Consider the following 230686-nt stretch of genomic DNA (forward strand, 5'->3'; position numbering starts at 1 on the left):
TGTTATTACATTCCTGTGGTGAATATACTATCGTCGAGCCTTCAAATGCTCTTTTTGAATCTATTAATGCAGTTATCTTTGCTTTTTCTACTTCAACAACTTTAACTTTACCTTCGTCATGAATTGGGCAATTGTGCGTTCTATCTTTAACATCTTTTATTATATACAATCTACCTTTTTCAAGAGGATTTATACAGACACTTCTATACCTACATCTTTGACATTCTTTGCTTGGACCACAAAATTTGAAAATTTTGCCTTTCTTTGCCAATTTTTTACCTATTAGTGTTATTAATCTCTCTTTTCCTTCCATTCTATCTCCTCTTCATTTTTTAAATTACTCCAGTTACTTCTGCCAATCTTTTTGCAGCTGCTCTTGTTAATCCTCTATCACCTAGAATAGTATATCTTTCCTTCCTAATTTTATGTGCCATTGTTAATGCTTCTATAATATATTCTGGATCAATGCCAAGCTCATATGCATTTGTAGGTGCATTAATTTTTTTAAGTGTATCTCTTATAAATTTCCAATCTTTACCATGTAAATACATCATCATTATTGTGCCCACTCCACATTGTTCACCATGAAGTGCTGGTTTGGGAGCAACAATATCCAATGCATGGCTAAACTTGTGTTCAGAACCGCTGGCAGGGCGACTGCTGCCAGCAATGCTCATAGCAATACCACTACTTATCAATGCTTTAACAACTATCCTAGCACTTTCTTCCAGACCTTTTTTTATAGAATCAGCTGATTTTATTACCATTTTAGCAGACATTAAAGATAAAGCAGCTGAAGATTCACTATAGCGTTCATAAAGTAATCTATGCGCTAGTTTCCAATCTAAAACTGCGGTATAATTAGATATAACATCTCCACAGCCTGCAGCAAGAAATCTATATGGTGCTTTCCTTATTATGTCTGTGTCTGCTATTACTGCAATGGGAGCGTGTGCAGGAAGTGAAACGCTCCCTTTATCGTTTTTTATAGATGCTCTTGGGGAAGCAATGCCATCATGAGTGGCGGCTGTTGGAACGCTGATGAAATGTACGTTTGCATATTTTGATGCCATTTTGACAACATCTATAACCTTTCCTCCACCTACACCTAAGGCAATAGAGGTACCTTCCAATTTATTTTTAACCTTTTCTACAACATCTTTGGTAGCTTTTTTTACTTTTATGATATTAACGTCAAAGTTTTTATCCTTTAAACTTTCAGCAACTTTTTTACCTGCTATTTTAATTGTTTTTGGACCTGTGACTATTGTTGCTTTACCTTTAAATCTTAAATTTTTACAAATATCACCAACTTTTTTAATAACGCCAGGACCTGTGTGAATTTCTCTTGGAAGTTCTATTTTTTTTTGACGCATATTTTCCTCCCATTTGTTTATTTGACTCTCTTTAATCTTTTATTTTCAGTTATTCCTGGTATTCTACCTCTTTTAGCGATTGGTTTCCCTTCAACTTCCTTTATGTCCATTGTCATTTCAATTGGAGGTGCAGCTGAAATATACCAACCAACACCAAATGCATCAGCTCCAGCTTCACTAAGTGTCTTTATTTTTTCAGGGTTTAATCCTCCAGACACAAATATTTTCACATGTGAAAATCCTTCAAGATCTAATCTTTTTCTAACTTCTCGTACCAAATCGGGAGTAACACCGCCACGTTCTTTAGGTGTATCCAACCGGACTCCTTCTAGTTTTTTTCCTAATATTCTTGCAATATCTAAAGATTCTTGCGCCTCATCTTTAAAAGTATCAACTAATATTATTCTGGGTTCATCCTCAGGCATGACTTCATCATAAGCAGTGGCTATTTTTTCAGTACTACCTGCTATTAATATTGCTGCATGTGGTATTGTACCTAATGGTTTTATTCCAAGTATATCTGCAGCTAAAACACAACTAACTCCATCTACACCTCCCACTTTAGCTGACCTTTCCATAACAGGTGCTACAGATGGATGCACATGTCTTGATCCAAAACATACAACTGGTTTTTCTCCTGCAGCTTGTTTACATTTATAAGCTGCTGTTGCCCAACCAGATGAACTTGCCAATATTCCTAAAATTGCTGTTTCATATATTCCAAATTCTGAATAATTTCCTTCGATTCTCAATACTACTTCTTTTTTTGAAAATTTTTCACCTTCCTTCAAAGAATATATTTTACATTTAGAATCTTCCAATAAATTTAGAACCTCTTTTAATCCACAAAATATCCCTGATTCCCCTGCAAATACCTCTGCTTTAACCTCAGTATCTTCTAAATTAAGATGTTTTAATATTTTCATAGTTTTCAAAAAATATACATCAGTTACCTTTCCTTTTTTTATTTCACTGTGTTTTGCTGAAAAAAACAATCTATCTTCTTTCATCCTTTGCCAGCCTCCATAAAAAAATAAAATTGAATCATTTGATACAAATTATATTCTTATGACATACATTTAAAAATTTTGTTAAAAAATTTATAAAAGAGAACCAAATTTCTCTATAAATATCTTTTTTATTTTTTGTGCTAAGAATAGATAGGAGAATACAACAATAAGTAAAAATGGGAAATATAGCCAAGGTAATGGATTCATAGAGAACATCCTACCTATAATTGTAAATGGTATTAAAGTTCCTATAGTAATTCCTGTCAAACTTAAAAATAGTAATGGTCTTCCTGGCATGCTTTGTAAAAATGGAACTTTTTCAGTCCTAAGGGTATGGACAACTAAAGTTTGTGTCCATAGACTTTCAACAAACCAACCAGTTTGAAATGTTGAAATAAATTCATGCATCAAAGTTCTGGGTAAGTGGAAATAACTATTCCCTACAACAAATGGACAAATAATGAAAAACATTACGACATACGTAATTATGTCAAAAATTGAACTAATAGGGCCAAACCATACCATGAAATTACTAATCTTAGGTACACTCCATCTTCTAGGTTTTTTTATGTATTTTTCATCTACATTGTCCCAGGGCATTGATGTCATTGATAAATCATAAATTAAGTTAAGTAATAGAAGTTGTAGTGGTAGCATTGGAATGAATGGTAAAAAAGAGCTTGCTACAAGTACAGAAAATACATTTCCAAAATTTGAGCTTGCAGTAATTACTATATATTTACTACTATTTGCAAAACTTTTTCGACCTTCAATTATAGCTCTTTCCAAAACCATAAGATTTTTTTCCAGCAATACTATGTCTGATACTTCTTTTGCAGCGTCTACACCAGTATCTACAGATATGCCTACGTCAGACTCTCTTAATGAAGGTACATCATTAACACCATCGCCTAGATATCCAACAACATGTCCTCTTTTTTTCAGTGCTTTTATGATTTTCAATTTTTGTTGAGGAGAAACTTTTGCAAAAATTGTTATATCTTCCACAACTTCAACTAATTCATCAAAACTCATGTCTTCTATTTCTTCTCCTAGTAAAATTCCCTTAATTGGAAGATTTACCTCTTTACAAATTTTCTTTGTAACAATTTCGTTGTCACCAGTGAGAATTTTTACATCTACTCCATGTTTTTTCAATGCTTTTATTGCAGGTAGTGCAGATTCCTTTGGAGGATCTAAAAAAGCTATGAAACCAAGAAGTATCATATCTTGTTCATCTTCTGAAGTAATTGTCTTTTTATTTAATTTATTTTTCTTAGCTACAGCTAAAACTCTCATACCATCTTCATTTAAGTCTTCAACAATCTCTAAGGCTTTTCTAACCATTTCTTTTGTCAATTTTACGATTCTATTATTATATTCAACCCATTTGCAAATAGAAAGTAATTCTTCTACTGCACCTTTTGTAACTAATAAATTTCCACCATCGCCTTCTTTGTCTTTAAGTAATACAGAAATTCTACGTCTTGTAAAATCAAAAGGAATTTCATCTAATTTTTTAAACTTACTCTCTAAACCATTAAATTTTCTTTCTCTGCCATATTTTAATATTGCATCATCCAATGCACTTTTTAATCCTGTTTGATAATAGCTGTTTAAATATGCATATTTCAGAACGTTTTCATTTTCTTCTCCAGAAATATCCACATGTTTTTCTACAAATATTTTATTTAAAGTCAGTGTCCCGGTTTTATCTGTACAAAGTACGTCCATATTTCCAAAATTTTGTATAGAATCCAATTTTTTGACGATAGTTTTACGTTTTGCCATTTTTATTGCACTTTTAGCCAAGTTTGCTGTTACAACCATGGGCAGCATTTCAGGAGTTATTCCAACGCCAACTGCTAAAGCAAACAACAATGAATCTAACCAATCATGCTTTGTAAAAAAATTTATAATGAAAACTAGAGGAACCATCACTGTCATGAATTTTATTAGAAGTTTTGTTACATCTACAACATCTCTTTCAAAAGTCGTAGTAACCTTTTTACCAACTATAGATTTTGTTATTGAACCAAAGTAAGTATTTTTCCCTGTTGACACAACTACTGCTGTTGCATATCCGCTTATAACATTAGTACCCATAAAACATATGTTATCTAATTCACCAATGCTTAAATGCTTTTTTCTTATTTTTTCTTCACTTAATTTAGGACATTTTTCTACAGGTTCTGATTCACCTGTTATAGTGGCTTCATTTATAAATAAATCTTTAGATTCGATAATTCTAACATCTGCTGGGATCATGTCTCCTGCAGATAAATATATAATATCTCCAGGGACTAATTTTTCCATTTTTATCTCTTTTTTTCGACCATCCCTAATAACTGTTGCAGTAGTGTAAATTAAAGATCTTAATTTCTCAGCTTCAATATTTGATGTATATTCCAGTGTAAAACGGAGTAACACACTTACAGTTATCATTATTGCCACTATAATTATAGTCCTCCAATTTTCTTCGCCAGGAGGTGCAAATAAAATATCAGTGACAAAAGATGCTAAACCTAATATTATCAAAACCATAATAAATGGATGTATAAATGCATCCAATAATTGTTTATACCAAGGGTCTGGTTTTTCACGAGGTAATTCATTTGGACCATATTTTTCTAACCTTTTACTAGCTTCTTTTCCTGTTAAGCCATCTTTTGACGTGTTTAGCTCTTTTAAAATATCCTTTATGTTTTTCTTTGCAACTTTTGTTAATTTTTCAAGCCTGATGTCACTACCATCCATTTTATCACATTTACTTTTTGTTTCCCATAAAATTAAAATAATAAAATCCATCAACATATATAGTTTTTTGAGGATCGATTATTTAGACGGAAGGTGGCAATAAGTGAAAGCTGTAGCTATTGGTGCAGATATTTCTATTAACGATGTAAATTGTAGTAAACAACTTATTTATAATTTAGAGAAGGACGTATCAACATTGATGGACATTGGTGCTGAAAAAGCTGCTTTAACTAACATAACTGGAGATGACGTTGTTATAACTGCATTTGTTGAAGATAACTTGGTAAAAAAAGTAAATAGGGAAATTGTAAAGATTTTAATTGAAAATGCTGAGGATATTGGTGACATTGCCGGAATTTCTTCAGACCCAAAAAAGGCTGGTGAAGGAATATCATATGCCGAAGCAAAAGCACGTAAAGATAGATACCATGATGCTATCATAGTCTCATTTGATACTTATGGTGGAGAATCTATTGTAAATAAAGTTGCTAATTCTGTAATATCTGCAGCTGAGGGCATGGAAGGAGTAACAGATGTTAGTCAAAAAATAAATTCAAATGTAAAGAACATACCTGGAGTAGGATATGTATCTGGAAATACTGATGATCCAGTTGTAGTTGCAACAATTGAGGACATGAAAAATATTGGCACCGTAGCTGGAGCAATGATAGGTGCGGCAATAGGCAATGAAAATGTTTATTTAGTTAAAAGAGCCTCGCCATCATATGTTATCCCCGGTAGTGTTATTTTTACAATAACTGCTTTTATGAATGGCAATGTTATAGATTTAGCAGTTCCATTTGAACATAGATTTAAAGTTCTCAAACCTTAATAAAGGAGGAATCAGGTTGATAATTCTTGATGAAAATGTAAGATGCCTTGTGCAAGGTATTACTGGTAGACAAGGATCTTTTCATACAAAACAAATGCTTGAATATGGTACAAAAATAGTTGCTGGTGTAACGCCAGGAAAAGGTGGAAAAAAGGTTGCGGGAGTGGATGTATATAATTCAATAGAAGAGGCAAAAGAACATGTGGATGTAAATGCATCAATAATCTTTGTTCCTAGTCAATTTGCTAAGGATGCTGCATTTGAGGCAATAAAACACTTGGATCTAGTAGTAATTATAACTGAGCACATGGTTTCTCATGATACTATGGAAATTATTGAATATGCAAATAGAATGAATACTATAGTGATTGGACCAAACACTCCTGGTATAATCACGCCAGGTGTAGGTAAACTAGGAATAATGCCACATCATATTTTCAGAGAAGGTAATGTAGGCATTGTGTCACGTAGTGGAACTCTAATGTATGAGTTTGCAAGTAAAATAACAGAGGCTGGGTTTGGACAGAGCACATGTTTAGGAATTGGCGGTGATTTAATAACTGGCTTAGATTTTGTCGATGTACTTAGAATGTTTGAAAAAGATCCTGACACTGATGTTGTATTATTGATAGGTGAAATTGGCGGTGATGCAGAAGAAAGAGCCGCAAAATATATAAATAAGATGTCAAAACCTGTTATTGCATTTATAGCAGGATTTACAGCACCTCCAGGTAAGAGAATGGGTCATGCTGGAGCGATAATTGAGGGAGGCAAAGGAACTGCAGAAAGTAAGATAAATGCATTGAAAGATGCAGGTGCATATGTTGTAAAAAAACCTTCCGAAGTGGTTGATATTATTAGAGAGATGTGATGAAAATGAATGAAAAAGAGGTTTTAAAAAAATTATTAAAAGGCGAAATTAAATTATATGAAGTTGATAAGTATTTATCAGCAGATAAAGCAACCAAAGTTAGAAGAAAATTTATAGAAGAAGTTACAGGGACAAAATTAGAACATGTATCTAAATATACCATTGACATGGAAAATGCATTGAGAAAAAACATTGAAAATAGTATAGGGGCTGTACAAATACCCCTAGGAGTTGCAGGGCCACTGAAGATAAATGGAGAATATGCAAAAGGAGAATTTTATGTTCCATTAGCTACATCTGAAGGGGCATTAGTTGCTTCAATTAATAGAGGTTGTTCAGCAATAACAGAGTCTGGAGGTGCAAAAACAAGAATAATCGGAGACAAAATGACAAGGGCTCCTGTAATCAAAACAAAATCTGTAGTTGAGGCTGTTAAGTTAAAAAAGTGGATTGAAGATAATTTTGATAGATTGAAGGCAGCTGCTGAATCAACGACACGACATGGAAAACTAATAAAAATAGATCCAATTCTCATTGTTGGTAATTATGTTTTTCCAAGATTTGTTTTTACAACAGGGGATAGTATGGGAATGAATATGGTAACAATTGCAACCGAAGAAGCTTTAAAAATTTTGGAGAATGAAACAAATGCTCATGTTGTATCACTCAGTGGAAATGTATGCACAGATAAAAAACCAGCTGCAATAAATTTAATAGAAGGACGAGGCAAAAGTGTTGTAGCAGAAGTTACTGTGCCAAGAGATATTGTAAAAAACAAATTAAAAACAACTCCAAAATCTATTGTTGAAGTTAACATGGCTAAAAATTTTGTAGGATCAGCGATTGCAGGAAGTATGGGATTTAATGCTCATTATGCCAACATGATAGGTGCATTATTTTTAGCTACAGGTCAAGATGAAGCTCAAATTGTTGAAGGTAGTTTAGGAATAACAGTTGCAGAAGAAAATGAAGATGGAGATTTATATTTCTCTGTTACATTGCCTGACGTACCATTGGCAACAGTTGGTGGAGGCACTGGCTTAGAAACAGCACAAGAGTGTTTAAGTATTATGGGTGTAAAAGGATCAAACAAAGTGCAGAAATTTGCTGAGATAATGGCTGGAGTAGTTTTAGCTGGTGAATTATCTTTAATGGCTGCATTGGGTGCCGGACATCTTGCAAGAGCTCATAAAGAGCTTGGAAGAGGATAAGTGAGAAATGAAGTTTATAAAAGAATTTTTTGGGATGAGTCGCTATATTGCATTGGGGACTTTGGATGGAATACTTGCAGTTATGGGCATTGTTTTAACAAGCAGTGGAATTTCAGGATCTGTCAGCCATATGCCTAATTATGTAATAGGATTAACAGGGTTAAGTGGTGGGATAGCATTAGCAATGTCAAATGCCTTTGGATCTTTTTTAGGAGAAAGAGCTGTTGAAACAAGGACACTAAGAGAACTTGAAAAAAAAATGCTGGTGGAAAAAGGAAAATTAGATGGAACTGTAATACATGAACAAGCAAAACATAGGATATATATGAGTGTGTTTGTTCATGGATTTTCAAGCTTTATCGGAGCCTTTGTTCCAGCATTGCCTTTTTTGTTATTAAATGATAGAATTGTAGCTACAATGGTAACACTCTTGTTAAGTATGATATCATTGGGGCTTCTTGGTATTTATCTTGGAGTTGTAGCTAAAGAAAATGTGTTAAAAACCTGTATTGAAGTTTTAGCTCTTGGAACTCTCATAGGTTTGATTGCATCCTTTTTGGGTGCACTTCACTAGTTTTTCCCTGATTCCAATCTTTTTAAATATTTCATCGACATCGACTTCAGTTTTAAAACATCCATCTTTTAATAAAGGCACTCCCTGTGTTACTATCGGCAAATTAGATATTTTCATCATACTTATATTAAGATCTCGGTAACATGCCACTCCAAGAACAGCTTTACATTTATTTTCTTTGAGAATCCTTTTAGCAAATGATGATCCTGGGACTATAAATACTCTATATCCCACTTCTTCTGCTTTTTTCTTTATTAACCCAATTACACAATGACCACAATTTTTACACTCTAAACCATTTTTTGATAATTTTGCCTTACATTTTGGATCTCTTAAACAATGAGGCAATATTAACAATTTATCTTTGTTATCTATTTTTTTAAATTTATTCTCATTGATTTTATTCCTTACTTCAACACCTATTTGATCTATTATATCTTCATTTATTCCACATAATTTAGCAAATTTTTTAAATGCACCATAGAAAACATCTAAAGTAAAAAGAAGTAATTTAGGAAATAAAAGCTTATTTTTTCTTAATAAAATTTTTCCTAAAATGAGACTTAATATTAAAAGTATTAAGAGAGCAATACTGCCAAATATTACTGTTATTCCAATTATTTCATATATTGTCATAATTTATCTTTTTTTATCTTTACATTATTTAAATTTCCCCTAATTTCAACCTCACCATTTTCATTGCCTATTATTGTTATACCAGATAATTCCTCAGTAGAACAAAGTAAATCTTGTTTTGGATGCGTACCTGGAGTTATATTACAATTTAAGCGTATTTGAGGATTAATTGAAACAACCATTTTTAATCTTTTTGAAATTGGATGGTTTGGTGGAAGTACTATTAGAGGTGATTTCAATTCATTGATTAGGTGATACATGCATTTAATACTTCTTTTTCCTTTCTCACTATTTTCAAAAACAGAAAATACAATTAAATATTCTTTACTAGGATATATTACAACTTCTTCATTATTTGGCAAAGCCATGTATATTCTTTTAGAAGTAGGCCTAGCTATACCTACAATGCCATCTCTACCTTCCAAAAATAATATTTCGGAATACCCTAATTTAAACTTCATTTATTCTGAACATTTTACGTTTTCAGATTGACAAGAAGGACATACTATTTTTTTACCTACACCTTTAAAGGTATTTCCACAATCTAAACATTTACATTTTTTTGTTTTTAGTTTACCTAAATCTACATCAATTGTTGGTCCACCTGTACTGCACATTCTTTAACACCTATAATTTTTAATAATTTTTGAATCTCTTAACATTTAATTTTTTTGTTTTTATAAGATATAAGACAACATTTAGAATTACTATGGATGGAAAAGTTATTACAGAAATTAATTATGGAAGATATAATCCACTGAATATTTGTTATACCTCTATGGCTTATAGCATTGATATTAGCATTGATAATCTATAGAATTATCAAAAAAAAGACGAGAAAAGGCTAAAACCAAGAAGTAAACTTATTTTCTTTTTCTAATTTTTTTTGAATATTAAAATAGTATTTTTTATGAATAGTAAACTATATATATGTTTTTGAATATATATTCAAAACGTGATTAAAATGCCAAACGGAAGAGGAAGAGCTGGTGGTGGAAGATTTGGTCCACCAAGAGCTTGTAAATGCCCAGTTTGTGGTAAAGAGTTTCCAAAAGTTCCTGGAAAGCCATGCAGATCTGAAAAATGTCCAGACTGTGGTGTAAGATTAATAGCAGTAGATTAGGAGGTGATAATATATGTACAGAAGATTCTTTAGGGGTTTAAGGTACATAGGTCCTTGCAGATGTGGATTTGGCCCACACGCATTTTATGAAGATGTAAGAGGAAGAATTTACCATGTATCAGAATTGTACCCACGTTATTACCCAGAATTCTACAAAGAAGAAGATATAAAAAGAGAACTTGAAGCATTAAGAGAAGAAAAAAGGTGGATAGAAGAAAAAATAAAAGAACTAGAAAAGAGAATTAAAAAAGAATAAATTACATATCTATCTTTACAGTGACAGATTCTGAAGAACCTCCAAAACCATGCGCAACCATACTATGTCTTCCAGGGCCGCCAGCCACTACTACAATAACATCATCAGGAGAACGAGTAATAGGAACTTCCCCATTTTTTAACCATTTTTTATCAAGTTTTCTTCCACCTCTGTCAGCTAATTCTGCTGGTACTAATGCATTTTCATGTACATATTCTTTTATATCTTCTTTTTCCCATCCATCTTTTTTTATTATTTCTGCATGTTCTGGACCTATTATTAATAATATTTCACCAGGTACATGACTATTATTACATCCTGCTGTTGATGCAGTATGTATTATTGTATCTAACAAATCTTCAGCCTTTTCACTTCTATGATCATTAACATTTTGTGGAGACTCAACGCCAATTACAGTCACAGTATTATCTTTTCTAGAAAATCCTCTTTCTACATGTAAAGGGTCCCAGGGATTTTCTTTTTCATTTTCTGCAAAACAATAACTATATTTTGCTGGTGAACCATGTGTTGCATGATCTCCAATACCAGGAACTGCACCAGCAATGTTTATCAAACATAAACGTATTGCACGACCTACTGTGGCATTTGCAATACTTCCAGGGCCTAAACATCCAACACCTGAATTGAAACCAAGTTTATCACAAATTGGTCCATTCAATATCGCACATATCGCTACAGGATGTGTAGTTGCGTTTATTGCAGGTAAATTAAATTTATCTTTGGACATTGCAATAATAATTGCTTCTAGTATAGGCATATAATTAGGTAGGCATCCTGCCATCACAGCATTTATAGCAATTTTTTCTACAGTTGCTTTACCATACCTGGGTGGCAATACTGCCAATAAATCTTCGGGTTTCCGCTTTGTATGTCTGTAAAATCTTTCAACACGTTCCCTTGTTGGAGGAATTATTGGCAAACCATCAGTATAGTTTTTCTCACAAAAATCCATATTTATCTTCTCTAAAGTATCCATCTCAAACTCTAGATTAAGATCACAAATACATTTCTTCATTTTATCACCAAGTAGTACAATAATATTGATATCCCAACAATCCAACAATAATATGAAAATATTGTAAAGCTTCTTTTTGGAGCAATTTTTAGTATAGTTCTAACTGCAACATATACTGCAATTGCAGTTGCTATAAGCCCACCTAAGTATGCACCTCCCATCAACCAAAATCCTAGAGTTATTTCTTTAAGTTCAACAATTAATGCCCCTAATATTGCAGGTATAGATAATAAGAAACTATATCTGGCAGACAATTCTCTTTTAAGACCTAAAATTAGTCCGACAGATATTGTTGATCCTGAACGTGATATTCCGGGGGTTAAAGCACAAGCCTGAGCTATGCCAATTAGTAAAGCATCTTTAATACCCATATCCTTTGCAGATCTTTTTTTATTCTTAATTCTTTTTCCTACTTCCTCTCCAATATATAAAAGTAGACCAGTAAATATTAACAATAATCCTATGGTAAGTAAGTTAGGGTTACTAAACAACTTTTCAAAAAATTTTTTGGAGGTAGTTCCAAGAATACCTGCTGGAATTACTCCAATTAATATCAACCATGCTAATTTCTTTTCTTCATTTTCTCTAAATTCTTTTCTAAATCTGCCTTTAAATACATCTAAAATACTTTGAATGAAAGCCCTTGTTAATCTTATTATATCATTTTTGAAATAAAAGAATTCAGCTATTACACTACCTATATGTACTACCACAGCAAAAGCAAGCGTCATTTGTATACCTAGGAAGTAAGAGACTAAAATTACATGTGTTTTACTACTAACAGGAAAAAACTCTGTTAATCCTTGTACAATTCCAAGTAGTATTCCATCGAATACATTCATGATATCACCATATTATCTTGTTTGAATTAGGTTATATCTAATCCAGATTCCTCACACCTTTATTTATAATTTTCCCTTTGAGAAAAATATTAAAAAGGTGTATTCATGAAATCAAAAATTAGAGAAGCTATAGATGATTTAATTTTAGATATGGAAATTAGGAACTATTCTGATGGTACGATAAGAACTTACAGCTATATTTTAAATTCATTTCTAAGGTTTATTGAAGATAAAGAAATTAATAAAAAACGTGATTTAATAAAACAAATGAAGAGATACCTGGTTTTACTTAAAAGAAAAAATAGATCTGAGAGATATAGACACCTAGTTGCAGTAGTTTTTAGAAATCTTTTAAAAACTTTAAACATGGATCCTAATAACCTAAAAACACCTAAAGTTCCTAAAAGCATACCTAAATCAATATCAGAAAAAGAAGTAAAACGATTGTTTAAAGCAGCTGAAAAATTGAGAGATAAAGTTATACTAATGCTACTGTATAAAACAGGATTGCGTGTTTCCGAATTAGTTAATTTAAAGTTAAAAGATATAGATTTTACTGATAGAAGTATAAAAGTTCGTGGTAAAGGTAATAAAGAGCGCGTAGTGTTTTTTGATGAAGAATGTAAAACATTGTTGGAGAAATATATTAAAAATAACAGTGTAAACGAAAAGTTAATTGACATATCAGTTAGACAAATACAAAGGATCGTTAAAAAAACTGCAAAAAAAGCTAAAATTAAAAAAAGAGTAACCCCTCATGTTTTGCGCCATAGTTATGCAACTCATTTATTAGAGAAGGGATTAAACATCAGATATATACAAAAACTTCTTGGACATTCAAGTTTAAGTACAACAGAGATCTATACAAAAGTAACTAATAAAAAACTGAAAGAAAAGTATGATAAAATATGGAATAGATAAGTTAAGATGATTTGTATCTCTCTATGGCTAGTTTAATAGCACCCACTACAGGTTCATTCTTTAATAATATGAACTTTGCATCCTTTGCTTCTTCTTTAATTCTCCTTTTCACGACACTTAAAAAAATTTTTGAATTAAACATGCCGCCAGAGAGTACTACCGGGAATTCTTCATTTTTAAAATTCAGTTTTTTAATCACTGTTATAGCCATTTTTGAAACTTCTTCAGCAGCCTTAATCAAAATAGACTTGGAAAAATTATCTCCTTTTTGTGAGAACTGATCAACAAATTTTGAAAGTGATGCGACCTTCTCAATAAAATCCTCACTATAAAATTTTTGATATAAATCCTGACCATTTTTTATTTTTAATTTTCTAAAAATAAAATTCTTTAATTTTAAATTTTTTCTTCTACCATCTAAGCTTTTTGCTATTTCCTCCAAAACCTTTCTACCTACCCAAAATCCAGAACCCTGATCTCCAAATAGCCAATCCCAACCTCCAGAAATTTCTTCTCTTCCTTTTTTCCATCCCATAGATATTGATCCAGTTCCAGCAATTACAACGATTCCATCTTTTCTATCAGTCCCTGCTCTAAATGCTATTATTTGATCACCTTCAACATCTATTGGAAATTCAAATTTTTTCCTAAGATATCTCTTTATTTTTTCCTTTTTTATTTTATTTCTTTCTAATCCACCAGCCAATCCAACAAACCCATAATTAATTTTTTTACTTCTTGATATTTTTGATATTGCTTCTTCTAAATTAGAAATGGCTCTTTTAAATCCTAATTTATTTATATTGCTACCTTTTGTTTTTATTTTTTTCACAATTTTCCCATCTAAATTTGCTAGTGCTACAGTTGTTTTTGTTCCCCCGCCGTCAACACCTATAACATATTCATCTCTCAAAATTAAACTACCTCCTCATAAAAATTTAAAATAAAAATTTAATTAAAAGTTATAGTATCATCAAGTGTAGACTGGTGTGAGAAAACATGTATAGATATGTTGCAGTGGGAGGTACTTTTGATAAGCTCCATATAGGTCATAAGCGGTTGCTTCAAACAGCATTTAAAATTGGGAAGAAAATACTTATTGGAGTAACATCGGATGAATTTGCATCTAAAAAAGGAAGCGACGTGGATCCTTATAATTTAAGGGTAAAAAATTTAAAAAAATTTCTTTCAAAATATAAAGGTAGGTATGAATTAAAAAAATTAAATGATAGGTATGGACCAACTATATATGATGAAAAAATTGATGCAATCGTTGTAAGTAGAGAAACTGAAGCAACAGCACACAAAATCAACAAAATAAGAAAAATAAAAGGAATGAAAAAATTAGATATCATTGTGATAGATATGGTTTTAGCTGAAGATGGGAAACCTATTTCATCAACAAGAATCAGAAAAGGAGAAATTGATAAAGAAGGAAGGTTAAAAAAGGTAAAAGTTGTTGTTGGATCTAAAAATCCTGTAAAAATACAGGCAACAAAAAATATATTTAAAAAGATTTTTAAGGATAGAGAAGTTGTAGTGGATTCTAAGGATGTAAATAGCGGTGTATCTCCACAGCCAATAGGTATAGAAGAAACTATAACTGGAGCCATTAATAGAGCAAAAAATGCATATTCTCAAGAATATAATTTTAGTGTTGGTATAGAAGCTGGTTTAGTTGAAGTTCCAAAAACAATAACAGGTTTTATGGATATTCAGTGGTGTGCAATATATAATGGAGAAAAGGTTACTTTAGGTGCTAGTGCAGGATTTGAGTATCCTCCTTTTGTGATAAAAAAAGTTATGGAAGGTAAAGAAGTTGGTGAAATAATGGAGAAATTTACAGGAATAAAAAATTTAGGAGAAAAAGAAGGAGCTATCAGTTATCTATCCAAAGGCTTGCTAGACAGAGTTGAAAACACAGAACAATGTGTACTTACAGCAATGATACCTTGGATCAATAGAGATTATTATTTATCATCTCCACGATAATTATCCGCCACCTTGTTCTTCAGGGTTTGGAATGTTGTTGATGGGGGTATTATTAATTGGAATATTATCAATTGGATTATCACCTGGAATATTAATAATTTATGTTTTCTATCCTTTCCCTAATGTCAACGAATATTTTTTGTATACCTTCTCCTCCTCCACTTTGTGTAGAACTAAACAATCCCGCCACAAAAAACAAGCCAAATAAAATAACTAACGCAGCTAATACATAAACAACTCCTTTTGCCATAGAAAATACCTCCAATCAATATTAAAAATAAATATTGTTTAGTTCTTTATATAAAATTTTTATGTCGCTAAATTATCGTTTAGCGACAAACTAAAAATCTTAAAGTCGTACATATGAAATTTTTAGAAAGTCTAACAACAAATTTTTATTGTTGATATTTTTTAATGGTTCATGATAATTTTTTGTAATAAAAATTAAGAGGTACAGAACCAATGGTAGTCCGTGAACACAATGTAGTCATAAAAAATCCAAAAAATGTAAGTGTTAGATTTGCAATCTGTTATCCTAATGTCTATAAAGTTGCAATGTCTTCATTAGGATTTCATATATTATACAATCTCTTAAATTCAAGAGAAGATGTTTGGTGCGAAAGAATTATTTATCCTTATTCAAAAAGTCTAGAATCAGGCACTTATCTTAAAGATTTTGATATTGTAAGTTTTACTGTGCAATATGAGGAAGATTATTTTAATGTTCTTAAAATGCTAAAAAGCAGCGGTATAAAGCTTGATAAATCAGAAAGGGATGAAAACGATCCGCTTATTATAGCTGGAGGCCCTTGTTTAACTTCAAACCCATTACCAATGTCAAAATTTATTGATTTATTTGTTATAGGTGAAGGAGAGGAGGTTTTAAATAAAATAGTTGACACTTATTTGGAATTGGAAAATCCAAGAAAAGAAATTGATGTATTTGGAGAAATAGAAGGTGTATATATACCAGATAAACCTGTGAGGAGAGTAATTGTAAAAAATATGGACAAAGCATGTCATCCTATCTATCAAATTGTACCTGAAACTAAGGATAGAAGATTTATACCTGCGCTAGGACATTCGTTTTTACTAGGAGTTTCAAGAGGATGTACACGTGGTTGTAGATTTTGCATGACAGGTTATATATATAGACCAAGACGTGAAACTTCTTTAGGGAAATTAATTAAGATAGCTGAGAGAGGTAGGGAAGTTACTAACTTAAATAAGATATCTTTAATAGGATCTTCAGTTTCTGATTATTCAAAAATTGAAAAATTATGTGAGAGTTTATTTGAAAGAAATTTTAAAATTAGCATGCCTTCTCTTAGAATTGATAGTCTTTCAAATTTTTTAATAAAAATTTTAGCTAAGAGTGGAACAAAAACAATAACACTTGCTCCAGAATCTACGTGGAATGTAAGAAAAATTTTAAATAAAACAATAACAGATGAAAAGGTTTTTGAAGCTGTTCAGAATTCTATAAAGGCTGGATTAAAAATAAAAATGTATTTTTTAGTGGGAGTTCCAGGAGAAGATATTAAAGAAGTTGTTGAATTCATGCAAAAATTGCTTCGTATAGGGAAATATAGGATCAATTTCAGTGTTAATCCATTAATACCAAAGGCCCACACGCCATTTCAATGGGTAAAATTCGATTTCGAAGATATAAATAAAAAAATAAGGTTCATGAAAAAAAAGTTGAGATATAGGGCTAAATTTGGAAATCCAAAATTGGCATTGATTCAATATGTACTTTCAATTGGAGGAAAAGACGTTGGTGAATTATTGGAGAGATCTGTAAAATCCAGAATATCATTCAGGGAATGGATGAAAAAAGCTAAGCCTTGGAATGTAGACGATGAATTGCCCTGGAAAAATATAGATGTTGGTCTGAGAGACGATTTTATTTTGGAGGAATATTACAAAATGAAAAAAGGTGAGATAACTCCTTGGTGTGAAGAAGGAGTGTGTTATGGATGTCAAAAAAAATGTTTGCTAAAAGAATCGAAGAAGTAAAGTTATCAGAAGTTAGGAAGATGTTTGATTTAGCTGAAAAAAAACAAGACATTATAAATCTTGGTATTGGAGAACCTGATTTTGGAATACCACCACATGTTAAAGATGCAATAAAAGATGCTCTTGATGAAGATTTCACACATTATACACCTAACTTGGGAATTTATGAATTAAGAGAAGCAATTGCAAGAAAATTAAAAAAAGAAAATAAAATAAATACTGATGCAGAATCAATAATGGTCACTGCTGGAGCTAGTGAGGCTCTCTACATTCTTATAAATATTTTTGTTGATAATGGAGATGAGGTATTAGTACCAGATCCTGGATTTTTATCTTATGATGCATGTGTAAAACTTGCTGGTGGAAAAACAGTTTCAATACCTTTAAAATCAGAAGAAAATTTTAGGGTAAATCCAGACGTGGTTGAAAATCTTATAACAGATAATACCAAACTTATAATACTTAATTCGCCATCTAATCCTACAGGGAATGTTATGGATAAAGATGATGTAAAGGCGATTGCAGAAATTGCAGAAGATAATGAAATATTTATAATTTCAGATGAAGTTTATGAGAAAATAATATATGAGAAAAAACATTATAGTCCTAGGAAGTATACAGAAAATGCTTTTATTGTAAATAGCTTTTCTAAAACATATGCAATGACAGGATTGCGTGTTGGATATTTTGTTGCTTCTCCAGAAATAATAAACAAAGCATTGAAGATTCATCAATACAACGTTGCATGTGCACCATCAATATCACAAATTGCTGCACTTTCAGCATTAAAGGGTCCACAGAAATATGTTGTAGAGATGGTGGATAAATTTAGAAAGAGGAGAGATTTTATAGTTGAAAGATTAAATGAAATTGGTATTAATTGTAAAAAACCAGAAGGAGCTTTTTATGTATTTCCATATGTTGGAGATGAATTAAATTTCACAAAAAATGCTCTTGATGCTGGTGTTGCAGTTGTACCTGGTAGAACATTTGGTAAATATGGAGCAGGACATGTGAGAATATCATATGCTACTTCTTTAAAAAATATTGAAAAAGCAATGAATAGAATTGAGAAAAAGATGAAAAGATAAGAATGAAGTGGGCCGGCGACGTTGGAGGCTTCCCGCAACTAACGTTGCAGTACCACCTCCAACGCAGGGGGGCTTAACTTCTGAGATCGGAACGGGTTCAGGTGTGGCCCCCCCGCTATGGTCGCCGTACCCTTCTAGGTGCATAGGTAGTTCGTGGATATCACCTGTAGGGAACTGGTCCAAGGTTTTCGGGGTGTTGGGAGCGGCAGGCTAAGCCTCTCGGCTTTCGCCTCGAGGCTTACACCTCCGCCCCATCAAACGCCTCTTTTAGGCGCCCCCTTATGGCTGCCTATTTTCGGGGGGTGCTTCAGGCTTAGATGCTTTCAGCCTTTATCACCCGGCGCGTAGCTGCCCGGCGTCGCCCTGTCGGACGACCGGTACACCAGAGGCGCCGGCGGCCCGTTCCTCTCGTACTAGGGCCACCTTCCCCTCAGGCAGCCAACACCTCCGGTAGATAGCAACCAACCTGTCTCACGACGGTCTAAACCCAGCTCACGTTCCTCTTTAATGGGCGAACAACCCCACCCTTGGGCGCTGCTGCACGCCCAGGGTGAGGAGAGCCGACATCGAAGTAGCAAGCCGCGGGGTCGATGTGGGCTCTTGCCCGCGACCACCCAGTTATCCCCGAGGTAGCTTTTCTGTCATCTCCGGCCCCCATCGAGGAGGCACGGAGGTTCGCTAGGCCCGGCTTTCGCCCCTGCACCCCCTACTGTTAGGGGTGCAGTCAGGCCGGCTTTTGCCCTTACACTCTACGGCGGGTTCCTGACCCGCCTGAGCCGACCTTTGGGCGCCCTTGATATCTTTTCAAGGGCGTGCCGCCCCAGCCAAACTGCCCACCTACTGCTGTCCCCCCTTTCGGGGGTTAGGGGCCCGGCCATGGGAAGGCGGTGTCTCATGGGCGGCTCCACCAGGCCTGGCGACCTGGCTTCGAAGCCTCCCGCCTACGCTGCATACCCATGACCAGACCCCAACAGCAGGCTGCAGTAAAGCTCTACGGGGTCTTCGCTTCCCACCGGAGGTATCTGGCATGTGCACCAGAAAGCGGGTTCACCAGGTCCGGGCTAGGGACAGTGGGGGCCTCGTTCAACCATTCATGCAGGCCGGTACTTATCCGGCAAGGCATTTCGCTACCTTAAGAGGGTTATAGTTACCCCCGCCGTTTACCGGCGCTTCACCCCGTTGAACCGGGGCTTCACGTGCCGGCACTGGGCAGGTGTCACTCCCAGTACTCACCCTTACGGGCTAGCTGGGAGCTATGTTTTTATTAAACAGTCGGGCCCCCCTAGTCACTGCGACCAGCCGCTTCTCGCGGCTGGCACCCCTTCTTCCGAAGGTACGGGGCCAATTTGCCGATTTCCCTTAGCCCGGTTACCCTGACACGCCTTAGCCTTCTCAGCTAGGGGCACCTGTGTCGGTTCTCGGTACGGTGGCCCAGGATCCATAGCTGGCTCCCTTTTCAAGGGCCCCGGGGATCGGCCAGACCGTCCCTTAAGGGACGGCTGTTCAGGCCTTCACCTGGTTCTCCCCATTACGGGACTCCCCAGGCTTCAGCCTTTAAATGGGGCGACAGCCCCACCTGGCCTACCCCGAGGCGTCAGGAGCCAGCCTTTGCGTCGCCGCGTACCTGGGCCGTACAGGAATATTAACCTGTTTCCCTTTCGGCCAGGCCGGGTTACGGCTGGCCTTAGGACCGACTAACCCTGGGCTGACGAACATTGCCCAGGAACCCTAGCCCTTTCGGCGGTAAGGATTCTCACCTTACTTTGCTGCTACTACCGCCAGGATTCTCATTCCCGCCAGGTCCACGGGAGCTCACGCCCCCGCTTCTGCCCTGGCGGGACGCCACCCTACCAGATCACCGCATTTCGCGGTGCTCCGGGGTATCGGCAGCCGGCTTAAACCCCGTCCATTTTCGGCGCCCCCGGCCTCGGTGAGTGAGCTGTTACGCACTCCTTAGAGGATGGCTGCTTCTAAGCCTACCTCCTCACTGTCTGAGGCCGGGGACCACCTTCGCTACTTAGCCGGCATTTAGGGGCCTTAACCCCGGTCTGGGTTGTTCCCCTCTCGGGACACAGGCTTACCCCGTGCCCCTGACTCCGCCCTTCTACGGCGGTGGCGGGTTCGGAGTTTTACAGGGTGCCGAGGGATTTCTCCCCCTGCACACCCAGTAAGTGCTCTACCCCGCCACCTGCCTCCGGGCGGGCTGGCCTGCGAGCCATTTCGGGTGGAACCAGCTGTCACCGGCCTCGATTGGCCTTTCACCCCTAGCCCCGGGTCAGGGGAGCGTTTTGCACTACAACACCCCTTCGGGCCTCCACCACTCGTAAGAGTGGCTTCACCCTGCCCAGGGCTAGATCGGCCGGCTTCGGGTCTCACGGCCGTGACTCCGGGCCCTTTCGGACCCCGCCCCTCGCACATAAAGTGCTGCGGGCATGTCGGTTTCCCTACGACTCCGGGGCGTAAACCCCTTAGCCTCGCCACGGCCGTGAACTCCCTGGCCCGTGTTTCAACACGGACGGCAGGACGCCGATCACCACCCCTCATACTCCCCCGTCGCCGGGGTTTCTTTTGGGGTGGGTCATCTCTTTCGCGCCCTGCCGGATTGTCGCCGCCCGGTTTCAGGCTCTTTTCACTCCCCGTCAGGGGTTCTTTTCAGCTTTCCCTCACGGTACTAGTGCGCTATCGGTCTTGGGACGTATTTAGGATTGGGAGTCGATGCCTCCCAGATTCGCGCCCCATATCCAAGGGACGCTACTCAGGATGGCAACGTTCCCTGCCTGGCTTACGCCTACGGGGCTTTCACCCTCTCCGGCGCCGGCATTCCAGCCGGACTTCGGCTTCACCAGGCAGGGAACATATGTTGCCATCCTGCAACACCACATCCCCCCTGTATCGCTACAGAGGGTTCGGTTTGTCCTGTGCCGCTTTCGGTCGCCCCTACTCACGGCATCGCTTTTGCTTTCTTTTCCTCCCCCTACTAAGATGTTTCAGTTCGGGGGGTTCCCCCTCCTTACGGAGTGACCCTCCTTACGGAGGGCCAGGAGGTCCCATTCGGCGATCCCGGGCTCTACGGCTGCATGCGCCTCACCCGGGCTTATCGCAGCTTGCCACGGCCTTCGTCGGCGCCCAAGCCGAGCCATCCACCGGGCGGCTTAAACCTTGGACCAGTTCCCTACAGTTGGTGTCCACGAACTACCTATGCACCTAGAATCATCTTTGATCATCTAGCTTCACTAGCCATCATAAGATGGCTAGTTGCATGGACCCACCGGGATTTGAACCCGGGGCCTCCGCCTTGCAAGGGCGGCGCTCTCCCAGGCTGAGCTATGGGCCCAAAAATAAAAAAAGGTCCCACGGGTGCTTTTGGTGTCCCAAAGGAATATTATTATTTTAAGGAGGTGATCCAGCCGCAGGTTCCCCTACGGCTACCTTGTTACGACTTCGCCCTCCTCACGGGGCCCGGATTCGACCATGGCCAGAGGCCATGGCCTCATCCGAACCCCGTTTGGGTGGCGTGACGGGCGGTGTGTGCAAGGAGCAGGGACGTATTCACCGCGGGATAGTGACCCGCGATTACTACGCATTCCAGCTTCACGAGGGCGAGTTGCAGCCCTCGATCCGAACTACGGCCGGGTTTATGGGATTACCTCCCCCTTTCGGGGTCGGTACCCATTGTCCCGGCCATTGTAGCCCGCGTGTAGCCCGGGGGTTTCGGGGCATACGGACCTACCGTCGCCCGCACCTTCCTCCAGCTTATCGCTGGCGGTCCCCCTAGTGTGCCCGGCGTCCCTTACGGGACCCGCTGGCAACTAGGGGCGCGGGTCTCGCTCGTTGCCTGACTTAACAGGACGCCTCACGGTACGAGCTGACGGCGGCCATGCACCTCCTCTCGGCTCGTCAGGCAAGGTCATCAACCTGGCCATCATCCTGCCGTCGCCCCCGGTGAGGTGTCCGGCGTTGAATCCAATTAAACCGCAGGCTCCACGCGTTGTGGTGCTCCCCCGCCAATTCCTTTAAGTTTCAGCCTTGCGGCCGTACTCCCCAGGCGGCGGACTTAACGGCTTCCCTTCGGCACTGGGGCAACTCGAGGTTGCCCCAACACCAAGTCCGCATCGTTTACGGCCAGGACTACCCGGGTATCTAATCCGGTTCGCTCCCCTGGCTTTCGTCCCTCACCGTCGGGCCCGTTCCAGCCGGACGCCTTCGCCACAGGTGGTCCCCCCGGGATTACAGGATTTCACCCCTACCCCGGGGGTACCTCCGGCCTCTCCCGGCCCCAAGTCCGGCAGTATCTCCGGCTACTCCCGCAGTTGAGCTGCGGGCTTTCACCGGAGACTTACCGGACCGGCTACGGACGCTTTAGGCCCAATAAACGCGGCCACCACTCGGGCTGCCGGTGTTACCGCGGCGGCTGGCACCGGTCTTGCCCAGCCCTTATTCCCGGAGCTTTTTACACTCCGGAAAAGCCACTCCTTACGGAGTGGCACTGGGGGTCCCCCCGTCGCGCTTTCGCGCATTGCGGAGTTTTCGCGCCTGCTGCGCCCCGTAGGGCCCGGGGCCTTGTCTCAGGCCCCGTCTCCGGGCTCTTGCTCTCACAACCCGTACCGATCGTAGGCTTGGTAGGCCGTTACCCTACCAACTACCTAATCGGCCGCAGACCCATCCTGGGGCGGTCAAAAGACCTTTCGGCGAGGCCCCATTCCAGGAGACCTCGCCTATCCGGGATTAGCCCCAGTTTCCCGGGGTTATCCCGGACCCCAGGGTAGGTTGTCCACGTGTTACTGAGCCGTTCGCCACGGGCACAAGGCCCGTTCGACTTGCATGGCTTAGTCGGACCCCCATAGCAGTGGCCTCCGCCAGGATCAAACGGAGTTGGCGGGGGATTCCTTTGGGACTTTACCAGCACCCGTGGGACCTATGATCAAGCCTGAGTTATTCACTCAGGCTCTCACCAATTTTGTTGCCATGGCTGGAGTGCGATTCTTCATCGAGCCTAAATAGGCACTCCGAATCCACGCCGGTACCATGGCATTACATACCTAGCAACACTATCAATACAAAAAAATTAGAAAATATTGCACGCCGGGGACGGGATTTGAACCCGCGCGATCCTTAACGGATCATCGGCTTAGCAGGCCGACGCCCTACCAGGCTGGGCCACCCCGGCTACTGAAGACATTTGGCAGCGAGGCACGCCCAGGAGTGGACAAGACCACCAGACACCGGTGATCTGAGGGTTAGACTCCACCCCGTTGACCCACAAGCACCATCCGTCTGCGGTAGGGCTGCTCCCTTCCGGGCCTGACCCGTTCCCGCAGCAAAGGCGATTAGGTCCAGCCCTCCAGCTGGACCCTCGCCACCGGTGGCCCTGTGGGACGAGGCTTCATTGTTTAACCCTCAGGCCGATGTCTGGCGGTCTTGCCGCCTCCTGGGCTTCGGCCGCGCCATATAGGGGATTTGCGCTTACAGGGGACCCCTAACCCCCCGGCCTAGCCTCGCTGCCATTTTATATTTTATTTTTCAATCTTATTTAAATTTTTTGATATAATCTTTGTCAACATCTTCTATATGTTTAAACATATTTTTTGTACATTTGATCATTATTGGTTTCAAATTATGAGATAATATAAATTTTTCTATTTCACATATTTCTTCATATCTTCTCCTTGAGTGAATAAATGATCCTACCACTCTTGACTTACATGAATCTACAAATTTCTTCCCTTCTGTCTCCTCTAATATTTCAAGTAATTCATCGATAAGTCCTAATTTATTAGCAACCGAAAAAACTTCTAATAATATTGCAGCAAGACTTTTAGTATATAAACTTCTGAGCATTTTTAATGTTGAGGCTTCCCCAACCTTTGAACCTATAACTTCAATAGGTACTCCAAATTTTTCCAATATTTTAAGTTTATTTGCATTTTTACCTGAACAAATCATTTTAAATTTACGTTTTATTCTTCCAATTATTGCACAATCAACAAATTTTTCCTCATCAATATATTTCAAAATTTTATGTTTTGTTAGAGGTGATACATTATTCACATCTACATATATACCTTTTACATATTTTCCATATTTTTTAGCCACATCTAAAGCTGAAAATGGAGTAACGGCTGAAATAACAATGTCAGAATTTTTTACAAGGTCTTTATAATCTTTGTATATCTTTACTCCAAGTTTTTTTGCAATTTTTTTAGTTTTTTCACTCCTACCTTTAACACATGTTTGTACTTCCACCTTATCCTTAAAAAATTGTGATAAAGTAGAACTTACTTCTCCAAATCCAATAAATCCAATCCTCATGGCCACCACATTACTTCCTTTCTAAAAATTTTTCTAGGGAAGATGCTATAGCTGTAGCATTTGTGTAATATATTGAAGACAATATACCCACAACCTTACCATCTTGTATGACTGGTGAACCACTGTCTCCAGGCACTGGTAATTTTCTTGCTGGAAAAGATAATTTATGAAATGTTTTTCCAATATCTATAATTTTACATGGTTTTTTATGTCCCCTTCTCAATATATATGCAGAACCTAATTTTGGATTTCCAATTTCTGACGTTAAAACAAAATCTGAAGGAATGTTAAAACTAAGCAAGGCGATGTCCAAATTTTTGAAAATCTTTTGTACTTTACCTTTAAATCTGTTTATATATACTTCGCTTCCTTCTTTACATCCACAAATTTTTAATACATGATACGATGTTATGATTTTAAAAGAATTTTTATTTTTAATAATCGCGCCAATTACAGCTTTTATACCTTTACAACAAGACACTAATTCTCCAATTTTTATTTTTCTCAATTTGATCACATCTATCCTTCTTCTATTTTCTTTATGATTTTGTTTAATTTTTCAACTTCTTCATTAATATTAAAAGCTGAAGCGATTCTTTTCATTCCTTCAAAAGTCCTCAAAATATTATCTAACCAATTGAAAATATCTCCAGAATAAGTTTGTATTTTATATTTTGACATGATACTCTTACTAATCTCTATTGGATCCTTACCCTTAAGACGCAAGTTAATAATATATTCTGAAAATTTCTTTTGAGTACAGCCACAAAATGGCCTATATTTACATTTACATGAAATAAAATCCATTTGAAGTCTAATAACAGCCTTTTGTAAATTTTTATCCAAATCAACTATATTTTTACCTTTTGATAATATGTCTAATGTTGAATCAGCAAATAATCTACTTGAGAATTTCACACCTAGGTTATGAATTAATTGTTTATGCAATTGTTTTGAAAGATATGCATTCTCAAATGGATTAATAGTGACTGCAATTTTAACCGCATCTTTCTTTCCAATATTTTTTTCTATATATTTTGCTTCATTTAATTTTAAAAATGACTTAGACACTGCAAAACCATATTCGGTCGGTTTAAATTTTTTCAACAACCCATGTTTTTCAAGTATTTGTACAGCCTCTTTAGAATCTATTGGCCACGAAGCATCGTTTGTAAGATCCTGAGGCTTCTTAACCGATCCAGAAGTTATATCTGCCAATACATGTTCTAAAACATCTTCATCAGTATAATCAACATCAACAGGATCTAGGTTTCCTTCAAGAAGTTCAACAGCTTTAGATTCCTCAGTTTCTCCATTGAAATTCATCCCAATTTCAGCCAAAATATAAACAATGCCCCTATCATGATAGGAAGGTCTTCCAGCTCTTCCAAGCATTTGTTGAAATTCATTATTTTCTATCCATTTATTACCCATCAATAAAGTTTCAAATATTACTTGGGATGCTGGAAAATCAACGCCAGCAGAAAGTGCTGCAGTTGTAACAACAGCTTCTAGATTTTGTGATGCAAATTCTTTTTCAATTTTTTCCCTTTTATGATAAGGCAAACCCGCATGATAAGCCGCAGCCTTTATTCCTTTACTTCTTAAATAATTTGTAATCATTTTTGTTTTCATTCGAGAATTAGTAAAAACTATTGTTTGACCTCTAAATCCTTTTTTTGAAATATTATTATACTCCTTTTTTATTAGTTTAGCAATTATTTCTTTCTTTTCTTCATTATTTTTTAGAAGTATAAGATGTTTTTCTAATGGCACTGGTCTTTTTTCGTATTTAACTAATTTTAATCCAAATTTTTTTGCTATTTCTTCAGCATTTTCTACAGTTGCTGATAAGGCAATTATTTGTGAATTAGGAAATATTTTCATGAATCTTTTAATCATTCCATTTAATCTCGGACCTCTCTCCCTATCTTCAAGCATGTGAATTTCGTCTATAACTATAACTCCAGGATCACCCAGATGTTTTGATTTACCGGATCTAAGTAGAAAATCTATACCTTCATATGTTCCAACGACGATGTCAGCATCCCTGATATCATCTTCATGTATTTTAAGTTCACCCTTTGCTTTTATTCTATTTTTACCAACTTTTATCGCTGTTTTAAGACCTAAACTTGAATATTTGGATTTAAATTCTCTGTATTTTTGGTTTGCAAGGGCAACTAATGGTGTTAAGTAAATAAATTTTTTTCCCTCTAATGCAGATGGGATACCTACAAGCTCACCTATCAATGTTTTACCACTGGCTGTTGCAGAAACAACCATTAAATTTTTTCCTTCAATTAATCCATTTTTTATTGCTAAATATTGTACAGGTAAAAGTTTTCTAATTTTTAAATGATTTAATACAAATTTAAATTTTTTTGGTATATTTAATTCACTAACTTTTAATTCTTTATCTTTTCCACATTCTATTTTATCAATTAATGTAAATTCTGGATTTTCTACAGGATCAAAGGAAGGTTCAAAAATTTTTAATATTTTTTCTACATCCTTTATCCTTTCAAGAATATTTTTTAATTTTTTAATAAGAGATTTATTTGCGCTTATATACCTAAGCTCCATCTTTATTATGTCTTCTGCACACTCCTTACAAATTGCCTGGTTATTGTATTTGTAACTATTTTTTTCTGTGAGAATTGTCACGCGCTTTTCAATTAAACAATGATTACAAACAATCAACTTTTTATACTGTATATTAAAATCATCCAGGAACTTTTCTAGGTTTTTATCACTATTTGCTAAAAAAACTTTATGGCTTCTAAGTAATTTTATTGCCTTTGATGGTGGGTAAGGTTTACTTTTCTTATTTATAATTATAAATCTTTTTATACGTGGACCTGCTGGTGTACTTTTAAATTTTAAATGACCATATAAAATTGGTTCGATTGGGACGTTCTCTTTTGGTTTTTTTACGAGAAATAATTCTATTTTTCTCCTCCTTTTATTTAATATTATCATTGTTTTTCCTCTTTTCTAGCATTTCTGTTGCAATTTTACGAAGTTTAAATTTTTGAACTTTGCCACTAGCCGTCAATGGAAATTTATCCACAAAGAAAACATATTTAGGTGCTTTGTATCGTGCAATATTTTCTTTTGCATAATCTATTACGTCTTCTTCTCTTATGTCAGCTCCATCTTCTTTTATTACAAATGCAGCTACTTCTTCTCCATATTTTTCGTCAGGTACTCCTACAATTTGTACATCTTTAATTCCAGGCATTTTATGGAGAAATTCCTCAATTTCTCTTGGGTAGATATTTTCCCCACCTCTTATTATCATCTCCTTAATCCTTCCAACTATTCTGTAATATCCGTCTTTATCCATCATTGCAAGATCTCCAGTATGTAACCATCCATCTTCATCTATAGCTTCCTTTGTTTCCTTTGGCATCTTATAGTATCCTTTCATTACATTGTATCCTCTACAACATATCTCTCCTACTTCACCAGGTCCAAGTTTTTTTCCTGTCTTTGGATCTACAATTTTAACCTCTATTTCTGGTAGAGGTTTTCCAACAGTTTCAACTCTTTTATCAATAGGATCATCAACACTTGTTTGGGTAATACCTGGAGAAGCTTCAGTTAATCCATATACTATTGTTATTTCTTTCATGTGCATTTTTTCAATGACTTTTTTCATCAATTCTTTCGGACAGGGAGCTCCAGCCATGATTCCAGTTCTAAGAGATGATAAATCAAACATGTCAAACATAGGATGTGATAATTCTGAAATGAACATAGTTGGAACTCCATAAAGAGCAGTACATTTTTCTTTTTCCACTGCAGCCAAAACAAGTAAAGGATCAAAATATTCAAGCATCACTAAAGTTCCACCATGCGTTAGAATTGCAAGTAAACCAAGGACAATACCAAAACAATGAAACATTGGCACTGGAAGACACAATTTATCTTTTTCAGTGAATTTTTGTCTTTCACCTATATAATAACCATTATTAAGTATGTTCCTATGAGTCAACATGACGCCTTTTGGGAATCCTGTTGTCCCTGATGTATATTGTATATTTACAACATCATCATTTTTCACTTGCTTTTTAGCTTTTTCAAGTTTTTCATCTGGAACATGTTTTCCTAAAAGCATTAATTCATGTGTATTATACATGCCTCTGTGTTTTTCTGCACCAATATATATTACATGTTTGAGTTTTGGGAAGTTTTTACTTTTTAGTTTTCCTCTTTCATATTTTTTGAGTTCTGGAACTAACTCATATATGGTTTTAAGATAATTAACATCTCTAAAACCTTCTATCAATGCAATTGCTTTCATATCAGATTGTTTCATTACATATTTTAATTCATCTTTTTTATAGGCAGTGTTAATAGTTACTAAAACCCCTCCTATCTTAGACGCCGCAAAGAAGAATGTTAGCCAATCCGGTACATTTGTAGCCCATATACCTATATGGTCTCCTTTTTTTAATCCTATATGTAACAATCCTTTTGCTAGAAGATCTACTCTTTCATTAAATTCTTTATATGTAAATCTTAAATTACGATCGGGATAAACTATGAAATCTTTGTTAGGATATTTCTTGGCTTGTTCTTCTAAAAATTCATGTATTGTTTTTTCGGTAAAAACCATAACAGTCACCTAATGTCAAGTAACATGTTTAAAAAGGCGTGTAAAGTACTGCAAGTATTTTAGCAGGTTTATTGCCTGCAGAATGTACATGATGAGGTACTATTGAATCATAATAAATACTGTCACCTTCGGATAACCTATATTTATTTTTTCCATAAATTACTTCTATTTCACCATTTAAAACATAAATAAATTCTTCACCTTCGTGCGATGATAATTTAAAATTCTTAGGTGGTAAATCAACATAGATAACAAAAGGTTCCATATGTCTATCTGCCTTCCCCATACCTAATGAGTGAAATTCTAAATGTGATTTATCAACTCTATCTTCTTCTCCAGAAAAATGCATTACTTTTGAGCTTTTGCCTTTTCTTACTATTATTGGTCCTTCCTGTATTTCATCATCTAAAAATGTGCCAAGTCTAACACCTAATGCTCTTGATATCTTAATTAATGGTGATAAAGATGGCAGAATATTTCCTTCTTCAATTTCTTTTATAAGTTTTTTATTAACTCCTGCACTTTTTGAAAGTTCAGAAATGCTCATTCCTCTATCTTTTCGAATTTTTTTTATTTTTTCGCCAACTGTACTCATTCCAAAACACCTCATTACATAAGATAGAAATAACTCATTTAAAACTATTTGAAATTTCAACAGCTTTCTTTGCAGCTTTTTCAAGAGAAGTTTCAAAAGGTATTCCAGCATTTTTTAAAATTTCATGTCCTTTTCTTTGATTAGTCCCTGTAAGACGTATAACAATTGGTATATCTCTATCTAATTCATTTGATGCTTTTACAATTCCTTTTGCAACTTCATCTGCTCTTGTTATCCCACCTAATATATTAACAAAAATTACTTTAACATTTGAAAGAGATGAAACAAAATTTAAAGCTTTTTCAATGACTTCTGAGGATGCACCTCCTCCGATATCAAGAAAAGTAGCTGGTTTTCCCCCATATAAACTTATTATGTCCATAGCAGCTAAAGTCAAACCAGCTCCATTACCAATAACAGCAATATCTCCATCTAATTTTGTGAATGCAAATTCTCTTTCTTTATATTCTTCTAAATTTTGTATTTCAGGATGTCTATAAACTCCATCATAATCTAAATCAATTTTTGCATCTAGAGCTATAACTTTGTTGTCTGGAGTTATAGCCAATGGATTTATTTCCACAAGTTTAGCATCATATTTTTTAAATAGTTTGTAAGTTTTCCATATGATATTTCCAACCTTGGGTATCAAATTACTTTCTAGACCCATTTTACGTGCTATTTCTCTACCTTCATATGGCATGAATTTATCAAGAGGATTGACATGATATTTTACTATAGAATTCTCCCTTACTTTTTCTTCAACATCTACGCCACCATGAACACTACCCATAATTAAAGGTTTTTTAGCTGCACGATCAATAATTACACTAATGTACAATTCTTCCTTTATATCTATTTTTTCTTCAATTAAAATCTTTTTTACTTTTTCTCCTTTAATTTTGGTATTAAATAATGATTTAGATAAATCATAGGCATTTTTTGGTGATGAAGCAAATTTTATACCGCCTGATTTACCTCTTCCACCAACCAAAACCTGTGCTTTTAAAGCTACTGGAGCATTTATTTTTTTAGATGCTTCATAAACTTCATCAGGATTTTTTGCTACGTAACCTTCTGGTATTGGTATTCCTTCCATTTTAAATAATTTTTTAGCGTTGTACTCGTACAGTTTCATTTTTTGCCACCTTCATACCCTCATTAAATGCTTTTATATTTTTTTCTTCCGTGTTTGGTGGTACAGAATCAATTATAGCCTTTTTTGCAGCTTTTTTACTTACAATATTAGTTAAGGATGTAAGTGCACCTACCATGACCATATTGGCTACGATGGGTAATCCTATCTTTTTTTCGGCTAACTTTGTTGCTGGAATTTTGAATAATTTTACATCATTTCTAATATTGGAGGGTTTAACAAGATCTGAATCAATTATTACTATACCTTTTGGTTTTAAATCGTTTATATATGTTGAAAATGCTTCATTAGACATTGCAACAAAAATATCTGGATTTTGTACCTTTGGGTAGTCTATTTCTTTATCACTAATAACTACTTCAGATCTAGATGCTCCACCTCTGGCTTCTGGCCCATAGGATTGTGTTTGTACAGCATACATATTGTCATATAATGCAGCTGCTCTTCCAAGTACTATACCAGCCAAAATTATACCCTGACCACCAAAACCTGCAAATCTTACTTCTATTCTCAATCTGATCCCTCATAAGCTGACTTTATTGTGTTTATTTTCCCATATTTCTTTTCAATGAGTTTATACATTTCAGTAGAAAATTCTTTCAGTTTTCGATTTACAAATTCTCCAACTATAATCTTACCCTTAAGTTCATCTTTATCCATTTTTTCTGCTTTTCTTATATTTATACTGTTTTTTTTCATCCATTTTAGCATTTCAACCGCAGATTTCATGTTATTCATTCTTCCATAATAAGTTGGGCATTGTGAAACAACTTCTATAAAGGAGAAGCCTTTATTTTTAAGACCTCTTTTAATTGATTTTGTTAATTGTAAAACATGATAAGTTGTCCACCTTGCAACATAACTTGCACCAGAGGATTTAACTAACTTCACAAGATCAAATGGATTTTCAATTACACCATATGGAGCTGTAGTTCCATAACTACCTCTTGGAGATGTAGGACTTACTTGACCTCCAGTCATTCCATAAATGCTGTTATTGATGCAAATAACAGTCATGTCAATATTTCTTCTTGCTCCATGGATGAGATGGTTCCCACCAATAGCTGCAGCATCTCCATCTCCAGTAAATACCACTACGTTTAACTTTGGATTTCCTAATTTAATCCCTGTTGCAAATGCTATAGGCCTTCCGTGAGTTGTATGTAAAGAATCACATTTTATATAACCAGGTATTCTTGATGAACATCCAATTCCAGATACAAGTACAGTATTTTTAAATTCAATTTTGGCCATTTCCATAGCTTTTAGGAATGTATTGATTACAATTCCATTGCCGCAACCTGAACAAAAAATATGTGGAAGTCTGTCTTCTCTTAAATATTTTAAAAAAGCATTTTTCATCTTAAAATCCTCCTAATCTCTGAAAGAATTTCCACAGGTTTATGTAATTCACCACCAATTTTTGGAAGTAAATACACATTTGCTTTACCTTTCACAGCTCTTTGAACCTCATAAAACATTTGTCCAAGATTCATTTCAACAACAAGAATATTTTTTGCAGTGTCTGCTAATTCAGATATTTTTTCATCTGGAAATGGCCATGGCGTGTCTAATTTTACATATCCAACTTTATAACCTTCTTTCCTTCCCAGTTTAACAGCACTTATTACTGATCTAACAGGAGCTCCATATGAAATCACTATTAAATCAGCATCATTACAGTATTCTTCTTTAATATGGATAATTTTATTTTTATTTTTCAATATTTTATTACAGAGTCTTTTAACAAGTTTTTCATGTGTTTCTGGATTTGAAGCATCAGGATATCCTTTTTCATTGTGTGTAAGGCCGGTTACATGTATTTGATAATTTTCCCCAAAAGGAGGCATTGGAGGGGTTCCATCAGGCGGCGCTTTAAAAAAATCTGTTTTTTCTTTGGGTCTTTTCCTTTTTACAACGTTTATTTTTTCAGGTATTACTACTTTCTCACGCATATGGCCTATTATTTCATCGCTAAGAATTATTACGGGTACTCTATATTTTTCCGAAAAATTAAAAGCTTTAATCATAAAATCAAAACATTCTTGAACTGATGAAGGTGAAAGAGCTATTATTTCATAATCACCATGTGAACCCCATCTTGCTTGCATCATATCACTTTGGGAGGCCATTGTAGGCTGCCCTGTAGATGGTGAACCTCTTTGAACATCTACGATGACTACTGGAGTTTCTGTCATTACAGCATAACCTATATGTTCCTGCATCAAAGAAAATCCAGGACCAGAGGTTGCTGTCATTGCTTTTAGGCCGCTCCAAACTGCTCCAATCGCTGCAGCTAAAGCACCTATTTCATCTTCCATCTGTATAAATATCCCACCATATTTTGGCAATAATTTTGCCATTTTTTCGGCTATTTCTGTGGAAGGCGTAATAGGATATCCTGCAAAAAATCTACATCCTGCTTTAATGGCACCAATTGCAAAACTTTCATTTCCTTGAATAAATAACTCTTTACTCATTTTTATTCACCGAAATAGCTTGATCAGGGCACATTAAGACACATATATTGCATTTTGTACACCTTTCAGGACTTTTAGGTAGTGGTACATGTACTCCTTTTTCATTAATCTCTTTTGACATTTCAAATACATTACGAGGACAAAATTCGATACATATGCCACATCCTTTACATAATTTTTCATTAATGGCTATCATGTTTTCTAAATTTTAGATTTCAATATAAAAAATTTTATTTACTCAAAAAATCAACTTAAAATTAATTAGTTTAGTAACTCAATTATTAACCCAACAAAGCTACCCTACTTCTTTCAGATTTGTCAACGATTTCCATTCCAACTTCTTTAGATATTTCATTGGCAAAATCAAATACTTCTTGGGCTAATGGCATGTTTTCCATTTTTAATCTTTTTCTTGAATAACCTAGATACATATATGCCTTGACCTCAACAAAATCAGGTTCTGCAATTTTAATTAATTCGGCGAATTTATCTGGATAATCCATGTTAATTCCTTTTATTGCAGTTATCCTTATGACCTTCCTACAGTTAAAAGTAGGCATGATTTCTAAAGATTTATTTAATTTTTCCCAGCCATCTTTAACCAATGGACGACAAATTTTAATGTATTTATCTTTATTGGGAGCTTCCAATGAAATATAAAGTTGAGTAGGTTCCTCATTGAGATTCTCTAATCTTTCTGGTAAAAGTCCATTGGTTACTAAGAATGTTGTGAAATTTTTGCGATGAAATTCTTCTATTAACTCATCTATTAAAGGATATAATGTTGGTTCTCCAACGAGTGAGATAGCAGCATTATTAGGATTTTGAGCCTCTAAAACTTTTTTCTTATTTGCTTTTTCGTTTCCAAAAAATCCACATAATAGTGCTCTTTGAGCTTCTATACATCCATCCACTATTTCCTTTGGATCGTCGTAAGATCCTTCCCATTTATATGATTTTGAAATTAAATCTCTCCAACAAAACAAACATCTGTGTTGGCAGAAAAATACACTAGGTGACATTTGTAAACATCTATGGCTTCTTATACCATAAAATTTCTCTTTGTAGCAGACTCCTTCATCTAACAAACTTTTTTTTGTCCATAAACACGTCTTTACAGCAGTATGTTGATTTTTTCCTACAAAATGATACCCCATTTTTTTTAATCTTTCTATTTCTTTTTTTTCCACTCTGATCATCTTCCTCCCAATTTTTTCTTTCTTTATATATATTTTTTGTTTTTTGATAATAAATAAAATTTAAATAAGATATTAAAAAAATATTTGTGTATGTAATAATAAAGAAGTGGTTAAGATGTTAATAGGTGAGAAATTCCCGTCTTTAGATGTTAATACTACCCATGGCAGAATAAAATTGCCAGACTATTTTGATGGTAAGTGGTTCATACTTTTCAGCCATCCTGCAGATTTTACACCAGTATGTACAACAGAATTTGTGGCTTTCCAAAATAAATATGAGGAATTTAAGAAATTAAATTGTGGGTTAATAGGTTTAAGCGTTGATCAAGTCTTTAGCCATATTAAGTGGATAGAGTGGATCAAAGAAAATTTAAACATAGTAATAAAGTTTCCAATAATAGCAGATACAGGAGAAGTTGCAAAAAAATTAAACCTCATACACCCAAAACAAGGTTCAAACACTGTACGAGGAGTATTTATTGTAGATGATAAGTCAGTTATAAGAGCAATGTTGTATTATCCTCAAGAATTAGGGAGAAACATAGATGAAATTCTTAGGATGATAAAGGGTTTTAAAACAATCGAAAAGGAAAAAGTGGCGTTGCCTGCAAACTGGCCTAAAAATGAACTTATTGGTGATAAAAGGATAGTACCTCCTCCATCAAATATAAAAGATGCTGAAAAAAGAAAAGAAACCTATGAATGTTATGATTGGTGGTTCTGTTACAAGAAAGGTGATTAAATGTTCCACAAAATAAATAGGATGAAAGAAAAAACTGAATATGAGATGAAGCATGTTCCACTAATAGAATGTAAAGATTCAACAAAACCTGATGAATTTTTCAATGTAAGGATATCTACAAATGCTCCACATCCAATGGAAAAAGATCATTTTATACAGTGGATAGAATTGTTTGTTGGTCCGGTCTTTTTGGGTAGGGCAGAGTTTACACAATTTACAAAGCCTGATGTAACTTTCGTGGTTAAGGCACCTTCTCCAGGACATGGTGACTATACATTAAGGGCATTGCTTAGATGTAACTTACATGGTGTTTGGGAAAATACAAAGAAAATAAGAATGAAATCTGAAAAATAAGGTATTTAAACCCAATTTTTATTTTTTTTAAAAAAATAAAATAAAAAATAGGGAATTACCCAACTACTTCAGCAAAGGCGTATTTACGTCTTGTAGCATTTATTTTTATTTTAACTTCGTCTCCAACTTTAGTACCTGGGACAAATATCACAAAACCCTCTATACGGGCTATTCCATCTCCATTTCGTCCAAGGTCCTCTATTTTTACGTTATATTCTTCACCCACATTTACGGGTGTAGAATATCTTCTACCTCTACTATATCTACTCTTAGGCAAAGTATTCACATCCCTCTATATTTCCATTTATCTCCGCATTTCTAAGCAGAGACCGTCCCATTTTTCCTCATATAGAGGCATTCAGGGAGGGACACTACCCCCACATGTTAATTCAGAGACACATGTCCTTTTTGGAAATTCTGAGATTTCCATACTAGACATGTGACTCTTCATCTCCACTTACTTTCTATTTTTCACTATTTAAATGTTTGGTTTATGAAGGATATTAGATTTTAATTGAAGTTATCTTGATCAATCAAACAATTTTAAAAATTATTTCCCTGCCATGCATATCGTATCCTGCTATACTTTCAGGAGTATAGGGATATGCGACTATCATATGGAATATCCCATTTTTAGAAAAAAACTCCAGATCTGCCCTTGATGGTCTGTTGTCAGTAGTTGGGTGAGAATGAACAGAGCCATAAATTTTTAGGAATGGAGGTATAGTGAAAGTCCATAAATTGGCACCTTCCTCAGAACTACTTCCAGGAATTATAAATAATCCTGTTATTTTCAGTATTTGATTTTCAATTTTTCCTTGGAGTAGGGCTGCAAACTCTCTTGGATGAGCATTCTTAGAATTCTTAAGTATTTCATTTATTACTTCTTTATTTACCTGTATTTCCATGATTTCTTTTTTATCACCAAATAAGAAACGTAATAACCTATTTATCATCAAAAAAACCTCTTAAAAAAATTTTTATTGAATTTTGGCAAGTCCCAATCTATGAATATTTTTTTACGTTTGGATTTTACTTTTTTATTTAGAACAGGGTTATATCCCTCAACCGTTATACTCTTTTTGTATATTGCAAAACCTCGTCTATGCCAGGTAGGAACTTTTGAAATGTTAATACCTCGTTCAAAAAGAAGGTCATGGATTTCTGCACCTTTCATTCCTTTAAGTTTTTTACTTGCTTTCTTTTTATCCATTTCCTTTCTTAAAGTCCAATATGCATAACTGTTTAAACAATTTCTCCAAGCTTCTTTTTGTCTATCTATGAAATATTTATGTATTAAATTTTTAGGTAATGGGATTACTCTACAATCAAAGGATATTGGCTTTTTAATTTCTTTTCCTTCTTTTATTAAATTTATAGTTACAGAGCTAGAAACAAAACTTGCAAATACAGAATCTAATTTTTCTATTCTTCCTGCAAATGGAACATGTCCAAGTAATACATTAAATTCATCAGAAAAAATATAAATAAACCTTGTAGCAAATTCTTTACACAAAGATATTCCTGCCTTAGCTAAAGCATTGGCTAGAGATTTATCATATGGTTTCTCTAATTTAAGTTCTTCACTAATTCTATGGAAATTTCTCCCATCTATTCTTAAAACAATTTCTGTACAAGGAGCTTTAAGTTTTGAAAATATTTCACATTTTTTCATGTGCCAACACGTATGTTATCACTTAAAATTTTTAGTAAAGTGACTGCTGAATATGCTGCCAAAACACTTGTTTTTGGATTTAATTCACACACAGTGTTTTTTGTTATAGATTTAAACTCTCCAAAATCTCCTTTAACATGGACTTCATGGATATTGTGTTCAACTTCAGGATCTGCAATTATCTTTACATCCGCATCTATTCCAGAGGCTAGACTTAATGCCGCGGCAACGTTAATATTCACTGGAAATTTTTTAACAGCTTCTGAGGATTTCCCTTTAAACACGACCTCCTTTTTTTTGGTCTTAACACCTAACGAAGTAGGTGATTTTCTCGTTATAAGTTTTATTTCTTTTATCTTGCCTAAGGATGCGGCTTTTACACCATCTAAACCAATTATTGCACCGGAAGGTATGTATATATTAGCTCCTGATTCTCTAGATTCCTTTATCAATCTTCTTCTAACTTTCTCATCTAATAGTGCACCCACACTCATAATCAAAACATCTATACCTCTACTAATTATATTGGGCACAATTTCTTTAACTGCCTCCTGAGAAGCAGATTCAATTATCAAATCAACTCCATTGAACATTTCTTCTACCTTTTTTACGGCAGTGCCATTTGTTAAATTTGCTAGCTTCTTAGCTTTTCTAAAATTTCTGTCATAAAAATATTTTAATTTTATTTTTTTGATATCTTGTTTTAAGACAAGGTTAACTATTGTATTTGCAATTGCACCACATCCTATAATCCCACATCTCATGTTTAGATCACTCTTGGTTTTTCTGTCTTTTCTGATGGAGAAATGATAATTATGTCACCTACAGCTTTAACTCTGTCGTAATCTATGTTTATTATTTCATTATCATTTACATAAGTTTCTTTTTCATCAGGAACAATTTTTATGCTTGTTTTTAATACATCTTTAATTCCAACAGTCTTTTTTTCAGGACTTCTAGGATTTGCCATGATAACAGACACTTTACCTTTTTTTAAATTTATAACTACATCTTGTACTCTTCCTACATATTTACCTTGAGATGTGTATATATCTAAACCATAGAGTTTTGATAATTCTATCATTCTTTTTCCCACCTCAAAATAGATATCTTTAAATATAAATTAATGTTTTTTATTCTCAAAATAATTTTTAATAAAATTTTTGAATATTTTCTACACATAACTTGTGCAGAATGTTTTTGTTTTTTAGTCATGTTATAATGTGATTTTAACAGAAAATAGTCTTGGATAAAATAATAAAATCTTTTTAACCAGTGATTTATGATTTTAATCTTTTTGAGAAAATATTTTATTTATGAAAAAAATTTAAATTTAAAAATAAGAAAAATAATGGTGGGAAAGAATAATTTTAAGAAAATAAAATTCAAAAACTAAGAAAATGACAATGAAAAACGAGGAAATAATAAAAAAATTTGAAGAATTTTTCTCATTAAAATATAAAGATGAAGTATATGAAGTTTTGGAGAATTACCCAGACGAAAAATCTATTGTAGTTGACTATGTAGATCTAGAGATGTTTAATATAGATTTAGCTGATTATTTAATTGAAAAGCCTGAAGAATGTATGAGTTGTGCAAAAGAAGCCATTAAACAATTAGATCCTTCAGGAAAAAATCCAGAAATACATGTTAGATTCAAAAATGTTTTTCCACAAGTAAATCTTCGTGATTTAAAAAGTGAATATATTGGTAAATTAGTGTGTGTAGAAGGAATTGTTAGAAAAACTGAAGAAGTACGCCCACGTATAGCTGAAGGAACATTTGTATGTGAAAAATGTTATTCTGTCAAAAAAGTTCCTCAAGAATTCAATAAAATAACTAAACCAGCGAGATGTGAAGAATGTGGTAGCAGGTCATTTAGACTTGAAAAGGAAAATTCAAAATTTGTTGATACACAAACTTTGAAAATACAAGAACCTTTAGAACAGTTAGCAGGTGGAGAACAACCTCGTCAAATTACTCTTGTTTTAGAGGATGATCTTGTTGACATTGTAAGTCCTGGCGATGTGGTTAGAATCACAGGAATTTTAAAAACAATGCATAAAGGTAGAAACAGGTTTAAGAACTTTATTTACGGTAATTATGTCGAATTTATTGAGCAGGAATTTGAAGAAGTCGAAATATCAGAAGAAGATGAGAAAAAAATAAAAGAACTTGCAAAAGATTCAGAGATACGTAAAAAAATTATAAATTCTATTCTACCATCGATCTATGGGCATGAAGAAATTAAAGAAGCAGTAGCATTGCAACTTTTTGGTGGTGTTCCTAAGGAACTTGCTGATGGTACAAGACTTAGAGGAGATATTCACGTATTGATGATTGGAGATCCTGGAATTGGTAAATCACAAATGTTAAAATATGTATCAAAGCTTGCACCAAGAGGCATATACACGAGTGGTAAAGGAACAACGGGTGTGGGATTGACAGCGGCAGCTATACGTGATGAATTTGGTGGATGGTCACTTGAGGCAGGAGCATTAGTTTTGGGAGATAAAGGAGTTGTATGCATCGATGAACTTGATAAAATGCGGGAAGAAGATCGTTCCGCAATCCATGAAGCACTTGAACAGCAAAGTTATCATAAAGATTTCGAAATTCTTCTTGCAAATGGAAGAAAGATGAAAATAGGAAACTTTGTAGATGAACTTATGGAAAAAAATAAAAATAAGATCATTTATGGAAAGGATACTGAGATTTTAATGACAGATGACCTTGACCTTAAAGTAATGGCTTATGACTTGAAAAATTTAAAAATAATTCCAGCCAACGTTAATAAAATAAGCAGGCATAAAGCTCCTGACAAGTTTGTGAAAATAAAATTTGAGAATGGTAGGAATGTCACTGTAACACCTGAGCATCCGTTTGTAGTATGGGACAAGGATATTAAAATTGTACGTGCAGATGAAATTAAGGAAGGCATGGTTGTTTTAGGTGTAAATAATTATGAAATATCTGGAAATTCTAGTATTGATCCAAATATTGCTAAATTTTTGGGATTCATACTTTCAGGAGAATGCACATATAAAGATGGTTTTTATGAAATTGTGTTTAGCAATGCTAATAAAAAATTGCTTGAAGAATTTGAAACCATAGTAAAAAAACTAGGAATTAAATACAACATTTCTAAGAAAAAAGAAGGTCATAAAACTTTTACGGTTAAAATTGCTTCCAAAGAATTTTATCATGATCTTATTACTGAGTTCCCTGAACTTTCCCTGCAATCACAATCTCAAAGATTTACACATGTAAAAGTTCCAAATAAGATTTTAATGAGTTCTAAAAGTGTTAAAAAGGCATTTTTAAATGCTTATTTCAAAAGAAGTGGTTTTGTAGACAACTGTAGAGTTGGTTATTCCACACCTTCAATAAAAATGGCAGAAGATTTACAAGATTTACTTTTAATGATGGGAATTTATTCCTATATTTCAAAAGATGAAAGAACTTATAAAGTTATAATCGATGGGGAAGAAAACATGAAAAAATTTGCTAAGATAATTAAAGATGATTTCCGCATTGGAAGAATTAATGATTTAATAGAGACTTCAGGAAATAAGAATAACCAGGATCAGAATATTTTAGAAAATGAAATTGTTCAGGATATAGAAGACGATGAAAAAGGTGTTAAAATATCAAATAATGAAAGGCAGAGAAATATAAGATTTATTAAAGTTAAAAATGTAAAGTTCGTTGAAAATTCTGACTCAAAATGGGTTTATGATATAACTGTTGAACCACATCATCTATTTGTCTCACATGGTATAGTATTACATAATTCAATAAGCATTGCTAAAGCAGGGATAATGGCAACCCTAAATTCACGTTGTTCTGTTTTGGCAGCTGCAAACCCAAAATTTGGAAGATTCGACAGGTATAAATCTATATCTGAACAAATTAATTTACCTTCAACAATATTGTCTAGATTTGATTTAATTTTTGTAATTGAAGATTTACCAAATAAAGATAGAGATCGTAGGTTAGCAGAACATGTCCTTAAAATCCACCAGGCTAGAGATATAAAGCCTGAAATTGATCCAGAGTTATTAAGAAAATATATAGCATATGCAAGAAAATATATCAAGCCAAAACTGACAAAAGATGCTAGAGAAGTTATAGAAGATTTCTATGTTTCAATGCGTTCTAAAGGGTTGGAAGAAGATTCACCAGTTCCAATAACAGTAAGGCAATTAGAGTCTATTGTAAGACTTGCAGAAGCTTCTGCCAGAATGAAACTTAAAGACAAAGTTGAAGTTGAAGATGCTAAAAGAGCAATAAGACTTGTCGAAGCATGTTTAAAACAACTTGGATATGATCCAGAAACAGGTAAAATAGATATAGACAAGGTTGAAGGTAGAACTCCAAAATCAAAAAGAGATAAATATAATGCAGCTTTAGAACTCATAAAAGAGTTAGAAGACGAATATGAATCAGTTCCAGAATCTATGATAATCTCTGAGATGAATGAGAGATATAATATAGATGAAAATGAAACTAAGGAAATACTTAAGACATTGAGAGACAAAGGAATGATATATAAAGATAGAGATGGAGGTTTCGGAACTGTATAAAAAAGGAGGTTAAAAAATGGATTATGAAAAATTACTTGATAGAGCCATAGATCAGTTACCACCAGAAGTTTTTGAAACAAAACGATTTAAGGTACCTAAAGCTCATGTAGTTATACAAGGAAATAGAACTTTTATTACAAATTTCAAAAAAATTGCAAATTCCCTAAATAGAGATCCACAACAATTTCTAAAATATTTATTAAGAGAATTAGGTACTGCAGGAAATATAGAAGGCGACAGGGCAATATTACAGGGTAAAATATCAATATCTCTAATTAATAGACGAATAAAAGAATATATAGACAAATACGTTATGTGTCCGGAATGTAATAGACCAGATACAAGAATAATTAAGGAAGGCAGAGTACTGATGTTAAAATGTGAAGCTTGTGGTGCTAAAGCCCCTCTCAGAAAACTAAAATAGCTAAATTTTTTTATTTTTGTTTTTTACCATATAATTCGTCTAAAGCTAGGTTTAATTTCATTATATTTACAACTTCTCTATCAGCTCCAAGTGGTTTTTCTGCAAATCTATATATAAGTTTTACAACTTCAACTTCAGAAATTCCTCTTGCTTTTGCAACTCTAGGTGCTTGTAATAATGCTGAATCTACAGATATGTATGGCTCAAAACCACTACCTGATGTTGTGACAATGTCTGAAGGTATCGGCATGTTTTTTGGTAAAGAATTTTCAGTTCTTACCTTATTTAGCCTATCTTTAACCTCGTCAATAAGTTTTTTATTCGTGGGGCCAAGATTACTTCCACTTGAATTACATACATTGTAATCACAAGCTGAAGGTCTTGGATGGAAATATTGAGGCCCTGTAAAATTTTGTGCTATCAGTTCTGATCCTATAACAGTGCCATTTTTTATGATTAGACTTCCTTGTGATTGTTTTGGAAATAGTACTTGTCCAATTGCTGTAACTATTGAAGGATAAACAATGCCTGTAATTAATGTAAAGAGAATGTAAAGTAGGATTCCTATTTTTATTTCATTCATGATTTTCATGTTTTTAGCCTCCTAATCCAAGAGATACTAGTAGAATATCTATCAATTTGATTCCTACAAATGGTGCTATCAATCCACCGACACCATATATCAGTATGTTACGTATAAGCATTTGTGAAGGTGATAAACCTGGACGCAACCTTACACCTCTTAAGGCAAGAGGGATTAATAGTGGTATAATAATTGCATTGAAAATAACAGCAGACAAGACCGCACTTGTAGGCGTTGTAAGACCCATTATATTCAAAACTGCTAGTTCGGGGTATTTATGTGAAAATATGGCAGGTAAAATTGCAAAATATTTTGCAACGTCGTTTGTCACACTGAATGTTGTCATTGCACCTCTTGTTATCAATATCTCTTTTCCTACTTCTACAACTTTTATAATTTTTGATGGAGTGGAATCTAAATCAACCATGTTAGCTGCTTCCTTTGCTGCGGACGTACCTGAGCTCATTGCAATTGCTACATCTGCTTTTGCAAGAGCTGGCGCATCATTTGTTCCATCTCCTATCATTGCAACTATGTGTCTTTCTTCTTTTGATTCATATTTTTCTACAATTTTTAATTTGGTTTCAGGTTTAGCATTGGCAATGAAATCATCTACACCTACTTTTTTTGCTATTGCTTTTGCAGTTATTGGATTATCTCCTGTTATCATTATGGTTTTAATGCCCATTTTTTTCATTAAAGATAATTTATCTTTTACACCTTTCTTTATCACATCTTCAAGTCTTATGATACCTAATGCTCTATGATCATCTGCCACTAATATGGGTGTTTCACCTCTAGATGAAATTTCTTTAACGATCTTGTCTATTTCATCTTCAGGTAAGTAGCCGCCATTTTTTAAAACGAACTCTTTTACAGCATCTATAGCTCCCTTCCTTATTTTACGATTACCAATGTTTACACCACTCATTCTAGTTTCCGGTGTAAATGGAATAAATTTGGCTGTTGGCGGCACTTTAATATCATGCCTTATATTTAGTTCTTTTTTTGCTAATTCAACTATGCTTTTCCCTTCTGGTGTTTCATCTGCCAAAGATGCTAATAAAGATGCCCAAACTAAATCACTTTTTCTTACATTATTTAGTGGTATAAATTCTGTTGCTTTTCTACTTCCATGTGTTATTGTCCCTGTTTTGTCGAGTAACATAACATCTACATCGCCTGCCGCTTCAATGGCTCTACCACTCAAAGCAATGACATTATGTTTTAAAAGCCTATTCATGCCCGCAATCCCTATTGCTGGTAATAATGCTCCAATTGTTGTAGGCATAAGACACACTAGTAATGATATCAAAACAGGTATTGTGGTTGCAACGCCCATGTAACTTGCAAATGCTGGTAATGTACCAACTACAGCAATAAACGTGATTGTTAGACCTATAAGTAACACTTCTAAAGCTTTTTCATTTGGTGTTTTTTCTCTTTCAGCACTTTCTACCATTTTTATCATTCTGTTAACGAAACTCTCTTCAGGATCAACAGTTATTTTAACTTTTATTTTTCCAGAAAGTACTTTAGTTCCACCAACTACTCCACATCTATCTCCACCAGATTCCCTAATAACAGGTGTAGATTCGCCAGTTACAGGTGATTCATCTATAAGTGCTTTACCCTCTATTATATCTCCATCCATTGGAATTATATCTTTTTCCTCGACTAAAACTATATCTCCTTTTTTAAGTTTTGACGCAGGTATTTCTATTATTTTTCCGTTTTCATCTAATTTTTTAGCTAAAACCTCTCTAGTTTTTTTCAATGATTCTGACCTGGCCTTCCCTTGAATTTCAGCTAATGATTCAGCAAAATTTGCAAATATTACTGTAAACCATAACCATAATGTGATTTGAAGGTTAAATAAGAAATTTGTACCTAAAAGCATGTCATGTATTGTTAAAAATGTGGTTATAATTGCCCCAACTTCTACAATAAACATTACAATATTTTTGATCATGACAAGTGGATTTAAATTAATAATCGCTTGCTTTAAAGCACTCATCATTAATTCTTTTTGAAACAAGGACTCTTTAGGTAATTTTGTTTTTACCGTCCTAATCACCTCCTCACATGAAAACCTTGCCTTCTTGGAGGAATAAATGTTCAAGGCCAGGTCCTAATGTTAATATTGGGAAGAATGTAAGTGCACCAACAATTATTATCACAGATATAAGCATTATGACAAAAACTGGGTTTGTTGTTGGAAATGATACTGCTGTTGCAGGTATTTTTCCTTTTTTTGCTAATGCACTTCCTATTGCGATTCCAGGAATTAGACTTAAATATCTGGCTACTAACATTCCAATGCCTGTTGTTATATTATAGAATAATGTATCGTTATTTAATCCTGCAAAAGCAGATCCATTGTTGGCATGTGCTGAAAAGTATGCATATAAAATTTCACTTAATCCATGTGCTGAAGGATTACCTAAACTTGATAATCCATATGGAGTTGTTGCTGCAATTGCAGCAAGGGTTAACATACTAACATTTATTCCAACTATTCCAATTACAGCCATTTTCATTTCAAATATCCCTAATTTTTTTCTCAAGAATTCAGGAGTTCTTCCTATCATTAAACCTACAATAAACATAGTTAATATTATATAGTAAAGCATGAGAACTAATCCTACACCACATCCACCAAAAATATTGCTTACACCCATGAGAAACATGTACATCATTCCTGTGAGTGGCATGTCACTGTCATGCATATGATTTACAGCGCCACATTCAATTCCAGTTGTTTGTATTCCAAATAATACTGAAGGTGTTACACCAAAACGTACTTCTTTACCTTCTAAATTTTCACCTGTAACTCCAATTTTTTCTAATAATGGATTTAGCTTATATTCTGACCATAAAGCTAATGCGAGAGCCATTGATATGATTACCATTACTGCAACATAAATTGCAATCCCTTGCCTGCTATTTCTAATTAAGTATCCAAACATGAAAATTTGGGCTGCTGGTATTAATGAAAATAACAAGGTTTCTGCAAAGTTTGTATATATATTTGGATTTTCAAAAGGATGTGCAGAATTTGTTCCGAAAAATCCTCCACCGTTAGTTCCAAGTATTTTAATTGCTTCTTGAGATGCTACAGGGCCCAAAGCTATAATCTGTTTACCACCTTCAAAAGTTTTAGCTGTAATATATGGACTAAATGTTTGAATTACTCCTTGGGAAATTAAAAACAGTGCAAAAATAATGCATAAAGGTAATAAAACATACAATGTCATTCTTGTAACATCTACCCAAAAATTACCTATTTTATCAGTATTACTACGTATAAAACCTCTTATAAATGCGAGAAGTGGTGCCATTCCTGCAGCTGCAGAAAGAAAATTATGCACTGTTAGCCCTATCATCTGTGTCAAGTAACTCATTGTATTTTCTCCTGCATATGCCTGCCAATTAGTATTGGTCATAAAAGAAATTGCAGTATTTAGTGCAGTATCCCATCTAACTGGTGGGAACCCCTGTGGATTAAGAGGTAAAAATGCTTGAATTTCTTGTAATAAAAACAATGCTGTCAACATGACTGTATTGAAAATTGTGAATGCAATGGCATATTCTTTCCAATTCATTTCTCTCTTCTCATCTATATTACATATTTTGTAAATAAAATTCTCTATAGGACGTACAATGGGAGTAATGAATGTTTTTTTTCCTGTAAAAACTCTTGCCATGTATTTACCTAAAGGCCATGCAAGAAATGTGAGTAATATGTAAAAAGCAATGATGTATGTGATGTTATCAGCATTCATAAATTTTTCACCCCCTATACACAAGAATGTAAAATGAAAATTGTTAGTTTTTTTCCAGTATTTACTTAAGATCTGGAATATGGCTAATTGACTATATCCTATATATAGTTTTTGGTAAATTTTGTATCATAAAAAACTTTCGCAAATTTTATAAGGTGTAGAAAATTTTTAAGAAAAATTAAGAACTTTTCTTTTGTAAAATAAATTTAAGAACAAAATAAACTTGATTTTAATATTTTTATTTATGGTTCTTTAAATATTTTATAAAGAATTGCTTTTTGTGTATGAAGACGATTTTCTGCTTGATCCCAGACAACAGAATTTGGACCATCTATAACATCACTGGTTGTTTCTTCACCTCTAACTGCTGGAAGGCAGTGCATAAATATTGCATCTTCCTTTGCATGACTCATTAGTTTCTTATTAACCTGATATTTTTTAAATGCTTTCAATCTAGTTTTACGTTCATTTTCTTGCCCCATGCTAATCCACACATCTGTATAAACAACGTCTGCGCCTTTGACAGCTTCAATGGCATCTGAAGTGATATTTATTTTTGCTCCTGTTTTTTTAGCAATTTTTAATGCCTTATTTACGATTTTATTTGAAGGTTCATAACCTTTAGGTGAAGCTACTGAAATATCAATGCCTAATATAGAAGATATCAGAATTAAAGAATTACAAACATTGTTCCCATCTCCAACAAAAGCCAATTTAATATTAAATCCACCTTTATATTCTTTTATGGTTTGCATGTCTGCAAGTGCCTGACATGGATGTTCCTCATCTGTTAAACCATTTATCACAGGAATAGTAGAATGTTTGGCTAGCTCAATAACATCTTTATGTCTGTTTGCTCTAATCATTATTCCATCTACATATCTACTCATAACTTTTGCAGTATCTGCTATTAATTCACCTCTTCCTAATTGTAATTCTGAAGAAGGTAAATAAAGAGCATTGCCCCCTAATTGTAACACTGCTACCTCAAATGAAACTCTAGTCCTTGTTGATGGTTTTTCAAAAATCATTGCAAGGACTTTATCTTTTAAAACTTTTTCTTTTATTTTTCCATTTTTAAACTTTTCAGCTATGTCTATTAATTCTTCGACTTCATCTTTAATATCACAAACAGATAAAACATGTTTCATGTTTTCTCCTCCAAAAAAATAAAAAAATGTTATTCTTTTCTTAGGGAATTCATATGTTCAATTCTTTTTTCAATTAATTCACGAGTGCCAATATCTCTCCTATGGTAAACTTTACCTTCAACATAATTAGTTGCTTTTTCACAAAGTCTTTCAGCCTTGTATATACTATCTCCTTCTGCTACCAATCCTAAAGATCTAGAAGATGTCATGTAAATTTTATTATTTTTCTGAGTTACAGATGCATAATACAATTTTACACCTAATTTTGAAATTTCCTTTTCATTTATCTTTATTGGATGACCAGCAAATTTTGTTTTTGGATATCCTTCTGGAACTATATATTTACACACAGTTGCTTTTTTTCTAAAATCTGCTTTTTTCAAATTACCATCTACTATTCTCTCACATATTTCTAAAAAACTATCTTTGAGCAATGGTAAAACATTCATTGCTTCAGGATCACCAAATCTAGCGTTATATTCTACAATTTTTGGACCATCTGCACATAACATAAATTGCCCATATAGTATACCCTTATATGGCCCAACTTCTTTGTTTATAGCCTTTAAAGTATTTTTCATTATTTTAACAGCTTTGTTATATTCATCACGTCTTAAAAATGGCAGCAACCCATCTTTATCAGAGTATGAACCCATACCTCCAGTTATAGGTCCAGTATCTCCCTCAAAAGCATGTGGATGATCTTGAACTGCAGGCATTGGGACCAATTTTTTACCATCACAAAAAGCTTGCAACGTGAATTCTTCACCTAACAATCTTTCTTCAATTATTACTTTTGAATATCCTCCTATTTTATTTTCAATTACTTGTTTAGCATATTGCTTGGCTTCTTCATTGTCTTTCAAATGTTCTCCAACAACTTTTACACCTTTTCCACCCGTGAGCCCAACTGGTTTAACAGCTACATCTTTGTCAAAATTATCAAGGAATTCACAAACTTCTTCGTAATTATCAAATACGCGGTAAAATACAGAACCTTCTATATCATATTTGTCAAATAATTTTCGCATGAAAAACTTATTTGTTTCTATTTTTGCAGCATCTTTGGTAGGACCAACACAATCTATCCCGGCCTTCATCAATTCATCAACAATTCCTTTTTCTAGAGGAGATTCCGGTCCGATGACTGCAATGTCTATGTTATTTTTTAAAGCAAAGTCTCTAATTTTTTCTACATTGTTTTCATCCATTATTTTATATTCTGAAATTCGTGCTATCCCCGGATTTAAATTGCTCATAACAGAATAAATCTCTGCTTCTCCATGTAACGATTCACATATTACATGTTCTCGTGCTCCACCACCAACTACTAGTACTTTCATGAACATAACCTCCTTATATATAATTATAAACTTAAGGATTAATAAGGCATGAAACAGAGGTGTCAGCATGAATGGAGGGGAAGCATTAGTCAAATCATTGATTGACCAGGGTACAAAAATTGTTTTTGGATACCCTGGCGGAGCAGTTTTACCTCTATATGATGTAATATTTGATTCAGAGTTGGAACATATATTAGTTAGGCATGAACAATGTGCGGCACATGCAGCAGATGGTTATGCTCGTGCCTCAGGTAAAGTAGGAGTATGTATAGCCACTTCAGGCCCTGGTGCAACAAATTTAGTTACAGGTATAGCTACAGCATATATGGATTCTTCACCTATTATAGCTATTACTGGACAAGTTCCAACAAACATGATAGGTAACGATGCATTTCAAGAAGTTGATATAATAGGAATAACAATGCCAATTACTAAACACAGTTTTAGGCCAAATCATCCTGATGAAATACCTCCAATTATACGTTCTGCATTCAAGTTAGCATCAACAGGTAGACCAGGGCCAATTGTAATAGATTTACCAAAAGATATTCAAGAAGGAGAATTAAGTAAATATCAGGACAAGGGATTAGAATTACCAGGTTATAACCCAACAATAGAAGGTCATCCACTACAAGTGAAAAGAGCTGCCGAAGCTATATGTAAATCTGAAAGGCCAATCATTCTGGCAGGTGGGGGAGTTATAATATCCAATGCTTCAGAAGAAATAAAAACTCTTTCAAGAATTATTAATGCTCCAGTTACAACGACATTACTAGGTAAAGGAGCTATACCTGAAGATGACCCTATGTCTATAGGAATGTTAGGCATGCACGGAAGAAAAGTAGCAAATTTAGCTGTAAATGAATCTGATTGTATTATTGCAGTAGGATGTAGATTTTCAGACCGTACAACTGGCGATGTAAATAAATTTGCACCTAATGCTAAAATAATACACATAGACATTGATCCTGCAGAAATTTCAAAAAATATAGAAGCAGATATTCCAATTGTAGGCGATGCAAAAACAGTCTTAAGACAAATAATAAATTGTTTAAAAAACAAAAAAGTTAATCCAGCCACTAAAAAATGGTTAAATGAAATAATTCAAAATAAAGAAAAATATAAACCTAAAATGGATTTTGAATCCATACCTTTAAAGCCACAAAGAGTTGTAAAAGAACTTTCTGAAGCAATTAATAAAGACACTATAATAACAGCAGATGTTGGTCAAAATCAAATGTGGATGGCACACTTCTTTAATGCAAGAGGCCCAAGAACATTTATTTCGTCAGGTGGATTAGGCACAATGGGATTTGGATTTCCGGCAGCTTTAGGTGCAAAGGTAGCAAAACCTGAAAACAGTGTTGTTGCTGTTTGTGGCGATGGTGGATTTTTAATGACTTGTCAAGATTTAGCAACTATAAGGGAATATGATATTCCATTGGTTATTTGCATAATGGACAACAGATATTTAGGTATGGTTGCACAATGGCAAAAATTGTTTTATGATAGAAGGTTATCTCATTCTTATTTAGGTGAAGTTCCAGATTTCGTAGAGCTAGCAGAATCTTTTAAAATCAATGCTGAACGTGTAGAAAAACCTGGAGAAGTTAAAGAAGCTGTGAAACATGCAATTAAGTCAGGAGAACCTACTGTATTAGATATCATAATCGACCCCGAGGAAATATTACCAATGGTTCCACCAGGTCATGGATTAACAGAAATAATCGGAGAAAAAGAAAATTTTAAAAAAACTAGTGAAAAAGAAAGTAAAAAGGTAAGGGCGTGATTTAGATGCGTACTCATACAATATCTGCGTTGGTAGAACATAAACCAGGAGTTTTACAAAGAATATCTGGTTTATTTACTAGAAGAGGTTATAATATTGAAAGCATAACCGTGGGAGAATCTGAAAATCCAGAGTTGGCAAGAATGACTATAATAGTTAAAGGAGATGAAAAAGTATTAGAACAAATCACAAAACAATTAAATAAGCTTGTAGACGTTATAAAAGTTAGAGATTTAGATCCAAAAACTACAGTGATGAGAGAATTATGTTTAATAAAAGTACATGCACCTGATGAATCTTCACGTTCAGAAGTAATACAATATGCTAATATATTTAGAGGTAGAATAGTTGATGTAAGTCCTGAAACATTGACAGTAGAAGTCACAGGGGATCCTGAAAAGATAAATGCATTAATTTCTTTATTAGAATCTTTTGGTATAAAAGAATTGGCTAGAACAGGCCCTACTGCTATTTCAAGAGGTAAAAAAACTATATAAAAGGAGGGATCATCATGAAAATTTATCATGAAAAGGATATAGATATGGGAGTACTTGAGGATAAAACTATTGCAGTAATTGGATATGGTAGTCAAGGTAGAGCACAGGCATTAAATATGCGTGATAGTGGGTTAAATGTAATAGTTGGTGTTAGAAAAGATGGTAAGTCATGGAATATCGCCAAAAATGATGGTATGGAAGTAACAACAATTGAAGATGCTTCCAAGAGGGCTGACATTGTTCATGTTTTAATACCTGATGAAGTTCAACCAAAAGTTTATGAAAAATACATAAAATCAGGACTTGAAGATGGAAACACTCTTTCATTTTCTCATGGATATAATATTCATTTTAAAAACATAATTCCTCCTAAGAACGTAAATGTTACAATGATAGCTCCTAAAGGACCGGGAGCAATGGTACGACGTACTTATAAAGAAGGATTTGGAATTCCAGCATTAGTCGCCGTTGAAGTAGATGTAACAGGAGATGCGTTAGATCAAGCACTTGCAATGGGTAAAGCATGTGGCTTTGCTAGGGCAGGTATATTAAGAACGACGTTCAAAGAAGAAACAGAAACAGATTTGTTTGGTGAACAGGTTGTATTATGTGGTGGTGTAACTGAACTTATAAAAGCAGCGTTTGATACTTTAGTTGAGGCTGGTTATCAACCAGAAATAGCTTATTTTGAGACATGCCATGAACTCAAGTTAATAATAGATTTAATATATGAAAAGGGATTGACAGGAATGTGGAAAAACGTAAGTAATACTGCAGAGTATGGAGGTTTAACAAGAAGAGAAAGAGTTATATCCCAAGAAGTACGCAATGAAATGAAGAAAATACTCAAAGAAATACAAAAAGGTGAATTTGCAAGAGAGTGGGCATTAGAAAATCAAGTTGGTAGACCTGTCCTCAAGCGACTAAGAGAGATTGAAAAAGAATTAAAAATAGAAAAAGTAGGATCAAAACTTAGAAAACTCTGTGGATTAGAAAAGTAGGTGGAATATGGTATTTGTTGGTATGGATCATGGTACAACTGGTATTTCTTTTGCTATTTTAAATTTTGATGAATTTAAATATTTTAAATTACGTAGAGATTTACTTTCAAAAGGTAAAATTTCGGCATTGGAAGAACTTTCAAAAAGAGTAGATTTAGATGAAATAAAATTAATGGCAGTCACATATGCTATGGGTGATGGAATAAATAAAATTCAATCATTAGATAAAGTTGAAAATCGTGGCATATTATCAATTAAAGGTGCAGGGAAAGTAACTGGTGGTGGAACAAAAGTATTTGATGAAATAAAAAATTCTAAGATACCTGCAATATTGATACCAGGTATTCATCGAAGGCTCCCGTGCTTAGATGAAAGATTTAAAGCTGCATATTCTCATCATGCAAGCGCAGAAAAAGTTAGTATTTGTTATAATGCATATCTAGAGACTGGTTGGAAAAACATGATTGTCAGCGATATAAGTTCTAACACTGTCAGTATATTATTACAAGATGGTGAGATAAAGGGTGGAATAGATGCATGTCTAGGTGCTATGGGTGTAATTCATGGCCCTTTAGATCTTGAAATGATTCGTAAAATCGATAGTGGAATTAAAACTGCCAATGAATGTTTTTCGCAAGCTGGTGCAATTAAAATAGCAAAAATAAATACAAAAGTATATCTTGCAAAAGATGAATTATGGAAAAGATTTAAAAAAGGCGATAAAAGAGCAAAATTAGCAATTGAAACGATGAAGATGACAATTGAAATGGAAATACATGGATTAGCAGGAATATCTGATGAACTAGATGGAATAGTGTTGACAGGTTCTATGGTTGATTACAAAGAATTCTATAATTCTTTAAAAGATAAATTAAATGATTTAGCACCTGTAAAAAGACTTTCAGCAGCCTCAGGTTGTGTAGGCAGTGCTCAAATAGCAAGAGATGTTTACAATGGAAAAAGAAATATATTAGGTATAGAAGTTGATCTCTAATCTGGTTTTGATATTAACATCACTTTACTACCTTTGATAAATTGTATACCTTCCTCTGTCTCTATAACTGTATTAAAGTAATTATCTATTGCAATTATTCTTCCTTTCATTTCTTCATTATTTTTAAGAATTATTAAAACTTCTTTATCTTTAAATTTTAAAAATTTAGGATCAACATAAAATTCGTTTTCCATATTTTTACACCTTTTAGGCAGATTATTTCAATTGTATTAATACGGAAGTATTATTAACTTTTCCTGATGGTAATATAAGGCCTTTTTTTACAAACCCTTTAGTATATTCTTCCTTGACTGGTGAATAGAGAATTGCACGCATGCCTGTGTATGTCCTATAAATTATCCTTGTTTTCGGACTTACATATTTTTTTACATTTTTAAAAACTCTTTTTTTAGGTTCTGCAAGAGCAGCTATTATTACGATGTCAAAGTTTAGATTTTTTAATGCAGTTTCATCACCACATACTACTTTTATTTCATTGCTAAGACCTAATTTCTCAAGAACTTTTTTAGATTTTTCAGCTAATTTTGGAACTATTTCTATACTAACACCTTTCATCGAAAATAACTTATTTGTCAAAATAAGTGTTAGAGGTAAAGGACCTCCACCTATAAACACAATTCTATCATCTGAATTGTATTTTGCAAGCATTGCTTCATTTTGTACTAATTTCACATACCTATCATAAAAATAAAATGATTTCAATGTTTTCCAAGGGTCATCAGAATTAATAACCTTTTCAGCATGCTCAATTTCCATTTGGACACTCATTTTGTTGTAAAAATTATAGATAACATTTAAAGCCTTAGACATGAATTTATTTTTAAATATATGTTGTGCTTCATCAAAACTAATTGTATTGTCATGTGCTATTTTCTCTAGAGATTTTAAAATTGAAAATCTAACGTCTTTAGGTACATTCCCATTATATTTTTTTATAGTATCTGCAATTTCAAGTATTTTACCCCAATATTTATAACATGTCACCTAAATCTCCTCAAATCCATATTTTCTAACATATTTATCAATTTCTTTATAGACATGTTTTATTGCATTATCAATAATTGTTTTTGGATCATGCCTTGAAATTGGATTTAAATAAAGTTCTGCATCCACATTGATATCTAATGTTTTTCCATGTTTAACATCAACATTTATTTGAAAATCAAGAATTTCTTTTTTAGGAACTTTTTTCATTATATAACCCTGCACAGAATCTGAAATAAATTCTGCAATCTTCTCTATTTCTTTGTTACTGATTTTTAATTTTTGGTGTTCCATGTTTTAAAATTTATTTTTCCTTAGTAATATGTGTAATTATAAATAATATAGCTAATACTAAAACTATTGTTGCTCCAGAAGACAAGTTAAGTAAGTATGATAGTTCTAGTCCGATAAGTGAAGAAATTATTGCAATAAAGGCTGCTATTTTCATCATTGATTCTATTCTTGAAGTATATTTCTTACCTATTGCTGCAGGAATCGTTAGTAGTGCTATCGTTAAAATTATACCCATAGCTTTTATAATCATTATTATGCTTATTGCCACAAGGTTCAAAAGAAATAAATAAAATATTGTTGTAGGAACTCCCAAAGCTTCTGCATATTCTTCATCAAAAGATATAGCTGTAAATTCTTTATTAAATAAAAAGACAGTTGTTAAAATTATTGTATCAAGTATTGTCATTAAAATTAAGTCTGATTTACTAATCATTAAAATATTTCCAAAAAGATATGTAAAGAGTCCTGATACATAACCGGGTGTTAAATTTACAAATAATATTCCAATTGCCATTCCAACTGCCCATAATATCCCAATTACGACATCTTCACTAACATCGCTTTTTTCAACAATTATGCCCATCATTGTTGCTAATACTGAAGTAAAAGGTAAAGAAGTTAATATTGGATTTAAATTTAAAAAATAACCCAGCCCAATTCCTCCAAATGCTGCATGTGATATTCCACCAGCAATAAAAACTATCCTTTTAACAACTACATAAGTTCCTATAATTCCACATGCGATTCCAGCTAAAAATGCACCAATTATTGCATTTTGCATAAATTGACATTGTATGACACTGAACATCTTATATACCGCCTAATGTTTTTTGGAAATTTCATGAGGAACTTCATGAAAAACAATGTTAACAGGGCACTTGTAAAGTTCTTCAATACTTTTTAATACTTCTTTAGGATCATCATGTACGAAAATCCTTCTGTTGAGGCATGCAATTTTCTTAACATGTTTTGAAACTACACCCACATCATGAGAAACGAGTATTATCGTCATTTTTCTATTTATTTTATTTAATAACTTATAAAACGAATTTCTCGTTCCAGGATCAATACTAGCTGTTGGTTCATCTAATAACAATAATTTAGGTTCCCTAACAAGAGCTCTAGCTAAAAATACTCTTTGTATTTGTCCACCAGATAGATCGTTTATATTTTTGTCTCTTAAGTTCCATATACCTAATTTTTTAAGCCATTTTTCTACAGTTTTAATATCTTTTTCTGAATATCTTTTTAAAGGACCAGGATAACGACCCATTAGTACAGTTTCAAAAACTGTTATTGGGAAATCATAATTATAATGAGTAATTTGAGGCATATAACCAATATTTTTTCTTGCTAATTCAGGTGGCTTGCCAAATACTTTTACAACGCCTTTACATGGTTTTATTAGTCCTACTATTAATTTTAATAAAGTTGTTTTTCCACCACCATTAGGTCCAATTATTGCTAAAAAATCATTTTTTTCTACCTTTAAATTTATATTTTCTAGCACGATTTTACCACTAATCTCATAATACACATTTTTCATCTCTACTACTGTTGAATTATTCATGTTTTAATGCCTCTAAAACTTTGTACATATTTTCTACATAATTTTCTGCTAAAGGGTCTATAACAATAATTTTAGCTCCAATTTCTTTTGCTATAACTTTAGAATTTTCTTTGTTTGTTAATGGTGTAATAAAGATTGTCTTTATTTGGTATCTTTTCGCTTCATTTATTATTTCTTTAATAGTTTCCGGATTAGGTTCTTTTCCTTCTTTTTCAATAGCTATTTGCTTTAATCCATAATCGTGACATAAATATCCCCATGCAGGATGGTAAACTAGTATATATTTATTTTTCCTATGCGAAAGTGTTTCCGAGAATTCATTATCTAATTTTTTTAATTCAGAAACATATCTATCCTTATTTCTTTCATAATAATTTTTGTTGGATGGATCAATTTTTGATAAGGTAGTATAAATATTTTCAACAATTTTTATTGCATTTTTTGGAGAATTCCAAACATGAGGATCAGTGCCTTCGCTACTTGGTAATAGTTTTATACCTTCAGAACAATTAACAATTAATATATGAGGGTTTATTGATTTTATATTCTCCATCCATTTTTTTTCAAATTCTATCCCAGAACCTATTTCAAAGTACACTTTAGCATTTTTAAGTTTTTCCAATGTCTCAGGATTAGGTTCGTAGGTGTGAGGATCAGCGCCTTTTGGAACCATGACAATAACTTGAACTTTATCGCCAGCTATTTTTTCTATAAATTCTTTTTCAGGAGGAATAGTCGCTGCCACTATTATTTTGTTTGATGTTTCTTTTTTTACAGGTGTGAAAACAATTATCAACAAAGTTATTATCAATAATATAGATGCCAATGTCAATCTTCTTGCACTCATTGTTCCACCCAATTATTAGTATTAAACAAATTACATATTAATTTTTACTAAAAATTTTTGGACATGTTATTAATAATTATAAAAAATTTTATAAAGTATATATTAACAAAATTAATTTGATGAAAATTATCAGCATTTCTGTTAATAAAAAGTTTTTAGAAAAAATTGATAGGACTTGGGAAGAATTAGGGTTTTCAGGGAGATCAGAATTCATAAGAGCTGCCGTACGAAAAATGATAGATGAAAGTAAATATAAATTTCAAGATAAAATCATCAATGTTGTTCTGCTTCTAGTTCATAATAGGAGATTTGAAAAAGAGATATCGGATGTTGCACATAAATACAATGGATTAATAACTACACAGATACATAGTCACGTCGGAAATAAAGATTGTTTAGAAGTTTTTATAGTTAGAGGGAGAAGTAAGGAGATAAAAGAAATGATCCATAAATTCAGACAATATAAACTAAAGCGCTTGGAGTTAGTAACATTGTGAATTAAATCATGTCAATATTTATGCCTCCAAGACCCACTTTATTTACAACTTCAACACCATTTTTTGAAAGTGTGTAACTTTTTGTCTCTAATTCTAAATGATTTGTAGTATTTTCCAAAATAACAGCGTTTTTAGTGTTAGCATTAAAAGATATTCCACCAGAATCAACATCTGAAATAATTCGTATAGGTGATAACGAATTTAGTAACATAGAGACGCCGCCAATTGTAACGTTTGTATTTATTGATCCATTGTAGAGAAGTCCAGTGTTTAAAATGTTAAATCCACCAGTATTGACATTTAATTTTATGTTTTTAAATACTACATCTTGAATCTTAAGTTTTCCTCCGCCAAAGTAATTTATATTTACATTAAGCATGTCTATTTTTGAGTTATTTCCAAGAGTTATTTCAACTCCTCCGACTTTATCATTAATTGTTATATTGTAAATATATTTATTTGAAAGAAAAACAGAAGTAGAACCTTTATTTAGCTTTAGTTTTACATTCAGGGTATCACCGTAGATTGTATAATTAAAAACAGGATTTGTTTTTATGTTATGTCCAACATTAAAATTACATATTTCATTTGTTGAATTTTCAAATGATAGCTTTACACCACTTGTGTTTGATTCAATAGTAATATTAACATATTTTACTCCGGGAAATTCACTTTCTTTCAATTTAAAATTTTTTGTAATGTTTTCATCTTCTTTTTTATTGATGAAAGCTAATGCCCCAACTAAAAAACCAGATACAAATATTACAAAAATTATAATACTAAAAATTCTTTTTAAATCCATAAAAGTGCCTCCACAAACATTGTTATCATAGATATTACAAGTATAGGTACTCCAAATACAGATAAAAACGATTTTCCTAAACCTATATTATGTACAGTGTCTATAGCAACAGTTGCTATAAAAAGAGACCAAAGGTACATCAAGGCAAAGAGTATTGTAGATGTAAAAAATGCTTTAAAAACTATGATAATTGTAATTGCAAAAATTCCTAATATATATGGAGCAGCTGAAAAACCTAGAAATTTAAGAGTATCATCAAATTTTCCTTTACCTCCAAAACAGAAAACTGCTACTGCATGTGAAATTAAAGACCAAATTAGTAATATTAGAAATCCTAAAATTAAAAACACCAATGCAAAAAATATTTGAAATATAATAACAACGCCTGTTAATCTTGATAATATTCCACCAAACATGAAACCAAGAAAAGCAAACATGAATAAATATATTATTAGTCCATGATCATCTTTTCCTTTTTGTTTCATAGTTTTTAGTGTATCTCTTGGATAAACAAGAATATCTAACAGTTCTTCAGAAAAATCCATTATTCTTTTCAAGTCTGACCACCAAACCTTATATATTTCTCAAAGGTTATATATAGTTAACACAGGATTTCGTAAAGTTATGATAACAAAAAGAATTTTTTGTTGTTAGATATATTGTTTAAGTGAACTATTCCTCACTTTTGCTTCATCAATAAAACTTACCCAGGACCATCTTCTTATAAAATATTCCAAATGTTTTTTCTCAACAGATGTCAGAGTACTCATTCCTCAACGGTACGCTGATATATAATCCTTCAACTTATTTCCATAGTTTAATCTTCCGATGCTTTTGGATTTACTACCTAAATACAGCTTTTCAGCTTTGTATTAGTAAGTGAAGAAATTTACTCAAGCACCAAATTTTTAAGTAAATTCTCACGTTAATTGGTTTTGAATATAAAATAGTTTTCAACTCTCCCTACGCTTTTGTAGGAGATTTCTCACAGATAGAGTTAAACACGAAAATTTAAATTTAATATTTTTTATTTTTATATCAATTAATAAATTAGATTTTTGGGTGAAGAAATGAAAATTACATATGAAGATACAAAAAAGAATATTATAGAGTTGATACCTGAAACACTTGATGATTTATGGCATCTTTCACATATTATAAAGAAAGGAGACTTAGTTTCTGCAGTGACAACAAGAAGAATACAAGACAAAAGTGGTGAAAGAATTAGAAGTGATAGAGGAATAAAAAAGACATTTCGACTTACAGTTAGAGTGGAGTCTGTCAAATTCCATAAATATACTGGTAGATTGAGGGTTACTGGTGTGATAGAAAAAGGTCCTGAAGATATAGTACCTCTTGGATCATACCACACATTAGAAGTAAAGTTAAACAAAAAAATATGTATAAAAAAAGAAGAATGGCCTAAGTGGGCTATAAATAGACTAAAAGATGCTATAAATGCTTCAAAAGAGTTAAATGCAATTATATTATTAATAGAAGAGAATTCTGCAGAGTTGGGATTATTAAGACAATATGGTATTGAGTATTATGGCCCCATCACTGGCAATATCTCTGGAAAAAGAATAAAAGATAAAACAAGGGATAAAAAAATAATTGAATTTTATGAAAAAATCATAAGTAGTTTAAAAAAGTTTAAAGATGTAGGAACTATAATAATTGCTGGTCCTGGTTTTGCCAAAGATGATTTTTATGCCTATTTAAAAGATAAATATCCAAAAATTTCAAAAATATCTATTGTTGAAAGTGCTGGAAGTGGTGGAAGGACAGGTATCCAAGAAGTACTTAGAAAAGGCACTGTAGAAAAGGTTCTCGAAAAACACAGGGTTGCCCGAGAAACAAGGGAAGTAAATAAAATTCTAGAAAAAATAACTAAGTCTCCATCATTAGTTGTTTATGGAAAAGATCATGTTATTGAAGCTGCAAATCTGGGTGCTATAAAAAAGCTTTTAGTTCTTGATACCTTATTACATGATGAAAAAATAGAATCCTTAGTAAAAGAAGTAGAAAAAATGCGAGGCGAAGTCATAGTAATAAGTAGTGAACATGAAAGTGGTAAACAATTGAAATCAATAGGTGGATTGGCAGCTCATTTAAGATTTAAAGTAAAGTGATAGCATGTTGAAAATAATCTTTGCTATTATCTTAACTTCTATATTAACTTTGTTACTCAATTTTTTGTTAAGAAAGCTAAAACCAAAAAATCTCTTTAAAAAAATTAGAGGTGGAATTCCAAGAGGAGTAGGAGCAGCGCCTTTTATAACTTTAGTTTTTTTCACACCCTACCCTTATAATTTATTTATATTTATAATTGGCATTTCTGCATTTTTAGATGATATAATTGGAAGGGTGAAAATCAATAAATTGGGAATTGAGTGGGGACAGCTATCACGAGGAATAGGGATGTTAACCATTGCAATTCTAGGATATTCTTATTTTGGAATTGCAAGTTTCTTAATAGCTTTCATGGTTCAACCTCTAAATATAGCTGACATGCAACCAGGAAAAGCTTGTACAACAATAATCACCATGGCATCAATTGTTTTAATTATGATGATTTTTAAAGGACAAAATTATTATTTGCCTCTACTTTTACTTGTAGTAACGTTGGCATATTCTCCACTAGATTATAAAGGTAAAATAATGATGGGAGAGATTGGAAACCATTCTTTTGCTGTGGCATTGGGGATATGTTTTTATCTTCTTGGCGGACCTCTAACAGTGTTAATATTTTTATTTTTAACTTCAGCTTTTATTGCATTTATAAGAAGGAAATATCTGGAGAAATATTTAGAGGAAAAATTAGGAATAAAAAATCCTACATTTGGTGACTATTTTATGGATGTGATGACTGGAGGTGGATTGGGAGATTTTATTAGGAGATTAATTCTAGGTAAAAGACAAATTAAAGTTAAAAATCCAGTTTTAATATTTTTAGGGTTTAGAAGACTACTATACAATAAGGTGGTTAAATGAAGGCACTTATAACAATCACAGGACGAGGAATTGGTGGCGATACAGTCACTGCATTAAATATTGCAAAATCACTTGAAAAAAGAGGCGTTAAATGTGAATATGCACTTGACCATAAAGCTCCAGGGTTCTTATTTCGAAAAATGAATATAAAATGGCATAAAGTAACTATTCCTCAAGCAGGTGGACATGCAGCTACAAAAATGAGGATAATAAGGGCAGCTTTACTATCCATAAAAGGGGTTGCTGAAACATGGCATTTGATAAAAAAAATTAATCCTGATGTTGTTGTTGGTGTAATTGGAGGTGGAGCAATTATAGGTTGTACTGCTGCAAAATTAGCTAGAGTTCCTGCGGTAGGAATCCTCATAACACCCTTAGATGGCATGATATGCACAAAATTAAATCCATGTATAGCATTGCCAGAATCTAACCTTTATTTTGAAAAAAGAAAAAATCTTTATAAGTCATATTCACCAATAGATCCAGAAATAATTAAAGGTAGTTATGAAAGAGCCATTAAAAGAATGCCTAGTGGATTTAAAGAAAATAAAAAAACTATATTATTTTCGTCAGGTTCTTCTCTTTTTGAAAAAATGGCTATAGCAGCTGAAAAAATATCTAAATTATTATCTGACTACAACATTGTAGTAACTGGGCATCCTCTAAGCAATGACATCCTTAAGCATCTGAATAACACAATATATCTAGGCTATGTTGACTGGATGAAAGATCTTTATAAAATTGTAGATTTAGCAATTCTTTCAGATGATGGTGTGATGGTACATGAAGCTATAGCTTGTAAAATTCCAACTGTAGCATTGAAAGGAGTTAAATATGGTAGAGAACACAATATGGCAAAGGTTTTCCCAGACGCTGTAATAGAAAGTTATGTGAATGAAATAGAAATGAAAGTTGAAGAAGCTTTATCAAAATTAGATTCAATGAAAAAAGCCGCAAGTAAATATAGTAAAGAAATTTTAAGGGCTGGAGATAAAATTGCTGATATAATATTAAACCATGTTAAAAAAGGAAAAAATTAAATAATTAATTTTATTAAAGAAATAAAAATTATCTGGGGGTTTTTCAATGTCAAAAAAATTATTACTAGGCATTGCATTAATTATTGTAATTCTCGGAATAGGAATTTCAGTATATTTTTATCCTAAAATAGAGTTGCAAAAAAATACATCAAAGAAAATAGATCCTGTCGCAGAAGCAAGAAGATTTGATGTAAAAAATGCAATGAATTTTACTTCAAAAATATGTAAGTTAGGTCCAAGATATGGCGGAAATAAGGCAGAACTTGAAGCTGCAAATTTATTAAAAAGTAAATTTAAAGAATATGGTTTGAATACATCTAAAGAAAAGGTTAACTTAGATGGTGGATATACTTACAATGTTATAGGTGAAATTAAAGGTTCAGAATATCCTAATAGGTATATTATTATAGGATCACATATTGATTCTCCAGGATTTTGTGAAGGAGCTACAGATGATGCAGCTGCATTGGGAATACAAGTTGAAGTTGCAAGAATTTTAAAAGACTGCAATCCAAAAAAATCTATTTTGATAATTGGATTTGGTGGAGAAGAACAATGGTTCAAAGGTTCTGAATACTTTGTTAAAAAACATCCTGACATCGTTAAAAATTGTGATGCAGTAATAGATTTAAACTGTGTTGGTTCTGGTGAAAATGTTGGATTGATAAAACATAGTTATTTACCTTCTCCTGTTGATGGAGATCCAAACTTAATAAATGTATTAAAGTCTTCTGCAGAAAAATTAAATCATGGTGTTATTGTCACAGAAACCACATATCCAAGTGACACATATCCTTTCTACAAAAAGAATGTTCCAGTGTGTCAGGTCATGAGTCAACCTTTTGGGGTTTCACCATGGAGTAGTGAAAATACCTTTGATAAGTTAAATTCAAATGATATTAAAAAAATTGGTGAAACATTGGTTCTTGGAGTTTTAAACTTATCAAATATGAATTCTGTAAAACAAGTTAAAGCTTCTTATGTAACAACGTTTAAAGCATCACTAGATGATGGATGTTCATCAATATTGCTTCATGTAAACAATACAGAAGATATATTTTCATATAGAAGGGATGCAAAATATAAAGCAAATATTTATATAGAAAAAGAAGAAGTTTTTGGTAAAAATAGAGTCATTGAATATAAAACTAATGATGGACGATTTTATCACTCGATAATTACAGAAGATGGTTGGATAGTTGGGATAGGTGGAAGAGATTCATCAGATATAAATGATGAATTGAGAACAATTGCGGAAACAATGATGGACAAGGGGATACAGCATAAATACCTAAAAGAGGCACTTGAAGTTTTAAAATCTAATGGTTGGGGACATCTATTTATAAAAGCCCCTGATAATACTGTCGGAGTTGTAATTTACGATTATAGGGCAAAACAATCAAAAATTGATATTTTTAAAATTAAGAATAATGAATTTGTGGTAGTTCCTAATAATCCAAAATTTTATGTAAAAGGTAAATTTAAGGGAGATCCGATATTTGATGCAATAGACATTGCACATAAAGATCCCTATGGAATACATAAACATGACATTATAACATATGACATTAATGGCACTAATTTAAAAATATTTGCATCTCAAGATGGTTTTCCTGACAATATTATCTATTTAGGTCATAAAATTCCCGGAAAATCATTGCCAAAAGCTCCTGAAAAGAAGATGCTTGGTGAGATTATACTTAAAAGAGTTGTAAGAGAAAATAAAAATGATTTTTGGTGTTTTTTAATTAATATGTTTGAGGGGTTTTTTAGATGGTTGCAAAACGTATTATACCTTGTTTAGATTGTGATTTACAAGTTCCTCAAGGACGAGTTGTTAAAGGTGTTGAATTTAAGAATATTAAGTATGCTGGTAACCCTGTTGAATTAGCAAAAAAATATTATGAGGAAGGTGCTGATGAAATTGTTTTTTTAGATATCACCGCATCTCATGAACGAAGAGAAACCATGACACATGTCATTGAGGCTGTTGCAGAAAATGTTTTTGTTCCTATATGTGTAGGTGGTGGCATAAAAACTGTCAACGATTTTACAAAAATGCTTAAGGCAGGCGCTGACAAATGTTCCATAAATACAGCTGCAATTAAAAATCCTGAATTAATTAATAAAGCTTCTAAAGTCGTTGGTTCACAAGCTTGCGTAGTTGCAATTGATGCTAAGCGCAGATATGTAAATGATCCTAATGAAACAGATAAAATCGTTGTTAAAACAGAAAAAGGATATTGTTGGTATGAATGTAGTATATATGGTGGACGTAAATTTACTGGTATAGATGCAATTGCCTGGGCAATGGAATGTGAAGAGAGAGGAGCAGGCGAAATATTATTGACTTCTATGGATAGAGATGGAACAAAAGAAGGATATGATATTCCATTAATCAAAGAAATAACAAAAAGAGTGGACATCCCTGTCATTGCTTCAGGCGGTGTCGGAAACCCTAAACATATTTATGATGCGTTTAAGCTTGGAAACGCAGATGCTGCATTGGCTGCAAGCATTTTTCATTATAATGAATATAGCATATCTGATGTAAAAAAATATTTGTGGGAAAAGGGTGTGGAAGTAAGGTTATAGTATGGAAATAAATAAAATAAAATGTGGAAAATTTAGTTTTAATGTTCCTAATTTTGACTTAAAATTAACAATGTTCAGTGGCCAGACTTCACAACCGCCTTGGAAACACAAAAATGATTATTATCAAGAGTTAATTTTTATTGAGGATAAACCATGTTTGATAAAAGTAAGACAAAAAAACAATCATTTAGAAGTTAAATATGAGACAGATACAAAAGTATCTCCCCAAGATATTAAAAAAACTATAAAATATATATTTGATTTAGAATTTAATTTGGATAAATTTTATTTTAATTTTACACAAAATGATTCAATATTTTCAAGAATTGTTGAAAAATACAATGGATTAAGACTTTTTCTTGCACATAATAAATATGAATGCATAATTTCATCAATTACGTCTGCAAATAATTCAATCTCAAAATGGACACGTTCAATATTGAGAATTAAAGAAAAATTAGGAAGAAAATATGTTTTTCCATCTTCTGAGGAGATGTACTATTTTCCTGATCCAGAAACAGTCTTAGAAAATAAAGATAAACTTAAGTATTGTGGAGTTGGTTATAGGTATAAATATATTGTTGAGACTACAAAAATTTTGTATGAGAATTTATCTATTGATGAAGTCAATAAGATGGAATATGATGAAGCTTTTGAAACATTGCTTGAGTTACCTGGTGTAGGTCCGAAGGTAGCTGATTGTATTCTTTTATATGGATTTAGGAGATATGAAGCATTTCCAGTAGATATATGGATAACAAGGGCAATCAAAAATCTTTTTGGTGTATCTAAAGATATAAGAGAATTTGGACAATCAAAATTTGGTAAATATGCTGGATATGCACAACTCTACCTATACCAATATATACGGCACAAAAAATGAAATTTCAAAAAAATTTTAAAAATTTTGAAAAATTTGTTAAAAAAACATATGAAAAATCTTTAAACATTCTTGAGAAGAAGTATTGTTGGAAATGTCCACAGAAAACAACAAGCCATATTATTAAATGTAGAGAAGTGGAAATATACCAAAGACTTTATAAATCTTTTAAAAATGCTTTAAATGAATTTTTAATAAATAATTATTCTAAAGAAAATATTAAAAGAATAAAATCACGTTTATTCCAGAAGATTTCTAAAGAATTTTTAACATTGGTAAAAATTGATGAAAATTCTGATTATTTCGCTGGTAGCTGGATTATTCTTCGGAGAAACTCACGTGTAATCAAAAAAGGTGACCTAATTTTGTACAAAACTAACTCTGGTTTTAAAATGTCTAAAGTTCTTAGGAAATATTGTGAAGATAACCTGGACTACATAGATGTTGGAGACAAAAAACTGCTTAATTATGAAATCTATGGTAAAATAGAGAAAATAATAGAACCTAATGATGATTTATATCCAATTTTTGAAAATATTTCTGCACCCATAGTTCTAAAATTGACTTCCTAGACTTATAATCTCAAAATAACTTCTTCCTCTTCAAAAGCCCCTGGATCCTTCTCTATGCATTCCTTAACCTTTTCCTTTATCTGATCAGCATCCTCAACATCTATCAAATCAACAATCTCAACCTGTTTCTGGAATCTCTCCAATGCTTCCTCTGGTAAATTCTCTATGTAAGGTATTGCTCCCTTTGCACCAATTATCTTCTTTTTATCATCAACGCCATTCTTATGCAGTGCTTTTATACTTTGTCCAGTTATATGCCCTTGAACCTCTGAACCACATAGAACTAGGAATCTTATGTTTGGATTTGAGATTATATTTGCTATTACTTTCTCTATTCCTAAATTCTCTGTCTTGCAAGGCCCAGCTATTGCAGCTCCTGCATCTATTGGTATATCTTCTATATGTGATGCTAATGTTACTGCTGCAACAGGACTTTCAGGATCTCCAACAATATAATCTCCACTAACTACTGGCCATCCTTCTGCTGGTTCTTTTTTCTCTACCATATTTTTCACCTCCTTCTTCTTTTGATTAATTATTTGTTCATTAATTATTAAATTGTTTTCTATTTTTCAATTTATTATGATAAATTTAAAAAAAGTTTATTAAAAATCAATTATTTGTTTAAAAAAGTTATTTAAATAACCAAGGTTCCATTAATACAGCCTTACATTCATGTTTAAATTTACATTTTCCACAATTTCTAGGCATTGGACATCCTATTTTTTTAACATATTCGTCTATGTTTTTCATTTCCTTTGGATAGTATCCTGAATAATTTACATTTTTTAAACCAATTTCTTTGCATTTTTTAACCAATTTTTCCATAAGTTTTTTACTTGGACCTGCATGATAATACAAAACAAAATTTGGTCTAAATCCTATCAATTTATAATTTAATGAAGGATCAATGTCTTTGATAAATTCTGCTATTTTTAAAACTTGTGAATCAGTAATTTTAGGAATAACAACAGATCTAAAAACTCTTATTTTTTCTGGATGATTTTTTGCAAGATATTCTGCATTTCTGAGTACAGGATCTACAGGAGCGCCAGTTAAGTTTTGATGTATGTCGTTGTCAAAGGCTTTTATCTCAAAATTTATGAAAGATGCAATTTTTACCAATTTTTTAAAAGTTTTCTTAGTTGCAAATCCATTCGTTGCAAAACCAATTCTTAAATTTTCTTTTTCTTCTGTTACATATTTTATGACTTCCTCTATGTATGGAAGATGTATCGAGGGTTCACCACCTGTGAAACTAATTCCAGAAACTCCTATTTTTTTAGCTATTTTACTTTCTAATTGTCTTAAAATTTCCTTACCTAATTTCTCAGGTTCTACATAACCCCTATATATCCAACCAGTGTCAGGATATTGTGAAATTCTATAAGCATTACAATAAAAACATCTAAATGAGCATCCAAGGAAAGTTATAGCATATGTTTTTAAAAGATACGTAATGCTTGTGTATGCAATTTCTGGTAATGTGCTTCTACAAACGCCTCTTTCACCTTTTATTCTATTTACACCACATTTCCATTCACAAAGTTTGCAATTTTTAAATTCTTTTAAATTCATTTCCCTCAATAAAAAAATTATTTTAAAACAAAATCTATTGTTTGTGATAAAAAAATATTTAATTATTATTATTGTTATTAATGTTTGGAACTATTGTAGGTTCTGTGTAGTAATACAATTTTATTTAACGTGTTTGTTTTTCATCAATATTCCAAAATACAACAAATTCTGTTGAAAAAAGCATGACTAGTTATTTCATTAAAAATAAAATTAAAACAAAAAAATTTAAAAGTTTAATCTTCTAATGTAGATGTATCTCCTAACTCTTCACCTAACTCTTTAGCTCTTAATATCCTCCTCATGACTTTACCGCTTCTAGTTTTAGGTAATTTATCAACTTGTTCCATTTCGCCAATAACTGCTATTGGTCCAATTTCATGTTTCACATGTTCTTTTATTTTTTCCATTAAATTGACATCTAATTTCTTACCATTTTTTAAAACTAAAAATGCTTTGATGACATTGCCCTTAATTGGATCAGGTTTACCAATTACTGCAGCCTCTGCAACGTCAGGATGTGAAATTAACGCAGATTCGACTTCTGCAGTTCCAATTCTATGTCCAGAAATATTTATAACATCATCTGACCTTCCTAAAATCCAGAAGTAACTATCTTTATCTTTTTTCCCCACATCTGTTGCCAAATAATAACCTGGAATAGTTTCCCAATATTCTCTATACCTTTTTTCGTCTTTATAAATGGTTCTCATCATTGCTGGCCAAGGCTTTTTTATGACAACATAACCTTTTTCTCCAGGTTTCACAGGATCGCCATTCTTATTTACAATGTCTGCATCAATGCCAGGAAGAGGTTTTGTTACAGATCCTGGTTTTAATGGTGCAGTTGGCAATGGAGATATCATGTGCATTCCTGTTTCTGTTTGCCACCAAGTATCCATTATTGGACATCTTTCATTACCAATAACTTTGTAATACCATAACCAAGTTTCAGGATCAATGGGTTCTCCAACAGTGCCAAGAATTTTTAAAGTAGAAAGATTGTATTTTTTTGGATGCCTATCACCAAACCTTCGAAGATGTCTCAATGCTGTTGGAGCTGTATAAAATTTTGTTACACCGTATTTTTCAATTATTCTCCACCATATTGCAGGATCTGGATAATCAGGTGCTCCTTCATATATTATAGTTGTTGTTCCAAGTAGTAAAGGACCATATACTATATAACTATGCCCTGTTATCCATCCTATGTCTGCTGTACAGAAATAGAGATCATCATCATGAATATCAAATACCATTTTGAGTGTGCTGCTTACACCTACCATATATCCACCGACTGTATGTAGAACACCCTTTGGTTTACCAGTGCTTCCTGAAGTATAGAGGATAAACAATGGATCCTCTGCATCCATTTTTTCTGGAGGACATTCTGAATCTTCACCTTCTATTAATTTATCATAGAAAAATTCCCTACCTGTTAATTCTGAGATTTTTACAGGTACATTAGCATGATTTACAACTACTATGGTTTCAACACTAGGACATTTTGCTACAGCTTCATCCACATTATCTTTAAGTTTTATAATCCTTCCTCGTCTAAATGTAGCATCAGCAGTTATTACTACTTTTGCATTTGTTTCTCTTATTCTTTCTTCTAATGCTCCTACACTTAATCCTGAAAACACTACTGTATGAATTGCACCTATCTTTGCACAAGCTAACATCGATATAACTAATTCAGGGCACATTGGTAGATATAAACAAACTACATCGCCTTTTTTCACACCAAGTCTTTTTAAGGCATTTGCCATTTTATTTACTTCTGTGTATAACTCATAATACGTTAGTTTCCGTTCTTTTTCTTTTTCACTAGTGTAAATAATTGCAATTTTGTTTCTTTTTCCAGTTTTTATCCATCTGTCTACAGCATTATATGTGATATTTGTTTTACCATTCACAAACCATTTATAGAAAGGTTTATTGCTGTCATCCAATATCATGTCCCATTTTTTAAACCATTTAAAATCTTTAGCCTTTTTCTTCCAATATTCTTCAATGTCTTTTCCTTTTTCAATCTCTTTTTCCCAATCCTTTACATGTGCTCTTTTTACAATTTCTTCTGGTGGTTCTATTATCATGTCTTCAAAATTTTCTTTCATACTTTCCACCATTTTTATTTCTATTGAAAATTGATATATATTAATTATGATAATTATGAAAATAAAATTAAAATGTAATACTAATTAAGAAAAAATAAAATTAGGAAGATTCCTCTTCTCCCTTTGATTTAAATGTTTCACTTGCCGCAATTACATCGTCAATTCTTAATATCATTTCTGCTGCTTCCGCTGCTGATTGTACTGCTTGCTTTTTAACTCTGTATGGTTCTATTACGCCCATTTCAAGCATGTCTATAACTTCACCACTGAAAACATCAATTCCCATAGTTGTTGATTCTTCATGTGCAGCTCTCAAATCAACTAGTACATCAATACTATCCATACCTGCATTCTCTGCCAATGTCTTTGGAATTATTTCTAATGCATCTGCAAATGCTTGAATTGCTAATTGCTCTCTTCCACTTACTGTTTCTGCATAATCTCTTAATCTCTTTGCAAGCTCAACTTCAGGAGCTCCTCCACCAGCGACTATTTTCTTATCTTCTATGACTGCAGACACAACGCCTATAGCATCTTCCACTGCTCTTTCAACTTCACTTACTACATGTTTAGTGCTACCTCTAAGAATTATAGAAACAGCTTTTGGATTTTTACAACCTTCAACAAATGTTAATATTTCATCAAATATTTTCTTTTCATAAACAACTTCTGCTTCGCCTAAATCATCTTCTGTTAAATCTCGAATGTCCATTACTATTTTTCCACCAGTAGCTTTCTCTAAGCGTTTCATATCTGTATTTTTAACTCTTTTGAGTGCATATATTCCTTCTCTAGCTAAATAGTGTTGTGCTAAATCATCAATGCCTTTTTGACAGAATACAACATTTGCACCAACATCTACTATTTTTTGAACCATCTCTTTTATCATTTCCTCTTCTTGTTCAATGAATTTTTGCATTTGTGATGGATCTGTAATTCTAATTTTTGCATCGATCTCTGTCTCCTTAACTTCTAAAGGATATTTTAACAATGCTATTTTTGCATTTTCAATTTTTTTAGGCATCAATGGAGATACCCTTCCTTTATCAATTGCAAGACCGTCTACAATTTGGGAATCATCAACTGATGCTCCAGCTATTCTTTGGATGTGAATATAATCTTTATCAACTTCTCCATTCTCTTCCACTTGTTTTACAGCTTTAACAACTAACTCTGCTAGTGGTTTTCTAGCTTTCTCTGAACCTTTTCCAGTCATTGCTGTCATTGCAACCTTTAACAATGTTTCTTCATCATCTGCAGTTATTGCAATATCATCTAATATCTCCTGAGCTTTTTTAGCTGCTTTTCTGTAACCCATTGATATTATTGTAGGATGTATATCCATATCTAGTAAATCTTCTGCTTTCTTGAGTAACTCTCCAGCTAAAACAACGGCTGTTGTTGTACCGTCTCCAACCTCATCCTCTTGAGTTTTAGCAACCTCAACGAGCATTTTTGCTGCAGGATGCTCAATATCCATTTCCTTTAAAATTGTTACACCGTCATTTGTGACAACTATGTCTCCTAGAGAATCAACAAGCATCTTGTCCATTCCTTTAGGTCCTAATGTTGTCCTTATGGTCTCTCCTAATACTTTTCCTGCTAAAATGTTCATTCTTTGTGCGTCTCTACCTATGTATCTTTTTGTTTTTGCAGGTAAAATGTATATGGGTGTATTTAGTCCTCTCAAAAGATCACCTTTCCTTTTTTGTGAATTGTTTTAATAATTTCTCAATAAATCTAAAAAAATTTGATGTTATATCTTTATGTTATTTGGATGCTAGCTCTTTCTATATAAAACTTTTGTTTTTTGCATCTGTTAACAAATTCCACTTAAATTCCCAAAAATATTTTTCTTCTTCTTTAGATGGTTTTAAATGCTCCATTTCATGAGAAATACCATATGCTACAGGGCCTTTAAAGGTTAATGGACCTCTTAATTTTTTTATTCTTATTTCATTACTCATAGGATCTAACTCAGCTTTTATTATTGTTTTACCGTCTATAGTAATTTTGTAGGGTCTTTTAACTAATTTTCTTTCTTTTTCATTTCCACATTTTTCTAGACGATAAACTGTGCCTTCTTTACTTAATATTTTTGGATTTAGGAATAAATAGATTTTTTCTAAAGTATATCCTATTTTTTTATTTTCATCATAACGAGTCACTTTTTCCTTCACAGCTATAGAACTTTCAGAATTTTTTACGACACTCCAGTCTCCACCAAAACGAATAGAAAAAATAAGAGGTAAGAAACTTTCTTTGGGAATATTAAGTTCTTCTATTATTCTTTTTTCTTCCACAGCAAATTTTAACATTTTTTTAATATTAGAAACTTTCAATATATCACCTATTGTTTTTAAAATCATCTATTGCCATTTCTACAACTTCAATAATTGCATCATCGATGTTTCCATAACTCTCATCTATAACTACAGGAATATTATCACAATATACAACATTTAGACCTGCTTCTATAGCTACCCTAGTTGCAACGTCAACAGCTGCAGCCTTTAATTCCGTCAACATTAAATCTGCCTTGTTTATATATTTTTTTAAATCTCTACGTAATAATGGACGATTTGATAAATGTGGTGTGACACCTACCACATCGCATCCATATTTACTTTCTAGATAATTAACTAATTTCCCTACAACAACTTTTGGTGCTGTAGTTGCAAATAACACTTTTTTACCTTCAACATTGCCCACTGGTTTAGGTCTAAATACAGTAGGAATAACATTTGCTGATGGATTTATTTCTTTTATAAATTTTTCTACCTTTTTAATTTTTTCTGTAGTTGCCATAGGTTCTTCACACATTGTTATTATGACAAGATCTGCTAATCCTATCCTAAATGGTCCAAAGAAATTGTTAATATTTATCATTGGCTGATTTGCACCAACTGTAACTATTTGCCTATTTGTTTTAACAGGAGGTATTGCTGCTCCACTACCTTCCATTATAACAAAGTCAGAATCTAATTTATTGGCAATTTCAGCACCTCTTTTCACATTTGTTATGAATGTATCACCAAGCATTCCACCGCCACATCTTCTACATCCGACTGTAAGAATTCTACTCATTAATGCATCTTCCCAATGATCTGATGCTGCATGTACACCTTTATCAGCTTGTTCTAATAAATATTCAGCTGTTATTTCTATTTTATTTCCTTCTACTATTTCAGGTTCTCGTGGTCCTCCACGACCCATCGCAACTACACATGGATTGTATTTATGTTTATGAATGACTCTTGCAGCATATGCAGATACCGCAGTTTTTCCTATTCTTTTTCCAGTTCCTATAATTTTAATCGATGGCTTTTCTAACACATCATATTCTGTAAGTGGTTCAAATTTAAAATCAGCGCCCTGATATACAGCGCCTTCTTTTAGAACTATGGATGCTATTCTAAATCTTTTTGTATAATCTACAACAGGTTCATCACTTAAATCCATAACTATATCAGCATTATATTTTTTTACACATTTTTTTATTACATCATATGGTATTTTTTTTGGATCAGGCCCAAAGAAAACTGGTTTTCCTAATTTTTCAGAATATTCTTTAGGATCTTCAATTTGGAGTTTTTCAGTTCCCCCAATGAATACTACAGCTACAACATCTATATGTTCAAGATCATCCAATATTTCAATAGAATCTTTAACTACAGGAAAATAATGTTCACCATCTACTAAGCATATCATTTTTTTAGTTTCACCCATTTTTTATCCTCCTTAGCTTTGGTATAATTATATTGTAATCGTGTTTTGATAAGTAAAGTATTCCACAAAGTTTCTACCTCATCGAGAAAACTTGTCTGAGGCTATCTAATTTGTAGGAGATAGCCTTGGGCAGAGGTATTATCCAGACAGATTATTAAGGCTGTCTCTCCCTCTCATTTTTATTCACATATTGATATATTTAATAATCTCTATCTTATTTTTCATGGCTTAGCGTTCTAACGTTTCTTTTGGATTTACTTCCGAATACTGGCTTTTAGCTTTGTATTAATAAGTGAAGGAATTTACCGAAAGGCATCCAAAAATTTGAGTAAATTATGATTTTTTAACTATATTTCTTCTTAAGTTATATATTATTGAATAACTATAAATGCTTTTCAGCTCTCACCTCCACACGTTCGCATGGAGATTTCTCGCCGATAGAATTTAAATGAAAATTGTCATTAATAATGATTGAAGATAATTTTCTGGAGGTCTAAAATTGATAAGCGACGAAATAAAAAAAGGTGTAGAAAGGAGTCCACATAGGGCATTGCTTAGGGCGTGCGGTGTCACAGATTCAGATTTTGATAAACCCTTTATAGGAATTGCCAATAGTTTTACAGAAATAGTACCAGGTCATATACACCTTAAAAAATTATCTAAATTTGTTAAGTTGGGAATTAGCCAAGCAGGTGGAGTGCCTTTTGAATTCAATACAATAGCAATATGTGATGGTATAGCTATGAATCATGAAGGAATGAAATATTCTCTTGCATCTAGAGAACTTATAGCTGACAGTATTGAAAGCATGGCTAAAGCTCATTGCTTTGATGGATTAGTGTTATTGTCTTCATGTGATAAAATAATACCAGGAATGCTAATGGCTGCAGCAAGATTAAACATACCATCTATAGTTATAACAGGAGGTCCTATGTTACCTGGAGAATTTAATGGTAAAGTTGTAGATTTGATAGATGTATTTGAAGGAATAGGAGCTGTGAATTCTAAAAAAATGAAAAAAAAGGAATTATATAAATTAGAAGAAGTTGCATGCCCTGGCCCTGGCTCATGTGCAGGATTATTCACAGCAAATACTATGGCTTGTGTTACTGAAGCCCTTGGCATGAGTCTTCCAGGTTGTGCAACAGCTCATGCCGTAACTTCAAAAAAAATGCATATAGCTAAATTATCTGGTCAGAAAATTGTAAAAATGGTAAAAAATAATATGAAGCCTAGAGACATAATGACAAGAAGTGCATTTGAAAATGCAATAGCTGTTGACCTTGCATTAGGGGGATCTACAAATACAGTTTTACATTTATTGGCGATAGCAAATGAATCTAATGTGGAAATAACTTTGGACACGTTTGATGAGATAGGGAGAAAAATACCTAACATAACTTCAATTTCACCGGCTGGAAAGCATAGAATGATTGATTTAGATAGAGCAGGTGGAGTACCTGCTATAATGAAAACATTAAAAGACAAAATAAATTTAGATACTGTTACGTGTACTGGTAAAACTTGGAGAGAAATCCTGAGAGATTTTAAAGTGAAAGATAGGAAAGTCATAAGACCCATTGAAAAACCTATACATAAAGAAGGTGGAATAGCAATATTAAAAGGTAATTTAGCTCCAAATGGTGCAGTAGTCAAACAAAATGCTGTAAAAAAAGACATGTTAAAACATGAAGGTCCTGCAAGAGTTTTTGATAGTGAAGAAGAATGTGTTAAGGCCATTCGCAATTTTAAAATAAAAGAAGGAGATGTAGTTGTTATAAGATATGAGGGACCTAAAGGTGGTCCAGGAATGCGTGAAATGTTAAGACCAACTTCTGCCATTGTTGGAAGTGGATTAAAACGTGTTGCACTTGTTACTGATGGAAGATTTTCTGGAGGTACAAGAGGGCCATGTATAGGCCATGTTTCACCTGAAGCCGCTGAAAATGGACCTATAGCTGCTATAAGAGATGGTGATATCATAAGCATAGATATACCAAATCGTAGGCTTGAGGTTAAACTGAAAAAAGAAGAAATATTAAAAAGACTTAAATCTATTACTAAACCTAAAAAAGAAGTAAAAGGTTGGTTAGCAAGATATCAAAAATTCGCAACATCTGCTGATAAAGGTGCAATTTTAAGGTGTTGAAATTGAAAAAGTCAGTAGAAGACGCAATATATGTATGTTTAATCATAGTGGCAATTATTCTGTCTCAGCATATGAACGTAGTTGTATCAGGTAGTATGGAACCTACTTTTTATAGGGGAGACATAGTATTAGTTCAGAAGGCAGATTTCTTTGGTATACATGAATTTAATCCTGAAAATTTACATAAAGGTGACATTATTGTTTATAGAGCTAGTTGGTTCCCAGAACCTGTCATCCACAGGATTATTTATGTAGGTGTAACAAAAGATGGTGAAAAATTTTATATAACAAAAGGTGACAATAACCCAGCTCCAGACCCATTACCAGTTTATCCATCCCAAGTAGTATCTAAAGTTATAGAATTCAATGACAAGCCTGTGTATATCCCAAAAATTGGTTATATAACATTATGGCTCAAGGGAATGTGAGATCATGTTCATGGAAATCGAAGAAAAAATAAAAAATTCCATTGTAAATGCTTTAAAAGATTTAAATTATCCCGTTGTGGACATAAATTTAGAAGAACCTCCAAGTAAAGATTTAGGGGATTTGTCTACAAATTTATCTTTTAAGCTAGCATCTGATTTAGGCATGAATCCTGTAGATATTGCAAATAACATTGTAAACGCCATGGAAACTCCAAAATATATTTCAAAAGTAGAAACAAAAGGGCCTTACATAAATTTTTTCATAGATTATGACGCATTTGCACCAAAACTTCTAAAAAAAATTGATGAAAATTATGGTAATTTAAAATCAAAAAATAAAAAGGTAATACTTGAACATACATCAGCCAATCCAAATGGTCCATTACATGTGGGACATTTGAGAAATGCCATAATTGGAGATTCTTTAGCTAGGATTATGAGGGCAGCAGGGTACGATGTAGAGACACATTATTATGTTAATGATATGGGAAGGCAAGTTGCAATGGTAGTTTGGGGAGCACTAAATTTAGAATTTAAAAAAGAAAAGGTAAAAAAAGATCATGAAATTGGAAAAATTTATTACCTAGCTAATAAAGCACTTGAAAATGATCCAAAAATAGAAAATGAAGTAAATAAACTGATGAAGAAATATGAAGAAGGAGATAAAAAAACCAGGAAAATTTTCAAGAATATAGTGAAAAAATGTTTAGAAGGAATTAAAGAAACATTAAAAAATTTGAACATCGAACATGACAAATTTGTATGGGAAAGTGACTTTGTGAGAGACAGTAGCATTGAAAAAATCATTGAAAAATTGAAAAACACAGAGTATTTTTATGAATCAGAGGGTGCAATTTGTCTTAATTTAGAAAAATTTGGCATTGAAAAAGAACTTATATTAAAAAGGTCTGATGGAACATCTCTTTATGCTACCAGAGATATTGCTTATCATTTTATGAAATCTCAGAATGCTGACATTGTAATTGATGTATTAGGTTCAGACCATAAACTTACTGCAGAACAAGTAAAAACAGTGATGAAAATTTTAAAGTCTAAACAACCAGAAATAATATTCTATGAATTTATAACACTTCCAAATGGATCTATGTCAACAAGAAAAGGAACTTTTGTGTCAGTAGATGAATTAATAGAAGAAAGTAAAAAAAGGGCAATAGAAGAAATAAAAAAGAGAAGAAAAGATATAAGCGAAAGTGAAATGGAAAAAATAGCTGAAATTGTGGGTATAGGTGCAATAAGATATTATATAGCAAAATTGTCACCAGAAAAACATCTCACATTTAAATGGGAGGATGTATTAGATTTTGAAAAAGGTTGTGCATCAATTCAGTATGCACATGCCAGGGCATGTAAACTACTCAAAAAAGCGAAATATAAAGAAAAAGAATATGAAATTGATAAGTGGCCATTAAATGATTTAGAGATTGATTTGATAAGAATTTTATCTAAATTTCCAAAAATTGTGGAAACTGCTGCTAAAACTAGGAAAATACACATGGCTGCACAATATGCACAAGAACTTGCAAATGCTTTTAATAGATTTTATAAACATGTTCCAGTAATAGGTTCAGAACATGAAAAAAATAGATTAGTTCTTGTAGAGAAGTGTAAGATAACCATAAATAATTGTTTAAAACTTCTTGGAATAAAAGCACCAAGTAGTATGTAATATTTAATTATCAGATCCGGTGGGATTCATCATTCAATCAGCTAAGTCCGCCTTCATCATTCTTTTGGTAGTCAGGGGAGGTGCATTTCATCATTACTAGACTTTCTATTTTGTTTCTTATTTGATATTTTTAACCGAAAAATATTTATATAATTACAAACCCAGTGATAATGTGAAGAAAATTTTGAGGTGATGTCATGGTAGGAGAAAGAGGAGCACAATTACAACAACCAGTGCTAATTTTACCTGAAGATACAAGAAGATACATAGGTAGAGACGCACAAAGAATGAACATTTTAGCAGGAAAAGTATTAGGAGAGACCATAAGGACAACATTAGGACCTAAAGGAATGGACAAGATGCTTGTTGATTCTCTAGGAGACATAGTTGTCACAAATGACGGTGTAACAATTTTAAAGGAAATGGATATTGAGCATCCTGCAGCAAAAATGCTCGTTGAGGTTGCTAAAACTCAAGAGGATGAGGTTGGAGACGGTACAACAACAGCCGTTGTTTTAGCTGGAGAGTTACTCAAGAAAGCAGAAGATTTACTAGATATGGATATACATCCTACAATAATATCAATGGGTTACAGAAAAGCAGCTAAAAAAGCTCAGGAGATATTAGATGATATTGCAATAACTGCAGATGATGAAGAAACATTGTTAAAGGTTGCAATGACAGCAATGACTGGAAAAGGTTCAGAGAAAGCTAGAAAACCACTAGCAGAGTTAGTTGTTAAAGCTGTAAAACAAGTGGAAGAGAATGGAGAAGTTGATAAAGATCATATAAAAATTGAGAAAAAAGAAGGTGGATCAGTCGACGATTCAGAACTTGTACAGGGAGTTATCATAGATAAAGAAAGAGTACACCCAGGAATGCCAAAAGAAGTGAAAAATGCTAAAATTGCTTTATTAAACTGTCCACTAGAAGTTAAGGAAACTGAAGTGGACGCTGAAATTAGAATTACAGATCCATCACAAATGCAAAAATTTGTAGAGCAAGAAGAGGAAATGATAAAAGAGATGGTAAAGACAATAGTGGACACAGGTGCAAATGTCGTATTCTGTCAAAAAGGCATTGATGATTTAGCACAACACTATTTAGCTAAGGAAGGAGTATTAGCAGTTAGAAGAGTTAAAAAATCAGACATGGAAAAATTATCCAAAGCAACCGGTGGTTCAATAGTAACAAATGTTAAAGATTTATCACCAGATGATTTAGGAGAAGCTGGCAGAGTAATTGAAAAGAAAGTAGCAGGAGAAGAAATGATATATGTGGAAGACTGCAAAGAACCAAAAGCTGTTACAATATTAGCAAGAGGGTCAACTGAACATGTAGTAAGTGAAGTTGAAAGAGCAATAGAAGATGCTATAGGCGTTGTGTCTGCAGTCATAGAAGATAAGAAAATAGTCGCTGGTGGAGGAGCTCCTGAAGTTGAGCTTGCAAAGAGATTAAGAGATTATGCAGAAACAGTAAGTGGAAGAGAGCAATTAGCAATTCAAGCATTTGCAGATGCATTAGAAATAATTCCAAAGACATTGGCAGAGAATGCAGGTATGGATAGTATTGATGCATTAGTAGATTTAAGAACTGCACATGAAGAATCAACAACTATGGGACTAGATGTGTTCGAAGGAAAAGTAGTTGACATGTTAGAAGCAGGAGTTATAGAGCCATACAGAGTTAAAAAGCAAGCAGTACAATCAGCAGCAGAAGCAGCAGAAATGATATTAAGAATTGATGATGTAATTGCGGCATCTCCAGAAGAAGAAGGTGAAGGTGAAGGACCTGAAGGAATGGGCGGAGAAATGCCCAGTATGTAAATTTTGACTTCCTTTTTCTATTTTTTATTTGTAAATATATGTACTACTGCAGTTCCTCCAGTTCCTCCAATATTATGTGTTAACGCTGTTTCTGCACCATCTACTTGTCTTTTACCAGCTTCTCCTCTTAATTGATACACAGCTTCAACAACTTGTGCTATGCCAGTTGCACCTAATGGATGACCACGTGCTTTTAAACCTCCAGATGGATTAAATGCCACATCTCCATCAAGTTCCACTATACCTTCTTCAAATGCAACTCCACCTTCTCCTTTTTCAACAAAACCTAAATCTTCAAGTGCCAAAATACCACTTATACTGAAACAATCATGTACTTCAACTAGATCAATGTCATTTGGAGATAATTTAGCTTGTTTGTATGCTTTTTTAGCTGCATGCACTGTAGCCCTGAGAGTAGTTATATCATCTCTATCATGGAGAGCAATGGTATCAGATGCCTGAGAAGATGCTTTTACATATATTGGAGTATCAGTGTATTCTTTAGCTTTTTCTGCTGGACATAAAACAACAGCTGCTGCACCATCAGATATTGGAGAACAATCTAAAAGTCTCAATGGATCTGCAACCATTGTGGAATTTAATACTTGATCAACAGTTACTTTAAATGGAAATTGTGCCTTGGGGTTCATTGATGCATGTTTATGATTTATGACTGAAACTAATGCCAATTGCTCTCTTGTGGTACCATATTCATGCATATGTCTACGGGCTATCATAGCATACAAAGAAGGAAATGTCACACCAGATCTAGCTTCCCATTCCTGATCAGACGCTGTTGAAATTGCTAAAGTTGGGTCTGTTACATCAGTCATTTTTTCTACACCTGCAGCAACCACTATATCATGATAACCAGATGCTACAGACATTATGGCATTTCTTAATGCTAATCCCCCAGATGCACAAGCTGCTTCTACTCTAACACATGGTGTCGGTGTTAAACCTGCATAGTCTGCAATTAAGGATGCTACATGTTCTTGTTGTATAAATAATCCTGAAGACATGTTTCCAATGTATAATGCATCAATATCTGCTCCACTAATGTCGGCATCTTCTAGTGCACCTATTCCGGCTTCAACTACTAAATCTCTAAGTGATGAATCCCAAAGTTCACCAAACTTCGTCTGAAATGCTCCAATAATTGCTACATCTCTCATAAAAATACCTCAAAATATTTTTAATTTCTTTTTAAATTTTGCATATAAAGCATAATCAATATATTCTTTCCTTTCTATAAATTCTTTTACTTTAGGAGTTAATTCTCTTTTTTCTTCTATTTTGTCTGTTACTTCAATTATAAATGCATCACTTCCAGCCCCAGATCCATAAGATACAGCTAATATTCTTTCACCAGGTTTTGAAACATCTAATATTGCTGCCAAGCCTAACAATGTAGATCCAGAATATGTATTACCTATTTTAGGAACTAGAAGTCCTGTCTCAACTTGTTCTCGATCAAAACCCAATTTTTTGGCTACTTTAAGATAAAATTTACCGTTAGGCTGGTGGAAGACAGCATAATCATAATCAGATGGTTTTGTCCCTGTTTTTTCCATTATACCCTTAGCTGCAGAAATTATATGTTTGAAATATGCTGGTTCTCCAGTAAATCTACCTCCATGTTTTGGATACGGACTGCCTTCTCTTCGATAAAAATCTGGCGTATCTGTTGTATAACTATAGGTATCTATAATATTTGCTAAACAGCCATCATTCCCGATGATATATGCAGCGCCGCCTGCTGCGGCTGTATATTCTAAAGCATCGCCTGGAGCCCCTTGTGCGGTATCAGCTCCAATAGCAACTCCATATTTTATAATTCCAGATTTAACTAATCCCATACATAATTGTATGCCTGCAGTACCTGCCTTACATGCAAATTCAAGATCCGCCGCAGTCAATGTTGGGGTAGATCCAATGGCTTCTGCAACAATTGTTGCTGTTGGTTTAACAGCATAAGGATGTGATTCTGATCCGACATATATTGCACCAATATCTTTAGGATTTATTTTAGCCATTTTTAGTGCATTTCTGGCAGCTTCAACAGATATTGTAGCCGTATCTTCGTCAATGCCAGGTACAGACTTTTCTTCTACCAATAATCCACGAGATATTGCTTTTGGATCATCTCCCCATACTCTAGCAATTTCTGATGTCTTTATTCTGTAAATTGGTATATAAACTCCATAACCAACTATTCCAACCATATCTATCACTTCTTAAAAAATTAATCCTAAAAAGTAGATTGTAATTAAAAAATATAAAATTTATGTAAAAAAAATAATTCAAGAAATAGTGCGGTTGCCGGGATTTGAACCCGGGCTGCGGGCTTGGAAGGCCCGCGTCCTAACCAGGCTAGACCACAACCGCATGCGGCGTCCGGGATTTGAACCCGGGTCACTGGCGTGGCAGGCCAGCGTCTTAACCAGGCTGGACTAACGCCGCTCAGGGAATTTATCTTCTTTTTTACCAATAATTTTGTGTATAACTACTAATATATATATTTTGCTGTTTATCTTATGGATTTAATTTTATTCTCAGACCGTCGTGAGTTCATCATTTTTTCAGAATGTAATCATTCATCATTGGGCGGGCCGTCTTCTCAATGCTTCTTTATCTAATGGTGATACATCTCCTCTATATCTATATTCATAAACTGAACGAAACTTAAGATCTTCAAAATCTTTAGTTATTCTTTTTATTTCTTTTTCTGATAATGGTTCGACAAGAGATGGCCTTAAAGGTGTATTTATATAAACGAGGTCTGGATCTAATGATTTTATTAATTCGGCTAATTCTTTGGAATATTGTTTATTTTTTTCAACAAACATTGTTTGTATTTCTAATTCTCCATCATATATTTTTCTAAATTTTTTTATCCCAGATATTATATTTCCAAGATGGATACCTTTAATGGGTCTATTTATTTCATTAAATATTTTATCGTTTGGAGCATCTACCTTTGCAATCACCTTGTCAAAATTTCTTAATATTCTCCTAACTTTTGATATTGGCAAAGTGGAAGAATTTGTTAAGATTGCAACTGGCAGATCTACAATATCTCTCACGACCTCAAGGATCTCATCAAGATTCTTTGCGAGCGTTGGTTCACCACAACTAGAGAAAGTTACTATATCTGCATCAATAGGCATTATTTCCTTAAGATCTCTCTTAATTCTTTTAGTATCTACGAATACTTCCCTTTTATATGTTTTTTTGATTGTAGGTCCTATCTGACAATAAATACAATCAAAAGAACATGCATTTTGGCAGATAGGATCTACACCTAACGATCTTCCTAATCTCCAGGAAGGCACAGGACCATACACAGTTCTCATTTTTTTCATCCCATTAGATTCTAGGTAAATTTTTTAAATTTTCTCTTTATAAATTTAACACCATAGTTTTTATTCATAACAATACTTTTTTGCCAATTATCTTTTCTTTGAGGATAATCTTCTCTAAAATGCGCACCACGGCTCTCTTTCCTTATGAGTGCAGATTTTATCACTAATTTAGCCACTGTAATCATATTTCTTAATTCAATTACTTCTTGTAAATATTTATTGAAACCAGAAGTTTCAGGTACATAAACATCGTCCATTTTAATTTGAATTTCATTTATATCTTTTAATGCTGATTTAAGACCATCTTTATTTCTTATTATAGAAACATTTTCCCACATAGTCTTCTGTAATTTTTCTTTTAATTTAGTTGGAGATATATTACCATCTTTAACCATTGATTTAATTTTGTATTCTTCTTTCTCAATTTGTGTTTTATTTAGATTTGTATCATTTTTTATTGCATTCTTTGCAGCTGCTTCACCAGCTCTTTTACCAAAGACTTGTGTTTCAGCTAGTGCATTTCCACCAAGCCTGTTGGCACCATGTACTCCTCCAGCAACTTCACCTGCAGCAAAAAGATTTTTTATATTTGTTCGACACCATTCATCGATTCTAACTCCACCCATAAAATGGTGTGCTGTTGGAGCAACCTCCATAGGTTCCTCACGAATATCTATACCAACATCTTTGAATTGAATAAACATGCTTTCTAATTTTTCCTCAATGACTTTTGCTGGAAGATGCGTAACATCGAGATAAACCCCACCATGTTCTGTACCTCGTCCTTCCATAATCTCAGTATAGATGGCCCTTGAAACAACATCTCTTGTTGCCAACTCCATTCTTTGATCATATTTTTTCATAAATCTTTCACCATTTTTATTGAGAAGTATCCCTCCTTCAGCCCTTACAGCTTCAGTAACAAGAACTCCACGCATAGATTCTGGATAAACCATGCCTGTTGGATGAAATTGAACTTGTTCCATGTCTAATAAATCTGCTCCAGCATTCCAAGCGAGTGCATAGCCATCACCACATTTTTGAACAGGGTTTGAAGTTATTGGATACAGATTTCCTGCTCCACCGGTAGCTAAAATTATAGATTTCGATTTAAAAGCAATAGTCTCTGAATTTTTTAAATTTAATCCTAACGCACCTTTGGCAACCCCATCTTCAACTATTAACGATGTTATCATTATTTCATCCATTGTTTGAATTTCACGTCTTATTATTTCTTCTTTTAATGCAGTTATTATTTCTAATCCGGTTCTATCTCCATGATAACATGTTCTTCTATAGCTTTGTCCTCCAAATGGTCTTTGGTCAATTTCACCTGATTCTTTACGGTCAAATATTGCACCATAATTTTCAAGATCTATCAAACGTTTTGGAGCTTCTTTTACAAGTATTTCAACAAGCTTAGAATCATTTAAAAAACTTCCTCCTTTTATTGTATCTATATAATGAGCTTCAAAACTATCATCTGGATCTACAGTGCCTAATACTGCGTTGTAACCACCTTCAGCCATTCCTGTACATCCTGATTTAAATGATAATCCTTTAGATACTATTAATGGTTCTAAACCATTTTCTGATACTTCTATGGCTGCTCTGCACCCTGCTCCTCCGGAACCTATAATTAAGACGTCGCATTCAATTATTTCGCTTTCCATAATTTAAAATTTTAAAAAAAGAACATATAAACATTGTTAATTACTCATCATTAAAAAATTTTATTATATTATTACAAATTGAATCAGAGTAGAACGCCTTCATCATTCTAAAACCATCAGACACATTTGTCATCATTTTTCTCATAGAATAAATTAATCAGATTTCACCTCCTTCATCATAACAAAATTCAGAGAAAGGATTCATCATTCTACATTATTTATTTTACTAAAAAACAATTATTTATAACTTAGCTAAATGTAATCATTCAAAAAATTTTGGTGATAAAATTGAAAATAAAAAATAAACTCATATTTGCAGCTGATTTGGATAATTTAGATGAAGTAAATAACATTTTAAATCAAATATCAAATTTAATTAACACTGTAAAAATTGGATATCCATTAGTTTTATCAGAAGGTATAGAATGTATATCCAAATTTAAAAATTTAGGTTATAATGTAATTGCAGATTTCAAGGTGGCAGATATCCCAGCAACAAATAAAAAAATATGTAAAATAACTTTTGAAAAAGGTGCGGATGCTATAATTGTCCATGGTTTTGTTGGTAAAGATAGTGTGAAGGCGTGTAAAGACATTGCAAAAAAAATGAATAAAGAATTATTTTTAGTTGTTGACATGTCACATCCAGGATCAAGACAGTTTTTAGAAAAAAACTCTAAAGAAATAGCTAAAATAGGATTAGAATTAGGAATAAAAAATTATGTTTTACCATCTACAAAACCAAAAATTGGATTAGAAATACGTAAAATTCTTGGAGATGAAGCATTTGTAATATCTCCTGGGATAGGAGTACAGGGAGGTGAAATAAAAAAAACATTAAAATTTGCTGATGCAATTATAGTGGGTAGGAGTATCTACCAATCAAAAGATCCAATGACAACCACAAAAAAATTAATTAATCATATAAATTTAGCTATTTCATAAGATATTTCAAATAATAAAAAGTAAAAAAATGTTTCAAGCTGGAAAACATTGATGAAAGCCAGGATCCCTACAACTATTTTTAATACACATCTATATTCAAATAATTTTTTAATGAGAATGTTTTTAAAATACACTGAATTTTCATGCCATATTTCATCCATATATGCTGCTAATGCACAAATTAACATGAAAATGCTTAATGAAGGCATGCCAAGTATAAATACAACTAATAAAAATATTATGGCTGTGAAAAAATGTGGAGGTGAATCTACTTTACCTGCGAGAAGTGTACCCAGAAATATGCCAAAAAAAATTTGAGCTGCATCACTGCTCACAGTGACCAAAATTCCTAATAATATTCCACAGATTATTCCAGCAATTATACTCACATCATAATTTCTATACATGTCCCAAGCATCATCAGAAATTTTCATTAAAAAACCACTTATAGGATAAATCAATGCTTCTATCAACATCAATGTTAACCCTCGTCAATTGCTGCAGCAACCAATAGAGGAAATATTATCGTTACATCTCCAACTACTGTAACCAAATCTGCATTTGCCCTTGCTTTACCCCAGGATATTGCTTCTTCTAATGGTGCACCGCTGAGACTACCTCCTTCACCTCTATCAGTTGTTATTTGTATTCCTGCATCTATACCGCCTCTTAATATTGTTGAAGCTATTGTATAATGTTTTGGAAGTCCTCCACCAAGTATTATTGCTCCTATTTTTTTAGAACTGAATACAACATCTGAAAGGTGATGCATATCAGCCACAGCATCTAGATGTAACTCATTTTCTTGTGTGAACATCCACAGTTGAAGTCCAATCATGCTGTCAATTATACCTGGAGAATAAATTGGAACATTTTTTTCTGTGGCATTTTTTATTATTGAATTTTTATCATCCAGATATTTCCCTATCTCATACAACAATTCTCTAATTGATATTATTTTTTTCTTTTTTGCTATTTTTTTGAATATAATGTTTATTTTTTCTTCAAAAATTTCAAAATCATCTGATTTTGTATATATATCACCTATTCTCCCTATGCTTTTTTTTCTTAATTTTTTATCATCAAAACCTTTACCACGATAGTGTGCACCGCCAAATGCCTCAAGAAGATCGTGAGTCAGGTTTGCACCACTACTTATAATTACATCTATTTTTCCTTGTTTTACAAGATCAGCTATTATTTGTCTCATGCCTCCAGGAACAAGTGGACCAGCTAAACTTAAAAATACATTCATGTCTTTATCATTAAACATCTTACGCAAAATTTTTGCGGCTTTATAAACCTTTCCGGCACCTAGAACACGAGACTTACCCATTTCATTAATTAAATCAGAAACTTTCATTTTAGGAAAAATTTTCATATGTGTAATTCGCAAGTACTTGCCTCCATTATGACTTAAGACCAGCTATCAATGTTAATATATCAGTTCGAGTTACAATGCCAACAGGTTTTCCATTATCTACAATAATGAGTCTTCCAATATTATTTTCAGTCATTATATTTATTGCATCATAGATGTTCGTATCTTTTTCAACTGTTATAACTCTTTTAGACATTATTTCTGAGATTTTACATTTTTCTTTTTTCTTTGCCACCGAATTAACAATGTCTGTCAATGTTACTATACCTACTACCTTGCCTTTTGATACAACTGGAGCACCATCTATTTTATTCTCTGATAAAATTTTTGCAGCAGTTCTTACATCCATTTCTGGTTTTAATGTTATTAATTTTTGTGATCCTACCTCAATAACTTTTTTCTTTGGAATACTTCTGATACTCTCAGTGTCTAATAATATTACATTGTCTAAGTCATCTCTGCCTACAACAATTCCATCTATTGTTAATTTATTTACAGGTGTTGGTCCTACTCTAATTTTATCTCCAAGTTCTAATTTTTTTATATCTCCCATTACTTTTATAACAGCTTCACATTCGCCAGGATGTGGTATACTTGTAAATTCAATTTTTAACACTGATAAGTTCTCAACTTCTCTACCATTTTTGTAAATTGGTACTTTTACACCCTTCTCAATTACAGGAATATTTAATTCATAATAAGCTTTTATAGTTGGTTTATAACCACCCCTAGGTCCAGGAACTCCTTTAACCAATCCTAAACTACGTAAAGCTTGCATTTGATTCCTTATTGTTCCAGGATTACGATTTAATTTTGATGCTATTTCCTCACCCTTAATGGATCTACCTTTTGAATCATGATATAATTGTACTAATGTTTGAAGAATTTCTTTTTGTATAGATGTGAGCATTTCAAAATCCTCCTAAAAAAACTCAAAAAGTTTTCAATTAAAATTATATATCCTTTAAAAATATATGTTATGTTCAACATAAATTTCCAAGTTATAATAATTTTATTGTTAATTTATTATAAATCAAAAAAAACAAAAAAGCAATAAGTATCAATAAATTTTTATCTTTTTGAATAGAAATTAAAATTTAAACAGAGTTGGTGATGTCATGTCAAATTTAAAGGATAGAGTCAGAGAGGCATTAACAAAAGTTGCAGACCCTCACATGGGGATTAATATAGTAGATATGGGGCTTATAGAGAATATAGAAATAATAAAAGACAATAAAACTATTGCAAAGGTCACAATAAAACCTACGAATCCTGCATGCATGAGCGCTGCAAAAATGGCAATGGATGCAAAACAAATGGTTGAAAATGTTGAAGGTGTCGATAAAGCAGAAATAATAGTCACAGGCCATTTAATGAGCGATGTCATCAATGAAATGGTCAATAAAGAATAATTTTTATGTGGCTGTTGTTGGAGTACCTGGAGTTGGCAAAACTACTATCTGTAAGAAAGTTTCAAAAAAAATAAATCTACCATATATAAATTATGGAGATCTAATGTTAGAAATCGCAAAAAGAAAAAAATTAGCAGGGGACGATAAAGAACTTTTTAGTTTGGACATTGATACACAACGTAAAATATGGGAAGAAGCTGCTATTAGAATTAGGAAAATAGATGCAGCGATGATTGACCTACATGGAGTTGACCAATCGCCAATAGGTTATATAATTTCATTACCAATCAATTATATTGTTCCAAAATTAATAATATTGGTTGAATCAGAACCTGGCCAAATATTGTTACAGAGGAAAACAGACACAAAAATGAGGATAAAAGATACATTAAAGACTTTAAAGGAACATATAAATATATTAAGAATTTCAATGATCATATGTTCTTCAATGCTTGGAAGTAAGTTATATATATTAAAAAATATTAAACTTGAGGAGTCTGTTAAGGAAATGGCATGGGTTATAGAAAAAGAAAAAGATATATATGAGAAATGTGAGATGTGATAATGAGGGCCCGTGGCTCAGCCTGGTTAGAGCGCACGGCTGATAACCGTGAGGTCCTGGGTTCAAATCCCAGCGGGCCCACTAACATTTTAAATTTCGTTGGTAAATTTTACAAATTCTTTTAATTTTTTCAATGCTTTGCCTTCTTTAACTATTTCTCTTGCAATTTCTGTACCCTCTTCAAAATCTTTTACAGTCCCTGCTAAATAAAGTAAAGCACTTGTATTTATTAACGTAACTTCTAATCTTGCTTTTTCTTTTTCAGTGTCATCTTTTCCTTTTAATACATCATAAAATATTTTTAAACTTTTATCAATACTATTTGGAGCTTCTATTAATTTTATTTCTCTTCTTTCTACACCAAAATCTTCAGGATATAATTCTTTAATTTTAATTTTTCCATCATCTAAAATTGCCGCAAGTGTCAAGCCTGCATTAGAAATTTCATCTATAGCCGGATTTCCGTTTTCATCAAAACCATGTATAACCATTGATCTTTCTGAGCCTAATTTTTTCAATGCATTAGCAATTTTTTCTACATATTTTGGATCAAAAACTCCTAAAAGTTGAATAGGGGCTCTTGCAGGAGATGTAAGTGGGCCTAAAATATTAAATACGGTTCTTATCCCTAGTTTTTGTCTTATTGGCATTACATTTTTCATTGCAGGATGGTATTCTTGAGCAAAAATAAATCCTATCCCTATTTTTTCGATACATTTAGACACTTTTTCAGGTGGTAGGTTTAGTTTTACTCCAGCAGCTTCTAATATATCAGCACTGCCACATTTACTTGTGACACTTCTATTACCATGTTTTGCAATTGGAACACCGGCTGCAGAGGCTACTATAGCAGCTGCAGTACTTATATTAAATGTTTTGAATCTATCTCCACCTGTTCCACAACTATCAACGACTTTTAAATTATTAGGTATTTTTATAGGTATGGATTGTTCTCTCATGGCTTTTGCAAATCCTGATATTTCATTTGAAGATTCTCCTTTTGTTGCTAAACTAGCTAAAAATGCTGCTATTAAGATATCATCTGATTTTCCAGACAAAATTTGTAGCATGCACTCATATGCCTCACTTTCTGTTAGAGATTTATTTGAAACTATTTTCTTAAGGTACTTTCTCATGGATGGCACTCCTTGTTGCGTTTTTCATTTCTTTAATCCATCTTGATATTATATTTAACAATTCAGGATTTCCTATATTCTTACCTATTAAATCAATTAAAGCACTTCCAACAATTGCTCCATCTGCACCAGCATTAATTACTTCTCTTACATGCCAAGGTTTTGAAATTCCAAAACCAACTAAGACAGGGAGAGGACTAACTGATTTCACGCGCTTAATTAAATCTATAGTTTCCTTCTTTATTTTTTTCCTAGCTCCTGTGACTCCCATAACAGATACTAAATAATGAAAGCCAGAAGAATATTTAGAAATCATCTTTAATCTTTTATTACTAGTCGTTTGAGCTATTAGAAATATTTGATGTAGTTTATATTTTCTAGCAGCTTTTACAGCATCTGAAGCTTCTTCTGGTGGCAAATCAGCTATTAATATTCCATTTACACCACAATTTTTAGCTTTTTTATAAAAATTATAAATTCCTTTTTGATAAACTAAATTATAATATAACAATAAACCTATTGGAACTTTAACATGCTTACGAATTTTTGATACAAGCTTAAATCCTTTTTCTACAGTCATTTTATTCTTTAAAGCTTGTACATTTGCATTCTGTATTGTAGCACCATCTGCTATAGGATCAGAAAATGGAAAACCTATCTCTAATGCATCTGCACCGCTTTCAACCAAAGTTCTTGCAATTTTGATTGAAGTTTTTAAATCAGGGTATCCAGCAACTATAAATGGCATCAGTGCGCCTTCATTTTTTTTCTTTAACCTTTCGAACATCTCAGGATAATCTTCATGTCTCATTTTTCCACTCCCAAAGCTTTAGCTACGATAAACATGTCTTTATCTCCTCTTCCAGAAAGGTTTATGACTATTGTTTTGCCCTTGTTCTCTGGCTTCTTTGCATATTTTTCAGCTAAAGCTACTGCATGTGCACTTTCAAGTGCTGGCATTATTCCTTCATATTTTGATAAAAGTTTAAAACCTCTTAAAGCTTCATCATCATTGACTGATACATATTTTACTCTGCCAATATCCTTTAAATATGCGTGTTCTGGTCCTACTCCTGGATAATCTAAACCAGGAGCTATGGAATATGTCTCCTTTATCTGTCCGTCTTCATCCTGTAATATATAAGATAGAGAACCATGAAGTATTCCTTCTTTACCTGCACAAAGAGTAGCTCCATGTTTTCCTGTATTTAAACCTTTTCCACCAGCTTCAACACCAATAAGTTCAACATCTTCATCAATGAATGGAGCAAATATTCCAATAGAATTACTACCTCCACCAACACACGCAATAATCACATCAGGTAGTTCTCCCTCTTTTTTAAGTATTTGTTCTTTACATTCCTTACCAATAACACTCTGGAAATGCTTAACCATCGTGGGATATGGGTGGGGTCCTACAGAAGACCCAATAAGATAATGTGTATCTTCAACATTCGCAATCCAATCTCTCATCGCTTCATTTATTGCGTCTTTTAATGTTCTTGATCCAGAATCGACAGGTATAACTCTTGCACCTGTTACTTCCATCCTAAATACATTTAATTTTTGTCTTTCAACGTCTTCAGAACCCATATATATATCCACCGACATTCCAAGGAGAGCACCTACAGTTGCAGTGGCTATTCCATGTTGTCCAGCACCAGTTTCAGCTATTAATCTGCTTTTACCCATATATTTTGCAAGTAATCCTTGCCCAAGTGTATTATTTATTTTATGTGCACCCGTATGTAGTAAATCTTCTCTTTTTAAATAAATTTTACAGCCTAATTTTTTTGAAAGATTTTCCGCATAGTAGAGAGGAGTTGGCCGCCCAGCATATTCTCTTAAATAATAATTAAGTTCCTTATTGAACTTTTTATTATCTTTATATCGTAAAAATGCTTCTTCTAATTCCTCTAATGCTGGAATCAATAATTCAGGTGCAAATACTCCTCCATATTTCCCAAATTTTGTATTGAGAATCATTTGACCACCTTTAGCATTTTTTCGCACTGTTTATTGCCTCTATTATCTTTTTATGAATTTTAATACCTGGGGAAGATTCCAAAGAAGAATTGAAATCTACACCATCAAAAAACATTTTAAAAATATTTTGTTTGCTTTTAACCTTTTTTGGCGACATTCCACCAGCTATATAAACTTTTAAATTTTTATTGGCATTTTTAGCAATTTTAGATGCTTTTTTTGCTAAATTAAATGGAATTTCAATGCCTGTTCCACCTGTTTTTCCTTTCAATTTATAATCCAGAAGTAAAGCATCACACAATTTTGAAAATTTTATTATTTCATTTTTTAATTTTTTTGAAATGTTATTTGAAATTCCTATAGCTCTTATTATCCTCAAATCATATTCTTTTAAATTCTCGATATCTTTTGGTGACAAAGAATGTAACTGTATATTTTTAATACCTGTCTGCTTGTATTTATCAATAACCTCTTTAACTGTTTTTGGTTCTAAAACTAACACAGCTTTATTTTTATTTTTTAGATGTGAAAGTAAATGTTTAATCTTTTCAATATTTACAAATCTTGGTGACCTTTTGACATTTATAAATCCTATATAATCAGCACCATATTTTTCAGCTACTTTAAGGTCTGAGACTCTTGTTATTCCACATATTTTAACTTCCACAAGAATCCTCCATAACTATATTTTTTAAATTTTTTACACAATTTTCAATATTTTTACATGACATTACATATGTTCCAACAAGTACAGCATCTGCTCCGTACTCATATAGTTTTTTAACATCTGCTGGAGAACTTACACCACTTTCAGAAACTAAAATTGCATCTTTAACAAAAGGTGCCAATTTTTTTGTACGTTCTAAATCAATTTCAAAAGTTCTTAAATCTCTGTTGTTTATACCAATAATCTCTGCACCTGCATCCAATGCTCTCTCAATTTCTTTAGAATTTTTACATTCTACTAAAGGTTCCATACCTAGAGACCTACACAATTCTATCCCTGAGGCCAAATCAGGATAGAGATCTGCTATCAAAAGTACAGAACTAGCACCATTAACTCTTGCTTCATAAATTTGATATTCATCAATTATAAAATCTTTTCTTAAAATTGGTAAGTCAACAAGTGAGGATGCTTTTCTTAAATATTCAATACTGCCATCAAAATATCTTTCTTCAGTTAATATTGATATAGCGTCACATCCTCCCTTTTCAAATGCCTTCACACAATATTCTAAACTTTTACGTGAAATTTGACCTTTAGATGGTGATGCTCTCTTGTATTCACATATTAACGAAAATTTACCTTTTAAAAATTTTTTAAAATCTTTAGGAGGTTTAGCATCTTTTAACTCATATTTTAACTTTTTAATTGGTTTTTTATTCATTCTATTTTTTAAATCTTTTAATCTTTGTTTTACAATTTTGTTATACATTTAATCCACCATTAGGAAATTTTTAAGTATTGTTTTCCCTTCTTTAGTACCAATAGACTCAGGATGAAATTGAAGACCAAAGACAGGATATTTTTTATGTTTTATACCCATTATTACATCCTTTGACATGGCTGTAACTTCAATACAATCAGGAATTGTTTTTGGGTCACATATTATTGAGTGATAACGTGTAGCTCTAAATGGATTTTTAACACCTTTGAATATTTCAGAACCATTATGCTTTATCATGCTTATTTTCCCATGTACTGGGGTTGAATATTTTAATTTCCCACCAAATTCAACAAAAATACCTTGGTGACCTAAACAAATTCCTAAAATAGGTATTTTTTTATGGAATTTCTGTATTACCTCACTACAAATACCAAAATCTCTTTTATTAGTTGGATTCCCTGGTCCTGGAGAAATTATAATTTTTTCTGGGTTCAAATTTTTTATTTCGTCTATTTCTAATTCATCGTTTCGGATGACTTGTATTTTAACTTTTTTACCACTTTCTTTGATAATTTCTCCGATTCTCTGGTAAAGATTGTAAGTGAAGGAATCATAATTATCTATTATTAGTATCATGATTTTCCACCAAGTGCAGTGAATCTATTAATGCTCTAGCTTTGTTTTCACATTCTAAATATTCATTCTCTGGTATAGAATCATGAACTATTCCAGCTCCAGCCTGTATTCTTCCATATGAATTTTGAGATATTAAGGTTCTTATTGCTATTGCAAAATCTGCATTTCCATTCAATGAAAAGTATCCTACAGCTCCAGCATATACATCTCTAGGTTTCTTTTCAATTTCTTCTATTATTTCCATAGCTCTTATTTTTGGAGCACCACTAACAGTTCCTGCAGGAAACATTGATAAAAATGCGTCAACAGCTGTTTTGTCTTTTGATAATTTACCAACGACTTTAGACACAATATGTTGAACATGAGAAAACTTCTTCACAATCATGAATTCTGGAACTTTCACAGTCCCTATTTCACTAACCATGCCAACATCGTTTCTAGCTAAATCTACCAACATCAAATGTTCTGCTAACTCTTTTTCATCGTTCAACAATTCTTTTTCCAATTTTTTATCTTCTTTTGAGTTTCTTCCTCTTGGTCTAGTTCCTGCGATTGGAAAAGTCTTTATTTTATTATTTTCGATTCTTACGAGCATTTCAGGACTAGATCCAATTATTTCTCTTTTTTTAAATTTCAAATGGTACATATATGGTGAAGGATTTATCTTCCTTAAAATTTTATAAAATTCTATTTTGCTACCTTTTAGTTCATATTCGTAAGCATTGGAAATGACGCCTTGGAATATTTCACCTTTTTTTATTTTATGTTTAACTTTTCTGACCATGTCCTCAAATTCTTTTTTTGAGTAAAATTTTCCTTTATTTTTAAATGAAAATCTATCGTGTGTTGGTTCTTCATTTATTATTTTCTTCACTTCTTCGATTCTATTATCATTTATTGTAACGTAGTAACATTTTTTGTTTAAATGGTTAAAAATGATAGAATCCAAAAAAAGACCAAATTCGTAATCAGGGAAACTACCCCTTTTTAAGTCAAGTGGTAGGAAAAACCTTGCAGCAGGATAAGATACATATCCAACTAATCCCCCTGAAAATATGTGGCCATTAAAATTACTTTTTAAAATTTTTTTTATATCATTGAATGGATTATTTGTCCTAAATTTTTCAATGCTACCATCATCTATCTCTACACTCTTACCGTAAGATCTTATAATGTATTTAGGATCAAATCCAATAAATGAGTATCTTGATAAACTTGAATCACTTTCTCCTTTGGATTCTAACAAAAAACAATTTTCATATTCTTCATATATTCTCTCAAATACCTTAAAGGGATCTCTGTATTTTAATTTGATAATTTTTGGATTCTTTACTTTTACGTTGATATCGACACCTCCGAAAATTTATATACTATAAAGTTATATTTAAATCTTATGTGTATAATATTATACATGGTGGTATAAATGTGGAGAAGAATTAGTAAAAAATTTAAAGATAATCCAAAAAGAGAAAAAGTAGCTAAAAAATTACTTGAATTGGGATTGAGAATATCTGAGGATGAAAAAATTTACTGTAAAGATGTTGAAATTAGTTACACAGCCATTGCTAAAGCAACTGATGTAGATAGGAGAACTGTAAAAGCAACTGTTAAAGAATTATTAAATGATAAGGAGCTGTCAAAAATTTTCAGAAATATAATTCCAGCAGGGTTTTTATTAAAAAATCTTGTTAAAGATTTAAACTTAGGTTTAATAGAAATTGAAGCAAATGCAGATAATCCAGGAATTCTTGCAGAGGCCGCTAAAATATTAGCATCTGAGAATATAAGTATAAGACAGGCTTATGCTGAGGACCCTAAAATAGAAGGAAATCCGAAATTGACAATAATTACTGAAATACCAATTCCAGGAAAATTATTTAGAAAATTTTTAGATATAAATGGAGTTAAAAGAGTTACAATATGTTAGTTAGACCTTTAGGTGAGTCATGTGGTTTCAAAAGAGATCATTGAAAATTTTCCATACAAAAAACCAAGAAAAGAGCAACTAGAGTTAATAGATAAAATATATGAAGCATTTGAAAGTTATGATTATGTTGTATTAGAAGCTGGCACAGGTATTGGAAAATCAGGTATTGCAGCTACTCTTGCAAAAATCTATAATTCAGCTTATATTTTAACGATGACAAAACAACTGCAAAAACAATATTTTCATGATTTTAGATTCCCAATAGTCAAAGGAAGGAACAATTTCAAGTGTAAGATCAATAAAAATTTAACATGTGATGAAGGACCTTGTAGAATATTAAAATTGAATTGTCCCCATGATCCTTTAGATAAAAAGGAACTTGATAATTTAAAATCTGAATTAAATACTTCAGATGCCAAAAAAATTCAAATGTATATGGATGAAGATATATGTGATTACAGAAAACAAGTTTATATTGGTTATATATCCAATATAACAATTTTAAATTATCAGTATGCTATAATGGCTTTTAATTATACAAGATTTTTTGATAAAAGATATTTAATGGTTTTTGATGAGGCCCATAATATAGAAGACATTGTCATGAAGCATGTAAGCTATACATTAAATAATCAACTTCTTTATAAGGATATAGGTGAAAGATTACCTAATTACAAAAATTTGGAAAAATGGATTGATTATATAGCATACATATTGGAGAAATATAAAAAGAGGCTGAAGAAATTAAAAAAACAAATAAAAAATAATCAAAATGACGAACTACTGAGAAAAACTGTTAGAATGGAAAAACGCATAAAAAAATTAGAAATATTAAACAAAAACATTAGGAAAAATCCAGACAATTGGATTATAGATATATATGAAAATAAAGTTGTTTTTAAGCCTATTTATGTAAGTGAAAATACCTCTGACCTTTTGTTTAAAGGGAATAAACATCTTTTTATGAGTGCTACAATCATAGATGTCAATCAGTTTTGTAAAGATATTGGTATCGATCCTAAAGAATGTTATTATTTAAAAAAAGAATCTCCTTTTGAAAAAGAAAAAAGACCTATAGTTTTAAAACTTGCAGGAAGATTGTCAAAACGATATAAAAAAATTACCATGCCAAGGACCATCCCCATTCTCAAAAAAATTTTGAAAAAACATGAAGATGAAAAAGGATTAATACATACCAATAGTTATGAATTTCAAAAGTATATAATCAGGAATATAAATAATCCAAGATTAATATATCACAATAACAGGAATAGAGAAGAAATTTTATATAAATTTAAGAGAAGTAAGGAACCACTCGTATTAGTGAGTCCTTCTATGGGTGAAGGTGTAGACTTACCTTATGAAAATTGTACATTTCAGGTAATATATAAAATACCTTTTCCATATTTAGGTGACAAGCAAGTACGAATAAGAGCTGAAAGAGATCCAAATTGGTATGCATATAAAACTGTTATGACTCTTGTACAAGAATATGGACGTGGTATGAGAGCTAAAGATGATTGGTGTGTAACTTATATTCTAGATAGCTCTATAAATACTATATTAAATGCTAAAGACTACCGAAAAATAGTACCAAAATATTTTAGAGAAGCTATTCAAAAAAAATTTATATAAAGGGGAGAAACCCCTTTATTTTGGATTAGGATTTTTTAATCGTATTTCAATTGCAGACACATTTGTTGTGGTTCCATCGTTTCCAACAATTTCTTCAGTAGAGATGTTTATATCCTCAATTTCTACATTTGGCATAAATCTGTTTCTGACGATTTCTGCTACATCGACAGCTCGACTTATAGCTCTTCCACGGGCTTTTAAAGATACAACTTCTGCACCGCCGTTCATTTGAGTAACCACAGCAAGTACATAATTCATAACAGGTTTGTTACCGACATATACTACGTTTCCAACTTCTTCCTCTGTCATTTCTTCTGCCATCACTCTACCTCCCTGGACACTTTATTCACATCTTTCTTTTAAAAACGCATGTATATATATTTTTTGGAACTTTCTATACAAAAATCTCAAATTTTGATTATAGTATAGATATTAATGATGATGAAAAATTTTTCTGAATTGATGATGAAGGCCAGCGTCTCTGACATGTTTTAGACAAATTGCTTTATTTCTTCATAAATACTATTAAGAACTTCTTGATAATTTCTTGAGCCTTCTTCAATTTCGTCCATTACTTTTTCAAGCTCTCTAGTTCTTTCTTCAGAAACCAACTTTTCATATGTATGTATTAAATAATTATATACATTAACTCCAAGCTTTGTTGGCAACAATTTTTTCTTTAATTTTGTTTTTATTACATAACGTCTATCTAAAAGAGTATTAACAATTTTGGAATATGTAGATGGCCTACCTATACCTGATTTTTTCATTTTTTCAATTACATCTCCTTCTGTAAATAAAGAAATCTTTGGTGCTTTCCAAGTTTTTATTTCTTTAATCTTTATTTTCTGACCTTCTTTAACTTCAGGAAGTTTTTTCATAGGTAATCTTACAATTTTTGTCCATCCAGGATCTATAATATCTGTATATCCTTCAATTTCTATTTCTTCATCGTCGATACCTAAAACTATTTTCTGATAATGTAAATTAACTGGTGTCATTTGTGAAGCCATAAATCTTTTAAATATTAAATTGTAAAGTCGTAAATGATCAGAAGTTAATTTTTTTGTAGTCCTGATAACATTATTTCTTATTAATTGGATAATTTTCTCACTGTCAATTGGCCTTGTTGGTCTTATACACTCATGTGCTCCTTCTTTACCCCATTTTCTTGCTTTGAAATACTTCTCCCCTATTTCATTTTTTATATAATCCCTTGCTATGATATTACCAACATCGCTCACATAAGTAGCATCTGTCCTTATATAGGTGACAAACCCCATTTCAAATAAATCCTGTGCTAACCTCATAGTTTTTGTTGTTGGAAATCCTAGTATTCTGGATGCATCCGTGAGTAATGTATCAGTTGTATACGGTGGATTGGGATTAATATCTTTCTCCTCTTTATTTACTTTTTTAACTTCTAAATAATCTGCCTCTTTTTTACCCTCAAGTATTATTTCCATTCTATTTTCCAAAGTTAGTTTCGTGAAATATGTTTCACTTTTTCTAAAGTCATTATACCTTTTTATAATCCAACCTAACACAGGTGTTTGAACCCTACCAGCAGATAAATATGTGTTATCAAATTCTTCCCATAACTTCTGACTTAATTCAAAACCTATCCATCTATCTTCTATTCTTCTAACTATTTGGGCTTCAACCCTTTTTATATTTATTTTTGAAGCTTCTTTTATGGCTTTTAAAATAGCAGATCTTGTAACCTCATGGAACTCGACACGTTTTAAATTAGAAGTATAAGGGGAGAGAACATTCATTACATCCCATGCTATTTTTTCACCTTCAACATCTGGATCTGTACCTATAAGTACTTCATCCACTTCTTGTGCTAATTCTCTCATCACCAAAATATTTTCAAAAGTATCAATTATGTCATTAGATTTACATTTTGGACATGTAGAACCATTATTATTCACAAATTGATTGCCACATTCTCTACATCGTTTTATAGTATCATATATTGGTATAAAGTGGCCATTTTCTATTTTTATACCATGAAATCCCTCATCATTCACCAAATCGAATATATGTCCACCGGTTGCAACTATCATAAGAATACGGTTACCTATATTGGTCTCATAAACAGTTAACCTACCTATACGTCTTTTACCTATATTTCCAAACATGTTTGCTATAGTTCTTGCTTTATTTGGAGACTCAACAATAAACAATGCAGATTTAACTATATTTTTTATTTCAAACTTACCATGTTTTTTAATTGCCTTAACTTTTTTTCTATCTTCATCTATTTTATTTAATATCTTCTTTAGTTTTAATTTTTCAAATGCCTTAAACTCATGTTTTTGGAATTGCCATTTATATTGTCTTTTTAAACCTTCAAAAACCTTTTCATCATCAATTATCACAACACTTAATCCGTGAGTAATTCCACCAGCAAATAATCTTGATGCACGCCCGCTAGCTTGTATATAAGTTCTTAAATCAGGGAATTTTATACAAAGTTTATTGTTTTGGATTTCCATGCTTAAAAATTCGTTTGAAAATATTTTTTTCCGGATTTCTTCCTTTTTAAATATTTTTCTCACAAATTTTACACTATCATCATAAATTTTTGTAATTCTAGAATCAGCATGTCCATTTTCTAGTTTTTTTTCTATTTCTTTTATCTTATATTTTGGAATTTTCTGTAATTTTGTGTATAGAGATTCAGCCTTCCTTTTATAATTACCTTTCAAAACATCTATAAGTACTCTTAATAAAATTATAATAGAATATAGTCTTGGAGAATCAAGATTTATAACAAATCTATGTTTTGGAACACCTGTAAATATTGTGTACCTTACTCTTTCTGGGATATCTAAACCTCTGACAAGGACTCCATAATATGTTGCTACACCAACTAAATAATCAATTTTGCCTTCTTTAAATTCTTTGATTCCTGTTTTATCGGCTGATGATACCAATTTTACTTTGAATCCATTGTTTTTTAAGTAGTTTTCTATTTTTTTTGCTTTTTCTATGCCCTGATCTGTAGGTACAAATATTATTCCACCATTTCCTAAAATATTTAAAAGTTTTACCAAATGTTTTTCAATTTTTTCATCTGTTTTGATATAGCTATCTACCATGTTCCTGATTGTAGGTACTTCACCCGTAATTTCAAAATTAAGTAACTCTCTATAAATTTTTATTCTTTTATTTTTTACCTTTATGGTTGCAGAAGCAACAACCAAGTTTCCAATTTTATTTTTTTCCTTAAATTCTTTTATTTTATTTTCAATTTTTTTTATTTGTTCAGAATTTCTTTTAGGTCCTCGTTCTTTTAATTTTATTAGTTCCCATCCTTTCTCAATTATTTCTTCTGAAAATCCTAGAAGTATCAGTGATCTATCTATATTCCTGGAAGATTTTAAAAATGCATCTACATCATCTATAAAGATAAAATCAAATTTTTTATTCTTTAAAATGTCAAAATTAATTGCTAAATATTGTGAAGTCGTAACCAGAATATCAAAATCATCATTTTCTATTTTATTTTTCATTTTTTCTTTTTCTTTTAATTTGCCATGATAAAATGCAAGATTTACTTTTATTTGTGTTTTTTCCATGAACTTTTTGATCTTTTCAACAGTTTGTAACACTAAAGATGTTGTAGGTACAATTATGTATGATTTTTTATTTTTTAATGCATAATATAGTGATGCGAATATTCCAAAAATACTCTTACCTACACCGGTTGGAGCTATTATAGGAAAACTTTCGCCTTTTATTAAACGAATAAACCATGTTTTTTGAATATTCCAAAATTTTGAATTAGTGGCTTTTTCAAAAAGATTTTCTATATCTTTGAGGTCTCTATGTAGCTCATATATTTCTTTCCAACCATAAAGATTATTATTCTCTTTTAAGTATTCTTCAATTTTTTCTAATAATTCATGATAATCTTCACACTGCAATTTTTTTTCAACACACGATTTACAAGGATTTTTAGCGTTTAATCGTGAATCGTCTATTTCTTTACCACAGTTGGGGCACATACCTTTGTATATCGCCCTATACATTTTTTATCCTCCAAAAAATTAAAATATTGTCTTAAATAAATGTTAAAAAAATTAATGTGGATCCTTGATCATGCATTACTTATCTTTTTGTTTAATAAACTTAATTATTTAACCAATAAAAATTTGTAGTTAAAGTTGTGGAAAATTAAAAACAATAACAAAAATAATTTTCTCATTTTTTAAAATAAAATTTATTCAGGAAAAATCATTGGAAAAATTTTAGGTGATAGGATGGAAAATTTGTCTAAGAAGATAACTTCAATGATAAATGAAATATCAAGGTCTGTTAAAATAATGCATGTTTGTGGGTCACATGAACATACAATAATGCAGTATGGGATACGGTCTCTTTTACCTGATGAAGTTGAAGTTATTGCAGGTCCTGGCTGCCCTGTTTGTTGTGTACCAATTGAGGAAATTGATGAATGTGTAGAACTTGCAAAGCAAGGAGTAACAGTGACAACTTTTGGCGACATGTTTAGAGTTCCAGGATCTAAAGGATCACTTGCTGACGCAAAAGCTGAAGGAGCTGACGTTAGAATTGTTTATGGTATAAATAATGCAGTTGAAATTGCAAAAAATATTGACAATGATGTAGTGTTCATGGCTGTAGGTTTTGAAACTACTGCACCTACCACAGCTTCAGAAATACTTACAGAGCCCCCTGAAAATTTTTCAATCTTGTGTTGTCATCGTTTAATACCGCCTGTTTTAGATTTTCTTATAAGTTCGGGTGAAGTTAAATTAGATGGACTTATAGAACCTGGTCATGTTTCTACAATCATCGGTATGGAACCTTATGTACCTATATCTGAAAAATATAAAATACCACAGGTTATTGCAGGTTTTAATCCACTAGACGTACTTATGGCTGTGTATATGATACTTAAACAAATAAATGAGGGTAGGGCCGAAGTAGAAAATGAATATTCAAGGGTTGTAAAAAGAGAAGGGAATATAAGGGCACAAAAAGTCATGAAAGAAGTCTTTAAAGTAGTTACAAAAAGTTGGAGAGGATTTCCAAAAGTTCCAAATTCTGTACTTGAATTAAAAAAAGAATTTTCTGAATATAATGCAAGAGAAAAATATGATATTGAGGTTGAGAGTAAGGAAGATAAAAGTGGTTGTATTTGTGGTGAAATACTTAGAGGGGTTGCTAGACCTGAAGATTGTCCATTATTTAGAAAAGTTTGTACTCCTATGAATCCTATAGGAGCCTGTATGGTATCAAGAGAAGGAACTTGTAATATAGCTTATAGGTATGGATCAAAATGAAAATAGAAGCAATAGCTGTAGATATTGATGGAACAATTACAGATACAAAACGTAGACTTTGTATAGATGCAATAAAGGCCCTTAGAGATGCAGAAAAACTAGGAATAAAAGTAACCCTTGTAACTGGAAATATTTTATGCTATGCATATGCTACATCTACATTAATAGGATTATCAGGAGGTGTAGTAGCTGAAAATGGAGGAGTAATTTATGTCAATGATGAAGTAAATGTTCTTGGTGACATAAAAAAAGCTAAAAAAGCATATAATTATTTAAAATCTATATACCATGTTGAAAAAGTACAATTTTCTGAATTAAGGGTCTCAGAAATAGCTATAAAAAGAACAATTCCTGTCAAAATAATTAAGGATGCATTAAAAGATTTTGATGTTGAGGTATATGATACAAAATTTGCTATACATCTCACAGATCCCAAAGTTGATAAGGGATCATCCTTAAAAATTCTCACAAAAAAACTTGGTATAGATTTAGAAAAAACAATTGCAATCGGTGACAGTGAAAATGACTTAGAATTTTTAGATGTGGCAGGTGTTAAAGTGGCAGTAGCAAATGCAAATAAAGAACTTAAAGAAATTGCTGATTATGTGACTAAAAAACCATATGGTAGTGGCGTGGCCGAAGCCATAAAAAAATATGTGACTTTATCTTAACTAACCATTTTTTTAGGTGATATCATGAGGATAGGTATATTAGCCCTTCAGGGCGATGTTTCTGAGCATTTTGAAATGACAAAGAAAGCTGTTAAAAATTTAAAAATTGATGCAGAGGTTGTAAAAGTCAAAACCAAAGAAGAAGTAGAATCTTGTGATGGATTAATTATACCTGGTGGAGAAAGTACTGTAATTGGTAAACTTATGGAAAAAACCAGTATAAAAGAGACAATATTAAAGAAAAAGATACCAGTAATGGGTACATGCGCAGGTATGATATTGCTGGCAAAGGAAACAGATTACCCACAACCATTACTTGGTATAATAGATATGAAGGTTAAGAGAAATGCATTTGGTAGACAGAGAGAATCATTCGAGGAAAAAATAAAAATTTTAGGTAAAGAAATTACAGGAGTATTTATAAGAGCACCAATAGTTCTTGAAGTTGGACCTGATGTAGAAGTTTTATCAAAGCTTGATGATAAAATAATCGCTGTTAAACAAGGAAAAAATTTAGCATTAGCATTTCATCCAGAATTAGTTGATACATCAATTCATGAATATTTTATAAAAAATTTAATTAAGTGATTATTTTTTTACAATAAATTTTTTGAAATTATAAGGTTTAAATCCATATTTAGCAAGTATTGTTTTGTCTTCGTTATTTAAATTAGCTTTAGATATGTTAGGCAAAGGTTTTCCACTTTTAACAAATATTTTTCCACCTTTCATTTGAGCTCCTAAAAATTTGCCTGCATCTCCATTTATTATTAATATTCCATCTTTCATGTCTATACCAGAGAAATCTCCTGTGTTACCATCTATTATTACAGTTCCTCCACTTAGAAGAGCACCAGTATTTTTACCTGCATCTCCTTTAACAATGACCACACCTTTTTTCATCAATATTCCTGTTGATAAATCCACATCTCCTTTGTGTATTATTTCAGCTTCAACATCTAAACGTGCACCAATGGTATCTCTTATGCGTCCATCATTTATTGTTAATCTATTTCCTTTTAATTCAGCGCCTATAAGTTCATCTTCACCTAATCCATTTGTTACAATATCTGTAATTGATCTAAATTTTTTATAACCTTTCATATCAGATTTAACTTCAACAAGGTTTCCAATAGGCTCTTTAACTTTTCCTTTTACATAAATAGATCCTCTTAGCATGCTTATTCCCATTCTGGTATCTACATTTCCATCAACTATTACATTGCCAACATCGATAGCTCCCCCTGTTCCACCAAAATATTTGAGATCAACGCCCATACTAGAACATAATCTATGCCCAACATCTCCAATAATTTTAACATCGTTTCCTTTTTTTAGGTGCTCCACAACATCTTTATATCTATACTCTGTTCCAGGAATAGTGTCCTCTGGTTTAAGATACTTACCTTTATGTTGCCAATAAAAATTATATGTAAAGTCTGCAATACAGTCAACAGGTTCCTCAAGTTCCAATTCTAAAATTTCCTTTTTTCTTTTTTTCCTTTTAAAAATTTTAAACAATATAATCACCTTCTTTTAGAATGTAGTCAGATAATTTGAAATCATCATTCGATAATCAGTGGTTGGTTGCATCATCATCCTACTTTTCTTCCTTTAATTTTTTCGCATAAGACTTTATTGCAATTTTTATTATTTCTGAATAGGTTAATTTAAGACCAGATTTTTCATAATAAAATTTTTTAATTTCATTTAAAGCTTTTATATCTTCATTATTAAATTTACAAACAACTTTCTTTTTCATACTTTAAATTTACTTTTTTAAATACAAAAAATATTTTAATTTTTTTATCTTTAACATAGTAAACAACATTAAATTTTTGATTAATTTAGACTATTTTGGAGATCACTATGAAAATACTTCCTAAAGTTGAAATAGTTGATCTCAGTTTAAAAATTGATGATTACATAGTAATAGCAGATTTACATTTGGGATATGAGGAATATTTGCGTAATACTGGGATGTTTATACCTAACTTCCAAATAGATTTAATAATCGACAGGATAGAAAGAATAAGAAAAATCACAAAATCAAAAAAACTTATCATAAACGGTGATTTGAAACATGAATTTGGAAAGTTAAGTTTTCAAGAATCAACAGAATTAGAAAATTTTCTAAAATATGCAAAAGATAAATTTAAGAAAATTGTTTTGGTTAAAGGAAATCATGACCCATTACTTCCGTATTTAAATATAGACCTGAAGATTGTTGATAGTATAAAAATAAAAGATTACCTTATAGTTCATGGCCATGAAATACCAGAAAAATTAGCACCAAATATTATAATAGGACATGAACATCCATGTATAGGTCTCAGACATGGAGGAAGAGTAGAGAAAGTTAAATGTTTTCTTAAATGCAAATTTAAAAATAGGAATCTCATTGTAATGCCTTCATTTAATTTTGTTACAGAAGGATCTGATATTCTCCAAAGTAATTTTTTATCACCATTTCTCAAAAAAATTGATGTAGATGAATGCAATGTTTATGTTGTTGAAGATTTTGAAGTATTTGAATTTGGTAAAGTTAAAGATATAATAAAATTACAGGCAGATGAACTATGATTGTGAAACAAGAAAGAAAATATTCAGATGCAGAAATTCATAATATACTGCACCCTTGGGTAAGTAAGTGGTTTAAAAAAACATTTAAAACATTTACACAGTCACAAAGATTAGCTGTACCAGAAATCCATAAGGGAAAAAATGTTTTAGTTTCTTCACCCACAGGATCTGGAAAAACTTTAACTGCATTTTTATCTGTAATAAGTGAATTATGTAGGTTATCAGAGCGTGGAAAGTTAAAAGATAAGGTATATTGTATATATATTTCTCCATTGAGAGCTTTAGACAATGATATAGAAAAAAATCTTGAAAAACCTTTAGAAGAAATTAAAAAAATTGCTAAAAAAGATAATCATGATTTAAATATAAGAAAAGCTGTACGTACTGGTGATACACCACAATCTAAACGGTCAGCAATGCTTAGAAATCCTCCACATATTTTAATAACTACTCCTGAAACCCTGGCAATATTACTTACAGCTCCTAAATTTCGAAATAAACTTTCTGAAGTTAAATGGGTTATAGTGGATGAAATACATGCTTTAGCTGAAAATAAAAGAGGAGTACATTTATCTCTTTCTTTAGAAAGACTTCAACAAATAGCAGGGAATTTCACACGTATAGGATTATCAGCCACTGTGAATCCTTTAAAAGAAATTGCTAAGTTTTTAGTTGGTTATGAAGGTGAAAGATCTAGAGATTGTGTAATCGTGGATGTGGATTATAGAAAAAAATTAGATATTGAAGTTATATCACCAGTTAAAGACATCGTTGCTGCAGACCCTGAAGAAGTGAACAAATCTCTCTATGAAAAGCTTGATGAATTGATAAGTCAACATAAAACTACTTTAATCTTTACAAATACAAGAAGTGGAACTGAGGCTATAGTATATAATTTGAAAAAAAGATTTCCAGAAAAATATTCCGATGAAAATATAATGGCTCACCATTCTTCCCTTTCTAGAGAAGTTAGGCATAAAGTTGAAGAAAAACTTAAGAATGGTGAATTAAAAGCTGTAGTTTCATCTACATCCCTTGAATTAGGTATTGATATAGGTTACATTGATCTTGTTATTTTAGTCACTTCTCCAAAATCTGTGTCACGTGCACTTCAAAGGATAGGAAGAAGTGGACATAAGTTACATGAAAAATCTAAAGGCAGAATACTTGTTGTAGATAGGGATGATTTAGTTGAATGTTCATTATTGCTTAAGAATGCGTTAGAAGGTAAAATTGATAAAATACACATACCTAAAAATTGTCTTGACGTATTAGCTCAGCATATTTATGGTATGGCCATTGAGCATCCATGGGATATTGATCATGCATTTCATGTAATAAAAAATAGTTATTGTTACAGAAATTTAAGTAAAAAAGATTATATGCGTGTTTTAAAATATTTAGCAGGGGAGTATTCTGATCTAGAACAAAAAGATGTATATGCAAAAATCTGGTTAAATTATGAAGAAAACAGATTTGGTAGGCGTGGAAAATTAGCAAGAATGTTATATTCTACAAATGTTGGAACAATTCCTGATACTAGTTCTGTAGTTGTTAAATGTAAAGGAAAAATTGTTGGACGTATTGAAGAAGAATTTATGGAAAGGTTACATAAAGGTGACACTTTTGTACTTGGAGGAAAAGTTTACAGATTCAATTATGCAAGAGGAATGACTGTTAATGTAACTCCTGCTGATGCTTTACCCACAATACCTTCATGGTTTTCAGAACAACTACCATTGTCTTTTGATTTAGCAATGAAAATTCAATATTTCAGGGCAATGATGGAAACAAAATTTAGGATGGGAAAAACTAAAGATGAAATCTTAAATTTCATACAAAAATTTCTATATGTAGATAAAAATGCTGCATATTCAATATATCGCTATTTCCAAGAACAATATCTTTATGCAGAAATTCCGCATGCAAAAAAATTATTAATAGAATATTATGAAGGTTTTGGTGGTAAAAAATTTGTAATATTCCATAGTTTATTTGGTAGACGTGTTAATGAAGCTTTATCGAGGGCAATTGCGTATTTAGTATCAAAAGAATATAAAAAGGATGTAGCAATGTCTATATTAGACAACGGATTTTATTTACGCTCAGATGGTAAATTAAGGGTTATGAAGGCTCTCAAAAAATTAAAACCAAGTAATTTTAGAGATATATTATTGAAAGCCATTGACAAAACTGAAATATTGGTAAATCGTTTTAGACATTGTGCTGGGCGATCATTGATGATATTAAGAAGATACAAAGGTAGGGAAAAATCAGTTGGTAGACAACAAGTCAAAAGTAGGATATTGTTGAAATTTATTAAAAGATTAGACCCCGATTTTCCAATTTTAAAAGAAGCAAAAAGAGAAGTCATAGAAGATTATATGGATGTTAAAAATGCAACAAAAGTTGTTAAATGGATAAATAATGGTGATATACAAATAAAAGAAATAAATACCAAAATACCATCTCCATTTGCCTTTAACATTGTTGCACAAAGTTATTTAGATGTACTAAAATATGATGAAAGAAGAGAATTTATAAAAAGAATGCATCAAGCAATCGTAGAAAAAATTAAATCGAATCAAGATCTTTAAAGTATGGTTTTATGTCTATTATTGGTGATCCATTTAATGCATCTAACCATTTAACAATTAGTTTATTTCCCTCCACTTTTTCTAATTTAACTAAACACATGCCAATTGGATTTGGTCTGTCTGGAGACCTTGTTGCAAACACTCCTCCTCTTTTAACCACCAAAACATCTCTATTTCCTCTATCCATCCAATAAAGCACGATAAGGTATTTATATTTTTCGATGCCTTTTAATCCATCCCTATATTTTTTAAATATTTTTATAATGCTTTTATTTTCACTACGTCTCCCTTGTCTTGGGGCTTCTTTTCTTTTATTATATTGAGATTTTACGATGCCTATCGGATATAATTCCATACTTTTATATTTTTCTTTTTTACAAATAATATGTTTATGAAAACCGATGTTGTAATAATTGGTGCAGGTCCTGCAGGACTTCTTGCAGCTAATGAATTAAGTGATTATTTTAATGTAATTGTCATTGATAAAGGAAAAGACATTGATAAAAGGGTTTGTTTAGCATTAAAAGATGGTAAATGTAGAAGATGTTCACCATGCAATATAATGAGTGGCATGGGTGGTGCTGGAGGACTATCTGATGGAAAACTAAATTTAGATCCTAATATTGGTGGAAATTTGACAGAATTTGTATCAAAAAAAGAGGCTATGGAACTCATAAGAGAAGTGGATGAATTTTTTGTAAAGCATGGTGCTCCAAAAAAATTATATATCCCCAATGAAGATAAAGCTTTAGAAATTTCAAAAAAAGCTGCAGCTCATGGAATAAAATTTATACCTATTGTACAAAGACATATAGGGTCTGATAGGACACAAAAAGTCATTAAATCTATTAAAAATGACTTAGAAAGTAGAGGAGTAAAATTTATTTTAGAAACCGAAGTGTTAAAAATTATTTGTGATAAAAATAAAGTTAAAGGTGTATTAGTAAGAAAAGGAAATAAAAAGTTTGAGATAGAATGTAAGTATTTAATAGCAGCTCCTGGTAGAGGTGGCATGAGATGGTTTTCAAAAGAATTAAAAAATCTAGGAATACCTGTTAAGCATAATCCTGTTGATATAGGTGTTAGGGTCGAAGTACCACATATCGTTATGGATCCTGTAACTTCAGTTACTTGGGATCCAAAATTTCATATAATAACAAAAACTTATGATGATTTTGTAAGAACTTTTTGTGTATGCAATAGAGGTTTTGTGGTAGAAGAAGTTTATGATAATTTTATAGGTGTAAATGGACATTCAATGCAGCATAAAAAATCTGAGAACACTAATTTTGCATTTTTAGTGAATGTTAAACTTACAGAACCTATAGAGAATACATCAGCTTATGCATCTTCAATAGCAAGAACTTCAACTACTCTCGGTGGAGGAAAACCTCTTATACAAAGATTGGGTGATCTGAGAAAAGGCAGAAGGTCTACATGGAAAAGAATAAAAAGGAGTAATGTAAATCCTACTTTGAAACATGTAACACCTGGAGATATAGCCATGGCATATCCATATAGGATAATCAAAAATATAATAGAAGGATTAGAAATGCTTGACAATGTTGTTCCAGGCGTGGCATCTGATTCAACATTACTTTATGCACCTGAAATTAAATTATATGCAATGAGAGTCATGACTGATTCTAAAATGAGAACAAAAATAGAAGGATTATATGCCGTGGGAGATGGTGCTGGAGTATCTAGAGGCATAGTTGGAGCTGCAGTAACTGGAATAATAGCTGCAAGGTCAATAATAGCTGAAACATGAAAGTTAAATTTTTGGAGGATTGGTAATGCCACCTCTTGACAAAATATCTAGTTTAAAGGAATATATTCCAATTAAGAGGAAAAAGAAAAAAGAAGGAGCAGGAAATATTGGATTACTGGTTGATGGTCCTAACATGCTTAGAAAAGAATTTAAGTTGAACTTAGAGCAAGTTAAAGAAATTTTATCTGAGTATGGTAATTTAAAGGTTGGGAAAGTTCTTTTAAATCAATATGCTTCCGATAAACTAATTGAGGCAATTTCAAACCAAGGTTTTTCACCTATAGTTGTTGCTGGAGATACTGATGTTTATATGGCCATTGAGGCCATGGAATTAATATATAATCCTAACATAGATATTATCGCATTAATGACACGTGATGCTGATTTTCTACCCATAATAAACAAGGCAAAAGAAAATGGGAAAGAAACTATAGTAATTGGTGCTGAACCAGGCTTTAGCGTTGCTTTAAAAAATGCAGCAGACCATACTATTATATTAAGAAGTAAAAAAGAAGGAAATGAAGATGAGGATAGTAAAAACTCAGGTTGATGAAACCAAAAAAAGAGAAAATGCACTTAGAATCATCAGATCAATGATCAAAAAGAAAGGTAGAGAATCTCTTTTTGACTTAACAGGATTATCAGGCGGATATCCAATTAAAGAAGAAGATATAAAAATTTTGGAGACATATGTAGGACCTGCAATTTTTGAAGAAAAATTACAAGAACTTGGTAAAAAGCACTTGGGTGGAGAAAAAGTTTTAGCTTTTAACAGGACCACTAGCGGTATATTAGCAACGATATTAACTTTTGCAAAGGTTGGAACATATGTTGTTCATTACTTACCCAGGCCACCATCTCATCCATCAATACCAAAAAGCGTTAAATTAGCTGGAGCAAAATACTTAGAATATTATGATGTAAAAGATTTTCCAGATAATACGTCTTTGATTATTATAACTGGAGCTACTATGGATTTAGATGTAATGCCAACTGAAAATTTTGAAAAAATTGTTAAAATGTCTGGAGATATACCTGTGTTTGTTGACGATGCTTCTGGAGCTAGAGTGAGAACAGTATTGTATGGACAACCAACTGCAATTGAATTAGGAGCTGATTTAGTTATAACAAGCACTGATAAATTAATGAATGGCCCTCGTGGAGGTTTAATGTCAGGTAAAAAAGAATTAATCAATAAAATTAAATCTACTGCCCATCAGTTAGGTTTAGAAGCACAACCACCATTAATGGCAGGAATGGTAAGGGCTTTAGAAGAATTTAATCCAAATTTATTAAAAAAATCAATTAAAAGAAAAAGAAAACTTAGGAAATTGCTTGAAAAAGACTTTGAGGGAGTTGAAGAAACACCCACTGGTATAAAAATCGAACCTGAATATTTAAAACAAAAAATAAAGACTGACTTAAGTTCAAAGGATTTGGCATTTTTATTTTCAATGATTTTACTTCGTTCAGGTATTATAACAATCCCTGCAGTAGGAATGCCAGGTGCATCTACTACAATAAGATTAGATTTATCATCAAAGGATGCAGAGAGAATTAAGTTAGAAGAACTCAAGACGATCTTTTTAGATGCCTTTTCAAAATTGAAAGATATTGTCAAGTCACCTGAAAGATGCAAAGAAATAATTTACGGTGCCAAAAATGATCAAAATTGATGGATCATATGGCGAAGGTGGCGGTGCATTAGTAAGGGTAGCAACAGCATTATCAGCATTAACAAAAAAAACAATAAGAATAGACAATATTAGGGCAAATCGTCCAAGAAAAGGTTTATCACACCAACATTTGAATGCAATCGAAGCTGTTTCAAAATTATGTAATGCAGAAGTTGATGGACTAAAATTAGGATCAACCACAATTATTTTTTCTCCAAAAGAATTAGAAGGAGGATCTTTAAATGTTAATATTGGAACGGCTGGAAGCATTGGGTTAGTATTACAAGCTTTGATGATTCCTGCAGCATTTTCAGAATCAAAAACTAAGATAACCATCACTGGGGGAACTGATGTAAAATGGGCCCCCCCTATAGATTACATTTCTAATGTTACATTACCTATATTGAAAAAAATGGGTTACAAAGGAAAAATATCTCTTTTAAGGAGAGGATATTATCCTAAAGGTGGAGGAAAGGTTATAGCAGAAATTAAACCTATAAAAAAATTAAAGCCATTAAAACTTATAGAAAGTGAAATAGAATCTATAGAAGGAATATCTTATGCTAGTAACCTTCCAAAACATGTTGCAGATAGACAAGCAAAGTCTGCTTATAATATACTCAAAAAAACGGGTTTAGATGTAGATATAGATGTAAGGCATGATAATGAATCTTTGTCTCCAGGTTCAGGCATTGTTTTATGGGCAAAAGGAAACACAAGGATTGGTAGTAGTTCATTAGGAGAAAGAGGTAAAAGAGCTGAAATAGTTGGCAAAGAAGCTGCTAAAGAATTATTGAATTTTTTAAATTCTGGAGCTCCTCTAGATAAATATATGGGTGATCAAATAATACCTTATATTTCACTGACAGAAAATTCCAAGGTCAGGACTGCTGAATTTACATTACATGCACACACAAATGTTTACGTTGTTAAAAAAATTCTTGGAAAGGAGTTAAAAATAGAAAATGGTTTAGGAAAAATTACTACAATTTCAACTTAAGTGTATACATGCACCAGAAAAAATTTTTTTAAGTCTTCCATCATCTAGTTCTAAAATTAAAGCACCATCTTTTGTTACACCAACAGCTTCTCCTCTTATTCTCTTACCAAATTTTTTCCTGATTTCTACGTAACTTCCTATTGTTTTAGATAAGGCTCTCCATTCCTTAAGTATTTCTTGAAATTTTCCAGCTTTGAATTTTTCATATACTTTTTCAAATTCATATAAAAACTCACATAAAACATCTACTAAAGGTACTTCTTTACCTAATTCTTCTTTTATAGATGTTGCACCTTCTTGAAGTTCTATAGGGAAAGATTTTATATCTACATTTATGTCTATTCCAACTCCTACAATGACATATTCAAGAGATTCATTTCTAGAATATGATTCTGTTAATATGCCACAAACTTTTTTATTACCTATCAACACGTCGTTTGGCCATTTGATTCCAACATCTAAATTTTTAAATAATTTTTTCAAAGTTTTGGCAACCGCAACTGCAGTCATTAAAGTTATTTGTGGAGCATTGACAGCTGGAATGTCTGGTTTTAATATTATCGATGTCCAAATTCCTCCTTTGGGAGATATCCATTCTTTGTTTTCTCTTCCTCTTCCTCTGGTTTGGACCTGAGCTAGTACTATTGTGCCTTCTTCTTCACCTTTCTCAGCTAATTTTTTTGCTGTGAGGTTTGTTGAATCAACTATGTCAAAATAATAAATATTTCTTCCAATGTAATTTGTTTTTAATTTAGATTTTATCAATGATGGTAAAAGTAAATTATGAGAATTTTTAAGTTTATATTTATCTTTATGTATTTTTAAATAATTTTTTAATTTTTCTATGATTTTGTCAAATTCTTTTTCATCTATGCCTAATTCAGAAACTATGTCTTTCTTTGAAACTTCTTTTTTTTCATATAAAAAATTTAAAACCTTTTCTTTCATTTATTTTCACCTTTCTTCTGAATATGTGCAATATAGCTACCAATTGCTGCTGTAATAGCAGCCACTTTTTTTGGTGGTAAAAACGTTGAAACTTGTCTAGAAACTCTTTCACGATCTTTCTCTATTATCTTTTTCATTTCCTCTTCAATTCTCTTTTTATGTTGATCCACAAATTGCGTGTGTAATTCTCCTTTTACAAATAAAGGATCTACCATCATAGCTTTATGAAAGGGTATTGTTGTTTTAACACCGATTATTATGTATTCACTTAATGCTCTTCTCATCCTAACAATTGCTTCTTTTCGATTTCTACCCCACACTATAAGTTTTGATATCATTGAATCATAAAAACTGGGTATTTCATAACCCATATAAACTCCACTATCAACTCTTACTCCAATTCCTCCAGGAGACCTATAACCTGTTATTTTCCCAGGACATGGTTGAAAATCTGATAAAGGATCTTCTGCATTTATTCTGCATTCGATTGCATGACCATTAATTTTAACATCTTTTTGTGTTATATTCAATTCTTCTCCAGCAGCTATTTTTATTTGTTCTTTTACGATGTCAATTCCTGTAACGGCTTCAGTTACTGGATGTTCAACTTGTATTCTTGTATTCATTTCAAGAAAATAAAAATTACCATCTGCATACAAAAACTCAAAGGTTCCTGCATTTGTATATCCAATTTCTTTTGTAGCATTGACAACCATAGATCCTATTTTTTCCCTTAATTCTTTATTTACTATAGGGGACGGTGCTTCTTCTATCAATTTTTGATGTCTTCTCTGTATAGAGCATTCTCTATCTCCTAAATGTATAGCATTCCCATGTTCATCTGCAAGTACTTGAAATTCAATATGTCTTGGTTTCTCAAAATATTTTTCAATGTAGACTCTAGAATCTCCAAATACAGATTTTGCAAGAGATTTAGCAGACTCCATGGCTCTTTCCATTTCATCTTCTTCATATACTGTTCTCATTCCTACCCCGCCACCACCTGCAGCAGCTTTTATTATCACAGGATACCCTATTTCATCTGCTATTTTTAAAGCTTTCTTTACGCTTTTCACACCTTTCTCAGTTCCAGGGATGGTAGGTACCCCAACTTTACTCATTAATTTTTTTGCAGCTATTTTATCTCCCATAGTTTTCATTATTGATGCAGATGGACCAATAAATTTTATACCACGCTTTTCACATTCTTTTGGTAATTTAGGATTTTCAGCTAGAAAACCGTATCCTGGATGAATAGCGTCTGCACCTGCTTCTTCAGCTACAGAAACAATTTTTTCGACATTTAAATAACTTTGAGATGGATGAGAACCGCCTATATGATAAGCTTCATCTGCATAATTAGTGAAGAGAGCTTTTTTGTCTGCATCAGAATAAACAGCAACAGTGTTAATATCTAATTCTCTACAGGCTCTCATAACCCGTATGGCTATTTCTCCACGGTTTGCTACAAGTACTTTTTCGAACATGAGAATACATCCTCCTACCTCAAAAACTATAATGGAGTACTCCTCATGGAGCTTTCTGCTTCATCAAGAAAACTTACCTGAGACTATAAGGGCTGTCACATCCTCTCAACAGTATTCTACATGCTAATATATAATTTCTTAGTTTATCCTTATATATTAATCCTTTTGATGTTTCTCTTGGATTTACTTTCTTAACTATCCATCTAGAACCTTCTTTCCAAGCTCATGATTTCTAGCCATATTTCTTATCCTTATCCTTAAATCTTCAACGCATAGGTATATTCATGAAGAAAAGTAATGGATTGATATATAGTTTTCTTAATTTATAGAGTATTTTTGGAGAGGAAAAAGAAGGAGTAAGAGAGAGTTGTGTATTTTTTAGAACAAGTGTTAGTTTTGTACTTCATCTATATAAATACTTTTCTTATTTCATCCTGATAGAAATAAGATCTTTTTTTATGATTGCTATTTTCTTTTCATTTTTTTTAACGAAAATTGTGTTTGTAAAAAAAATAAGATAATATAAAAAAGAATCACCAAATATCAATAAATCTATCTTCATTCCCTGTATATCTAACTTTGTACTTGAATTCCTTTTTTGGGGCTATATATTTATTTATCTCTCTCATTTGTAGATTAAAGCGCTCAATTTCATATTTTATTCTAAGATTCAATAGAATTCCATTCTTTGATGGATTTTTAACAATCATTGTTCCAGATACTGCATATCCTGCCGGATATTTACCAAGATTTATTGTTTTCCTTTCTTTTGGCTTTAGAGTTATTGTTACTTCCTTATAGCCAACTTTCTTTCCATTAACAGGATTTGTGTAAACTGTGATGTAATATTTTATGGTTATTGTCGATGCTCCTAAATTTGTGAGGGTTATATTGTAATTGAATGATTCATAGTGTATATTATTTGGTATATTATTAAAGAAAACATTTGAATAATCTACACTGACACTAGGGTACAGATGCTCCATAGTGTAAAATGCAAGAATATAGATAGCTCCTCCATCTTTTCCAGCCTCATTGTACTTAAATATAGAATTTGTAATTATTAAATCACCATCAGTGACAATAGCGCCACCATCTTCAGTAGCAATATTACTATCAAATATACAATTGTCTATTATTAGATTACCAGGCCAACCATTATCAATGGCGCCACCTTTTTTATTTGCCATATTTTTATTAAATATAGAATTTGTTATTTTTAAATTACCGGCATTATGAATGGCGCCGCCCCAGTAACCAGCACTATTATTCTCAAACTTACATTTATCAATTGTTAAATTACCATTGTATTCATTATAAATGGCACCACCATCATATTTAACTCCTCTGTTCCCTGTAAATAAACATTTAGTTAAATCCATGTAACCTTCATTGTAGATTGCTCCTCCAAGACATGCTAGATTATTCCTAAATATACTTTCTTTAATAGAGGCTATTCTTTTATTAATGATTGCACTTCCTTCATTGTCACTAAATGTACTTCTTGTTATGTTTAGAATACAATGATTAGCAATTGCATCTCCATTGCCCATAAACTCACTATTTGATATTTCCAGGTAGCCATTGTTGTAGATTGCTCCCCCTTCTTCACTAGCATAATTATCCTTAAATTTACAGTTCTCAACCTCTAAATATCCATTATTATCTATTGCACCACCATATTCTCCTTTTCCATTGGTCAATGTTAAATTTATCAACCTTACATTTGCACCGCTGGAAATTATGAATATAGGGCCTTCCCTCTGAGCATCAATTACAACTCCATCCTTATCTTCACCTGCAATAGTTAAATTCTTATCTATCACAATTCCTGAAGCATAATATGTCCCATTATGCAGAAATATTGTTTCTCCAGGATTAGAGTATTTTATTACATCTTTAAAAGTGCCATTCTCAGGATAAACTTCTTTAACTCCATATGCTTGAGAAATTGCCAACAGAACTAGCAATGTTGAGAGGATTAATACAGCTTTAGACTTCGTTTTAACACATCCTTTATTTATACAAAGGGAAGTTATAGTTGCTCTTATTTATAATTTTCGATGTCAAATTTAACATTTACTAATTAATGTTAGAACATTGCTTTAAATTTTAATTTTAATACTGTAAATATAAAACCTACGAAAAAACTAAAAATAATAAGGAGGAATTTAACAAGCTCGTTATTAGTTAAGATAGAATCATTAAATAGAAGATTAGTGTGAAAAGCATGTCAGGAAAAGAGAACATTCCTGTAGAAATATACCGTAAAAAACAACTTGAAATGATACTCCAAAAAGTTCCACAACCATCAAATCCAAAACCAGAGTTAGAACAATATTTAACCCCCGCCAACATAGCTGCAGATTTATTATGGAATGCTAAAATTTTAGGGGACATAAATAAAAAAGTTGTGGTGGATTTAGGTTGTGGTACCGGGATATTTTCTATAGGATCTTCATTATTAGGTGCAAAAAAAGTATTAGGTATAGACATAGACGAAGATGTTATTAAAACTGCAGAATCATTGTCTAGAGAACTTAAATTAAAAAATATTTTGTTTTTGAAAAAAAATGTATTAAAAATTTCAAAAAAAGAAATATTTCAAATTGTGGGTGAAGTAGATACCTTAATTCAAAACCCACCATTCGGTATACAAAAATCTGCTAAAAAAGGAATGGACAAAAAATTCATAAAAAAGGCATTGGAATTATCTAAAGTAATATATTCATTTCATGCAAAAGGCAGTGGATCATTTATCAAAAAATATTTTGAAAAGCATGGAGGCAAAGTGACCCATGTTTTTCAATATACATTTCCAATTCCATGCATATATGAATTCCATAGAGAAGAGATTAAAAATGTTGATGTAATTGTTTTTAGAGTTTTAAATTACTCATTAATTTAAAATCTATTTTTTACTTAAATAATGTTTTGCAATGCGTTTAGCAAATTCAGATCCATTTTTCATTATTTTTTTCATATTTTCCTCAACTTCCTTCCCTCCAATATTCATAAGGGCCCATGCAGCACCTGTTCTTACAAATCCACTTTTATCATCAAGCAATTCAACCAATCTTTTAACTGCAGGTTTATATTTTATTTCACCAATTATCCATGCAGCTGCTCCTCTAACTCTCCAATCTTCATCATCTAATAACTTTGCTAATTTTTTACCAGCATTTTTCCCAATCTTACATAATGCAGTACTTGCTTCTCTTCTCACAATCTTGCTTTCGTCTCTTAATGCATTTATTAGAGGTTCTATAGCCTTGGTATCCCCAATATTGCCAAGAACTCGCGCTGCCCCTGCTCTTATATACTTATTTTCATCTGATAGTGCATCAATTAAATGTGCAACTGCACCATTTCCAATTTCCTCAAGCAATTCCATTGCTTGGGTCCTAACATATTCATCTTTGCTTTTAAGATCAGATATTAACCTTCTGACAGTTTCATCCTTTAACATTTCATTATCCTCCAAACCCAACAACATTAATATTATAAAATTTCCACTTTTATTAATAAAAAATATTTTTTGGAGGATTTTTCAAACCTAAATTTATTTCGGTGATAAAAGTGTGTAAAGATATAGATGCTATCCCATGGATCAAAAAAACAAAAAGAACGATATATTTATATAGAGACAAAGGATTTTCAACAATTGGAGTCTGTGACTTAAACATGGACATTGAAAATGTTAAGAAAGTTATCTATACAAGAAAAAGTAAATTGAGCGTAGATAAAAATACAAAAGGGTGTTTAAGGGGTTTTAACAATTATTGTTTAGAAACTACAAAAAATTTTAATTTTATAGTTTTCTTCAATGAAGAAGAACCTATTTTTGATGTCATGTTAATACTAAACAAAACCTTAGACAAGCGAGAGATGATAAAATGTTTTAAAATAACTGTGGAAACATTGAAAAATATTTTAAAGGAAAAGGATTTTGAAATTAGGAATATATTGATAATATCACCGGTTAAGATGCAGAAAATTACTACAGATAAAATCTTTTCAAAATTAGAAGATATAGCTGAGGATGTCTTTAAAAAAGTTTTAAGAAAAGTTAAAACGAAGAAAATACATGAATATCTCAAAGATTTTGGAATAAGTATTGAAAAATTGGTAGATGCTGGTATGGAACTTTGTGTAGGCGTTGAAACTACTGAAAAATTACGTAATAAACTAAAACATCAAATAAATAAGGCATTGGATGATATAAATGTAGTAACATTAATTATGGCTGCTATGCGGGTGGAAGAAGATTTCCATTTTTACAGAATTGAAGGTTTTAATATTGATGATGATCCTGCATACTTATATACAGATGAAGTTTTTGGAATGGCTATAGCAAATCAAATTGCAGGAACAAAAGCAATTTTTAATTTTAAAAGATATGATGAAGAAAAACCAGGAATAATATCCAAATTACCACCATTAATGGACGATGTTGTAGCTGGTTTAATTGCAGGTTGCATGTCAAAAATATTTGAAGAATAGGTGAAACCATGAAAAGACTTCTTGGTTTAATATCATTTTCAACAAAAATACCTACAGGTGTGCATTTACCTGCTAGTGATATAGCAGTCTATACATGGTTTTGGCCAGTGATAGGTTGCATGATAGGAGTATTTGTTGGAGTTGTAGGATATTTTTCAAGATTTTTATTTCATCCTTTACTTTCTGCAGCCATAACTTATGCATTTACCCTATGGTTCACAGGGTTTCATCATTTAGATGGTTTAATTGACGTAGGCGATGCAATGATGGTTCATTCTACTCCAGAAAAAAGAATAGAAGTTATGAGAGATCTAAAAGTTGGCGTGGGTGGTATTTCACTGTTCTTTTTAATTGGGATAATGACGATTTTATCAATTTATCCGATACCGTTTAGTAAAATTTTTCAATGCCTAGTTGTTTCTGAAATGAGTGCAAAATTAGGTATAGTTTCTTGCTGTACAATTTCTAGGCCATATATTAATGGAACAGGACGTCATTTCATAAAAAACATGAATGCAAGAAAATTTTTCTTGTCAATAACATTAACTATATTAATAGCATTTGCTATATTGAGATATACTGGTATTTTAGGAGTAGTGGGTGGAATAATTGCTGGCATAGTAGTAGGGATATATAGTAGAATTTATTTTAGGTGGGCCACAGGCGATGTCTTAGGAGCATCCAATGAAATTGCAAGAATGGTTTCTTTAATGTTTATGAATTTAGAGGGCCTTACATGATAGCAGTGTTAAGATTAGGTCATAGGAAAAAGAGAGATGCTAGAGTAACTACCCATGTATGCCTCGCTGCAAGGGCATTTGGTGCATCAAAAATAATATTAAGTGGCGAAAAGGATGAAAAACTTATAAAAAATGTTGAAGACGTTGTTGAAAGATGGGGAGGACCATTTAGTATTGAATATTGTAAAAATTGGAGAAAAGTAATTAAAAATTGGAAATCAAAAGGTGGTGAAGTAATTCATTTAACAATGTATGGGTTGCCAGTTCAAAAAGTCATTGACAAATTGAAAAACGATAAAGATAAACTAATTGTAGTTGGTAGTTCAAAAGTACCTGGAGAAGTCTTTGAGCTTGCTGATTGGAATGTAGCAGTTACAAATCAACCTCACTCAGAGGTATCATCGCTTGCAGTTTTTTTACACATGTTTTTTGAAGGTTCTGAATTAGAAAAGAAATTTAAAAATGCAAAAATAAAAATAATACCATCTAAAAAAGGTAAAAAGATTATAGAATTAAAATAAAGACTTTCCATTAGCAACTGCAACAATTCCAGGTATTCCCTCCACTTTAAGTTTAAATATGGCTTCCATCCCTTCTTCAGGAAAAGCAACAACTTCTTTTGATATTATTTTATCAGTTAAATATGCAGAAATTGGAGGTGTAATAACAAATGCACCACAATATCTATTTATTGCATCTACAGTTTCTTTTTTGAGGTATCCTTTACCTATGTGTATTCTAGCACCTTTTTTTACTAAATACGGAATATTTTCTTCAATCTCTTTTTTGTTACTGCTTGTTGGACCTATACCGGCAGGCGTTACAGCTGTATGCATTATTACAGATCCCTCAATATTAAACAATTCCTTTTTATTTTTAAGATATTTGACAAGCTTAGGAAGCGCTGCATCCCTTCCTGTGTAAATATATCCATAAATTGATACTTTGTCACCAACTTTTAATTTTTTGATGTCTTTTTTCTTTACAGGTGTGTTTATTATCAAATAACATCCTCCAAATCTTCAATAAATTTTTTCACATGATCTTTAGTTATATGTGGCATTACAACAATCCTAATTGCATCTAAATTTTTAGAAACGGAGACTAACCATCCAAGATTTTCTAGTTTTTTTGCAACTTCATAAGTATCTCCAGGATCAAATGCCACGATATTTAGCTCAGGTTTTGTAATTAAATCAAGGCCGATTTTAGAGATTTTTTTAGCAAGAAATTTTGTTGTTTCCATGCATTCCCTAACAACTTTTCTATAACCTTCTCTACCCATATATTTCAGCATTGCCCAAGTAGCTGCTACAGATGCGCCAGTTCTCGTACCTACAATTGTAGATTGTCGTTCTTCAGTTAAATAAGGTGTGTACACACTTTGAACATCGATGTATTCCTTTTTTCTAAATAAAATACCACCTGCAGGCACTGGAACTAATCCCATTTTGTGGGGATCTATAGTTATTGAAGATACACCTCCCAACTTAAAATCAAAGTCTGGTAATTTGTAGCCAATATCTTTCAAAAAAGGTATTACAAAACCTCCAAATGCAGCATCAACATGTAAATATATATTTTCATCTTCACATAATTTTGAGAGTTCTGGTATTGGATCAACTTTTCCAAGTTCTGTAGTACCGGCTATACCTACAATAGCTACAGTGTTTGAAGTTATTTTGTCTTTAACAGATTCTACATCAACTTTATATTCTTCATCCAATTTTGCAATTTTTAATTTTAAATTTAAAATTTCAGAAGCTTTATTAAACGAAAAATGTGCTGATGCAGGCACAATAATTTCTGGTTTCTCAATGTTACTGATATTCCTTGCAGCCCTCATAGCCATTAAGTTAGCTTCTGTACCTCCTGTAACTATATTACCATATGCTTTTTCTGCATTTAATAGAGATGAGAGCATCTGTATTGTTTCTTTTTCTAAAATAGAGGTTCCTCTAAATAATCCAGGATCTCCCAAGTTGGTTGTTAAAAATTCATAATATACTTTTTTTGCAAATGGATGTGGCTCTGTACACATTGAACCTAATATTTTACCTGAAGAATAACTGCAATCTAATTTTTTATAATTTTTTAATTCTTTGAGCACTTGTTTTTCACTGAGACCTTTTTCCATCATTTTCAAGCATTTTTCTAGCAGCTTTTAATACTAATTTCTTTTCTTGTCTAGCAACAACATCTCTAATTTCTTCAACTGAATCTATATTTGCAGATACACTGTCTATCCCATATTCCACCAATTTCTCTACTATGTGAGGTGTACTTCCTGCCTGACCACAAATACTTGTTTTAACACCGGCCTTCTTACATTTTTTAATTACATTTTTTACTAGTTTCATTACAGCCGGATGTTCCTCACTGTATAGATGTGACACAAGTTCATTATTACGATCAATTGCTAGTACGTATTGTGTCAAGTCGTTTGTCCCTAAACTTACAAAATCAATGCCTGCTTTAATGAAATCATCTATAATCAATGCTGCAGATGGTGTTTCCACCATTATTCCAAATTCTACATCTTTGTGTGGTTCAAGTCCAACTTCTCTAGCAATTTTTTTAGCAGCAATTACTTCATCAGGATGTTGGACAAGAGGTAACATGACGCCGATGTTGTCATATCCTTGCTCACATAGCTTTTTAATAGCTTTAAATTCAGCTTTTAAAATTTCTGGCTCATCTAAATCCCTTCTGATGCCTCTCCATCCAAGCATTGGGTTGTGTTCAAAAGGTTCGTCTTCTCCACCTTCCAACTCTCTGAATTCATCTGTTGGTGCATCTAATGTCCTGTACCATACTGGTTTTGGATAAAACGCATCCACAACCTTCAATATGTTTTTGGCTAATTCTTCAATGAGTTCCTCTTCTTTCCCTTCCATTATAAACTTTTTAGGATGGACACCCATCGATAGTATCATATGTTCTGTTCTTAGGAGTCCTACACCATCTGCACCAGTTGCAGCAGCTTTTTTAGCTGCTTCTGGTATACTTATATTTACTTTTACTTCAGTGGCAGTAATAGGCGGTGTTTTTGTAACAACTTTTTCAACTTCTTTTTCTTTAGCTTCTTCCTTTTTAAGTTTTCCTTTGTATACAATACCTTTTTTTCCATCAACCACTACTTCTTCTCCATCTTTCAGTGTTTTAGTAGCGTTTCCAGTACCTACAACACATGGAATCCCTAATTCCCTTGAAACTATAGCTGCATGGCATGTTACTCCACCTTCATCTGTGACAATTGCACTTGCTTTTTTCATAACAGGAACCATGTCAGGAGTTGTCATTTCAGTGACCAATATGTCACCATGTTTCACTTTATTCAAATGTTCCATACTCTTCACAATTCTTACTTTACCAGAGGCTAGTCCAGGACTTGCACCCAAACCTTTAACTAATATCTCTCTAACTTTTTTACCTTCTTCCTTAACTTTTGGTTTTTCTTTTTTCAATGTAGTTATAGGACGGCTTTGTAAAATGTAAACATTGCCATTTTCGATTGCCCATTCTATATCTTGTGGAAATCCATAATGCTCTTGTATTTTATTTCCAATCTTCATTAATTCTTCTATCTCTTTATCATCCAGCACTCTTTCATTTTGTAATTCTTTAGGTACCTTCTTTTTCACAGTTCCTCCATTTTCTCTAACAAACATTACTTTTTTCTTAGATACTTTGTAGTCTAATATCTCACCAGTTTTTTTATCAACTACAATAGTGTCAGGAATTACAGCACCTGAAACAACCCCTTCTCCAAGTCCCCAAGATGCTTCTATTACCATTACATCTTCACCAGTTGAAGGATGCGCAGTAAACATTACACCAGATTTTTCAGCATCTACCATTTTTTGTACTACAACCGCAATAGAAACTTTAAAATGATCTATATTATTTTGTTCTCGATAAAATATAGCTCTAGCTTCAAATAAAGATGCCCAACATTTTTGAACATTATGTACAACGTTCTTAGCACCTTTTACATTTAAATATGTTTCCTGTTGCCCAGCAAAAGACGCTTCAGGTAAATCTTCTGCAGTAGCAGAAGATCTCACGGCAACATATACCTCATCTTCACCTACTTGTTGACATAATGCATTATAAGATTCAATTATTAATGTCTTAATATGTTCAGGCATTTCAACACTCATTATACTATCTTTTATCTCTTTAGATACTTTTTGAAGTTCTGCAGTATTATTTACATCAACATCTTCCAACAAAGTTCTTATTTTACTATCTAAACCTGTTTCTTCTATAAATTTACGATAACTTTCAGCAGTAACAATAAATCCTGGTGGGACGGGAATACCGGCTTTTGACATTTCACCTAAATTTGCACCTTTACCTCCAGCTAACTCTAAATCATCTTTTGTAATTTCATCAAAAAATGCTACGTATGTCATTATATCTCCCCTTTCACAAGTTCGGCGCCTTTATCAACTACTATCTTGCATGGGGCAGGCAATTTCATTGCAGCTCTTCTGAGAGCTTCTTTAGCATCTTTAAAATTCCTTTTATTAGTTCGAATAGTTGCAACTTTTTGATTTTTCTTTACTATTGCTTCCAAACTTACAGGTTTTCCAAAAGCCTTTCTCATTCCATCTTGGACTCTGTCAGCCCCCGCACCAACAGCCATTGGATTTTCACGTACAATATGGTGTGGATATACTCTTATTTTCAAATGGTATCCTGTTCTTCCGGCTTTTCTTTGTATATATCTATTTGCAGCGACTCTAGCAGCTTCTAAAGCATTATGAGATATTTGTGCAGGTCTTTTAACTACAAGGCTTAAAGATAATTCGAAATCTCCATTTGGATCTCCCATGTCAAATTGTCTTATTTTTGGAGCAGGTATACGCTTGATATATTCTTTACGGGTGTAAGGTCTAACCATTTCTCTACACCTCCTTGTTGGATCATACGGTTTTTTCGTTATATAAATTATTCCATTTTTATTAAAAACTAAATTGTGTATTCTCCTTCAATTGTTTTAATCTTTACTTTTTTTACAATGTTTTTAACAGTTTTTGCTATTTTTTTTAACTCCTCAACCTTTGGAGGTTCAATATTTTTTAGATATGGATCTAAAACTGTTTCATTTCTAAACTGCTGTAAGGTATATAAGTCACAATCTATTTCTTTTGCGATCTTCACTATGTCATTTTTTGTCATAAGTTTAGGAACATATGTAGTCCTACATTCTAAATACACTTTTGATTTATTTAATATCTTCATGCTCTCTTTAACTTCAGATCCTACATTTTTGCCAATAATTTCTTTATATTTAGTGAAAGGGGCTTTAACATCCAAACTTACATAATCTAAATACTTGATGATACTATTTAATTTCTTGGGATATATACCATTTGTGTCAAGTTTTGTTTTTAAACCTAGAGAATATGCATGTTTTAGTATTTCTTCTACTTCTTTTTCTTGAAAAAGAGGCTCACCTCCACTTAAAACTACAGCATCTATAAAATCTTTTGAAGAAGAAATTTTTCTCTTTATTGATTCAACATCAATATCTTTTCCATTTTTTAACAATTCTGGGTTATGACAATATGGACAGCGCAAAGGGCATCCAGCAAAAAAGATTACAAGTGATATTTTCTCTGGAAAATCTATTGATGAAATTAAAGATCCTCCAAATTTCATTGTCTTGCACCTAATGTAATATTTCTTTAAGAGTATCTATAAGTTTTTTATTTTCTTCGATCTTACCAACAGTTATTCTAATCCAATATTCATCTAAACCTCTAAATGAACTACAATCACGTACAATTATACCTCTTTTTAATAATTTTTCACAAATTTCTGTTGAAGTCATTCCGCTATCTCTAATATCAACTAATATAAAATTAGCATAAGACTTTAAAGGCTTAAATTCTTTAAATTTAGACAACTCCTCATATAAGTATTCTCTACTCTTTATTATGTAGTTTATAGAGTTTCGAATATATTTTTTATCTTTCAAAACTGTGAGAGCTGCTATGTAGGAAAGTCTCGTAAGACTAAATATTGGCTTAACTTTATGCATGTCACTAATTATTTCAGGGTTTGATATTCCATAACCTACGCGCATTCCTGCTAAGCCAAGAACTTTAGAAAATGTACGTAAAATTAAAATATTTGGATATTTTTCTAACAAATCTACATTGCTAATACCTGCAAACTCAAAATATGCTTCATCTACAATGACCAATGCTGAAGTTGACTCAAGAATTTTTTTTATTTCTTTTTTATCTATTAAGCCACCAGTTGGATTATTGGGAGAACACAAGAATATCAATTTTGTTTTATTTGTGATTTTTTCAAGGACAGAGTCTACATTCAATTTATTTTTTTTAATATCCCAAGATGCAGGTACAAGTTTTGCACCATAAGGTTTTAAAGCATATTCATAATATGTGTAAGAAGGTAGTGGCACAATAAATTCATCTCCTGGCTCTATAAAAGTTTTACCAAGCAAATCAATTATCTCATCTGCTCCATCTCCACCCACTATAATCTCGTTTTCTGATACACCTGAATATGAAGCAATGGCCTTTTTGAGATCATTTATATTTGATTCTGGATATCTATGAATCTCATGAAGATTTTGTTTTATAGCATCAATAACTTTTGGAGAAGGTCCTAATGGATTTTCATTTGACCCTAATTTTATAATATCGTTTTTTTTCAACCCATATTTTTTAGCTATTTCTTCTATAGATTTTCCAGGAACGTATGGATTTATTTTCTCTATTATTTTTCTTTTTTTGACCATGAAGAATCACTTTTTAAGAAATTGTCAACTATTTGCTTTTCTTGTTGTACTATAACTGCCTTATTAGAATCAACGTCTTCATCTATTAATGCATTAGGCCATATAACTGAATCCATGCCTATCTTAACCCCGGGATTAAATCCAGAATTTATGCCTGTTTTTACATTATCACCAAAAACAGCTCCTAATTTTCTACGGGAAGTAGATACTCTTTCACCTTTTACATTCATTTTAACAGGTTTGTCATTGAATTTAAGATTGGCAATATTAGTTCCAGCTCCAAAATTACAATTAGCACCGATTATAGAATCTCCAACATAAGAGAGATGATTAATATTTGTATTTTCCATTATTATTGAATTCTTTATTTCTACAGCATTCCCAATACTTACACCATCATATATACAAGTATATGCTCTTATATAACAATTTGGCCCAATATCACAATTTTTTCCTATATAAACAGGTCCTTGTATATAAGTGCCAGATCTAACAATTGTACCTCGGCCTATCACTACTGGACCTTTAATATGTACATTCTCTTCGACTTCACCTTCAATTTTTGTTTTAATATTTTTCATCATTTCCTCATTAGCATTGAGGAGTTCCCATGGTCTACCTATATCTATCCATCTTTTTTTAGATACAAAACCCCTAACATCTATCCCATCTTTGATTTCCATCATAATACTGTCAGTTATCTCATATTCACCACGTGGAGATTTCTGAGTTTTTTCAATATAATTGAAAATTATAGGATTAAAAATATATATTCCTGCATTTGCAAGATCACTTGGTGCCTCTTCAGGTTTTGGCTTTTCAATTATATTCTTAACTTTGTCATCTTCTAATTCTACAATGCCAAAAGAACTAGGATCTTTGACTTTTGTTAAAAGAAGAAGAGTATCAGGCGTATTTCTTTCATAATAATTGATAACTTCTTTAATTAAATTTGGGTCTGTTATTACATCACCATTTACAACTATAAATTCCTCATCAATTACATTTTTTCCTTTTCCAATAGCATGAGCAGTACCTAATTGTTTTTCTTGAATCAAATATGATAATTTTACACCAAATTCTTTACCATCCGCAAAATACTTCTTTATTACATTTTTTTTATAACCTACAACTAAAAATATTTCGTCGATCCCTGCGTCCCTTATAGATTCAATATTATATTGAAGTATTGGTTTCCCAGAAATTGGCAACATTGTTTTAGGACGTGTCAATGTTAGTGGTCGCATTCTAGTTCCTTCTCCAGCCGTTAATATCATTGCTTGCATGAAACCACCGTATTTATTGCTTTTTTTACGATAGAATGAACCTTATTATATATGTTTTTTAATTTATTTTTGTCCCTACTTTCAGCTCTAATTCTGATGTAAGGTTCTGTACCAGACGGTCTAACTAATATCCAACTTTTATCTTTCAAAGTTATTCTGATTCCATCGATTTTGTCTATTTTAGCTTTTGGAAATTCATTCTTTAGTTTTGGTTCTATTATTTTCATGACTTCTTTTTTATGCATGTCAGGACATTGTATTTTGTCTCTAATATTAGGATATGATGGAATCTCTGCTAGTAAATCAGATAAATTCCCTTCTTTGTCTATAACTTCAACAACGCGTAGTGCAGAAAAAATACCATCCGGAGTAAGAGAAAAAGTAGGATGTATCCATGTGCCAGATGGTTCACCACCAAAGCTTGCATTATGCTTCATTATTTCATTAGCAACATTTACATCTCCAACTTTGGTTCTGATAACCTTTCCACCAATTTCTTCCATACATTCTTCAATGCACAATGATGCATCAACTGTTGTAACTATGGTTCCTCCATATTTTTTGGAAACTAAAGCTAACAATTTATCAAAATCTGCAATTTTTCCTTCGTCAGTTACTATAACTGCTCTATCAGCGTCCCCATCATGTGCAATTCCAATATCTGCTCCAACTGCCTTAACAGTCTCCATTAAATCTTTTAAATTTTCTTCTGTAGGCTCTGGATTTCTACCTGGGAAAAATCCATCTGGCTGACAATTTAAAGTAATTACTTCACATCCAAGTTCTCTTAAGACATAAGGAGTTACATAAGATGCAGCTCCACAACCAGCATCCACTACAACTTTTAACTCATTTTTTATATCTATAGAATTTATTAAATCAGTTTTATAATCTTCTATTATCTTTGCATCTTTAATATTGCCAATTTTATCCCATTCTTTTTCATCAAAATCATTATCATGAATTATTCTTTCAATTTCATCTTCTTGTGAAGGTGTATAAGCCATTCCATTGGCATTCCAGGCCTTTATGCCATTATATTCTGGTGGGTTATGGGAAGCAGTTATCATGACACCAGTATCTGCATTAAGTTTTTTGACAGCATATCCTAATGCTGGTGTAGGTACCATTCCAATTCTTATAACTTTAGATCCACATTCCATTAAGCCTGCTGCAACAGCACTAACTAGCATTTCACTTGAAGTCCTTGGATCATGTCCAATTACAATTTTACCTCCACCAACATAAGTTGCAATTGCTTTTCCGACCTTTAGTGCTAATTCAGACGTGATTTTTGATCTAATCTTCCCTCTTATTCCAGAGGTTCCAAATAATGACATGCTCATGCCCCAAACTTTTCACTTCTATTGGTTAAATCTAAAATTATGTTCATTATATCTGAACCTTTGATTCTGCCCAAACCACCTTTAGATGCAGAAATTTCATCAAATCTTTTGACATCGTCAATCCTTACACCAGGACATCTTATAACTATTGGAACAGGATCTCCAGTATGATCTTTTACAGAAACTGGAGTTGTGTGGTCTGCGGTAAGTACCAAACATATATCCTCACAATTTAAAATTTTACTAATTACAACTTCATCAATTCTCTCTATAAATTCTTTTTTCTCTTCAAAATTTCCATCATGTCCAGCTTCATCAGCTCCATCAATATTAACCAGTAGAAAATCATATTTATCTAAAGTACTGAGTATAGTTTTTACGATAGAATTTAAATCCGTATCTGTACCTCCTGTTGCTGTAGGAACTTCAATAACATCCATACCTGCTAACCTGGCAATCCCCATAATAAGACCAGTCTCTGCAATACAGGCGGCCTTAAGATTATACTTTTCACAAAAGTTTTCTAATGAAGGTACCTTTCCTCCACCCCTAGGCAATATTATATTAGCAGGTTTTTTTCCTTCCTTTATTCGTTTTAAATTTATTGGATGCTTCTCAAGCAACTTATAAGAATTTTTAACAAATTTGTTTAGTATTGAAGCTGTAAATTTTGCTTCAAATGAATCATCCAATGGTTTTACATCTTTCACGCGTTTATTTTCAACTTTTGGATCTGCATCAGTAATTTTATCAGATAAATTTTCTCCACGTAAAACTAAAACTGCTCTATGTCCAGTTGATTCTTTAAATATTATCTCTACATCTTCTTCTAATTTCATGGAATTGATAGTTTCAGCTAATTTGTCAGTGCCTTCTCTTATTCTATCAGCTCTTCTATCTAATACAACAAAATTTTCATCTACTGTAGCAAAATTACATCTAAATGCAATATCTCCTGGTTTTACATCAACTCCTACTCCAGCTGCCTCAAATGGTCCCCTGCCTGTATAAACTTTATATGGATCATAACCCAATATTGAAAGATGCGCTGTATCACTTCCTACACGTATACCTGGTGATATTGGGTCCATTATACCATTTATTCCCTCTTCAGCAATTTTATCCATATTGGGTGTTTTTGCAGCTTGAAGCGGTGTTTTATAATCATTTTCTTTTGTAGGTCGATCTGCCATTCCATCAATTATTAATATTATGCACTTCATTCTTCAACACCTTTTTTACACTTTAGAAGGAAAAATTACATGAGCATTATTCCGGTAATTGCACCAACTAAAGTAGCAAGAAAATTAACTTCTTCATTTGTTAAATAATTTTTTCTTTCGAATGTAGCTCCTAAAAAACTATCTGTGAAAGACCCTATTATTCCAGAAATTATTGCTACTTTTAAAGACAATAAAATATTTGGACAGACATTAAGAAAATATGCAGAAATTCCTATTATTGCTGCTCCAACAATTCCAATAACAGTGCCCAGTATAGATACTCCTCCATCAGTACCTGGAGGCACTTTCTTCAAATTTGTTATAAGTCTTGGTTTTTGTATGATACCTATTTCACTTGCCATCGTGTCTGCAGTAGCAGCTGCTATAGATCCTATAAATCCACCTACGAACCTATCATATCTGCCAAGTATTGCCATTGCAACTGGTACGATTCCATTGGATAAAACATTTTTCATAGATCTTTTCTTCTCATATATACCTAATTTTTTCTTGTATTCTTTTTGATATTTTGTCGAAATTATTCCTAAAATTAAAAAAATAAATAAAATTAAAAGCCAATTAAATCCTGCAGCAAACAGAATTAAGAGTCCCAAAACTACCATTAACACAGAACCTGCTAAGTCTAAATCTTTTCTTATATATGTTATGATGCCAATGCTAATACAAAAGAATATATCCCACATTACAATTCCCTATTTTTCTTCAGGTTCGCTTAAAACCTTCGTTTTTATAATTTCTACTCTCCTAATTGGATATATGACTTTAGCACTTTCCTGTACTTCGGAAGATATTTTACCATCTATCATATCTTTAATAAACTCTTCTAGTGTTCTTTCAGCGGCTAACTCTAACACTTTTTCTTGTGCAATACGTCTAATTTCTCTTTGTTGTGAAGTTTTAGTACGTCTTGCTGTTATTATTAAAGTATAAACTTTTATCTTGTATCCATCTTTGGTATTAACAATCACTGGTGCATCGACCCTACTTGTTCCCCTTCTAATTAAACTTCTTACATAGTCAGTTGTCATTTCATGTCCAATGTATTTTGTTTTTGCAACATCTCCTGTAACATCGTTTATTCTAAATTTTAACTTCATGTATTGTTTTGAAAAATCACCTGTTAATTCTCTTACAGTTGCTTCTACAGTTCTGTTAACAACTAAATCTGGAGACCTAGCAGGTGTTAATCCTATTTCTTTTTCTCCAAAATATTTTGGACTGAGAATAGTATACCATTTTTTCTCTTTCCATGTGTCTCTTGCTCTTCGTCTCCTTACCCTTGCCATATTTATCACCTCTCTATGAATTGAATTTTCTCTTATCAATAACTCTTACGGCCTTACCTTCACTTCTTGGTAAAGTTCCTGGTTCTACTAATGTTACATTTACTCGTAACCCTATCTCTTCATGTACAACTTTTTCAATTTTTTTCTTAATTTTTTCCATTTCTTTAACTTCATCTGAAAACAATTCAGGAGATGTTTCAACGCGAATTTCCATTTCATCTAAATAATGGGGCCTAGTTATCACAATTTGATAATGAGGTTCCAGGCCATCCACCTTTAAAAGTGCTTTCTCAATTTGTGATGGGAATACCATTACACCTCTTACCTTTATCATGTCATCAGTTCTTCCAGTTATTCTACTTATTCTTCTCAATGTCCTTCCACATTTACATTCATCATCAAACAATGAAGTTATATCTCTTGTTCTAAATCTTATCATTGGCATTGCCTCTTTTGTCAATGTTGTAATAACCAATTCTCCTTTTTCTCCAGGTGGTAGTCTTTTCCCAGTTTTTGGATCTATTATTTCTGGATAAAAATGATCTTCAAATATATGAAGACCTGTTTTTTGCATGCATTCTTGTGCAACCCCTGGACCTATAATTTCTGTCAAACCATATATATTAAGTGCTGTCAAACCTAAACGATTTTCAATTTTTTTTCTCATTTCTTCTGTCCACATTTCAGCTCCAAATATTCCAATTCTTAAGTTTATATCATCTAAACTTAAACCTTCTTTTTTCAAAGTCTCAGCTAAATATAACGCATAGGATGGTGTACAGGTAAGCACAGTTGTCCCAAAATCTCGCATAACTTCAATTTGTCGTTTTGTATTACCTGTAGATATTGGAATTACCATTGCTCCTATCTTTTGGGCACCATAGTGAACCCCTAAGCCACCTGTAAACAATCCATATCCATATGCATTTTGTATTAAGTCTTTGCTTGTGACTGATGCCATAGATAATGCTCTTGCCATTACTTCAGACCATATTTCAATGTCTTTCTCAGTATAACCAGCTACTGTTGGCTTACCTGTTGTACCAGATGTTGTATGTATTTCAACAATTTCCTTTTTTGGAACTGCAAACATTCCAAATGGATATGCCTTGCGAAGATCCTCTTTTGTTGTGAAAGGTAATTTTTCTAGATCATCTAATGTTTCAATATCTTCAGGTTCTATCCCTAAACTATCAAATTTATCTTTGTAATATGGAACATTTTCATAAGCTCTAACTAAAGTTTCTTCAAGTCTTTTCAACTGTAATTCTTCAAGTTCCTCTCTTTCCATAAATTCTACTTCATATTTCCAAGCCACAATGGACACTCTCCCAAAAATTTAATTATGATAATCTTTATAAATCTCTTTTATGTAGTTTCGACACAAATATTTTATTTGGGAGGTAATATAATATGAGAGTAGTGGAAGAGATAATAGGTAAAGAGGTTCTAGATGATTCTGCGACAGTAATAGGTAAAGTTAAAGATGTTGAAATAGATATTGAAACAAATACGGTTGATGCATTGATACTTGGGAAAGGTAGTATATCTGAAGGATTAGGGTTATCTAAGAATGAGACAATAGTGCCATATGAAATGGTTGATAAAATTGGTGATAAGATATTGTTAAAAGGAACATTGAAATAAAAATTTTTCCCATTTATTTTTTAATTTTTTTGAGGGATTCTGTGTGGAAGTAAAAGGTATTTGCAACATTTGTGGAAATGTAGGAATACTTCATACCTGTAGGTTGTGTGGGAGACTTGTATGTGGGGAATGTTACATACCTGCAGCAGGACTTTGTAGAATATGCTACAAAAAACCAGGTAGAAGAATCAAAAATATAAATGATAAAGACATGTTAATAAATTTATTTAAAGAAAAAAACGTTGTTAAATTTGGAAATTTCACATTATCTTCTGGAAAAAAAAGTAACTATTATATAAATGTAAAAGGAGCAATCACTTATCCAAAAATTTTAAAAATTTTAACAAACATTATAGTAAAGAAAATAAAAGATTTAGATATCCAAAAAATAGCTGGACCAGCAGTTGGTGCGATTCCAATAATTACTGCAGTATCATTGAAGGCAAATATACCATTTGTTATTATAAGAAAGAAAAAAAAGAAATATGGAACATCTAAACTTGTGGAAGGAGATCTAAGTAAGAATGATAAAGTTGTAGTGATTGAAGATGTAACAACCACAGGAAATTCATTATTGAGGTCTATTAGGATTATTGAAGATGCAGGAGCTAAAGTTGAAAGAGCAATAGTTGTTGTAGATCGTGGTGAAGGTGCAATAGAGAAATTTAAAAAAGAAGGCATCAAATTGGATGTTATTTTAACAGCTGATGAGCTTATGGATTAATATTATTCTCTCACATGCTTGACAAAATGTCCTAATTCATCTATTATAAGGTTTACACCAAGTTTTACAGCATTTGGTGAACCAGGTAATGCAAAAATGAGAGTTTTGTTGTAAATACCAGCGGTTGAACGTGTAAGTATTACACCACTACCCAATCGTTTGTAAGATTCATATCTAAATATTTCTCCAAAACCTTCTAATTCTTTCTCAAAAATTTCCCTTAAAGTTTCTATTGTAATATCTCTATTACTAATTCCTGTTCCTCCAGTTGTAAAAATGACATCAACGTCATTGGCTAATTTTTTTATTAAAGATTTTAACATTTTTGAATCATCTGGGATTATATAGTATTCTTTTACAATATGTTTTTCATTCAAAGCATTTATCAATATTTTACCAGACTTATCTTGTTTTTTGTTTTTTATACTATCACTTAATGTTATAACAGCGCAAGTTACCTTCTTAGGAGCTTCTTTTTTATGCTGCAACATACTTTTAGATTTCATAGTGAAATTTATATAAAGAATATATAAAACATTTTAACCATGACATTAAAGCAAGTATCAGTATTTTTGGAAAATAAAAGAGGTAGATTAAGGAAAGCAGTTCATGCATTAGCTAAAGCTAATATAAATATAAGAGCGTTATCAATAGCAGATACTTCAGAATTTGGAATTTTAAGGATGATAGTTACAAAACCAAAATTGGCAAAAGAAGTTCTTGAAAAAAACAATTTTGTTGCTAAATTAAACGATGTAATAGCTGTTGAAGTACCAGATGAACCTGGTGGACTTGACTCCGTATTAAAAATACTTGAAGATGCCAAAATAAATGTTGAATATTTATATGCATTTGTAGAGAAAAAAGGTGAAAAAGCAATTGTAGTAATAAGAATAGATGACATTGATAAAGGATTAGAAGCTTTAAATAAAGCTAATATACCGACAATTTCCGCAAAAGAAATATCCTCACTTTGAAACATGAAATGGAAAATCTTTATCATAATTTTATTATTTGCAATTTTATTATTTTTCTACAAAAGTTCTCACATCATTAGAGAGAAGAGTAGTGGGGCAACACATTACACGCAAATTTATGGAGAAACGAAAATAGATGTTTATAAATTTAAGAGTGATAAAGAAGGGCCAAAAGTTGCATTTATACTTGGAATTCATCCATATGAATGGGAAGCCCATAAGGCATTTTATGATGCAATAAAAAAATATACATCGTCTCAAAAATTTAAAGGAGAAATAGATGTTTATTGGATTCATGTTCCTGATCAATATGCTAAAAATTGGAAAGCTGGAAGAGATTTTGGAAATAGAGCTGCAAACAAATATTTAGTGCCAATGATAAAAAAAGAAAGATATTCAGCTATTTTTGATATACATAGTGGATGGGAAGGATGGCCTTATTATGGAAGGCCAAAATGGTTTATACTTCATCCACCTACAAAAGAAGGGAAATCTTTAGCTACAAATATTACAAAAAATATCAATTGGATAAAAATACTTGGAAATTGTTCAGAAAATAAAGAATGCGTAAGTTATTGGGTTGAAATGCCTATTGCAAAAAATAAAATACCGATAGTTATACTAGAGTGGGGATATTGTGAACCAGAGAAATTATGGATAAAATATAAAAAAGTAAATTTAAATGCGACTACTCCTGGAGAGTATGAAGACAAAGTAACACATGCACTGATTTTTTTAAATAATTTGGATAAAATAATTGGATAAAACAATTAAATTTGGTTTTAAAAACTTTATATTGTTTAATTACCAAATATTTATTTGAATATGTTGTGATTGGAGATGTTAATAATGGATGCTAAAAAAATTTTAGAAGATTTTAAACCTAAATTAGTTCTTGACACTCCGTGTAACAAACCTTTCATCGTTTTTGGAGAATCTCTAGGTAAATCTTGGAGTATAAGAATTTTTGCTGACAGAGGAAAATTTATAGTTCAATGTATTGATGGAGATGGAAATCTTTATGTAACTAAACTCACTGCAAAAGAAAGAGATGATTTTCTCTTAAACAAAGTCTTTAAAACTAAGGCACGTTAAATATCTAAAAAACCAAAAATTTATATATAAAGAAATTACTATACAGAAAAAATATCATAGCTATTTTTTTGATTCTTTTAGGTGATTTCATGAATATCAAAGAAGTGGTTTTAAAATTTACCAAAGATGCAAAAAGAGTTTTATATGTCTCAAGAAAACCTAGAAAAGAGGAATATTTAAGTGTCGCCAAAGTAACAGGACTTGGAATAATAATAATAGGAGTAATAGGTTTTATTATAAATATGATTGTTGCTCTCATGGGTGGTTAAAATTTATATAGAGAGGCTGTGTCAATGAAATCAAAAATATATGCTCTCAAGACTTCAGCAGGACAGGAAAAAAATGTTGCAAGAATGTTAACTAAAAAAGTAAAAAATAGTGATATAGATATTTCAGCCATTTTAGTGTCAGAATCATTAAAAGGATATATATTAGTTGAATCATCTTCAAAATTAGACATGAGAAACCCAATATTTCGAATGCCTCACCTAAGAGGCATTGTTGAAGGTTCTGTGAAGTTTAAAGAAATAGAAAAATTTTTAAAACCAGAACCTATAGTTACATCAATTAAGAGAGGTAGTATAGTGGAACTTATTGCTGGTCCTTTTAAAGGAGAAAGAGCAAAAGTTATCAGAGTTGATGAATCTAAGGAAGAAGTAGTTTTAGAACTTATAGAGGCCGCTGTGCCAATACCAGTAACTGTTAAGGCTGATCAAGTTAGAATAGTACAGAAGGAGGCAGACTGATGCCTAAAGAAACAGTCGAAGTTTTAATAGAAGGTGGAAAAGCAACGCCAGGACCTCCTCTTGGACCTTCATTAGGCCCATATGGAGTTAATATAAAAGAAGTTGTCGATGAGATAAATAAGAAGACTGCTGACTTTAAAGGAATGAAAGTGCCTGTGAAAGTTATAATAGACACTGAAACAAGAGAATTTGAAATTAAGGTAGGTACACCACCAACAAGTGCACTTATAATGAATGAATTAAATATTGAAAAAGGATCTTCAGATCCAGGAGCAGAAAAGGTCGGTGACTTGTCAATTAAACAAGTTATAAAAATAGCAAAAATGAAATTTGATTCATTATTAGCTAAAGATTATAAAGCTGCTGCAAAAGAAATATTAGGAACATGTTTAAGCATGGGAGTAACGGTTGAAGGTAAAGATCCTAGAGAGGTCCAAAAAGAAATTGACGAAGGAAAATATGATGAATTCTTTGAGGAGTAATATTACCAGTGGTGAATTAAGATGGATAACGATAACATCGTAAATGCAATAAAAGAAGCAAAAAAGATAAGTAAAAAAAGAAATTTTAAAGAATCTATGGATTTAATTGTAAATCTTAAAGATGTGGACGTGAGTGATCCTGAGAAAAGATTTAACGAAGAAGTTGTTTTGCCAAAGGGTCGCGGAAAAAAAATTAAAATTGCCGTTATAGCAGATGGTGAATTAGCTATAAATGCTAAAAATGCTGGAGCAGATTTAGTAATAGATAAAGAAATGTTGGAAGAATTAGGAAAAAATCGTAGAAAGGCGAAAAAAATTGCAAAAAAATATGAATTCTTCCTTGCACAAGCAGATTTAATGCCAAGGGTAGGTAGATTCCTTGGACCAGTACTTGGACCACGAAATAAAATGCCAAAACCCGTGCCACCCAATGTAGATATAGAGCCGATAATAAAAAGATTAAGAAATACTGTGAGAATCAGAGTGAAAGATCAGCCAGTAGTGCATACAGTTGTAGGAACTAGAGATATGGACAGTGAGGATTTAGCTGAGAATGTAAAAGCAGTGCTTAATGCAATAAAACGTAATTTAGAAAAAGGAGAATCACAAATAGGGTCAGTGTATATTAAAACAACTATGGGACCAACAGTAAAGGTGATGTAGATGGCCCATGTAGCTGAATGGAAAATAAGAGAGGTTGAAGAACTTAAAAATTTAATTGATCAATATCCTGTAATTGGTATTGCTAATTTAGTAGGTATTCCAGCCAAACAACTACAACAGATAAGAAATAAACTAAGAGGCGAAGCTGTAATCAGAGTATCTAAAAAGACATTGATAAAAATTGCATTAGAAAAAAGTAATAAAGATGGTGTTAAAGATTTAAGTAAATATATGGAAGGTCAGGTAGCACTCATACTTACAAAGATGAATCCATTTAAATTATATAAATTACTTGATGAAAGCAAAACTCCTGCACCAGCTAAACCTGGAGCGATAGCACCTAATGATATAGTAGTGCCTAAGTGTAATACCGGACTTGATCCAGGTCCAATATTAGGAGAATTACAACAAGCAGGAATTCCTGCTAAAATTGAAGGTGGTAAAATAGTTATAACAGATGAGACGGTAGTTGTAAAAGCTGGAGAAGAAATACCACCTAAAATCGCGGAAATATTAAACAGGTTAGATATTCAACCATTAGAAATTGGAGTAGATTTAATAGCTGTTTATGAAGATGGAGATATTTACACAGCAGATATCTTAAGTATTGATGAAGAGAAAACAATTTCCGATATACAAAAAGCATATAGGCATGCATTTAACTTATCAGTAAATGCTCCAATATATGTAAAGGAAACAATGCCTTACATATTACAGAATGCAGCTGCTAAAGCATTTAACTTATCAGTAAATGCTGGCATAATAACTTCCAAGACAATACCTTTATTACTTTCAAAAGCATATAATCAGATGGTATCATTGGCATCAACAATAAGTAAAATAAAAGCCGAAGCTTTAGATGAGGATTTAAGTAAAAGAATAAAACGTAAAGGTAAAGTCACTAAAAAGAAAACCAAAAAGAAAGAAAAAGAAGAAAAAGAGGAAGAGAAGGAAGAAAAAGAAGAGGAAGAAGAAGCAGCTGCAGGATTAGGAGCATTATTTGGATAAAACAAAGAGGGGTGATGTCTCATGGAATATATATATGCAGCTATGTTGTTACACAGCATTGGAAAAGAAATTAACGAAGAAAATGTAAAGAAAGTATTAGAAGCAGCAGGCGCTGAAGTAGATGAAGCTAGAGTAAAAGCATTGGTGGCTGCATTAGAAGAAGTTGACATTGATGAAGCCATTGAAAAAGCAGCAGTGGCTCCTGCACCAGCAGGAGAAGTAAAAGAAGAGAAAGAAGAAGAGGAAGAAGAGAAAGAAGAAAAAGAGGAGGAAGAAGAGGAAGAGGAGAAGGAAGAAGAAGCAGCTGCAGGATTAGGAGCATTATTTGGATAAAAACTCCTCCTTATTTTTCTTATTTTTTAACGTGATTTTTATGGAATTAGAAAAACTAGGTTATAAAAGGTTTAAATGCAAAAGTTGTGGCAATTACTTTTGGTCATTAGAATATCGTGAAACATGTGGTGACGCTCCTTGTGATGAATATAGGTTTATAGATAACCCTCCAACAAAAAAAAATTATGATTTATATGAATTAGAGAAATTATTTTTAAAATTTTTCGAAAAAAAAGGACATAAAATTATACCTCGTTATCCAGTAGTAGCTAAACGGTGGAGAGATGACGTTTTTCTTGTTGGGGCTTCTATTTATAACTTTCAGCCATGGGTAACGTCAGGAATTGTAGACCCACCAGCAAATCCATTAGTTGTTTCACAACCATCTATACGTTTAAATGATATAGATAATGTAGGTAGGACTGGAAGGCATTTCACATGTTTTACTATGGGAGGTCATCATGCATTTAATAAAGAAGATAAGATTATATATTGGAAAAATGAAACAATAAAATATTGTTATGAGTTTTTACAGACTCTTGGTATTTCTCCTAAGAAGATAACCTTTATTGAATCATGGTGGGAAGGAGGAGGAAATGCTGGCCCTTGTTATGAGGTATGTGTAGATGGTGTAGAATTAGCAACTCTAGTTTTTATTCAGTTTAAAACAAATGGTAAATTGGAAGATATTCCTTTAAAGATAGTAGACACAGGTTATGGATTAGAAAGATTTGCATGGGTATCTCAAGGAACTCCAACTGCCTATGATGCGGTTTTTCCACAATTTATAGATAAATTAAAAGATATAACTGGTGTAAGCGTTGATAAAAGATTATTAAAAGAAAATGCAAGAATAGCAGGATTAATGGACATAGAAACGGAATCAGATTTAATGAAATTAAGAAAAAAGGTTGCTAATAAACTTAATATCTCCGTTGACAAGTTAAATAATATAATTGGTCCAATGGAAAATATATATGCCATTGCTGATCACACCCGTTGCCTAACTTTTATGTTGAGTGATGGTGTTATTCCTTCCAATATGGGAGAAGGTTACCTAGCTCGTTTGGTTTTAAGGCGAATTATAAGGCTGATGGATGAACTAAACTTAAATATGCCTCTTAAAAAAATCATGGAAATACAAATAGACATTTTATCTAAACATTATCCTGAAATAGAAAAACATTATGACCATATTCTCAATGTAGTTGAATTAGAGGAAAAAAGATATTCAAAAACTATCTCAAAAGGAAAAAAGACTGTCAAAAGAATTATAAATGATTTAAAACGGAAAAATAAAAATAAAATTCCTTTAAAAACTTTAATTAAACTTTATGATTCAAAGGGCGTACCACCAGAACTTGTTAGAGAAATTTGCAAAAAAGAAGGAATATCTGTAGAGTTGCCTGATAATTTCTATACACTTGTTGCTGAGCAACATGAAGGTAAAAAAACCAAAGAGAAAGGTAAAAAGATAGATTTAGACCTTCCTGAAACAAAACTTCTTTTTTATGAAAAACCTAAAGAAAAAAGATTTAATGCAAAGATCATTGGCAGTTATAAAAATTCTGTTATATTGGATAAAACTTTATTTTATCCTGAAGGAGGAGGACAGCCAAGTGATAGAGGCTATTTAGTGGTCAATGGAAAGAAATTTTATGTAAAGAACGTTACAAAAGTTAATAATATTATTTTACATGAATTAGACACAGATAATGTTGAAAATTTAGTTGGAAAAAATGTAGAAGGAATTATTGATTGGGAAAGACGTGTAAAATTAACAAGAAACCATACAGCGACACATATATTGTTAGCTTCTGCTAGAAAAATATTAGGCGACCATGTATGGCAGGCTGGAGCTAAAAAAGGTATAAAAGCTTCTCGTCTTGACATATCCCATTATAAACGCCTAAGTAGGGATGAAATAAAAAAAATTGAAAAATTAGCTAACGAATATGTAAGGAAAAATATAAAAGTAAATGTTAAATGGATGGATAGACAGGCTGCAGAAAAGAAATATGGTTTTATATTATATCAGGGTGGGGTTATTCCTGGATCAAAAATAAGAGTTGTTGAAATTCCAGGAGTTGATGTACAAGCATGTGCAGGCACTCATGTAGAATATACTGGTGACATAGGTTTTATAAAAATTAATAGGACAGAAAGGATCCAAGACGGTGTTGAAAGATTAGAATTTTCTGTTGGAGATTCTGCCGTAGATTTTGTACAACATTATGAAGATTTATTATTAAAAAGTGCACAAATCTTCAGAGTTGAACCACAGATTCTACCTAAAACTTGTAAAAGATTTTTTGAGGAATGGAAACAATTTAAAAATGAAATAGAAAGACTAAAAGAAGAAATCGCAAAATTAAAAATTAAAACTATAAAATCAAAAATTAAAAAGATCAATGATTTAAAAGTTGTTTGTGAAGAATTAGATGCAAGTATGAAAGAATTAGAAACAATTGCATCAGAGTTTATAAAAGATGGAATAGATTTTGTATTATTAGGAAATAAAAACAAAAATCTAGTGATTATGGTATCCAAAAAATCTATAGAAAAAGGCATTAAAGCCAATGAATTCATGAAAAAGATAACCGAAAAATTTGGAGGAGGCGGAGGCGGAAGAGAAAACATAGCAAGAGGTGCTATAAAAGAAAACATTAGAAATATACTGGAATTTGTTTATAAAATTATTGAAAAAGAATCAAAATGAATAGTGATAAGTTGAAAAGCATATCGGAAATTAATGAAAAAATTGAAAAAGGAGATGTTCAGGTATTTACAGCTTCTGAAATTAAAAAGATGTCAAAAGTTTCAGTGGAAGATGTAGATGTAGTAACAACTGGTACTTGTGGAATAATGTCAGGAACTTCTGCAATTTTTCATTTTAAAATTTCTGAGCCAGGTGCTTTTAGAAAAGTAAAAGAAATTTATTTAAATGGTGTTCCAGGGTTTCCAGGCCCTTGTCCTAATGAAAATCTTGGTTCTGTTGACTTAATTGTTTATGGGACATCTAAAAGCATTTATGATCATAATTATGGTGGAGGATTTTTATTCAAAGATATTATCGAAGGAAAAAATATACAGATTGAAGCAAAAACGATTGAAGGTAGAAAGATAGAAACAGAAATAAACATCGAAGATATGGAAACATCAAAGATGTTAGGTACAAGGATGGCATTTCAAAACTATTCTGCATTTTTAAATTCTAAAAAAGGAATTAAAAAAACAATATTTAGTGTTACTGGATTGAGAGGTCCTTTCAAAGAATTATCATTTTCAGGATGTGGTGAATTAAATCCATTGCAAAATGATCCTGAAATGTATGTAATAAATGTTGGCTCTAAGGCACTTTTAAATGGATCAGAAGCCATAATATTAGGGTTGGGGACACGAAGTTCTAAGAAACCAAACTTGATGATAATGGCAGAAATGAAAGACATGGAAAGCTACTATATAGGTGGATTTAAAACCGGCAGTGGGCCAGAGATTTTTAATACTATTGCAATTCCAATTCCCATACTTAACAAAAAAATTCTAAACAACGTATTAATAAAAAATTCAAAAATACCATTACCAATATTAGATGTCAATGATAGGAGAGAAATAGGAAAAATAACTTACGCTGATGTTTGGAATGGTGTGGATAAAAGACCTAAATATAAAAAAGATAAATGTTTAAAGTGTAAAGAATGTAAAATTGAAAAAATCTGTCCTACAGATGCCTTTAAACCTAAAGAAGGTATAGACTTTAAAAAATGTTTTGGCTGTTCAGTATGTGCACATCATTGTAAGGCCATTGAGATGAAAACTGGCGTTGTTGAATTTAATTCAGCTAAAATACCAGTTACATGTAGACAATCTGACATAAAGAGAGCAGAAAAATTGTCTTTAGAACTAAAAAAGAGGATAGAAAATGGAGAATTTTACTTATGATCTTATAATTGCAAGATATGGTGAAATTGGTATAAAAAGTCCAAAAGTGCGAAAAAAATTTGAAAATAAATTGGTTCAAAATATCAAATCTTCTTTAAATGCAGATATCTATATTGAAGACGGTAGAATATTTATTTATCCAAAAAATTTTAAAAAGGCTTTAAAATCTTTAAAAAGAATATTTGGAATCGTATCGTTTTCTCCAGCCATCAAAACATCTGCAGAATTCAATGAAATAAAAAATAAATTAGTAGATTATGTACGGAGATTAGGGATAAATAAAAAAATGTCATTTGCAATAAGACCACGTAGGGTAGGTAATCATGAATTTACTAGTCAGGATCTAGCAGAATTTGCTGGAGATGTAGTAGTTAAAGAAACTGGTGCAAAGGTAGATTTAGACAATCCTGACATTGAAATTTTCATTGAAGTGAGACATGAGAACTCATATATATATCATGAAATTGTGGAAGGACCAGGTGGCTTGCCTGTTGGAACCCAAGGTAAAGTAATAGGGTTGTTATCAGGAGGTATTGATTCTCCTGTGGCTTTATATCTTATGATGAAAAGAGGATGTTCTGTAACTGCATTACATTTTGATATACGACCTTTTACAATAGATGGAAATATAAAAAAAGTTAAAAAAATTTCAGAAGTTTTAGAATCATACTCTAGTGGAGAATTCGAATTATTAATTCTAAAATATGGCGATGTCCTTAAAAAAATTAAAAAAATTGCAGGAAAATCAACATGTATTGTATGTAGACATTTAATGTATAAAATTGCAGAAAAAATTGCAAAGAAGAAAAATGCACATGCAATTGTAGATGGAAGTAGTTTAGGCCAGGTTGCATCACAAACATTGCCAAACATACTTACAACACATTATGGAATTGAAATTCCAATTTTAAGTCCACTTATTGGTATGGATAAAACTGAAATACGAAAGATAGCTGAAAAAATAGGGACATATGAAATATCTTGTGAAAGTCCCGACATATGTAAAGCAGTCCCTAAACATCCTGTAACTTACTCTACACCAAAAAAACTAACATCAATATTAGATAGAATGGATGTTGATGAAATCCTTAAAAAATATTAGCGGTGATAAAATGAAAGGAGCTATTGGTTTAGTGTTTTATTCACATGTTATACCATTTATATTAGGATTAATAGGTATATTATTAATGTGTACAGGAGTTATGGATGATAAGCCGATGTACACTTCTTTAGGATTAATTATATTTTTTGTGGGTGGATTACTGCCATTTATAATTTTACCAATAATTCTAGGTCTCTAAATATAAAGCGGAAATTCACCTTTATGTAATGCTGTGCCTACTAATATTTTTTTTATTCCGAAATTTTTTATTTTTGGAACATCCTTGAGTGTTATACCTCCTCCTAAAATCAATTTATCCTTTAAATCTTTAAATATTTCTATAATATTTTCATTAATACCCTTCTCTGTACCTACTCTACTAATATCTAACAATATTATTTCGGAAGATATACCAAGATCTAAAAGCTTATCTCTAAAATCAATCAGGGAAATATCTAAATTTTTTGAATATAATTTATCATCCTTAATGTCTACACTAACAACAATTCTACTTGTAGGGAATTTTGAAACAATTTTTTCTAGTTCTTCAAAACTTTCTAAAGTTTCTGTAGCTACTATCACTTGCCTTGAAAAATTTAAAAGAAATTTAAATGTTTTAAAATCGTTGACACCAAAATCAAGCATTGTTGGAATAATATAATTTATCTTCTTTGCAATCTCTAGATTATTGCCAGTTCTCTCTATTCCATTTAAATCTGCAATATATATTCGTCTAGCTCCCTGTCTTCTTAATGATAATGCAATCTCTATAGGATCCGGCGATCTTGAATAAATGGTTTTTAATGGAGTATATGTTTCTCTTTTTCCAGATTTGCCAGCTACTGCAATTCCATCTTTAATATCTAAGACAGGTATTACTTCTATCATTTTTGAACCAATATGAGCTTTCCAGTTCTAGGATCTTTGTATACTGTACCCAGTTCAGCATATCCCTGTCCACTACCTTTAGATACCTCAGGAGTCTGATTCAGCTCTTTTCCCTGTTTAACTTCAATACTTTTCTTTACAGCTTCCATTAATTCTCTTTTTTCTTGTAGACTCATTTTTGCAAAAACAAGGCTTTGCATGTTCCATGCCATGATGAAGAATACAGCGAATGCCATTGCAAGCACAAACATGCAATCAACAAAATTTATTGCTCCACTAAGTGGATCTTCTTCATGGTGATAATCGCTCAATCTCCTTCTCCCTCTCCTTCTCAACATTCTCCATCACCTCCAATATAGCCTCAGCCAGAGTTTCCAAGTTAACCAGATATTCCTCAAACCATCTTTTCCTAACCTTTGATACAAAGAAAGAGATTGCACTTGAAGCAAGTCCAAGTATTGCTGCATCAAAAGCAACTAAGAAGTGATTTGCTAGCTGAGTTATGTCTCCGGCTCCCAAAGCAACTAATCCAGGACCTATTGGAATTAAAGTTCCGAGGAGTCCTACCTGTGGACCAAGCCTTGTTATTGAATCTGTTATTTCAACAGATTTCATGGCTTTCAATTCTTCTCCTTCAACATATCTCCTTGCAAGTGCTTCTCTTGTCCTTGAATCTAAGTCCTCTGTGTTTGCAATATCTGTTAATATTTCTTTTTGCCTCTCTGGGAGCTTTGAATTATTTATTATCTCTATTATCTCCTTTGGATCCCCTGGATTTGAGATGTTGTATATGGCTTCCTTTATCTCATCTACATCAACTCTAACCCTTCCAACATATTCAGCAATCAATCCTCCAAGTGCAACTACACTATAAGCAACAAATGCCAGCAATGTTACTATTGCTGGGATTAGGAGGCTTTGTGAAACTACATGCATAATTCCTTGGAGTGCTTCTGATCCTGGGACTGCTGGCAATTTATCACCTCACAAAAACGCTTTTTTTCTTGTAATAATACCCTCCCACTATTAGTAGGGCAAAGAGTGCTAATGCAGTACTTAATAAAATATGTGGTGCAGGAACATTTACTGGAGAGAATTTACTACTTGCTAAGGCACTAATATTCGGAATCAAAATAGTTGCAATCAAGAAATAAAGTCCAACAAATAACATAAAATTCCCTAAGATTATGGGATATGGTTTATTCAAAGCATCTACAATTACTTTTGAAAACAAATAAAACACTGCTATAAACACGGATAAAAGTATTGCAGAATACTTTCCTAATAGTAAAGATGAAACACCCACCATTGGAGCTGCTAATATTATTGCAGCTAATACTGCACCAAAACAACATGGACATGGTGCTACCATTGCTAAACATGTCATCTGCGCGGTATTTTTCTTTTTCTGTTTCCATTCATGTAATGTATGAATGCCTGCTGCTATTAAAATTGCAGCCATCAGAAGAGTTATATAAACTATGTATTTGTTAAGTGTTGGATATATGTTCCCTATTGCTTTCCCTAGAATCCAAATTAATAAATAAAGACCTACTCCATAACCAATTATTATACCTGCTGCATATCGACGTCTTAACCCAGCAAATCCTATTGCTAACCCTATTTTTGCACCAAATATTAAAAGAACAGATATAATTCCTAACTCCCATGCTATAGTAATAATATTCATAAAGATATCCTCCAAAATAGTAATAATCTAGTAATCTATATTATTTTTCTTTATTTCTTTACTTTATATTTTATATATTTTTTAACTTTTTTCAATCTAGTAAAAATAATAAACAAAAAAATCTAGGGAGCGCCGCCTGCTCCTCCAAGGTTTTTACCTGTTTTTACATCTATGTATATTTCACCAACTTGTTTTCCATTTTTGATCACTGGAACAACATAAACTGGTTTTCCATCAATGTAAACAATTTTTGGAGATCCTGGGGATGCTCCAGGTTCCTCTATGTATTTACTTGCTATATTTTTTGCATCTTCTGTTGATACATGAGTTTTATTAGCGTTAGTATCTTTTGATGTTGTATTTTGAATTTTTTCTGTTTTTGTAATATTATTTTGATTCATACTATTTTTTGCTACAGCCACTTGTGATTTATGTCCCTGTAGGAAATATCCTGCACCAATTGCGCCAACTACAAATATGCAAAGAATAAAAATTAACGCTTTAGAGCGCATGTTTTTCACCCCTTTCCTTTTTTACTAAAAGTTCTATATATATTTATCGCTCCTTTTTCTAGCTTCTTCAAGAACTTTAATTGCAGGGAGCTCTTCGCCAGAAAGAAATGCTATACAAGCCCCGCCTCCACTACTAATATGATTTATTTTATTTGAAATACCCATTTTTTCTGCAGCCGCTGCTAAATGACCTCCTGCTATAACTGAAAATGCGTTGGATGATGCTATTGCATTTAACAAATCTTCAGTTCCTATACTAAATTGTTGTTCTTCGAAAACACCCGCTGGTCCATTAGCAAAAATTGTTTTTGCCTCTCTTATTTTTTCTGCATATATTTTTATAGTTTCCATGCCTATATCATATATTGGAAAGTTAGGAATATCATCAATAGGTACATCAATTCTCTTTCCATTTTTATTTATGGCAACATCAACAGGGGTAAGTATCTTCTCCCCATATTTATCTTTAAGTTTTTTTGCCATTTTTATAAATTTTTTATAATTTTTTCTATACAATATTTTTCTGTTCTTTTCTTTAATATCTATCCCAGAAGCCTCTAAAAATACATTTGCCACCAAACCAGATGTTAGAATATAATCAGCAGAACCATTTTTTAAAATATTTTTCATTATCATTATTGAATCATCAATTTTAACACCTCCAAGAATATAAACACATGGCTTTTCAACGTTTTTAATTATTTTATACAATGTTTTAACTTCTCTTTCCATTAATCTTCCTGCAGCAGAAGGTAGTTTAAGCGGAAATCCAACTAATGATGGTTGTGATCTATGAGCAGCTGCAAAAGCATCATTTATATAATAATCAACAACACTTGATAATTTTCTTACAAGGTGTGTTTCTGCCTGAACTTTGGGATCTCTTTTTAAAACTTCTTCTGAATAAAAACGTACATTTTCTAAAAGGATGATATCTCCATTTTCCATATTTCTTATTGATTCTCGTGCAGCACAACCAAATATATCCTCAACATATGTAACAGGCATATCTAATATATTGGATAATACTTTACTATGCTCTTCCATTGTTGTGAAATCTCTTTTTCCTGGCCTACTTTGATGTGCTAAAATAGCTACCTTTGCATTTTCATCTACTAGTTCTTTGAGTGTTTTTGAATGTAGTCTCATTCTCGTATCATCAAGTATACGTCCAGTATGAGGATCTACTGGAGAATTAATGTCTACTCTTACAAGCACTCTGCTCCCAGAATAATCAAAATCATCCATCGTATAGAATTTGAACAAAAATACATCCTCCTACATTTCAGTTATAAGTTCCTCTAAAGCTTTCTTTTGATCCTTTGCAAGAATTACACCAGAAGCTAAAAGTACACCTTCGGTTCCTAATTCTACTGCCTTTTTTACATCTTCACCAGACGATATTCCTGCACCACATAGCACTCTAACATCCGGGTTCACAGTTTTAACAGCTTCTACTGTGTTTTCAACAACTTCTGGTTTTGCTTTTGACACTGGGATGCCTGATCCTATTAATTCGGGAGGTTCAACTGCTACAAAATCAGGAGATAATGCAGCTGCAGCTGCACTAGTTTCAACATTATTTGTACAAACAATGCTTATCATATCATTTTCTGATAATTTTTTTACAACTTTTGATATGTCAGCCAATTTCATTCTTTTCTCTGAATGATTTACCAACGAACCTTTAGCACCTGCTTCTTTTGCACATTCTAATAAGACACTGCCTGTGTGTCCACCAGCATCTATTGGATCAATATGTTGTGCTATTACTGGAATGTTAACATTTTCTGAAACATATCTTAGGTCCATATGTTGTGGAGCAACTATTATTTTTACTCCATATTCCTCAGATACTTGTTCGCATTTTTTTGCTAGTTTTAGGGCATTTTCTCCTGTAGATTCTTTGTATGTTTTAAAATTTAACACGATAATAGGTCTATCCAACTGTAGTTCCCCCATATTTTTTAGGGATTTTAATTAATAGATTCAATTCAATTATTTATTTTTTTCAGTATAAAAATAAAGAATTTAAAAAAACTTATATACATTTTTTTAAATAATAATAATAGTGATGTCAATAAGCTCCGGTGGTGTAGTCCGGCCAAGCATCTCAGCCTCTCGAGCTGAGGACCCGGGTTCAAATCCCGGCCGGAGCATTAAATCTATTCAGAGTAATTTATCACAACAACGCACATATATGAAAATTTCCTTTCTGCAGCCTCTTTTAATGATATTTTCGTAATTTTTTCATCTGGATAGCTAAGACGCTCACATATTATTATCTCTTTATCTCCACTAATTCCATTATTCAACAAAAATTTGGCTAAATCATTTACGTCTTTAGAGGGCAAAACCATGATTGGTTTGTCATCGTTTAAAAATTTAAGAAGCTTTTTATAATCTTTTCTTCCATGAAGAGTTAATAGATTTACATTATCCCATGGCATTTTGAGTTTAGCAGCGCATAACTGTATAGAACTTATACCAGGAATAACTTCCAGTTCTACATTTTTATATTTAGACAATAATTTTTTAACAGGCTTTAAAACTCCTGAAAATCCAGGATCTCCAGTTGATAATATACAGACATCATTATTACGAGCTAGTTTTACAGAATATTCCAACATTTTATTCATGTTTTTGGCATTTAATACAATTTTTCTTGTTGCCTGTGGAAACAAATCTAATGCTCTTTTACTACCAACTAATATATCAACCGTATTTGCAATTTCTTCAGCTATAGGTGTTAAAAAATCTTTTGAACCTGGGCCAATTCCTACAATATAAAGCATTTTTATCCCCAACAAAATTTTTAATGTTATATTTTTATCTTCAAACACAAAATTTTTTGAATATTGAAATTATTTTACTTAAACTTTTTCAGGAGGTCAAAAAATGATACAAATAGCTGTAACAGGGAAACCTAATGTAGGAAAATCTACATTTTTCAGTGCAGCTACATTGTCAGATGTAGAAGTGGCTTCATACCCATTTACAACAATTGATCCAAATCGTGCTGTGGCATATGTAACTACACAATGCCCATGCAAGGAATTAGGTTTAAAATGTAATCCGAGAAATTCTAAATGCAAAAATGGTATTAGATACATACCTATCGAATTGATCGATGTTGCAGGCTTAGTTCCTGGAGCATATAAAGGACGCGGGCTAGGTAACAAATTTTTAGATGACCTTAGACAAGCAGACATGTTTATACATATAGTGGATGCATCTGGATCTACAGATGAAGAAGGTAAAATTGTAGAACCAGGTACTCAAGATCCTCTCGAAGATATAAAATTTCTTGAAAAAGAAATATTGATGTGGGTTTATGGAATTATAGGTAAAAATTGGAATAAACTTGTTAGGAAAATTTTGTTGGAGAATTTAAAATTTGAAGAAGTTGTGTATGATCAACTTTCTGGCATTGGAGTATCTATTGAAGGCATTGTTAAAGCCAAAAATATGGTAGGCTCAAGATTTGATAAGTGGGGAAAAGAAGAACTTTTAAAGTTTTTAAAATATTTGATAAACATTTGTAAACCAATGTTAATTGTTGCCAACAAGATAGATATCCCAACCGCAGAAAAAAACATAAAAAAAATTAAAAATAAATATTCAAGAGTAGTGCCTGCCTCAGCAGAAGCAGAATTAGCACTTAGAAAAGCAGCTAAAGCAGGACTTATAAAATATACACCGGGAAGTTCCAATTTTAAAATAATAAATAAAGATAAACTCAATAAAAAACAAATTTCAGCACTTAACTATATCAAAAAGAATATATTAGAAAAATATGGAAGTACAGGTGTACAAAAGGCTTTGAATAAAGCTGTATTTGAAATTCTTAAGATGATAGTTGTTTATCCTGTAGAAAATGAAAATAAAATGAGTGATTCACAAGGAAATGTATTACCAGATGCAATTTTGCTTCCAAAAGGATCTACACCAGTTGATTTGGCTTATAAAATACATGAAGAAATTGGAGAAAATTTTCGTTTTGCTATCGATGCTAGAAAGGGAATAAAAATTTCAAATGATTACAAATTAAAAAACGGCGATATAATAAAAATAGTACATACTGCCTAACACCAAAAATTGAAAAGAGGGTCAGTGCCCTGACCGGGATTTGAACCCGGGTAACGGGATCCGCAGTCCCGCGTGATATCCAGGCTACACTATCAGGGCACTATGAATTTTTTAATTTTTAGGTCATGAAAAGAAGATATTCACCAATTACCATTACATTTCTTATGTTCCAATGTAATATAAATTTTACTTCTTTTTTGGAGAATTAAACTTTTTGTACTTTTGCATTACATATCTCTTTTAAAATAGGTATACATGATACTCCTAAATATATTCCTGAGACGCTTGTATCATAGATGTAAAGTTCAATACCTTCTTTTTTAATGTTTTTTGCTAAGTTTACCATTTCTTTTTCAATGTCATCTGTCAGTGGAACATTTGCTCTACCATCTGTTATCATAAATGCTTTTACTTTTAATGATTCTTCTTTCATCTTTTCTCTTTTAGATAATGAAATAAGTTGTTGTAATGCGGAAGATAATGGTGTTCTACCACCAGTGGGGGCTCGTTCAATTTCATCTACAATTTGCCAATAATTTTTTGTAGGAGGTACTACTATTTCTGATTTAAAGCCTTTGGCGAGTATAAATGCCATTTTAGATCTTTTTGTGTATCCATCTTCAATGAGTTTTTCTGCAATACCTTTAGCAATTCTTATTCTTTTCTTTACAGCCATGCTTCCACTAGAATCCAATATAATTACCCAAAGGGTAGGGGCCTTCACACGTCTAACTCTTATTCTGATATCATCTTTTTCAAATTTAACTGGAAGTTTTCTTTCCCTAAGCATTGCATGTATTATGGAATTATATAAGTCAATGTCATTTGCAGATTCATCTTTATTTGAGGATAAGGGTATATGAGCTACTGGTATCCCTTTTGGCTGATTTATAGTTGTCATTGTAATGTCTCTTGAAGACCTATGCGCAGAACCACTGAATTTTATCTTTTTTTTAGAATCTATCTCTGGAACTTCTGTCTTTAGAGGTGGAAAAAAAGTGTCATCAAACCTCCTACTACCGAAATCTTCACGATCAGAACTTCTATTCAATTTCTGTTTTTTACTACTTCTTATCCTGCTTCGAAAAAATTTTGTCTTAGGTAAAGATTTCCCACCTTCTTTTCTTCTTTGGAAAGGCTTATCTTTTAGTCTGTGTTTTAATGTTAGTTCCATTGCTTTTTCAATGTCTTCCATAGAAACTTTTTTTCTGCCGTCAAGAGCAGAAATTGACTTAGCTGTCTTTATAGTTGCTATCTCAGCCCTATTTGTTTTTATTCCTAATTTAATTATTGTTTCTGCAAGTAATTCTAAAAGATCTTCATCAACTTTAACTTTTGGTAATAATTCTCTTGCTTTGACAATTTTTTTTGTTAGCTCTTCTTCCTCTTTTTTGTATTTTTCATAAAATTCTACAGGATCTTTTTGGAATTCTTCAGTCCTTCTAACAATTTCAATTCTCTCCTCTGGATTCATAGGTGCAGATATTTCAACACACAGACCAAATCTATCTAATATTTGTGGTCTTAATTCTCCTTCCTCTGGGTTCATGCTTCCTACTAATATAAATCTTGCAGGATGTCTAAATGAAATTCCTTCCCTCTCTATTGTGTTCCATCCCATTGCAGCTGCATCTAAAAGAGAGTCTGCAATATAATCATCAAGTAAATTGACTTCATCTATATATAGAACACCTCTATTTGCTTCCGCCATTAATCCAGGATTTAAAGCTTTCTTACCTTCCTTTAAAAACTTTGTAACGTCTATAGTACCTATCAGTCTATCTATAGTTATACTTAGTGGTAAGTTAACAAAGCTCATTTTTCTTTTTTCTACCGGTAATTTTTCATTGGATGAAAAGCGTTCGTAACAATCATCACACATCTCAAACGGATTGTTTGGGTTGCATCTAAATTCACAATCTGCAACTACTTCAATCTCAGGTAGTATGTTTGTTAATGATCTAACTAGCGTAGATTTACCTGTTCCCTTATCACCTTTTAGTAAAACACCACCTATCAACGGATTTACAGCAACACATAAAAGAGCTGTCTTAGCTTCTTCTTGACCAACAACAGCGGAAAATGGGAAACTTAATTGCCTTTCACAATATTCCATACTTTTTCCACCTTTTTCATATTATTCTTCCAATTATCAACATCATTAATAGAATAAATATTAATTATTCCACCTTGTATTTCTCCTTTTCCAACTTCATCTTCTAATGTGCTTTCAATTTCCATATATAGATGTTTTAAACTTCTAATTGTTTTTTTATCGGCTTTCCACAACTTTCTTTCATAAGCCTCTAATAATCTCCTTGTAATCTCCTCTAATGCGTAAGGATTATGTTTTTTAAACCATTCTTTCATTTTGGAATATTTTTTAAATATGTTGTCAAATACCCAGTCATCAACTAATCCAGTTGTTGACTGCCAGCCATAAAGATGAAGAATCTTTTTTGAAAATTCATTTGCTCCTCTATACCCATGCTTTTTCATGTTTTTGATCCACTCATCATTCAATAATTTACTCCTCACTATTCTTTCTATTTCTTTTTTCACATTGATAACCTTTATGTTTGAAATATCGCGCGTATCAACTTGTAATGTTTCTGTTTTCTTTCCTCTCAATGTATCTACAGCTGCTTTAAATCCTCCCTGGAATGCGAAATATCCACAGCAATTTGTTAACTCATGTTCATCACTTACATGATTCCTTGTTATTACATCAACTTTTCTTAAATTAAGTGTCAATGATTCTGGAGCTTTAACACCAAATCTATCTTTTGAATAGGCATGATCACTCCATTTAATCCATATTTTTCCAAGTTCTTCCTTGTTTTTCCAGGCTGATGATTCAACAGCATAATTTACGCCAGCTCCATATGCTCCTGGCGGGGTTGAAAATATTCTATATTTTGCAAATTCTTTAGCTCTTTTTACACCCATTCTTGAAAGTTCCTTTAAATTTTCTATATAATGTTTTTTAACATAGTTTTTATGAAGAGGTTCTTTGGCTTTAATAACCTTTTTCACGGCTTCATCAATTATTTCTATGTAATTTGGCAGTGTATCACGTGTTATACCACTTATCCTCACTAAAACATCAATTCTTGGTCTCTTCAATTTATTTAGAGGTATTACCTCAACTCCAACAACTTTATCATTTTTCCATTTAGGTTTTACACCCAATAAATATAATATTTGAGATAGCTGTTCTCCATCGGCTTTATATCCATCTATACTCCATAGAACCTGACCAACAGTTTCAGGGAACTTTCCATATTTGTTTTTATAAAATTTCAATAATTTTTCAGCTGTTTTAACGCCAATTTTCCATGCAGCTTTTGTTGGAATTTCTGTAGGATCTACCGCATAGAAATTTCTGCCTGTAGGTATTATTTCATATTTACCGCGTGCCAAAGATCCTGAAGGTCCTGGTTCAACAAATTCAAAATTCAATGCTTTTATAAGTCCTTTAATTTCTTTTTTACATTTTTTGATTCTATTAGATAAGTCAGCAGCTTTATTCAATAAATTTCTAATTTTCTTTTCATTTTTAACTTGAAAACCTTCTTCTTTAAATTTTTTCACAATTTCAATTTTTTTGTTTGATATAATGTCTTTCAGTAATTTTTTACCTATATCACAAACTTTCTCTGAAATTTCTTTGTTCATAACACCATTTGTAAAATCTAATGGTTTATTAATGATGTTATTATAATCAAAACCTAAAGATTCTAATAATACTTTATTTATAGATGTGGTAAGAGAAGTATCATGTGACATAGCTGTAAAAACATATTCACTGAGAATTTTTGGATCTTCAGGAGGAGTCGCAAATATATGTAATCCAACATTAATTTCTGAGTTTCTAATAAATTCAAGATATTCATGTAATTCTTCAATAACTTTCTTTTCTTCTTTGCTTTTTATTTTGATATTTTCTTTCTTTGCTTTATCTAATATATTTTCATAAATAATCCTTTTTCTTTTCTTGTCACCTAAATTTCTAGCCTTAACATATTGTTTGATCAAAGAATCAAGTTCCTCTAAGTTTTCAGAATATTTCATAGGCGGGTGTAAATGATCTACTATAGTAGCATAACTTCTTCTTTTGGCTATTACTCCTTCCATAGGATTAGACACTATGTAAACATACACATGTGGAATTTCGCCAATACTTGCCTCAGGAACACAAGCAGGAGAAAGACCTACACCTTTACCTGGTCGAAATTCTAATGATCCATGAGTTCCAAAGTGAATTAAAATGTCATAATTCTTTGATATCCATTTGTAAAAAGCCCACCAATGATGTGGTGGAACAATATTGGGGTCATGTAAAATTTTGCATGTTTTTCCATCACATTTTGAGCCTTCACAACCAAATTTTGGCTGTGTAGTAAGCAACACATTGCCAAACTTTATACCTGGAATAACAAATTTATTGTTGTAGATCATTCCTCCTTTGTTATTTTTAAGTACTTCATCAGGACTTCCCCAATTTTTTATTATTTTCTTCCTTAGTTGCTTTGGAAGTTCTTTAAACCAATTAATGTATTCTTTACCGACAAAATCCACAGCTCCACCATTACTAACAATATCTTCAACACTTGTCCATCTGAATTCACTTATAGCCCGCTTATTTAAAACCATTTTAATTAATTCTTCTCCATTTTCAGGAATATTTTTGACTTTATATCCATTCTTTTTTAGATGTCTTAAAACTTTAACTACACTCTCAGGAACATCTAATCCCATTCCAACTCCAATATTTCCCTCTAAACCTTTGCATGGAGGACTTATTAATACTATGGCTATCTTTATATCTTTTCTTGGTTTTTTCCTCAACTTTATCCAATTTTTTACCTTCTTAACAAAATATTTAATATTGGGCTCATATCCTTGTCCTTTATTCTTTCTTCCACCAATAAAAATAGGTTCAATAGCTCCTTTTGTTTCTGGAAGGATAACACCATATACCTGTGTTAAATAATCTACACCATTTTCGTTTTTCCATTCTTCAATACTTTGATACCAAGACCTTAGTGGTGAAAATATTGGAACATTTAATTTCTTTACATCAAAATCTTTAATACCAAAAGAAATTAGTGATATTATTGCATCAACTATGGGTCTATTTTTCTCAAATAAAAATTTTTTAATAACTTCCATTTTTTCCATGCCAATGCCAGTTACAGGGTCCTTTGTATATGTAAAGATAGGTATTACTCCCAATCCTTCATTTTCCAAATATTTAATAAGCATGTTTATTTGCGTTAGATCATCATATAACCATTCATTTCTCCAAAAGATAATTCCAACAAGTGGTCTTTTACCATATTTTTCCACGTATTTTTCTAAATATTTCTTTTTAGATGTCGTAACTCCTAACTCTGGATGATAGATTCCAGAGATTAATGTTTTCTTTGGCTCATCATATTTTATTTCTTTACCACTTAAATTTATGAGAAATTTAACAAGGTTTCTCAAATTTTCTTTGCCACCATAAATATAGTATTTTCTGGCCTTGATTAACACTTCTTTATCCACGTTGTTTAATTCTTCTAATGGATAAGAAATAATTTTTGCATCTATATTTTTTAAAACATTTATACATTCATCCGGCAAACTAGAAGTAAAAACAAAAATTACTTCAGATTTTTTTATTGTGTTAATTTTGTCAACGCATTCTCTGTCTGTTAATACTAACCCATCTATCTTTTCTTCTTTGAAAATTTCTTTAAGTACTTGTATAGGCCTTGCATCATAACATATAAATGATATCATAGTTACACACAAATTTTGTCCTATGGTTAAAATTTTTTGTTTATTTTATATTTAAAAATCTTGGGTGGATATAAATGAAAGGAAAATTTATAGGAGTAGGTGTGGGACCAGGAGATCCAGAACTCATGACAGTTAAAGCAGTTAAAATAATTAAGTCTGTTCCAGTAATATGTGCTCCAAGATCTTCACCTCATAGGCCAAGTATTGCATTAAAAATAATTAAAAATATATTAAAAAAACGTAATGACAAATATGAAGTCATAGAACCTGTATTTCCTATGATTGAAAATAAAGAAAATCTAAAAAAATATTGGGATCATGCAGCGGAAATTATTTCTGAACATCTTTCTGAAGGTAAAGATGTTGCATTTGTAACTATTGGTGATCCATCTCTTTATAGTACTTTCACTTACATATGTAGGAGAATTAAGAAAAAATTTCAAGTGGAAATGATACCAGGTATATGTTCATTTACAAGTTGTGCTGCTAGTGCATGCCTTCCATTAGCTGAAAAAGATGAAACTTTGCTTATATTACCAAATGTAAATAAAAAAATAAAAAAAATTATAGGTTATGTTGATACTGTTGTAGTGATGAAAACATCCCGGCACGGTAATTTATTGAAAAAAATTGTTGAAGAAGATCCTAGAAAGAAAAAGATAATATCTGTCGTGAATTGTAGCATGAAAAATGAAAAAATTGTTGAAGGTTTTGTAGAGGATGGTGGATATTTATGTACAACACTTATTAAGTTTTTAAGTGAATAATTGTTTAACTACCCATTCTGGTTTAAATTCGATTAAATCATCATAATTTTGACCTATACCTAAGAATAGTATTGGTTTGCCTATAACATAACTTATAGATATTGCAGCACCGCCTCTGGTGTCTGCATCAGCTTTTGTAAGAATTACACCATCAATGCCTATCTTTTCATCAAACATTTTTGCTTGTTCTACGGCATCATTGCCTGTAAGTGCATCTCCAACAAAAATTATAAAATCAGGATTTACAACCCTTTTTATTTTTGCCATTTCTTCCATTAGATTCATGTTTGTCTGCATTCTTCCAGCAGTGTCAATAAGCACAACATCTTTATTTTTAGATTTTGCATGATTTACAGCGTCATATGCCACTGCTGCAGGGTCTGACCCTTTTTTGTGTTTTATAACTTTTACTCCAAGTTTTTCTCCATGTTTGGTTATTTGTTCAATTGCACCAGCTCTAAATGTATCTGCGGCTGCTATAACAGGTACCAATCCTTTTTCCATGAAATATTTAGCTAGTTTAGCAATAGTAGTTGTTTTACCTGTTCCATTCACACCAACAAACAATATGACAAATGGTTTTTTCTTTATTTTTAATAAATCCTCAACGTTGCTATCTGTTTTTAAGATCTCAAGTATTGCATTTTTTAAAGCATTTCTTGTGTATTTATCAATATCAGTGCTTCTTTTAACTTTTTTACCAACTAATTCTTTTTTAACAGACTCTGTTATTTTTTCAGCTACTTCTAATGCTACATCTCCCTCTAATAATTCTAGTTGCAACTCCCACAAAACGTCTTCTATATCATCTTCAGAAATTGTCTTCTCCTTTATAAAAGAAAAAATACCTGATTTATTTTCCTCTACTTTACCCTTTTCAATTTCCTTTTTTGATACAGATTTAGTTATTTTTTTTACAGCCTTATTTAATTTATTTTTTAAGGATTCAAACAATTATTCACTTCCTCTTACCTTTTTTAATAACTCTTGTGCTTGTGGAGACAATTTTGATATTTCTTCATTGATTTTTTGTAAATCTTTTGATAATCTTTCAACACTTTTTTCTAGTTCTTTTCTTCGTTTTTTTAACGTAGATTTAGCATCTTTAATACTTTTTTTTATTGCTATTCCAGCACCAACACTCATTATTACATTTTTTGTATCTTTTAACTCTGCTAATGCAAATGATCCAGCACCTATTGGTACAAATATTTCTGCGCCTTCTTTCCCATCTATAGCATCTAATGTTTCATCTAACATGTCTAACTCAGCTATAGTACTACGGATAGTATCTATTTGTTGCTTTATAATTTCAGATTGTTCTTGATATACTTTAAGTTCTGCCAATATTTCCTCTAATTTTTCTTTATCTTTCAATCAGATCACCCTCTCAACTAATTGTCTGATCACTGGATCTTCTATGTCATCAGGATCCTTTATCTTCTCTATTTTTTCTATAATTATTTCACGCCGTGATACTCCATGTCTTCCACCAAATTCAGAATAAATTTTTTCATAGACTTCTTTTTTACTGAGAGCTCTTACTTCTTTTGTAAATGGCTGCATTTCTTCACCCATTTTAAATTTCCCACGAACTTTATAAGTTTTTGTATCCATAATCATCCCTCAATAAGTCCTAATGCTTCCTCTATTCTTGCAAGTTCAGGTCCAGTCGTTTCCTTACTAACAAGTACTCCTTTAGAGTTGGCAATCATGCATGACCCTATAAAAATCATGCCATGATTGACGGTTCCAAGATCAGCTGGAACTTTTAAAACTTTTTCAACTGTCTCCAATTCTTTTTCTTTAACATCAGGATGTAATAATGCACCTTTATTAGTAGCAATTCCTACTGAACCTACAATAGTATAAGTTCCTAACAACAGATCTTTGACATTGACGTCTAATGTGTCTTTGATCGTGTTCACAGCTTCTGGAGAAAATAAAGGACTTATAATTGCACCATAATCATTAGATAATATAAGATTTCCAAGAGCGGTGTGTTTGTCTTCAACTATACCTACATTAACACCTATATCCTCTAAAATTTTCATTTCTTGATCCATTATATTGTTTGGGACTAATATGCCATTAGAATTACCTACTGATAATACTCCAACCAATTCACTACCAGCAATAGTAATTTCAAATACTTCTACATCCAAAACTTCTTTTATGTCTCTTTTCACAGATTTTGGTAAGTGTGTAGATACTAAGGCTATGTCTTCAGTCACTGAAACGTATGCGCCTATAAAGCTTCCTTCAGATATTTCAATTCTTTTTATCATGTTTTAATCCGCCAAAGAAACTTTAACAACGCCGTCTTCATCTTTAACGGCTTTAACTTTTATTTTGGGAGGTATTTTCTGAATTCCTCTTTCCCAGACTTTTTCATTTACGGAACGATCTATTTTAACTTCTTCTGCTTTCATATGTCTCTTCATAAATTCTCTTATAAATCTAATTGCTCTTGGTGCCCTGATGGTCCGTGGTACATTCTTTACCTTTCTTAAAGGTATTGTATAAACTCTCTCCATAATCCTCACCTATACTTTAAGTTTATTTCTTCTCCAATGTCTTTCTTTTGGATTTCTAATGTTCCTTCTGCCTGTTTTTAACATTACCCACGCAGGTACACGTCTATTCTGTCTCATGGCTTTAGATAACCTTATTTTTTTTGCTAAATGTTTGTTTCTACTCATGCTATCACTTCCAGCCTATAACTTGTGTTTGATAATGAGATGGTGGAAAATATGATTCAGGTTTTTCTCCTATTTTTTTTATTAGATATCTTATCTCCACTTCATAATCTGAAGTTTTCATAAGTTTACTATCTATTTTCCTTAATTTAAACAACCGGGCAGATAACCTATTTATGGTTTTATGCCCCATACCTCTTAAAGTTATATATTCTATATCATTTTTATCTTCAAGACTTCTTATTTCATCGATATTTAATTTGGGGACCCTATCATCCCTTCTTGTACCATCTGCAACAACAGGGTACTTTTTAGCAACTTTTTCAACAACTTTTTTATGTAAATAATTTATGCCATTATTTGGAAATCCATCCTCAAGTATTTTTTCTACAGCTTTAATAATGATTTTTTTATTTAATTTTAATACTTTATGTTCAAAGTCTAAAGCCTTTGCAGATTCAGCAGCAGCTTTCCATGAATCATAAATTCCAAAATTAACTGTTACAAGTTCAACATCCATACCTAATCTATCGAGAATCGTAGCCATTAATGAACTATCTTTTCCACCACTGAATAAAACACATGCTTTCATCACTACATCCTTTTAATTCTTATTCTTCTTCTCTTACTGCTAATCTTCCTTAACAATTCTTTTAATTGTTTATCAGTTATTCTTGAACGAAGCTGACCTGCACTAGCTAGCTGAATTAGCTGAAGTTCTAACTGTTCTACAAGTTCAGGCCTTGCTAATCTTAAGTTTGCTAATCTGCTTCTAGCTTGTGGTGTTAATATTCTCCTCAATATATGTCTCTTCTGAATCTCAAATTGTCTTCGAATTTGTTCCTTTTGAGCCTCTGATACTTGTTCCCTTTCTTCAGCCATTGCTTTACGTTGTAATTCTAACAATTTTCTACGTCTTATTTCTTCAATATCTGTCAATATATCATCTCCTTTTATAAATTTAATATTTACTAAGCTCAGGAATCTTTTTCTTGATTTTATGTGATAATTTATCTAGGAAAGATCTACCTTCAGGTGTGATAATCCTTCCTTCATCGGTTTTTTCTACAAATCCAAGTTTTTCTAATTGTTGTAGTCCTTTTCTTACAATTGCTCCGCTGCCTCTCCTAAATCTCTCAGGCCTGGCACCTCTATCCTTTCTTCCACCATACCAAGTTCTTAAACGATTAACACCTACAGGTCCATCCAAATATATGCGTCTAAGTAAAGATGCCAATCTTATGTACCACCAATCAGGATTATCAGGACGACGCTCTTTGTGTACACCTGTTTTTACAAACTTAGCCCATTCAGGTGGTTTTATTTCGGATTTTTTCTTTAATTCTTTTGCAACTTCCTCTATAAGTAAATCTGCAGGCACATCATAAACTGTTGTCATTTGCAACCTCCTAGTTTTTGTTTTTAAATAATACTGCCGTATTACCTCTCAAGTCTACTAATGAAGCACCAGTTTTTCTGATTATCTCTTCTAAATATTCATTTTTTCTTGTAGATATAGTTTTAGCAAATCTTATTTTAATCACCTTTTTTGCCTTTAATTGCCTTTTAATTTCATTTATTAGATTATTTGTAATTCCGCGTTTCCCTATATTTACAGTCACTGCTGTAAGTGATTTACGCATTAACTCTTTTTTTCTTTTTATAACTTTCAAGTTTCATTCTCCTTTTTTCTTTTTTTTTCTTTAATATATGGATACCTCATTATATGCCCACATTCAAGACATTTAATTTTCACTTTTCCTCCTGAAACTCTTATCCTACTATTATAACCTGGTTTTAAAAATTTATAGCATTTTTTGCAAAATCTTCTTTTCCAAATTCTAGGTATTCTAATATTGTATTTCATTGCTATATTTCTTGCTATTTCTACATATCTATGAGATCTCTCTGGGTGCTTATGAAATTCTCTTTCAGCGAGATTAAATAAAATATTGATTCTTTCTAATGCTATTCTGATCATCCATCTAGGTCTTCTCAAACTAGAACCTCTTAGTACTCATTTGAATTCTTGAATTTTTCTCTAACAAAATCCTCTAAAAAATCTATTTTACCTGGTTTAAAAATTTTCTTTCCATTAATTATCTCAACTATTAAATTACAAACATCATTGGGTAATAAATTAGTTGTATCAATTTCATGAACTTTATATCCATGAATTGATAATGCCTCATGAGTACAAACTCCAAGGGCTTCAGCTTCAACATTTTCCATTATTTTGGATTTATTGTATCCTCTTTTTTCCAATCTTTTTTTTAGATGTGATGGATGTAATCTTAACACAATTACAAAGTCAGCTGAATGACAAAGATGAGAAAGATGGCCTTCGACAATCCATATATTTTTATCTGAAGCTATTTTATTTATTTCTTTACATAATTTTTTTAAGTCCACAATTACGCTGTTCCTTTTTTCATCTAAACCTATATACAAACTTTTTTCTTTCACTAATTCATTTATATTTATAACTTTAGCAGATAATTTCTTTGCTAAGAGTTTTGATACAGTTGTCTTTCCAACTCCTGGAGTACCTGTCAAAAATATTTTCATAATAATCTTTCTCTAATTAATTCTGCAACTTTTTTTCCTGATAGTAACATTCCACCAAAAATCGGTCCCATTCTATAAGATCCATAGACAGAATTAGCAGCCATCCCGGCAACATATAGGTTAGGATATACTTCACCCGTATTTTTTATGACTGCTTTTTCACCTTTTTCTGCCCACATTGGTTTTTCTCCAACTATCCTACCAGTTTCTGTATTTAATACAGGACCTAATTTTTTTTCTACAGCCTTTACAACTTCACAATCATGTCCTGTAGCATCTATTACAAATTTAGATTTTATAACAAGTGGGTCAACATGAATTTTAGCCATTTCTGCTGCAGTCCAATTAACAACTATTCCAGAAATTTTTTTATTTTTTATAACAATGTCCTCTATGTTTATTAAATTAAAAATTTTGAGCCCTGATTTGCATGCCTTTGAAGCTAGCGTTGTTATCATCTCTATAGCATCTGCAACATAATAATTATTTTCATATCTTTCAGTGTTTACATCAAATTCATCTAATATTTTCTTACCTTCTTCTTGTACTACTATTTTATTAAACATCATTCCGCCGCCCCATGCACCGCCACCTATAGAAACTCTTTTTTCAAATAATGCTACTTTGAAACCTTCTTTAGCAAGATAATAACCTGCTGTTATCCCTGAAGGTCCTCCACCAGCAATTGCAACATCTAGATTAGTGTTATCAATTAATTCTTCCATATATTTACTTATAATAGCCTTAGAAATTGTAACTTCGTTTAACACCATAAATTACACCTTTTTTATTATCTGAACAATATCTCCATCCTCAAGAACATGTTCTAATCCTACTTTCTGACCATTGAATTTTGCAGATTTTCCCCATACCCTTGCATATCTGAAATCCTCTAAAAAGCTTTTATGTAATTTTTTACAAACATCTTCGATAGTACATCCCTTTCTCATAATTAAAGGTTCTTTATAATTTGGGTCCTTACCAGGTTTTTTTGTGTAGATACGTATAAGATTTAAATTTTTAAATATTTCTTCTTTGAGTTTATCAATATTTAAATTATTTTTTGCTGAAACTAGGATAGCATCTGGAAATTTAGATTTAACATGTTTAAGATATTCTTTATTCACCAAATCTATTTTGTTCACAACTTTTAAAACAGGTATGTATGTTCTATTTCCGGCTATTGCATCTATGAATCTATCTACATCAAACTTCTCTCTTATAATTACATCAGCACTGTAGATATTATATTCACGTAAAATAGATCTGACAACTTCTTCATCAACTTTATTTGTTGAATAAATATTGATTCCGCCTCTTTCTTTCTTTTTGATGCGTATATCAGGAGGTTTTTCTCCAGGTCTAATATCTACATTCCTTAGTTCATTTATAATAGTGTCGTAATCTAAATTAAACACATCCATTACTACAACAATTAAATCTGCGGCTCTAACTGATGAAAGTACTTCTCTACCTCTTCCTTTACCTTCTGAAGCACCTTTGATTATACCTGGAATATCAAATATCTGTATTTTTGCACCTTTGTATTCAAGCATTCCTGGAACTATGTTGAGTGTTGTAAATTGATAATTCCCAACTTTTGATTCGGCATTAGTAAGTTTATTCAATAATGTAGATTTTCCAACTGATGGAAATCCTACTAAAACAACTGTTGCATCACCAGTTTTTTTAATTAAAAAACCTTTACCTTTAGATTTCCCAGATTTTTTTGAGGCTTCTTCTCTTAATTTTGCAATTCTTGCCTTTAATCTTCCAATGTGTCGAGCAGTCGCCTTATTATAGGGCGTTCTTCTTATTTCTTCTTCTAGTTCTTTTATCATTTTTTCTATATCCATTCTATCACTGAGCAGTCCATATTGAAACTCCTGGTTCTGAATGTAGATACTTAAATGTTGTCTGGTTAAAACCTCCAAGTATGAATAATTTTGTAAAGACTGAATCTTCAAGTTGTTTATCCATAACTATTGTTACATATGATCCTCCTTGGCCAATTACGACTAATCCGTAATTACTATCTTTATCAACTATTTCATTCTTTACAACACGATTTCCTTCAATTATTACTAACTTATGTGGTTTAACTTCATTTAAATTACCTTTTGTACCCATGAGAATTGTTGCATTTATTTCATTAGCTTTTTTCTCAATTTTTGTACATATCATCTGATTTTGCATTACTTCGTTTATTGTGTATATCACGGTTTTATCCTTTTCTTTCTGTGGTGGAGACACTTGTTGTGAGATGTGGTAGAAATAATGAGTACCATTTTTTGTTTCAAAGTTCCAGCTTCCGAAATATGACCACCATGCTGCTTTGGGTATCATATCTGAACTACATACAAGTACAAATGGTCTTTTCTTGTCTGGATGTGTATATTGTAAAATAGTATCTGCTTGTTGAGGTGTAAGCTTATATTCATTTATCATTATGTTTCTAGCTTCTGATTTTGGAACACCCAATGTTTTATCTAATATTTCAACAGTTTTTGCGGTGTCGTGTGTGTAATTATCCAATGTTAAATATGCTTTATCACCACTACTTGCCAACATTCTTAAAATTCCGGCTGATAATGTTTCATTGTTAGTTAGCAACGCTTTACCTATCCAATATGCTCTAGGCGTGTTCTGAGAACCACCATCAAATGTTACAGGTCTATCTGCTTCATAAGTGAAAAAGTGCCCAAAGTCCCACCAGGACATAATTACGGTTCCCGGTGTCGTATGATCTTTAATCCATTTTGTTGCATTGTACATTCCTGTATTTGATGATGGGACGATCTGAGATGCAAATTGTTGTGCTCCATATATTGAAGGAGTTGCAGCGACTCCTACAATCAATAGTGCAATTATAACCGATCTTAACGAATGTTTCCTTACAATATAAACTAAAATAGCTGAAATAATTCCAGCTAAAAATTTCATTTGGACTGTTGGTGCAAATGGCGACGCGGCTAATATACCACAGATAAATGCAAGTGTTAAGGCTGTAAGTTCTGCACGAACATGTTTTTTCACGAAATCTGCAGCAAAACCAACAAAAATTCCTGCAGAAAGTGACATTGGTATTGAAAATGGTTCAGCAAATCTTATACCCTTCGTTACTGCATAACCTGCCATAATACTCCAAATTGTAAATAACACAGCATAAAATAAATGTTCTATTTGAATATCTCTTGATACTTCTTCACTTATTCTTCTTTTTCTTTTCTTAAATTTACTTGTTTTACCTGCTCTAATTTTTGGAGTAGTTTTAAGGAAATCTTTTGTCAATGAAAATTCACTCCTATATATAGAACCAGCTTTCCATAAGAGAGCAATTATCCCTGCAACACCTAATAGAAATACCCCAAGTCCTCCTATTTGACCAACAGCTGACATTTGATTAGGTAAAAATACAGACCCTGGTTTTCCAGGTATGGGCATTACAAAGGGAGGAACTTGCAACTCAGCAACTGAAATATATACGTTAGGATATGAAGATGTTTGAGTCAATGCTTGCATTTGTACTGCACCTACTAACTGAGACAATGCATTAGGTATCGCTGATGGACCACCACTTATCGTTAATATGCCACCACAAATGATAGCTACAATCAACAATGCTAATAACTCTCTTTGTCCTTTTATCCAATCTAGCTTGCTTACATATTCTACCTTTTCTCTCTCTATGAAGTATCTCAGTCCGAAGTATACAAGTGCAACCACAAAAATAACTGCTAGGTAGAATACATATCCAACCCATGAAAGTGAGAATAATATTATTGATATGGCCGTGGCTACAGCAAATATAACCCTACGTTTAAACGTTTTTGCAACTATACTTTCAGCAAAAAACCACATAATTAATATTGGGAACAAAACGTTAAACATAGCCGTACGGAACAGTCCAGCGAAGGTGTGTGCAAAATACACAGGTGCAAATGCTACTAAGAGTGCTGCTGTAATACCACCACAATCATTAGTTATTTTTCTTACAAATAGATATGCAGGAATTACAACGAGAGATCCTATAAATGCACCTGTCCAAAATGCTACCACAGGCAATGAAACTTTTTTGAAGATATTAACAAACTTATAAAGGAAAGAGGTAACATAGACAATCATTGGTGGATAATCAACTGGTCTACCTGGTGGATAGTAGGAGTGTAGGTCCCAATCTTTACCATTTACTTTAGTATCTCCCAACATTCCTTTTGTTAAAAAATTAGTTGTTAAACGTAAGTTGTAGTATGAATCTATTTCACTAAAGTAAGGTAATCCTGTAGATGGATCTTTGTAGAAGTTTTTTTGGTCTGGAGGAACGCCTCCAATGTTTACGGCCTCTGATCTTATATAAAATGCTAATGAAAAAAGGATAGCAATGATGGCTATTTGTTTAATAGTGTTTAGCATTTTTTTCTTCACTATGACCACCTCAAATAGGTCTTACATATTTACATTTTGGGAATCCTTTACAACCTACAAATTTACCATATCTCCCTGATTTTATTATTAAATCATTTCCACATTTAGGGCATTTCCCAACTATTTTTTCTTCATCTATTTTTTTACCACATTTAGGATTTAAGCATGCTACACGTCTGGGGTTGCCATATGATATTAAGGGTAAACCACATCTCTTACATTTACTTTCCAAAATTATTGCATTTTTTGGAAGTGAATAAGTAACTTTACATGCGGGGTAATTTGAACATCCTACAAATCTTTTTTTGTATTTTTGGGAATACCTGATTATTAAATTTCCACCACATTTGCATTTACCTATAATTTTTGATTTTTTATATGCATTATATAATTCTTCCCCTATTTCTTTTTGCTTATCTTCAATACTATTTAATATATCTTTAACTTCATTTTTAGCTTCAGTAATCACGTTTTCTTTATTAATTTCTCCTTTTATTATTCTTTTTATCTTTTTTTCAAATTCTCTTGTGAGTTTTTCACTAGTAATTTTCTTACAATATTTTTTTAAGATATTAATTATTTTTATTCCAAGTGGTTTAACTTTAATCTTCCTACCTTCTATATATTTCCTGTCATACAATGCAGATATTATTTCTGCCCTAGTTGATTTCGTACCTAAACCTCTAACTTCCATTTCTTTAATTAAAGATGCTGCAGTATACCTAGCAGGTGGTTTGGTTTTTTTCTCCTCTTTAATGATTTTTTCAATTTTTAATTTATCCCCTTCCTTAATTTCTGGAAATTCTTCATTTTTGACACTTGTATAAGGATAAAAACTCATCCAACCTTCTTTAATTATTTTTTGTTTATTAAAAATAAATTCATAATCATTTATGGATAATACTCCTCTTAAATTTGCAATTTTGGCTTTATCAGCAAAAACTGCAATAAATCTATGAACTATCAACTCATATAATTTTGATTCATCTTCATTCAAATTTTTTGGCATTACACCTGTCGGATGGATTGCCGGATGAGCTTCATCAGTTTTTTTACCTTCATACGGTTTAAATGGCTTTGATAATTTACTTATATATCTTTCGAACTTGGGATTTTTAGATAATCCCTCAAATATTTTCTCATAATCAATACTTGGTGGTAATTTCTGAGAAGAAGTTCTAGGATATGAAATGTAACCACCAAGATATAAATTTTGAGCCAGAGATTGTGTTTTTCTAGGGCTAAATCCAAACAATCTATATGCTTCTGATTGCAAGGTTGTTAAGTCAAAAGGAACTGGGGGATTTCTGTATTTTTTAGTAATTTTCACAGATTTTACTATAGCATTTTTATTTTTACATTCTTTAACAATTTTTAATGCTTTATTTTTATCAAATATTTTTTGTTCTTTAAATTTTGCCGTAAAGAATTTAGTTTTAGCTTCGATGACCCAATATGTTTTTGGTTTAAATTTTTTGATTTCTCTTTCTCTATCCACCAATATAGAGAGAGTAGGGGTTTGAACCCTGCCAGCTGATAGTTTGACGAATTTTTTTGTGGAATTCTGAATAGAGTTCATCAATGCCCTAGAGATGTTAACACCAAATAAAAAATCAAGAAAATGTCTTGTGATTCCTCCATTAACCTGGCCATAATCTATAGATGTGAGATTTTCATATGCTTTTCTTATATCTCTCTTTGTTAAGGTTGAAAATTTCATTCGTAGTGATTTTTTTAAAGATTTTTTGCCTATACAATACCTTAATACATTGTAACCTATTAAAGTTCCTTCTATATCATAATCACAGGCATGTATATATCTATCTGCTTTTTTACCCAATTTTTTTATTGCATCAATATAATTTTTAATGTATTTTCGTTTTTTATCAACTAAATAAACAGGTGTCCACTCTAAATCAAAAAAATAATCTTTCTTTTTATTTGAAGGTGCTAAAGTATATAAGTGTCCTACAGCAGGTACTACCAATATTTTTTTGTCAGTTTTTTTAATTTCCCAATATGGTACATTTTTGTATTTTTTCTTTTTTGTTGATGAAGATAAGGAATTAGCAATCTTCTCTGCTGCTTGTGGTTTTTCACAAATTATAACTTCATTTACGAGAGTCATAAACAGTCACTTCACCACACTAGTAACTATATAATATCATGCTTTTGTATCAATAGCAACTCATCAGTAGTAAGTTTTTTCCCTCTTTTGAATTTTTGATAGATTTTTTTGGCTCTTCTTTTCTCTATAAATTCTTTCTTGTTCTGGAAACTTTTGATAATTCTTTCTCTCTCATCCTTAAGTTTCCTAATTTTTTTATTTATTTTATTTATTTTAGACATTATTTTCTCAATTTCTTCATGTTTTTTATCTGCTTCTTTTTTGTATTTTACAAATCGTTTATGAGCATCATCAGCCTTTTCTCTCAATTTATCAACTTTTTTAAAATGTTTTAACATCTTTTCATGATATTCCTGTGATTTTTTTGCTAGAGTTAATACCTTTTCATGACATTCTTTAGCCTTGTTTTTGAGCTTATGTGCCTCTTCTTTAATTTTTTCATTTTTTCTAATTTTTTTTAATTTTTTTCCCAATTCACCAACCTTTTCAATTAGCTCGTTTTCCTTTTGAATACTTAGAACTCCAGTCTCTATTTTATTTTCAATTCGTTTTATTTCTGCCATAATTTTCCTTTTTTCTCTGTTAATTGGATCCCATTTTAATTTCTTAGATTTTTCTATGAACTCTGACCTTAAATTTTTATATTTTTTTACTTTTTCGTTGATTTTATCTCTTTTTTCTCTATAATCCAATGCCAATTTTAAATTTTCCTGAACTTTTCTATTTAATTCATTTCTAATTTTCCTATATTTTCTAGCTTTTGAATTAAATTTATTCCTCTCTTTAATTAATATAGCTTTCTTTTTTTCGTATTTTGTTTTTTTATCGATTACTTTATCTAATTCTTTCTCCAAAATTTCTAAGTCTTTATTATTTACATTATCTACAATCGGAATTATTTTACGAAGATCTTTCTCATTAATAACGACGTCTGCAATTTTTTTAACTATTGGTTTTGCGTTAAAAGCTATTCCTACCTTAACAGCCTCTAAAATAGGTATGTCGTTGGCACCATCTCCAACAGCGATACATTCATCAAAACTAATATTTTCTTTTTTTAATAGTTTACATAAAACATCATATTTTGATCCTTTTACTAGAGGACCACTTACTTTCCCTGTTAAAACACCATTTTTCACATGTAATTTATTAGACACTACATAGTCAATTCCCAATTTTTTCTTTATTTCTTCTGCTACAATATCAAAGCCACCAGTTATTGTAACTACTTTACAACCTCTAGCTTTTAACTCTTCAATTGTTTCCTTTGCCCCGTTCATTAATGGAAGTTTTTTTGCAAGAGATTTGATATCTTTAATTGGAATACCTTTAAGAAGTTTAACTCTTTTCTTTATAGAACTTTCAAAATCTAATTCTCCTTCCATCGCTTTTTTCGTGATTTCACTTATTTCTTCCTTTAAATTTTTTAGTTTGGCAATTTCATCTATACTCTCACAATCTAAAAGAACATTATCAAGATCAAAAATTACCATCTTTATCAAACTATCACCAGTTAAATCAAGTTTAACTCTTTTAAACGTTCTTTAGTTTTTTTAACACCTAATTTTGCATCTTTCGGGTCTCTTGCCCCAGTACAAACAACTTTTCCAGATCCAAATAAAAGCAATACAACCTTTGGCTTATCAAGTCGATACACTAACCCTGGAAATTGTTCAGGTTCGTATTCTGTATTTTCCAATGTCATCGCAATCTCATCTAAATTTAATGGTTTAGAAAGATTAGCAGAGGCAACTATGTTTTGTATTTTTATTTCATAATCTTCAGGGATGTCAGGGTCAACTTCTCTTATTTTATTAACAGTTGTTTTAATAGCCTTTATTGAATCTTCAACTGATTTTGCACCAGTGCATACAAGTTTTCCAGATCCAAATATCAATGCTGCAGTTTTTGGCTTATCAAGCTTATATACTAGTCCTGGAAATTGTTTTCTATTGAAATTGACACTTTTAAGAGCTTTAGAAATTTTTGATAAATCTATAGGTCTTCCTAATGTTGCGGATGCTACTATGTTTTCTATTTCAATCTCTAAATCGTTTTCACCCACTTAATCTACCCCCTTAGCAATGTTAACAGATAAAAGATATATTTATAACTTTGACTACTTAAAAAATATAATTGACTGACATGATGGAAACAAATTTAAGAGTTTTTAAATCCCATTGACAGTCCATTACACAGTAATTTACACAATAGATTTTTGTTATTTATGTCCCAGTGTTATGTGCAGGAGGCCAAACTTTGAATAAAAAATTAAGAGAAAAATACGAAAAAATTAAAGACAAAATATCAGAAGAAGAATTTTTAGAACTGATAGAAAAAAAGAAAAAAGAATTTGAAGATATTGGATTTATGAAAGATAGTAACGACGAAGAAATAGCTGAATTGGTAGTAAGTGAATTTTTAGAGGGAAAAAACGAATATTTATCTGATAAAGAAGAATTTGCGATGGATAAAATATCTAAAATTGAAGAAGGTGCTGAAAATTTGACAGTTAAAGGTAGAGTAATGAGAATATCAAATCCTAGGAAGTTTGTAGATCAAAGAGGTAAAGAAGGTAAGGTAGCAAACGTATTATTAGCAGATGATACAGGAGAAATTAGAGCTGTATTTTGGACAGAAAATATTCCTTTACTTGAGAAAATAAATGAAGGAGACATAATTGAAATAAAAGGTGTTGAAGCTAAAAGAGGGTTTGGTGGTAGAAAAGAAGTACATTTACAGCCAAGATCAGAAATAAAAAAATTAAAAGCAGAAGAATATCCAGAATTTCCTGAATATGAGGAAAAATTCATAAAAATCGGTGAAATTACTGGAGATCAATCAGAAGTCAATGTTATGGGACGTATAGTACATATATCTCCTATAAGGACATATAAACGGGATGGTAAAGAAGGAAAAATGGCAGCAATAAAATTAAAAGATGATAGTGGTGAGATAAGATATTTACTTTGGAATAGGGACGTAGATATAATCAATGATTTAAAACTTAAAGAAGGAGACGCTGTGAAAATACTTGGAGCTCAAGTTAGAGAACGAGATGATGAAATTTATTTAAGTCATGGTGGTTTGAGTAGAATAGAAAAAGGTGATTATGACGTACCCAAATTTAAACCTAAAGTACATAAAATTGGAGAGCTCCATAGTGAAGAACGTGATGTAACTGTAATTGGATTGGTTACAAAAGTCCAAGATATTGTTAAATTTGAAAGACCCGATGGAACAAAAGGAGCTGTAAAATCAATTAAAATAAAGGATGATACTGGATCTACATATGTAAAACTTTGGGGAGAAGATGCAAAATTAAAAATTAATAAAGGAGATGTAATTAAAGTAGTTGGAGGAAATGTTGTATTTGATGACTTTACATCTTCCTATTGTATAAATACAAATTGGAACACTAGGATAGAAATTAACCCTGAAAATATAAGTAATGAATTATCAAATCTTTTAAAAGAATATAAAAATGAATTAAAACCAAAGAAAATAGGTACAATATTAGAAATGGATAGTGAAGAAGGTGAAGAAGTAGATGTACTAGGTAGGGTTATAAGTGTAAGTGAACCTCGTGAATTTCAAAGAGATGACGGTATTGGTATAGTGAGATCTGTGGAAATAGCTGATGAAACTGGAATTATAAGAGCTTCATTTTGGGATGATAAAGCCTCTGAAAAGATAGATATAGGTGATGTACTACAAATAGAAAATGCGCGTATTAGAATAGGAAGTTATGGTGTTGAATTAAGTGTTGGAAAAACATCTCGAGTCATTCGAAAAGAAAATACGGCAGTTCCATCTCTTGAGGAACTTGAGAAAAAGATTTTTGTAACAAAAAATATAAAAGATCTTGAAAGAGATGATAGGCACATAAAAATTATTGGACGTATTATTGATATTGGCGAAATTGCTGAAAATCAAAGAGAAGATGGTTCAATTATCAAGTTTAGAAGAATGGAAGTTGCAGATAAAACAGGTACAATCGAAGTTTCACTTTGGGATGATAAATATAATCTACCACTCGACATTGGAAATGTAGTTGAAATTTATAATCCAAGAGTTGTTTTAAGAAATGAAAGGTTGGAATTAAGAGTAGGTAGGTCATCAGAAATAAAAGTATTGAAAGATGCAAAGGATATTCCAAAACTTGAAGAACTGGTGGATTTACATTGGCCAAAAAAAGATATTAAGGATTTAGAACCTGGAGATAGGAACGTAAGAATAACTGGGAAAATTGTAGAAATTTCAGGTAGTAGACCAATATCCTACCGTTGTCCAAATTGTCATGAACGTATAGATATAACTGAAGAATCTGTATGTAATTTCTGTGGTGAACCAATCGATGAACCAGAACATTTACTAGTGATACCTGCTAAGCTTGTCAATGACACTGGAGAAATACGTGTGGTATTTTTCAGGAGAGAGGCTGAAGAATTGATTGAGATGAAAACTGAAGAAATTGTCGAAATAATCAACGAAGTTGGAGAAGAAAATGCATTAGAAGATAGAATTAAAAGTTTTGAAGGAATAGACGTAACTCTTTTGGGATATGTGAGTGCAGATGAATATACTGGAGAACTCACGTTCATTCCCCGAAAAATAATTAAAAAGGAACTATAATATAAGGAGATAAAAATGACAGAGTTAGAAAATTTACCTAACGTGGGTCAAAAAACTGCCAAAAAATTACGCGATGCTGGATTTGGAGACATAATGAGAATAGCTACTGCAACTCCAAAAGAATTGGCAGTGAAAGCTGAAATTGGTGAAGGAATAGCAGAAAAAATAATTGCAGCCGCTAGAAAAATAGAAAAAATAGATTTTGAAACAGCATTGGATGTTGTAGAAAGGCGAAAAAATGTTGGTAGGATTACCACAGGTAGTAAAGCATTAGATGATTTAATAGGTGGTGGAATAGAAACGCAATCTATAACTGAGGTGTTTGGCGAGTTTGGATCAGGTAAAAGTCAGCTTGCTCATGAATTGGCAGTAACTGTACAATTACCTATTGAAAAGGGTGGATTAGAAGCAGAAGCCGTGTTTATTGACACTGAAAATACTTTTAGGCCTGAAAGAATTGAGCAAATTGCCAAACATTTTAAATTAGATACTAAAAAAGTATTGAAAAATATTTATGTGGCGCGAGCATTCAATTCAAGTCATCAAATTTTGATGGCTGAAAAAGTAAATGATCTTATCCAAGAAGGTAAAAATATAAGATTAGTAATTGTGGATTCCCTGACATCCCATTTCAGAGCTGAGTATGTAGGTAGAGAAGCTTTAGCTACAAGACAGCAAAAATTAAACCAACATTTACACACTTTACAAAATTTGGCTACTACATATAATATAGCTGTTTTTGTAACTAACCAAGTCCAGGCAAGGCCTGATGCATTTTTCGGAAGTCCAACTAAGGCTATTGGTGGGCATGTGTTAGGACATGCAGCAACATATAGGATATGGCTTAAAAAAGGAGCTGCCGGAAAAAGGATAGCAAGACTTGTTGATAGTCCATACCTTCCAGAAGGTGAATGTGTATTCAAAATAACTGAGGAAGGAATTGTAGATTAATTAATTTTTTTCTTTTTTTGGTGAATTTATGGGATCAACTGAAACAATAATTTCGATAATTTTAGTCATTGGTATTGGATATTTTGCAAGACGTTTAAATTTATTAAAAACAGAAGATTCTACAATTCTAAACAAGATAGTAGTTAACTTAGCAATACCTTCATTGATTTTTATTTCAATTTATAAAAGTAAGTTTGATATTTTTAATTTATTACCTTTAACTTTAGTCTCACTTTTTATAACATTTGTTACAGGGAGTATTGCTTTTTTATGGTGTAAATTACGGCGTCAAAATAAAAAAGATCTGTGGAGTATCGTAGTACCATCTGGACTTGTAAATTCTGGGTTTTTAGGATATCCTATTGTTTTAGGAGTTTATGGGATTACAGGTCTACTAAGAGCAATATTTTATGATATGGGATCTGTTTTGTCTTTCATAATTTTTGGAATAATACTTGGCATGATATTTAGCAATGAAAAAATAAATTTAAGAAGTGTTTTTAAACATGTTACTTCATTTCCACCATTAATCGCAATGATTTTAGGTGTAATTGCAAATCTAACACATTTAAAAATTTATTCACCATTACTTGATACATTACATTATCTTGGCAATGCTACAGTTCCTCTTATAATGTTATCTTTAGGTTTGTCACTTAAATTTCACAGGATAAATAAATACAAAGGTAACATTACTTTCGTAAGTTTATTAAGATTATTATTCTCACCTCTTTTAGCCACATTTCTGACAAATCTTCTGGGAATATATGGATTAGAAAAAAAAGTTTTGATTGTTGAAAGTGCAATGCCGTCAGCAATGTTAAGTATTGTATTATCTGTTAGGTATAGACTTAATCCAGAACTGACTGCTATTTGTGTCTTTACAACAACGTTATTAAGCCTTATTACAATCCCCTTTGTAATTTTTTTACTAAAATGAACACTTTTAAACGATCGATCCAAACTTATATATTTAATTCTTAAGAAAAAATGGAAAATTTTATTTATGATGACGTCATAATCATCCACAAAAATAACTATTATTTGGTGATTTTTATGGCTGAGAAAAAATCAGAAGAACCAAGAGTTGGTGTATATATCTGCCATTGTGGTGTAAATATTGCAGGTGTAATCGATGTAAAAGCTGTTCGAGAATATGCAGAAACACTTCCAAATGTTGTAGTTGCTAGGGATTATAAGTATTACTGCTCTGACCCAGGGCAAGAGGAGATACAGAGAGATATTAAAGAATTAGGAGTAAATAGGGTTGTGGTTGCAGCTTGCTCACCTCGTCTTCATGAACCTACATTTAGAAGATGTGTAGAAGAAGCTGGATTGAATCCATTCCTATTTGAGTTTGCAAATATAAGAGAACAAGATTCTTGGGTACATATGGATGATCCAGAAGCTGCTACAGAAAAAGCCAAAGATTTAGTCAGAATGGCAGTTGCAAAGGCAAGATTGTTAGAACCTCTTGAATTTGAGAAAGTTCCAGTCACAAGAAAAGCGATGGTCATAGGTGGTGGAGTAGCAGGCATACAAGCAGCTTTAGATTTAGCTGATATGGGATATAAAGTATATTTAGTTGAAAAGAAACCTACCATTGGAGGAAGAATGGCACAGTTAGACAAGACATTCCCAACTTTGGATTGTTCAATTTGTATTTTAGCACCTAAAATGGTGGATGTTGGAAAGCATGAAAATATAGAATTGATAAGTTATGCAGAAGTAAAGAAGGTTGATGGTTACGTAGGTAACTTTAAAGTAACAGTTGAAAAGAAACCAAGATATGTAGATGAAGATTTATGTACGGGTTGTGGATCCTGCATAGAAGTATGTCCTATAGAAGTTCCAAATTATTTTGATGAAGGAATGGGAATGAGCAAAGCTATATATATCCCATTCCCACAAGCAGTGCCTCTTTGTGCAACCATTAACAAAGACTACTGTATTGAGTGTAATCTGTGTGACCAAGTTTGTGAAAGAGGCGCTATAAAGCATGATCAAAAACCAGAAGAAATTGAACTTGAAGTAGGAACAATAATAGTTGCTACCGGTTATGATCCATATGATCCTAGCGAGAAATATGAGTATGGATATGGAGTGTATGACAACGTAATAACAAGTATTGAGCTTGAAAGATTGATAAACGCATCAGGTCCAACTGAAGGTAAAGTTGTAAGACCTTCTGATGGCAAAAAACCAAAGAGAGTTGCATTCATTCATTGTGTAGGATCTAGGGATGAAAAAGTTGGTAATCCATATTGTTCAAGAGTTTGTTGTATGTATGCAATGAAAAATGCACAATTAATAAAAGAGAAAAAACCAGATACAGAAATTACATGTTATTACATGGATATACGAGCATTTGGTAAAGGATTTGAAGAATTCTATAAACGTTCACAAGAGAAATATGGTATAAAATTCATTAGAGGACGACCAGCAGAAATAATAGAAAACCCTGATAAAACTTTAACAATAAGAGCCGAAGATACTCTACTTGGAAAAACAACTGAATATACATATGATCTAGTTGTACTTTGTGTAGGACTTGTACCACCTGAAGGAATTGAAGAATTAAGACAGACATTAGGATTATCAAAGTCTCCAGACGGATTCTTTATGGAAGCACATCCAAAATTAAGACCAGTTGATACACACACTGATGGTATATATCTTGCAGGTGTTGCACAAGGTCCAAAAGATATTCCCGATGCTGTAGCTCAGGCATCAGGTGCAGCATCAAGAGCTGCCATTCCAATGTCTAAAGGAGAAGTTTTAATTGAGCCAATCGTTGCCACTGTAAATGAAGATATTTGTGGTGGATGTGGAGTTTGTGTGGAGTTGTGTCCATTTGGAGCAATTGAATTAAAAGAAGGAAAGGCACATGTAACCGTAGCTTTATGTAAAGGATGCGGAACATGTGCAGCAGCATGTCCATCTGGAGCAATGGATCAGAAACATTTCAGAACACAACAAATAATGGCACAGATCGAGGCTGCATTAGGAGGAACGGGAGAAGTCACTGGAAAATAATTTTTTTCCTTCCTTTTTTATTTTTTGAGGTAATTTTATGGAAATTGAGAAATTTACAGAACTTTTGGATTTGAAAAAGACTCCTGTTGCAATAGCCTGGTCAACGAAAAAACCAGAAAATATTAAAAGAGGAGAAAAATCTAGATTTTGTGAAAAAATAGATAAAGTATTAGAAGGTGAGATATTTTATTCAACATCTGAAGATGAGGAATGTTTCGGAGGAGGAAAATACACAGGCATGAAAGATCCTAAAAAATTTCCAAAAGAAATTAGGAGTGGAGAATTCCTTGTTAAACTAGGAGTCCATAAAAGTGTCCAAGCTGTGCAAAAATCCTGGTATAAAAATATTGCAATTGAATATGGTATTTTTTCTTACATTTTGTTTGCACCATTAAATAAAGCAAAATTTAAGCCAGATGTAGTGATTGTTATATGCAATGCAACACAGGCTATGAAATTATTACATGCCAGTGAATATGATGGTATTTCAACTGCAAAAGGTGCTGGAGCAGGTCCAATTTGTAGTGCTATGGCTGCCCTACCATACCTCACAGGAAAAATTGTATATGGTTTTGCTGATATAGGATCAAGAAAACATATGAAAAATCTAGATGATAAAGATGTTATGGTTGCAATTCCTTATTCTCAGGTTGAAAGAATAATTCAAAATCTTGAAGAAATGAAAGATAAACCTATTTTTGTTGGCTAATTAATTTATTTAATTTTGGAATAATCTTTTTTACTTCTTTTTTAATTTCTTCTTTCTTCTTCCCAGCTATAGGATGTGGAATATCTAATATTCTTAAATTTTTTGCACCATAAGCTTTAGCCAAATTTTCAGCAAAATTTTTAAATTTACTTGAACAAATTGATATTGTTGGTATTCCTCTTTTTTCTAACTTTATTGCATCTAAAATCAGCCATGTTGTACATGACCCACAATCACCAACTGCTAATATGCAAAGATCACCCTTTTCCATGTTTTTAATCTGTTTTTCGTTTGCAGGAGCACCAGCAGGTTTTCTAACCCATAATGTCTTTTTCACTTCTAAAAATTTTTCTATTGTCTTTAATATGATATCTGCATTTGGTTTTGTATTATCTACCAAAGAAACAGTATTTACATTCGATATTTCATTGATTTTAACAGTTTTCATTGCACTTTCTGCAAGTGGATCTAAAATTTCCATATTTTCACCTTTAAGCTTCTAGACGGAACCTCTTAACAACAAAATTTTTGTCTAGTGACAATATAAATGAAGCTGCTCTTGGACCTCTTTTCTTGCCAATTAATACTTTATAGATAGCCTGAAATGCTTCTTTAGCATTTAATCCATGTTCTCTCATTATGTCATATATTCTATTGTGTAATTCCACAGCATTTAGCTCTTCAGATTCAATGACCTTTGCTAATTCATTTAAAAATTTTATTTGTTTTTCTGAAAGTTTTACTTTAGGAAGTTCTTTTTGGACTTCAAACTTTACTGACTCTGGTGCATATTTATCTAACCAATTTCTAACATGTCTTACTCTTTCCTCTAAATATTTTTTATCTTTTTCATTTAATTCATTAAATTCTTTATTTTCTAACCTCTTAGGTAATTGTGAATTTCTTTTTAAAATATTGTATAATTTTTCCATGTCTGATGCTATCTGACATGCTACAACCATAAATTTATAAGGTGGTCTGAAAGGTATCTCATCCTCTATTTTATCTACAGACACCTCATATATCTTCTTTAACTTTTCTTCTTCTTGCTCAGACGCAGCTTCCTCTTCACCATAATATATTCTTTCAACTCTTTCAAACTGCTCCATTAAATTGAGGAACGGGAATCCAGGATCAAAATCTCTATGTTTCATTGGTTTGCTCCTAAATATAAAGTAATTAAGAGTTTCTGGCGGAGCTATTTCTAACCATTGCTTCGGTGTAAAGAAAATACCTTTAGACTTTGACATTGCCCTACCTTTGAAACTTATCCATTCATATGGTACTGGATATGGTGGAGGGTAGTCAAAAATTTCCTTAGAAATTTCGCTACTTACATCATATGACCCGCCACTTGCTGCATGATCCTTTCCAAATGGTTCACAAGTCACATTCAATATTTTCCATCTTGCAGCCCATTCAACCCTCCACGTCAATTTTCCTCTTCCTTCTTTAATGTCACTTTCGCCTTCATAACCACATTTACATCTGTAGTAAACAATGTCATCTTTGAATTTATAACTTTCAGTTGTTCCTATTCTTCCACATTTATCACAAATAGGATTGTAAGGCAACCAATCTTCACTGAGAGGAGTTTCACGATATTTATTGAATATTTTTCTTATCTCAGATGCCTTATTTAATGATTCACGAATGTAATCTTCATAAATGCCAGTTTTATACATTTCCGCTCCTGAAAATATCTTCATGTCTATGTTAAATTTTTTCATTGCATCCAAGAATGGTTTTTTGAAATGTTCTGCAAAACTTTCGCAACAGCCATCTGGGCAAGGTATTTCTGAATATGGAACTCCAAGATATTTCTTATATTCTTTAGGTAAAGGATAAGGAACTTTACGAAGAGGATCATAATCGTCGGCTACCCATACCAATTCAGCGTCTATCCCTTCTTTTTTTAAATTTTTAGTTATTGCATGAGCAATAAAAACATCGCATGAGTTTCCTATGTGAATTGCCCCAGATATAGAAGTTCCACTTGCTATGACATGTTTTTTAACGTTTTTCTTTTTTAAATCTGATGCAATCCTTTCTATCCAGTGTTGCAAAGAACCACCCTTTCATTCCTCAAGCCATTTGTTTATAATTTTAACTGAACAATATTTTCCACACATGGTGCATGTCTCAGGATCTGCTGGAGGTCTTTCATTTCTTATTTTTTTTGCATCTTTAGGACACATTGCAATTTCAAATTGCTTTTCCCAATCTAAATTTTTTCTTGCATGTGCCATTTTAAGATCTTGTTCGCCATGGTGGATTCCCTTAGCCATATCACCAACATATGCACCAATTCTGGTTGCTATGACTCCTTGTTTAACATCTTCAGGATATGGCAATGCCAAATGTTCTGCAGGTGTAACATAACATATAAAATCTGCACCTGCTGCAGCTGACAATGCAGCTCCAATCGATGAAACTATATGATCATATCCAGGTGCAATATCAGTAACAACTGGACCTAACATATAATATGGGGCATCCCTACATAATTTCTTCTGCATTATTACATTTGCCTTTATTTCATTTATTGGAATATGACCAGGACCCTCTACAATCGTTTGTACACCAAATTCTCTTGCTTTATCAACAAGTTCTCCTAGCACTATAAGTTCCTGCATTTGTGCCCTATCGTTAGCATCGGCAATAGCACCAGACCTCATTCCATTTGCTAAAGAAATTACAAAATCATATTCTTTGGCAATTTCTAAAACATAATCAAAATTCTCATATAAAGGATTTTCTTTACCATTTTCCACTATCCATGCAGAAATAAATGCTCCACCTCTACTAACCAATCCTCCTGCCCTACCTTGCCTTTTCAATCTTTTCAATGTTTCTTTATTAACACTACAATGTATTGCCATGAAATCAGCGCCATCTTTTGCCTGTTTTTCAATAGTTTTAAAAATTAAATCTTCATCCATATATATCGCTGATCCACGCTTTCTTATAGCTTCAATTGCTGCCTGGTAGACAGGTACCGTACCAACAGGAATATCTGCTATTTTTAAAATTTCCCTTCTGATTTTATCTAAATTTCCGCCAACTGACAATTCCATTAATGTATCTGCCCCATATTTCATTGCAACTCTTGCTTTCTCTTTTTCCATATTTATATCAATTATATCTGTTGATGTTCCGATAGTTGCATTAACTTTAGTTCTGAGACCTTTACCTATTCCTACAGGTTTTACATCATGATTAACATTGCTTGGAATTGCAATAAGACCCTTAGCTACACATTTTCTAACAAATTCCTCAGACACATTTTCATCTTTTGCTATTTTTTTCATTTCCTCTGTTACTTTACCTTTTTTTGCTTCATCCATCTGTGTCATTATATCACTCCAAAAATTTTAGTTTGCCCCAATGCTTCTCATAACGATATTTAACATCTTCAAATGTTGGTAAGTTGGTTTGGGAACCTTCAGACTCTATTACAAACGATGCTACTGTTGTTGCAAATTTTCCACAAGTTTCAAGGTCATTTCCTTTCAGATATGATACTAGAAATCCTGCTCTGTACGAATCTCCTGCTCCAGTTGGATCAACAACTTTTCTACCTAAAGCTTTTATTTTTATCATATTTTTTGAATGAATAATACTACCTTCTTTACCATAAGTTTCAACTACAATTTTAGGACCTAACTTTCTTAAATCTTTTTCATTAGTTTTTTTCTTTATCTTCCTAATTTCATGATGATTACCAAAGAGAATATCACAAGTACTTAACATTTCCTTCAAATTTTTTGATGAATATAAGTAAAGGTCTTGACCAGGATCAGCAGAAACTATTTTGTTATATTTTTTTGCAATTTTACCGCAACGAATATTAAATTTTGGATTACCAGTTGCTAAATGAATAATTTTAGCTTTTTTTATAACTTCTTTTGGCGGATCTAAATCTTCAAATTTTTCAGCCGCACCCCAATAAAAATAACTAATTTGATCGTTTTTTGAGTTCGTAACAACAAAAGCTCTTGGTGTTTTATAATTTTCTATTTCTATTATTCCTTCCATATTTATATTCATCTTTTTTAATTTTTCATAATATTCTGTTTTTTTAAAGTCTTCTCCAACTGCTGACACAAGTCCTGATTTAAATCCTAATTTTTGAACTGCAACTGCAACATTTGCAGCTGCACCACCATGTAAATTTTCTAATTTTTCAACCTTTACTGAAGAATTTGGCGATGGAAAATCTTCCACTTGCATAATATAATCAAATGCTGTATGTCCAACCGCAAGAATATCGATTGTCAATTATATCACCTATTTATGCTTATAAATCCTTCCTTTTCTACAATCTTCTGTCCTTCTCCAAGAATGAAATCTATAAATCTTTTGATTTCTCTTTTTTCTTTTATTGGGATTATGCTTATCACATGCCTAGTTTCATTTTTCAATAAATTTGATCCCTGGAATTTACTTGCATTCAAAAATGTATAAAAATCTTCTTTTTCTTTTGCAAAGAAAAATGCATCATAAGGAGACCTCATTTTAACATCTATATTACATTTTATTTTTTTCTCTTTCAAAACTTCTAATCCAAACCTCTGAGAAGTATATGGTACATTAATAAATTTTAGTTCTCCTAATTTTTCTAACTTATTAATTTTCTTTTTTGAAACTATAGAAAGATAATCATAAGCTATAGGAATAAAATTTAAGTCATTTTTATAAGCTAATAGTGGATCATCCAATGTTAAAATATCTGGAATGTATTTCCTTGCCATCTGTAATGCTTCATAATCATTACTTGCATAAATGAAAATATCTGTGCCATGGTTTTCAGCTAATTTCCCAATAAGGTTGCTTGAAATATATCCTCCACACACTACAATTCTGTCAAAATCTTTTAATCTGCTGAGATATCTATCATATATTTTTAAAATTTTCATGCCAAAACTAGTTAATTCAGAACCAGTATTTTTAGATTTAATTAATTTTTCTCCGATTTTGGTTTCAGTTTCTCGAATATATCTATTTAATGCAGGAGGAGAAATCCCTAATATCTCAGAAGCTTTTCTTTGAGAACATGTTTTGTGAATATATCTTAGACCTTCAAGTACTTTATGATTAATTCTTTCACCATTTATTTTTAAATTTAAAAGTACTTTTTCATCCATGATTCTCTTTATTATTTCTATTTAAAAAAATATTTGCAGCTACTTTTCTTTCAATTTCTAAAGTTTTTTCAGACGTTTTTATTTCTATTATTCCTGTAATTGGATTATTTTCAATTATTTTTATTTCATCTCCAATGTTAAGTCCCAAATCCATTACATTTTTAACAAATTTTTCATTACCCCTGATAAATGAAATGACCGCTCTTTTTCCTTCTTGCATATAAACAAGTGGGACAAGAATTAAATCTCTATAATTAAAGTTTTTAGATTTAGTACATTCAACACATGTTTTGAAATTGAAGTTACATGCAGGAATTACCCTTCCATGAGGACAACAGGTTGGAAATTTCAAAAACTGGCATAATTTTCTTTCCACTTCATCAGGTAGATTATGTTCCATCTTACATGCATATTCATGCACAAATTTTTTCTCTATTCCAAGAATTTCATATAGAAATTTTTCTAATAGTTGGTGTTTCCTAATAATATTTTCTGCAACCTTTATACCTTTGTTTGTTAATTTAGCTCCTTTATATGGATTATATTTAACGTAATTATCTCTTTTAAGTTTTATTAACATTTGGGTCACGCTGGCAGGAGCAACGCCAAGATTTTTTGAAATCGATGAAGTTTTTGCATAAGAATATTTCTGACACAGCCTATATATTGTCTCTAAATACTCCTCTATATTTTGACTAATTTTTTTCTTCACTATATCTACCTCACAGAAAATTATTACCTTACCTAAGTTTTTTGTGCCAATGTGAAAATTTATATATAGGTTATAATTTAGCTACTAATAAAGAACAGATATTGGTACCGGCTGATAAAATGGAAAGTATGAGAATAGAGGAATATCGAGAGTTCATCAATGAAATACTAGAATTTAAGGATCAGAACGGTACATTGCCCAAATATATTGTTTTGAATGGAGTTAAATTCAAAAAACATGAATATATTCAAATAATTGAAACTATGAATGAATTCATTTTAGAAACTGGACGGAACCCAAAACGTATACATCTATGATATTTGTGATGGCGTGTTTAAATTTTTAAAACTTTTCAATGATGGGTCCAGTTCTTCAGCAGAGACAAAGATAGCATTGATCTCCTTAACAAATGATGTGACACTTCTTTCATTCTTTGTTATTTTTTTATGTATTTTTTTTCTTACACTCTTATGGTAGAGAGCATGAAGTGGTTCTATTTTTCCATTTGCATGTTTAGGAACTACAGCTTCAGCTCCTAAGTCCTTAGATAAAAAATTAAGCATGTTTTTTATGAACTTTCCATTGATAAATGGCGAATCACATGGAACAACCAATGAATAATCAGACTTAACATATTTTAATCCTGTAAATATTCCCATTAATGGTCCTTGATCTTTTACCTCATCAGTTACAATTTTTAGAGATTTTAAATTATTAAGGACTTTTTTATATTTATTTTTTTGCTTTTCATCTCTTAATACAACTATTATTTCATCCACAAAATTTTTTAGAGAATTTATAACGTGCAATATCATAGGACGACCATTAATTTTTAATAATCCTTTATCTTGCCCCATTCTTCTACTTTTACCACCACAAAGAACTATTGCAGATTTAATCATTTTAACTTTCCTCAATAGGTAGGATAGTTTGGACTTTCATTAGTTATTAATAAATCGTGAGGATGACTTTCTTTTATTCCACTTTGAGTTATACGCACCAATTTTGCCTTTTCTTTCATTTCCTTTATTGTTTTGGCACCACAGTATCCCATAGATGCCTTCAATCCCCCAACCAATTGAAATATAACTTCTTTTACACTACCTCTGTATGGAACCACACCTTCAACTCCTTCAGGAACCAATTTTGTATGTTTCATGTGGCTTTTTTTATTTATATTTTGGAAATATCGATCAGTTCCTGCTCCTATTCCACCTGTCATGGCACCTAAAGATCCCATACCTCTATATTGTTTATATTTACGCCCATTTATTATGACAATTTCTCCTGGAGCCTCAGAAGTACCTGCCAAAAGGTTACCTAACATGACAGCATCTGCCCCAACTGCAATAGCCTTTGCAATATCTCCTGAATATCTTATACCACCATCTGCAATTACTGGTATATCATACTCAGCAGCAACGTCACTAACTTCAGCTATTGCACTTAATTGAGGAACTCCAACTCCTGCAACTATTCTAGTTGTACACATTGATCCTGGACCTATTCCTACTTTTAATCCATCTACTTCTTGAGATATGAGATCTTCAGCTGCTTCACGCGTAGCTATATTACCAACCACTAAATCAGCATCAATATTTTTTTTCATTATTTTAGAGTACTTTACCAACCTCATATTATGTGCATGTGCACTATCAATCACCAAAATGTCAGCTCCGGCCTTATCAAGAGACTTTGCTCTATCTAAATCAAATGGTCCAACAGCTGCTGCCACAAGGAATCTACCTTCCTCATCTCTACATGCGTTTGGATATTTTTTTCTCTCAAGAATGTCTCTAACAGTTATTATACCTACTAGCTTTCCATCTTTTACAACAGGTAGTCTCTCAACCTTATTTTCATAGGCTATGTTCAGTGCCTCTTCAGGAGTAATTGATTCAGGTACTGTCACAACATCAGATGTCATCACTTCTTTAACTTTTTTGTCGCCTTTTGAATTTACAATAGGTTTTATATCCCTCCTACTTATTATTCCAACTAATTTATCGTCAACAACAACAGGTAATCCACTTATGTTTTCCCTCTTCATTATTTCATAAGCTTCAGAAATAGGAGCATCTGGATCTACAGTTATAACATCTCTAATTGTGATATCACCAGATCTTTTAACTTTTTTTATTTCTTCCACTTGTTCCTTTGTACTCATGTTTCTATGTATTACCCCTAAACCACCCTCACGGGCTAATGCGATTGCCATCTCAGCTTCTGTTACTGTATCCATGGCAGAACTGAGTATAGGTATATTTATTTCATAATTTCTTGTAACTCTGGTTTTTGTGTCTACATCTTTAGGTTCTACCCATGAGGCTTGTGGAACTAACAGAAAATCATCGAATGTATATGCAGTTTTTGCTTTCTCTAGTTTTTCACGATACATGTTTGACACCTAAAAACCTTTAATAATATTTTTAAGTTCTGAAACTGCAGAACGATGGATGTAACCTTTGTTACGATCACCGCCAATACAAGCAGCGCCTCTTATGCCTACAATATCACATCCAATCTCATGTAATAATTTTACATGTTCTTTTTTCAATGATCCAGCTAGTGCACACTTGAGACCATGATCGTGTGAATTTTCTACAAATTCTGCAAGTTCATTTAAATTTAAAAAATCTAAAAGGCATTTACCATCCTTTATGGCTGTATCTAACATTGCAACATCTGCATCCGCATCTGCAGCTATGTTTGGAATTTCCATAGGATCTACAGAATTTACGCGTTTAGCATCTCCATAACCAGCTGCTACAACAAATGCTTCAGATTCACTATATTCTACAGTTTTAACAGCATTTTTCATAACTTCTAGTGCTTGTTCATAATTTTTAGTTCCATATAATCCTATTTTTACATAGTCAGCTCCTGATGTTACTGCACCAAGTACAGCTAATGACACAGTTCCTGGTTTATAATCAATGTCACCTACAGTAGCGCTAAGTAATTTATCTTTTGGTATTATTTCTTTTATAGATTTTATAACCCAAGGAAAATTCGCACCTAAAGATCCTTCTTTAGGATTTTTTACATCTATTATGTCTGCGCCACCTTCTATGGCTTCTTTCGCTTCTTTTGTATTAATTGGACTTACTAACAATAACAAATTACAACCCTCCAAATCTTAAAACTAACAAGATTATTTTTTATAAAAAGTGTTTTTTTATAAATAAAAATTTTTACTTTTTTGGTTTTGAAAGTATTTCTTTTAATTTCATTTCTAAAATTTTACCAATGTTGTCTCTACTATATTCCTTGTATTTGTCTTTACATTCCTTTTTAAGTTTTGTGTAAAGTCTTTTATTTGTTAAAATTTTTTTAATTTTGTTAGCGAGGTCCACATAATCTGTAGGCTTAAAGAATAAACCTCCTTTCATGCCTGTAGATTCAACTATTGCAGGGATTTTTGTTGCCACAAATGGAACTTGACAACCCATTGCTTCTATAACTACGATTCCAAATCCTTCTACAATACTAGGAATACAAAAAACATGTGCAGATTTAATTATTTTTAGAACATCTTCATGTTTTTCGATAAATCCACAAAATTCTATGTTTTTTTCAACATTAAGTTTTTTTGTCAATTCCTTTAAGTAATTTAACATAGGACCTGTTCCTACAATCTTACATCTAATATTTGGGATATCTTTTTTAATTATATGTATAGCTCTTATGAGATCTTCAACTCTTTTGTATTTTACAAGCCTTGAAACACATACTATTGTGGGATTATTACTTTTATCCACTTCGGGTACATTTATATCCACGATATTTGGTATAACTTCAATTTTGTTGCTATCAGCATATTTTTTCAATTTATTTTTTGTATAGTTTGATACAGCAAATATTGCATCAAAGTTTCGTGAAAGATTAAATCTTTCTAAAAATTCCCCAAAAATACCACTTATACCTATATTTTTTGTCCATTCACCTATCCAAACATCATGATAGCGAGCTACTACAGGTATGCCCTTACTTTTTGATATTAACCATGCAATAGAATGTGTAATAAAATTATAACCAATTACAATATCAAAATCAAATTTTCTACTTTTTAGATATGCATCTATCATAAAAATTATTCTTTTAAAAAAAGAACCACTTTGTGTGTATTTTCTTTCTAAACCACAAGTAATAACTTTTATTTTGCCGATTTTATATGAAGGAGGCATTCCTTTTTCTCTAGAAGTTAAGACAATTACATCATGATTTTTAGATAAATATAGTGCTTCATTAAATGCACAACCTTCTGCTCCACCCCTAATCTCAAACTTTTCACTCCTTGGAAAATACTCAGTCACGATCCCTATCTTCATCTTCACCCTCATTTAAGGCTAATTTGTGAATAATCTCTGATATTTCGGTCTTTAAATCTTCTATCATTAAATATATTTTGAAAAGTAAGTAGTAACAACCAAGTATTGCTATTATTATAATAATGTCAAGTCCTCGTCCAATTCCAAAAATTTTGGCAAGTATGGTTGTAAATTTTGGAAATATAGATACTAACAATAAAAATGACCATACAAAAATCCAAAATATGAAAGGGGGAGAAGATATTTTTCCTTCTCTAAATTTTTTAATTGTTATTATGATCCCAATGATTGCAATAAAAAACGCAATTACATATATCATAACATATGCACCTCTACCTTCTAAACCTGTTTATCATTATTCTAAGAGCTATTTTAATTCCTTCTATGGGATTAGTACCTTTATTTAGGCTATATTCAGTGTAAAGTGTTTTAATATTCACTTCTTCAATTTTAAGGTTTTTCCTTTTTATTTCTCCAATTATGTCAGACGAAACAGAATAACCACGTGAATAGATTTCTATTTTTTCTGCTGCATTCCTTGTAAAAGCTCTTAATCCACATTGCGAATCATTTACATGTAATCCATAAAAAAGAAATGTAATAAAGTTAAGTATGATATTTCCAATCCTTCTTGAGAATGGCATCTCTGAAAAATTTCGTTTACCAATTACAACATCTGCTTTGTCCCTTTTCAATACATTGAGAAGTTTTTGAATATCATCAGGGTCATGCTGACCATCAGCATCAAAAGTGACTATGTAGTCAGCATTTTTTCTTAATGCAGCTTTTATTCCTGTCTTCAATGCTACTCCTAGTCCAGCATTAACTATGTGGTGATATACATGTAACTTGTCCCTATATTTTGATTTTAACTTCTTCAATATTTCCCTTGTCCTATCTTCAGATCCGTCGTTTACAACAACCACTTCATAATTTCTTTCGCATAATTCAGTTACTACCTCTTCAATATGTTTTTCTTCATTATATGCTGGAACTACTACCATTACTTTATCTACCATTTTTCCCCACGATGCAACTTTAATGCAACCCTAGCAACTCTTCTCCCAAGGTTTTCAGAAGTTTCAATGCCTACACCATCATCTTTACAATCTCCCACGGCAAATCCAACCCCTGTGCCTCCATAGTGAGCTGTTGGTGATGCATCGCCAACAACTATAGCTTCATGAATTAGGAAGAAATTATGTATTGACATGCATGAAGTTTCTTGGCCTCCATTACGTGATCCACCGACTGTTATTGCACCTCCAACTTTATCTCTCATTTCAAACCCATTTGCACGAAGAGGCAATGTTCTATCCATGAAAATTTTTGTTTGAGCAGATATGTCTCCAAAGTAAACTGGGCTTCCAATAATTATTCCTTGACTTTCTCTTATTTTATCTAAGATTTTACCCATGTCATCATCTATTGAACATCTTCCTTCCTTTCTACAAGTCATACAAGATTTGCATGGATTTATATCATATTTTGCTAAATGTATAAGTTCTGTTTCAGCTCCTTCTTCTTCTGCAGCTTTTAATGCTTTTTCAACTAAAAATTTTGTATTACCTTCAAGTCTAGGACTTCCAACTATTCCTATAACCTTAACCATATAATTCACCTCCCTATAAAGGACCTACATCTGGTTTTCCTTCTCTTTTTCCCATTCCAGCTTCCCTTATCATTTTTTTTGGTTTAAATAACATTTTAATAAGATTTTGCGCATGTTCTCTTGCCCGTCTTTCTGCCAATAATTTTAATTCCTTAGGATCAACTTCTTCATCTTCATGAACAAAAACTTCTAAAATATGTGTATTTGTCATGAGTTGTGCTTGTATGAGACCTAAAGAAGCTTCATGAGCACACATTTTGTCTATTTTAGTTGGTCCTGGCATTCCAAATGCCATAACAATATCACAGCCTTCTTCTTCAATTAACTTTTTACATGCGACTGGAAGATCTTTAATACCTGGAACTGTATATCTTATTATTTTTACGTTTGTGGCATGTTTTTTTATTTCATCTATTGCTGCTGATGCCATATCATAACGTGCAAAAGTGGTATCACATATTCCCACCTTTTTCATGATATTCCACCTAATTAGAATAATTTTTCTTTTGACATTTTATTTTACGTATAAATTTAATTAAATATCTTCTTGCTTCTCCGATTGTTAATGGATATGGTTTACTAAAAGGCAAACCATCTTTTTTTGTCATGATTTCAATTAGGTGAGCAACTCTTGGAAGTCTTAAATCACTATTTCTGATAACATCTACTTCACTAAACGTTTTTTTAGGTTTTCCTTTTTCAATAATTTGTCCATCTTTCATTATATATACATAATCAGCAAGTAATGGTACAAGATCAACATCATGTGTTGAAATTATAATAGTGGTACCAGATTCATTGAGTTCATGGATTAATTTAACAATTTGTGATGCTCCTTTTGGATCTAAACCAGCGGTTGGTTCATCCAAAATCATGACTTTTGGTTTCATAGCTAAAACTCCAGCTATTGCCACTCTTTTTTTCTGACCTCCACTAAGGTGGTGAGGTGCTTTATTTTCAAAACCTTTCATTCCAACCTTAGATAAGGCTTCATGTACTCTTCTTTTAATTTCATCCTCATCTAAACCTAAATTTAAGGGTCCAAATGCCACATCTTCTTCAACAGTTGGAGCAAACAACTGGTCATCAGGATTTTGAAAAACTATTCCTACCTTCTGTCTTACTTCCATTAAACCTTCCTTACTATAATCAATTGGCTTGCCATCTACTATAATCCTTCCAGAAATTGGTTTAAGTATTCCATTAAAATGTAATAATAAAGTTGTTTTACCAGCCCCATTTGGACCTAAAATAGCAGTGATTTTATTTTTCTTAGCAAAAAAATTCACATTTTTTAATGCTAGTGTACCGTCAGGATATTTATAAGATACATTCTCGGCTTCAATTATATTCATGGTAACACCTCAATTTAAGAATGGAAAAAGTTATATATAACCACTTCTAAAAAAATAAAATGGGCCGGTGGTCTAGTGGCCTAGGATGCCTCCCTGACGAGGAGGTGGTCGCGAGTTCGAATCTCGTCCGGCCCACTTGCCGTGGTAGTTCAGCCTGGGAGAACGCCGGACTGAAGATCCGGTTGTCGCCGGTTCAAATCCGGCCCACGGCATCTCCTTTTAAATATGTAGAGGTTGCTTCTTTTATTTTAACTTTTATGATTTCTCCTGGTTTTCCACTATTGACAATTACTGGGATATATGAACTTGTTCTGCCAATATATCCGCCTTTTTTACCTTTCTCAACAATAAGTACTTTTTGCTCTGTTCCTACTAGCTTCTTATTTTCTTCCCTCATTATTTTATTTTTTATTTCCTCAATAATTCTTGATCGTTCTTTAACCTCATTATGGTCCAATTCATCGAGTTTTGAAGATTTTGCTCCGGGACGATGTGCATATCTTGAGGAATGTATGAAGTTGGGTTTTATCTCATTCAAAAGTTCGCATGTCTTCTTAAAGTCCTCTCTACTTTCTGTTGGAAATCCAACAATGATATCTGTTGCTATACTAATTTCTGGAATTTTTTTTCTGAATTTTCTTACAATCTTTTTGAAATCTTTGACTTTATAACCTCTGTTCATGTCCCTCAGTACTTTGTCGCTACCGCTTTGAACAGGTAAATGTAAAAATTTGTATATTTTTTCAGAATCATAGGCATCTACCAATTCATCCAAAATTTTTTTAACGTTTTTAGGATGCATCATTCCGACTCTGATCTTAAATTTTCCATCTAAGGATGTTATTTTATTTATTAATGTGGGTAAGTCACATCCAATATCTCTGCCATATGCTGCAGTATCTTGTGCAGTTAGTTGTATTTCCACACAACCATCTTCTATTGCTTTTTTAACATCTTTTACAATAGAATCAAGAGGATAACTATATAGTCTACCTCTTGCAAACCTTGTACAACAGTAACTACAGTTGCCTAGACATCCTTCACAAATTTGAACGATATGGACGTGAGAATTAAATCTCTTTTTAGGCATCTCAACCTTAATTTTTGAGTCTTTGCCATATACTTTCTTTTTGTTACCATTTATTACGGATTTTACAACTTCTGGGGCTTTATGGAGTTTGTGAGGTCCCAACCAAGCAGATTCCGGTGCTATTTTTTTTAATTTTTCAGGATCTATTTCAACCATGCATCCAGCTACTATTAACTCTTTTGATTTGTAAGTATTTTGCAATTCTCTAATTCTGTTAATAATTTTGTGTTCAGTTGGCTGTTTTACATAACATGTGTTTAAAATTATGACATCTGCTTCATCTATACTGTCAACTACCTTAATGTTTTCTTTTTCTAATATTCCTGCAATTATTTGTGAATCTGCTTTATTATATGTACATCCATAGGTTTCTATGTAGACTTTCATGGTTCCTGATCATCATGTTTTTGACAAAAAAGTAGATTTCTATATTTTAGTTTTAAAATTTTAAATAAATAAATTTTTTTGGAATTTATTCTTTCCATCCATATTTACCAATAAGGGGTACGAATGCAACTCCCCCTAAATTATGCGTTTCATATTTATTTTCTTTTATCTTTTCAACTAAAATGAGATTTTGATAAAATCTACTACTCCCCACAGGTATTAATAATTTTCCTCCAACCTTTAATTGTTTTTTTAAAGGAGGAGGTATTTGCGGAGCAGAAGCAGTTACATATATACGATCATATGGTGCTGCATCTGGGTAGCCAAGTGTACCATCTCCAAATATTACTGTCACTCTGTCATCATACCCAAGTCTCTTTAAATTATTTTTTGCCATATTGTATAATGATTTTATGCGTTCTATACTATAAACATGGCCTTCTTTCCCCACAATTTCAGCCACAACAGCAGCATTGTATCCACAGCCTGCTCCAATCTCAAGAACTTTCATCCCTTTCTTAAGATCAAGAACTTCACATATCATTGCAACCATATGTGGTGCTGAGACTGTTTGTCCTTCTCCAATTGGCAATGGCTGATCTAAATATGCATATCGCCTCTGATCAGGTGGTAAGAATTCTTCCCTAGGTACTTTTTCCATTGCTTTTCTAACAGCCTCAGATTTTATATATCCCATCTCAACAAGCTCTCTTATCAATCTTTCTTTCTCATTTTTCAACTAATCACCAAAGAAGTTAGATCATATTTATATGGAGCATCTGGCTTTAGAGGAACTGTATATAATCTTTTTATATTCTTAGCTTTATCAGAACCAGTTCTTATTGTTTTCTTTTTGGTTCTTATAGCTCTTATCTTAACTACATGTTTACCTATTTTTATTGTGTCACCTATCCCAAAAGTAAGATTCCTATCAACCTCTAATTTTTTAGATAATATTTCACCACCAAAGTCAATTGATAATCCTATTCTTGCAGGTTTTTCTAATGTGACAGTCCAAAGAGTATCTATATCCTGTGCTTTACATTTTTTAACTCTGGTACCATCACTTTTTTCAATAGATGTTATTTTTGATGCTCCACTTTCAGTTTGTATTATATCTCCAACAGAAAATTTTTTACTTGGTAATACAAAAATTTTTTCTTTCCAAGATTTTTCATATTTACTTACAATTACATTTATTTTTATTGGTATTTCACGTCCTAAAACATCTCTAAAGACTGTGTCACACTTCCTACATCTAAACAATGCTCTTTTAATTTCTTTATGTTTCTTTATTTCTGTTTCAGACTTTAAAATCTCAAGATCTCTTGATCCACAATTAGGACATTTCATACTCATTCCTCATTTAAAAAGAATGTTGATTTCTCTTTAAATATTGTATAATTCCTCCTGCTTTCAAAATATCAAGAATAAATTTATTATATGGCTTTGCTTTAAACACTTTCCCTGTTGTTACATTATGTATAATCCCTTCCTCCAATTTAATTTCTAAAAGATCACCGTCACTAGCATTTACATTTGAAATAATTGCTGGTAGTCCTATATTTATAGAATTTCTAAAAAATATTCTGGCAAACGATTTAGCGACGATGGCCGAAATGCCTAAATGTTTAAGTACTTTTGCCGCCTGTTCCCTAGATGATCCACATCCAAAATTATTTCCAGCCACTATTATGTCACCTTTTTTAACTTTTTTTGGAAATTCAGGCCTTATTGGTTCCATTGCATGAGATGCTAGCTCATCTAAATTAAAAGTTCTTAAATACCTTCCAGGGATTATTGTATCTGTATCGATATTGTCACCAAATTTCCAAACTTTACCTTTGATTATCATTTTTTAATTTCAGCTCCTTTGTTTTGTGCATTAGTTATTATAACCTCACCTTCATCTCCTATCACTTCTCTAGCTGCATTTGCAATGTCTTTTGCATTACTATCTGTAATTCCATATACGGTTGGGCCAAATGAGCTCATACCAGCACATACTGCACCAGCGCTTTTCATATTTTCTATAATTTTGTCTACATATTTACTTTGCAATTCTCTTTCTATTTTTTTGAAACCTAAATTTTGAATTTTGTTTATACAATCTCCGAACTCTTCTATATCTTTCTCAATCAATGCAGGCAACATTTTCATGAGTATTATGTGACATATTTTCTCAACATCTCTTAATGGGATGGGACAATATTTTTTAAAAATATTAACTTCCTTGTTTCCAGATATTGACCTACCACTATATGGCATTGCAACTATAATTTTCCAATCTTTTGGAAAATTGTAATTTACAAGAATTGGAGGTGGAGAAGCCTTGGAAGCTGAAGATGGAAGAAAATCCTTTTTTTCTGATGTACTATGTCCACCATCTACAATAAATCCACCATTTTCAAAAGCTGCTACTCCTATCCCAGATGTTCCTCCACGACCAACTATTTTTGCTAGTGATCTTGCATCACATTCATAACCTAAATAATGACTTATTATTTTTGCTGTTGCCAGTGCAGTTTGTGTTCCTGATCCTAATCCTGCATGTGCTGGATATGTTTTTTTTACATTAAACTCAAAATTAGTATTTTCATCAAAATAATCTAGAGTTTTTTCCGTAGCCATTTTTATTTTATTTATATATTCTTTTTCACTATAAACTTTACCACTAAATTCTATCTTACTTCTCTCTGCAGGTTCACCTTTTATTACAATAGATGGTTTTTTCAATGTAATTCCAATTCCACCATCAATTCTTCCTATTTTTCCATTTAAATCTATTAAAGTTATATGCAACCTTGAAGGTGTTTTTACTTCCATGATATCACTTCTTCAAAGGCTTAGAAAATTTTTTCTCAATTATTTCTCTATGAATTGAATTCATACTACAGAAAGGTATTATACGACCATCAGGAGTTGCATAATGTATTATACACCTTTTTACACGTTCAATATCAAAATTCCATGGATCCATAAAATGCATGCATGATATTAATAAACTTTTGTAATGGAAATCTCCAAGTGCTTCATATGATCTTTCTTTGAAAATTGACAATATTAATTTTTTCATATCAATAGATTTTGGTACTTTGGACATCTCCATTATTTTTCTTAAATTAAATGCTAGTCTACCAATTGCTTTAGCTTTTCCTCTAACACCTTTACCTTCAATATCTTTTTTAAGTTTGTACATTAATTCAAAGAACTCATCCACATTTATGAATCTTGTTATAGGTACAACCTCGTCATCATCTATGAATATATATGTTGCTGCTCCACAATGTTGATGACATGTGAATTTCACTTGAGCTTCCCCTTCAAGTGCTTCAATTAATTCTGATATTGGAACTACTGATGATGCAGGATAAAAGTCATCGACAGTTATCATGCCTTCCGTCTGTTTTTCAACTAATTTCATAAAGTCAGGTATAGTTATCCTTCCTTCTTCAACATCGTTACTATGAGTTCTTCCTGTAAAGGAGACGGGTTGAAATGTAATACCACGAATTACATCATGATTATCAATAGCAAACTTAATAATATCGCCTATTTCATGATCATTAACACCCTTAACTAATGTTGGAACTAATACAATTCCTAAACCAGCCTTCCTACAATTTTCAATTGCATCTAATTTTATAGGTAAGAGATCTTTTCCTCTCAAAGTGATATATGGGTCACTAGTAACACCATCAAACTGTAAATAAACGGTGTTTAAACCAGCATTTCTTAGTTTTTTTGGGAATGAAGGATCTTTTCCTAATTTCAATCCATTTGTAGCTATTTGGACATGTGTAAATCCTTCTTCTCTAGCCAATTTTATTAACTCTAAAATGTCTTTTCTAACTGTTGGTTCTCCTCCAGCATACTGGATTGCAGGAGTAGGGACGGGTTTATTATTTCTTAGAAGTCTTAACATTTTCCTTATTTCCTCATAAGATGGTTCATATAGATATCCGGATGTAGCAGCATTTGCAAAACAAGTAGGACATCTTAGATTACATCTGTTAGTTACATCTATTAGCCCCAATACTGTGTGGCTTTTATGCATTTGACAAAGTCCACAATCTTGAGGACAATTTTTTCCATTTGTTTGTGGATTTTTTATTCCATCCCCAACATGTTCATATTTCTCAAATTTTTCATATAATTTGCTATCACTCCAATATGTATTCTTAAAAGTACCGTGTTCTGGACATTTCTTTGTTATGATGATTCTATTATCTTCTTCAGATATTTCTGCATCAATAGTTTTTAAACATTTAGGACACAAACTTTTTGTTTTCTTTTTAAGCACATTTTCACCTTCTATCACTTTTGCATGATTATGATTTTTATAGAGCCAAATATAAATTTAAGGAAATAAAAATTGGAGAGAATTATATGGAATTGATTGGTGAGATAATTAATGCTATATTTTTTATATTACCAGCATATATTGCTAACGTAACTGCACTTATCTTTGGTGGAGGTTTGCCTTTAGATTTTGGAGTTCATTTTATTGATAAAAAAAGATTAATTGGAGACGGTGTTACATGGAAAGGTACTTTAGCTGGAACTTTCTTTGGAACTTTAACAGGGTTTGTTGAAGGTTTGTTAGTTGGAGAAGTTATGCATAGAACTACTTTAGGATTTCTCCTAGGGTTTGGTGCATTGCTTGGTGATGCATTTGGAAGTTTCATTAAAAGAAGATTAGGTATAGAGAGAGGCAAACCTGCTCCAATTCTTGATCAGCTGGACTTTGTGGCCGGTGCATTATTATTGGGATCTATTGTCACTTTACCACCAGCTGAGGTAATATTATTTGTAATAATAATAACCATTATTCTCCATATTTTTACAAATATTATAGCCTATATTTTAAAAATTAAGGATGTTTGGTATTGAGATGTTTACTCATCATTATTGCAGATCCTATTGCAGGCATCACTGTGCACTCTTCTTCTGAGAAAAATTTGTCTAACCTTATATTTTCTATTCCTAAAACATCACATGCTTTTTCTGCAAGCTCCATTCCAAGACCAGTAGTAACAATTAAATTTAATCTTTCCCTGCTTACAACTTCACTAATTGCATCTGAAACCTGAAGTACTTGTCTATCAGCTATATATTTGCATATTGATAGTATGTCTTTCTTACTCAGTATGTCCATGTCTGCACAAACAACCTTTGCTATTCTCCTCATAGCATCTTTCTTTGTTTTTCCTCTTCCATCTGGGGTATCACATACATAATCTTTTTTATCTATGTTACCTAATATCAAATGTACATCTGCAGTTATTGCAAAAAGTTCAGATGAAACACGGTACCATTTATCATCAATAGGGACCCTGTCAACAATAGTTGCCACATTAGTCCTAAGCATGCCGGTATATACTAGTTCTCCAGTGTTTAATCTTTCAATATCATATTTACCTCTAGCAGCTTCAGAACCATTTCTTATAGGTATGATGTCTGTGGTAGTACTTCCAATATCAACAAGAATACAATCTTCTACAATTCTTCCTACAAGTTCTGCAGTTGCAACCCAATTAGCTGAGGCAACTTTTATTGGATCCTTTTTTGCCTCGTTTGGAGTTAATATCCCAGAAAAGCTTATATACCCTGTAGGGGCATTTGAAACATTTTCAACTATGTTTAAAATATCTAAAACTCCTTCTTTTTTGTTTTTGTATGCATCGCTAAGTTCTGCAGTCATTGTAACTCCTATTCCATCTATTTTACTTTCTTTCTCTAAAAATCCTTTGATAGTATCTTTTAACTTTTCTTTTTCTTTCCACACTGGCAGATATTCAAAATCTACATCTATTCTTTTTATTTTATCCTTTTCGAATTCTACTAATGCAAAATCTGTGTTGGCCCCTCCTATATCAAATCCCACAATTTTCATCTATTCTCACCAATTTTAAATCCTTGTCTTCTTTTTTAAATTCAATACAACTCTTTGCGTTGATACTAACTTCAGAAGGTAAAATACCTTCTACAGAATTAATTATAGCTTCTCCAAGATTGAAATTAACTAATTCTCTTAAGGCAATATATGGTGTAGTTACTCTTGAATTTATTTCAACAACATATACTCTATCAGAAACTACTAAATCTACACCTACATATCCTTTTATTCCATCTATGCTTTCAACAGCATTCTTAGCTGTTTTCATAATTGATTTAGCGTTTGGATGTTTATATGGGACTAATCCACCTAAATATCTCATTTTTCCGTTTTTTATTGATATGTATTGTCTGTTAAGTGATATTGGCACCGCAATTTTACCATTGGATAATAGACTAACACTTACATGTTTTCCTTCTATAAATTTTTGCAATAAGTATTTTTCATTGTCAATTTTTTTAAGGCTTAATTCTTCAATTGAATCCAAAATTTTTATATTTTGACAAGATACACCATCTCTTGGTTTTAAAACCAATTTACCATCTATTTTTTCTTTTTTATAATTTTTAACTTTATATGTTTCTATTACATTAACTTTATTTTTTAAAGATTTGTATGTGAGCCATTTATCTGAACATTTCAAAACTGCATCACTATTAGATCCTATTATTTTTATTCCAGAATCTTCAATCAATTTTGTTAATTTATAAAGTTCCATGTCACTTTCTGGAGCCACAAAAAAACATGAATTAAAATTTGAAATATTTTTTTCAAGCCAATCATAAATACTTTCATTTTTCTTTAAAAATAATGGCCTTATAGTTTTGAATTTTCTTATTTCACCTATATTTTCTGATATCAAATAACAAGCATCTAAGCCATCAAGGTCCTTAAGAATTGCTTCTAACATTGCTTTTCCTTCAATTAATAGTTCTGGATCATTGAGACCTTGGGCAGTTGCATACTCAAATACAAGTATCAAATGCGACCAACCCCTCTAAATAAAATACCTTTACGCAGAAAACCATTGGGCTTAAGTAAGGGCCGTGCACAAATAAATATTGAATTTTGAATCATTTCTGGAGATATTTTACGATAATCATCATGGTCAGCCATAAGTACTATACAATCACAATTTAACACTTCATTTAATGTGGCAGGCTTTGCACCCATTTTTTCTATCTCTTCATCAGATACATAAGGATCGTGGGCAAGCACAGTAGCTCCAAAATTTATGAGTTCATTTATTAAAGGTTTTGATGGCGTTCTTCGAGTATCAGAAACATTTCCCTTATATGCAACGCCTAATATTCCAATAGTACTTCCTTTTAAATTTTTACCTTTCTCTTTCAGTGATCTTTTAATCATTTTGAAAACATGGAAAGGCATGTATTCATTAATCTCTCTAGCAGTTCTAATTAGTTTAGCATCTATTCCTTTTTTCTTAGCAACATCGACAATGAAGTAAGGGTCAACTGATAAACAATGTCCACCAACACCAGGTCCTGGTGTATGAATATTAACTCTTGGGTGATAGTTTGCAGCATTTATTGCATCAATTGCATCTACACCTAAAGATTCGCATATCATTGCGAATTCATTGGCTAGAGCTATATTAACATCTCTATATGTGTTTTCCATTAATTTAACCATTTCGGCTGTAACTAAATCCTTCACAATAATGGTTTTGCCACATGTAATATGTTTGTAAAGTTTGGCAGTTCTCTTAGCTGTTTTTTTGTCACTGGCGCCTATAACTCTTGCGTTATGAGTCATTTCATAAAGTGTATTATGCGGCAATGCTCTCTCTGGTGTATAAGCAACTCCAAAATCTTTAACAACATTGAGTCCACTTTTTTCTAGAATAGGTATAACAACATTGTCACAAGTTCCTGGAGGAACTGTACTTTCAACTATAACTAAATCTCCTTTTTTTAAACCGCGTGAAATAGTTCTACATGCTGAAGAAATGTAAGTTAAATCAGGTCTATTTTTTTCAGTCACCGGAGTTGGAACAACAATTATAATTATCTTTGCTTTCTTTGCTGCTTCAACGCCATCCATAGTCGCTGTTAATTTTCCATTTTTAACTACTCTTTCCACAAGTTCATCAAGTCCAGGCTCAAGAATATGAGATTTACCTTCATTTACGCTTTTTACAACTTCTTCATTTATATCAACGCCAATTACATCAAATCCTTTGTCTGCAAAAAGAGCAGCTGCCGGAAGACCAATATGTCCTAATCCAAATACTGCAATTTTAGGTTTATTTTTCAACATGACCATGCCTCACTAGTGCAAATTAACTATATTGGTTTTAAATTGATGTTATTAAAACGTGTTTGTTTTTAAGATTTAAATTAGGATATGGAAATTTTGGTTTTCCATTTTCATATACTACCTGCACATTGACGTCATAGGTTTCTTCAAATTCTACTACAGTCATGTTTTCCTTGACATATTTAAGAGTTCTTTTTGGAATTTTCATGAATTTTTCACTAGGAGATATTTTTAATTTTCCATCTTTAGATGCATTAATTATACTCTCAATAATTCTTTCGGATGCCTTACCATCACCATATGGGTTGGTAGCATTTTTCATTTTTTCTCTAAATTTTTTATTATTAGCAATTAGTCTAACATATTTAATTATTTTGTCTTTTCTGGTTCCTACCAATATATTGCCACCAGCATCTACAGTCTCTATACGTTCTGTATTGTATCTTAATGTAAGACATGGAACATTTAAAGTTATAGCTTCTTCTTGAACACCTCCAGAATCAGTGAGAACGATAAAAGACTCAGATAAAAGTAATAAAAAATCAAGATATCCTAGTGGTTTCAAAATATGCACATGTTCACATTTTTTAAGTTCAGAATACAAGCCAAATTTTTTTAAATTTTTTCTTGTTCGTGGATGAATAGGAAACACAATGTTAAATTCATCTAATTCTTTTAAGGCTTTAACAATATCATAAAGCCTATTTTTATTATCAACATTTTCTGCCCTATGCAAAGTTATTGTTATTATTTTTCCTGAATTTAATTTTTTAGCAATATTCTTTTTTTTCTTTTTTGCAATTTTTAAATTTCTTATACATGCATCTACAACAGTGTTTCCAGTTATGTATATATTTTTTGGATTTAAACCTTCAAATATTAAATTTAACGCTGCTTCTTCTGTTGGTGCATAGTGTATAGTAGAACACATGTCAGTTATAACCCTGTTTATTTCTTCTGGCATTGATTTGTCAAAAGATCTTAAACCAGCTTCTACATGCCCAACAGCTATATGCATCTTCGAAGCTGCTAAAGCACCTGCAAGTGTTGCATTTGTATCACCTTGAACTAAAACTAAGTTTGGATCTTCTTTTTTTAAAGTTTTTTCGATCCCAGTAATCATTTTTCCTGTCATTTTTCCATGAGAACATGACCCAACACCTATATTATAATCAGGAGATGGTAATTCCAACTCGAAAAAAAACTGGTCTGACATCTCATAATCGTAATGTTGTCCCGTATGTATTAAGGTGAAAGAAATACTTTCATTTTGTAATTTATCGATTATTGGTGCCATCTTTATTATTTCAGGTCTAGTTCCTAAGACAATAGCTATCTTCATTTATATCACTCAAGTTTTCTTTTCCTTTTATTCCTGTATTCCTTAATAATTTTTATTAGCTTTTCTCTCATTTTTTCCCCATGTCTTTTTTTCCATCTTTTGATACTCTTATTCAATTCTTCTAAATTAACTATTGCAAATCCATTTGAAAACTTTAAATTTAATTCTGAAATAGATATTACAGGAATATTTCTTTCATCAAAAACTTCTTTAGCACTAGGAGAAATTTTACCATCAAATATAATACACTTTGGTTTTATATTTGATAAAAGTAAAGCAGTTGATCTTCCTCCAAGTTCTGGTTTAAGAATTAGTAATACATCGTCCTCAGTGACATGCCAATTTTCACATGCCTTTTTTATTCCTTCTTTAGTAAATGATTCTATAATTTTCACAGGAACTTTATTTTTGGAGTAAATTATATCGATTAACTTGTGCAATGACTTTAAGTTTTCTTCTAATTTTTTTCTTAATTCTAGCTCTCTTCTGTATTTTTCTTGTAAAGACTTTATAATTTTTATTTTTGCAGAAAGTTCCTTGTTTAGAAGTAAACCTTTTGAATATTCATAATGAAGTTTATTGATTTTTTCCTTTAATTTTTTATTTTCTTTTGACTTTTCACTTAATATCCTTTTTAACTTCTTATTTTCTTTTTTTAATTTTTTAATTAAATTGTTTTGATGTCTTATTTTCCTTTTATAAATGTTTAACAATCTTCTTAATTTGTAAAATCTCTTGGATTTTATTTTTGGTTTTGGTTTCTTTTTTTGCTTCTTTTCTTTCTTTTCGGATTTTTCCTTTGAAACAAGTTTTATGGCATCGCTAATAGGTTTATCATCCCTAATAACTATGCTTTTAACATAATTCTTCATAGATTCTTTAATTTTCGAACTTTCTAATTTTTTATCAATTTGTCTTAGTTTGCCTTCATAATGTTTGTAAGTTTTAATAGCAGAAGCAAGAGCATCTCTTTCATGTGAATTTTCAGGTTCTAATTCATATTCCTTTTCAGAAAGAAAATTCTGAACAATTTCATTTTTTAATTCTTTTGACAATGATTTATGAGGAACATATATTTTTGAATTAAGAATTGTAGCTAATTTTTTGACCATTTTAGGAGGAGGACAAACATCTGTTCCAACTATAATTGTTTTACCATGCTTAATGATCTCATTTACTATATCGCTCAAAGAAGGGTTTTTCATACTTTTCAATGTTAATAACTCATAATTTAGATCAATGATTGCTAATCCTACAGTGTGGCCAGGATCAAGGCCAACTATTATTGCTTTTTCATTTTCATTACCTACTAAATTTATAACCCCCTAATTCAATTAATACTTCATAAAAGACACCTTATGAATTTTCTTTTCTTTTATCTATTTCTTCTTTAACAAATTCTGACATTGTTTCCCTTACAAAATAAGCAGATCTATATTTAGTTAATTCTTCTTCAAGTTTTGACATGAACTTTAAATAAGCTTTTTCTTCATGTTCAAATTTCACAGGTGGCTTATACATAACTTTCATTAATATTAAATTTTCTGGGGGCATGGGTTCTATGTAAACTTTTTCTTCTGTATCTAAAAATTCATCTATTTTTTCAGGTTCATATTCTTCTTTTCCTATATCAAATAAAACTTTAACCATTTTTCTAACCATTTGCCATAAGAAACTTTCTCCAATCACATCGACCCAAATATATTCTCCTTTATCAACTACGTCCACTTTTTCTATATACCGTATAGGATTTCTTTCTTCAACCCTACGAGAAAAATTTGTGAAGTCATGCCTTCCTTCAAACTTTTTACTTGCTTCTTTCATCAACTCAATATTTAAACCATCGTTTGGTAATACATATCTATAGTGTCGCCTGTAAGCATACCTTGTCTTGAAACCATAAGGTACTGATGCCTTCCCAAGTATATATACATCATCAGGTAAACAACTATTTATCTGATTTATTATAACATCCTCGTCAGTGAAAAATGTTACAACATTGCCCAAAGCATGTACTCCTTTGTCTGTCCTTCCAGCGGATCTGAATCTTGCCACTCCTGATTCATCTAGAATTCCAGTCTCAACTAATGCTTTTATGAGTTCTCCTTCGACAGTTCTGAGATCTGGTTGCCTTTGAAAGCCAAAAAAATGAGTACCTATATATGCAACCTTTAATGCTATCTTTTTCATAGTTAACCACTCCATAAGGTGATAACATGGAAAAATGGGGATATCTTAGTGCACTCTTAGCAACAGTGTTATTTGGATTATCAGCTGCCTTTAGCAAAATCATGGTTAAATATGTTCATCCAATAGTGTTAGGAGCATTAGTGTATATAATAGCTGGTGCATTTCTTTTTTCAATAAAATTTTCTCCTATAGGTGAACCATTGTTAAAGCTTTTAAACAAGAGCATGTATACTGAAGATTATATATCTAGGAGAGATTATATAATACTTATCATTACAGCCTTATCCGGTTCCTCGATTGCACCATTTCTATACTATACTGGATTAAAATTTGTCAGTGCCGTAAATGCAGCTTTACTTTTAAATGTTGAAGTCTTATTCATAGTAATTATGAGTACGTTTATTCTTAATGAAATATTTAAAATTAAAGACGTAGTTGGTATGTTATTAATACTTACAGGTGCAGGTTATATAGCTACTCAAGGAAGTTTCCAAAATTTTGGTGGAAATTTAGTTGGCAATTTTTTAATAATATCTTCAGCTTTTTTTTGGGGAACTGACACAGTTTTAAGTAAATTTTTAAGTAAAAAAAGAGATTTAATTTGGATATCAGCAGTTAAAAGTACTATTGGTGGATTATCACTTTTATGTGTAGCTATTTTATTAGGTCTAAATTTTAAAATACCTGTCAATATGATACCATTTCTTACCTATGTTTCTATATTTAGTACTGGTCTAGCATTCATTTTAGTTTATTTTGCAATCAGGACAATTGGGTCAGCAAAAGTTGGATCTATATTTCCATTATCTTCATTTTTTGGAGCACTTTTTGCATCTTTTATCCTATCAGAAGAATTTGGGCCAATAAAGGCTTTTTGTGGACTTATAATGCTCCTTGGCGTGTTTTTACTTTACCATGAAAATAGCAAGTCTTTGTTTTAAAACATTTTTTAATTCTATTCAAAAAATAATAAAAAATTTTATATAATGTATTACTCAATAATTCCTCATGTAGTAATAACAAAAAAGGAGGTGAAAAGTTGAGGAAGTTTTTAGTGATTGCATTGTTTGCAGTGTTTTTATTGATTTCAGGGGCTTTTGCTGAAAATAAAACATGTGAAGTTAAAATAAATTTAAAATGGCAATACAATGAAACTGTAAATCCAACGATTGATATTAAAGCCGATAATGAGAGTTTAAATTTTAATAAATACATGGAAAACAATACTTCTTTGATTGTGAGATTTCAAGGTGATATTCAAAAACCATTTTTAATCACTATAAAAGCTCCTGGTTATCAACCTGTAACCAGAAATTTCGTTGTGGATCAAAGTGGTAAAGCAGTGTTGTCAGTAAATATGAATGCTAAGGAAAGTTATATCATTGGCAGAGAAATAACAAAAAGAGCTAGTAAATTTTTAGATTTTAAAAATTCTGATAACATACTTGTTATTACAACAGCTGGACATGTTAAATATAAAAATGAAACAACAGAAGATGCAATTGAAGGTATTTTAAATGAACTTGGGAATTCTGTAAGTTTTGGTAGAGGAAACATTCTTCTGCTGAGAAAAACTGCACTAGATACATTGGACTTTGCATTTATAACTAAAAAAGGTAAAAATATAACTATGGCCTATTTCAGAAATGCTAGTTTTTCACCTGTTTATATAGGCACAATATCTGAAAATATGAGTATGAAAGAATATTCCAAACTTTGTAACAGTTTAGGAAAAGATATTGCATTTAGTATTGCAAGTATTGCCAATGCTTGGGCATTAGGAGTTTCAGCAGATATATTAAGAGAGGCTGCATTTCATGGACATTTATGTGCTGGTACAATATGTGGATATGCAATGGTAGAAACATTGCTTAAATATTATCCTCCAAAAGGAGGGGCTATGGGAGAAGGAGTTAGTTACATTGTCCTTGGTGTCCCAGGTGGATCAGATGACGATGTTTTTGTTTATTCAATGGATGCAACACCAGGAAAGAGGGCATACATAGGCTACAATACCACCAATGATCCAAATATAGTAGGATTTATACGTTGGGATTCAAACAACAAAAAAGGAACTTTAATTGTGATGAAATATGATGTAAAAGAACTTGCAGAAGAATTCAAAAAAATCTATGGTCTAAATATTAAGGAAGATACACCTATCGAACTTAAATTCAATTCATGGCTTGTTAAAAAATTGATAAATAATCCAGAATCATTAGTGAAAATTTTGTATGCATTTGACAATCTCACAGAAGAACAAGTAAATTATCTTGCAGGTGGTACTAGTGGACGTACAGTTCAAAGTGCACATGGATTAGACATGAGTTACATTTTAAATCAAACAAATTTAGTGAATGCAACACCAGAAAACTTCATGCAGAAAAAAGGTAATCTAACTTATGATCAATTAAAAACAATTGGATTAGAAGCTGCAAGGTTGGCAGTGGATATATTTAAACAGTGTGGAATAAATGTTGAAAAGGACAATCTTAACTTTTTAGTTTTAACTTCAGCTGGTTATGCACGATTAAATGGCCAAGATACAAGCCCAATGTGGGATGGTATATATGACATCCTTGGTTCAAGGTTGAGTAGAAGAACTTTGTTACCAGTGCACAGTGCACTATGGAGTCCAATATGGTTTACATTTATATTAAAAGATGGTAAATACAATTCAAGTATATTAGGCAAAATAGGCGGCTTTGGAAAATTTAAATTCAATATAACCAAAGATGATAATCTACTTTTTGCTATCCAAATTGTCTATGATCCAGAGAAAGGATTAGTTGTAATTAATGATACAAAAGGTCCAATATACGACATTGGACCTGGATGGAATTATACCAACCCATCAGTTTCTAAAATATTCAAAAATTGGAACAGTGTAGTCACAATTTCTAATGGATGGTCCTACGAACCGCCTTTTGATATGTTGATGGTTTATCTATTCCACAACCACATTTGTCCAGGAGTTTCCCCATCTTATTTAATAACAAATTATATATTCCAGAATTTTCCACGAGGGAAAGATGAAAAATATATTTACATTACTACTACGGATTATTGTAAAGATGATGGTATATTGTTGCTACTTGGTGTATCACCAGGAGCTGGGACCTACTATAATTTACGATTAAGTGACAATGATACCCAATCTCCATCCATTAATGGAGGAAACATGGAAGGTATACTCATTATCTGGAATGAAAAATTAAACATTGGAAAGGCAGTGATAATTACATTTAAGTGGCCACAGTTCTATCCAGGAACAAATTCATTAAAAGCATATATAGACTGGTATAAAGGAAAAGATCCTAAAGGAGTGGCCTCACCATATATACTAACTAAAGAGACAGAGAAATATATTACTGGGGATGAATTAAGCGTAATTTTAAAAGGTAGTAAATATTTATCTTCAGGCAATGTACTCAAATTTATCATGGAACTACCAAATCGTCAATTATCAGATTTAATTTCCGTTTTACCAATTTCATATCCAACTCAAGTAACTCGTCCAACAAATGTTTCAACTTTAATATCTCATGTAATCACTGGAAGTTCGATTTTTACAAGGATAATACCATATATATCAGGATTAGGAATTCCAATACATGAATCCATAAGTGGGATTTCAGGTCCTTCAGGTAAAGTTGGTGGTGAAATTGGTGCAAGAGGAGCAGCTCAAGCTGCTGGAGCAGCAGGTAAAGCATATGAGATTACACCAGTGTCTAAGGGAATTGGAAAGCCAGGAATTCCATTTGCAGGAATAATTGCTGTTATAATATTGATTGCATTAATAGCAGTAGGATATCTATTGAGAAGGCCGGAGAAATGATTTTCTTATTTTTTAATTTTTTATTTTAAAAAACAAAAAACTTAATTTAATTCTTCTAATAAGTTATTTGTAAAAATTCTAAAAGAAAAAGGTGAGAAAATGAAAAAAATTTTAATTATTGTAATGATATTGCTTTGTTTATCAAGCCCATTGTATGCAATGTCCAATCTACTAGTGACATTAGGAGAAGCAACAAACTCAAATAAATATTATAAAAGTAAAGTTTTGAGTTATTTTCAATCAAAAATCAATAAAAATATCAAAGATGCTAAAATATGTGTTATAACAGCTTCTGAGGTTAATGAAGTATCAAAAAATATAACAGGTAAAATTTATGCTCCAAGTCAAATATATTCATGTGCATTAGTTGATTTAAGTTACAACCAAGGAATAAAAGTTGAAGTAGATAAAAGTAAAATAAATATTGTTACTCCAGAGATGTATGCAAATGCTTTAGAATCCACAGGAATTGATAAAGGTTATGTAGTAGTTACATCCCCAGTGCCAGCAACTGGTGAATCTGCTTTAGCAGGTGTATTAAAATCTTATGAAGTGGCTGTAGGTGTACCAATACCAGAACCTGCTAAGAAATTATCTGTCGAAGAATTGAATCTTCAAAATAAAATAAGTAATGAAACTAATCAAAGTGGTGAAAAAATAGCAGCATTATTTAAAGAAGTTAAAAATCAAGTTAGAGAACAAAATATTCAAAATCCTGAAGAAGTTAAAACAATAATACGTAATGTAGCAAACAATATGGGTATAAATATTTCACAATCACAAGTAAATAACATGTCAAATTTAATTACAGAGTCACAAAAATTACAGAATACTTTACAAAATTTTAAACAAAAATTAAATGAAATCGCTGGGACACAAGGCTCAGGAATATTAGACCAAATATACAAGTTATTACAGGAATTTGTAAACATAATTCAAAATATATTCAACTCTTTGCAGAATATGGGGAGATAACAAATGATTATCGCCCAAAATAATTTACAATTTATATTAGAAGTGGCAATTTTAGTGCATTTAGGAATTCTTTTTTTATTTAATCTTTTAAATGTGTCCTTGAGATTGGCATTATCACTAAGTTTATTATTGACAATGTTTCTTTCTTTAATATTCAGTTTAGACACATTATGTTTATTTTTACCATTTGTTTCACATCAAGAATTTACACATGCATTTGGTCCACTTTCAATTTTGGGTTGGGTAACACTCACATCTGGAATACAAATTTTAAGGGAAAGAGGTGTAACTTCCCCATCTTTATCAAAGATCAATATTTTATTATTTTTCATAATATTGATTGCCGGGGGAATTATGCATAGATCTTTCTTGTTAATGTGGCTATTAGGTGTTGGCATTGGATATTATTTAATTTCAAAATGTTATAAAACAAAAACTAAAATAAAATTTAAAACTATTTCTTATTTTGTGGTAATTGCTCTTACCTCATTTACAGTATTAGAAATTTTGTCTAGAATACTTAATTTGGAGGTTCTTAGTCCTAGTGTGAGAATATCAAGAGTTGAAAAAAATATAATTCCTAGTTTACAAATGGTACTTCCAAATATTCGGTTCTGGGGACATGTTCCAGGATCCTGTCATTGGGGAAGCGAATGCCTTGGCGGCGCTGATGGATATATAACACTTCCAGTGACATTAATACATTTTCTCAGGCTCCCATATCATATATTTTATGGTATACTCGTAAATCAGAAAGATTACATTGATTATATGCTTCCAGGTATATTTGCAGTTGCTTTTGATGGAGGTTATTTCTCATTGCTGTTTTTACTTGTCTGGGTAGCATTTGTAACAATTTTAGCATCCAAAATATTAAAAAAATATAAAGAAAAAAGGTCTGAAGGAAGTACACGATATTTAGGCAGAGAGGCATTACTTATAGGATCACTATCAGCATTTATTTCTCAAAGTATGGTAGGTCTTTTTGTAGTTAATCGTAGTTTCAATGAATCAGCGCTCCTTACTTATATAATAATTTCTGCTTTAACAGTCGCACATGTAATCAAAGTAGAGCAGTGAACTTCTCCACAAAGTCCCTTCTTTATAGAGAAGACTTGTTTGAAAAATTATCTCTTTATATGAAATAATCCTGAAAGGCTATCAGAGTTGTCTCTTCCATCCTTTAGAATCTTACATGCTAATATAATCTCTTAACTTATTTTCATAGCTTATCCTTTTGACGTTGGATTTACTTTCCTGAATACGGGGCTTTTCCAGCTTGTATTAGTAAGTGTAGAAATTTATCCCAAGCATCCAATGTTTGGGCAAATCATGCTTCTTAAAAGTTATATTTATTGAATAACTATTATATTCAACTCATCTCCACGCTTCGCTAAAAACTTCTTGCCAATAGAATTAAAAATTAATGAGGTGGAAGTAGTGAAATCACAATATAAAAATTTAGTTGAAATATATAATAATTTAGAAAATAAAGCAACTACAATGGCACTAATAGAGGGTATAATAATTTGCATTATGAGTTTAAGCATAACACAGTTAATGAAGCTTTCAAACTTTGTATTTCTTCTCATACTTCCTCTAATTTTTTTAAGTTCATCTGAAATTTATAGTATTAAGTCAATGTTTTTACAAATCAATGAAGAAGACAATGAAATTAAAAAATTTCAGGAGAAAATAACATTGAAAAGAAAATATGTGAATAAGGCCATAAAATTTTTTATTCTTGGATTGTTTACATATATCATAATCTTTATTTTTTTATTTTTTGAAGTTAAATTTAAATATTAGTATCGATAAAGCATGTAAAGATATCAGGACACGTATTTTTGAGGTTATAGATAAATCTAAAATTTTATCATGAATCCTATAATTAGGAAAAAAAGGTGTTGAACATGGCAATATGGCAAGGTAGATCTAGAAGGAAACCTACTGGTGGAAGATTAAAAATGCACAGAAAAAAAAGGAAGCATGAATTAGGCAGAGAACCCATCATGACAAAAATTGGTGAAAGAAAAATTAAAATTGTAAGGACAAGAGGTGGAAATAAAAAAGTGAAGGTTGCTGCAGACAAAAAGATAAATGTGGCTGACCCAAAAACAAATGAAGTTAAGCCAGCAAAAATAATAAGTGTTGTTGAAAATCCTGCAAATCCACATTTAGTAAGAAGAAACATAATAACTAAAGGTGCCATTGTAGAAACTGATCTTGGTAAAGTAAGAGTAACATCACGTCCAGGTCAGGATGGCGTTATAAATGGGGTTTTAATTGAGGAGAAAAAAGAGAATGGCTAATAACTATATCTCAAATTTAATTTTTTGGAAGTGTTGATTTTGGAAAAGGAAATAATATTAAAACGTGTGAATGAATTTTTAGATCATATAAATAAAAAATTACCTGAAAGTATGGAATTAGAGTTTGAGGGATACTACAAAAGAGGTTTTTTTGTAACAAAAAAGAGATATGCATTAATAGAAGATGATAAGATCATCGTTAAAGGTTTAGAATTTGTTAGGCGTGATTGGGCACCTATAGCTAAGAAAACCCAAGAGAAAGTTTTATATACTATATTAAAGGAAGGATCTCCAAAAAAAGCTGAAAAAATTATAAGAAAAGTGATTAAAGACATAAAAGAAGGAAATTTAAATTTGGAAGATCTTGTCATACATACACAAATAACAAAAAAATTGGATGAATATAAACAAATAGGACCTCATGTGATTGCAGCAAAAAAAGCTTTAAGAAGAGGAAGAAGAATAGATCCCGGAGCAATCATCAGATATATAATAGTTAAAGGATCAAGGCCAATCAGTGAAAGAGCAGAACCCATTGAAGATGTTTCGCTAGAAGATTATGATCCTCAATACTATATTGAGCACCAAGTTTTACCAGCAGTTTCAAGAATAATGAAAGCATTAGGATATTCTGATGAAGATTTAAAAAGTATTATATATGGTGAAAGGCAGGCAAGTTTAGATTCTTTCCTATAAAAAATAGTCTTGATGAAAATGTATAAGACAGTATTTTTTGATATAGATGATACACTCTATAATACTTCTGAATTTGCTGAATTAGCACGTAAGGCAGCATTAGACGCTATGATAGAGGCAGGATTGCCTTTATCTCGTTCTAAAGCCTATAAGTTGCTCAGAGATATTATAAAAGAAAAAGGTTCTAATTATGGAAAACATTTCAATTTATTGACTAAAAGAGTCTTAGGTAAAGAAGATCCGCTATTGATAGCTTTAGCTGTTATAACATACCACAATGTTAAATTTGCACATCTAAAACCATTTCCAGAAACAATACCTACTTTATTGTATCTGAAATGTAAAGGATATAAAATAGGTGTGATATCAAATGGATTAACAATAAAACAATGGGAAAAATTGATTAGATTAGGTATTCATCATTTCTTCGATGTGGTAGTTACATCAGAAGAAGTTGGAGTAGAAAAACCAGAACCTGGTATATTTAAGGAAGCCTTAAAAAGAATAAAATCAAAAGCTGAAGAAGCAGTGATGGTAGGGGATAAACTTAAAGAAGATATTTTAGGCGCTGTCAAAGTTGGAATGTCTGCAGTGTTAATAGGTGATATATCTGAAAAAGAAAAAGAATATTTAAAAAAATTAGAAAATAAAACAAATAAGAAAATATATGTAATCTCAAAATTAGATGAATTAAAAGAGATTCTATGAATTTTCTAAATTTGGTGATTATATGGAATATAATTACTATCATGATGAACTCATGGTTGAATTATTTGAAATTTTAAAACAGCCAAAAGACCTTGATAGTTTGGATCTTTCAGACACATTTGTTGAAAATCTTGTTTTAAAAATAATTTCAATGCATGGTACTATTAGAACAAGTAAAATAAAGGAGATAACAGGATTACATTTAGATATATTGGAAGAAGTTTTGCATGAGTTAGAGAGAAGAGAATTATGTGCACAAGTTAAAGGTGGGTTTTTATTTTCAAGTGTTGATTATACGATTACTAAAAAAGGAAGAGAATTTGCCGAAAGAATAATGAAAGAAAATCCATACATAGGGATGGCACCTGTTTCATATGATAGATATTACAAAGTGATGGAGGCTCAATTAAAGGGTAGATTTCCAATTGAGATTCCAGAAGAAGTTATAGAGGAAGCATTTAAAGGAGTTGTTGGAGCTGAACATGCTAAAGAAGCACTAGTAGATTCATGTACATCTGGTAGAGGTGTGTTTATTTATGGACCACCAGGTACTGGTAAAACATTTCTTACAAGTAAAATGTCTAAATTGCTCCCACCAATAATAATACCTAAATATGTGGAGTTTGGAGGACAAGTTGTTGAATTATATGATCCTGATTTCCATGTATTGTGTAAAGAACAGCCAGAAGATCCTCGGTGGGTTAAAATATATGCACCTTTTGTGTTTACAGGTGCTGAGTTAAGTTTAGAGAAATTAGATACAAATTACAACCATAATAAGGGTGTTTATGAATCTTCACCCATTATAAAAGCAAATGGTGGTGTTTTATTAATAGATGATTTAGGAAGACAAAGAGATGACCATGAAGTAATACTTAATAGACTTATAGCACCTATGGAGAACAAAATAGATACTGTCTATATAAGAGGAGTACCTGTAAGTTTTCATTCACATTTCATACCAGTTTTTTCAACAAATTTAGACATAAGTATAATGGACGAAGCTCACTTGAGGAGAGCACCAATTCATGTATTTTTAGGTCCTCCATCAACAGATGAAATCGCAAAAGTATTCAAAAACAATTTAGATAAATTAGGAGAATTATATACAGATGAAGCAATAGAAAGATTCACAAAAACATATAAACCAACTGATGAAGGCGGTGAAGGATTAGAACCAACTTTTGCTCATGCAAGAGATATAGCTGAAATAGCACAAGCAGTGAGAATAAGATTAGGTAAAGAATATATTGATGAAGAAGTAGTTGAGGAAGCATTGAATAGACATGTGTTAATAACTCTACAGAGGAAAAATATAGATATAACTGCAGAAGGTAAAATAAGGACATATAGAATAGAAACTTCAGAGATAGAAAAAACAAAAGAAATATTGTTAAAAGAAGGTGCTTTACAAGTTTCTACAGAATCAAATTCTGTAATTGTAGACGTTGATAATACAGTGACGCCCTCACAAATCCTAAAAGTTCTTGAAAATAATGGAATAATACCTAATAAAGTAGAAATAATAGGTGAAACTGATCGAGAACTAAGAAAATTTGTTTTAACAGAGGGATAGTTGAAAGCTATACTAACTCAGCTTTAGCTTTTTTAAATGCATTGTACAATTCATCATCATAGGCTACAAGTATTATTTTAATCTTTTTCCCCTTTCTTTCTAAAAATTTTTTCATTACTTCAATCATTGATTTAGCAGCTTTTTCTTTTGGTAAACCACCAACTCCAGTACCCATACCGGGGAAAGCAACAGATGATACTTTTAATCTTAATGCTTCTTCTAAGGCAGCAGATGTCGCCTTTTTTATAGTTTCTATATCTGTAGGTTGGGAAGGTTTTTTCATCGTTGGTGCATGTATGACATATCTTGCTTTTAATTTTCCAGCAGTTGTAGATATTGCATCGCCAATATCTATAGGGGCTTTAGACATTGCTTCCTTTTCTATTTCTTTTCCTCCACGATTTTTTATTGCTAATGCTACACCGCCACCCATTTTTCCATATGAATTCGCAGGATTTACGATTGCATCTGCTTCAACTTCCGTAATATCTCCTTTTATAATTTCTATTTTATCTTTCAAGTGTTTATCCTCCACACTTTTTAATAATTTATTTAACTTTTTTGTTAAAATAAAATTATTCAAACACAATGTATATATATGAAAGAAACTTTGTATTTCTAATGTACATTAATTAATATCAAAGGAGGTGAAATTAGTGAGAAAATTTACATTGCTGATGTTACTGTTGATAGTAATTTCAATGAGTGGAATTGCAGGAGCTGCAGAAGTAAAGAATCTAAACACGAGCAAAACATTCACTAAAATTCAGGAGGCTATTGATGATCCAAGTACAACAGATGGCAATATAATAATCGTTGGTCCAGGTAATTATACAGAAAATATACTAGTAAATAAGTCTCTAACTTTGAAATCTAATGGAAGTGCAATAATTAATGCTGTAAGTTCTGAAAAATCTACGATAACAATAAAAGCAAACAATGTGTGGATTGAAGGATTTATAATTATTGGAGGAAAAAATGGAATTTACATGGAAAATGTTACTGGTTGTACAATAACTAACAATACAATACAAAATGCCTTTGTCAGTGGGTGGGAATACTATGGAGGAAATGGAATTTGCTTAGTAAATTCTACAAACAACACTATAACTAATAATATCATCAGAAATAACACATGGAATGGCATTAACGTTTGTGAGTCCAAAGGAAACATTATTAAAAACAATACAATAATGTATAGTGGAGGAATAGGAATTTACGTTTGGGGATTTAACAAATTCGAAGGAAACAATATAATTGAAAATAATAGAATTATAAATGCAACCTATGGAGGTATATATCTATTCAGACCCTCAAATAACAAAATTTGTAGGAACTATATTGCAAATGTCAGCAGTGGTGGAGGAGGAATGTCAGGTGCCATTTGCATAGATGTATCAGATTACAACATTGTCAAAGACAACATTGGTGTTAATTGTGATGGAGGATTATTTACAGATGGAATGATAGGCAATGAGATAACCAATAATATATTCAAAAATTGTAAAGTAGCAGTGAGTGAAAGTACTTATGGTCCAGCATCTAGGAACAATAAAATATATGGAAATTACTTTATTAACTACGAAACTGCAATATCTGATCCAAAAGGAGAATTAGTTGATAATATCTGGAATACAACTGAAGGTGGCAATTATTGGTCAAATTACACAGGAAATAATACAGGAGATGGAACTGGTAACATCCCATACTACTATGACAATAAACCATTAGTTGTCGATTTAGCAATTGAAGATATTGCAGCAAAGCCATCAGGAATAGAAGTACGTGTTAAAAATTTAGGAAAGGCAGATATCAAAAAAATAGACCCATTAACTAAACTCAAAATAAAAATAAGTTGTGATAATGATGTATATGAAACATTTATAGATCCACTTTCTGCAGGAGAATCACAAATTGTAAGATGGGACAAAATTGTTCCAGAAGGAAATCATACAATAAAAGCTGAAATTCCATACAGTGCTGAAGGTTATTTAATAGGAACAAATATCAGAGATGCAGACATCAGTAACAATGTATTCTCAAAAATTGTGCAAGGTTTTGTTCAAAATAAAACCTTCACAATAACCCTAACAAACTTAGGAAAATCAACAATAACCATAAAATATTACATCTCAATCTACACAAATCCAGTTAATGGAACTAAAGTCAGCTATAGGGAATTAACAATAACTCTAAAGCCAAATGAAACAAAAACAATAGAGTTAGGTAAATATCCATTTAAATATGCAGTATCTGGAACAATGATTGTCAAAAATCCATCAAGATATAGAATTCCATTAAATCTAAGAATAAAATATGAAATTGAGGGATTGAATCCACAGATGAGGGAGATAAGTAAATACATAGCTCCAAGGGGAGAATTTAGGTATATAGCTAGATATACAGGGAAAGAAGAAGGATATGCTGATGTTTGGTTTTAAGAGATTCTTTTTTTATTTTTTATTTTTTAAGAATTTACAACATAAATTTTTTCAATTTTTTCTACAACTTGGTCCCATGTAAACATTTTTTCAACCTTTTTACGTCCATTTTTGCCCATTCTTTTAGCTATTTTTTTGTTTTTCAATAAAAATTTTAGCTTTTCACATAATTCAGAAATATTTTGTTTATTGACTAAAAACCCATTGATGCCATCGTCAATTACTTCAGTTACGCCTCCTGACTTATATGCTATCACTGGTTTATAACATGCGTTAGCTTCCACAAGAACCATTCCAAAACCTTCTCTTGTTGAAGGCAAAACTAAAACTTCTGACTTTTTTATTTCTTTAATTACGTCGCTGTAATCATCTATTTTCCCAAAAAATTTAACTTTATCTTCTATGCTCAATTTTTTTACTAAATTTTTCAAATTTTTTGATACCACTCCATCGCCTATTATTTTTAATTTTACATCAGGTATTTCATTTACAAGTAATTTAACAGCTTTTATTAATTCATCAACATGTTTATGTGGAATTAATCTTCCAACAAATATTATTGAATTTTTATCAATGCCATTACATTCTACTGAATCTATTAATTTTAAATCAACACCATTATAGACAACATGAATTTTATTGTTAGGAATACCATATTTTCTATTTAAAATTCTTTTTACAGCATTGCTCACTGTTATAATTTTCTTAAATGGCAGTTTGTATAAAATTTTTTCAAAAAAATTAGCAATGCTACCATAATATATCCATTGTTCCTTATTTTTTTCTTCTGCTACATCATGAATGGTACCTATCACATTTTTTTGTATTTTCAAAATATAAGCTAAAGATGCAGGAATTAATGGGATGAATGCTTGAGCATCCACAACATCATATTTATGGGTTGTTAACCATTTAAATACAGAAATTATAAATCTTAAAAAATCTAATGGAGACCTATAAGGAGGGTTATTTATTGTTGGTCCTAAATGATACACATTTATTCCATCAATATTCTCATATTCAGGAACATTGCTAATTTTCATACATAGGACATCAACTTCATGACCTCTTCTTACAAGACGTTTTGCTATTTCATAAAGCCTTCTTTCTCCTCCACCTTGATAATGAGGAATGAAAAAATCTATAATATAACATATTTTCATCTTTTCACCCCCTTTAAAAAATTTAGCAAGATAAATATGAAATTAATTATTAGAATCAGAGCTCAGTCTCTTCATCATTTTTGTCAGCCCACGGCGCCTTCATCATCAGAAATGTGAGTTCTTCATCATAGGCAATGTCAGCACCCGCGCCCTTTCATCATCAATAAAATTTTTATTTTTTTAATTTTAAAAGTGTAAAAATAGCTAAAATTCCTACAATTATTATACTTATTGCAGCAAAACGAAATGATATCCTTCTTGACCTCCAGAAATATGCTATTATTATCAATGTAGCAATGGCAATGATTTTCAGAAAAATTTTTAATTGGATGTTCATTTTTATGTCTCCTAAAAACTTAATTATATTTTTAGACTAAATTTTTAAATAATATACTCTTTAAATTTTTGATAATCTACTTTTTGAGGGAAAGATATGAAAATTCATGTATTTAGATATGATCCCAAAGTTGATAATAAACCATATTATGAAACATATGAAATAAGTAAAAAGGAAAAAATGACAGTATTAGATGCATTAAACACAATAAATGCAAAATATGGGGCAAATATTGCCTTTAGAAGTTCATGTAAAGCTGGACAATGTGGATCTTGCGCTGTAAAAGTTAACGGAAAACCTGTTTTAGCTTGTAAACATGAAGTAGAAAACAATGCCATTATAGAACCTTTAGATTTACCTGTCATTAAAGATTTAATTGTTGATAGGAAAGAAATGGAAAATAAAGCACGTGAAATGCATTTATATTTACATTCAAAAAAGACTAAAGATCTGAGAATCATAAAACCAGAAAAGTATTGGGATTCTAGGAAAGTTAGAGGTTGTATCGAGTGTTTTTCATGTTTAACAGCTTGTCCTGTTATCAAAGAGACTTCAAAATATTTAGGACCCTATCATATGAACTATATAGCTAAATTTGCATTTGATCCAAGAGATGAATATAATAGAGTGTCCCAAGGAATAAAAAAAGGAATTTATTATTGTACTACTTGTGGAGCATGCGAAGAAGTGTGTCCTAAAGGACTAAATCTTCCAGGAGATGCAATAGAAAAATTGAGAGAACTTGCATATAAAGAAGAGATGGGTCCATTGCCTCCACACACATCTATTAGAAAACGTGTGGAAAAAACTGGAAGATCCGTAGATTCCATTGGAAAATCATTTATAGACAATGTCTCAAAATTTGGGGAAAGCAATATAGCATTCTTTACGGGGTGTTTAGTTGATTATAGAATGCCAGAAGTTGGTGAAGCATTGCTAAAAATATTTGAAAATATTGGATTAGATATAGATGTTCCTAAAGGACAAGTATGTTGTGGATCTCCATTAATACGTACAGGACAGACTGATATTGTAAAAGAACTTGTAGAGAAAAACAGAGAAATATTTGAGGGATATGATACTGTAATAACATTGTGTGCTGGGTGTGGATCAACACTAAAAAATGACTATCCTAAGTTTGGTGTTAAATTAAATGTTAAAGACATAAGTGAATTTTTAGTTGATAAAAATCTAAACCTTAAACCTATTAAAATGAGAGTAACCTATCATGACCCTTGTCATTTGGCTAGAGGACAAAACGTTCGTAAAGAGCCACGAAAAATTTTAAATAAAATTCCTGGATTAGATTTTGTTGAAATGGATGAACCTGATAGGTGTTGTGGTGCAGGTGGAGGTGTGAGATCAGGCAAACCTGAATTAGCCCAAAAACTGGCTAAAAAGAAAATAGAGATGGCAGAAAAAATAAATGCAGATGCAATTATAACCATATGTCCATTTTGTCAATTAAATATGCAAGATGCAGCAAATAAAAAATCTACAAAAATTAAAGTTTTAAACATAGTAGAATTATTAAGAAAAGGTTTGTAACGATGTTAGAAAATATAACTGTCGTATTTGTTGAACCAAAGACCGCAGGAAACATAGGTTTTATGGCAAGAGCAATGAAAAATTTTGGATTGAAAAAATTAATCCTTATAAATCCCTGCAAATTAAGTAAGGAAGCATATTATCATGCAGTGCATGCTAAAGATATTATAAAGAATTCTAAAGTCTACGAATCTTTAAATAAAATGCTTGAAAAAGAAAATATTAATTTATTGGTTGGTACAAGTGGCGTAGTTGCAGGGGATCGTAATATAGAGAGGATATCAGTTACGCCAGAATATTTGGCTGAAAATATACAAAAAAATACGGCTATTTTATTTGGAAGAGAAGACCATGGACTATACAGCCATGAGTTAAGAATGTGTGATCTTATCCTTACAATTCCAACAAGTAAAGAATATCCTATTATGAATGTGTCCCATGCAGCCGCAGTAATTTTTTATGAATTATTCAAAAAAATGGAAGATACATGTGAAATTGAGAAAGAAATTGCATCCTACAAAGAAAAAGAATTGTTAAAAAAAGAAATAAATGAAGTTGTATCAAAATTAGACATGCCAATACATAAAAAAAGAAATGCAATAAAAGTTTTTAAAAACATAATTGGTAGATCATTTTTAACTAAAAAAGAATTTCATGTATTGATGGGTATATTTAGATCCATAAAAAGAAATATATAGTGGGAAAGACAATGTTATTTGGAGATAACACTACTGGCTTAATCTTACTTTTAATTTTCTTAATTATTTTTCCAATGGTAATGAATCAGATGCTTCTACGCAACGTATCTAGATATGTAGAAGAAATGGAAAAGAAAGTTGAGGAAGCCGAAAAATTAATAATAAAGATGTGTAAAAGGAAACATTCAAAAGAATTAAAGAAATTTTTAGAATTCTTTGTTGCAAAGCCATCTAGATTAGACCCACATGGAATTGTGAAAAGATTTGAAAAAATATTAAACATGAGTGAGAAAAGATTTAAAGAGGTTGCAGATAAGGTCTTAGAGGATTTAGACGAAGAAAAAAAATCTAATTTTATAATGGCTTTAAAATCTACCTTAAGTTTGAAATCAACGGCAAAAATCATAAGACATAACCTTGAATTAGCTAAAAAAACAAAGAATTTTCAAATATTAATAGCATTGCAAATGAACCTCAACCTAATAAGACGTTTTTTTGAAGCTCAATTTGAAGGTGTTAAAGCATTTTCAAAAGGATTACCAGTTGGTGACAGTGCTGGGGTAGTTGTTGCTGGAGCCCTGATGGATGGTAACGATGATTTGAAAGAAATGGGAGATATGGTATATACTAAAAAAAGTATAGATGGTAGAAATGTGATTATAGTAAGAAGTAAAGGACCTGGAGCAAGAATTGGTAGAGTTGGAAGAGTAGTAACAAGATTAATTGACAAAAATAATATTGATCATTTAATTATGATAGATGCTGCTGTAAAATTAGAAGGAGAAAAAACTGGAAGCGTTGCTGAAGGTGTGGGGGTCGTAGTTGGCGGAACAGGCGTTGAAAAATGGTTAATAGAAAATAAAATCACTGAAAAGGACATAGATGTGAGTTCAGTTATAATTAAAATGAGTCTTGAAGAAGCTGTAAGTCAGATGAATAAAAAAATATTAGAAGGATGTAAAAAAGCAATAAAAATTGTTAATAAAATGATTGAAAGATATGAAAAAGATAGTAATATTCTTGTTGTTGGAGTAGGCAATAGTTCAGGAATACCTAATGTTGTTGAAGATCTTTCTAAAATAAAAATTAAGGAAGAGGTAAAAAATGGCAATACTAAGTGATAGAGACATCGAAAAATATTTGAAAAAGGGTATTATATCTATAGAACCATTGGAAGACCCAAAAAATCAAATACAGCCAGCATCTGTAGATTTGAGGGTTGGTCATAAATTTAAAAGTTTTAAAATTATTAGAAAACCATATATAGATCCAAAAAAAGGACGTGATTTAGAATCATATATGGATACATTTCATTTGGAAGATGGCGAAGCTTTTATCATTCATCCAGGTGAATTTGCATTAGCAAGTACTTATGAAACTATTAAACTTCCAAAACATCTAGTAGGAAGAGTTGAAGGTCGTTCTTCTATTGGAAGGTTGGGCGTGACAGTTCATGTAACAGCAGGTTATATAGATCCTGGATTTCATGGAAAGATAACATTGGAAATATCAAATATAGGTAAGATGCCAATAGCAATATATCCAAAGCAAAGAATTTGTCAAATAGTTTTTGAAACAATGACCTCTCCTGCTAAAAGGCCATATGGACATCCTGAGAGAGATAGTAAGTACATGGGACAGAATGGCCCTGAAAGTAGTAAAATATCAAAAGATTATGAGATAAAACATGGTAAAATTTAAACTAGGTGATAACATGGATAAAGTAATGGAAATCGCAAAAAGAAGAGGATTTTTATGGCCTTCATTTGAAATATATGAAGGACTTTCAGGATTTTATGATTATGGTCCTTTGGGAGTTCTATTAAAAAGAAAAATAATTGAAAAATGGAGAGAATACTATACAATTAAAGAAGGATTTTATGAAGTAGAGACACCAAATGTCATGCCAAAAGAAGTTTTAAAGGCATCAGGCCATGTTGATCATTTTAATGATCCAATGACAAAATGTAAAGATTGTTCAGAAATTTATAGAGCAGATCACCTTATAAAAGATGAGACAGGTGAAGATGTAGAAGGTCTCAGCAATGAAAAACTTACAGAAATAATTTCTAAGAAAAAAATAAGATGTCCTAAATGTGGGGGACACCTATCACATGTATGGAGCTATAATTTAATGTTTCAAACATTGATAGGACCAACTGGTAAAAAAGTTGGATATTTGAGGCCTGAAACTGCACAAGGAATTTTTGTTCTTTTTAAGAGATTAATGAGATTTTATAGAAATAAATTGCCTTTTGGTGTTGTACAGATTGGTAAATCATTTAGAAATGAGATATCACCTAGACAAGGTGTTATAAGGCTTCGTGAATTCACTCAAGCTGAAGCAGAAATATTTGTAGAACCAGATAACAAAACACATCCCAAATTTCATAAAGTAGCAGATGAAAAATTAAAACTTTTTTCTGCAGAAAAACAACTTAACGGTGAAAAACCTGAGAAAATTTCATTAAAAGAAGCTGTAGATGAAAATATTATATCTAGCGAATTGTTAGCTTATCACCTTTATCTAACAAAAGAGTTTCTAACTGATTTAGGAATACCTGAAGAAATGATAAGATTTAGACAACATCTACCTAGTGAAATGGCACATTATGCCGCTGATTGTTGGGATGCTGAAGTATATATGGGAGAATTTGGATGGATAGAAGTTGTAGGAATAGCTGATAGAACAAATTATGATCTTAAGTCTCACATGGAAAGTAGTGGTGAAGATCTAAGAATATTTGTTGAGTATGAAAAACCCAAATTGGTTAAAAAAGTTGAGATACATCCTAGAATGGATAAAATAGGTCCTAGATTTAAAGAAAAAGCCAAGAAAATTTTAAAAAAGCTAAAAAATATGGAACCAGAAAAAATTAAAAAAGAATTGTCTAAAAATGAAGGAAAAATTAAGATTAAGATCGACAATGAAGAATTTGAAATATATGAAGATGAAATAGAAATAAAAGAAAAAAGGAAATATATAAAAGGTAAAAAAGTTCTTCCACATGTCATTGAACCATCTTTTGGTATAGATAGAATTTTTTATGCAACAATGATACACAACTTTGTAGAAGATGATGAAAGAACTTACTTTGATTTTCCAGCAGATATAGCTCCAATACCAGTTGCAGTCTTTCCATTACTCAATAAAAAAGAATTGATAAATTTAGCAATTAAAATAAAGAAAGATTTACAAAAAGAAGGTTTAATCGTTAATTATGATGAGTCAGGAACTATAGGTAGGCGTTATGCTCGTGCAGATGAAATAGGAATTCCATTTGCAATTACAGTTGACCACCAATCTATAGAAGATGGTACAGTTACAATAAGGAATAGATCTGATAAAAAACAAGTTAGGATTGCCATTAATAAAATACCAGATACTATTAAAAAATTGATCAAAGGTGATATAAAGTTCCATGAATTATTTTACCATGAAGAACTTTTAGTTCGTGATTAGATGAAACATTATCACTTAAAAAAGAAGATAAAATATGATGGTAGTCAATTAAAACCATTTTGGGCACTGGAAGAATTAAATATAAAAGGACCTAGTATAGTCACGTGGATAGGTCCAATGAATATAAAAAAGGAAAAAATAGTAGATTATGAAGATAAAGGGAGAGAAATAAAAGGAGGAGAAATGGCACATTTTATTATTGAACATTTTGACAGCCAACCTGGTAACATAAAATTATGTTACCATAGACAAAGGATGTTAATAATGATATTAAAAGAAGAACTATTGAAGATGGGTATCAAGACAAGAAGAGAAGGCGATGATCTCTATATTAATGATTCTAAACTTACAGTGTCTATAGCCACTGCTTCAATAAGTAGTATGAAAATACATTTGGGCATAAATTTAAGTAGTGAAGGTACACCAGAAAACATAAAAACAATAGGTCTCAAAGAATGTAACTTAGATAATAAAGACATCAAAAAATTGATTAAAAATGTTGCTGAGAAGTATATAGAAGAAATTAGAAAAATTGAAGAGGATATTACAAAAACAAAAACAATGTAATGTGGGAATTAAATGGAAGTTGTATTAAATGGTATTCATGCAAATTTAAGGTTTTCAGCAGCGCATATAATACCTGGTCATGAATTTTGTGGACGCTTACATGGTCATTCGTATATTGTAGATGTTAAAGTCAAAGGTAAAGAATCTGGTAAGTTTGGTTTTGTAATTGATTTCAAAGATATTAAAAAAATCGTCCGTTCAATATGTTCAAAACTTGATCATAAGGTATTGATACCAAAGAATAATGACATGATGGAACTTGAAATCAAGAATGACTCTGTAATTTTTCAGATTGCTAATAAAAAATATGAACTTCCGAAAGAAGATTGTGTTTTGCTTGATATAAAATCAACAACTGCAGAATCGTTAGCAAAATATTTTGCAAATCTTATTTTGAAAAAAATTGAAGAGAAAAACGGATACAAAATTTCAGAAATTGAAGTGTGTGTAAATGAAGGTATTGGACAAGGAGCAATATTTAAAAAGAAAGTGAAAAAATGAAAGCACCAGTGTATGAAATATTCTCAAGTATTCAGGGAGAGGGATTATTAGTTGGAAAAAGACAAATATTTGTAAGATTTGCTGGATGTAATCTAGATTGTATATATTGTGATACACCGAAAAGTAGAGATCCTAAGAATGGGAAATTATTTTTAGTTGATGAGCTTTATAAATCAGTAAAAAGTTTGGTAACACCTGATTTACATTCTATTTGTTTGACAGGTGGAGAGCCTTTACTTTATGCTGATTTTATAAAAAAATTTTTAAAAAAATGTGAATTTAATGCTTTGTTGGAGACAAATGGATCTCTACCAGACAATGCAAAAGTAATATCGAAATTTATAGATTATGCAGCAGTAGATATAAAATTACCTAGATATATTACTGTTATGGGTGAAGAAATCATAGAAAAAGAAATTGAAACGATAAACATATTAATGGCAAAAAAGGTATACACTTATTGTAAGATTGTAGTCTTACCATCTACAAAAGTCAAAAGTTTAAAAAAAGTCGTTAAAAAAATTAGAGATGGGATTGTAAATCCGTTAGGGCTTCAAATAGTGTTACAGCCAAGTAGCCCTTTAAAAAATTGGATTGGTAAGCAAAAACGCCTACTTAAAATGTCTGAGATAATAGGTAAAGATTTTAATGTGAGAATCATACCTCAAATTCACAAGATCCTAAAATTTCGGTGAGGAGGTCTTAGTTTGGATATAGAGACGAAAATAACTGTACGCGATGCCATGACACCAAATGTTATAACAGCACCACCAAATATTAGTGTAGCAGAAGCTGCAGCAATAATGTCTAAAAAGCGTGTTGGGAGTATAATTATCAAGGACAACTCAGGTCCTATAGGATTAGTAACTGAAAGTGATATAATTAGGAAAGTTGTTGCAAAGGATTTAAAAGCTAGTGAAGTTAAAGTCAGTGAAATCATGACAAAAAATTTGATAACTATTGAACCAGAGAGCGAAATACGTGAAGCTGCTCACTTAATGGCAAAAAATAATATAAGAAGGCTTCCTGTAGTTAAGAATGGTGTCTTAGTTGGTATAATAACATCAACAGATATAATGGTAGTGGCACCAGAATTAACTGAAATTTTAGTTGAGAATGCAAGAATGAAAGAAAATGAATTTTTACAAAGAGAAGAACGAGAAGAATCAATACCAGGTGTATGTGAAATTTGTGGAACTTATGCTGAATATTTAGAAGAGGTTGATGGAAAATTTGTATGTGAGGATTGTAAAAGAGAATTAAAGGGTGAATAAAGTGAAAATCAAAGAAATAATGACAACAAATCCTATCGTTGTTTCTCCAGACATGGCAGCTACAAAAGTAAGATCTTTATTTAGGGAAGAGAGGGTAAGATGTTTTCCAGTTGTAAATAATGGTAAATTAGAGGGAGTTATTACAAGAGGAGATGTACTCCGAATCACTTCAACTAGATCTAACATAACCGTTAAAGGATTAATGGAAAAACCTACAGTTTTGTTAACGCCAGATGCAGATGTAATGGACGCTGTAAAGCGTCTTGTTTCTGCAAAAAAAACACATGCTCTCATAATTAAAGATAGTACAAGCATGGAATTAATTGGAATTGTCAGTGTTTTTGATATTTTCCAAAGTTTTTTAGATGCTAAAATAAGACCTAAAAAAGAAAAAATAAAAGATATTTTTACAGAAAATCCTGTAGTTTGTGATTATGAAGATCCTATCTACAAAGTGTGGGACAAAATGAATGAATCAGGTTATTCTGGTTTACCTGTATTAAAAAATGGAAAATTGATTGGAATCATCACCAGAAAAGATATAATTGATTCTGGATATGTTAGGATAAATAGAGAATCAAAGAAACATGTTAGAAAAAACATAGAAGTGTATAGAGTCATGAAGACTCCTCCAGTTGCTGTAACCAAAGAAGACGATGTCTATGATGCAATGAAATTAATGATAGAAAAAGATATTGGAAGACTACCAGTTGTCGAAAATCCAGAATATATTAATAACGAATCATATGTTGTAAGAAGAGCTGATCTTATTGGAATAGTCACTAGGAAGGATATTTTGAAGGCATATGTTTAAATAAATTGTAATTTTTAGTGGTTTGAGGTGTTATAATGAGAAAAAAAATTCTGGAAAATATTGGTAAGTCTCTGGATAGAGGACCTGTAGAATTTGA

The 230686-nt window shown here is 32.0% G+C and carries 232 protein-coding genes, 9 tRNA genes, 3 rRNA genes, 1 other RNA gene and 1 pseudogene (2 of these 246 cut by a window edge); 97 read left to right on the forward strand and 149 right to left on the reverse strand.

Features of this window, described 5'->3' with window-relative positions:
* The 4 genes from ACZ5LY_RS05335 to mgtA all read right to left on the reverse strand — a co-directional run.
* Positions 1 to 313, reverse strand: partial view of a UPF0179 family protein gene (locus tag ACZ5LY_RS05335; RefSeq protein ID WP_013413089.1) — the 5' portion only. It extends 140 nt beyond the left edge of the window; the window shows 313 of its 453 coding nt (coding positions 1–313); it begins with the start codon at positions 311 to 313; the stop codon falls past the left edge of the window.
* A 19-nt stretch (positions 314 to 332) separates the two neighbouring features.
* The gene (locus ACZ5LY_RS05340) at positions 333 to 1376 is read right to left on the reverse strand and encodes an NAD(P)-dependent glycerol-1-phosphate dehydrogenase (protein ID WP_013413090.1); all 1044 of its coding nucleotides are present in this window, start codon (positions 1374 to 1376) and stop codon (positions 333 to 335) included.
* Positions 1377 to 1393: 17 nt separating this feature from the next.
* A complete protein-coding gene (locus ACZ5LY_RS05345) occupies positions 1394 to 2386 on the reverse strand; it encodes a nicotinate phosphoribosyltransferase (RefSeq protein ID WP_464577277.1) in 993 nt (330 codons plus the stop codon).
* A 90-nt stretch (positions 2387 to 2476) separates the two neighbouring features.
* On the reverse strand, positions 2477 to 5194 hold the full coding sequence (mgtA, locus tag ACZ5LY_RS05350) for a magnesium-translocating P-type ATPase (protein WP_464577279.1): 2718 nt from the start codon (positions 5192 to 5194) through the stop codon (positions 2477 to 2479).
* A gap of 52 nt (positions 5195 to 5246) precedes the next feature.
* On the opposite strand from mgtA, the gene ACZ5LY_RS05355 reads away from it, so the two are divergent.
* Genes ACZ5LY_RS05355 through ACZ5LY_RS05370 form a run of 4 tightly spaced genes read left to right on the forward strand, consistent with a single transcriptional unit; the run spans position 5247 to position 8631 of the window.
* Complete coding sequence (locus ACZ5LY_RS05355) at positions 5247 to 5975, forward strand: hypothetical protein (RefSeq protein WP_464577281.1); 729 nt, start codon at positions 5247 to 5249, stop codon at positions 5973 to 5975.
* A 16-nt stretch (positions 5976 to 5991) separates the two neighbouring features.
* Complete coding sequence (gene sucD / locus ACZ5LY_RS05360) at positions 5992 to 6846, forward strand: succinate--CoA ligase subunit alpha (protein ID WP_013413094.1); 855 nt, start codon at positions 5992 to 5994, stop codon at positions 6844 to 6846.
* Between the two features lie 5 nt (positions 6847 to 6851).
* Positions 6852 to 8057, forward strand: a complete 1206-nt coding sequence (gene hmgA, locus ACZ5LY_RS05365) for a hydroxymethylglutaryl-CoA reductase (NADPH) (protein WP_148217871.1) — start codon at positions 6852 to 6854, stop codon at positions 8055 to 8057.
* Positions 8058 to 8064: 7 nt separating this feature from the next.
* Positions 8065 to 8631: a TIGR00267 family protein gene (locus ACZ5LY_RS05370; protein ID WP_013413096.1), complete on the forward strand. Its 567-nt coding sequence runs from the start codon at positions 8065 to 8067 to the stop codon at positions 8629 to 8631.
* On the opposite strand, the gene ACZ5LY_RS05375 is transcribed toward ACZ5LY_RS05370, so the two are convergent.
* Genes ACZ5LY_RS05375 through ACZ5LY_RS05385 form a run of 3 tightly spaced genes read right to left on the reverse strand, consistent with a single transcriptional unit; the run spans position 8575 to position 9884 of the window.
* Complete coding sequence (locus tag ACZ5LY_RS05375; protein ID WP_464577284.1) at positions 8575 to 9267, reverse strand: DUF116 domain-containing protein; 693 nt, start codon at positions 9265 to 9267, stop codon at positions 8575 to 8577. The genes ACZ5LY_RS05370 and ACZ5LY_RS05375 overlap by 57 nt on opposite strands.
* Positions 9264 to 9728, reverse strand: coding sequence for a hypothetical protein (locus tag ACZ5LY_RS05380; protein WP_464577286.1), 465 nt, complete (start codon positions 9726 to 9728; stop codon positions 9264 to 9266). The genes ACZ5LY_RS05375 and ACZ5LY_RS05380 overlap by 4 nt, the downstream gene beginning before the upstream one ends.
* Positions 9729 to 9884, reverse strand: coding sequence for a hypothetical protein (locus ACZ5LY_RS05385; RefSeq protein ID WP_013413099.1), 156 nt, complete (start codon positions 9882 to 9884; stop codon positions 9729 to 9731).
* Positions 9885 to 10231: 347 nt separating this feature from the next.
* On the opposite strand from ACZ5LY_RS05385, the gene ACZ5LY_RS05390 reads away from it, so the two are divergent.
* On the forward strand, positions 10232 to 10390 hold the full coding sequence (locus tag ACZ5LY_RS05390) for a hypothetical protein (protein ID WP_187286186.1): 159 nt from the start codon (positions 10232 to 10234) through the stop codon (positions 10388 to 10390).
* Between the two features lie 13 nt (positions 10391 to 10403).
* Positions 10404 to 10646 carry a DUF5320 domain-containing protein gene (locus ACZ5LY_RS05395; RefSeq protein WP_013413100.1) on the forward strand — a complete coding sequence of 81 codons (243 nt, stop codon included), beginning with the start codon at positions 10404 to 10406 and terminating at the stop codon, positions 10644 to 10646.
* 1 nt (position 10647) lies between these two features.
* On the opposite strand, the gene ACZ5LY_RS05400 is transcribed toward ACZ5LY_RS05395, so the two are convergent.
* Together ACZ5LY_RS05400 and ACZ5LY_RS05405 are read right to left on the reverse strand one after the other, a co-directional pair.
* A complete protein-coding gene (locus ACZ5LY_RS05400) occupies positions 10648 to 11682 on the reverse strand; it encodes a hypothetical protein (RefSeq protein WP_464577289.1) in 1035 nt (344 codons plus the stop codon).
* Positions 11679 to 12524, reverse strand: coding sequence for an undecaprenyl-diphosphate phosphatase (locus tag ACZ5LY_RS05405; protein ID WP_013413102.1), 846 nt, complete (start codon positions 12522 to 12524; stop codon positions 11679 to 11681). The genes ACZ5LY_RS05400 and ACZ5LY_RS05405 overlap by 4 nt, the downstream gene beginning before the upstream one ends.
* A gap of 105 nt (positions 12525 to 12629) precedes the next feature.
* Here ACZ5LY_RS05405 and xerA point away from each other — a divergent pair, with 105 nt between their 5' ends.
* The gene (gene xerA, locus ACZ5LY_RS05410) at positions 12630 to 13445 is read left to right on the forward strand and encodes a site-specific tyrosine recombinase/integron integrase (protein WP_013413103.1); all 816 of its coding nucleotides are present in this window, start codon (positions 12630 to 12632) and stop codon (positions 13443 to 13445) included.
* A 1-nt stretch (position 13446) separates the two neighbouring features.
* On the opposite strand, the gene ACZ5LY_RS05415 is transcribed toward xerA, so the two are convergent.
* Positions 13447 to 14358 (reverse strand): BadF/BadG/BcrA/BcrD ATPase family protein, encoded by a 912-nt coding sequence (locus ACZ5LY_RS05415; RefSeq protein WP_464577291.1) that lies wholly within the window; start codon positions 14356 to 14358, stop codon positions 13447 to 13449.
* A gap of 86 nt (positions 14359 to 14444) precedes the next feature.
* On the opposite strand from ACZ5LY_RS05415, the gene yjjX reads away from it, so the two are divergent.
* Positions 14445 to 15437: an inosine/xanthosine triphosphatase gene (gene yjjX / locus ACZ5LY_RS05420; protein ID WP_464577293.1), complete on the forward strand. Its 993-nt coding sequence runs from the start codon at positions 14445 to 14447 to the stop codon at positions 15435 to 15437.
* Positions 15438 to 15528: 91 nt separating this feature from the next.
* Here the strand turns inward: yjjX and ACZ5LY_RS05425 are convergent, their stop codons facing one another.
* On the reverse strand, positions 15529 to 15687 hold the full coding sequence (locus ACZ5LY_RS05425) for a hypothetical protein (protein ID WP_464577295.1): 159 nt from the start codon (positions 15685 to 15687) through the stop codon (positions 15529 to 15531).
* 212 nt (positions 15688 to 15899) lie between these two features.
* On the opposite strand from ACZ5LY_RS05425, the gene ACZ5LY_RS05430 reads away from it, so the two are divergent.
* Entirely contained in the window at positions 15900 to 17456 is a 1557-nt protein-coding gene (locus ACZ5LY_RS05430; protein WP_464577297.1) for a radical SAM protein, read from the forward strand.
* Positions 17417 to 18547, forward strand: coding sequence for a pyridoxal phosphate-dependent aminotransferase (locus ACZ5LY_RS05435; RefSeq protein WP_464577299.1), 1131 nt, complete (start codon positions 17417 to 17419; stop codon positions 18545 to 18547). Before ACZ5LY_RS05430 ends, ACZ5LY_RS05435 begins: the two co-directional genes overlap by 40 nt.
* Positions 18548 to 18557: 10 nt before the next feature.
* Here ACZ5LY_RS05435 and rrf read toward each other — a convergent pair.
* From rrf to twy1, 17 genes are all read right to left on the reverse strand, one after another.
* Positions 18558 to 18676, reverse strand: a 5S ribosomal RNA gene (rrf, locus tag ACZ5LY_RS05440).
* Positions 18677 to 18723: 47 nt separating this feature from the next.
* Positions 18724 to 21713, reverse strand: a 23S ribosomal RNA gene (locus ACZ5LY_RS05445).
* 94 nt (positions 21714 to 21807) lie between these two features.
* Positions 21808 to 21881 (reverse strand) — tRNA-Ala (locus ACZ5LY_RS05450).
* A gap of 59 nt (positions 21882 to 21940) precedes the next feature.
* Positions 21941 to 23420, reverse strand: a 16S ribosomal RNA gene (locus tag ACZ5LY_RS05455).
* Together the 16S, 23S and 5S rRNA genes with 2 tRNA genes alongside form the textbook arrangement of a ribosomal RNA operon.
* 207 nt (positions 23421 to 23627) lie before the next feature.
* Positions 23628 to 23714: transfer RNA gene (locus tag ACZ5LY_RS05460), tRNA-Ser, on the reverse strand.
* A gap of 17 nt (positions 23715 to 23731) precedes the next feature.
* Positions 23732 to 24047, reverse strand: an RNA gene (gene ffs, locus ACZ5LY_RS05465) — signal recognition particle sRNA.
* Between the two features lie 26 nt (positions 24048 to 24073).
* A complete protein-coding gene (locus tag ACZ5LY_RS05470) occupies positions 24074 to 24856 on the reverse strand; it encodes a DUF1932 domain-containing protein (protein WP_464577301.1) in 783 nt (260 codons plus the stop codon).
* A gap of 10 nt (positions 24857 to 24866) precedes the next feature.
* Positions 24867 to 25364: a S1 family peptidase gene (locus tag ACZ5LY_RS05475; protein ID WP_187286188.1), complete on the reverse strand. Its 498-nt coding sequence runs from the start codon at positions 25362 to 25364 to the stop codon at positions 24867 to 24869.
* A gap of 11 nt (positions 25365 to 25375) precedes the next feature.
* Positions 25376 to 27838: a DUF5814 domain-containing protein gene (locus ACZ5LY_RS05480; RefSeq protein WP_464577303.1), complete on the reverse strand. Its 2463-nt coding sequence runs from the start codon at positions 27836 to 27838 to the stop codon at positions 25376 to 25378.
* Positions 27822 to 29480 (reverse strand): AMP-binding protein, encoded by a 1659-nt coding sequence (locus ACZ5LY_RS05485; RefSeq protein ID WP_464577306.1) that lies wholly within the window; start codon positions 29478 to 29480, stop codon positions 27822 to 27824. The genes ACZ5LY_RS05480 and ACZ5LY_RS05485 overlap by 17 nt, the downstream gene beginning before the upstream one ends.
* Positions 29481 to 29508: 28 nt before the next feature.
* Positions 29509 to 30075 carry a helix-turn-helix domain-containing protein gene (locus ACZ5LY_RS05490; RefSeq protein ID WP_464577308.1) on the reverse strand — a complete coding sequence of 189 codons (567 nt, stop codon included), beginning with the start codon at positions 30073 to 30075 and terminating at the stop codon, positions 29509 to 29511.
* 34 nt (positions 30076 to 30109) lie between these two features.
* Positions 30110 to 31213 carry an ADP-forming succinate--CoA ligase subunit beta gene (gene sucC, locus ACZ5LY_RS05495; protein ID WP_013413114.1) on the reverse strand — a complete coding sequence of 368 codons (1104 nt, stop codon included), beginning with the start codon at positions 31211 to 31213 and terminating at the stop codon, positions 30110 to 30112.
* Positions 31188 to 31745 carry a 2-oxoacid:ferredoxin oxidoreductase subunit gamma gene (locus tag ACZ5LY_RS05500; RefSeq protein ID WP_464577310.1) on the reverse strand — a complete coding sequence of 186 codons (558 nt, stop codon included), beginning with the start codon at positions 31743 to 31745 and terminating at the stop codon, positions 31188 to 31190. Before ACZ5LY_RS05500 ends, sucC begins: the two co-directional genes overlap by 26 nt.
* Positions 31742 to 32593, reverse strand: a complete 852-nt coding sequence (locus ACZ5LY_RS05505) for a 2-oxoacid:ferredoxin oxidoreductase subunit beta (protein ID WP_464577312.1) — start codon at positions 32591 to 32593, stop codon at positions 31742 to 31744. Before ACZ5LY_RS05505 ends, ACZ5LY_RS05500 begins: the two co-directional genes overlap by 4 nt.
* Positions 32590 to 33711, reverse strand: a complete 1122-nt coding sequence (locus tag ACZ5LY_RS05510; RefSeq protein ID WP_464577314.1) for a 2-oxoacid:acceptor oxidoreductase subunit alpha — start codon at positions 33709 to 33711, stop codon at positions 32590 to 32592. Before ACZ5LY_RS05510 ends, ACZ5LY_RS05505 begins: the two co-directional genes overlap by 4 nt.
* Positions 33704 to 33907 (reverse strand): 4Fe-4S dicluster domain-containing protein, encoded by a 204-nt coding sequence (locus tag ACZ5LY_RS05515; protein ID WP_013413118.1) that lies wholly within the window; start codon positions 33905 to 33907, stop codon positions 33704 to 33706. Before ACZ5LY_RS05515 ends, ACZ5LY_RS05510 begins: the two co-directional genes overlap by 8 nt.
* Before the next feature lie 85 nt (positions 33908 to 33992).
* Positions 33993 to 34907 carry a 4-demethylwyosine synthase TYW1 gene (gene twy1 / locus ACZ5LY_RS05520; RefSeq protein WP_464578005.1) on the reverse strand — a complete coding sequence of 305 codons (915 nt, stop codon included), beginning with the start codon at positions 34905 to 34907 and terminating at the stop codon, positions 33993 to 33995.
* Between the two features lie 118 nt (positions 34908 to 35025).
* Between twy1 and ACZ5LY_RS05525 the strand changes: the two genes are divergently transcribed.
* Positions 35026 to 35652 carry a peroxiredoxin gene (locus tag ACZ5LY_RS05525; RefSeq protein ID WP_013413120.1) on the forward strand — a complete coding sequence of 209 codons (627 nt, stop codon included), beginning with the start codon at positions 35026 to 35028 and terminating at the stop codon, positions 35650 to 35652.
* Positions 35653 to 36006, forward strand: coding sequence for a class II SORL domain-containing protein (locus ACZ5LY_RS05530; protein WP_013413121.1), 354 nt, complete (start codon positions 35653 to 35655; stop codon positions 36004 to 36006). It abuts the gene before it with no gap.
* A 55-nt stretch (positions 36007 to 36061) separates the two neighbouring features.
* Here ACZ5LY_RS05530 and ACZ5LY_RS05535 read toward each other — a convergent pair whose 3' ends face one another.
* The 5 genes from ACZ5LY_RS05535 to ACZ5LY_RS05555 form a co-directional block, all read right to left on the reverse strand.
* Positions 36062 to 36283, reverse strand: a complete 222-nt coding sequence (locus ACZ5LY_RS05535) for a TRAM domain-containing protein (protein WP_013413122.1) — start codon at positions 36281 to 36283, stop codon at positions 36062 to 36064.
* A 256-nt stretch (positions 36284 to 36539) separates the two neighbouring features.
* Positions 36540 to 36962: a Mov34/MPN/PAD-1 family protein gene (locus tag ACZ5LY_RS05540; protein ID WP_013413123.1), complete on the reverse strand. Its 423-nt coding sequence runs from the start codon at positions 36960 to 36962 to the stop codon at positions 36540 to 36542.
* Positions 36962 to 37681: a tRNA(His) guanylyltransferase Thg1 family protein gene (locus ACZ5LY_RS05545; protein WP_464577318.1), complete on the reverse strand. Its 720-nt coding sequence runs from the start codon at positions 37679 to 37681 to the stop codon at positions 36962 to 36964. Before ACZ5LY_RS05545 ends, ACZ5LY_RS05540 begins: the two co-directional genes overlap by 1 nt.
* Positions 37678 to 38445 (reverse strand): aspartate dehydrogenase, encoded by a 768-nt coding sequence (locus tag ACZ5LY_RS05550; protein ID WP_013413125.1) that lies wholly within the window; start codon positions 38443 to 38445, stop codon positions 37678 to 37680. The genes ACZ5LY_RS05545 and ACZ5LY_RS05550 overlap by 4 nt, the downstream gene beginning before the upstream one ends.
* Before the next feature lie 2 nt (positions 38446 to 38447).
* The gene (locus ACZ5LY_RS05555; RefSeq protein WP_013413126.1) at positions 38448 to 38765 is read right to left on the reverse strand and encodes a PRC-barrel domain-containing protein; all 318 of its coding nucleotides are present in this window, start codon (positions 38763 to 38765) and stop codon (positions 38448 to 38450) included.
* A gap of 316 nt (positions 38766 to 39081) precedes the next feature.
* On the opposite strand from ACZ5LY_RS05555, the gene ACZ5LY_RS05560 reads away from it, so the two are divergent.
* Both ACZ5LY_RS05560 and ACZ5LY_RS05565 read left to right on the forward strand, forming a co-directional pair.
* On the forward strand, positions 39082 to 42267 hold the full coding sequence (locus ACZ5LY_RS05560) for an LAGLIDADG family homing endonuclease (RefSeq protein ID WP_464577321.1): 3186 nt from the start codon (positions 39082 to 39084) through the stop codon (positions 42265 to 42267).
* 16 nt (positions 42268 to 42283) lie between these two features.
* On the forward strand, positions 42284 to 42691 hold the full coding sequence (locus ACZ5LY_RS05565) for a translation initiation factor IF-2 subunit beta (RefSeq protein WP_013413128.1): 408 nt from the start codon (positions 42284 to 42286) through the stop codon (positions 42689 to 42691).
* Between the two features lie 10 nt (positions 42692 to 42701).
* On the opposite strand, the gene kdpC is transcribed toward ACZ5LY_RS05565, so the two are convergent.
* The 5 genes from kdpC to purD form a co-directional block, all read right to left on the reverse strand.
* Positions 42702 to 43283, reverse strand: coding sequence for a potassium-transporting ATPase subunit KdpC (gene kdpC / locus ACZ5LY_RS05570; RefSeq protein ID WP_013413129.1), 582 nt, complete (start codon positions 43281 to 43283; stop codon positions 42702 to 42704).
* 4 nt (positions 43284 to 43287) lie between these two features.
* Positions 43288 to 45351: a potassium-transporting ATPase subunit KdpB gene (gene kdpB / locus ACZ5LY_RS05575; RefSeq protein WP_464577323.1), complete on the reverse strand. Its 2064-nt coding sequence runs from the start codon at positions 45349 to 45351 to the stop codon at positions 43288 to 43290.
* A gap of 4 nt (positions 45352 to 45355) precedes the next feature.
* The gene (gene kdpA / locus ACZ5LY_RS05580; RefSeq protein ID WP_464577325.1) at positions 45356 to 47059 is read right to left on the reverse strand and encodes a potassium-transporting ATPase subunit KdpA; all 1704 of its coding nucleotides are present in this window, start codon (positions 47057 to 47059) and stop codon (positions 45356 to 45358) included.
* Positions 47060 to 47301: 242 nt separating this feature from the next.
* Positions 47302 to 48210, reverse strand: a complete 909-nt coding sequence (argF, locus tag ACZ5LY_RS05585; RefSeq protein WP_013413132.1) for an ornithine carbamoyltransferase — start codon at positions 48208 to 48210, stop codon at positions 47302 to 47304.
* 29 nt (positions 48211 to 48239) lie between these two features.
* Positions 48240 to 49553, reverse strand: coding sequence for a phosphoribosylamine--glycine ligase (purD, locus tag ACZ5LY_RS05590; RefSeq protein WP_013413133.1), 1314 nt, complete (start codon positions 49551 to 49553; stop codon positions 48240 to 48242).
* 67 nt (positions 49554 to 49620) lie between these two features.
* Between purD and ACZ5LY_RS05595 the strand changes: the two genes are divergently transcribed.
* Genes ACZ5LY_RS05595 through ACZ5LY_RS05610 form a run of 4 tightly spaced genes read left to right on the forward strand, consistent with a single transcriptional unit; the run spans position 49621 to position 53834 of the window.
* The gene (locus ACZ5LY_RS05595) at positions 49621 to 51342 is read left to right on the forward strand and encodes an acetolactate synthase large subunit (RefSeq protein ID WP_013413134.1); all 1722 of its coding nucleotides are present in this window, start codon (positions 49621 to 49623) and stop codon (positions 51340 to 51342) included.
* A gap of 5 nt (positions 51343 to 51347) precedes the next feature.
* Entirely contained in the window at positions 51348 to 51839 is a 492-nt protein-coding gene (gene ilvN / locus ACZ5LY_RS05600) for an acetolactate synthase small subunit (RefSeq protein ID WP_013413135.1), read from the forward strand.
* A 14-nt stretch (positions 51840 to 51853) separates the two neighbouring features.
* A complete protein-coding gene (gene ilvC, locus ACZ5LY_RS05605; RefSeq protein WP_013413136.1) occupies positions 51854 to 52840 on the forward strand; it encodes a ketol-acid reductoisomerase in 987 nt (328 codons plus the stop codon).
* Between the two features lie 7 nt (positions 52841 to 52847).
* Positions 52848 to 53834 (forward strand): methanogenesis marker 12 protein, encoded by a 987-nt coding sequence (locus tag ACZ5LY_RS05610; protein ID WP_464577329.1) that lies wholly within the window; start codon positions 52848 to 52850, stop codon positions 53832 to 53834.
* Here ACZ5LY_RS05610 and ACZ5LY_RS05615 read toward each other — a convergent pair.
* From ACZ5LY_RS05615 to ACZ5LY_RS05640, 6 genes are read right to left on the reverse strand one after another with little or no spacing between them, the layout of a single operon-like run.
* Positions 53831 to 54028 (reverse strand): LSm family protein, encoded by a 198-nt coding sequence (locus ACZ5LY_RS05615; protein WP_013413138.1) that lies wholly within the window; start codon positions 54026 to 54028, stop codon positions 53831 to 53833. The genes ACZ5LY_RS05610 and ACZ5LY_RS05615 overlap by 4 nt on opposite strands.
* A gap of 22 nt (positions 54029 to 54050) precedes the next feature.
* Positions 54051 to 54839, reverse strand: a complete 789-nt coding sequence (locus tag ACZ5LY_RS05620) for a nicotianamine synthase family protein (protein ID WP_013413139.1) — start codon at positions 54837 to 54839, stop codon at positions 54051 to 54053.
* The gene (locus ACZ5LY_RS05625; protein ID WP_464577332.1) at positions 54840 to 55133 is read right to left on the reverse strand and encodes a DUF3194 domain-containing protein; all 294 of its coding nucleotides are present in this window, start codon (positions 55131 to 55133) and stop codon (positions 54840 to 54842) included.
* Between the two features lie 10 nt (positions 55134 to 55143).
* Positions 55144 to 55941 (reverse strand): metal ABC transporter permease, encoded by a 798-nt coding sequence (locus tag ACZ5LY_RS05630; RefSeq protein WP_013413141.1) that lies wholly within the window; start codon positions 55939 to 55941, stop codon positions 55144 to 55146.
* A 12-nt stretch (positions 55942 to 55953) separates the two neighbouring features.
* Positions 55954 to 56703 (reverse strand): metal ABC transporter ATP-binding protein, encoded by a 750-nt coding sequence (locus tag ACZ5LY_RS05635; protein ID WP_464577334.1) that lies wholly within the window; start codon positions 56701 to 56703, stop codon positions 55954 to 55956.
* Positions 56696 to 57550 carry a metal ABC transporter solute-binding protein, Zn/Mn family gene (locus ACZ5LY_RS05640; RefSeq protein WP_013413143.1) on the reverse strand — a complete coding sequence of 285 codons (855 nt, stop codon included), beginning with the start codon at positions 57548 to 57550 and terminating at the stop codon, positions 56696 to 56698. The genes ACZ5LY_RS05635 and ACZ5LY_RS05640 overlap by 8 nt, the downstream gene beginning before the upstream one ends.
* Positions 57551 to 57669: 119 nt before the next feature.
* Here ACZ5LY_RS05640 and ACZ5LY_RS05645 point away from each other — a divergent pair, with 119 nt between their 5' ends.
* A complete protein-coding gene (locus ACZ5LY_RS05645; protein WP_013413144.1) occupies positions 57670 to 58047 on the forward strand; it encodes a CopG family ribbon-helix-helix protein in 378 nt (125 codons plus the stop codon).
* Between the two features lies 1 nt (position 58048).
* On the opposite strand, the gene ACZ5LY_RS05650 is transcribed toward ACZ5LY_RS05645, so the two are convergent.
* Together ACZ5LY_RS05650 and ACZ5LY_RS05655 are read right to left on the reverse strand one after the other, a co-directional pair.
* Positions 58049 to 58849 (reverse strand): hypothetical protein, encoded by an 801-nt coding sequence (locus ACZ5LY_RS05650; RefSeq protein ID WP_013413145.1) that lies wholly within the window; start codon positions 58847 to 58849, stop codon positions 58049 to 58051.
* A complete protein-coding gene (locus ACZ5LY_RS05655; protein ID WP_464577337.1) occupies positions 58840 to 59406 on the reverse strand; it encodes a YIP1 family protein in 567 nt (188 codons plus the stop codon). The genes ACZ5LY_RS05650 and ACZ5LY_RS05655 overlap by 10 nt, the downstream gene beginning before the upstream one ends.
* Positions 59407 to 59919: 513 nt before the next feature.
* Between ACZ5LY_RS05655 and ACZ5LY_RS05660 the strand changes: the two genes are divergently transcribed.
* From ACZ5LY_RS05660 to ACZ5LY_RS05690, 7 genes are read left to right on the forward strand one after another with little or no spacing between them, the layout of a single operon-like run.
* Positions 59920 to 60981 (forward strand): mRNA surveillance protein pelota, encoded by a 1062-nt coding sequence (locus ACZ5LY_RS05660; RefSeq protein ID WP_464577339.1) that lies wholly within the window; start codon positions 59920 to 59922, stop codon positions 60979 to 60981.
* A gap of 4 nt (positions 60982 to 60985) precedes the next feature.
* Positions 60986 to 61843, forward strand: a complete 858-nt coding sequence (locus ACZ5LY_RS05665; RefSeq protein WP_464577341.1) for a cell wall biosynthesis protein — start codon at positions 60986 to 60988, stop codon at positions 61841 to 61843.
* Entirely contained in the window at positions 61840 to 62883 is a 1044-nt protein-coding gene (locus tag ACZ5LY_RS05670) for a glycosyltransferase (protein WP_464577343.1), read from the forward strand. Before ACZ5LY_RS05665 ends, ACZ5LY_RS05670 begins: the two co-directional genes overlap by 4 nt.
* Before the next feature lie 46 nt (positions 62884 to 62929).
* Positions 62930 to 64687 (forward strand): M28 family metallopeptidase, encoded by a 1758-nt coding sequence (locus ACZ5LY_RS05675; RefSeq protein ID WP_464577345.1) that lies wholly within the window; start codon positions 62930 to 62932, stop codon positions 64685 to 64687.
* Positions 64657 to 65478 carry an imidazole glycerol phosphate synthase subunit HisF gene (gene hisF / locus ACZ5LY_RS05680; RefSeq protein ID WP_013413151.1) on the forward strand — a complete coding sequence of 274 codons (822 nt, stop codon included), beginning with the start codon at positions 64657 to 64659 and terminating at the stop codon, positions 65476 to 65478. Before ACZ5LY_RS05675 ends, hisF begins: the two co-directional genes overlap by 31 nt.
* A 1-nt stretch (position 65479) precedes the next feature.
* A complete protein-coding gene (locus ACZ5LY_RS05685; RefSeq protein ID WP_464577347.1) occupies positions 65480 to 66361 on the forward strand; it encodes a DNA glycosylase in 882 nt (293 codons plus the stop codon).
* Positions 66358 to 66930 (forward strand): hypothetical protein, encoded by a 573-nt coding sequence (locus ACZ5LY_RS05690; RefSeq protein WP_013413153.1) that lies wholly within the window; start codon positions 66358 to 66360, stop codon positions 66928 to 66930. The genes ACZ5LY_RS05685 and ACZ5LY_RS05690 overlap by 4 nt, the downstream gene beginning before the upstream one ends.
* 5 nt (positions 66931 to 66935) lie before the next feature.
* Here the strand turns inward: ACZ5LY_RS05690 and mtrA are convergent.
* From mtrA to cpgS, 6 genes and pseudogenes are all read right to left on the reverse strand, one after another.
* Positions 66936 to 67436: pseudogene (gene mtrA, locus ACZ5LY_RS05695) on the reverse strand (tetrahydromethanopterin S-methyltransferase subunit A); the annotation flags it as partial.
* Between the two features lie 127 nt (positions 67437 to 67563).
* Positions 67564 to 68508, reverse strand: a complete 945-nt coding sequence (locus tag ACZ5LY_RS05700; protein WP_148217873.1) for a radical SAM protein — start codon at positions 68506 to 68508, stop codon at positions 67564 to 67566.
* A gap of 233 nt (positions 68509 to 68741) precedes the next feature.
* Positions 68742 to 70625, reverse strand: coding sequence for an acetate--CoA ligase (acs, locus tag ACZ5LY_RS05705; RefSeq protein ID WP_464577350.1), 1884 nt, complete (start codon positions 70623 to 70625; stop codon positions 68742 to 68744).
* A gap of 100 nt (positions 70626 to 70725) precedes the next feature.
* Complete coding sequence (gene thsA, locus ACZ5LY_RS05710) at positions 70726 to 72315, reverse strand: thermosome subunit alpha (RefSeq protein ID WP_013413157.1); 1590 nt, start codon at positions 72313 to 72315, stop codon at positions 70726 to 70728.
* Positions 72316 to 72415: 100 nt separating this feature from the next.
* Positions 72416 to 72967, reverse strand: coding sequence for a putative ATP-dependent zinc protease (locus ACZ5LY_RS05715; RefSeq protein ID WP_245526737.1), 552 nt, complete (start codon positions 72965 to 72967; stop codon positions 72416 to 72418).
* 4 nt (positions 72968 to 72971) lie between these two features.
* On the reverse strand, positions 72972 to 74354 hold the full coding sequence (cpgS, locus tag ACZ5LY_RS05720; protein WP_464577353.1) for a cyclic 2,3-diphosphoglycerate synthase: 1383 nt from the start codon (positions 74352 to 74354) through the stop codon (positions 72972 to 72974).
* A 499-nt stretch (positions 74355 to 74853) separates the two neighbouring features.
* Here cpgS and ilvD point away from each other — a divergent pair, with 499 nt between their 5' ends.
* From ilvD to thsA (ACZ5LY_RS05740), 4 genes are all read left to right on the forward strand, one after another.
* Positions 74854 to 76503 (forward strand): dihydroxy-acid dehydratase, encoded by a 1650-nt coding sequence (ilvD, locus tag ACZ5LY_RS05725; RefSeq protein WP_464577355.1) that lies wholly within the window; start codon positions 74854 to 74856, stop codon positions 76501 to 76503.
* Between the two features lie 71 nt (positions 76504 to 76574).
* The gene (locus tag ACZ5LY_RS05730) at positions 76575 to 76931 is read left to right on the forward strand and encodes a signal peptidase I (protein WP_245526746.1); all 357 of its coding nucleotides are present in this window, start codon (positions 76575 to 76577) and stop codon (positions 76929 to 76931) included.
* 4 nt (positions 76932 to 76935) lie between these two features.
* Positions 76936 to 78618 (forward strand): arginine--tRNA ligase, encoded by a 1683-nt coding sequence (gene argS, locus ACZ5LY_RS05735; RefSeq protein ID WP_464577357.1) that lies wholly within the window; start codon positions 76936 to 76938, stop codon positions 78616 to 78618.
* A gap of 197 nt (positions 78619 to 78815) precedes the next feature.
* Positions 78816 to 80444: a thermosome subunit alpha gene (thsA, locus tag ACZ5LY_RS05740; protein ID WP_464577359.1), complete on the forward strand. Its 1629-nt coding sequence runs from the start codon at positions 78816 to 78818 to the stop codon at positions 80442 to 80444.
* Positions 80445 to 80461: 17 nt separating this feature from the next.
* On the opposite strand, the gene ACZ5LY_RS05745 is transcribed toward thsA (ACZ5LY_RS05740), so the two are convergent.
* The 6 genes from ACZ5LY_RS05745 to tfrA form a co-directional block, all read right to left on the reverse strand.
* Positions 80462 to 81619, reverse strand: coding sequence for an acetyl-CoA acetyltransferase (locus tag ACZ5LY_RS05745; RefSeq protein WP_013413164.1), 1158 nt, complete (start codon positions 81617 to 81619; stop codon positions 80462 to 80464).
* Between the two features lie 9 nt (positions 81620 to 81628).
* On the reverse strand, positions 81629 to 82669 hold the full coding sequence (locus tag ACZ5LY_RS05750; protein WP_013413165.1) for a hydroxymethylglutaryl-CoA synthase: 1041 nt from the start codon (positions 82667 to 82669) through the stop codon (positions 81629 to 81631).
* An 89-nt stretch (positions 82670 to 82758) separates the two neighbouring features.
* Positions 82759 to 82832, reverse strand: a tRNA-Gly gene (locus ACZ5LY_RS05755).
* 1 nt (position 82833) lies between these two features.
* Positions 82834 to 82907: transfer RNA gene (locus ACZ5LY_RS05760), tRNA-Gly, on the reverse strand.
* Positions 82908 to 83044: 137 nt separating this feature from the next.
* Positions 83045 to 83800, reverse strand: coding sequence for a radical SAM protein (locus tag ACZ5LY_RS05765; protein WP_464577362.1), 756 nt, complete (start codon positions 83798 to 83800; stop codon positions 83045 to 83047).
* A 20-nt stretch (positions 83801 to 83820) separates the two neighbouring features.
* Entirely contained in the window at positions 83821 to 85482 is a 1662-nt protein-coding gene (gene tfrA / locus ACZ5LY_RS05770; RefSeq protein ID WP_464577364.1) for a fumarate reductase (CoM/CoB) subunit TfrA, read from the reverse strand.
* Between the two features lie 288 nt (positions 85483 to 85770).
* Here tfrA and pyrF point away from each other — a divergent pair, with 288 nt between their 5' ends.
* Complete coding sequence (gene pyrF / locus ACZ5LY_RS05775) at positions 85771 to 86427, forward strand: orotidine-5'-phosphate decarboxylase (protein WP_048060523.1); 657 nt, start codon at positions 85771 to 85773, stop codon at positions 86425 to 86427.
* On the opposite strand, the gene ACZ5LY_RS05780 is transcribed toward pyrF, so the two are convergent.
* From ACZ5LY_RS05780 to ACZ5LY_RS05790, 3 genes are read right to left on the reverse strand one after another with little or no spacing between them, the layout of a single operon-like run.
* A complete protein-coding gene (locus tag ACZ5LY_RS05780; protein WP_464577366.1) occupies positions 86403 to 86903 on the reverse strand; it encodes a hypothetical protein in 501 nt (166 codons plus the stop codon). The genes pyrF and ACZ5LY_RS05780 overlap by 25 nt on opposite strands.
* Before the next feature lie 5 nt (positions 86904 to 86908).
* Complete coding sequence (locus ACZ5LY_RS05785; protein WP_013413170.1) at positions 86909 to 87823, reverse strand: deoxyhypusine synthase; 915 nt, start codon at positions 87821 to 87823, stop codon at positions 86909 to 86911.
* A 13-nt stretch (positions 87824 to 87836) separates the two neighbouring features.
* Entirely contained in the window at positions 87837 to 88718 is an 882-nt protein-coding gene (locus tag ACZ5LY_RS05790; protein WP_013413171.1) for a CBS domain-containing protein, read from the reverse strand.
* A 208-nt stretch (positions 88719 to 88926) separates the two neighbouring features.
* On the opposite strand from ACZ5LY_RS05790, the gene ACZ5LY_RS05795 reads away from it, so the two are divergent.
* The 3 genes from ACZ5LY_RS05795 (at position 88927) to ACZ5LY_RS05805 (ending at position 89863) form a co-directional block, all read left to right on the forward strand.
* Complete coding sequence (locus tag ACZ5LY_RS05795) at positions 88927 to 89220, forward strand: metal-sulfur cluster assembly factor (RefSeq protein WP_013413172.1); 294 nt, start codon at positions 88927 to 88929, stop codon at positions 89218 to 89220.
* Positions 89198 to 89782 (forward strand): AAA family ATPase, encoded by a 585-nt coding sequence (locus ACZ5LY_RS05800; protein ID WP_464577369.1) that lies wholly within the window; start codon positions 89198 to 89200, stop codon positions 89780 to 89782. Before ACZ5LY_RS05795 ends, ACZ5LY_RS05800 begins: the two co-directional genes overlap by 23 nt.
* A gap of 6 nt (positions 89783 to 89788) precedes the next feature.
* Positions 89789 to 89863: transfer RNA gene (locus ACZ5LY_RS05805), tRNA-Ile, on the forward strand.
* Between the two features lie 8 nt (positions 89864 to 89871).
* Here the strand turns inward: ACZ5LY_RS05805 and trpD are convergent.
* The 7 genes from trpD to trpE are packed head-to-tail and all read right to left on the reverse strand — an operon-like array spanning position 89872 to position 96273.
* Entirely contained in the window at positions 89872 to 90918 is a 1047-nt protein-coding gene (trpD, locus tag ACZ5LY_RS05810; protein ID WP_013413174.1) for an anthranilate phosphoribosyltransferase, read from the reverse strand.
* Positions 90902 to 91729 carry a tryptophan synthase subunit alpha gene (trpA, locus tag ACZ5LY_RS05815; RefSeq protein WP_464577371.1) on the reverse strand — a complete coding sequence of 276 codons (828 nt, stop codon included), beginning with the start codon at positions 91727 to 91729 and terminating at the stop codon, positions 90902 to 90904. Before trpA ends, trpD begins: the two co-directional genes overlap by 17 nt.
* Positions 91726 to 92904 (reverse strand): tryptophan synthase subunit beta, encoded by a 1179-nt coding sequence (trpB, locus tag ACZ5LY_RS05820; RefSeq protein ID WP_048060524.1) that lies wholly within the window; start codon positions 92902 to 92904, stop codon positions 91726 to 91728. The genes trpA and trpB overlap by 4 nt, the downstream gene beginning before the upstream one ends.
* 10 nt (positions 92905 to 92914) lie before the next feature.
* Positions 92915 to 93571, reverse strand: coding sequence for a phosphoribosylanthranilate isomerase (locus tag ACZ5LY_RS05825; protein WP_464577374.1), 657 nt, complete (start codon positions 93569 to 93571; stop codon positions 92915 to 92917).
* Complete coding sequence (trpC, locus tag ACZ5LY_RS05830) at positions 93561 to 94340, reverse strand: indole-3-glycerol phosphate synthase TrpC (protein ID WP_013413178.1); 780 nt, start codon at positions 94338 to 94340, stop codon at positions 93561 to 93563. Before trpC ends, ACZ5LY_RS05825 begins: the two co-directional genes overlap by 11 nt.
* Entirely contained in the window at positions 94341 to 94928 is a 588-nt protein-coding gene (locus ACZ5LY_RS05835) for an anthranilate synthase component II (protein WP_013413179.1), read from the reverse strand.
* Positions 94909 to 96273, reverse strand: a complete 1365-nt coding sequence (gene trpE / locus ACZ5LY_RS05840; protein WP_013413180.1) for an anthranilate synthase component I — start codon at positions 96271 to 96273, stop codon at positions 94909 to 94911. Before trpE ends, ACZ5LY_RS05835 begins: the two co-directional genes overlap by 20 nt.
* Positions 96274 to 96351: 78 nt before the next feature.
* Here trpE and ACZ5LY_RS05845 point away from each other — a divergent pair, with 78 nt between their 5' ends.
* Both ACZ5LY_RS05845 and ACZ5LY_RS05850 read left to right on the forward strand, forming a co-directional pair.
* Positions 96352 to 96855: an amino acid-binding act domain-containing protein gene (locus tag ACZ5LY_RS05845; RefSeq protein WP_013413181.1), complete on the forward strand. Its 504-nt coding sequence runs from the start codon at positions 96352 to 96354 to the stop codon at positions 96853 to 96855.
* A gap of 21 nt (positions 96856 to 96876) precedes the next feature.
* Positions 96877 to 98490, forward strand: a complete 1614-nt coding sequence (locus ACZ5LY_RS05850) for a helicase C-terminal domain-containing protein (RefSeq protein ID WP_464577377.1) — start codon at positions 96877 to 96879, stop codon at positions 98488 to 98490.
* Between the two features lie 15 nt (positions 98491 to 98505).
* Here ACZ5LY_RS05850 and albA read toward each other — a convergent pair whose 3' ends face one another.
* Positions 98506 to 98799: a DNA-binding protein Alba gene (gene albA / locus ACZ5LY_RS05855; protein WP_048060623.1), complete on the reverse strand. Its 294-nt coding sequence runs from the start codon at positions 98797 to 98799 to the stop codon at positions 98506 to 98508.
* Between the two features lie 182 nt (positions 98800 to 98981).
* On the reverse strand, positions 98982 to 102533 hold the full coding sequence (gene rgy / locus ACZ5LY_RS05860) for a reverse gyrase (protein WP_464577379.1): 3552 nt from the start codon (positions 102531 to 102533) through the stop codon (positions 98982 to 98984).
* Between the two features lie 231 nt (positions 102534 to 102764).
* Here rgy and hypD point away from each other — a divergent pair, with 231 nt between their 5' ends.
* From hypD to pdxT, 3 genes are read left to right on the forward strand one after another with little or no spacing between them, the layout of a single operon-like run.
* Positions 102765 to 103808, forward strand: a complete 1044-nt coding sequence (gene hypD / locus ACZ5LY_RS05865) for a hydrogenase formation protein HypD (RefSeq protein WP_464577381.1) — start codon at positions 102765 to 102767, stop codon at positions 103806 to 103808.
* On the forward strand, positions 103805 to 104479 hold the full coding sequence (locus ACZ5LY_RS05870) for a phosphoglycolate phosphatase (protein WP_464577383.1): 675 nt from the start codon (positions 103805 to 103807) through the stop codon (positions 104477 to 104479). Before hypD ends, ACZ5LY_RS05870 begins: the two co-directional genes overlap by 4 nt.
* 21 nt (positions 104480 to 104500) lie before the next feature.
* Positions 104501 to 105067: a pyridoxal 5'-phosphate synthase glutaminase subunit PdxT gene (pdxT, locus tag ACZ5LY_RS05875; protein WP_048060526.1), complete on the forward strand. Its 567-nt coding sequence runs from the start codon at positions 104501 to 104503 to the stop codon at positions 105065 to 105067.
* Here the strand turns inward: pdxT and ACZ5LY_RS05880 are convergent, their stop codons facing one another.
* A complete protein-coding gene (locus tag ACZ5LY_RS05880) occupies positions 105068 to 106000 on the reverse strand; it encodes a hypothetical protein (RefSeq protein ID WP_464577385.1) in 933 nt (310 codons plus the stop codon).
* 79 nt (positions 106001 to 106079) lie between these two features.
* Positions 106080 to 106241 carry a hypothetical protein gene (locus ACZ5LY_RS05885; protein WP_013413188.1) on the reverse strand — a complete coding sequence of 54 codons (162 nt, stop codon included), beginning with the start codon at positions 106239 to 106241 and terminating at the stop codon, positions 106080 to 106082.
* 107 nt (positions 106242 to 106348) lie between these two features.
* On the opposite strand from ACZ5LY_RS05885, the gene ACZ5LY_RS05890 reads away from it, so the two are divergent.
* Together ACZ5LY_RS05890 and ACZ5LY_RS05895 are read left to right on the forward strand one after the other, a co-directional pair.
* A complete protein-coding gene (locus ACZ5LY_RS05890) occupies positions 106349 to 107062 on the forward strand; it encodes a metallophosphoesterase (protein ID WP_013413189.1) in 714 nt (237 codons plus the stop codon).
* Positions 107059 to 109659 (forward strand): ATP-dependent helicase, encoded by a 2601-nt coding sequence (locus ACZ5LY_RS05895; RefSeq protein WP_464577388.1) that lies wholly within the window; start codon positions 107059 to 107061, stop codon positions 109657 to 109659. Before ACZ5LY_RS05890 ends, ACZ5LY_RS05895 begins: the two co-directional genes overlap by 4 nt.
* Here the strand turns inward: ACZ5LY_RS05895 and tsaA are convergent.
* The gene (gene tsaA / locus ACZ5LY_RS05900) at positions 109637 to 110014 is read right to left on the reverse strand and encodes a tRNA (N6-threonylcarbamoyladenosine(37)-N6)-methyltransferase TrmO (RefSeq protein WP_013413191.1); all 378 of its coding nucleotides are present in this window, start codon (positions 110012 to 110014) and stop codon (positions 109637 to 109639) included. The two genes, ACZ5LY_RS05895 and tsaA, sit on opposite strands and share 23 nt — an antisense overlap.
* Positions 110015 to 110050: 36 nt before the next feature.
* Here tsaA and ACZ5LY_RS05905 point away from each other — a divergent pair, with 36 nt between their 5' ends.
* Genes ACZ5LY_RS05905 through rtcA form a run of 4 tightly spaced genes read left to right on the forward strand, consistent with a single transcriptional unit; the run spans position 110051 to position 114106 of the window.
* Positions 110051 to 111430 (forward strand): NAD(P)/FAD-dependent oxidoreductase, encoded by a 1380-nt coding sequence (locus tag ACZ5LY_RS05905; RefSeq protein ID WP_048060527.1) that lies wholly within the window; start codon positions 110051 to 110053, stop codon positions 111428 to 111430.
* A 25-nt stretch (positions 111431 to 111455) separates the two neighbouring features.
* A complete protein-coding gene (locus tag ACZ5LY_RS05910; protein WP_013413193.1) occupies positions 111456 to 111980 on the forward strand; it encodes a TIGR00288 family NYN domain-containing protein in 525 nt (174 codons plus the stop codon).
* Positions 111955 to 113106 carry a TIGR03576 family pyridoxal phosphate-dependent enzyme gene (locus ACZ5LY_RS05915; RefSeq protein WP_464577391.1) on the forward strand — a complete coding sequence of 384 codons (1152 nt, stop codon included), beginning with the start codon at positions 111955 to 111957 and terminating at the stop codon, positions 113104 to 113106. The genes ACZ5LY_RS05910 and ACZ5LY_RS05915 overlap by 26 nt, the downstream gene beginning before the upstream one ends.
* The gene (rtcA, locus tag ACZ5LY_RS05920) at positions 113093 to 114106 is read left to right on the forward strand and encodes an RNA 3'-terminal phosphate cyclase (RefSeq protein WP_464577393.1); all 1014 of its coding nucleotides are present in this window, start codon (positions 113093 to 113095) and stop codon (positions 114104 to 114106) included. Before ACZ5LY_RS05915 ends, rtcA begins: the two co-directional genes overlap by 14 nt.
* Here rtcA and ACZ5LY_RS05925 read toward each other — a convergent pair.
* From ACZ5LY_RS05925 to ACZ5LY_RS05935, 3 genes are all read right to left on the reverse strand, one after another.
* A complete protein-coding gene (locus ACZ5LY_RS05925) occupies positions 114098 to 115054 on the reverse strand; it encodes a biotin--[acetyl-CoA-carboxylase] ligase (protein WP_464577395.1) in 957 nt (318 codons plus the stop codon). The genes rtcA and ACZ5LY_RS05925 overlap by 9 nt on opposite strands.
* Positions 115051 to 116541, reverse strand: a complete 1491-nt coding sequence (locus tag ACZ5LY_RS05930; protein WP_013413197.1) for an acetyl-CoA carboxylase biotin carboxylase subunit — start codon at positions 116539 to 116541, stop codon at positions 115051 to 115053. The genes ACZ5LY_RS05925 and ACZ5LY_RS05930 overlap by 4 nt, the downstream gene beginning before the upstream one ends.
* Before the next feature lie 533 nt (positions 116542 to 117074).
* A complete protein-coding gene (locus tag ACZ5LY_RS05935; protein WP_464577398.1) occupies positions 117075 to 118499 on the reverse strand; it encodes a hypothetical protein in 1425 nt (474 codons plus the stop codon).
* 272 nt (positions 118500 to 118771) lie between these two features.
* Between ACZ5LY_RS05935 and ACZ5LY_RS05940 the strand changes: the two genes are divergently transcribed.
* Entirely contained in the window at positions 118772 to 119449 is a 678-nt protein-coding gene (locus ACZ5LY_RS05940; RefSeq protein WP_013413199.1) for an METTL5 family protein, read from the forward strand.
* A gap of 3 nt (positions 119450 to 119452) precedes the next feature.
* Here the strand turns inward: ACZ5LY_RS05940 and ACZ5LY_RS05945 are convergent, their stop codons facing one another.
* Positions 119453 to 120010 (reverse strand): HEAT repeat domain-containing protein, encoded by a 558-nt coding sequence (locus ACZ5LY_RS05945; protein ID WP_013413200.1) that lies wholly within the window; start codon positions 120008 to 120010, stop codon positions 119453 to 119455.
* Between the two features lie 110 nt (positions 120011 to 120120).
* Here ACZ5LY_RS05945 and cobZ point away from each other — a divergent pair, with 110 nt between their 5' ends.
* Genes cobZ through ACZ5LY_RS05960 form a run of 3 tightly spaced genes read left to right on the forward strand, consistent with a single transcriptional unit; the run spans position 120121 to position 122305 of the window.
* Positions 120121 to 121044 carry an alpha-ribazole phosphatase CobZ gene (gene cobZ / locus ACZ5LY_RS05950; RefSeq protein ID WP_245526738.1) on the forward strand — a complete coding sequence of 308 codons (924 nt, stop codon included), beginning with the start codon at positions 120121 to 120123 and terminating at the stop codon, positions 121042 to 121044.
* 8 nt (positions 121045 to 121052) lie between these two features.
* Positions 121053 to 121784, forward strand: a complete 732-nt coding sequence (gene cobS, locus ACZ5LY_RS05955) for an adenosylcobinamide-GDP ribazoletransferase (protein WP_013413202.1) — start codon at positions 121053 to 121055, stop codon at positions 121782 to 121784.
* Entirely contained in the window at positions 121781 to 122305 is a 525-nt protein-coding gene (locus ACZ5LY_RS05960) for a tRNA (cytidine(56)-2'-O)-methyltransferase (RefSeq protein ID WP_013413203.1), read from the forward strand. The genes cobS and ACZ5LY_RS05960 overlap by 4 nt, the downstream gene beginning before the upstream one ends.
* Here the strand turns inward: ACZ5LY_RS05960 and ACZ5LY_RS05965 are convergent.
* The 12 genes from ACZ5LY_RS05965 to ACZ5LY_RS06020 form a co-directional block, all read right to left on the reverse strand.
* Positions 122297 to 122788 (reverse strand): fumarate hydratase C-terminal domain-containing protein, encoded by a 492-nt coding sequence (locus ACZ5LY_RS05965; RefSeq protein ID WP_013413204.1) that lies wholly within the window; start codon positions 122786 to 122788, stop codon positions 122297 to 122299. The genes ACZ5LY_RS05960 and ACZ5LY_RS05965 overlap by 9 nt on opposite strands.
* The gene (gene mfnA / locus ACZ5LY_RS05970; RefSeq protein ID WP_464577402.1) at positions 122785 to 123924 is read right to left on the reverse strand and encodes a tyrosine decarboxylase MfnA; all 1140 of its coding nucleotides are present in this window, start codon (positions 123922 to 123924) and stop codon (positions 122785 to 122787) included. Before mfnA ends, ACZ5LY_RS05965 begins: the two co-directional genes overlap by 4 nt.
* Positions 123902 to 126202, reverse strand: coding sequence for a phosphoenolpyruvate synthase (gene ppsA, locus ACZ5LY_RS05975; protein WP_464577404.1), 2301 nt, complete (start codon positions 126200 to 126202; stop codon positions 123902 to 123904). Before ppsA ends, mfnA begins: the two co-directional genes overlap by 23 nt.
* On the reverse strand, positions 126202 to 126693 hold the full coding sequence (gene rplJ, locus ACZ5LY_RS05980) for a 50S ribosomal protein L16 (protein WP_013413207.1): 492 nt from the start codon (positions 126691 to 126693) through the stop codon (positions 126202 to 126204). Before rplJ ends, ppsA begins: the two co-directional genes overlap by 1 nt.
* Positions 126694 to 126761: 68 nt before the next feature.
* Complete coding sequence (locus ACZ5LY_RS05985; RefSeq protein ID WP_013413208.1) at positions 126762 to 127454, reverse strand: anaerobic ribonucleoside-triphosphate reductase activating protein; 693 nt, start codon at positions 127452 to 127454, stop codon at positions 126762 to 126764.
* Positions 127455 to 127464: 10 nt separating this feature from the next.
* Positions 127465 to 128565, reverse strand: coding sequence for a histidinol-phosphate transaminase (hisC, locus tag ACZ5LY_RS05990; protein WP_464577407.1), 1101 nt, complete (start codon positions 128563 to 128565; stop codon positions 127465 to 127467).
* Positions 128544 to 129851 carry a bifunctional sugar-1-phosphate nucleotidylyltransferase/acetyltransferase gene (glmU, locus tag ACZ5LY_RS05995; protein WP_013413210.1) on the reverse strand — a complete coding sequence of 436 codons (1308 nt, stop codon included), beginning with the start codon at positions 129849 to 129851 and terminating at the stop codon, positions 128544 to 128546. The genes hisC and glmU overlap by 22 nt, the downstream gene beginning before the upstream one ends.
* Positions 129839 to 131197, reverse strand: coding sequence for a phosphoglucosamine mutase (gene glmM / locus ACZ5LY_RS06000; RefSeq protein ID WP_013413211.1), 1359 nt, complete (start codon positions 131195 to 131197; stop codon positions 129839 to 129841). Before glmM ends, glmU begins: the two co-directional genes overlap by 13 nt.
* On the reverse strand, positions 131194 to 132420 hold the full coding sequence (locus ACZ5LY_RS06005) for a 2,3-bisphosphoglycerate-independent phosphoglycerate mutase (protein WP_013413212.1): 1227 nt from the start codon (positions 132418 to 132420) through the stop codon (positions 131194 to 131196). Before ACZ5LY_RS06005 ends, glmM begins: the two co-directional genes overlap by 4 nt.
* 35 nt (positions 132421 to 132455) lie before the next feature.
* Positions 132456 to 133124, reverse strand: a complete 669-nt coding sequence (locus ACZ5LY_RS06010) for a TIGR00297 family protein (RefSeq protein ID WP_464577410.1) — start codon at positions 133122 to 133124, stop codon at positions 132456 to 132458.
* Positions 133125 to 133133: 9 nt separating this feature from the next.
* A complete protein-coding gene (locus tag ACZ5LY_RS06015) occupies positions 133134 to 133727 on the reverse strand; it encodes a 30S ribosomal protein S3ae (protein ID WP_013413214.1) in 594 nt (197 codons plus the stop codon).
* A 13-nt stretch (positions 133728 to 133740) separates the two neighbouring features.
* Positions 133741 to 135045: a phenylacetate--CoA ligase family protein gene (locus tag ACZ5LY_RS06020; protein ID WP_464577412.1), complete on the reverse strand. Its 1305-nt coding sequence runs from the start codon at positions 135043 to 135045 to the stop codon at positions 133741 to 133743.
* A 95-nt stretch (positions 135046 to 135140) separates the two neighbouring features.
* Here ACZ5LY_RS06020 and ACZ5LY_RS06025 point away from each other — a divergent pair, with 95 nt between their 5' ends.
* Entirely contained in the window at positions 135141 to 135374 is a 234-nt protein-coding gene (locus ACZ5LY_RS06025) for a PRC-barrel domain-containing protein (RefSeq protein ID WP_013413216.1), read from the forward strand.
* Between the two features lie 196 nt (positions 135375 to 135570).
* Positions 135571 to 136098 carry an orotate phosphoribosyltransferase gene (gene pyrE, locus ACZ5LY_RS06030; protein WP_187286196.1) on the forward strand — a complete coding sequence of 176 codons (528 nt, stop codon included), beginning with the start codon at positions 135571 to 135573 and terminating at the stop codon, positions 136096 to 136098.
* Between the two features lie 2 nt (positions 136099 to 136100).
* Here the strand turns inward: pyrE and ACZ5LY_RS06035 are convergent, their stop codons facing one another.
* Positions 136101 to 136604 carry a MogA/MoaB family molybdenum cofactor biosynthesis protein gene (locus ACZ5LY_RS06035; protein WP_464577415.1) on the reverse strand — a complete coding sequence of 168 codons (504 nt, stop codon included), beginning with the start codon at positions 136602 to 136604 and terminating at the stop codon, positions 136101 to 136103.
* Positions 136605 to 136643: 39 nt separating this feature from the next.
* On the opposite strand from ACZ5LY_RS06035, the gene ACZ5LY_RS06040 reads away from it, so the two are divergent.
* From ACZ5LY_RS06040 to ACZ5LY_RS06100, 13 genes are all read left to right on the forward strand, one after another.
* Positions 136644 to 137075, forward strand: coding sequence for an ACT domain-containing protein (locus ACZ5LY_RS06040; RefSeq protein ID WP_013413219.1), 432 nt, complete (start codon positions 136644 to 136646; stop codon positions 137073 to 137075).
* Between the two features lie 3 nt (positions 137076 to 137078).
* Positions 137079 to 137840, forward strand: coding sequence for a hypothetical protein (locus tag ACZ5LY_RS06045; RefSeq protein ID WP_013413220.1), 762 nt, complete (start codon positions 137079 to 137081; stop codon positions 137838 to 137840).
* An 84-nt stretch (positions 137841 to 137924) separates the two neighbouring features.
* The gene (locus ACZ5LY_RS06050; protein WP_013413221.1) at positions 137925 to 138170 is read left to right on the forward strand and encodes a hypothetical protein; all 246 of its coding nucleotides are present in this window, start codon (positions 137925 to 137927) and stop codon (positions 138168 to 138170) included.
* Between the two features lie 89 nt (positions 138171 to 138259).
* Entirely contained in the window at positions 138260 to 138439 is a 180-nt protein-coding gene (locus ACZ5LY_RS06055; protein ID WP_013413222.1) for a protein translocase SEC61 complex subunit gamma, read from the forward strand.
* A 24-nt stretch (positions 138440 to 138463) separates the two neighbouring features.
* Positions 138464 to 138916 carry a transcription elongation factor Spt5 gene (locus ACZ5LY_RS06060; RefSeq protein ID WP_013413223.1) on the forward strand — a complete coding sequence of 151 codons (453 nt, stop codon included), beginning with the start codon at positions 138464 to 138466 and terminating at the stop codon, positions 138914 to 138916.
* Positions 138916 to 139398 carry a 50S ribosomal protein L11 gene (locus ACZ5LY_RS06065; protein WP_013413224.1) on the forward strand — a complete coding sequence of 161 codons (483 nt, stop codon included), beginning with the start codon at positions 138916 to 138918 and terminating at the stop codon, positions 139396 to 139398. The genes ACZ5LY_RS06060 and ACZ5LY_RS06065 overlap by 1 nt, the downstream gene beginning before the upstream one ends.
* A 21-nt stretch (positions 139399 to 139419) precedes the next feature.
* Positions 139420 to 140061 carry a 50S ribosomal protein L1 gene (locus ACZ5LY_RS06070; protein WP_013413225.1) on the forward strand — a complete coding sequence of 214 codons (642 nt, stop codon included), beginning with the start codon at positions 139420 to 139422 and terminating at the stop codon, positions 140059 to 140061.
* Complete coding sequence (locus ACZ5LY_RS06075) at positions 140062 to 141069, forward strand: 50S ribosomal protein L10 (RefSeq protein ID WP_464577420.1); 1008 nt, start codon at positions 140062 to 140064, stop codon at positions 141067 to 141069. It abuts the gene before it with no gap.
* A 21-nt stretch (positions 141070 to 141090) separates the two neighbouring features.
* The gene (rpl12p, locus tag ACZ5LY_RS06080; RefSeq protein ID WP_464577422.1) at positions 141091 to 141402 is read left to right on the forward strand and encodes a 50S ribosomal protein P1; all 312 of its coding nucleotides are present in this window, start codon (positions 141091 to 141093) and stop codon (positions 141400 to 141402) included.
* Between the two features lie 40 nt (positions 141403 to 141442).
* Positions 141443 to 144121 carry an alanine--tRNA ligase gene (gene alaS, locus ACZ5LY_RS06085; RefSeq protein ID WP_464577424.1) on the forward strand — a complete coding sequence of 893 codons (2679 nt, stop codon included), beginning with the start codon at positions 141443 to 141445 and terminating at the stop codon, positions 144119 to 144121.
* Positions 144118 to 145344 carry a methanogenesis marker 16 metalloprotein gene (locus tag ACZ5LY_RS06090; protein ID WP_464577426.1) on the forward strand — a complete coding sequence of 409 codons (1227 nt, stop codon included), beginning with the start codon at positions 144118 to 144120 and terminating at the stop codon, positions 145342 to 145344. Before alaS ends, ACZ5LY_RS06090 begins: the two co-directional genes overlap by 4 nt.
* Positions 145325 to 146446 (forward strand): tRNA uracil 4-sulfurtransferase ThiI, encoded by a 1122-nt coding sequence (thiI, locus tag ACZ5LY_RS06095; protein WP_013413230.1) that lies wholly within the window; start codon positions 145325 to 145327, stop codon positions 146444 to 146446. Before ACZ5LY_RS06090 ends, thiI begins: the two co-directional genes overlap by 20 nt.
* 10 nt (positions 146447 to 146456) lie before the next feature.
* Positions 146457 to 146645: a hypothetical protein gene (locus ACZ5LY_RS06100; protein ID WP_148217876.1), complete on the forward strand. Its 189-nt coding sequence runs from the start codon at positions 146457 to 146459 to the stop codon at positions 146643 to 146645.
* Here ACZ5LY_RS06100 and ACZ5LY_RS06105 read toward each other — a convergent pair.
* The 7 genes from ACZ5LY_RS06105 to tpiA all read right to left on the reverse strand — a co-directional run bounded on the left by ACZ5LY_RS06105 (position 146642) and on the right by tpiA (position 151483).
* Entirely contained in the window at positions 146642 to 147334 is a 693-nt protein-coding gene (locus ACZ5LY_RS06105; RefSeq protein ID WP_013413232.1) for a HisA/HisF family protein, read from the reverse strand. The genes ACZ5LY_RS06100 and ACZ5LY_RS06105 overlap by 4 nt on opposite strands.
* Positions 147331 to 147672 carry a DUF2149 domain-containing protein gene (locus ACZ5LY_RS06110; protein WP_013413233.1) on the reverse strand — a complete coding sequence of 114 codons (342 nt, stop codon included), beginning with the start codon at positions 147670 to 147672 and terminating at the stop codon, positions 147331 to 147333. The genes ACZ5LY_RS06105 and ACZ5LY_RS06110 overlap by 4 nt, the downstream gene beginning before the upstream one ends.
* On the reverse strand, positions 147626 to 148309 hold the full coding sequence (locus ACZ5LY_RS06115) for a MotA/TolQ/ExbB proton channel family protein (protein ID WP_464577430.1): 684 nt from the start codon (positions 148307 to 148309) through the stop codon (positions 147626 to 147628). The genes ACZ5LY_RS06110 and ACZ5LY_RS06115 overlap by 47 nt, the downstream gene beginning before the upstream one ends.
* A 4-nt stretch (positions 148310 to 148313) precedes the next feature.
* On the reverse strand, positions 148314 to 149024 hold the full coding sequence (locus ACZ5LY_RS06120; RefSeq protein WP_013413235.1) for a DUF2162 domain-containing protein: 711 nt from the start codon (positions 149022 to 149024) through the stop codon (positions 148314 to 148316).
* A 122-nt stretch (positions 149025 to 149146) separates the two neighbouring features.
* Complete coding sequence (locus ACZ5LY_RS06125; protein WP_464577432.1) at positions 149147 to 149536, reverse strand: PepSY domain-containing protein; 390 nt, start codon at positions 149534 to 149536, stop codon at positions 149147 to 149149.
* 33 nt (positions 149537 to 149569) lie between these two features.
* The gene (locus ACZ5LY_RS06130; protein WP_048060529.1) at positions 149570 to 150784 is read right to left on the reverse strand and encodes a phosphoglycerate kinase; all 1215 of its coding nucleotides are present in this window, start codon (positions 150782 to 150784) and stop codon (positions 149570 to 149572) included.
* 30 nt (positions 150785 to 150814) lie between these two features.
* Positions 150815 to 151483: a triose-phosphate isomerase gene (gene tpiA / locus ACZ5LY_RS06135; RefSeq protein WP_013413238.1), complete on the reverse strand. Its 669-nt coding sequence runs from the start codon at positions 151481 to 151483 to the stop codon at positions 150815 to 150817.
* Positions 151484 to 151620: 137 nt separating this feature from the next.
* Between tpiA and ACZ5LY_RS06140 the strand changes: the two genes are divergently transcribed.
* Positions 151621 to 151695, forward strand: a tRNA-Glu gene (locus ACZ5LY_RS06140).
* 6 nt (positions 151696 to 151701) lie between these two features.
* Here the strand turns inward: ACZ5LY_RS06140 and cbiE are convergent.
* A complete protein-coding gene (gene cbiE / locus ACZ5LY_RS06145; protein ID WP_013413239.1) occupies positions 151702 to 152331 on the reverse strand; it encodes a precorrin-6y C5,15-methyltransferase (decarboxylating) subunit CbiE in 630 nt (209 codons plus the stop codon).
* 103 nt (positions 152332 to 152434) lie between these two features.
* Here cbiE and ACZ5LY_RS06150 point away from each other — a divergent pair, with 103 nt between their 5' ends.
* Positions 152435 to 153625 carry a redox-regulated ATPase YchF gene (locus ACZ5LY_RS06150; RefSeq protein WP_013413240.1) on the forward strand — a complete coding sequence of 397 codons (1191 nt, stop codon included), beginning with the start codon at positions 152435 to 152437 and terminating at the stop codon, positions 153623 to 153625.
* A 25-nt stretch (positions 153626 to 153650) separates the two neighbouring features.
* On the opposite strand, the gene ACZ5LY_RS06155 is transcribed toward ACZ5LY_RS06150, so the two are convergent.
* The 3 genes from ACZ5LY_RS06155 to ACZ5LY_RS06165 form a co-directional block, all read right to left on the reverse strand.
* Positions 153651 to 153724: transfer RNA gene (locus ACZ5LY_RS06155), tRNA-Arg, on the reverse strand.
* Between the two features lie 106 nt (positions 153725 to 153830).
* Positions 153831 to 155741, reverse strand: coding sequence for an ATP-binding protein (locus ACZ5LY_RS06160; RefSeq protein WP_464577435.1), 1911 nt, complete (start codon positions 155739 to 155741; stop codon positions 153831 to 153833).
* Positions 155717 to 159415: a cobaltochelatase subunit CobN gene (locus ACZ5LY_RS06165; RefSeq protein WP_464577437.1), complete on the reverse strand. Its 3699-nt coding sequence runs from the start codon at positions 159413 to 159415 to the stop codon at positions 155717 to 155719. Before ACZ5LY_RS06165 ends, ACZ5LY_RS06160 begins: the two co-directional genes overlap by 25 nt.
* 74 nt (positions 159416 to 159489) lie before the next feature.
* Here ACZ5LY_RS06165 and cobI point away from each other — a divergent pair, with 74 nt between their 5' ends.
* On the forward strand, positions 159490 to 160182 hold the full coding sequence (gene cobI / locus ACZ5LY_RS06170; protein WP_013413243.1) for a precorrin-2 C(20)-methyltransferase: 693 nt from the start codon (positions 159490 to 159492) through the stop codon (positions 160180 to 160182).
* On the opposite strand, the gene ftsY is transcribed toward cobI, so the two are convergent.
* From ftsY to ACZ5LY_RS06260, 18 genes are read right to left on the reverse strand one after another with little or no spacing between them, the layout of a single operon-like run.
* Positions 160171 to 161136: a signal recognition particle-docking protein FtsY gene (ftsY, locus tag ACZ5LY_RS06175; protein WP_013413244.1), complete on the reverse strand. Its 966-nt coding sequence runs from the start codon at positions 161134 to 161136 to the stop codon at positions 160171 to 160173. The two genes, cobI and ftsY, sit on opposite strands and share 12 nt — an antisense overlap.
* Positions 161137 to 161559 carry a prefoldin subunit alpha gene (gene pfdA / locus ACZ5LY_RS06180; protein ID WP_013413245.1) on the reverse strand — a complete coding sequence of 141 codons (423 nt, stop codon included), beginning with the start codon at positions 161557 to 161559 and terminating at the stop codon, positions 161137 to 161139. It abuts the gene before it with no gap.
* Positions 161560 to 161799, reverse strand: a complete 240-nt coding sequence (gene rpl18a / locus ACZ5LY_RS06185) for a 50S ribosomal protein L18Ae (RefSeq protein WP_013413246.1) — start codon at positions 161797 to 161799, stop codon at positions 161560 to 161562.
* A 2-nt stretch (positions 161800 to 161801) separates the two neighbouring features.
* Positions 161802 to 162470, reverse strand: coding sequence for a translation initiation factor IF-6 (locus tag ACZ5LY_RS06190; protein ID WP_013413247.1), 669 nt, complete (start codon positions 162468 to 162470; stop codon positions 161802 to 161804).
* Positions 162471 to 162473: 3 nt separating this feature from the next.
* The gene (locus ACZ5LY_RS06195; protein WP_013413248.1) at positions 162474 to 162719 is read right to left on the reverse strand and encodes a 50S ribosomal protein L31e; all 246 of its coding nucleotides are present in this window, start codon (positions 162717 to 162719) and stop codon (positions 162474 to 162476) included.
* Positions 162720 to 162728: 9 nt separating this feature from the next.
* Positions 162729 to 162884: a 50S ribosomal protein L39e gene (locus ACZ5LY_RS06200; protein WP_013413249.1), complete on the reverse strand. Its 156-nt coding sequence runs from the start codon at positions 162882 to 162884 to the stop codon at positions 162729 to 162731.
* 4 nt (positions 162885 to 162888) lie between these two features.
* Positions 162889 to 163473 (reverse strand): DUF7411 family protein, encoded by a 585-nt coding sequence (locus tag ACZ5LY_RS06205; RefSeq protein WP_013413250.1) that lies wholly within the window; start codon positions 163471 to 163473, stop codon positions 162889 to 162891.
* A 2-nt stretch (positions 163474 to 163475) separates the two neighbouring features.
* Positions 163476 to 163820, reverse strand: coding sequence for a DNA-binding protein (locus ACZ5LY_RS06210; RefSeq protein ID WP_013413251.1), 345 nt, complete (start codon positions 163818 to 163820; stop codon positions 163476 to 163478).
* Positions 163821 to 163842: 22 nt separating this feature from the next.
* A complete protein-coding gene (locus tag ACZ5LY_RS06215) occupies positions 163843 to 164280 on the reverse strand; it encodes a 30S ribosomal protein S19e (protein WP_013413252.1) in 438 nt (145 codons plus the stop codon).
* A 10-nt stretch (positions 164281 to 164290) separates the two neighbouring features.
* Positions 164291 to 164554, reverse strand: coding sequence for a YhbY family RNA-binding protein (locus tag ACZ5LY_RS06220; protein ID WP_013413253.1), 264 nt, complete (start codon positions 164552 to 164554; stop codon positions 164291 to 164293).
* Positions 164551 to 164880 (reverse strand): ribonuclease P protein component 4, encoded by a 330-nt coding sequence (locus ACZ5LY_RS06225; RefSeq protein WP_464577444.1) that lies wholly within the window; start codon positions 164878 to 164880, stop codon positions 164551 to 164553. Before ACZ5LY_RS06225 ends, ACZ5LY_RS06220 begins: the two co-directional genes overlap by 4 nt.
* Before the next feature lie 11 nt (positions 164881 to 164891).
* Positions 164892 to 165449 carry an adenylate kinase family protein gene (locus ACZ5LY_RS06230; protein WP_013413255.1) on the reverse strand — a complete coding sequence of 186 codons (558 nt, stop codon included), beginning with the start codon at positions 165447 to 165449 and terminating at the stop codon, positions 164892 to 164894.
* Positions 165446 to 166222, reverse strand: a complete 777-nt coding sequence (locus tag ACZ5LY_RS06235) for a sulfide-dependent adenosine diphosphate thiazole synthase (protein WP_013413256.1) — start codon at positions 166220 to 166222, stop codon at positions 165446 to 165448. The genes ACZ5LY_RS06230 and ACZ5LY_RS06235 overlap by 4 nt, the downstream gene beginning before the upstream one ends.
* A gap of 3 nt (positions 166223 to 166225) precedes the next feature.
* Positions 166226 to 167305 (reverse strand): OBG GTPase family GTP-binding protein, encoded by a 1080-nt coding sequence (locus tag ACZ5LY_RS06240; RefSeq protein WP_048060532.1) that lies wholly within the window; start codon positions 167303 to 167305, stop codon positions 166226 to 166228.
* A 4-nt stretch (positions 167306 to 167309) separates the two neighbouring features.
* On the reverse strand, positions 167310 to 169874 hold the full coding sequence (locus ACZ5LY_RS06245) for an STT3 domain-containing protein (RefSeq protein ID WP_464577447.1): 2565 nt from the start codon (positions 169872 to 169874) through the stop codon (positions 167310 to 167312).
* A gap of 10 nt (positions 169875 to 169884) precedes the next feature.
* Positions 169885 to 172002, reverse strand: coding sequence for a DNA topoisomerase I (topA, locus tag ACZ5LY_RS06250; protein ID WP_464577449.1), 2118 nt, complete (start codon positions 172000 to 172002; stop codon positions 169885 to 169887).
* A 26-nt stretch (positions 172003 to 172028) separates the two neighbouring features.
* Positions 172029 to 173495: a phosphoserine phosphatase SerB gene (serB, locus tag ACZ5LY_RS06255; protein ID WP_464578010.1), complete on the reverse strand. Its 1467-nt coding sequence runs from the start codon at positions 173493 to 173495 to the stop codon at positions 172029 to 172031.
* A gap of 20 nt (positions 173496 to 173515) precedes the next feature.
* Positions 173516 to 174067, reverse strand: coding sequence for a TATA-box-binding protein (locus ACZ5LY_RS06260; protein WP_013413261.1), 552 nt, complete (start codon positions 174065 to 174067; stop codon positions 173516 to 173518).
* Between the two features lie 194 nt (positions 174068 to 174261).
* Here ACZ5LY_RS06260 and ACZ5LY_RS06265 point away from each other — a divergent pair, with 194 nt between their 5' ends.
* From ACZ5LY_RS06265 to ACZ5LY_RS06285, 5 genes are all read left to right on the forward strand, one after another.
* Positions 174262 to 176637, forward strand: coding sequence for an OB-fold nucleic acid binding domain-containing protein (locus tag ACZ5LY_RS06265; RefSeq protein WP_464577451.1), 2376 nt, complete (start codon positions 174262 to 174264; stop codon positions 176635 to 176637).
* Between the two features lie 15 nt (positions 176638 to 176652).
* Positions 176653 to 177588, forward strand: a complete 936-nt coding sequence (radA, locus tag ACZ5LY_RS06270) for a DNA repair and recombination protein RadA (RefSeq protein ID WP_013413263.1) — start codon at positions 176653 to 176655, stop codon at positions 177586 to 177588.
* 28 nt (positions 177589 to 177616) lie between these two features.
* Entirely contained in the window at positions 177617 to 178528 is a 912-nt protein-coding gene (locus tag ACZ5LY_RS06275; RefSeq protein ID WP_013413264.1) for an AEC family transporter, read from the forward strand.
* A gap of 116 nt (positions 178529 to 178644) precedes the next feature.
* A complete protein-coding gene (locus ACZ5LY_RS06280) occupies positions 178645 to 180624 on the forward strand; it encodes a 4Fe-4S binding protein (protein ID WP_048060534.1) in 1980 nt (659 codons plus the stop codon).
* A gap of 37 nt (positions 180625 to 180661) precedes the next feature.
* Positions 180662 to 181333 (forward strand): DUF169 domain-containing protein, encoded by a 672-nt coding sequence (locus tag ACZ5LY_RS06285; protein ID WP_464577454.1) that lies wholly within the window; start codon positions 180662 to 180664, stop codon positions 181331 to 181333.
* On the opposite strand, the gene ACZ5LY_RS06290 is transcribed toward ACZ5LY_RS06285, so the two are convergent.
* Genes ACZ5LY_RS06290 through ACZ5LY_RS06315 form a run of 6 tightly spaced genes read right to left on the reverse strand, consistent with a single transcriptional unit; the run spans position 181317 to position 187192 of the window.
* A complete protein-coding gene (locus ACZ5LY_RS06290) occupies positions 181317 to 181814 on the reverse strand; it encodes a UGSC family (seleno)protein (protein ID WP_013413267.1) in 498 nt (165 codons plus the stop codon). The genes ACZ5LY_RS06285 and ACZ5LY_RS06290 overlap by 17 nt on opposite strands.
* 10 nt (positions 181815 to 181824) lie before the next feature.
* Complete coding sequence (gene lysS / locus ACZ5LY_RS06295) at positions 181825 to 183399, reverse strand: lysine--tRNA ligase (RefSeq protein ID WP_464577456.1); 1575 nt, start codon at positions 183397 to 183399, stop codon at positions 181825 to 181827.
* A 12-nt stretch (positions 183400 to 183411) separates the two neighbouring features.
* A complete protein-coding gene (gene thiC / locus ACZ5LY_RS06300) occupies positions 183412 to 184689 on the reverse strand; it encodes a phosphomethylpyrimidine synthase (RefSeq protein ID WP_464577458.1) in 1278 nt (425 codons plus the stop codon).
* 4 nt (positions 184690 to 184693) lie between these two features.
* Positions 184694 to 185614, reverse strand: a complete 921-nt coding sequence (locus ACZ5LY_RS06305) for a carbohydrate kinase family protein (RefSeq protein WP_013413270.1) — start codon at positions 185612 to 185614, stop codon at positions 184694 to 184696.
* Positions 185615 to 185619: 5 nt separating this feature from the next.
* Positions 185620 to 186480: a helix-turn-helix domain-containing protein gene (locus ACZ5LY_RS06310; RefSeq protein WP_013413271.1), complete on the reverse strand. Its 861-nt coding sequence runs from the start codon at positions 186478 to 186480 to the stop codon at positions 185620 to 185622.
* Positions 186473 to 187192 (reverse strand): metal-dependent transcriptional regulator, encoded by a 720-nt coding sequence (locus ACZ5LY_RS06315; protein ID WP_013413272.1) that lies wholly within the window; start codon positions 187190 to 187192, stop codon positions 186473 to 186475. The genes ACZ5LY_RS06310 and ACZ5LY_RS06315 overlap by 8 nt, the downstream gene beginning before the upstream one ends.
* 128 nt (positions 187193 to 187320) lie before the next feature.
* Between ACZ5LY_RS06315 and ACZ5LY_RS06320 the strand changes: the two genes are divergently transcribed.
* Complete coding sequence (locus ACZ5LY_RS06320) at positions 187321 to 187509, forward strand: pseudomurein-binding protein (RefSeq protein WP_464577461.1); 189 nt, start codon at positions 187321 to 187323, stop codon at positions 187507 to 187509.
* On the opposite strand, the gene ACZ5LY_RS06325 is transcribed toward ACZ5LY_RS06320, so the two are convergent.
* The 9 genes from ACZ5LY_RS06325 to ACZ5LY_RS06365 form a co-directional block, all read right to left on the reverse strand.
* Positions 187504 to 188094 (reverse strand): molybdenum cofactor guanylyltransferase, encoded by a 591-nt coding sequence (locus ACZ5LY_RS06325; protein WP_464577463.1) that lies wholly within the window; start codon positions 188092 to 188094, stop codon positions 187504 to 187506. The genes ACZ5LY_RS06320 and ACZ5LY_RS06325 overlap by 6 nt on opposite strands.
* An 11-nt stretch (positions 188095 to 188105) precedes the next feature.
* Positions 188106 to 189590 carry an IMP dehydrogenase gene (gene guaB / locus ACZ5LY_RS06330; RefSeq protein WP_013413275.1) on the reverse strand — a complete coding sequence of 495 codons (1485 nt, stop codon included), beginning with the start codon at positions 189588 to 189590 and terminating at the stop codon, positions 188106 to 188108.
* A 9-nt stretch (positions 189591 to 189599) separates the two neighbouring features.
* Positions 189600 to 190313 carry a (5-formylfuran-3-yl)methyl phosphate synthase gene (locus ACZ5LY_RS06335; RefSeq protein WP_013413276.1) on the reverse strand — a complete coding sequence of 238 codons (714 nt, stop codon included), beginning with the start codon at positions 190311 to 190313 and terminating at the stop codon, positions 189600 to 189602.
* A 73-nt stretch (positions 190314 to 190386) separates the two neighbouring features.
* Positions 190387 to 191523 (reverse strand): glycosyltransferase family 4 protein, encoded by a 1137-nt coding sequence (locus ACZ5LY_RS06340; RefSeq protein WP_464577466.1) that lies wholly within the window; start codon positions 191521 to 191523, stop codon positions 190387 to 190389.
* Positions 191501 to 191842, reverse strand: a complete 342-nt coding sequence (locus ACZ5LY_RS06345) for a DUF2304 domain-containing protein (protein WP_013413278.1) — start codon at positions 191840 to 191842, stop codon at positions 191501 to 191503. Before ACZ5LY_RS06345 ends, ACZ5LY_RS06340 begins: the two co-directional genes overlap by 23 nt.
* A 13-nt stretch (positions 191843 to 191855) precedes the next feature.
* Positions 191856 to 192542, reverse strand: coding sequence for a glycosyltransferase family 2 protein (locus ACZ5LY_RS06350; RefSeq protein ID WP_013413279.1), 687 nt, complete (start codon positions 192540 to 192542; stop codon positions 191856 to 191858).
* Entirely contained in the window at positions 192536 to 193135 is a 600-nt protein-coding gene (locus tag ACZ5LY_RS06355) for a flavodoxin family protein (protein WP_464577469.1), read from the reverse strand. The genes ACZ5LY_RS06350 and ACZ5LY_RS06355 overlap by 7 nt, the downstream gene beginning before the upstream one ends.
* Positions 193136 to 193148: 13 nt before the next feature.
* Positions 193149 to 193610: a riboflavin synthase gene (ribC, locus tag ACZ5LY_RS06360; RefSeq protein ID WP_464577471.1), complete on the reverse strand. Its 462-nt coding sequence runs from the start codon at positions 193608 to 193610 to the stop codon at positions 193149 to 193151.
* Positions 193611 to 193620: 10 nt separating this feature from the next.
* Complete coding sequence (locus ACZ5LY_RS06365) at positions 193621 to 194490, reverse strand: ATP-binding cassette domain-containing protein (protein ID WP_013413282.1); 870 nt, start codon at positions 194488 to 194490, stop codon at positions 193621 to 193623.
* A 61-nt stretch (positions 194491 to 194551) separates the two neighbouring features.
* On the opposite strand from ACZ5LY_RS06365, the gene ACZ5LY_RS06370 reads away from it, so the two are divergent.
* Positions 194552 to 194625: transfer RNA gene (locus ACZ5LY_RS06370), tRNA-Val, on the forward strand.
* A gap of 3 nt (positions 194626 to 194628) precedes the next feature.
* Positions 194629 to 194702 (forward strand) — tRNA-Phe (locus tag ACZ5LY_RS06375).
* Here the strand turns inward: ACZ5LY_RS06375 and ACZ5LY_RS06380 are convergent.
* From ACZ5LY_RS06380 to tes, 6 genes are all read right to left on the reverse strand, one after another.
* Positions 194684 to 195967 (reverse strand): tRNA (N(6)-L-threonylcarbamoyladenosine(37)-C(2))-methylthiotransferase, encoded by a 1284-nt coding sequence (locus ACZ5LY_RS06380; RefSeq protein ID WP_464577473.1) that lies wholly within the window; start codon positions 195965 to 195967, stop codon positions 194684 to 194686. The two genes, ACZ5LY_RS06375 and ACZ5LY_RS06380, sit on opposite strands and share 19 nt — an antisense overlap.
* 85 nt (positions 195968 to 196052) lie before the next feature.
* Complete coding sequence (locus ACZ5LY_RS06385) at positions 196053 to 196706, reverse strand: protein-L-isoaspartate O-methyltransferase (RefSeq protein WP_013413284.1); 654 nt, start codon at positions 196704 to 196706, stop codon at positions 196053 to 196055.
* Positions 196703 to 197320, reverse strand: coding sequence for an HVO_0476 family zinc finger protein (locus ACZ5LY_RS06390; RefSeq protein WP_013413285.1), 618 nt, complete (start codon positions 197318 to 197320; stop codon positions 196703 to 196705). The genes ACZ5LY_RS06385 and ACZ5LY_RS06390 overlap by 4 nt, the downstream gene beginning before the upstream one ends.
* A 13-nt stretch (positions 197321 to 197333) precedes the next feature.
* Complete coding sequence (hacB, locus tag ACZ5LY_RS06395; protein ID WP_013413286.1) at positions 197334 to 197822, reverse strand: homoaconitase small subunit; 489 nt, start codon at positions 197820 to 197822, stop codon at positions 197334 to 197336.
* Complete coding sequence (locus tag ACZ5LY_RS06400) at positions 197819 to 198793, reverse strand: beta-ribofuranosylaminobenzene 5'-phosphate synthase (RefSeq protein ID WP_013413287.1); 975 nt, start codon at positions 198791 to 198793, stop codon at positions 197819 to 197821. Before ACZ5LY_RS06400 ends, hacB begins: the two co-directional genes overlap by 4 nt.
* Positions 198794 to 198797: 4 nt before the next feature.
* A complete protein-coding gene (gene tes / locus ACZ5LY_RS06405; RefSeq protein WP_013413288.1) occupies positions 198798 to 200270 on the reverse strand; it encodes a tetraether lipid synthase Tes in 1473 nt (490 codons plus the stop codon).
* Between the two features lie 86 nt (positions 200271 to 200356).
* Here tes and ACZ5LY_RS06410 point away from each other — a divergent pair, with 86 nt between their 5' ends.
* Positions 200357 to 200860 carry a CDP-2,3-bis-(O-geranylgeranyl)-sn-glycerol synthase gene (locus tag ACZ5LY_RS06410; RefSeq protein ID WP_013413289.1) on the forward strand — a complete coding sequence of 168 codons (504 nt, stop codon included), beginning with the start codon at positions 200357 to 200359 and terminating at the stop codon, positions 200858 to 200860.
* Here the strand turns inward: ACZ5LY_RS06410 and ACZ5LY_RS06415 are convergent.
* Genes ACZ5LY_RS06415 through truA form a run of 6 tightly spaced genes read right to left on the reverse strand, consistent with a single transcriptional unit; the run spans position 200841 to position 207678 of the window.
* Positions 200841 to 201863 carry a hydantoinase/oxoprolinase family protein gene (locus ACZ5LY_RS06415; RefSeq protein ID WP_013413290.1) on the reverse strand — a complete coding sequence of 341 codons (1023 nt, stop codon included), beginning with the start codon at positions 201861 to 201863 and terminating at the stop codon, positions 200841 to 200843. The two genes, ACZ5LY_RS06410 and ACZ5LY_RS06415, sit on opposite strands and share 20 nt — an antisense overlap.
* Positions 201844 to 202848: an ATP-grasp domain-containing protein gene (locus ACZ5LY_RS06420; protein WP_013413291.1), complete on the reverse strand. Its 1005-nt coding sequence runs from the start codon at positions 202846 to 202848 to the stop codon at positions 201844 to 201846. Before ACZ5LY_RS06420 ends, ACZ5LY_RS06415 begins: the two co-directional genes overlap by 20 nt.
* Positions 202845 to 204146 carry a nucleotide sugar dehydrogenase gene (locus ACZ5LY_RS06425; protein ID WP_013413292.1) on the reverse strand — a complete coding sequence of 434 codons (1302 nt, stop codon included), beginning with the start codon at positions 204144 to 204146 and terminating at the stop codon, positions 202845 to 202847. The genes ACZ5LY_RS06420 and ACZ5LY_RS06425 overlap by 4 nt, the downstream gene beginning before the upstream one ends.
* Positions 204147 to 204183: 37 nt before the next feature.
* Entirely contained in the window at positions 204184 to 205488 is a 1305-nt protein-coding gene (wecB, locus tag ACZ5LY_RS06430) for a non-hydrolyzing UDP-N-acetylglucosamine 2-epimerase (protein ID WP_013413293.1), read from the reverse strand.
* A gap of 5 nt (positions 205489 to 205493) precedes the next feature.
* The gene (locus ACZ5LY_RS06435; protein WP_013413294.1) at positions 205494 to 206807 is read right to left on the reverse strand and encodes a DUF460 domain-containing protein; all 1314 of its coding nucleotides are present in this window, start codon (positions 206805 to 206807) and stop codon (positions 205494 to 205496) included.
* A gap of 37 nt (positions 206808 to 206844) precedes the next feature.
* Entirely contained in the window at positions 206845 to 207678 is an 834-nt protein-coding gene (gene truA / locus ACZ5LY_RS06440) for a tRNA pseudouridine(38-40) synthase TruA (RefSeq protein WP_013413295.1), read from the reverse strand.
* A 26-nt stretch (positions 207679 to 207704) separates the two neighbouring features.
* On the opposite strand from truA, the gene ACZ5LY_RS06445 reads away from it, so the two are divergent.
* From ACZ5LY_RS06445 to ACZ5LY_RS06485, 9 genes are all read left to right on the forward strand, one after another.
* Positions 207705 to 208619, forward strand: coding sequence for a DMT family transporter (locus ACZ5LY_RS06445; RefSeq protein ID WP_013413296.1), 915 nt, complete (start codon positions 207705 to 207707; stop codon positions 208617 to 208619).
* A 98-nt stretch (positions 208620 to 208717) separates the two neighbouring features.
* Positions 208718 to 211516 (forward strand): FmdE family protein, encoded by a 2799-nt coding sequence (locus ACZ5LY_RS06450; RefSeq protein WP_464577479.1) that lies wholly within the window; start codon positions 208718 to 208720, stop codon positions 211514 to 211516.
* Between the two features lie 99 nt (positions 211517 to 211615).
* Complete coding sequence (locus tag ACZ5LY_RS06455) at positions 211616 to 212491, forward strand: DUF1002 domain-containing protein (protein ID WP_013413298.1); 876 nt, start codon at positions 211616 to 211618, stop codon at positions 212489 to 212491.
* Positions 212492 to 212494: 3 nt separating this feature from the next.
* Positions 212495 to 213571, forward strand: coding sequence for a hypothetical protein (locus ACZ5LY_RS06460; RefSeq protein ID WP_013413299.1), 1077 nt, complete (start codon positions 212495 to 212497; stop codon positions 213569 to 213571).
* A gap of 360 nt (positions 213572 to 213931) precedes the next feature.
* A complete protein-coding gene (locus ACZ5LY_RS06465; RefSeq protein WP_013413300.1) occupies positions 213932 to 214300 on the forward strand; it encodes a hypothetical protein in 369 nt (122 codons plus the stop codon).
* Positions 214301 to 214404: 104 nt separating this feature from the next.
* On the forward strand, positions 214405 to 214803 hold the full coding sequence (locus ACZ5LY_RS06470) for a 30S ribosomal protein S8e (RefSeq protein WP_013413301.1): 399 nt from the start codon (positions 214405 to 214407) through the stop codon (positions 214801 to 214803).
* A 24-nt stretch (positions 214804 to 214827) separates the two neighbouring features.
* Positions 214828 to 215499 carry a DNA polymerase domain-containing protein gene (locus tag ACZ5LY_RS06475; RefSeq protein ID WP_013413302.1) on the forward strand — a complete coding sequence of 224 codons (672 nt, stop codon included), beginning with the start codon at positions 214828 to 214830 and terminating at the stop codon, positions 215497 to 215499.
* An 18-nt stretch (positions 215500 to 215517) separates the two neighbouring features.
* Positions 215518 to 216207, forward strand: coding sequence for a TIGR02253 family HAD-type hydrolase (locus ACZ5LY_RS06480; RefSeq protein ID WP_013413303.1), 690 nt, complete (start codon positions 215518 to 215520; stop codon positions 216205 to 216207).
* 22 nt (positions 216208 to 216229) lie between these two features.
* A complete protein-coding gene (locus tag ACZ5LY_RS06485) occupies positions 216230 to 217783 on the forward strand; it encodes an ATP-binding protein (protein WP_464577482.1) in 1554 nt (517 codons plus the stop codon).
* Positions 217784 to 217790: 7 nt separating this feature from the next.
* Here the strand turns inward: ACZ5LY_RS06485 and ACZ5LY_RS06490 are convergent, their stop codons facing one another.
* Positions 217791 to 218303 (reverse strand): macro domain-containing protein, encoded by a 513-nt coding sequence (locus tag ACZ5LY_RS06490; RefSeq protein ID WP_464577484.1) that lies wholly within the window; start codon positions 218301 to 218303, stop codon positions 217791 to 217793.
* Between the two features lie 136 nt (positions 218304 to 218439).
* Between ACZ5LY_RS06490 and slgA the strand changes: the two genes are divergently transcribed.
* On the forward strand, positions 218440 to 220224 hold the full coding sequence (slgA, locus tag ACZ5LY_RS06495; RefSeq protein WP_464577486.1) for a cell surface glycoprotein SlgA: 1785 nt from the start codon (positions 218440 to 218442) through the stop codon (positions 220222 to 220224).
* Positions 220225 to 220250: 26 nt separating this feature from the next.
* Here slgA and ACZ5LY_RS06500 read toward each other — a convergent pair whose 3' ends face one another.
* A complete protein-coding gene (locus ACZ5LY_RS06500) occupies positions 220251 to 221387 on the reverse strand; it encodes a glycosyltransferase family 4 protein (RefSeq protein WP_464577488.1) in 1137 nt (378 codons plus the stop codon).
* Positions 221388 to 221559: 172 nt separating this feature from the next.
* On the reverse strand, positions 221560 to 221724 hold the full coding sequence (locus tag ACZ5LY_RS06505) for a hypothetical protein (protein ID WP_013413308.1): 165 nt from the start codon (positions 221722 to 221724) through the stop codon (positions 221560 to 221562).
* Between the two features lie 96 nt (positions 221725 to 221820).
* On the opposite strand from ACZ5LY_RS06505, the gene tfrB reads away from it, so the two are divergent.
* The 11 genes in view from tfrB to ACZ5LY_RS06560 are tightly spaced (at most 35 nt apart) and all read left to right on the forward strand, a layout consistent with a single transcriptional unit that may run on beyond the window.
* Positions 221821 to 223272 (forward strand): fumarate reductase (CoM/CoB) subunit TfrB, encoded by a 1452-nt coding sequence (gene tfrB, locus ACZ5LY_RS06510; protein ID WP_464577490.1) that lies wholly within the window; start codon positions 221821 to 221823, stop codon positions 223270 to 223272.
* Between the two features lie 2 nt (positions 223273 to 223274).
* The gene (locus ACZ5LY_RS06515; protein WP_013413310.1) at positions 223275 to 223970 is read left to right on the forward strand and encodes an RNA methyltransferase; all 696 of its coding nucleotides are present in this window, start codon (positions 223275 to 223277) and stop codon (positions 223968 to 223970) included.
* An 11-nt stretch (positions 223971 to 223981) separates the two neighbouring features.
* A complete protein-coding gene (locus ACZ5LY_RS06520; protein WP_013413311.1) occupies positions 223982 to 225091 on the forward strand; it encodes a DUF1512 domain-containing protein in 1110 nt (369 codons plus the stop codon).
* The gene (gene dcd / locus ACZ5LY_RS06525) at positions 225075 to 225671 is read left to right on the forward strand and encodes a dCTP deaminase (protein WP_013413312.1); all 597 of its coding nucleotides are present in this window, start codon (positions 225075 to 225077) and stop codon (positions 225669 to 225671) included. Before ACZ5LY_RS06520 ends, dcd begins: the two co-directional genes overlap by 17 nt.
* A gap of 13 nt (positions 225672 to 225684) precedes the next feature.
* Positions 225685 to 227433, forward strand: coding sequence for a glycine--tRNA ligase (gene glyS, locus ACZ5LY_RS06530; protein ID WP_464577493.1), 1749 nt, complete (start codon positions 225685 to 225687; stop codon positions 227431 to 227433).
* The gene (locus tag ACZ5LY_RS06535) at positions 227434 to 228000 is read left to right on the forward strand and encodes a DUF366 family protein (protein WP_464577495.1); all 567 of its coding nucleotides are present in this window, start codon (positions 227434 to 227436) and stop codon (positions 227998 to 228000) included.
* A gap of 12 nt (positions 228001 to 228012) precedes the next feature.
* Positions 228013 to 228501: a 6-carboxytetrahydropterin synthase QueD gene (locus ACZ5LY_RS06540; protein ID WP_013413315.1), complete on the forward strand. Its 489-nt coding sequence runs from the start codon at positions 228013 to 228015 to the stop codon at positions 228499 to 228501.
* Positions 228498 to 229196, forward strand: coding sequence for a 7-carboxy-7-deazaguanine synthase QueE (locus ACZ5LY_RS06545; RefSeq protein WP_464577497.1), 699 nt, complete (start codon positions 228498 to 228500; stop codon positions 229194 to 229196). The genes ACZ5LY_RS06540 and ACZ5LY_RS06545 overlap by 4 nt, the downstream gene beginning before the upstream one ends.
* 12 nt (positions 229197 to 229208) lie before the next feature.
* Positions 229209 to 229775 (forward strand): CBS domain-containing protein, encoded by a 567-nt coding sequence (locus tag ACZ5LY_RS06550; protein ID WP_013413317.1) that lies wholly within the window; start codon positions 229209 to 229211, stop codon positions 229773 to 229775.
* 1 nt (position 229776) lies between these two features.
* Positions 229777 to 230589 carry a CBS domain-containing protein gene (locus ACZ5LY_RS06555; RefSeq protein WP_245526740.1) on the forward strand — a complete coding sequence of 271 codons (813 nt, stop codon included), beginning with the start codon at positions 229777 to 229779 and terminating at the stop codon, positions 230587 to 230589.
* 35 nt (positions 230590 to 230624) lie between these two features.
* Positions 230625 to 230686 carry the 5' end (the start) of a CBS domain-containing protein gene (locus ACZ5LY_RS06560; protein WP_013413319.1) on the forward strand. It continues 877 nt past the right edge of the window, so only the first 62 of its 939 coding nucleotides appear in the window; the start codon lies at positions 230625 to 230627; its stop codon lies off the right edge, out of view.

This window comes from Methanothermus sociabilis, from assembly GCF_055392295.1.

Bases quoted from the DNA above. Each gene is read 5' to 3' on its own strand.
- ACZ5LY_RS06290 (WP_013413267.1), bottom strand. From the start codon at position 181,814: ATGGAAATTTTAGATCCACTTGCAGAAAGTGCAATGAAAACTGTTAAA.
- ACZ5LY_RS06285 (WP_464577454.1), top strand. From the start codon at position 180,662: ATGGAAATTGAGAAATTTACAGAACTTTTGGATTTGAAAAAGACTCCT.
- ACZ5LY_RS05765 (WP_464577362.1), bottom strand. From the start codon at position 83,800: ATGAGAACTGTGTATGGTCCTGTGCCTTCCTGGAGATTAGGAAGATCG.
- ACZ5LY_RS05845 (WP_013413181.1), top strand. From the start codon at position 96,352: ATGTGGAGAAGAATTAGTAAAAAATTTAAAGATAATCCAAAAAGAGAA.
- ACZ5LY_RS06505 (WP_013413308.1), bottom strand. From the start codon at position 221,724: ATGAACATCCAATTAAAAATTTTTCTGAAAATCATTGCCATTGCTACA.
- ACZ5LY_RS05930 (WP_013413197.1), bottom strand. From the start codon at position 116,541: ATGTTCGAAAAAGTACTTGTAGCAAACCGTGGAGAAATAGCCATACGG.
- ACZ5LY_RS05700 (WP_148217873.1), bottom strand. From the start codon at position 68,508: ATGAATTTAAAAGAATTTAAAAATTGCAAACTTTGTGAATGGAAATGT.
- thiI (WP_013413230.1), top strand. From the start codon at position 145,325: ATGGAGAATTTTACTTATGATCTTATAATTGCAAGATATGGTGAAATT.
- ACZ5LY_RS05670 (WP_464577343.1), top strand. From the start codon at position 61,840: ATGAAGGCACTTATAACAATCACAGGACGAGGAATTGGTGGCGATACA.
- ACZ5LY_RS05540 (WP_013413123.1), bottom strand. From the start codon at position 36,962: ATGATAAATAGGTTATTACGTTTCTTATTTGGTGATAAAAAAGAAATC.
- ACZ5LY_RS05650 (WP_013413145.1), bottom strand. From the start codon at position 58,849: ATGGATTTAAAAAGAATTTTTAGTATTATAATTTTTGTAATATTTGTA.
- ACZ5LY_RS05625 (WP_464577332.1), bottom strand. From the start codon at position 55,133: ATGGAACACCAAAAATTAAAAATCAGTAACAAAGAAATAGAGAAGATT.
- ACZ5LY_RS05800 (WP_464577369.1), top strand. From the start codon at position 89,198: ATGAAATGGTCAATAAAGAATAATTTTTATGTGGCTGTTGTTGGAGTA.
- ACZ5LY_RS06545 (WP_464577497.1), top strand. From the start codon at position 228,498: ATGAAAGCACCAGTGTATGAAATATTCTCAAGTATTCAGGGAGAGGGA.
- purD (WP_013413133.1), bottom strand. From the start codon at position 49,553: ATGAAAGTACTAGTAGTTGGTGGTGGAGCACGAGAACATGTAATATGT.
- guaB (WP_013413275.1), bottom strand. From the start codon at position 189,590: ATGTATCGTGAAAAACTAGAGAAAGCAAAAACTGCATATACATTCGAT.
- argF (WP_013413132.1), bottom strand. From the start codon at position 48,210: ATGAAACATGTTTTATCTGTTTGTGATATTAAAGATGAAGTCGAAGAA.
- ACZ5LY_RS06150 (WP_013413240.1), top strand. From the start codon at position 152,435: ATGATACAAATAGCTGTAACAGGGAAACCTAATGTAGGAAAATCTACA.
- ACZ5LY_RS05885 (WP_013413188.1), bottom strand. From the start codon at position 106,241: ATGAAAAAGAAAGTTGTTTGTAAATTTAATAATGAAGATATAAAAGCT.
- ACZ5LY_RS06015 (WP_013413214.1), bottom strand. From the start codon at position 133,727: ATGGCAAGGGTAAGGAGACGAAGAGCAAGAGACACATGGAAAGAGAAA.
- ACZ5LY_RS05790 (WP_013413171.1), bottom strand. From the start codon at position 88,718: ATGCTCACATCTATACAAAAAGAAATTCTTCAAACATTAGTACAATTA.
- glyS (WP_464577493.1), top strand. From the start codon at position 225,685: ATGGATAAAGTAATGGAAATCGCAAAAAGAAGAGGATTTTTATGGCCT.
- thiC (WP_464577458.1), bottom strand. From the start codon at position 184,689: ATGACACAGATGGATGAAGCAAAAAAAGGTAAAGTAACAGAGGAAATG.
- ACZ5LY_RS05340 (WP_013413090.1), bottom strand. From the start codon at position 1,376: ATGCGTCAAAAAAAAATAGAACTTCCAAGAGAAATTCACACAGGTCCT.
- ACZ5LY_RS06105 (WP_013413232.1), bottom strand. From the start codon at position 147,334: ATGATAGAAGTAATACCTGTCTTAGATATTAAAGATGGAATTGCAGTA.
- hypD (WP_464577381.1), top strand. From the start codon at position 102,765: ATGGAAAATTTGTCTAAGAAGATAACTTCAATGATAAATGAAATATCA.
- cobI (WP_013413243.1), top strand. From the start codon at position 159,490: ATGAAAGGAAAATTTATAGGAGTAGGTGTGGGACCAGGAGATCCAGAA.
- glmU (WP_013413210.1), bottom strand. From the start codon at position 129,851: ATGCAAGCAATGATATTAACGGCTGGAGAAGGAACTAGAATGCGACCA.
- ACZ5LY_RS06455 (WP_013413298.1), top strand. From the start codon at position 211,616: ATGAAAAAAATTTTAATTATTGTAATGATATTGCTTTGTTTATCAAGC.
- trpD (WP_013413174.1), bottom strand. From the start codon at position 90,918: ATGAGAAAGTACCTTAAGAAAATAGTTTCAAATAAATCTCTAACAGAA.
- ACZ5LY_RS05380 (WP_464577286.1), bottom strand. From the start codon at position 9,728: ATGAAGTTTAAATTAGGGTATTCCGAAATATTATTTTTGGAAGGTAGA.
- ACZ5LY_RS05425 (WP_464577295.1), bottom strand. From the start codon at position 15,687: ATGGCAAAAGGAGTTGTTTATGTATTAGCTGCGTTAGTTATTTTATTT.
- ACZ5LY_RS05905 (WP_048060527.1), top strand. From the start codon at position 110,051: ATGAAAACCGATGTTGTAATAATTGGTGCAGGTCCTGCAGGACTTCTT.
- ACZ5LY_RS05515 (WP_013413118.1), bottom strand. From the start codon at position 33,907: ATGATAGCCATTAATGAAAAATTATGTAAAGGATGTGGCATATGTATC.
- ACZ5LY_RS06340 (WP_464577466.1), bottom strand. From the start codon at position 191,523: ATGAAGATAGGGATCGTGACTGAGTATTTTCCAAGGAGTGAAAAGTTT.
- ACZ5LY_RS05645 (WP_013413144.1), top strand. From the start codon at position 57,670: ATGAAAATTATCAGCATTTCTGTTAATAAAAAGTTTTTAGAAAAAATT.
- ACZ5LY_RS05430 (WP_464577297.1), top strand. From the start codon at position 15,900: ATGGTAGTCCGTGAACACAATGTAGTCATAAAAAATCCAAAAAATGTA.
- mgtA (WP_464577279.1), bottom strand. From the start codon at position 5,194: ATGGATTTTATTATTTTAATTTTATGGGAAACAAAAAGTAAATGTGAT.
- cobS (WP_013413202.1), top strand. From the start codon at position 121,053: ATGAAAAGACTTCTTGGTTTAATATCATTTTCAACAAAAATACCTACA.
- ACZ5LY_RS06025 (WP_013413216.1), top strand. From the start codon at position 135,141: ATGAGAGTAGTGGAAGAGATAATAGGTAAAGAGGTTCTAGATGATTCT.
- cpgS (WP_464577353.1), bottom strand. From the start codon at position 74,354: ATGGGTGAAACTAAAAAAATGATATGCTTAGTAGATGGTGAACATTAT.
- ACZ5LY_RS06090 (WP_464577426.1), top strand. From the start codon at position 144,118: ATGAATAGTGATAAGTTGAAAAGCATATCGGAAATTAATGAAAAAATT.
- trpA (WP_464577371.1), bottom strand. From the start codon at position 91,729: ATGAGACATGAAGATTATCCTGAGATGTTCGAAAGGTTAAAGAAAAAA.
- ACZ5LY_RS05505 (WP_464577312.1), bottom strand. From the start codon at position 32,593: ATGAAAAATGCTTTTTTAAAATATTTAAGAGAAGACAGACTTCCACAT.
- dcd (WP_013413312.1), top strand. From the start codon at position 225,075: ATGGCAATACTAAGTGATAGAGACATCGAAAAATATTTGAAAAAGGGT.
- tfrB (WP_464577490.1), top strand. From the start codon at position 221,821: ATGAAAATTCATGTATTTAGATATGATCCCAAAGTTGATAATAAACCA.
- ACZ5LY_RS05555 (WP_013413126.1), bottom strand. From the start codon at position 38,765: ATGATAGAATTATCAAAACTCTATGGTTTAGATATATACACATCTCAA.
- ACZ5LY_RS05835 (WP_013413179.1), bottom strand. From the start codon at position 94,928: ATGATACTAATAATAGATAATTATGATTCCTTCACTTACAATCTTTAC.
- acs (WP_464577350.1), bottom strand. From the start codon at position 70,625: ATGAAAGAAAATTTTGAAGACATGATAATAGAACCACCAGAAGAAATT.
- ACZ5LY_RS06230 (WP_013413255.1), bottom strand. From the start codon at position 165,449: ATGAAAATATTTTTGACAGGTACTCCAGGAGTTGGAAAGACAACTGTA.
- ACZ5LY_RS05675 (WP_464577345.1), top strand. From the start codon at position 62,930: ATGTCAAAAAAATTATTACTAGGCATTGCATTAATTATTGTAATTCTC.
- ACZ5LY_RS06380 (WP_464577473.1), bottom strand. From the start codon at position 195,967: ATGAAAGTCTACATAGAAACCTATGGATGTACATATAATAAAGCAGAT.
- ACZ5LY_RS05490 (WP_464577308.1), bottom strand. From the start codon at position 30,075: ATGAGTACAGTTGGCGAAAAAATAAAAAAAATTCGAAAAGATAGAGGA.
- ACZ5LY_RS06480 (WP_013413303.1), top strand. From the start codon at position 215,518: ATGTATAAGACAGTATTTTTTGATATAGATGATACACTCTATAATACT.
- ACZ5LY_RS05480 (WP_464577303.1), bottom strand. From the start codon at position 27,838: ATGATAATATTAAATAAAAGGAGGAGAAAAATAGAATTATTTCTCGTA.
- ACZ5LY_RS05385 (WP_013413099.1), bottom strand. From the start codon at position 9,884: ATGTGCAGTACAGGTGGACCAACAATTGATGTAGATTTAGGTAAACTA.
- ACZ5LY_RS06190 (WP_013413247.1), bottom strand. From the start codon at position 162,470: ATGATAAAAAGAATTGAAATATCTGAAGGAAGCTTTATAGGCGCATAC.
- ACZ5LY_RS05945 (WP_013413200.1), bottom strand. From the start codon at position 120,010: ATGTTAAAGGATGAAACTGTCAGAAGGTTAATATCTGATCTTAAAAGC.
- ACZ5LY_RS05525 (WP_013413120.1), top strand. From the start codon at position 35,026: ATGTTAATAGGTGAGAAATTCCCGTCTTTAGATGTTAATACTACCCAT.
- ACZ5LY_RS05890 (WP_013413189.1), top strand. From the start codon at position 106,349: ATGAAAATACTTCCTAAAGTTGAAATAGTTGATCTCAGTTTAAAAATT.
- ACZ5LY_RS06110 (WP_013413233.1), bottom strand. From the start codon at position 147,672: ATGTTGAGAAGGAGAGGGAGAAGGAGATTGAGCGATTATCACCATGAA.
- ACZ5LY_RS06215 (WP_013413252.1), bottom strand. From the start codon at position 164,280: ATGACAACAGTTTATGATGTGCCTGCAGATTTACTTATAGAGGAAGTT.
- ACZ5LY_RS06275 (WP_013413264.1), top strand. From the start codon at position 177,617: ATGGGATCAACTGAAACAATAATTTCGATAATTTTAGTCATTGGTATT.
- ACZ5LY_RS06350 (WP_013413279.1), bottom strand. From the start codon at position 192,542: ATGGTAGATAAAGTAATGGTAGTAGTTCCAGCATATAATGAAGAAAAA.
- trpC (WP_013413178.1), bottom strand. From the start codon at position 94,340: ATGTATAACAAAATTGTAAAACAAAGATTAAAAGATTTAAAAAATAGA.
- serB (WP_464578010.1), bottom strand. From the start codon at position 173,495: ATGGTAATTTTTGATCTTGATAATGTTCTTTTAGATTGTGAGAGTATA.
- ACZ5LY_RS05400 (WP_464577289.1), bottom strand. From the start codon at position 11,682: ATGAAGAAATGTATTTGTGATCTTAATCTAGAGTTTGAGATGGATACT.
- trpB (WP_048060524.1), bottom strand. From the start codon at position 92,904: ATGATTCTCAATACAAAATTTGGGAAATATGGAGGAGTATTTGCACCT.
- ACZ5LY_RS05665 (WP_464577341.1), top strand. From the start codon at position 60,986: ATGTTGAAAATAATCTTTGCTATTATCTTAACTTCTATATTAACTTTG.
- ACZ5LY_RS06040 (WP_013413219.1), top strand. From the start codon at position 136,644: ATGACATTAAAGCAAGTATCAGTATTTTTGGAAAATAAAAGAGGTAGA.
- ACZ5LY_RS05895 (WP_464577388.1), top strand. From the start codon at position 107,059: ATGATTGTGAAACAAGAAAGAAAATATTCAGATGCAGAAATTCATAAT.
- ACZ5LY_RS05395 (WP_013413100.1), top strand. From the start codon at position 10,404: ATGTACAGAAGATTCTTTAGGGGTTTAAGGTACATAGGTCCTTGCAGA.
- ACZ5LY_RS05730 (WP_245526746.1), top strand. From the start codon at position 76,575: ATGAACGTAGTTGTATCAGGTAGTATGGAACCTACTTTTTATAGGGGA.
- glmM (WP_013413211.1), bottom strand. From the start codon at position 131,197: ATGAGCATGTCATTATTTGGAACCTCTGGAATAAGAGGGAAGATTAGA.
- kdpC (WP_013413129.1), bottom strand. From the start codon at position 43,283: ATGAAAATCATGAATGAAATAAAAATAGGAATCCTACTTTACATTCTC.
- argS (WP_464577357.1), top strand. From the start codon at position 76,936: ATGTTCATGGAAATCGAAGAAAAAATAAAAAATTCCATTGTAAATGCT.
- ACZ5LY_RS06400 (WP_013413287.1), bottom strand. From the start codon at position 198,793: ATGGAAGTAAAAACACCTTCAAGGTTGCATATAACTTTAATAGATTTA.
- ACZ5LY_RS06535 (WP_464577495.1), top strand. From the start codon at position 227,434: ATGAAACATTATCACTTAAAAAAGAAGATAAAATATGATGGTAGTCAA.
- mfnA (WP_464577402.1), bottom strand. From the start codon at position 123,924: ATGATGGAAAAAGGTCTCAGTGAAAAACAAGTGCTCAAAGAATTAAAA.
- hmgA (WP_148217871.1), top strand. From the start codon at position 6,852: ATGAATGAAAAAGAGGTTTTAAAAAAATTATTAAAAGGCGAAATTAAA.
- ACZ5LY_RS06200 (WP_013413249.1), bottom strand. From the start codon at position 162,884: ATGAGTAGAAACAAACATTTAGCAAAAAAAATAAGGTTATCTAAAGCC.
- ACZ5LY_RS06485 (WP_464577482.1), top strand. From the start codon at position 216,230: ATGGAATATAATTACTATCATGATGAACTCATGGTTGAATTATTTGAA.
- ACZ5LY_RS05615 (WP_013413138.1), bottom strand. From the start codon at position 54,028: ATGGAAAACGAATTTTATGTTGATCCTAAATTTTTAAAATTTAAAGAT.
- ACZ5LY_RS06320 (WP_464577461.1), top strand. From the start codon at position 187,321: ATGAGAATAGAGGAATATCGAGAGTTCATCAATGAAATACTAGAATTT.
- ACZ5LY_RS05390 (WP_187286186.1), top strand. From the start codon at position 10,232: ATGCCAAACGGAAGAGGAAGAGCTGGTGGTGGAAGATTTGGTCCACCA.
- ACZ5LY_RS06130 (WP_048060529.1), bottom strand. From the start codon at position 150,784: ATGGATGATTTTGATTATTCTGGGAGCAGAGTGCTTGTAAGAGTAGAC.
- ACZ5LY_RS05510 (WP_464577314.1), bottom strand. From the start codon at position 33,711: ATGAGTAAAGAGTTATTTATTCAAGGAAATGAAAGTTTTGCAATTGGT.
- ACZ5LY_RS06055 (WP_013413222.1), top strand. From the start codon at position 138,260: ATGAATATCAAAGAAGTGGTTTTAAAATTTACCAAAGATGCAAAAAGA.
- ACZ5LY_RS06500 (WP_464577488.1), bottom strand. From the start codon at position 221,387: ATGAAAATATGTTATATTATAGATTTTTTCATTCCTCATTATCAAGGT.
- ACZ5LY_RS05485 (WP_464577306.1), bottom strand. From the start codon at position 29,480: ATGGTTTTTACCGAAAAAACAATACATGAATTTTTAGAAGAACAAGCC.
- ACZ5LY_RS05910 (WP_013413193.1), top strand. From the start codon at position 111,456: ATGCCACCTCTTGACAAAATATCTAGTTTAAAGGAATATATTCCAATT.
- ACZ5LY_RS05780 (WP_464577366.1), bottom strand. From the start codon at position 86,903: ATGTTGATAGAAGCATTGATTTATCCTATAAGTGGTTTTTTAATGAAA.
- ACZ5LY_RS06425 (WP_013413292.1), bottom strand. From the start codon at position 204,146: ATGTTGAAAAATAAACCTAAAATTGCAGTATTTGGATTAGGACATATT.
- rgy (WP_464577379.1), bottom strand. From the start codon at position 102,533: ATGTATAGGGCGATATACAAAGGTATGTGCCCCAACTGTGGTAAAGAA.
- hisC (WP_464577407.1), bottom strand. From the start codon at position 128,565: ATGGTCAAAAAAAGAAAAATAATAGAGAAAATAAATCCATACGTTCCT.
- ACZ5LY_RS06045 (WP_013413220.1), top strand. From the start codon at position 137,079: ATGAAATGGAAAATCTTTATCATAATTTTATTATTTGCAATTTTATTA.
- hacB (WP_013413286.1), bottom strand. From the start codon at position 197,822: ATGATAATCAAAGGTAAAGTTTGGAAATTTGGTGACAATATCGATACA.
- ACZ5LY_RS05610 (WP_464577329.1), top strand. From the start codon at position 52,848: ATGGTATTTGTTGGTATGGATCATGGTACAACTGGTATTTCTTTTGCT.
- ilvC (WP_013413136.1), top strand. From the start codon at position 51,854: ATGAAAATTTATCATGAAAAGGATATAGATATGGGAGTACTTGAGGAT.
- ACZ5LY_RS05550 (WP_013413125.1), bottom strand. From the start codon at position 38,445: ATGAGATGTGGGATTATAGGATGTGGTGCAATTGCAAATACAATAGTT.
- ACZ5LY_RS06415 (WP_013413290.1), bottom strand. From the start codon at position 201,863: ATGAAAATTGTGGGATTTGATATAGGAGGGGCCAACACAGATTTTGCA.
- ACZ5LY_RS05565 (WP_013413128.1), top strand. From the start codon at position 42,284: ATGGATTATGAAAAATTACTTGATAGAGCCATAGATCAGTTACCACCA.
- ACZ5LY_RS05985 (WP_013413208.1), bottom strand. From the start codon at position 127,454: ATGAAATTTGGAGGATCTTTAATTTCATCAATAGATTTTCCAGAGAAA.
- alaS (WP_464577424.1), top strand. From the start codon at position 141,443: ATGGAATTAGAAAAACTAGGTTATAAAAGGTTTAAATGCAAAAGTTGT.
- ACZ5LY_RS06410 (WP_013413289.1), top strand. From the start codon at position 200,357: ATGGAATTGATTGGTGAGATAATTAATGCTATATTTTTTATATTACCA.
- ACZ5LY_RS06070 (WP_013413225.1), top strand. From the start codon at position 139,420: ATGGATAACGATAACATCGTAAATGCAATAAAAGAAGCAAAAAAGATA.
- ACZ5LY_RS06205 (WP_013413250.1), bottom strand. From the start codon at position 163,473: ATGAAAGCATGTGTTTTATTCAGTGGTGGAAAAGATAGTTCATTAATG.
- ACZ5LY_RS06325 (WP_464577463.1), bottom strand. From the start codon at position 188,094: ATGATTAAATCTGCAATAGTTCTTTGTGGTGGTAAAAGTAGAAGAATG.
- tfrA (WP_464577364.1), bottom strand. From the start codon at position 85,482: ATGGAAAGCGAAATAATTGAATGCGACGTCTTAATTATAGGTTCCGGA.
- rpl12p (WP_464577422.1), top strand. From the start codon at position 141,091: ATGGAATATATATATGCAGCTATGTTGTTACACAGCATTGGAAAAGAA.
- hisF (WP_013413151.1), top strand. From the start codon at position 64,657: ATGGTTGCAAAACGTATTATACCTTGTTTAGATTGTGATTTACAAGTT.
- cbiE (WP_013413239.1), bottom strand. From the start codon at position 152,331: ATGCTTTATATTGTAGGAATTGGCCCAGGTTCAAAAGATTTTTTAACA.
- ACZ5LY_RS06515 (WP_013413310.1), top strand. From the start codon at position 223,275: ATGTTAGAAAATATAACTGTCGTATTTGTTGAACCAAAGACCGCAGGA.
- ACZ5LY_RS06365 (WP_013413282.1), bottom strand. From the start codon at position 194,490: ATGAATATAATTGAAGCCGAGAATGTATCTTATAAATATCCTGACGGT.
- rpl18a (WP_013413246.1), bottom strand. From the start codon at position 161,799: ATGGATACAAAAACTTATAAAGTTCGTGGGAAATTTAAAATGGGTGAA.
- ACZ5LY_RS05640 (WP_013413143.1), bottom strand. From the start codon at position 57,550: ATGAGTGCAAGAAGATTGACATTGGCATCTATATTATTGATAATAACT.
- ACZ5LY_RS05375 (WP_464577284.1), bottom strand. From the start codon at position 9,267: ATGACAATATATGAAATAATTGGAATAACAGTAATATTTGGCAGTATT.
- ACZ5LY_RS06235 (WP_013413256.1), bottom strand. From the start codon at position 166,222: ATGGTGTTAAACGAAGTTACAATTTCTAAGGCTATTATAAGTAAATAT.
- ACZ5LY_RS05345 (WP_464577277.1), bottom strand. From the start codon at position 2,386: ATGAAAGAAGATAGATTGTTTTTTTCAGCAAAACACAGTGAAATAAAA.
- ACZ5LY_RS05915 (WP_464577391.1), top strand. From the start codon at position 111,955: ATGAGGATAGTAAAAACTCAGGTTGATGAAACCAAAAAAAGAGAAAAT.
- ACZ5LY_RS05870 (WP_464577383.1), top strand. From the start codon at position 103,805: ATGAAAATAGAAGCAATAGCTGTAGATATTGATGGAACAATTACAGAT.
- ACZ5LY_RS05630 (WP_013413141.1), bottom strand. From the start codon at position 55,941: ATGTTCAGTGTCATACAATGTCAATTTATGCAAAATGCAATAATTGGT.
- ACZ5LY_RS06345 (WP_013413278.1), bottom strand. From the start codon at position 191,842: ATGATATATGTAATTGCGTTTTTTATTGCAATCATTGGGATCATAATA.
- ACZ5LY_RS05660 (WP_464577339.1), top strand. From the start codon at position 59,920: ATGAAAATTACATATGAAGATACAAAAAAGAATATTATAGAGTTGATA.
- rtcA (WP_464577393.1), top strand. From the start codon at position 113,093: ATGATCAAAATTGATGGATCATATGGCGAAGGTGGCGGTGCATTAGTA.
- ACZ5LY_RS06280 (WP_048060534.1), top strand. From the start codon at position 178,645: ATGGCTGAGAAAAAATCAGAAGAACCAAGAGTTGGTGTATATATCTGC.
- yjjX (WP_464577293.1), top strand. From the start codon at position 14,445: ATGTATAGATATGTTGCAGTGGGAGGTACTTTTGATAAGCTCCATATA.
- ACZ5LY_RS05370 (WP_013413096.1), top strand. From the start codon at position 8,065: ATGAAGTTTATAAAAGAATTTTTTGGGATGAGTCGCTATATTGCATTG.
- ACZ5LY_RS05545 (WP_464577318.1), bottom strand. From the start codon at position 37,681: ATGAAAAAATGTGAAATATTTTCAAAACTTAAAGCTCCTTGTACAGAA.
- ppsA (WP_464577404.1), bottom strand. From the start codon at position 126,202: ATGACATACGTAGCATTTTTTGATGAAATTACAAAAGATGATTTAGAG.
- ACZ5LY_RS06445 (WP_013413296.1), top strand. From the start codon at position 207,705: ATGGAAAAATGGGGATATCTTAGTGCACTCTTAGCAACAGTGTTATTT.
- tsaA (WP_013413191.1), bottom strand. From the start codon at position 110,014: ATGGAATTATATCCGATAGGCATCGTAAAATCTCAATATAATAAAAGA.
- ACZ5LY_RS06120 (WP_013413235.1), bottom strand. From the start codon at position 149,024: ATGAATATTATTACTATAGCATGGGAGTTAGGAATTATATCTGTTCTT.
- ACZ5LY_RS06075 (WP_464577420.1), top strand. From the start codon at position 140,062: ATGGCCCATGTAGCTGAATGGAAAATAAGAGAGGTTGAAGAACTTAAA.
- ACZ5LY_RS06005 (WP_013413212.1), bottom strand. From the start codon at position 132,420: ATGAAGTGCATAATATTAATAATTGATGGAATGGCAGATCGACCTACA.
- ACZ5LY_RS05750 (WP_013413165.1), bottom strand. From the start codon at position 82,669: ATGGTTGGAATAGTTGGTTATGGAGTTTATATACCAATTTACAGAATA.
- albA (WP_048060623.1), bottom strand. From the start codon at position 98,799: ATGACAGAGGAAGAAGTTGGAAACGTAGTATATGTCGGTAACAAACCT.
- thsA (WP_464577359.1), top strand. From the start codon at position 78,816: ATGGTAGGAGAAAGAGGAGCACAATTACAACAACCAGTGCTAATTTTA.
- ACZ5LY_RS06540 (WP_013413315.1), top strand. From the start codon at position 228,013: ATGGAAGTTGTATTAAATGGTATTCATGCAAATTTAAGGTTTTCAGCA.
- ACZ5LY_RS05940 (WP_013413199.1), top strand. From the start codon at position 118,772: ATGTCAGGAAAAGAGAACATTCCTGTAGAAATATACCGTAAAAAACAA.
- kdpA (WP_464577325.1), bottom strand. From the start codon at position 47,059: ATGAATGCTGATAACATCACATACATCATTGCTTTTTACATATTACTC.
- ACZ5LY_RS06060 (WP_013413223.1), top strand. From the start codon at position 138,464: ATGAAATCAAAAATATATGCTCTCAAGACTTCAGCAGGACAGGAAAAA.
- ACZ5LY_RS05795 (WP_013413172.1), top strand. From the start codon at position 88,927: ATGTCAAATTTAAAGGATAGAGTCAGAGAGGCATTAACAAAAGTTGCA.
- ACZ5LY_RS06310 (WP_013413271.1), bottom strand. From the start codon at position 186,480: ATGGATGAAAAAGTACTTTTAAATTTAAAAATAAATGGTGAAAGAATT.
- ACZ5LY_RS06065 (WP_013413224.1), top strand. From the start codon at position 138,916: ATGCCTAAAGAAACAGTCGAAGTTTTAATAGAAGGTGGAAAAGCAACG.
- ACZ5LY_RS06390 (WP_013413285.1), bottom strand. From the start codon at position 197,320: ATGAAATGTCCTAATTGTGGATCAAGAGATCTTGAGATTTTAAAGTCT.
- ACZ5LY_RS06470 (WP_013413301.1), top strand. From the start codon at position 214,405: ATGGCAATATGGCAAGGTAGATCTAGAAGGAAACCTACTGGTGGAAGA.
- radA (WP_013413263.1), top strand. From the start codon at position 176,653: ATGACAGAGTTAGAAAATTTACCTAACGTGGGTCAAAAAACTGCCAAA.
- ACZ5LY_RS05690 (WP_013413153.1), top strand. From the start codon at position 66,358: ATGAAATTTCAAAAAAATTTTAAAAATTTTGAAAAATTTGTTAAAAAA.
- ACZ5LY_RS06125 (WP_464577432.1), bottom strand. From the start codon at position 149,536: ATGCGCTCTAAAGCGTTAATTTTTATTCTTTGCATATTTGTAGTTGGC.
- ACZ5LY_RS05595 (WP_013413134.1), top strand. From the start codon at position 49,621: ATGAATGGAGGGGAAGCATTAGTCAAATCATTGATTGACCAGGGTACA.
- ACZ5LY_RS06520 (WP_013413311.1), top strand. From the start codon at position 223,982: ATGTTATTTGGAGATAACACTACTGGCTTAATCTTACTTTTAATTTTC.
- ACZ5LY_RS05560 (WP_464577321.1), top strand. From the start codon at position 39,082: ATGACAATGAAAAACGAGGAAATAATAAAAAAATTTGAAGAATTTTTC.
- ribC (WP_464577471.1), bottom strand. From the start codon at position 193,610: ATGAAAAAGGTGGGAATATGTGATACCACTTTTGCACGTTATGATATG.
- ACZ5LY_RS06165 (WP_464577437.1), bottom strand. From the start codon at position 159,415: ATGATATCATTTATATGTTATGATGCAAGGCCTATACAAGTACTTAAA.
- topA (WP_464577449.1), bottom strand. From the start codon at position 172,002: ATGACTCTCGTAAATGAAGTTATAATTTGTGAAAAACCACAAGCAGCA.
- wecB (WP_013413293.1), bottom strand. From the start codon at position 205,488: ATGAAGATAGCTATTGTCTTAGGAACTAGACCTGAAATAATAAAGATG.
- ACZ5LY_RS05635 (WP_464577334.1), bottom strand. From the start codon at position 56,703: ATGAATAATTCAACAGTAGTAGAGATGAAAAATGTGTATTATGAGATT.
- ACZ5LY_RS06100 (WP_148217876.1), top strand. From the start codon at position 146,457: ATGAAAGGAGCTATTGGTTTAGTGTTTTATTCACATGTTATACCATTT.
- ACZ5LY_RS06355 (WP_464577469.1), bottom strand. From the start codon at position 193,135: ATGGTTAAGGTTATAGGAATAGTTGGAAGTCCTAGACTTGAAGGTAAT.
- ACZ5LY_RS06160 (WP_464577435.1), bottom strand. From the start codon at position 155,741: ATGGAATATTGTGAAAGGCAATTAAGTTTCCCATTTTCCGCTGTTGTT.
- ACZ5LY_RS06010 (WP_464577410.1), bottom strand. From the start codon at position 133,124: ATGTGGGATATATTCTTTTGTATTAGCATTGGCATCATAACATATATA.
- ACZ5LY_RS05685 (WP_464577347.1), top strand. From the start codon at position 65,480: ATGGAAATAAATAAAATAAAATGTGGAAAATTTAGTTTTAATGTTCCT.
- ACZ5LY_RS05530 (WP_013413121.1), top strand. From the start codon at position 35,653: ATGTTCCACAAAATAAATAGGATGAAAGAAAAAACTGAATATGAGATG.
- ACZ5LY_RS05745 (WP_013413164.1), bottom strand. From the start codon at position 81,619: ATGAGAGATGTAGCAATTATTGGAGCATTTCAGACGAAGTTTGGTGAA.
- ACZ5LY_RS05405 (WP_013413102.1), bottom strand. From the start codon at position 12,524: ATGAATGTATTCGATGGAATACTACTTGGAATTGTACAAGGATTAACA.
- ACZ5LY_RS05435 (WP_464577299.1), top strand. From the start codon at position 17,417: ATGTCAAAAAAAATGTTTGCTAAAAGAATCGAAGAAGTAAAGTTATCA.
- truA (WP_013413295.1), bottom strand. From the start codon at position 207,678: ATGAAAAAGATAGCATTAAAGGTTGCATATATAGGTACTCATTTTTTT.
- xerA (WP_013413103.1), top strand. From the start codon at position 12,630: ATGAAATCAAAAATTAGAGAAGCTATAGATGATTTAATTTTAGATATG.
- sucC (WP_013413114.1), bottom strand. From the start codon at position 31,213: ATGAAACTGTACGAGTACAACGCTAAAAAATTATTTAAAATGGAAGGA.
- rplJ (WP_013413207.1), bottom strand. From the start codon at position 126,693: ATGGTTAGACCTTACACCCGTAAAGAATATATCAAGCGTATACCTGCT.
- ACZ5LY_RS05960 (WP_013413203.1), top strand. From the start codon at position 121,781: ATGATAGCAGTGTTAAGATTAGGTCATAGGAAAAAGAGAGATGCTAGA.
- ACZ5LY_RS06195 (WP_013413248.1), bottom strand. From the start codon at position 162,719: ATGGAGAGAGTTTATACAATACCTTTAAGAAAGGTAAAGAATGTACCA.
- ACZ5LY_RS06460 (WP_013413299.1), top strand. From the start codon at position 212,495: ATGATTATCGCCCAAAATAATTTACAATTTATATTAGAAGTGGCAATT.
- ACZ5LY_RS06035 (WP_464577415.1), bottom strand. From the start codon at position 136,604: ATGAAATCTAAAAGTATGTTGCAGCATAAAAAAGAAGCTCCTAAGAAG.
- ACZ5LY_RS06240 (WP_048060532.1), bottom strand. From the start codon at position 167,305: ATGGATATAGAAAAAATGATAAAAGAACTAGAAGAAGAAATAAGAAGA.
- ACZ5LY_RS05470 (WP_464577301.1), bottom strand. From the start codon at position 24,856: ATGAGGATTGGATTTATTGGATTTGGAGAAGTAAGTTCTACTTTATCA.
- ACZ5LY_RS06050 (WP_013413221.1), top strand. From the start codon at position 137,925: ATGGATGCTAAAAAAATTTTAGAAGATTTTAAACCTAAATTAGTTCTT.
- ilvN (WP_013413135.1), top strand. From the start codon at position 51,348: ATGCGTACTCATACAATATCTGCGTTGGTAGAACATAAACCAGGAGTT.
- ACZ5LY_RS05925 (WP_464577395.1), bottom strand. From the start codon at position 115,054: ATGAAAGAAAAGGTTTTAAATTTTTTATATGAAAAAAAAGAAGTTTCA.